The following is a 217,248-nucleotide window of genomic DNA, read 5'->3' on the forward strand; positions in this document are numbered from 1 at the left end:
TGGCCAGGGCGCACCGGCCGAAGGCGATCGTGGCCGGCGGGATCTCCTACCCGCGGCACCCGGACTGGGCGGCGTTCCGGGAGATCGCCGATGAGGTGGACGCCTATCTGATCGCTGCCGCCGGCCAGGTCACCGGGCTGGTCGCGGCGGGGGTCGCGCCCTCCCCGGTGCCGTACGCCGACGTGGTGGTGGCCGCCACCCACAAGCTGCTGCGCGGGCCGCGCGGCGGGCTGCTGCTGTGCACGGGGGAGCTGGCCGAACGGATCGACCGGGCGGTCTTCCCGTTCAGCCAGGGCGGCGCGGCGATGAACGAGGTGGCGGCCAAGGCGGTCGCGTTCGCGCAGGCGGCCACGCCGGAGTTCGGCGCGTACATCCGGCGCGCGGTGGACGGCGCACGCGCCCTGGCGGGCGCCCTGGCCGAGAGCGGAGCCCGGCCGCTGACCGGCGGCACCGACACCCATCTGGTGGTGGCCGACATCGGCGCGCTGGGCATGACCGGGGCGCAGGCCGAGCGGCGCTGCGCGGCCGTCGGCCTGATGCTCGGCAAGTGCGCGGTGCCGTTCGACCCGGTGCCGGCCGCGGAGACCTCCGGGATCCGGCTGGGCACCGGCTGCTGCGCCGCGCTCGGCATGGGGCCGACCGAGCTGGGCGAGGTGGGCGCACTGGTCGGGGGCCTGATCGCGGGCGCCGAGCCGGACCCGGTGGCGGCCCGAGTGCGGGAGCTGGCCCGAGCCTTCGCGGGGTGAGCCGGGCGCCAGAGCGAACCGCGGTGCACACCGCGCTCGTCCGACTCAATAAGGTGGGTGCCGTGGCGACGCACCTCGAACCCCTTGCCCGTGCGGGAGCAGCTCCCGTACGCACCCGGTCGTGCGCACGGAAGGAGGCCGGCGGTGCGTGAGTATCTGCTGGTGCTGTTCTGCACCGCGGCCGTCACCTACCTGTTGACCGGCCCGGTACGGAAGTTCGCCATCAGGGCCGGGGCGATGCCGGCGGTGCGGGCCCGCGACGTGCACCGGGAGCCGACCCCGCGGCTCGGCGGGATCGCGATGTTCGGCGGGCTCTGCGCGGGCCTGCTGGTCGCCTCCCAGCTGCAGCACCTCGGCAAGGTGTTCAGCGACTCCTCGGACATCCGCGCGCTGCTCTCCGGGGTCGGCATCATGTGGGTGCTCGGGGTGCTCGACGACAAGTGGGGCGTGGACGCGCTGGTGAAGCTCGGCGGGCAGATGATCGCCGCCGGTGTGATGGTCTACCAGGGCATCACGGTGATCTCCATCCCGGTGCCCGGCGTCGGCCCGGTCGCGCTCAGCCCGACCCTGGGCATGGTCATCACGGTCGCGCTGGTCGTGGTGATGGTCAACGCGGTCAACTTCATCGACGGCCTGGACGGGCTGGCCGGCGGCATGGTCTGCATCGCCGGGATCGCGTTCTTCCTCTATTCCTACCGCCTCTGGTACGTCTACCAGATCAGCGAGGCGGCACCCTCGGTGCTGTTCAGCGCGCTGTTGATCGGCATGTGCCTGGGCTTCCTGCCGCACAACCTGCACCCGGCCCGGATCTTCATGGGCGACTCCGGCTCGATGATGCTGGGCCTGATGCTGGCGGTCTCCGCGGTCTCGGTCACCGGCCGCGTCGACCCCGACCTGATCACCGCGCAGGCCGGTTCGCAGACCGCCGCCACCCACATCCTGGTGCCCACCTACATCCCGCTGCTGCTGCCGCTGGCGGTGATCGCGCTGCCGCTGGCCGACCTGGTGCTGGCCGTGGTGCGCCGCAGCTGGGCGGGCCGCTCGCCGTTCGCGGCGGACAAGAAGCACCTCCACCACCGGCTGCTGGAGATCGGCCACTCGCACAGCCGGGCCGTGCTGATCATGTACTTCTGGGCGGCACTGATCGCGTTCGGCACGGTGGGGATCTCGGTCACCAACACCGGGCGGGCCGTGGTGCTGACCTGCGCCGGGCTCTGCCTGGTCGGCCTGGTGGTGCTGCTGCTGCCCTGGTTCCGCCCCAAGGCGCCGAGCGCGGTGCAGGCGTTCGTGCCACCGCGCTACCGCAAGGGCGCCAGGGCCCAGGCCGCCGGGACCGAGGAGACGGCGGCCGGGACCGGGGGCACGGCCGCCGGGACGGCGCCTGCTCCGCAGGGCGCGATGGCCGAGCTGTCGGCCCGCGACCAGGAGCTGCTCGGCACCCTGGGCACCGGCGCGCACTCCGTCGGCGACCGCCGGCAGGGCTGACCGAGCTGACGCAGTGCCAGCGAACGGGTCGCAACCAGCGGGCCTGAGGGGGCGTCAACTCCGTTACGCCGTTTGCCTCACCCGTTCGGCGGCACGGGTAGCCCTCCGGTGTGACAGGTACCACACGTACATGGTAAAGCTCTCATCAAATAGTTTGTGATACCGTTCACGAGTACTGAGAGAGCGCCGAAGGACCAGTGGTGCCGGACTGCCGTCCGCCAGCAGGTCCTTTTGGTCGATCCCGGCCCGCGCATCGGCCGGTTTCGCGGCCGACTCACTCGGGCCGGTGTCCCCGCACCGGTGCGCCACCCTGCTTTTTCCCTGAGCTCCCCGCCCTCGACATGCCGCCGGAGTTGCCGACATGCCGTCCCACGACGCCCGGACCGTCCGCGGCGCCGCAATCCCCACTGCGGTCGCCGGCGTCCTCGCCACTGCGATCTCCGCTGCGGTGGCGGGGGGCAAGGGCGCCATCGGCGCCGGCTTCGCGGCCGTGCTGGTCCTGCTCTTCTTCGCCGCGGGCCAGATCGCACTCGACCGGCTGACCAGGAACAACCCGCAGCTCATGATGGCTGTGGCACTGCTGGTGTACACGACCCAGATCCTGCTGGTGGGCATCGTGCTGGCGGTCTTCAAGGACACCAGCCTCTTCGACACCAAGGTCTTCGGCTTCACCCTGCTCGGCTGCGTCTTCGTCTGGTGCGGCGGGCAGGTGCGCACGCACCTGAAGGCCAAGCAGTTCTACGTGCAGACGGACGACGACAAGCCCGACGAACGGTCGAAGCCAGGGCGTCAACAGTGAGTTGCCCTGGCTGTCCCCCTGGCGAGGGGGGCGGTGTTTATGCGGTCCTGACAGGCTGCTATCGTCCGTCGCAACAATCGAGTACGGGACGCGGCCTGGTCCCTCCGCCTGCCGGACGGATCGCCCCCCGAGCTCACGCAGTCTTGACAGACCCCGCACCGACACGCTGTACCGGTGCGCCGGGTCGTCCAGGAGAAACCCATCTAGTTCCAGTGCCGCTCCGTGGCTCCGTGCCGCGCCGACACACCGAGGTTGCCGTAACCATGCGTCACGACGAAGGAGTCCGTGGTGAGTGCTGACCAGCTCGCCGTGCAGCTTGCCTCCGGGGGCTGCCACCTGTTCTCCGGCTGCGGCTTCCCGGCGCCGGGCCTGAACGAGTTCCAGTTCCACCCGATCTTCACGGTCGCCGGCTTCGGCTTCAACAAGCCGATGCTGCTCTCGCTCGTCTGCGCCCTGTTGGTGATCGTCTTCTTCTGGGTCGCCTTCGCCAGGCCCAAGGTGCTGCCCGGCAAGATGCAGCTGGTCGGCGAGATCGGCTACGACTTCGTCAAGCGCCAGATCGTCTACGAGAACATCGGCAAAAAGGGCGAGAAGTACGTCCCGATGATGGTCTCGCTGTTCTTCTTCGTCTGGATCATGAACATGATGTCCGTGATCCCGGTGGCGCAGTTCCCGGTGACGGCGGCGATCGGCTGGCCGGCCGGTCTGGCGCTGGTCTGCTGGGTCACCTACATGACGCTGACCTTCAAGAAGCACGGCTTCGTCGGCGGTCTGAAGAACCTCTGCTGGCCGTCCGGTGTTCCCGGCTGGGTCATGGTCATCCTGGTGCCGATCGAGTTCTTCTCGAACATCTTCGTGCGGCCCTTCACGCTCGCGGTCCGTGCGTTCGCCAACATGTTCGCCGGTCACCTGCTGATCGTGGTGTTCTCCGTCGCGACCTGGTACCTGCTGAGCCCGACCATCGGCGCGCTGTACGGCACCACCTCCTTCGTGGTGACCCTCGCGCTCACCGGCTTCGAGCTCCTGGTGCAGTTCCTGCAGGCCTACATCTTCGTGACGCTGGCCAGCAGCTACATCGCCGGTGCGCTGGAAGAGGCGCACTGACCCTCCGCAGCCCAGGCTGCGCCCCGAACCCCCGGTGGCCAACCACCACCGGTATCTCTACCCCGCAAAGGACTAGCTGAGATGTCCGCTCTCCTCGCCGCCACCGGTGTCTACGGCTCCGTCGCGTCCATCGGCTACGGTCTCGCCGCCATCGGCCCCGGCATCGGCGTCGGTCTGATCTTCGGCAACGGTGTGCAGGCCATGGCTCGCCAGCCCGAGGCGACCAACCTGATCCGCTCCAACATGTTCATCGGCTTCGCGCTGACCGAGGCCCTCGCCCTGATCGGCATCGTCATGCCGTTCGTTTACGGCCAGGGCCCCAAGTAAGTCCCGCCGTAGACCCATCAGACGGAAGGTCCAGATATGTCGCTCGTCGCGATGCACCTGGCTTCGGAGGACTTCAACCCTCTGATCCCCAAGGCGCCTGAGCTCATCATCGGCCTGATCTGCTTCTTCGTGGTCTTCGGTCTGCTCGGCAAGAAGCTCCTCCCCAGCATCGAGAAGACGCTGGCGGAGCGCCGGGACATGATCGAGGGCGGCATTGAGCGCGCCGACGCCGCGCAGGCTGAGGCTCAGGCCCTCCTCGAGCAGTACCGTGCCGATCTCGCCGAGGCGCGTCACGAGGCCGCTCGGATCACCGAGCAGGCCCGTGAGCAGGGTGCTGCCCTGATCGCCGAGATGCGCGAGGAGGGCCTGCGCCAGCGCGAGGCCATCGTCGCCGCCGGCCACGCCCAGATCGAGGCGGACAAGAAGCAGGCGACCACCGCCCTGCGCCAGGACGTGGGTTCGCTCGCTACGCAGCTGGCCTCCCGGATCGTGGGTGAGTCCCTCGAGGACCACACGCGGCAGAGCGGCGTCATCGACCGCTTCCTGGACGAGCTGGAGGCCAAGGCCGCTGCCGAAGCGGCGGTTGCCAAGTGATCGGCGCCAGCCGCGAGGCCATGAGCGCCGGCCGCGAGAACCTCGACAGCCTGACCGACAACACCTCGGTGGACGCGGGCAAGCTGGCCGAGGAGCTCAGCGCCGTCACCACGCTGCTCGACCGCGAGGTGTCGCTCCGCCGCGTGCTGACCGACCCCTCGCGGTCCGGGCAGGACAAGGCGTCGCTGGTCACCTCGCTGCTGTCCGGTCAGGTCTCCGGCGAGACCGTCGACCTGGTCTCCGGCCTGGTGCGGTCCCGCTGGTCGGGTGCGCGCGACCTGGTCGACGCCACCGAGCAGCTGGCCGCCTACGCCGAGGTGGTCGCCGCCGACAAGGCGGGCAAGCTCGACGACCTGGAGGACGAGCTCTTCCGGTTCGGGCGGATCGTCAGCGGCTCGCACGAGCTGCGCGCCGGTCTGACCGAGCCGAAGGCCACTGCCGCCGCCAAGGCGGAGCTGGTCCGGAAGCTGCTCGGCGGCCGGGCGCTGCCGGGCACCGTCCGCCTGGTCACCTCGCTGGTCACCACCCCGCGTGGCCGTAGCCTGGAACAGGGCCTGGAGTCCTTCGCCAAGCTCGCCGCCGACCGCCGCGACCGTGTGGTGGCCCTGGTCACCACCGCGGTGCCGCTCAGCGACGGCCAGAAGCAGCGCCTCTCCGGCGCGCTGGCCAAGCTGTACGGCCGGGCGGTGCTCCTGAACATCGACGTCGACCCCGAGGTCGTCGGCGGTGTCCGGGTGCAGATCGGTGACGAGATCATCGACGGCACCGTGTCGAGCCGCCTCGAGGGCGCTCGTCAGGGCCTCGAAGGCTGAGCCACCCGCACAGCACATCCGACCCTCGGTCGGGCGCCGGTCCCACCCACGGGGCAGCCGGCACATACGTACGGCCGGTCCAACAGCACCGGCCGAGGATCGAATACTTGCGGCCCTCCTTGGGCGGGCCGAGGACGCAACCTAGGAGAGCAGGGAAGCCTGATGGCGGAGCTTACGATCCGGCCGGAGGAGATCCGGGACGCGCTGGCCGACTTTGTCCAGTCGTACCAGCCGGACGCCGCCTCGCGTGAAGAGGTCGGCACGGTCACTGACGCGGCGGACGGTATCGCCCATGTCGAGGGTCTGCCCTCGGTCATGGCCAACGAGCTGCTCAGGTTCGAGGACGGCACCCTCGGCCTGGCGCTGAACCTCGACACCCGCGAGATCGGTGTCGTCGTCCTCGGTGAGTTCGGCGGCATCGAGGAGGGTCAGACGGTGCGCCGCACCGGCGAGATCCTCTCGGTTCCGGTCGGCGAGGGCTACCTCGGCCGCGTGGTGGACCCGCTGGGCAACCCGATCGACGGTCTGGGCGAGATCGCCTCCGAGGGCCGCCGCGCCCTGGAGCTGCAGGCCCCCGGCGTCATGGTCCGCAAGTCGGTGCACGAGCCGATGCAGACCGGCATCAAGGCCATCGACGCGATGACCCCGATCGGCCGCGGCCAGCGCCAGCTGATCATCGGCGACCGCCAGACCGGCAAGACCGCGGTGGCGATCGACACGATCATCAACCAGAAGGACAACTGGCACTCCGGCGACCCGAACAAGCAGGTCCGCTGCATCTACGTCGCGGTCGGCCAGAAGGGCTCCACCATCGCGTCCGTGCGCGGCGCCCTGGAGGAGGCCGGCGCGCTGGAGTACACCACCATCGTGGCGGCTCCGGCCTCTGACCCGGCGGGCTTCAAGTACCTCGCCCCGTACACCGGTTCGGCCATCGGCCAGCACTGGATGTACGCCGGCAAGCACGTCCTGATCATCTTCGACGACCTGTCGAAGCAGGCCGAGGCCTACCGCTCCGTCTCCCTGCTGCTGCGCCGCCCGCCGGGCCGCGAGGCCTACCCGGGTGACGTCTTCTACCTGCACTCCCGCCTGCTGGAGCGCTGCGCCAAGCTCTCCGACGAGCTGGGCGCCGGCTCGATGACCGGTCTGCCGATCATCGAGACCAAGGCCAACGACGTCTCGGCGTACATCCCGACCAACGTCATCTCCATCACCGACGGCCAGTGCTTCCTGGAGTCGGACCTGTTCAACGCGAACATCCGTCCGGCCGTCAACGTCGGTATCTCGGTCTCCCGCGTCGGTGGCTCCGCCCAGATCAAGGCCATGAAGTCGGTCGCCGGCCGGCTGCGCCTGGACCTGGCCCAGTACCGCGAGCTGGAGGCGTTCGCCGCCTTCGGTTCCGACCTGGACTCGGCCTCCAAGGCCCAGCTGGAGCGCGGCGCCCGTCTGGTCGAGCTGCTGAAGCAGGGTCAGTACCAGCCGTTCCCGGTGGAGGAGCAGGTCGTCTCGATCTGGGCCGGCACCACCGGCAAGCTGGACGACGTCCCGGTCGCCGACATCCGCCGCTTCGAGCGCGAGTTCCTCGACTACCTGCGCGGCTCGCACAAGAACCTGCTGGCCGCGATCGTCGAGACCTCCAAGCTGGAGGACGGCACCATCGACGCCCTGACCGAGGCGATCAACTCCTTCAAGCTGGGCTTCACCACCGCTGACGGCAAGCTCCTCAGCGAGCAGGCCTGAGTCCGGTAGCGAGGGAAAGGACGTAACGACCCATGGGAGCACAGCTTCGGGTCTACAAGCGCCGGATCCGCTCTGTCACCGCGACGAAGAAGATCACCAAGGCGATGGAGATGATCTCCGCGGCGCGCATCGTCAAGGCGCAGCGCGCGGTGGCCGCCTCCACTCCGTACGCCGATGAGCTGACGCGGGCGGTGACGGCGGTGGCCACCCGGTCCAACGCCAAGCACCCGCTCACCCACGAGAACCCGAACGCCGAGCGGGCCGCGATCCTGCTGATCACGGCGGACCGCGGTCTCGCGGGCGGCTACTCCAGCAACGCCATCAAGCAGGCGCTCGCGCTGACCGAGCGGCTCAAGGCGGAGGGCAAGGAGGTCGTCACCTACATCGCGGGCCGCAAGGGCGTGCAGTACTTCGGCTTCCGCAACCTGTCGGTGACCGGCTCGTGGACGGGCTTCTCGGACAAGCCCACCTACGCGGACGCCAAGACCGTGGCGAGCGACCTGATCGAGGCCTTCACCACCGGCGCGGTGGACGAACTGCACCTGGTGTCGACCAAGTTCGTGTCGATGCTGACGCAGTCCGCCCAGGACGCCCGGCTGATGCCGCTCAAGCTCGACGAGGTCGAGCTGAGCGACAGCAGGCCGGCCAAGTCGGAGATCTTCCCGCTGTACGACTTCGAGCCGTCGGCGGAGGGCGTCCTCGACGCGCTGCTGCCGCGGTACGTCGAGAGCCGGATCTACAACGCGATGCTGCAGTCGGCCGCCTCCGAGCACGCCGCCCGCCGGCGCGCGATGAAGAGCGCGACGGACAACGCCGGCGAGCTCATCAAGTCGCTCACGCGGCTTGCCAACTCGGCCCGTCAGGCCGAGATCACCCAGGAAATCAGCGAGATCGTCGGTGGCGCCAGCGCGCTGGCCGACGCTAGCGCGGGGAGCGAATGAGAATGACCACCACTGTTGAGCCGACCACGGCGACGGGCCGCGTCGCGCGGGTCATCGGCCCGGTCGTCGACGTGGAGTTCCCCGTCGACGCGATTCCGGACATGTTCAACGCCCTGCACGTCGAGATCGACGACCCGGCGGGCACCGGCAAGAAGATCCTGACCCTGGAGGTCGCCCAGCACCTGGGTGACGGCCTGGTCAAGACCATCTCGATGCAGCCGACCGACGGCCTGGTCCGCGGCGCCACCGTCACCGACACCGGCGCGGCCATCTCGGTGCCGGTCGGCGACATCACCAAGGGCAAGGTCTTCAACGCCCTCGGCGACGTGCTGAACACCGACCCGGAGGAGTTCAAGGCCCAGGCGACCGTCCGCTGGCCGATCCACCGCAAGGCGCCGAACTTCTCGGAGCTCGAGTCCAAGACCGAGATGTTCGAGACCGGCATCAAGGTCATCGACCTGCTCACCCCGTACGTCCGCGGTGGCAAGATCGGTCTGTTCGGTGGTGCCGGTGTCGGCAAGACCGTTCTGATCCAGGAGATGATCTACCGCGTCGCCCGTAACTTCGGTGGCGTCTCCGTGTTCGCCGGCGTCGGCGAGCGCACCCGTGAGGGCAACGACCTCATCCAGGAGATGATCGACTCCGACGTTCTGGACAAGACCGCCCTGGTCTTCGGCCAGATGGACGAGCCGCCGGGCACCCGTCTGCGCGTGGCGCTGTCCGCCCTGACCATGGCGGAGTACTTCCGCGATGTGCAGAAGCAGGACGTGCTGCTCTTCATCGACAACATCTTCCGGTTCACCCAGGCCGGTTCCGAGGTGTCGACCCTGCTCGGCCGCATGCCCTCCGCGGTGGGTTACCAGCCGAACCTGGCCGACGAGATGGGCCTCCTGCAGGAGCGCATCACCTCGACCCGCGGTCACTCGATCACCTCGATGCAGGCGATCTACGTCCCCGCGGACGACCTGACCGACCCGGCGCCGGCCACCACCTTCGCCCACCTGGACGCGACCACCGTTCTGTCGCGCCCGATCTCGGAGAAGGGCATCTACCCGGCCGTCGACCCGCTGGACTCGACCTCGCGCATCCTGGACCCGCGCTACATCGCGCAGGACCACTACGACACCGCGGTCCGGGTCAAGGGGATCCTGCAGAAGTACAAGGACCTCCAGGACATCATCGCCATCCTCGGTATGGACGAGCTGTCCGAGGAGGACAAGGTCACGGTCAACCGGGCCCGCCGCATCGAGCGCTTCCTCTCGCAGAACACCTACGTGGCGAAGCAGTTCACCGGTGTCGAGGGTTCGACGGTTCCGCTGTCGGAGACCATCGAGGCCTTCAACGCGATCGCGGACGGCAAGTACGACCACGTCCCGGAGCAGGCCTTCTTCATGTGCGGTGGCATCGAGGACCTCGAGAAGAACGCCGCCGAGCTGCTCAAGAAGTAAGCGCCGGCTGATGGCCCAGTGACCATGAGGGGTGGTCCCCGCGAATCGGGGACCACCCCTCATGGCACGACGGCTGTGATTCCGGTCATCTGTGCGCCGTGCGTTTCATGCCAGCGGCGCGAGCCCGTTATTCTTACCGAAACTCCCGAGTAATCGGGCGTTGCAAGAGCCTAGGAGCCCACGTTGGCTGAGCTGCACGTCGAGCTGGTCGCAGCCGACCGCAAGGTCTGGTCCGGTGCGGCCACCCTGGTTGTCGCCCGCACGGCTTCCGGTGACACCGGCATCATGCCGAACCACACCCCGGTGCTGAGCGTGCTGGAGTCCGGTCCGGTCACCATCCGCACGACCGACGGCGGCACCGTCGTCGCCGCCGTGCACGGTGGCTTCATCTCGTTCGCCGACAACAAGCTGTCGCTGCTCGCCGAGGTCGCGGAGCTGGCGGACGAGATCGACGTCACCCGCGCCGAGCGTGCGCTGGAGGTCGCCAAGACCGACAGCGACTCGCACGCCGCGCGCCGCGCCGAGGTCCGCCTCGTCGCCGCAGGCCGCCGCAAGGCTGCCTGACACTGAGCTTGACCGACGGTCCCGGGGACGCGCCAGCGTGACCCCGGGACCGTCGCATCGGTTGGAGAGTCAATCCGGCGGTCCGACGGGCCGACCGGAACGGGGAGATGCGGGGCCGCTGCAACACGGCCGGGCGTCGGCGAGTCAGCGAGGAGGTCGGTGAGCATGGTCCTCGCCCTTGTGGTGTGCGCGGCGGTGATTGCTCTCGGGGTGGTCGGCCTGTTGGGGTTCGCGGTACGTCGCCGGCTGATCCAGCGGGTCGGCGGCACCTTCGACTGCAGCTACCGCCTCAAAATGCCCGCGGACGCCTCCACGCTCCCGGATCTCGACGAGAACGGACAGCCCACCCCCGCTCCGGTCCCCGCGACCGACGGCAAGGGGTGGGTTTTCGGTATCGGCAGGTACAGCGGTGACCACATCGAGTGGTTCCGGGTCTTCTCCTACGCCCCGCGCCCGCGCCGGGTGCTGCCGCGCCGCGAGATCGAGGTGCTCGGCCGCCGCTACCCGGAGGGCCAGGAGGAGCTGGCCCTGCTCTCCGGCTCCGTGGTGCTGCGCTGCCTGCACAACGGCGCCCCGCTGGAACTGGCGATGAGCGAGGACGCCCTGACCGGCTTCCTCGCCTGGCTGGAGGCGGCGCCGCCGGGACAGCGGGTCAATGTCGCGTAGCGACGAGACCCTGTGGGGGCACCCCCGCGCGGAGCGTGGGGGACAATGTCGCGTAGCGACGGGACGAAGGTCAACGCCGTGTGAGGAGTGGTCGCTCGTTCGAGCGGCCACTTTCCGGTTTGGGCGCGGGTGGGCCGGTTGTCGTGGAGGCTTGGGGTGTCCGCCCAGACTGTACGGAGGAGGTGTGTTCCCGATGACCGCTACGGCAGCTGAGTCGGATCTCGACTTCGAAGAGACCCCAGACCTGGATGAGGTCCTGTGGCAGGCGTGGCTTGCCCTTGAACTCCCCGAGGGCTATCGCGCTGAGATCATCGAGGGATTCATCGAGGTGTCACCTACTGGGCGCTGGAGCCATTCGCTGGTGGCCAACCGCCTGCGGCGGGCGTTGGACCGCTTCCTGGCTGACAGTGGCTATGCGGGCTACCAGGACGCAAACGTCATCCATGGCAAGAAGGTCTCCATCCCTGATGTGATGGTGGCAGCCGAGGATGTCGTGGCCACCGACCCTGCCGGGCTGGGTGCGGCAGCTGAGGCCGTCTTGCTGGTTGCTGAGGTCGTGCCGCCGGGTTACGACGACCGCAAGCGAGACAGGGTGCGCAAGCGCCGCGCGTACGCCCGGGCCGGTGTCCCGGTCTACGTGGTCATCGATGACTACGACGGCGAGGGCCATGTCACCGTCCTGACGACGCCGAACCCGAAAAAGGCCACCTACGAGGCCGAAGTCCGGATGCCCTACGGCACCCCCGTCACCATCCCCGAGGGCCCCGCCAAGGGGTTCGTGATCGACACCGCGATCACCGGCGAGCCGCGCACCGCTGAGTAGTCTTCGCCCATGGTCAACCTGACACGCATCTACACCCGTACCGGCGACGACGGCACCACCGCGCTCGGCGACATGAGCCGCACCAAGAAGACCGACCCGCGGTTGATCGCCTACGCCGACGCCAACGAGGCCAACGCCGCGCTGGGCGTGGCGATCGCGGCCGGCGGCCTGGCCGAGGACCTGGTGGCCGTGCTGACCCGGATCCAGAACGATCTGTTCGACGTCGGCGCGGACCTGGCGACGCCCGTGGTCCCGGACCCCAAGTACCCGCCGCTGCGGGTGGAGCAGGGCTACGTCGACTGGCTGGAGGGCCAGTGCGACGCCTACCTGGAGCAGTTGGAGAAGCTGCGCAGCTTCATCCTGCCGGGCGGCACCCCGGGCGCCGCCCACCTGCACCTGGCCTGCACCGTGGTGCGCCGGGCGGAGCGGGCCACCTGGGCGGCGATCGAGGAGCACGGCGACACCGTCAACCCGCTCACCGCCAAGTACCTGAACCGGCTCTCCGACCTGCTGTTCATCCTGGCCCGGGTGGCGAACAAGGAGCGCGGCGACGTGCTCTGGGTGCCGGGCGAGAACCGCTGATCAGCCCGACGCAGATCACACCCGGGAGTCGTTTCATCACCCGCGCCGGACCACTACAGTCCCAGCCGTGAGCGGCGCGGCTCCCGGGGACGACCCGCGGCGGGCCCCGCCCGGACGGGACTTCGGGAGAACCAGCCATGAGCAGTGTTTCCACGCAGGGTCAGCAGATCGCGGTCATCGGGGCCGGCCTGATGGGCGCGGGCATCGCCCAGGTGTCGGCGCAGGCCGGCCACCCGGTGGTGCTGCGGGACGTCACCGAGCAGGCGCTGCGGCGCGGGCTGGACGGGATCGAGGCCTCCTACGCCAAGTTCGTCGCCAAGGGCCGGATGACGCAGGAGGAGGCCACCGCCGCGCTGGGCCGGATCACCACCAGCACGGACCTGGGCGCGGTCGCCGAGGCGGACATCGTGATCGAGGCGGTCTTCGAGCAGCTGGAGGTCAAGGAGGGCGTCTTCCGGGAGCTGGACAAGATCGCCAAGGACGGCGCGGTGCTGGGCAGCAACACCTCGGCGATCCCGATCACCCGGATCGCGGCGGTCACCGAGCGCCCGGAGGCCGTGGTCGGTGTGCACTTCTTCTCGCCGGTTCCGCTGATGCGGCTGGTGGAGCTGGTGCGCGGTTACAAGACCAGCGACGCCACGCTGGCCGCCGCGCGGGCCTTCGCCGAGGGGGTGGGCAAGGAGGTGGTCGTGGTCAACCGGGACGTGGCCGGATTCATCACCACCCGGCTGATCACCGCCCTGGTGGTGGAGGCGGCCAAGCTCTACGAGTCCGGCGTGGCCACCGCCGAGGACATCGACACCGCCTGCCGGCTGGGCTTCGGCCACCCGATGGGCCCGCTGCAGACCGCCGACCTGACCGGCGTCGACATCCTGCTGCACGCCGCCCGCAACATCTACGCGGAGACCCAGGACGAGAAGTTCGCGGCCCCGGAGCTGATGGCCCGGATGGTCACCGCCGGCGATCTGGGCCGCAAGTCCGGCAAGGGCTTCTACGGCTACGAGAGCTGACCGGGCCTCACCCCGGCGGACCGGGAGCCTCATCCCGGGCTCACGCACCGGCCTCACCCCGGTCCCGCCCGGGGTGAGCTTGCTCACCCGGGGTGCCTCGGGCGGGTGATTTGCACCGCAAAGCAGCATGAGTGCCGGGCTGCTCTGCGTATATTCCCTCGGACGAGTGAAGTTGCTCGGCAAAAGGCGGGGAGCAGCAACCCGGGCCCCTGGTCCGACGTCAGATGGTTGAGACGGTGGGGGGTCTCGTGCCGAGCTCAGTGCCGAACTCACTGCCTAAGGAGGACAGCGTGCGCATCGTGGAGTACCCGGGAGCCGGCGGCCAGGCTGTCCTGGCGCTGGACGGCAGCCTGGACGTGCGCAGCGCGGCCGACGCCCGGGCCCGGCTGCACCAGGCCGTCGACCAGGGCGGCGGCGATCTGGTGCTGGACCTGGCCGCCCTGCGGTCCTGGGACGCCACCGGACTCGGCGTGATCATGGGCACCCACCGCCGGGCGGGGCGGCTCGGCCGCCGACTGGTGCTGCGCGCGGTGCCGCAGCAGTTGCAGCGGCTGCTGGTGGCCACCCGGTTGCACCGGATCCTGGCCGTCGAGGGCGGTGCGCCCGATGCGCTGAGCGCCGCGCTGCCCGGCCTGGCCGGTGTCCCCGGTGCCGGGCCGCTGCCCCCGGTGACCACTTCTCCGTGACGGCACGGGCGCGCTGAGTCCCCGTCCGGGCGCCCGGCGGGGGCCGGACCTGCGTGGGGCCGCCCGAGTGTGCGAGAGTCTGCGGTCGACAGAACTGTCGATCTCCGTGGGCCGGCTGTGGCGGCGCCGCCGTGCGGGGCGACGGTTGGTCGCCCGTCGGACGCCACCCGGTGTCCGTACGGTTCGGTCCCTCACGGCGGCCGGCGGCCCGCGGCCGCCCGGCGGAGCACAGGCGGAGCGCAATCGTGGCACAGCCATCCGATGGCATCGGACAGGAGAACCTGCGCGTGCGGTCGGGCGACCTGGTCGCCGGACGGTACCTGGTGACGGTGGCGGGACCGGACGGGTCGGAGGTCCAACCGTGTCCGCCGTCCCGCCGGCCGGAGCCGCGCCGTCGCCCGGTCGGCCGGGCCGGGCTCGGGGCGGGCGCCGCCGCCGGCCCCGGCCCCACGCCGGCCGTCGGCCCGGTCGCACTGGGTGCGGCGCCGGGCGACCTGCCGCTGCTGGACCGGGACGAACAGGTGGCCCAGCTGGTCGGGATGCTCTCCGAGGGCAGGTCGATCCGGCTGCTCGGCGCCCCGGGCTCGGGCCGCAGCGCGCTGCTCGCGGCCGTCGCCGAGGCGGCCGCCGGGCTGGCGCCGGACGGCGTGGTGCAACTGTCCGGGTACCGGCGCACCGCCGACGACCTGCTGTACGACCTGTTCGCCGCCGGCTACCAGGCCGACGGCTACCGTCCCGACCGGGCGTCGCTGCTGGAGCTGCTGGCCCGGGTGGGCGCGGTCGTGGTGATCGACGAGGTGGGCCCGGACGGCGCCGAGCTGGAGGAGCTGCTGGCCGCCGCCCCCGAGTGCGCCTTCCTGATCTCGGTGGCGCCCGGCTCCGGCGGCGCGCTGCCGGTCGGTTCCCGACTGGAGGACCACCTGCTGGGCGGCCTGTCCCGGGAGGCCTGCCTGGCGCTGCTGGCCCGGCTGACCGGGCGGGCGCTGGACGAGGCCGAGCGGTCCTGGGCGGTCGACCTCTGGTTCGAATCGCAGGGCCTGCCGCTGCGCTTCGTCCAGGCCGCCGCACTGCTGCGCCGCCGCGACCTCGAGGTGGACACCCGACTGGCCGCCGCCGAGGACCGCGGCACGCTCTTCGGGCGCCCGGCCGAGCCCGCCGAGCCCGCCGATCCGGCGATCCGCGAGGCCGAGCTGCGCGCCACCGTGGCGCTGCCATCGGTGGCCGAGGTCGCCGCGCCGGCCCTGCTGCTCACGGAGGGGCTCAGCGAGGAGGCACTGGCGGTGCTCCGGTTGGCGGTGGCCTTCGGCGGCGAGTGCCCGACCGCCCCGCACCTGCCGGCGCTGATCGACGTGGACCACGGCGAGAGTGCGCTGCGCGAGCTGACCGAGTGCGGGCTCGCCGAGTCGCTCGGCGGTCACCACCGGCTCACCACAGGGGTGTTGAGCGCGCTGGCAGCGCGCTGGGGCACCGACGCGAAGATCACCGAGGGTGCGGCCGAGCACTTCGCCTGGTGGGTCGGTCATGCCTCGGTGAGCGGTGCCCAGGTCGCGGCGGAGGCCGAGGTGCTGCTGGGCGCGCTGCGAGCGGAGCGAGTGGCCGGCCGTCCGGCCGCCGTGCTGGGCCTGGCCCGGGCGGCGGCTCCGGCGCTGGCCCTGGCGCTGCGGTGGGGCGCCTGGCGGCAGGTGCTGGAGTTGGGCGCGGAGCAGGCCCGGGAGCTCGGCAACGCCCGGGACGAGGCCTGGTTCCGGCACGAGCTCGGGGTGATGTGGCTCTGCGAGGAGCAGCAGGAGCAGGCCCGCACGGCCCTGGAGGCGGCGGGCCGACTGCGCTCCGGTGCCGGGGACTCCCGCGGCATGCTCGCCTCCCGGCGGCTGCTGACCCTGATTCAGCGCCTGGAGCCGGTGTCGCCGGCCGCCGAGGCGCAGACCCAGGCGTTCCGACGGCCCGTCATCCGGACGCTGGCGGAACGCTCCTGGCAGTCGGCCTCGCAGTCGGCGTCGGTGCTGCGCGGCTGGTCGAGGCGGAACGTGCTGGTGGCGGCGGGCGGGCTGGTGGTGCTCGCCGTGGTGGGCACCACGGTCGGGGTGCTGGGTGGCGGTTCGCCGTCCGCTCCGGCTCCGGCCGGGGCGACGGTCGGCGGCGGCAACGGGGCGTCCGGGAACCCGCTGACCGGCGCCGGCGCGGCGGCCGCCACCGGTGGCGCGACGACGGGTTCGACGGCCTCGGGCAGCGCCTCCGCCCCGGCCCCGGTGGGGGCCGCGCCCTCCGCGTCGGCGAGCGGTTCCGCCTCGCAGACCGCGACCGAGGGCCGGTCGCACTCGGCCACGCCGACCGCCCAGCAGACCACGGGCGGCGGTGCCACGGCACCGGGCACCCCCGACCAGCCGGCCCCGCCGGTGGCCGCGCCGACCACGCCGAGCGCGTCGGCGCCGTCGGATCCGGGGCCGGCGCCGTCGAGCCACCAGGCTTCGCTGCCCGCCTCGCCCCCGCAGAGCCCGACGACTCCGAGCCCGCAGCCGAGCACCACCACCGCGAAGCCCACGCCGACGGACACGGCCACGACCACTGAGTCGCCGAGCTAGCCGCCGCCGCGGTGCCCGCCCCGCGGGGCGGGCACCGTCAGAACAGCTTCAGCTTGTCGTCGTCGATGCCGCGCAGCTCGTCGTAGTCGAGGACGACGCAGTCGATGCCGCGGTCGGTGGCCAGCACCCGGGCCTGCGGCTTGATCTCCTGGGCCGCGAAGATGCCCTTGACCGGCGCCAGCAGCGGGTCGCGGTTGAGCAGCTCCAGGTAGCGGGTGAGCTGCTCGACGCCGTCGATCTCGCCGCGGCGCTTGATCTCCACGGCGACGGTGCCGCCCTCGGCGTCCCGGCAGAGGATGTCGACCGGCCCGATCGCCGTCGGGTACTCGCGGCGCACCAGCGACCAGCCGGCCCCGAGCACCTCCATCCGGTCGGCGAGGAGCTCCTGCAGGTGGGCCTCGACGCCGTCCTTGATCAGCCCCGGGTCCACGCCGAGCTCGTGCGAGGAGTCGTGCAGGACCTCCTCCAGCGTGATGATCAGCTTCTCGCCGGCCTTGTTCTCCACCGTCCACATGCCGTCGGCCTCCTTGAGGGAGCACGGCGGTGACATCCAGTTGAGCGGCTTGTAGGCGCGGTCGTCGGCATGGATGCTCACGCTTCCGTCGGCCTTGACCAGGATCAGGCGGGTGGCGGAGGGCAGGTGGGCGGAGAGCCGGCCGGCGTAGTCGACCGAGCAGCGGGCGATGACAAGACGCATGGCGGTAAGCCTAGGCGCTCCGGCGGGCCCCCCGGACCCGCTCACCGGAAGTGACGCAGGGGCAACCGTCGGTGCGTCAAGCCGTCGGACTGCCGTTCGACCGCGGACGTGATGCCCGGCCCTTGTCGGCATCCGCGCTTGAACGTCCGGCCGACCCGCCGGGCCCTGCAGAGCCATTTGAAGCGAGTCCGTCCGAAGGGTGTACCAGGCGCTAGAGGAGGGCGAACCATGGGAACCCGGCAGTCCGTGGCGCCCGAAGTCTGGCGTCTGCGCGCACGGACCGCTACGTTGGGTGACGTCTCGGGGTGCCCGCGTAGCCAACGGGGATGGAGTGGAGAGGAACCCGAGAATCGATTCCGGCCATTGTGCCCAAGATCATGACGTTTTCAGCGGCAATCGTGGCATTCGCCGGATCCGTCGGGCTCGGACTGACACTCTTGTTTGAGCCGCGTCCGCCCAGTCATGGGTGTGGTCAGCACATTCGTACCAATCGCACCGTCAGCACCATTCGCTTCAAGGCACCACCGCCCGCGCGAGAAGTGCGGGTGGACCCCGAGAGGAGAACCCATGTCGCTCGACGTCTCACCGGCTCTTCTGGAGAAGGCCGAGCGAGGCGAGGTCGACGAGCGGGAGTTCGTCGACTGCGTCCGCACGTCCCTGCCTTACGCCTGGGACCTGATCAGCTCGCTCGTCGCCCAGATGGAGGTCGACGGCACCGGCTTCGCGGACAACCAGGTCCCCCCGCCCAGTGAGCAGGCACGCGGGCAGCTGCTGCGCGCCATGGCGAGCGACGCCATCCGTGGTGCGCTGCAGCGTCACTTCGGGGTCAAGCTGGCCTTCCAGAACTGCCACCGGGTGGCCGTCTTCGGTCCCGCGCCGGATGCCGAGGAGCGCCGCACGCGGTTCACCTCGGTCCGCGCCCAGTTGCTGAACCAGTCGCCGCTGCTGCGGGACTGCTGAGACCGCCCGCGCGGGAGGGACGGCGGCGCGGGTCGGAACGGGCGGAACGACCGGCGTCAGCTGAGCTGCGGCAGCACCTCGGCGCCGAGCCGGGCGATGTTGTGCAGCGTGCCGTCCTGCTCCCCGGAGCCCTCGGCGAGCAGCGCGAACCGGCGGATGCCGGTCCGCTCGGCGGTGGCCAGCAGCCGGTCGGCGCACTGCCGGGGGGTGCCGACCGCGTGCAGGTCGCAGAGCAGCTCGGTGTACGCGTACGGGTCGCGCATCCGGCGCTCCCGCCCGTCCACCGTGCGGTGCGCGCCGAGGCCGTACTCGAACCAGCCGGGCATCGAGCGCAGCAGAACGGCCCGGGCGGCGGGGGAGCGGTCGGCGATCTGCGCGACACCGGCGGCCACGTGCTCGCGCTCGACCCGTGCCAGTTGCTCCTCGCCGCGACCGGCGGCCCGCCAGGCCGTGCGGTAGGCGGTGAGCATGGCGCGTTTGTCCTCGTCGCCGGAGTGCATGCCGAGCAGCATCGGCAGGCCGCGCTCGGCGGCCAGCCGGACGCTGGCGGGCGAGGTGCAGGCCACGATCACCGGCGGTCCGACCGGTCCGCCCCGGGCCCCGGCGGCGGATCCCGGCTCGGTCCGCTGCCGGGGGAACCGCAGCGGCGGCTCGCCGGGCAGACCCAGCCAGTCGGCCAGCTCGGCGCCGCGCGGCGGCCGGCCCGGCTCGGCGGCGCGGGGCACCACCGACACCTCGGGGAAGCTGAACTGCGGCCCGTCGGCGCGGACCCGGGAGCCGCGCAGGAAGGCGAGCAGCAGGTCGAGCCGCTCGGCGAAGCCCTCCTCGTAGGCGGCCACCCCGGTGCCGAAGACGGCCAGGTCGATCCACGGACCGCCGCGCCCGACGCCGAGCGTGAACCGGCCGCCGGCGGTGAGGTGCAGCAGCGCGGCCTGCTCGCCCAGGGCCACCGGGTGGGCGGTGGAGAGCACGCTGACCGCGGTGCCCAACTGCAGCCGGCGGGTCCGGCCGAGCAGCAGGGCGGCCAGCGTGGCGGCGTTCGGGCACACCCCGTACGGCACGAAGTGGTGCTCGGCCAGCCAGGCCGCGTCCAGACCGGCCCGCTCGGCCGCCACCGCGGCGGCCACCGTGCGGTCCAGCGCCTGGGCGTGGCTCTGGCCCGGGAACTGCGCGGAGAGCAGGAAGACCCCCACGCGCAGGGTGTCCTGCGCCGCCGGATGGGTGCCACCGCGCTCCGGGGCACTGGCCGGCGGCGGCTCGGCGGCGGGGCGCCGGCCCCGGACGGCGAGGTCGGCCGGCGCGCGGTCCGCCGCGGGGATGTCGGCGCGGATCTGGGTCACGGATTGCCCTCCTCGGGTGCGCGCAGGCAGTGCGCCCCGCTCTTCCCCTCGTGAGTAACCCATGTCATGTGCCATTGGCACTCGGAACCCCCGATTTCCCTGGAGGACGGGTGGATTACCACGAATTCCCCGTGGCAGTGGCGGTTTCCGTGATAGAGGTGCCGGGGCACCGTACGGCCACCCGGGGTACCGGCCCGGTCGCGCTCGGTGGGCCCGTACCCTGGTAGCACTGCCCACCGCCCCCGAGCACCCCTGAGAGGTGAACCGGTGTCTCCCCGTCGCAACCGGACCGGCGGCTCCGCCGACCGCAGCAGCGAGATCCCGGCGCCGATGGGGAGTTCACTGCGCCGGGTGGAGAGCTACCGGGGCGAGGACTGGATCGTGCAGACGGTGGCCGGGACGCCCGGCCGCTTCTACCGCTGCCCGGGCTGCGACCAGGAGATCCCGCCCGGCGTGGGCCACGTGGTGGCCTGGCCCGACCACGGGGCCGGGGTGGACGACCGGCGGCACTGGCACCGGGCCTGCTGGGGGGCGCGCGAGCGGCGCACCACGGCCGTGCAGCGCGGGCGCGGCGCCCCGCGCTACTGACGGTCCCTGTCGGCCCGTCAGGCGTCCCGCGACTTGAACACCGCCGCCCCACCGGTCATCGCGGCCAGCGTCCAGGCGCCGCAGAGGAAGAACCCGGCCAGCCAGCCGTACGGCGCGCTGGGCTCCTGGAAGACCGTCAGCATCTGTCGTCCGGCGTAGTCCGGGAAGTAGTGCGCCACCGTCTTCACCCTGGGCACCGCCGAGAGGATCGGCGAGAGCAGGAAGAAGAACGGCACCAGCACGCCCAGTGCCAGCGTCTGGTTGTGCAGCATCGCGGTGACGCCCGCGGAGAAGAGGCAGAGCAGGGTCAGGTAGACCGCCGCCCCGAGGACCGCGCGCAGCACGTTCGGCGCGCCGAGCGTGGTGCGGTGCACACCGAGCAGCGCCTGGCCCAGGAAGAACGTGACGAACGCGGTCACCAGTGACACCGCCAGCGCCAGGACGCCGATCACCACCAGCTTGCCGGTCAGCAGGGTGCCGCGCTGCGGCACGGCGGCCAGCGAGACCCGGATCATCCCGCTGCTGTACTCGTTGCCGATCGCCAGCACACCGAAGACGACCATCGCGATCTCACCCAGCATGATCCCGGCGAAGCTGGTCGCGGTGGCGTCGAACGGGGTGAGGGCGCCCCTGCGGAAGTCGGCGAAGTTGTTCTTGGTGAGCAGTGACAGCAGCGCACCGAGCGCCGCCGTGACCAGGAAGGAGAGCAGCAGGGTCCAGACCGTGGAGCGGACCGTGCGGATCTTGGTCCACTCGGAGCGCAGGATTGCGGGGAAGGAGGCCATCGCCATGGTTCAGTTCGCGCCTTTCCGGGTTCGCCGCCAGTCGGTGCCCCAACCGCCGGGAGCGGCCGCCGTGCCGTGCTCCTCGGCCTGCCCCGCGGCCCCTTCGGGACCCGCGTGGTACTCCACCGCGTCGGCGGTCATCCGCATGAACGCCTCCTCCAACGAGGCGTGCTGCGGGCTCAGTTCGTGCAGGGTGATGCCGCGGGCGGCGGCCAGCTCGCCGAGCCGGGCCGGATCGCCGCCGGCCACCTCGAAGCTGCCCTGCGGACCCGGCTCCACCGGGATCGACTCGGCGGCCAGCGCGTCCAGCAGCTGCTCGGGGTGCGGGGTGCGCAGCCGCACCGAGGAGCGTGAGTTCCGGGCGATGAACTCGGCCATCGGCAGGTCGGCGAGCAGCCGGCCCTTGCCGATCACCACCAGGTGCTCGGCGGTGAGCGCCATCTCGCTCATCAGGTGGGAGGAGACGAAGACGGTGCGGCCCTCGGCGGCCAGTTGCTTCATCAGGGTGCGGATCCACAGGATGCCCTCGGGGTCGAGCCCGTTGACCGGCTCGTCGAACATCAGGATCTCCGGGTCGCCGAGCAGCGCCGAGGCGATCCCGAGCCGCTGGTGCATGCCGAGGGAGAAGCCCCGGGCCTTCTTGTCGGCCACCTCGGTCAGGCCGACCAGGGCGAGCACCTCGTCCACCCGGTGCAGCGGGATCCGGTTGCTCTGGGCCAGCCACAGCAGGTGGTTGCGGGCGGTCCGGCCCGGGTGCGAGGCGGAGGCCTCCAGCAGGGCGCCGATGTACTTGAGCGGCTCCTTGAGGACGCCGTAGCCCTTGGCGTCGATGGTGACCGAGCCGCTGGTGGGCCGGTCCAGGTCGAGGATCAGCCGCATGGTGGTGGACTTGCCGGCGCCGTTGGGTCCGAGGAAGCCGGTGACCACGCCCTTGGGCACCTGGAAGCTGAGCGAATCGACCGCCAGTTTGTCGCCGTAACGCTTCGTCAGCCCGTGCAGCTCGATCATGTGATCACCCTCATACCTGATCACACTATGACAATCCGGACCCATTGGCCCGTGGGATCACGTGTGTCGTGGCGCCCGGCCCCCTACGGTGGCTGCATGACGATCTCCAGCTCCCCGACCGTCCACGAGAACGGCTCCGGCATCCCGCTCGTCCTGCTGCACGCCTTTCCGCTCTCGGCCCGGATGTTCACCGCCCAGTTGGAGCGGCTGCCCGGACCGGCCGGCGACCAGGCACGGGTCATCACGCCGGACCAACGCGGCTTCGGAACCGCCGAACTCGGCTCCGCGGAGCCCTCGTTGGACGAGATCGCGGACGATGTGGCCCGACTGCTGGACGCCCTGGAGATCGACCGGGCGGTGGTCGGCGGCCTGTCGATGGGCGGCTACGTCTCGATGGCCTTCGCCCGCCGCCACCCGGACCGGCTGCGTGGGCTGCTGCTGGCGGACACCAAGGCCACCCTGGACACCGAGCAGGCCCGGGCTAACCGGGAGCGGATCGCGGCGGCCGTGCTGGCCCGCAACAGCGTGCAGCTGCTGCTGGAGGAGAAGGTCGCGGAGGCGCAGCTCGGGCCGGCCCCGATGCCCGAACTGGTCGTCCAGGTCCGCTCGATGATCGCCAAGGCCGCACCGGCGGCGGTCGCCTGGGCGCAGCGCGCGATGGCCGCCCGGTCCGACTCGCTGGAGGTGCTGGCCGGGCTGCGGGTGCCGGCCGCGGTGGTGGTCGGCGAGGAGGACACCCTCAGCCCGGTCGCCGAGGCCCAGTTGATGGCCGACGTGATCCCGGACGCCGAACTGACCGTGATCCCCTCGGTCGGGCACCTCAGCTCACTGGAGGCACCGGAGACCTTCGACGCGGCGGTGCGCAAACTGCTGCGCCGGGTCAAGCCGCACTGACGCCAGGGCCGGGGGCGAGCACGCCACAGCGCCGACGGCCCCGACCCGGGAGCGGGTCGGGGCCGCCGGGCGGCTGAGCCGGGGTCAGCGGGACTGCTGGGCCGGCACGCCGAGCGAGTCATCGGACGGCACGGTGGCCGCGGCGACGGCCGCACCGGTCAGCGTGGCCAGCATCTCGCGGACGTTGGTCAGCTGGGCGTTGATCGAGTCGCGGCGGTTGGTCAGCGCGGCGAGCTCACGCTCGGACTCGCTGCGGATCCGGTCCGCCTTGGCGTTGGCGTCGGCCACGATGTCCTCGGCCTGGCGCTGCGCGGTCTCCACCGTCTGGCGGGCCCGGCGCTCGGCGTCGGTGCGCAGCTTCTCGGCTTCCAGGCGCAGCTGCTCGGCGCGGTGCTCGATCTCGGCGAGGCGCTTCTCGGCCTTCGCCTGACGGGCCGCCAGGTCGCGCTCCGACTGCTCGCGGCGCTTGGCCAGGTTGGTCTCGAACTCCAGCGCGGCCTGGGCGGCCTTGGTGCGGGTCTCCTCGAAGAGGGCGTCCGCCTCCTCGCGCTTGTTCTGCGCGTCCTTGTTGGCCTCGGCGCGCAGCTGGGCGCTGTCGCTCTTGGCCTTCTCGACGATCCGGACGCCCTCGTCCTCGGCCTTGGCCTTGCGGTCCTTGGCGTAGTTCTCCGCCTCGGTGCGGACCTGCTGGGCGGCTGCCTCGGCCAGCTCACGGTGCTGCTCGGCGGCGCGGTGCGCCTCCTCGCGCAGGTCCTTGGCCTCCTCCTCGGCCAGGCGCAGGATCTTCTCGACCCGGGCACCGAGGCCGGCGTACGACGGTTCGGCGTCGGCCACCGCGGCCTGGGCCGACTGGGTCTCCAGGTGAAGCTCCTCGATGCGCTTCTCCAGGGCGCTGATCCGTGCCAACGCGCTGTCACGATCGGCCACCAGCTTGGTGATCCGCTCGTCGACCTGCGCGCGCTCGTACCCACGGCGCACCAGGTCGAAGCCGTGAGGGGAGTGACTGTCGCTCATGGGACTGGGTTTCCTGTCGTCAAACCAATGAGGTGGTTGAGGGAATCCTGACACGTTATCGGAGTGTCGTGGGCAAAAAGCCTATGTTTGACGGACAATGTCCGCTCAATCGGGTGGTGTCCTCTCGGACCGGCTGCCACCCGATCGGGGGGCGCCCACTCCCGCGCCCGCCTTCGAGCCCCCGTTGGCCCCGGAGCCCCCCTTGCGTCCGGTCGGCTTCTCCGCCGCATCCCGGCCCGCCACCTGCTGGACCGGTGACGGCGCCTCGAAGGCCTCCAGGGCGGACAGCACGTCCTGCACCCGGGAGATCTCGGTGTTGATGTCCTTGCGGCGGCGGACCAGTTCGTCCAGCTCCCGGCGGCCCTCGTCGGTCACCCGCTTGGCCTCGGCCCGGGCCGCCTCCTGCACCCGGTCGGCCTCCTTCTCGGCCAGCCGCAGCTGCTCGGCGGCGGCCTCCTCGGCGGCCCGCAGCCGCTTGGCGGCCTCCTCGGCGGCGGCCTCCAGCTGCTCCTCGGCCTCGTTCTGGGCGGTGCTGAGCCGCTGCTCGGCCTCCTCGGTCAACTGCTCGGCCCTGGCGGTGGAGGCGGAGAGCTTCTGCTCGGCCTCCTTGAGCAGGCCCTCGGCCTTGCGGACTGCCGCTATCCGCACCTTGGAGGCCTCCGCGGACGCCTCCGAGGTGAGCTCGGCGGCCCGCTCCTCGGCGGCGGCGACCAGGGCGGCGGCCCGCTCCTCGGCCTCGGCGACGGTGGCCACCGCCTGCTCCTCGGCCTCGGTGAGCTGCTCCTGAGCAGCCGTCACCAGCGCGTCCACCCGCTCCCCGGCGGACTTCATGGCCTGCGCGTTCTCCTTGCGGGAGCGCTCGTGCAGGGCCTCGATCTCGGCCTCGGTGCGCTCGCGCAGCTCCTCGGCCCGCTCCCGGATCGCGGTGGCGTCCCGGCGGGCCTCGGAGAGCAGCGCGTCGGCGTCGGACCGGGCCCGCTCCACCTCCGCCTGCCCGGCGGCCTCGCCGGCCGCGACCAGCCGCTCGGCCTCCTGGCGGGCGGCGGCCACCATGGCGTCCGCCTGCTCCTCGGCGGCGGCGGTGGTGGCCAGCGCGGTGGCCTGGGCCTCCTCACCGAGCGACTCGGCGTCCGCGAAGGCCTTCTCCAGCACCGTGGTGGCCTGGGCGCGGGTGGCCGAGTCGTACTGCTCGGCCTGCTCCCGGGTGGCGCGGTCGTAGGCGTCCGCGTTGGCCCGGGTCGCGGTGTCGTACTCCTCGGCCAGGGTGCGGGTGGCGGCGGCGAACTCGTCCGCCTCGGCGCGCACCCGGGCCGCGTACTGCTCGGCGTCGGCCACCAGGGCGGCGGAGCGCTCCTCGGCCTGGGAGACGGTGCGGTGGGCCAGCTCCTCGGCCTCGGCCAGGGTCTGCCGGGCGTGGGCGTCGGCCTCGGCGCGCTGCCGCTCGGCGTACTGCTCGGCGTCCGCCCGCAGCGCCGCGTCGAACTCGCGGGCCTCGGTGGTGATCCGGGCGGCGGTCGCCTCGGCCTCGGCGTGGGACCGCTCCTGGAAGGCCAGCGCCTCGGCGCGGGCCGCGTCGGCCTCGGCCCGCAGCTGCTCGCTGTAGCCGTCCGCCTCGGCGGCGATCCGGGCCGCCTCCTGCTCGGCGGCGGCGCGCAGTTCGGCGGCCTCGGCGGTGGCGCGTTCGCGCAGTTCGGTGGTCTCGCGTTCGGCGGTGGCGCGCAGTTCGGCGGCCTCGGCGGTGGTGCGTTCGCGCAGTTCGGTGGTCTCGCGTTCGGCGGCGGCGCGCAGTTCGGTGGTCTCGGCGGTGGTGCGTTCGCGCAGCTCGGCGGCGGCCGCCTCGGCCTGCTCGCGCAGCTCGGCGGCGTCCCGCTCGGCCTGCGCCGTCTGCTCGGCGACCTGCTGGGCGGCCCGCTCGTGCAGCCCGGCCACCGAGTGGCGGACCGCGGCGGCCTCCTCCTCGGCGGTGGCGACCAGCTCGGCGGCCCGCGCGGTGGCGGCGGCGGTGGCCTCGGCGGCCTCCAGCCGGGCCTGCTCCAGCGCCTCGGCGGCCTCGGTGCGCAGCGCCGCGGCCTCCTCGGCGGCCCGTGCCAGCTCCTGGTCGGCCGCGGCCGCGGCCTGCTCCAGCTGGTCGGCGGCCTGCGCCCGCAGCGCTTCGGCGGCGCTCTGCGCTTCAGCGGCGATCCGGGCCGCCTCCTGCTCGGCGGCGGCCCGCTCGGCTGCCGTCTCGGCCCCGGTGCGCTCGCGCAGCTCGGCCGCCTCCTGCTCGGCGGCGGCCCGCAGCTCGGCCAGCTCGGCGGTGGTGCGCGCGGTCAGCTCGGCGGCCGCCGCCTGCGCCTGCTCATGGGTCTGGCGGGCCGCGGTGTCGGCCTGCTCGCGGGTCTGCCGGGCCGCCTCCTCGGCCTCCTGGCGGGCCTTCTCGGCGGCCGCCCGGGTCTCCTCGGCGGCCGCCCGGGCCTCCTCGCGCAGCCGCTCGGCGGCGGTCTCGGCCTCCTGGCGGGCCGTCCGAGCCGCCTCCAGCTCCTGCTGGGCGGCCGTCTCGGCCTGCTCGCGCAACTGCTGAGCGGCCGACAGCTGGACCGTCGTCTCCTCGCGGTCCCGGGCGACGGTGGCGGCGATCTCCTCGGCGGACCGCTGGGCCTCCTCGCGGACCGCGGCCGCGGCCGCCTCGGCCTCGGCCAGCAGCCGCTCCGCCTCGGTGCGGGCCTGCGCCTCGCGCTCCTCGGCGGCCTGCTGGGCGGCGGTCCGCAGGGCGGCGGCGGCGGCCTCGGCCCCGGCCCGCACCTGCTGGTCGTACTCGGCGGTGGCCCGGCGCAGCTCGGCGGTCTCGCGCTCGGCGGCGGCACGGTTCTCGGCGGCCGCCGCCTTGGCGGACGCCAGCACGTCCTTGCTCTGCTGGGCGGCGGTCGCGGTGATCTTCTCGGCCTCGGCGCGGGCGCGCTCCAGCATCTGCTCGGCCCGGGCCTGCTTCTGCCCCACCTGCTCGGTGGCCTCGGCGCGCATCCGGAGCACCTCGGCGGCGGCGCCCTCGCGCAGCTCGTCCGAGTCGGCCTTGGCCTTGGTGAGCAGCTCCTCCGCGGTCTTGGCGGACTCCTCGATCTGCGCCACGGCCTGCCGGCGGGCGTCGCCGCGGGTCTTGTCGGCCTCGGCGGCGGCCTGGGCGCGCAGCTCCTCGGCCTCGGCCCGCAGCCGGGCCGCCTCGTCCTGCATCCGCTCCATCCGGGCGCGGATGTCGGCGGCGTCGTCCAGCGCGGCGTTCTGGGCCTGCGCCACGGCCTCCTGCGCCTGCTCGCGCAGCAACTCGGCCTCGGCGGCGGCCTCGGCCCGGATCCGCTCGGCCTCGGCGGCGGCGGCCGCCCGGGTGGCCTCGGCGTCCTGGGTGGCCCGGGCCAGCGACTCCTCGGCGCTCTTGGCGGCCTTGGCCAGTTGCACGGTGGCGTCCTTGGCGCCCTCGGCCCGGCCCTGCTCGCGGGCGTCGTCGCGGATCGCCTCGGCGGCGGCCTCGGCCTGGGCGCGCAGCTCGGCGGCCTCGGCCTGCGCGGCGGCCCGCAGCTCGGCGATGTCCGCCTCGGCCTCGGCGCGCAGCTGCTGGGCGACGGTCTCGGCGGCGGCCCGCAGCCGGGCGTTCTCGTCGTCCGCGGCGGCCTTGGCGGCGTCCGCCTCGGCCTGGGTGGTCTGCGCCCTGGCCAGCTGCTCGGCGGCTTCGGCGCGGATCCGGTCGGCCTCCTCGGTGGCCTTGGCGACCATCCGGGCCACCTCGGCCCTGGCCGTCTGGGAGCGCTGCTCGCTGGCCGCCTCGCCGTCGGCCACCCGCTGTTCGGCCAGGAGGGCGGCCTCGGCCTGCAGCTGCTCGGCGGCGCGGGCGGCCTGCTCGCGCAGCTGAGCGGCCTCCTGGCGGGCCCGCTCGGCCTCGGCCCGGGCGTGCTCGCGCAGCCGCTCGATCTCGGCGGCGGCCTGGGCGGCGGCCGCCTCGGCCAGCTCCCGGTCTCGGATCGCGGCCTGCTTGAGCTCGCTGATCTGGGCCTGGGCCTCGGCCAGCTTGCGTTCGGCGGCGGCCTGCGCGCCGGCCAGCTGCTGCTGGGCCTCACTGGCGGCGGCGGAGCGCTGCTCGGCGGCCTCGGCGCTGGCACCGGCCAGCAGCCGCTCGGCGTCGTTCTGGGCACGCTTGATGGCGGCCTCGGCGGCGGCCTGGGCCTCACCGCGGGCGGCGTTCAGGTCGGCGGCGGTCTGGGCACGGGCCTGGTCGGCCAGCGCGGCGGCCTCGGCGCGGGCGCCGGCCAGCAGCCGCTCGGCCTCGGCCCGGGCGTCCTTGAGCAGCCGCTGGGCCTCCTGCTCGGTGCCGGCCCGGGTCTGCTCCGCCCAGTTGACGTTCTCGTTGACGTGCTGCTCGGCGGCCCGGCGCAGCTCGGCCAGCTCCTCCTCGAGCCGGCGGCGGCGGGCGGCGAGCTCGGCCTCCAGCCGGGCGGTGCGCTCGGCGGCCTCGGCCATCATCCGCTGGGTGGCCGCCTGGGACTCGCGCAGTTGCCGCTCGGCGTCCGCGCGCAGCTGCTGAGCCTGCATCTCGGCGGTGCGCAGCATCTGCTCGGCCTGACCGGAGACGGCGTCGAAGGCCCGCGGCTGGGCGAGCTGCCGACGGGATTCGTGCAGCTTGGCCCGGAGTACCTCCACCTGGTAGGCGAGGTCCTCGGCATGCTCGACCGTCTTGTCCCGCTCCTTGCGAAGCCGCTCCATCTCGGCCTCGAACTGGGAGAGGTGATCCTCAACCTCGTAGCGGTCGTTGCCCCGCACTGCGCGGTCCCATCCATCTCCTGGTCGCGTCCTCGACCGGTGCGGCCCCCCGTACCCCCGAAGGGCTGTCGGTAGTACCCCCGAAGGGCTGTCGGCCCTGCCCCGGGGGCCGGCCGTGCCGGTCCTTGCATCCGCGACCAGTCCGGACGGTCACGGTCGGAGCCGAACGGCCGCCGGAGCGCGGGCACCGCGCTCCACCGACCGGCTGGACTCCTGGGCGAACTCTTGCCTGTGGAGAATGGTGACAGATCCGACGAGCGACTGTTCAGCCGTGCCCTGGTAATGGACTCCCCTGCGACCCTGGGCAGTGTAGTGGGCCGATGGGGCGTTGTAACCGCCGAGGGGGGCAGCTACCCAGGTTACCGGCGGGTCGGGCGGCTCAGTGCTCCTCGGCGGGCTGCGCGGAGGTGACCAGCTCGGTGAGCACGCCGCCGCAGTCCTTGGGGTGCAGGAAGGTGATCCGCGAGCCCATCGAGCCGATCCGCGGCTGGTCGTAGAGCACCCGGATGCCCTTCGAACGGATGTCTGCGGCATCGCCGTCGACGTCGGCCGTGCCGAAGGCGATGTGGTGGACGCCCTCGCCGTTCTTCGCCAGCCACTTGGCGACCGTCGAGTCCTCGCGGATCGGCTCCAGCAGCTGGAGGTAGGAGGCGCCGCCGTCGCCGGTGTCGTTGATCTTGAGCATGGCCTCGCGGACCCCCTGCTCCTCGTTGACCTCGGAGTGGAACACCTCGAAGCCGTACGTGGCACGGTAGAACTCGACCGTCTTGTCGAGGTCGAAGCAGGCGATGCCGATGTGGTCGATGCGGGTCAGCACTCTGGGCCCCCTTGGGGAGAAGCGGTCGCGGCCAGTGCTGCGCAGTGTCCCACCTCGGCGGGCGGCGGTCGCGTGCGAGCCTGATCACACCGCGGCTCCGGTGACGCCCGGGTTACGGGTCAGTACATTGAGCGGCATCCCTCTCCCCGGGCTCGTCGCCGTGCTCACGCATCGATCCGACGGACTCGCTGGCCAAGACGTGCGAAGGGGCTCGTGCCATGCCTACCGCTTCCGCAACTACGTCCGTGATCGTCGCGGGCGCTCGCACTCCGATGGGCCGCCTGCTCGGCTCGCTCAAGACCTTCTCCGGCGCCCAGCTCGGCGGCCTGGCGATCAAGGCCGCGCTGGAGCGCGCCGGGGTTGCGGGTGACCAGGTGCAGTACGTGATCATGGGCCAGGTGCTGCAGGCCGGCGCCGGCCAGATCCCGGCCCGCCAGGCCGCGGTCGCCGCCGGGATCCCGATGTCGGTGCCGGCGCTGACCATCAACAAGGTCTGCCTCTCCGGCCTGGACGCCATCGCGCTGGCCGACCAGCTGATCCGGGCCGGCGAGTTCGACATCGTGGTGGCCGGCGGCCAGGAGTCCATGACCAACGCCCCGCACCTGCTGCCGAAGTCCCGCGAGGGCTTCAAGTACGGCGCGGTCGAGATGCTCGACGCGATGGCCTACGACGGCCTGACCGACCCGTGGGCGAACATCCCGATGGGCGAGTCCACCGAGAAGCACAACGCCCGCCTGGGCATCCCGCGCGAGGCGCAGGACGAGATCGCCGCCCGCTCCCACCAGCGGGCCGCGGCCGCGCAGAAGAACGGCGTCTTCGAGGCCGAGATCGTGCCGGTCGCCATCCCGCAGCGCAAGGGCGACCCGGTGCTGTTCAGCCAGGACGAGGGCATCCGCGCCGACACCACGGCGGAGGGCCTGGCCAAGCTGCGCCCGGCCTTCACCAAGGACGGCACCATCACCGCCGGCACCTCCTCGCAGATCTCCGACGGCGCCGCCGCGGTGGTCGTGATGAGCAAGGCCAAGGCCGAGGAGCTGGGCCTGAGCTGGATCGCCGAGATCGGCGCGCACGGCAACGTGGCCGGCCCGGACACCTCGCTGCAGTCCCAGCCGTCCAACGCGATCAGGCACGCGGTGGCCAAGGAGGGCATCGCGGTCGAGGACCTGGACCTGATCGAGATCAACGAGGCGTTCGCCGCGGTCGCCTACCAGTCCGTCAAGGACCTGGGCGTCAGCCACGACATCGTCAACGTCAACGGCGGCGCGATCGCGCTCGGCCACCCGATCGGCATGTCCGGCGCGCGCGTGGTGCTGCACCTGGCGCTGGAGCTGGGCCGGCGCGGCGGCGGCATCGGCGCGGCCGCGCTGTGCGGTGGCGGCGGCCAGGGCGACGCCCTGATCATCCGGGTGCCGAAGGCCTGAACCCCAGCGAGGCCGCAAACCCCATTCAGGAGAGAAGTTCGATGAGCGATGTGCCCACCCTGGTCGAGCAGGCCCGCGCGGGGCGTCCGCGTGCGGTGGCCCGGCTGATCTCGCTGGTCGAGAACGCGGCTCCGCAGCTGCGCGAGGCGATGGCCGCGCTGGCGCCGTACACCGGTCAGGCCTACACGGTCGGTCTGACCGGCTCGCCCGGGGTGGGCAAGTCGACCTCCACCTCCGCGCTGGTCTCCGCCTACCGGCGGCTCGGCAAGCGGGTCGGGGTGCTGGCGGTGGACCCGTCCTCGCCGTTCTCCGGCGGAGCGCTGCTCGGCGACCGGGTGCGGATGCAGGACCACGCCACCGATCCGGACGTGTTCATCCGCTCCATGGCCACCCGCGGCCACCTGGGCGGGCTCTCCTGGGCCGCCCCGCAGGCGCTGCGGGTGCTGGACGCGGCCGGCTGCGAGGTGATCCTGGTGGAGACCGTCGGGGTCGGCCAGTCCGAGGTGGAGGTGGCCGCCCAGGCGGACACCACCGTGGTGCTGCTGGCGCCCGGCATGGGTGACGGGATCCAGGCCGCCAAGGCGGGCATCCTGGAGATCGGCGACGTCTTCGTGGTCAACAAGGCCGACCGGGACGGCGCGGACGCCACCGCGCGGGAGCTGAGCCACATGCTGGGACTCGGTGAGGCCCGGCAGCCGGGCGACTGGCGCCCGCCGATCGTCAAGACCGTCGCGGCCCGGGGCGAGGGCGTGGACGAGGTGGTGGAGGCGCTGGAGAAGCACCGCGCCTGGCTGGAGGAGCGCGGCGAACTGGCGGCCCGCCGGCGCCGCCGGGCCGCCCAGGAGGTCGAGGCGATCGCGCTGGCCCAGTTGCGGGCCCGGATCGGCGACCTGCACGGCGACCGCCACCTGGACTCGCTGGCCGACCAGGTGGCCGCCGGCCGGCTGGACCCGTACGGCGCGGCCGACCGACTGGTGGCGGGCCTCACCGACCGCTGAGCGGCAGAACGCTGACGGGCCCTCGGGTGAGGGCCCGTCAGCGTTATCCGGCGCCGGTCAGGGCTTGCCGCGCAGGCCGCGCAGGTGCTCGGCGATCGGGGCCAGTGCCTGGTACATGGCGTCCAGCTGGTCGTCGTCCAGCCGGTCGATGAAGTGCGCCCGGACACTGCGCACGTGGTCGGGCGCGGCCTTGCGCAGGGTCTGCCAGCCCTCCTCGGTGAGCTGCGCGAACAGGCCCCGGCGGTCGCCCGGGCACTCCTGGCGGAGCACCAGGCCGGCGTTCTCCATCCGGGTGATCTGGTGGCTGAGCCGGCTCTTGGACTGCAGGGTGGCGGTGGCCAGGTCGGTCATCCGCATCCGCCGGTCCGGGGACTCGGAGAGCACCACCAGGATCTCGTAGTCGTTGATCGCCAGGTCGTACTGCGCCAGTTCGCGGCCCAGCTGGTACTCCAGCAGCTTGCTGACCTCCAGGTGGGCACGCCAGAAGCGCTGCTCACGGGCGGTCAGCCAGGGGGCGTCGTCCTCGGTGGCAGCGACCGGCAGCCGCGTCGGCTCGTCAGCGTGCGTGTCCATACCGACAGCATACCCGGAATTGTTCAACTTTCTACAATCTCCGCCCCGGCTAGGCGGCGGCCGGCGCCGGGGCGGCCATGGTCCGCACCTCCAGGAGCGAGGCCGAGTGGCGCTCCGCCTCGAAGGCCGCGAAGCCGCCGCGCAGGCCGAACAGCCGCTTGGAGAGCAGGATCCACAGCACCGCGGCGATGTTGACCAGGGTGGTCACCACCTTGACCGCCGACACGTGGTGGCTCAGCTCGTACCCCTCGGGAACCAGGAACACGCCGGTGGCCACCACGGCGAGGTACTCCGCCCAGCGCTTGTTCAGCCACAGCCCGACGCCCTCGACGCCCTCGATCAGCGAGTAGACCGTGATCCCGGCGGCCACGAAGACCAGGGTCTTCTTCTTGAAGTCGAACGCCTTGCGGATGGTGTCGACCACCGAGGCGTGCTCCAGGTCCCAGTGGAAGTGGTCGGCCACGGGCTTGAGCGTCGTCAGGTCGTGCTCGAAGAGCTCGCGCACCGCGTCCTGGCTGTTGGAGAACTTCCAGACCGCCCAGGCGGCCAGCAGCCCGAGCACCGCGCGGAACACCCGCTCCGCCGCCAGGAACCGCAGCACGAAGAGCTCGCGCAGCGCCTTGCCGCGCGGCACCAGCGGTGCGTCGGCCGCCGGGCCGCCGCCGTGCGGGGCGCCCAGCGAGAAGTCGCCGCAGCGCAGGCAGCGCCAGGCGTCGCCCATCGCGGTGGCGGCGTGCAGCCGGGAGCGCAGCTCGGGCTCGGTGGGTGCGTAGGTGATGTGGCCGCGCTTGGCGCAGGTGCGGCGGTTCCAGTCGCGTTTGAACATGTCGTGCACTTCCCCCGTCGGGCCTTGTTGGCTGCCGTGCGCCAGCAGGATAGCGACGCCCTCACACGCCGGGCCACGGGCGTGTGACCATCGCTACCCGGCCCCGGCCCCCGTTCCCCCGAACGAGCGACACATAATGGGCGACGGCTTGTGCTCCCCTTCACAAGCGTCCCCGTGTCCGCCCCCGCCCCCGTGAGGTACTCCCCGCCATGCAGAACAGCGCCGCGCACCGCCTGCGTCTCGTCTCCGGCCCCGAAGGCCTGTCCTTCATACTCCTGCTGGTCGGCGTGGTGCTGAAGTCGACCACCAGCTTCAACCCGGTCCCGGTGCTCGGCTGGATCCACGGGATGCTGTTCCTCGCCTACGTGGCCTTCCTCTACCTGGCCTGGCAGCAGCAGCGGTGGGACGTCAAGAAGGTGGCGCTGCTGTTCGTCCTCTCGGTGCTCCCGACCGGCGGTTTCTTCGCCGAGCGGATGCTGGCCAAGGAGGAGAAGGGGCAGCCGGCCGCCGGGGCCGCGTAGCCGGTCCACCATGCGGGCGTCCGCCGGGCCCCGGTCCGGCCGCCGGTACGGTGTGGAGCGTGGCCAAACCCCTCTCGCTCGAATTCGACCCGATCGCCCGCGCCGACGAGCTGTGGACGCAGCGCTGGGGTCGGGTGCCCGCGATGGCGGCGATCACCTCGGTGATGCGTGCCCACCAGATCCTGCTGGCCCGGGTCGACGGGGTGGTCAAGCCCTACGGTCTGACCTTCGCCCGTTACGAGGCGCTGGTGCTGCTGACCTTCAGCCGGACCGGCGAGCTGCCGCTCTCCAAGATGGGCGAGCGGCTGATGGTCCATCCGACCAGCGTGACCAACACGGTGGACCGCCTGGAGAAGGCCGGGCTGGTCTCCCGCCGGCCCAACCCGTCGGACGGGCGCGGGGTGCTGGCCACCATCACCCGGCGCGGCCGGGAGGTCGTGGAGCAGGCCACCCGGGAGCTGATGGCGATCGAGTTCGGCCTGGAGTCCTATGACGAGGAGCAGTGCCGACAGGTGTTCGAGCTGCTCAAGCCGCTGCGGGTGGCCGCCGGGGACTTCGCCGAGGGGCGCGTCGAGGACTCCTGAGGAAGGCCGGTTACCCTCTATCGGAGCCCCTCGTCTAGTGAAGGCTGTCGACCCATGAAGTCCACCCCCCTGCTGGCCTGGTACCGCGCCCTGGCCATCGCCACCGGCTGCGCGCTGCTGATCTTCTGCGGCTTCATGATCGCGAAGTACGGCTTCGACACCGCCCAGAACGCCACCATGTACGTGGCGATGCTGCACGGCTACCTGTACATCGGGTACTTCATCGTGACCTTCCTGCTCGGGCAGAAGCTCAAGTGGCCGCTGGGCCGCCTGGTCTTCACGCTGGCGGCCGGCTGCATCCCGTTCGCCTCCTTCATCGCCGAGCGCCGGGTCGTCCGGGAGACCGCGGCCGCCACCGCCCCGGTCGCCGCCGAGGAGCCGGTCAGCGCCTGACCGGGCGAGCACCGCAGCAGCGAGGAACCCCGCCCAGTGGGCGGGGTTCCTCGCGTTCGGCGGCGCAGGGCGGGCAGCCCGGGGGGCGCTCGGAGTCGAAGCCGGCGACGCCGCCGCCGGGGAGGCGGGCGGTCTCCGCAGCGGTTCCGACGTCCCGCCGACCAGACTCGGTGCGCTCGCCGCGCGGTCATCCATCGACAAATAGTAGGACGTCCGAGTAAATTCGAACTGCTAGGACGTCCTACCACTTACCCGGGAGCGAGGCCATGGACGCCGAGGAGATCGAGCAGGGCCGGCAGCGCTGGCAGCAGCGCTACGACCGGGCTCGCAAGCGCGACGCCGACTTCACCACCCTCTCGGGCGACGAGGTGCAGCCGGTCTACGGACCGCCCGCCGGCCAGGCCCACGAGGGTTTCGAGCGGATCGGCTGGCCGGGCGAGTACCCGTACACCCGCGGCCTGCACGCCACCGGCTACCGCGGCCGGACCTGGACCATCCGCCAGTTCGCCGGTTTCGGCAACGCCGAGCAGACCAACGAGCGCTACCGGATGATCCTGGAGGCGGGCGGCGGCGGCCTCTCGGTCGCCTTCGACATGCCGACCCTGATGGGTTACGACTCGGACGACGCCCGCTCGCTCGGTGAGGTCGGCCACTGCGGTGTGGCGATCGACTCGGCCGCCGACATGGAGGTGCTGTTCAACGGCATCCCGCTCGGCGACGTCACCACCTCGATGACGATCAGCGGCCCGGCCGTGCCGATCTTCTGCATGTACCTGGTGGCCGCCGAGCGCCAGGGGGTCGACCCGGGCGTGCTCAACGGCACCCTGCAGACCGACATCTTCAAGGAGTACATCGCGCAGAAGGAGTGGCTCTTCGCCCCCGAGCCGCACCTGCGCCTGATCGGCGACCTGATGGAGTACTGCGCGCAGGGCATCCCCGCCTACAAGCCGCTCTCCGTCTCCGGCTACCACATCCGCGAGGCCGGGGCCACTGCCGCCCAGGAGCTCGCCTACACCCTGGCCGACGGCTTCGCCTACGTGGAGCTGGGCCTCTCCCGCGGGCTGGACGTGGACGTCTTCGCTCCGGGCCTGTCGTTCTTCTTCGACGCGCACCTGGACTTCTTCGAGGAGATCGCCAAGTTCCGTGCGGCCCGCCGGATCTGGGCCCGCTGGCTGCGCGACCGGTACGGCGCGAAGAGCGAGAAGGCGCAGTGGCTGCGGTTCCACACCCAGACCGCCGGCGTCTCGCTGACCGCCCAGCAGCCCTACAACAACGTGGTGCGCACCGCCGTGGAGGCGCTCTCCGCGGTGCTCGGCGGCACCAACTCGCTGCACACCAACGCCCTCGACGAGACCCTCGCGCTGCCCAGCGAGCAGGCCGCCGAGATCGCGCTGCGCACCCAGCAGGTGCTGATGGAGGAGACCGGGGTGGCCAACGTGGCCGACCCGCTGGGCGGTTCCTGGTACGTGGAGGCGCTGACCGACAGGATCGAGGCGCAGGCCGAGGAGATCTTCCAGCGCATCCTGGCCAAGGGGTCCGAGGACCACCCGATCGGCCCGATGACGGCCGGCATCCTGCGCGGCATAGAGGAGGGCTGGTTCACCGGCGAGATCGCCGAGGCCGCCTTCCAGTACCAGCAGAAGGTGGAGAAGGGCGAGAAGCGGGTGGTGGGCGTCAACTGCTTCCCGGGCTCGGTCACCAAGGAGCTGGAGATCCTCCGGGTCAGCCACGAGGTGGAGCGGGAGCAGGTCCGGGTGCTGGGCGCGCGCAAGGCGGCGCGCGACGAGGCCGCGGTGCGCGCCGGGCTGGACGCGATGCTGGCCGCGGCCCGGGACGGCTCCAACATGATCCCGTCGATGCTGCAGGCGGTGCGGGCCGAGGCCACGCTCGGGGAGATCTGCGACGCGCTGCGCGGGGAGTGGGGGACCTACCGGGAGCCGGCCGGCTTCTGAGTCGCTCGCCGCGCACGCGACCGCCGGGTCGGCACCGCCGCCCGGCGGTTCGCCGTGTCAGCAGCCGGGGCAGCCGGACACGAGGCCCTGGTTGAGGAGCAGGTCGATGAAGCGGTTGATCCAGACCGGATCGGCCGGCTCGCCGATCACCAGCATCCGGTGCTCGACCGCGCCGGCGATGGTGTCGAAGATGATGTCGATCTGCTCGGCGATCGCGGTCGCGTCGCCGTCCGCCGGTACTTCGCCGCGGGCCACCGCGTGGGCCAGCCCCTCGTGCACCAGCCGCTTCTGCGGGTCGACGATGTGCTCGCGGATCCGCCGGCGCAGCTGCGGGTCGCGGCTGCCCTCGGCGAACAGCGCGAGCAGCGCGGCCTGGCTCTCCGGGCGGGCCAGCAGGTCGGCGAACTGCGCGACCACGTCGGCGATGTCGGCCCGCAGGCTGCCCCGGTCGGCGATCTCCAGCTCGTCGAAGAGGCTCGCCACCGCGTCCACCACCAGCTCGTTCTTGGACGGCCAGCGCCGGTAGAGGGTGGTCTTGGCGACGCCGGCCCGCACCGCGACGTCGCCCATGGTCAGGCCGCCCCAGCCGAGTTCGGCCAGGGCCTCGCGGGTGGCGTCGAGGATCGCGCGGTCCGCGGCGGCACTGCGCGGGCGGCCCTTTGCACGATGTGGTGCGGGCGGCGTCGCGGGCTGTGTCGCGGGCTGCGGGGTGGGGGCCACCGCGTCTCCTCATCGGTACTGGTCAGTAGCTTGGGTGGGGGAGATGCCACGGTAGCCGCAGCGGACGGGGCGGCGGAAGTCGTCGTCGAAAGTGGGCCACGTCACGCCGGCCGGTGCCGGGTGGGGGTTGCGCCACGGGGCGTCCGGGGAGATACGCTACGACCTGTAGCGAATAGAGCGACAACCACGCGCCGGCCCTGTGGGAGGGGCGGGCGCGGCAGCGCGGGTGGGGATCCGCGTGACGGGCTCAGCTACCGGGGCGTCCGCGGCATTTCCTCGCGGATGGCGCCCGGCACCGGCGCGCAAGGGGGAGGATGGTGCCATGCAGCCACGGAACACGCATTTGAACAGCGCCGCCCTGCGCGGCGCGGTCGACCTCGCCGCGGTGAAGGCGGCCGGCGAGGCCGCCCAGAAGGCCGAGCAGGCCCGCGCCGAACGCGCCCGTCAGGCCGCCGCCGGGGGCGACGGGGAGAACGCCGCCGCGGCCGGCTACCCGCTGGTGATCGACGTCACCGAGGAGACCTTCGAGACCGAGGTCGTGCAGCGCTCCACCGAGGTTCCGGTGGTGATCGACTTCTGGGCCGAGTGGTGCGGCCCGTGCAAGCAGCTCAGCCCGATCCTGGAGCGGCTCGCCGAGGAGTACGCCGGCCGGATCGTGCTCGCCAAGATCGACGTGGACGCCAACCAGCTGATCGCCCAGCAGTTCGGCATCCAGGGCATCCCGGCCGTGATGGCCGTGGTCGCGGGCCAGCTGGTGCCGCTCTTCCAGGGCGCGGAGAACGAGGCCAACGTCCGCAAGGTGCTGGACCAGCTGATCCTGGTGGCCGAGCAGCGCTTCGGCGTCGTCGGCGGCACGGTCGGTGCGGGCGCCCCGGCGGCCCCTGCCGCGCCCAGCGACCCGGCGCTGAACGCCGCCCACGAGGCGCTGGACCGCGGCGACCTGGGCGGTGCGATCCAGGCCTACCAGAACGTGCTGGCCGAGCAGCCGGGCAACACCGAGGCCAAGCTGGGCCTCGCCCAGGCCGAGCTGCTGCGCCGGGTGGAGGGATTCGACCCGCAGGCGGTGCGCACCGCCGCGGCGAACGACCCGAAGGACGTGCGGGCCCAGCTGGACGCGGCCGACCTGGACTTGGTGGGCGGTCACGTGGAGGACGCCTTCGGGCGGCTGCTGGACGTGGTGAGCCGCACCGCCGGAGCCGACCGCGACACCGCCCGGCTGCGCCTGCTGGAGCTCTTCGAGGTGATCGGCCCGGAGGACCCGCGGGTCACGACGGCGCGCACCGCGCTGGCTCGCCTGCTCTTCTGACGCCGGGTCGGCCCGTCCCTGGGTGCCGCCGATGGCACGGCGGATGACCTGCGGTGTCGTCGGAGACAAGACGACAATAGGTGACCCGGACGAGGGGTTATCAAATCTTGACAACTCCCGCGCGCCATCACACCAGGTGATGGCGCGCGGGTGTTTCCTGCCTGTTTCCAGCAGATTTCTTTGAGTCGACCATCGGATTTCGTGACTCTGCGTCAATGTCATGATCAGCTCATGATCATTGTCACCAAATGTTGGATTACCCGTCAGTAAGGCGCCTCTTGTGCTTCGGCCGGGATTCCAGCACGATCGGCGACGCCCGGTCCCTCACTTCATCCTCCGGCAGCTTGCCGGACACCTGGAGTGCGGGATCCCCACCGGGTAACCGCCGGACCCCTCCGGCGGTTGGGAGGGCAGGGGGGTGTCCGCGTCCCACCGCGGTTCCTGTCCTCGTTCCGGTCGCGCGACCCCGCGTGGCCGGCTGGTTGTCGCTCGGGGGGTGAACACCGGTTGTCGGCTCGCTGTGTACCGGTGCTCGTCGCCACCGAGGACGTAGCTCTTCTCCCATCCCCGGCCGGTCCCTCCGGCCGACCGGAGATGTACGTCCGAGAAGGAGGACACGCATGTCCAAGACTTATGGCAAGACCCGCTGGAAGCGCTTCGCCCTCGTGATGGTGCCCAGCATCGCCGCCACCGCCGGTATCGGCATCAGCATCGCCCAGAGCACCCTGGCCGCCTCGTTCGCCGTCTCCGGCCAGCAGTTCAAGGTCACCGTCGACCACCTGCGCGGCACGGACTTCTCGCAGTTCGGCTCGGTCGACGTCCAGGCCGACGGCAAGACCATGCACCCCGTCGCGGTCTCGGCCTTCGACAAGGCCACCCTGCACAACATGTGCCAGTCCGTGGTCACCGACCTCAGCGGGATCGGCCTGGGCAAGTGGACCCTGCAGCTGCACGCCGGGCAGGCCCCCGAGGCGAACTCGACCGACGACCAGAACAGCTACGACCCGTCCACGGACACGAGCCAGGTCCAGGCCAGCAACCTGCTGATCGACATGACCGACCTGAGCGCGGACGCGACCTTCCACTCGATCAACATCGGCCAGGACGCGTCCACGCTGCCGGGCTCCGCCGCCCAGGGCTTCAAGGACATCAAGGGCCAGGGGCTGCCGAGCGGCGCCCAGGGCTTCGCCCAGTCCGCCCCCAAGGCCGAGCTGCACAACGTGCACCAGACGGCCTGGGCCACCTCGGCCGGCACCTTCAAGCTGCCGGACCTGAAGCTGGGCATCAGCCAGGGCGACAACGAGTGCTACTAGTCCGCGCCTGACGGTCCGTCCGGCCGGGTCACAGCGCCGGACGGCACCGAACGGAACGGAACCGGGACCGCGACCGCGGCCCCGTCAGGCAGGGGGCGGCTGGTTCGAGCCGTCCCCTGGCCGCACACCCAGAGTCTCCACCCTCGGACAGATTCGCGAGGAGTTCCATCGTGACCACCGCAACTGCCAACCAACAGCTCGACGGCGCCGGCCGGTCAGTCCCGCTGGGAGTGCGGTTCCGCGCCTGGCGCCGCAGCCGGCCGTTCTGGGGCGGCATGGTGGCGGTCCTCGCCGGTCTGCCGATCCTGTACTTCCCGTACGCGCACCTGAGCCTGGGCGGGCTCAGCATCGCGATGTCGACCACCGCGGGAGCCGGCTCGCTGGTCATCGGTCTGCTGCTGATGCTGCTCGGGGTGGCCGCCTGGTTCCAGCCGATGAGCCGGGTGTTCTGCGGCGTCGGCGTCACCATCCTGACCCTGATCTCGCTCCCCGTCTCCAACCTGGGCGGCTTCGGGCTGGGCCTGATCCTGGGCCTGATCGGCGGCGGCCTGCTCTGCGCCTGGACTCCGCTGACCGAGGAGCAGCTCGCCGCACTGGCCGAGGCCGAGGCGGTCCGGCGCCCGATCGAGGCGCAGCTCGGCAGCCGCTGGGCGGGCGGCGACACCGCGCCGGCCGGCCTGGCGCAGTCGGTGGCCGCCGGGGAGGCGGCCGGTGAGCAGGCCGACGGCGCGCCCGCCGAGTCCGCCGCCACCGGGGCGGCGCAGGCCGAGCAGGCGGGAGCGGACGAGTGAGCGGGAGCGACAACCAAGCCGAGCCGGACCGGCCCGCCCGGCGCCGCGGCTCCGGTCGGCACGCCGCGCCGCGCGAGCGGGGCCGGAACCGGGCCAAGCTGCTGGGTGCCGCCGCGGTGCCGACCGCGCTGCTGATGGCCGCCACCGTGGCCCCCGAGCTGGCCCACGCGGCGACCGCCGGAGCCACGGCCAACTGCACCCCCGCGGCCACCCCGACCACCACCGTCACCCCGGTGCCCAAGAGCTCGCTCACGCCGCTGCCCGGCCCCGGCACGTCCGCGGCCACCACGGGCGGTCAGCCGGCCGCCGGAACGCCCGCCGCCGGCACGCCGAGCGCCGCCACCACGGGCAGCCGACCGGACGGGACGCCCGCCGCCGGCACGCCCAGCGCCGCGACGCCCAACGCCGACAAGCCCGGCGCCGCGACGCCCGCCGCCGCCGGCGGGGGCAGCGCGGGCAGCCGGTCGGTCGCCGCGACCGGAACGTCCGGCCATCCGGCCGCCGCCCCGGCCGCCGAGTCCGCCACCCGGACCGGCGCCGCCCCGCAGCAGGCCGCCACCGACGTCACCCGCCAGGCGGTGCAGGCCGCCGCCACCCAGCCGGGCACCCAGCAGAGCCAGGACCTGCTGGGGACCATCCTGGGCGGCATCGCCGGGATCTTCGACCCGGGCCACCAGAACCAGCAGACCCCGCCGCCGAGCCCGGCCGGCAGCCCGAGCCCGAGAGGTGGCACCGCCTCACCGAGCACCGCCTCACCGAGTGCCGCCGCCCCGAGGCCGAGCAGCGCCCCGACGGCGAGCGCCCCCGCCCCGGCCGCCCCCGCGCCCCGCGACGCCGCCCCGGTGGCACCCGGTGCCACCCCGGCCCCGGGCGGTGCGGGCACCGCGAACACCCCGGGCGGCGCGGGCGCCACCGGGAGTCCGTCGGCCGCCGCGGCCTCGGACGGCCCCGGCGCGACCCCCAGCGGCTCGGCCACCGCCGGGCCCTCGCCGAGCGACTCCGCCTCGCCGACCGGCACCGCCTCGCCCTCCGCGGTCGCCTCGGCCCTGGCGAACGGCGACGCCCGTCCGCTCTGCCCGGTGGACACCAGCAAGGTCGCGGCCTCCGGCGCGCTGACCGGCAACGTGGTGCCGGACCAGAGCTGGACCCTGCACACCACCAAGCTGTCGCTCTACGGCGCGGTCTTCGGTGGCGTCTACGAGGTGCACAGCCCGACCCGCACCTACCGGGTGCTCAAGTTCACCGTCTCCTCGGTGGACATCGACAATCTCGACATGTCGACGATCGAGAACACCGCGGCCGGCGGCGACAAGGCCAAGACCCTCCACGTGAAGGGCGGTCCTGGCACCACCTCGACCATGCGCAACGGGCCGATCACCATGTACGTGGAGAGCCTCAGCGGCGAGCTGGCCTCGCTCTACGGCATCCCGCTGCCGCCGCTGGGAACCATCACCCTCACCCCGGACACCCTGCCGGAGTGGCTGTACGACCTGATCGGCGCCATCCCGATCCCGCTCGACATGTCGCTGACCGGCGTCAAGGCGGTGCAGGCCGGCCAGTTCGGCGGTGACCTGCACATCCCCGGGATGCACCTCTACAACGACGACCAGCCCTACGACGGCCTCTGAGCCGCGACGCGCAGCGGGCCCCGCCGGTGTCGACCACCGGCGGGGCCCGCTCACGTGCCCCGGGTCAGTGACCGACCCGGGAGCCCAGGTGGTGCACCTGGACCATGTTGGTGTTGCCCGGGATCCCGGGCGGCGAGCCGGCGGTGACGATCACCGTCTCACCCGAGCCGAGGCGCTTCATGCTGAGCAGCTCCTGGTCGACCTGGAGCACCATCTGGTCGGTGGTTTCGACCTGCTCGGTCACATAGGCCTCGACGCCCCAGCTCAGCGCCAGCTGGTTGCGGGTGGTCGAGTCCGGGGTGAAGGCGATCACCGGGATCGGCGAGCGGTAGCGGGAGAGCCGGCGGGCGGTGTCACCGGACTTGGTGAAGGCCACCAGCGCCTGGGCGTTCAGGAAGTCGCCCAGCTCGCAGGCGGCGCGGGCCACCGAACCGCCCTGGGTGCGCGGCTTGCGGCCGGGGTTGAGCGGCTGCAGGCCCTGGGAGAGCAGCTCCACCTCGGCCTGCTCGGCGATCCGGCTCATCGTCTTGACGGTCTCGACCGGGTACTTGCCGACACTGGACTCGGCCGACAGCATCACCGCGTCCGCGCCGTCCAGGATCGCGTTGGCCACGTCCGAGACCTCGGCGCGGGTCGGGCGGGAGGCGTGGATCATCGACTCCATCATCTGGGTGGCGACGATCACCGGCTTGGCGTTGCGGCGGCAGAGCGTGATCAGCTGCTTCTGGACCAGCGGCACCTTCTCCAGCGGGTACTCCACCGCCAGGTCGCCGCGGGCCACCATGACCGCGTCGAAGGCGAGGACGATCTCCTCCATCGCCTCGACCGCCTGCGGCTTCTCGATCTTGGCGATCACCGGCACCCGGATGCCGACCTCGTCCATGACCTTGTGCACGTCGTCGATGTCGGCGGCGTTGCGCACGAACGACAGGGCGACCATGTCGACGCCGAGGCGGAGCGCGAAGCGCAGGTCCTCCTTGTCCTTCTCGGACAGGGCCGGCACGTTGACGGCCGCCCCGGGCAGGTTGATGCCCTTGTTGTTGGAGAGCACCCCGCCCTCGACCACCACGGTCCGCACCCGCGGGCCGTCGACGCTGACGACCTCCAGGGCGATGACGCCGTCGTTGATCAGGATCGGGTCGCCGGGCTTCACGTCGCCGGGCAGGCCCTTGTAGGTGGTGCCGCACATGTGCTGGTCACCGGGAACGTCTTCGGTGGTGATGGTGAACGTGTCGCCGTTGTCAACGGTCACCGGGCCGTTGGCGAAGGTCGCCAGACGGATCTTGGGGCCCTGCAGGTCGGCCAGCACACCGATGGTGCGGCCGGTGTCCTCGGCCACCTGGCGGACCTTCAGGTACCGCTCCTCGTGCTCCGAGTGGGAGCCGTGGCTCATGTTGAGACGGGCGACGTTCATGCCCGCCTCGACAATGGCCTTCAACTGTTCATACGAGTCCGTGGCCGGACCCAGGGTGCAGACAATTTTTGCTCGGCGCATATCGATGATCCTATCCGTATGAGTTATTCACGGAACGGGGACGAGCCACTCAACCCGGCCATTAACCCTGGTGGACCACGGTGTACGCCTGCTGGGCGATCTCCAGTTCCTCGTCGGTCGGTACCACCGCGACCACTACTCGTGAGTATTCCGGGGAAATCACCCGGGCCTGACCGGAACGCACCGAGTTGAGCTCCGGATCGACCTCGATGCCCAGTTCGGTCAGGCCCGCGCAGGCGGCGGCCCGCACCGGCGCGGCGTTCTCGCCCACGCCCGCGGTGAAGGCGATCGCGTCCACCCGGCCGAGCACCGCGTAGTAGCCGCCGAGGTACTTGCGCAGCCGGTGCACATAGGCGTCGAAGGCGAGCCGGGCGGCCCGGTCGCCGTCCTCGGCCCGCCGCATGACCTCGCGCATGTCGTTCTCGCCGCACAGGCCGAGCAGACCGCTGCGGCGGTTCAGCAGGTCGTCGATCTCGTCGATGGAGAGTCCGCCGACCCGGTGCAGGTGGAACACCACGCCCGGGTCGATGTCACCCGAACGGGTGCCCATCACCAGGCCCTCCAGCGGGGTCAGCCCCATCGAGGTGTCCACGCAGACCCCGCCGGCCACCGCGGCCGCGGAGGCGCCGTTGCCCAGGTGCAGCACGATCACGTTGACCTCGGCCGGATCCTTGCCCAGCAGCCGGGCGGTGGCCCGGGAGACGTACTGGTGCGAGGTGCCGTGGAAGCCGTAGCGGCGCACCCGGTGCTCGTCGGCGACCGCGGTGTCGATCGCGTAGCGGGCCGCGTGCTCCGGAACGGTGCTGTGGAAGGCGGTGTCGAACACGGCCACCTGCGGCAGGTCGGGGCGCAGCGCCCGGGCCACCTCGATGCCGGTGATGTTGGCCGGGTTGTGCAGCGGCGCCACCGGGACCAGTCGGCGGATCTCGGTCAGCACCTCGTCGGTGACCACGGTCGGCGCGGTGAACCGCTTGCCGCCGTGCACCACCCGGTGGCCGATCGCGGCCAGCTCGGGGGAGTCCAGGCCGACGCCGTCGGCGGCCAGCTCGGCGGCCACCGCCGTGAGCGCGGCCGCGTGGTCGGCGAAGACCCGCGCCGACTCGCGCCGCTCGCCGTTGAGCGGGGTGTGCACCAGCCGGCCGGTGCTCTCGCCGATCCTCTCCACCAGGCCGACCGCCAGCCGCCGGCCGTCCAGCATCTCGATCAGCTGGTACTTGACCGACGAGGAGCCGGCGTTGAGCACCAGGATCCGGGTCGCCTCACGCACCGCCGGACTCCTTGACACCGTCGATCTCCTTGGACTGGGCCTGGATGGCGGTGATCGCCACCGTGTTGACGATGTCCTGCACCAGCGCGCCGCGGGACAGGTCGTTGACCGGCTTGCGCAGGCCCTGCAGCACCGGGCCGACCGCCACCGCGCCGGCCGAGCGCTGCACGGCCTTGTAGGTGTTGTTGCCGGTGTTGAGGTCCGGGAAGACCAGCACGGTGGCCCGGCCGGCGACCTCGGAACCCGGCAGCTTGGTGGCCGCCACCTGCGGGTCGACCGCGGCGTCGTACTGGATCGGGCCCTCCACCAGCAGGTCCGGGCGCTGCTCGCGGACCAGCTCGGTGGCCGCGCGGACCTTGTCCACGTCGGCGCCCGAGCCGGAGCTGCCGGTGGAGTAGGAGAGCATCGCCACCCGCGGCTCGACCCCGAACTGGGCGGCGGTCTCGGCGGAACGGATGGCGATGTCGGCCAGCTGCCGGGCGTCCGGGTCGGGGTTGACCGCGCAGTCGCCGTAGACCAGCACCCGGTCGGCCAGGCACATGAAGAAGACCGAGGAGACGATCGAGGCGCCCGGCGAGGTCTTGATCACCTCGAAGGCGGGGCGGATGGTGGCGGCCGTGGAGTGCACCGAGCCGGAGACCATGCCGTCGGCGATGCCCTCCTGGACCATCAGGGTGCCGAAGTAGCTGACGTCGGTGACCACGTCCAGGGCGAGCTCGACGGTCATGCCCTTGTGCGCCCGCAGCTCGGCGTAGCGCTGGGCGAACCGGCGGCGCAGCGGCGAGGTGGCCGGGTCGACGATCCACAGCCGGGCCCGGTCGGTCGGCTCCACCGGTTCGACGGGCTCCGGCAGCGAGACGCCCAGGCTCGCCGCCTTGCGCCGGACGTCGTCCTGCGGGCCGAGCAGGGTCAGGTCGCAGATGTTGCGGCGCAGCAGGATCTCGGCGGCGCGCAGCACCCGCTCCTCGGTGCCCTCCGGCAGCACCACGTGCCGCCGGTCGGTGCGGGCCCGCTCCAGCAGCTCGTGCTCGAACATCATCGGGGTCACCCGGTCCGACCGGCCCAGTTCGACCCGGCTGGTCAGCTCGGCGGAGTCGACGTGCAGTTCGAACAGGCCCAGGGCGATCTCGGCCTTCCGGGGGCTGGACGCACCGAGCCGGCCCTCGATGTGGGTGAGCGCCGCGGCGGTCGGCCAGCTGCTCTCGTGCACCACGGCCACCGGGGTGCCCGGAGCCAGCCGGGCGGCCAGCGCCAGCACGTCCGGGCCCGGGTGCTGGTCCAGCGTCAGCATCACGCCGGCGAGCGGCGGGGCGCCGGCGGCGTGCGCGGCCAGCGAGCCGATCAGCAGGTCGGCCCGGTCCCCGGGGGTGACCACCAGGGCTCCCTCGGTCAGTGCGGCGAGGAAGGTCGGCAGCATCGCCCCGCCGAACACGAAGCCGCGGACGTCCCGGGCCAGCCCGGCGGCGTCGCCCAGCAGCACCTCGGCCCCGGTCGCCTCGACCAGCTGGGCCACCGTCGGGGCGGCCAGCGCCGGCTCCTCGGGGATCACGTAGACCGGCTCCGGCAGCTTGCCGGCGAGCCCGAGCAGCACCTGCGGCTCGGCACTCGGCAGCACCCGGTTGGCGATCGTCGCCAGTATCGAGCAGCCGAGGTCGGCGTAGGCGCGGTGGGCGTTGAGCACCTCGGCGGTGACGGTCTGCTGGTCCTTGTGCTGGCCGCCGACCACCGGCAGCACCAGGGCGCCGAACTCGTTGGCCAACCGGGCGTTGAAGGCCAGCTCGTCGGGGATGTTGGTGTCGGCGAAGTCGGTGCCCAGCACCAGCACCGCCTCGCACTTGCGCTCCAGCGCGCGGAACCGCTCGACCAGCACCGAGACCAGCTCGTCCTGGCCCTGGGCGGCGGCCAGCGCGGCCGCCTGCTCGTAGCTGAGCCCGTAGAGCTCGGGGGCCGGCAGGGCCACCCGGTAGCGCGACCGCAGCAGCTGCAGCATGTGGTCGGCCCGCCCCGGCGCGTCGGTGTGCACCAGCGGGCGGAACACCCCGACCCGGTCCACCTGGCGGCTCAGCAGTTCCATGACCCCGAGCTCGACCGCCTGCCGGCCGTCCCCCCGGTCGATCCCGGTCACGTACACACTGCGAGCCACTGCCGTTCCCCGTTCGGTCGTTCAGGCCCGGGCGGGCCGGATCGCTTCGACCATACCTCCGCGGCCGGGCCGGGCGGCCGCATGTGCCGCCAGCCGGTCGGAGCACGGGACGGAGGTCACCCGGCGATCACTTGGGGGCCGGGATGATGCCGCTCAGCCACTTGAAGGACGGCACCACCAGCGGCCGCCAGGTGGACATCAGGTGCGCCCCGGTGGTCTCGAACGGGGTGACCGTCGTCGGCGGCTTGGCGGCCTGCTGCAGCGCGGTGGCGTCCTCCAGGCCGTCGCCCTTGCGGCCGCTCACCCAGAGCGAGACGTTCGGCGGGGTGGCCGCGTGGGTGAGCAGGTAGAGCGGGTTGGAGGTCTCGCGCAGCTTGGGGTCCTTGGCGGTCAGCGAGTCGCTCTCCTGCATCGGGTCGTTGTAGCCGGACATGGCGATCGCGGCGCGGAACCGGTCCGGGTGGCCCAGGGCGAGCCGCGCCGCGCAGTGCGCGCCGGCCGAGTAGCCGGCCACCGCCCACTGGTCGGGGGAGGCGGTGGTGCGGAAGTTGTCCAGCACCATCTGCGGCACGTCGCGGGCCAGCCAGGTCTCGGCGTTGACCTTGCCGGGCACGTCCGCGCAGCCGGTGTCGGCGTGCTGCAGCAGGTTGACCCGCGGGGTGACCAGGATGAACGGGGTGATCTGGCCGGACTTCATCAGCGGTGCGAGCTGCTGGGTGACGTTCATGCCGGTGGCGCCGTACCAGGTGCTGGTGCTGCCGGGGTAGCCGGCCAGCAGCTCGACCACCGGGAAGTCCTTGTCCTTGTACGCCGGGTCGTCGTACTGCGGTGGCGTCCAGACCAGCACCTCGCCGTCCACCCCGGACAGCCGGCCCTTCAGGTCGGTCTCCTTGACGTCCCGCGGCACCGCGTCGGAGCTGGGCGCGTGGAAGGACTGGATCACCTTGGGAGCGCCGGTCGCCTGGTCGCCCGCGAGGCCGTTGTCCTTGGGCGGCACCGGCACCGCCCGGACGTGGCTGGTGGTGCCGAGCAGGTCCGCCCAGCTGCCGTACAGCTGGTTGTCGTCGTTCACCCAGGTGAACACCACCGCGATGGCAGTCAGCTGGCAGAACAGCACGGTCCCGAGCGAGCCGGCGTAGCCGAGCGGGGTCGCTCCGCCGCTGCGTCGGCCCCGGCCGCGCCGGCGGCCGCCCGGGGCTTCCTGGTCGCCCCTGCCGCGTCCCCAGTAGGCCAGGGCCAGGGCTATCGAGGCCACGAAGAGGACGATGGTCAGGACGAAGAAGGGCGTGCCGGTCAGTTCCACGAGAGCAAAGACTGCCAGTACGCGTGTTCGGTTGCGCAACTGGGAGACCACTGGAGTCAGGCTGGGAGCAACCAGAGCGTGGCGAGCGGTGGAATGATCAGCTCCGCGCTGTACGGCTGGTCGTTCCAGGGAATGTTCTCGGCCTTGATCGGCGCGGCGTTGGCCACCCCGCTGCCGCCGAACCGCGGGTCGTCGGTGTTGAGCAGTTCGCGCCAGAGCTGGTCGCCGCCGGCCAGCCGGGGCAGCCCGATCCGGTGGTTGTGCCGGACCACCGGGGAGAAGTTGCAGACGACCACCAGCGGCCCGCGGTGGCCGAGCCGCCCGTCCTTCCCGTCGTCGGCGGCGTACCGGACGAAGCCGAGCAGGTTGTCCTCGGCCGCGCCGGCGTCGAGCCAGCGGAAGCCGGCGGGCCGGGTGTCCTGCTCCCAGAGCGCGGGGGTGTCCAGGTAGTGCCGGTTCAGCTCGCCGACCAGCCGGCGCACCCCGAGGTGGTCCTCGGCGGCCGGCCAGCCCTCGTCCAGCACCCACCACTGCGGGCCCTGCTCGTGGTGGAACTCGGCGCCCTGGGCGAACTCCTGTCCCATGAAGAGCAGTTGCTTGCCCGGATGGGCCCACATGAAGCCCAGGTAGGCGCGTTGGTTGGCGCGCTGCTGCCACCAGTCGCCGGGCATCTTGCTCACCAGCGCCCGCTTGCCGTGCACCACCTCGTCGTGCGAGATCGGCAGCACGTAGTTCTCCGAGTAGGCGTACACCATCGAGAAGGTGATCTCGTTGTGGTGGTACTTGCGGTGCACCGGCTCCTTGGACATGTAGACCAGCGAGTCGTGCATCCAGCCCATGTTCCACTTCAGGCCGAAGCCCAGGCCGCCGCTGTGGGTGGGGCGGGTCACGCCGTCCCAGGCGGTGGACTCCTCGGCGACGGTCACCACACCGGGGCAGCGGCGGTAGACGGTGGCGTTCATCTCCTGGAGGAACCGGACGGCGTCCAGGTTCTCCCGCCCGCCGAACTGGTTGGGCACCCACTCGCCGTCGGCCCGGGAGTAGTCGAGGTAGAGCATGGAGGCGACGGCGTCGACCCGCAGGCCGTCGATGTGGAACTCCTCGCACCAGTAGACCGCGTTGGCGACCAGGAAGTTGCGCACCTCGGTGCGGCCGTAGTCGAAGGTCAGGGTGCCCCAGTCGGGGTGCTCGGCGCGGCGCGGGTCGGCCGGTTCGTAGAGCGGCTCGCCGTCGAACCGGGCCAGCGCGAAGTCGTCCTTGGGGAAGTGGGCCGGCACCCAGTCCATGATCACGCCGATCCCGGCCCGGTGCAGCGCGTCCACCAGGTACCGGAAGTCGTCCGGCGAACCCAGCCGCGCCGTCGGTGCGTAGAAGCCGGAGACCTGGTAGCCCCACGACCCGCCGAACGGGTGCTCCATCAACGGCATGAACTCCACGTGCGTGAAGTTCAACTCCTTTAGGTAGGCGGGCAGTTCCACTGCCAGCTGACGGTAGTCCAGGCCGGGCCGCCAGGACGGCAGGTGCACCTCGTAGACGGACATCGGCTCCCGGTGGTGGTGCGCCCTGGCGCGCTTGGCCAGCCACTCGGCGTCGCCCCAGACGTAGTCGGATTCGGTGACCACCGAGGCGGTCTCCGGCGGCAGTTGGGCCTGCCGGGCCAGCGGGTCGGCCTTCTGCCGCAGCTGCCCGTCGCGGCCGCGGATCTCGAACTTGTACCGGGTGCCGACCCGCAGGTGCGGCACGAACAGCTCCCAGACCCCGCTGGCCCCCAGCGAGCGCATCGGGAACCCGGTGCCGTCCCAGTGGTTGAAGTCGCCCACCAGCCGGACCCCGACGGCGTTCGGCGCCCAGACCGCGAAGCCGATCCCGTCCACCCCGTTGACGGTGCGCCGGTGCGCCCCCAGGGCACCCCAGAGCTTCTCGTGCCGCCCCTCGCGGATCAGGTGCAGGTCCAGCTCGCCCAGGGTGGGCGGCATCCGGTAGCCGTCCTCCTGGGGCAGCGGCTCGCCGCCCGGGTAGCTCACCAGCAGCCGGTAGGCGGGGATCCCCGAGCCCGGCAGCAGGCCGGTGAAGAGGCCGGCCTGCTGGTGGGTCAGCTCGGCCGGGCCGTAGGCGGTCTCCACGGTGACCCGCTCGGCCAGCGGGCGGAGCACCCGGATGGCCGTCCCCCCGGTGGTCGGATGGGCGCCGAGCAGGGCGTGCGGGTCGTGGTGCGCGCCGCTCACCAGCCGCTCGATCTCGGCGGGCGGCAGCGGCGCCTCGGCCAGCCGCAGCACCGGGCCGTCCAGCACCGGGGCTTCGGCCGGTTCGGCCGTGGTCGCCCCTCCCGGAGCCGCCTTCGGCACGGTCGGGGCGAGCGCCGGTCGCCGCCCGCCCCGGCTCCGCCGACCCGCTTGACTGGGCTGACCGGATTGACCGGCCTGGTTCGCCGCCCGGTCTCGACCGCCGCTGCCCGGGCGGCCCGGGAGGAAGGTGGCGGGCACGTTCGGGGCGGAGCGGTCGGGCGGGGCCACGGCGAGATCCTCCTGGGACGGGTGCGGAACGGGCGGGGCAACTGCTCTGAACATAGGTCAGGTGGTGGTGGCCAGCCTGTGGATGGCGGTCAGCGGGATCGGCAGCCAGCTGGGCCGGTGCCGGGCCTCGTAGACCACCTCGTAGACCGCCTTGTCGATCTCCAGGGCCCGCAGCAGCTCGGGGCAGGCCGTCGGATCGGTGCCGCCGGCCGCTGTGTAGCCGGCGCAGTAGGAGGTCCGGTTGCGGGCCGCCCAGCCGGCCGCCAAATGGGCCAACTGGGGGTCCGGCTGGGGTGCGCCGGCCAGCAGGTGGGCGGCCGCGTAGTCGAAGGAGCGCAGCATCGCCGCCACGTCCTTCAGGGCCGGCTGCGGCAGTCGCCGCTCGGCCACCGACTTGGCCGGCTCGCCCTCGAAGTCCAGCAGCACCCAGCCGTGCGGGGTGCGCATCGCCTGGCCCAGGTGCAGGTCGCCGTGGATCCGCTGGACCGTCAGGTCGGCCAGGTGTTCCGCCGTCAACTGCTGGAAGGCGGCGTGCAGGGCCGGGCGGTAGCGCCGCAGCGCGGGCACCGCGGCGGCGGCCACGTCCAGCCGTTCGGCCATCCCGGTGGCCAGTCGCCCGGTCTGCTCGCGGTCCAGCCGGGCCACCGGCAGGGCGCGGGCCAGCACCCGGTGCACCTCGGCGGTGGCCCGGCCGAGCCGGTGCGCCTCCACCGCGAAGTTGCCCGGGCTCGGGTCGCCCTTGAGCCGGGCCACCTGGTCCAGGGCCAGCTCCCAGCCGTCCTCCGCGTCCGGCAGGAACCGCTGCAGCAGGCCCAGGGTGGCCGGTTCGGATCCGGCCAGCCGGCTCTCGAACCAGGCCGCCACCCGGGGGATCCGGGTGCTGCCGGCCCGGGACAGCGCCAGCGACAGCTCCAGGTCGGGGTTGGTGCCGGGGCTGATCCGGCGGAACAGCTTGAGGATGAACGCGGTGCCGAAGATCACCGAGGTGTTGGACTGCTCGGCGGTGCCGGCCCGGCCCAGCAGGTCGCTCGGCAGGCCCGGACCGGGGGTGCGGCGGAAGGCCAGCGGCCCGAACCGGTCGGCGGTGGCCAGGTGGCCGAGCAGCCGGCCGGTCAGCTCCGGGTCGTGCACCGCGTCGTAGAGCGCGGCGCCGTCGTACGGGCCGTGGGTCAGGCTGCCGAGCGAGGCCTCCGGCAGCAGGTCGGCCGGTGCCTCGGCCCGCAGTCCGAGCAGCAGTTGGTAGAGGTCGGACTGACCGCCGTGCTCCACCCGGAGCAGCAGGTGCAGCATCGCCGGGTCGCCGGTCACCAGCGGGGTCGCGGTGACCGGACGCAGGCCGGTGATCGCCTGGCCCTTGCCGGCGTACCAGCGCTGGCCGGGCAGCCAGTCGGCGATCATCGGCAGCGCGGCCTCGACCAGCTCGCCGACCGCCAGTGAGGTGCTGCCGCGCGGTCTGCCGGTGTGCCCGGAGTGCGAGCCCGCGCCGCGGCCCGCGCCGCCGACGCCGTACGGACCGCCCGCGCCACCCGGGCCGCGGGGCGCGGTTCCCGCGTCGCGGTGGGCGTGGGCTTGAGAACGGGAGGTTTCCGACATGACTCCCTTTCCCCGGAAGCAGGCTGACGGCCCGGTGGATCAGGCCGGGCCCGCCAGTCTTCCGGATTTCGGCGGCGCTACGGCGGCGGCACGCGAGTCTGGCTCGGGTGTCACGCCTGAGGGGTAGGCGTTGGGCTGTTCTCCGTACGAGGTGGCGCGCGATTCACTCAGGGAGCGCAGCTGCCTCGCGCCGTGCGCCCCCCGGTGCCGCTGGATCGTTACTGCGCCACGGGCCTGCGCAGCTGGAACCAGTAGAAGCCGTGCCCGGCCAGGGTGAGGAGGTACGGCCACTCGCCGATCGACGGGAACCGCACCCCGCCGATCAGCTCGACCGGGTAGCGCCCGCCGTACTGCCGCAGGTCCAGCTCGGTGGGCTGGGGGAAGCGGGAGAAGTTGTTGACGCACATCACCAGATCACCCTCGTACTCCCGGACGAACGCCAGAACGGCCGGGTTGCTGGACGGGAGTTCGGTGTAACTGCCGAGCCCGAAGGCCGGGTTGAGCTTGCGGATCTCGATCATGCGCCGGGTCCAGTGCAGCAGTGAGGACGAACTGCTTTGCTGCGCTTCGACGTTGGTCACCTGGTATCCGTAGACCGGATCCATGATGGGCGGCAGACTGAGCCTGCCCGGGTCGGCGGAGGAGAAACCCGCGTTGCGGTCGGGCGTCCACTGCATCGGGGTGCGCACGCCGTCGCGGTCCCCCAGCCAGATGTTGTCGCCCATGCCGATCTCGTCGCCGTAGTAGAGCACCGGGGAGCCGGGCAGCGAGAGCAGCAGCGCGGTGAACAGCTCGGTCTGGTTGCGGTCGTTCTCCAGCAGCGGGGCGAGCCGGCGGCGGATGCCCACGTTGGCCCGCATCCGCGGGTCCTTGGCGTACTCCGCGTACATGTAGTCGCGCTCCTCGTCGGTGACCATCTCCAGGGTCAGCTCGTCGTGGTTGCGCAGGAAGATGCCCCACTGGCAGCCGTGCGGGATGGCCGGCGTCTTGGCGAGGATTTCCGAGACCGGGTAGCGGGACTCGCGGCGCACCGCCATGAAGATCCGCGGCATCACCGGGAAGTGGAAGGCCATGTGGCACTCGTCGCCGCCGGAGGTGAAGTCGCCGAAGTAGTCGACCACGTCCTCCGGCCACTGGTTGGCCTCGGCCAGCAGCACGGTGTCCGGGTAGTCGGCGTCGATCTCCTTGCGGACCCGCTTGAGGAACTCGTGGGTCTCCGGCAGGTTCTCGCAGTTGGTCCCCTCCCGGGCGAACAGGTACGGCACCGCGTCCAGCCGGAAGCCGTCGATGCCCAGGTCCAGCCAGAACCGCAGGGCCGCCATGATCTCGTCCTGGACCCGCGGGTTGTCGTAGTTGAGGTCCGGCTGGTGGGAGAAGAAGCGGTGCCAGAAGTACTGCTTGCGGACCGGGTCGTAGGTCCAGTTGGAGGTCTCGGTGTCGACGAAGATGATCCGCGCGTCCGGGTACTGCTTGTCGTCGTCGGCCCACACGTAGAAGTCGCCGTACGGGCCGTCAGGATCGTGGCGGGAGGCCTGGAACCACGGGTGCTGGTCGCTGGTGTGGTTCATCACGAAGTCGATGATCACCCGCATGCCGCGCTTGTGCGCCGCGTCCACGAACTCCACGAAGTCGGCCAGGTCGCCGAACTCCGGCAGCACCGCGGTGTAGTCGGCCACGTCGTAGCCGCCGTCGCGCAGCGGGGACGCGAAGAACGGCGGGAGCCAGAGGCAGTCCACTCCCAGCCACTGGAGGTAGTCGAGTTTGCTGGTGAGCCCCTTGAGGTCACCGACACCGTCGCCGTTGCTGTCCTGGAAGGACCGCACCAGCACCTCGTAGAAGACCGCGCGCTTGAACCACTCCGGGTCCAGGTCCTTCTGCTCGGTGTCCGCGAAGGTGTCGGGGACGGGCTCGTTCACAATCACAGGGAGATCCTCCGAACGGTGAGGAGGTGGGCCGGCGACGCCGAGGGGTCGAGCCGGACGTAGTTGTGGCGGTGCCAGGTGTACTGCTCGCCGTTCAGCTCGTCGGTGGCGGCGAACGGACCGTCACCCGGAAGCGTGACGGTGGCCTCCTGCGGGTGCCACGGGTCGAGGTTGACCACGACGATGACCTCGTCCTCGCCGGTGCGCTTGGTGTACGCGATGATCTGGTCGTTGTCGGTGGGCAGGAAGGCGAGGTTGCGCAGGTCCTGGAGCGCCGGGTGGGCCCGGCGCAGCTCGTTGAGCCGGGTGAGCAGCGGGGCCAGGGTGTCGGTGCGGGTCCAGTCGCGCGGGCGCAGCTGGTACTTCTCCGAGTCCAGGTACTCCTCGGTGTCCGGGCCGGCCGGCACGCATTCGGCGTGCTCGAACCCCGCGTAGACGCCCCAGCTGGGGGAGAGGGTGGCGGCCAGCACGGCGCGGACCGCGAACGCGGCGGGACCGGTGTGCTGCAGGTGCCGGGGCAGGATGTCCGGGGTGTTGGCGAAGAAGTTGGGCCGCATGTAGGCGGCGGCCGCACCGGACAGCTCGGTGAGGTACTCGGTGAGCTCGTGCTTGCTGTTGCGCCAGGTGAAGTAGGTGTAGGACTGCTGGAAGCCGATCTTCGCCAGGGTGTGCATCATGGCGGGGCGGGTGAAGGCCTCGGCGAGGAAGATGACGTCGGGGTCGGTGCGGTTGATCTCGCCGAGCACCTTCTCCCAGAAGTGGACGGGCTTGGTGTGCGGGTTGTCGACCCGGAAGATCCGCACGCCGTGGCCCATCCAGTGGCGCAGCAGCCGCAGGGTCTCGGCCACCAGGCCGTCGAAGTCCTGGTCGAAGTTGATCGGGTAGATGTCCTGGTACTTCTTGGGCGGGTTCTCGGCGTAGGCGATGGTGCCGTCGATGCGGTGGCTGAACCACTCGGGGTGCTTGTTGACCCAGGGGTGGTCGGGGGAGGCCTGGAGGGCGAAGTCCAGGGCGATCTCCAGGCCCAGTTCGGTGGCGCGGGCGACGAAGGCGTCGAAGTCCTCGATGGTGCCCAGGTCCGGGTGGACGGCGTCGTGGCCGCCCTCCGGGGAGCCGATCGCCCAGGGCGAGCCGACGTCGTCGGGGCCCGGGGTGAGGGTGTTGTTGGGGCCCTTGCGGAAGGCGTGGCCGATCGGGTGGATGGGCGGCAGGTAGACCACGTCGAAGCCCATCGCGGCGATCGCGGGCAGCCGCTCGGCCGCCGTCCGGAAGGTGCCGGACTTCGGCGGGTCCAGGGTGGCGCCCTCGGAGCGCGGGAAGAACTCGTACCACGACCCGTACAGCGCCCGCCGCCGCTCCACCCGCAGCGGCAGGGCCGCCGAGGAGGTCACCCACTCCCGCAGCGGGTGGCGGGCCAGCACGCCGGTCACCTCGGGCGTCAGCGCCGCCGCCAACCGGGTGAGCGGCGGGCGGGAGGGGTCGCGCAGCGCGGTCACGGCGCGCAGCACCAGCGGGCGTCCGTCGCGCTTGGGCACCTCGGCGGCGGCCCGCTCCAGCAGCAGCGCGCCCTCCTCCAGGGTGAGTTCGACGTCCTGTCCGGCCGGGACCTTGATGGTGGCCGCGTGCCGCCAGGTGGCCACCGGGTCGCTCCAGGCCTCCACCGCGTAGCTCCACCGGCCCTCGGCCGTCGGGGTGACCTCGGCGCCCCAGCGGTCGGTGCCCGGCGCCAGCTCCCGCATGGGGATCCACAGTCCGCCGCGGCCCCTGGGATCGCGCAGCACCACATTGGCGTTCACCGCGTCATGGCCCTCGCGGAACACCGTCGCGGTCACCAGGAAGGTCTCGCCGACCACCGCGCGGGCCGGGCGGCGGCCGCCGTCCACCACGGGGGCGACGTCGAGCACGGGGATCCGACCGATCATCAGGTCGCTCTCCTTGGCCCGGGGAGCGGCCGCACGCTTCCTGGGGGCGGCGGGCTTGGTACCGCCGGACTTCGCGGGCGTCTCGGCCGTGCGGGTGGTGCGGCGCCGCAGCGGCGTCGGAGCCGGTGCCGCTATGGCCGGAATCGATACCGAAGGCAGGGCGGATGACTCCAACCCCTCGGACACCAGTGCGGACTGATTCCGTGTGTCGCCGTGCATGCCGAGACTCCTGCCCGAGATCGGCGGCAGCCCGGGGCGTCGGAGCGCCGGGGGTGCCGGAGGACTTCTGGGTGGGGGACTGAGGAGCGACCGGAGCCTGCCCGGACCGCCGTGTCCGCGGGTACGGCCGCCGGCTGCGGGTGCTGCCGGGCGGCGCCCACGGCGCCCGGGACGGTGAGACGGCGCACGTCCCGGCGCGCGGCCTCGTGGCACGCCCGGTAGGGCGATTCCGACCCACCCGCGGAAACGACCGGGGCGGGGGTGAGGACACGCGACGACCCACCAGGGAGTGCTCCGGTGAGCCGAGTGGGCTAACGGACGATCAGGGAGGGCTTCGGAAACGCAGAGGACCGGCCGAGCCGCAAGGGAATCGCCACCCATGCCGACCCTGCGAGCGCGGCCTGTGCCCATCCTCGCACTGTTCGTAGCTCTTACCACTCGGTACGGGGCCAGCGTGGTGGTGCGGGGGAGCAGTTCGGCCAATCGCCTCAACCCCTGGGTGGCGGAAATCCGCGCCCAGCGTGCGCCTTGCCGGTCGAGTGCGCCGTGTGCGCCCCCAGGCGCTTCGACTGCGCCGGACGTGACCTCATCGATCGCCCGAATGGGTAGCAGCTACGGGAGTTGACACCACATCAGCCCGCCTCGGCGGTTTACGCTTCGAGCCGTGAAGGCCATTCGCAGATTCACCGTCCGCACCGTCCTGCCCGAGCAGCTCCAGCCGTTGCACGAGCTCGCGCTCAACCTGCGCTGGTCCTGGCATCCGGAGACCCGGGAGCTGTTCCGCGCGGTCGATCCGGGGGTCTGGGAGGCCGTCGGCGAGGATCCGGTCCGGCTGCTCGGCGAGGTGCCGGCGCGCCGACTCGCCGCGCTGGCCGGCGACCGCCGCTTCCTGCGCCGGCTCGGCGACCTCACCGACGACCTGGCCGACTACCTGAGCGCGCCGCGCTGGTACCAGTCGGCCCCGGGCGGCGAAGGGCTGCCGGCCGCCGTCGCCTACTTCTCGCCCGAGTACGGCATCGCCGCCGCACTGCCGCAGTACTCCGGGGGCCTGGGCATCCTGGCCGGCGACCACCTCAAGGCCGCCAGCGACCTCGGCGTGCCGCTGATCGGGGTCGGGCTGTTCTACCGGCACGGCTACTTCCGCCAGTCGCTCAGCCGGGACGGCTGGCAGCAGGAGCGCTACCCGGTGCTCGACCCCGAGGAGCTGGCCGTCACCCTGCTGCGCGAGGCCGACGGCACCCCGGCCGGCGTCGAGCTGGCGCTGCCCGCCGGCCGGCGGCTCGCCGCGCAGATCTGGCGCGCCCAGGTCGGGCGGGTCCCGCTGCTGCTGCTCGACTCCGACGTGGCGGCCAACGCGGCCGGCGAACGGGACGTCACCGACCGGCTGTACGGCGGCGGCAGCGAGCACCGGCTGCTCCAGGAGATGCTGCTGGGCATCGGCGGGGTGCGCGCGGTGCGGGCGTTCTGCCGGATCACCGGGCACCCCGCGCCCGAGGTCTTCCACACCAACGAGGGCCACGCCGGATTCCTGGGCATCGAACGGATCCGCGAGCTGGTGGCCGACGACCGCGGCTACGACTTCGGTGCCGCGCTGGAGGCGGTGCGGGCCGGCACCCTGTTCACCACCCACACCCCGGTGCCCGCCGGCATCGACCGCTTCGAGGCCGAGCTGGTGGCCCGTCACTTCAGCGGCGACGCGGCGCTGCGCGGGGTGCCGGTGGAGCGGGTGCTGGCGCTCGGCCTGGAGGACTGGCCGGGCGGCGACCCCAAGCTGTTCAACATGGCCGCCATGGGCCTGCGGCTGGCCCAGCGGGCGAACGGCGTGTCCACCCTGCACGGCGCGGTCAGCCGCGGCATGTTCGGCGCGCTCTGGCCGGGCTTCGACCCCGCCGAGGTGCCGATCACCTCGGTCACCAACGGGGTGCACGCGCCCACCTGGATGGATCCGGCGGTGGTCCGCCTCGGGGCCGCCCGGATCGGCGCCGACCAGGCCGAGGCGGCGATGGCGGTCGGCGAGGCCGGGCCGTGGAGCGCCGTGGAGCAGATCGGCGACGGCGACATCTGGGAGGTCCGGGGCAGGCTGCGGGCCCAACTGGTGGAGGAGGCCCGGCGGCGGCTGCGCGACTCCTGGCGGGCCCGCGGCGCCGGCGACGCCGAGCTGGGCTGGACCGGCACGGTGCTGGACCCGGAGGTGCTCACCATCGGCTTCGCCCGCCGGGTGCCGTCCTACAAGCGGCTCACCCTGATGCTCCGGGACCAGGAGCGGCTGCGTTCGCTGCTGCTGCACCCGAGCCGCCCGGTGCAGATCGTGGTGGCCGGCAAGGCGCACCCGGCCGACGACGGCGGCAAGCGGCTGATCCAGCAGCTGGTGGCGTTCGCCGACGACCCTGCGGTGCGGCACCGGATCGTCTTCCTGCCCGACTACGACATGGCGATGGCCACCCGCCTCTACCCCGGCTGCGACGTCTGGCTGAACAACCCGCTGCGCCCGCTGGAGGCCTGCGGCACCTCGGGGATGAAGGCGGCGCTCAACGGCTGCCTCAACCTCTCCGTGCTGGACGGCTGGTGGGACGAGTGGTACGACGGGCGCAACGGCTGGGCGATCCCCACCGCCGACGCCGCGGGGATCGGCGAGGACCAGCGCGACGACATCGAGGCGGCCGCGCTCTACGACCTGATCGAGCACCAGGTGGCGGCCCGCTACTACGAGCGCGGGCCGGACGGGCTGCCGCACCGCTGGATCGCCATGGTCCGGCACACCCTCGCCACCCTGGGCCCCAAGGTGCCGGCCGGCCGGATGGTCCGCGAGTACGTGGAGCGGCTCTACGCCCCGGCGGCGCAGGCCCAGCGCCTGCTGGACGGGCCGGGTGCCCGGCAGCTGGCCGACTGGAAGGCCCGGGTCCGCCAGGCCTGGCCCCAGATCGCGGTCGGCCCGGTGGACGCGGCGGGCGCCGAGGCCGCCGAGCTCGGCACCTCGGTGGCCCTGAAGGTCCAGGTGACCCTGGGCACCCTGACCGCCGAGGACGTCGAGGTGCAGGTGGTCTCCGGCACCGTCGACGAACAGGACCGCCTCGGCGAGGTCGAACTGGGCACCCTCAAGCCGGCCGGAGGCCCCGACCTGACCGGCTGCCAGCGCTACGAGGGCACCCTGGAACTCAACCGCACCGGCCCCTTCGGCTACACCGTCCGCGTCCTCCCCAGCCACCCCCTGCTCGCCTCCCCGGCCGAACTGGGCTTGGTGGCCCTGCCGGTGGAGTCGGCCGGCATGGACGCGGGGGTGCTGCGCTAACAGGGCCCACGAAGCTGGTGCGCGGGAAGTCGGGTGGGTCGACTTCCCGCGCACCGTTGCACGAGTCATTTGAGGGCATTCTGAGCATGCGCTCTGCGCCCGCCTGCTACACCAGGCTCTCGCGCCAGGCGGAGTGCAGGGTCGCGAAGCGGCCGGTGCCGGCGATCAGGGCGGCGGGGGTGCCGTCTTCGACGATCTCGCCGTGGTCCATGACCAGGACCCGGTCGGCGATCTCCACGGTGGAGAGGCGGTGGGCGATGATCACGGCGGTGCGGCCGGCGAGGACGGTGCGCATGGCGTGCTGGACGGCCTGTTCGCCGGGGATGTCGAGGGAGCTGGTGGCCTCGTCGAGGATCAGCACGGCGGGGTCGGCGAGCAGCGCGCGGGCGAAGGCGACGAGTTGGCGCTGGCCGGCGGAGATCCGGCCGCCGCGCTTGCGGACGTCGGTGTCGTAGCCGTCGGGCAGGGCGGTGATGAAGTCGTGGGCGCCGATCTCCCGGGCGGCCCTTTCGATCTCGGCGCGGGTGGCGTCGGGGCGGCCGATCGCGATGTTCTCGGCGACCGTGCCGGAGAACAGGAAGGACTCCTGGGTCACCATCACCACGCCGCGGCGCAGCTCCTCGGTGGCGAGGTCGCGCAGGTCCACGCCGTCCAGGGTGATCCGACCGCCCGACGGGTCGTAGAACCGGGCCAGCAGCTTGGCCAGGGTGGACTTGCCGGCCCCGGTGGCGCCGACCACCGCGGTGGTGCTGCCGGACGCCAGGGTCAGGTCGAAGACCGGCAGCACCTCGGTGCCGTCCCGGTAGCCGAACGAGACCCGCTCGAAGACCACCGCGCGGCCCTTGCCGGTGCCGGGCGGCAGTTGCCGCGGGGTGGCGGGCGGGGCCACCGAGGGTTCGTGGGCCAGCAGGCCGGAGATCTTCTCCAGGGCCGCGACCGCCGCCTGGTAGCTGTTCAGGAACATCGCCAGCTGGTCGATCGGGTCGTAGAGCCGGCGCAGGTAGAGCACGAAGCCGGTGAGGACGCCGATCTCCAGGCTGCGGTCGGTCACCAGGTAGGCGCCGACCAGCACCACCGCGGTGATCCACAGGTTGGCGGTGGCCCGGGAGGAGCCGACGTAGCGGGCCATCTCCAGCAGGCCGCCGGCGTTGGACCGGGTGTACGCCTGGTTGGACTCGGTGAAGGCGGCCAGGTTGGCCTCCTCGCGGCGGAACGCCTGCACCGGTCGGATGCCGTTCATGGTCTCGGTGAAGCGCACGATCACCGAGGCGACCGCGGTCCGTCCGGTCCGGTAGACCCGGGCGCTGCGCCGGCGGAACATCCGCACCAGCAGCCACATCGGCACCACCGAGGCCAGTGCCAGCAGTCCCAGCCGCCAGTCCATCACCAGCAGCAGCACCCCGATGTAGCAGACCGAGATGGCCACCGAGAGCAGCTCCTGGAGGCCCTCGTTGAGCAGCTCGCGCAGGGCGTCCACATCGCTGGTCGCCCGGGAGATGATCCGCCCGGAGGTGTAGCGCTCGTGGAAGTCCAGGCCCAGCGCCTGGGCGTGGCGGAAGATCCGGGTGCGCAGCTCCAGCAGGATGTCCTGGTTGATCAGTCCGGTGAGCCGGATGAAGGCGCGCTGCAGCACGGTGCTCAGCAGCGCGCAGCCCAGGTAGCCGGCGATGATCGCGACCAGCGGGCCGGAGTCGTGCCGGCGCAGCGCCGGGATGCCCTGGTCGATGGCGTACGCGACCAGCAGCGGCCCGGACTGCAGCGCGGCCTGCTGCACCAGGATCAGCACCGCGGCCAGCACCACCCGGCGGCGCTGCGGGCCCAGCAGGGAGCGCAGCAGCCGCGCCGGGGCGCCGGGCGGGACCGGGATCTCCTCGTCACCGGTCAGGGCGGGGGCTTCCAGCACCGCCATCAGGCCACGCTCCCTTCCAGCGCACCGCTCATCAGCGCGCGGTACTCGGGGCACCGCGCCAGTAGCTCGGGGTGGGTGCCGACGTCCAGGATCCGGCCGTCGGCCAGCACCGCGACCCGGTCGGCCAGCAGCACGGTGCTCGGCCGGTGCGCCACCACCAGGGCGGTGCTGTCGGCCAGCACCTCGCGCAGCGCGGCCTCCACCAGCGCCTCGGTGCGCACGTCCAGCGCGGACAGCGGGTCGTCGAGCACCAGGAACGGAGGGTTGCCGACCACGGCCCGGGCCAGCGCCAGCCGCTGCCGCTGACCGCCGGACAGGCTCAGGCCCTGCTCGCCGACCTCGGTGTCGACGCCGTCGGGCAGGTCGGCGACGAAGTCGGCCTGCGCCACGGCCAGCGCCTTCTCCAGCGCCGCGTCGGTGGCGTCCGGGGCGCCCATCAGGACGTTCTCCCGGACGGTCGCGGAGAACAGGGTGGGGTCCTCGAAGGCCACCGCGACCAACGAGCGCAACTCGGCCGGTTCCAGCCCGGCGACGTCCCGTCCGTCCACCGTGATCGTGCCGGCGGTGGCCTCGTAGAGCCGGGGCAGCAGGGCGGTCAGGGTGGTCTTGCCGCTGCCGGTGGCGCCGACCAGGGCCATGGTCTCGCCGCGCCGGATGTGCAGGTCGACGCCGCGCAGCAGGTCGGGGCTGCCGTCGGGGGCGTCCGGGTAGCGGAACCGCACGTCGCTGAACCGGATGCCGTCGCCGGTGGCGGGGCCGGCGGTGCCGTGGGTCGACGCGGGCTCGGGCGCGTCCAGCACCTCGAAGAGCCGGTCGGTGGCGGTGCCGGCCTCGTTGCTGTATGCCAGCAGCCAGCCCATCGACTCCACCGGCCAGCGCAGCGCCAGCGCGGTGGAGAGGAAGGCGACCAGGGTGCCGGTGCTCAGCTCGTCGTGCGCGACCAGCACCGCGCCGACCGCCAGCGAGGAGCCGAGGGCCAGCTCGGGCAGCAGCACGATCACCGCCCACAGGTCCGCCAGCAGCCGGGTCTTGCGCAGCTCGGTGTCGCGCAGCCGATCGGCGCGCTGGGCGAACTGCCGGGCCATGGTGCGGTGCCGGCCGAACGACTTGAGGATCCGGATGCCCAGCACCGACTCCTCCAGCACGGTGGCCAGGTCGCCGTTCTGGTCCTGGGCGGTGCGGGCGGCCAGCGAGTACTTGCCCTCGAACCGGGTGCAGAACAGCATCAGCGGCACCGTGGGCGCCAGCACGATCAGTCCGAGCCGCCAGTCCAGGACCAGCATGACGGCCGAACCGACCGCGAAAGTCAGCGAGTTGACGATGAGGAAGATGAACCCGAAGGCCAGGAAGAGCCGCAGGGTGTACATGTCCGAGGTGGCCCGGGAGAGCAACTGCCCCGACGCCCAGCGGTCGTGGAACGCCACCGGCAGCCGCTGCAGCTTGGCGTACAGGTCGCCGCGCATCGCCGCCTCCACCCGGGAGAGCGGCCGGGCCACCAGGATCCGGCGCAGGCCGAACAGGCCGGCCTCGGCCAGTCCCAGGGTCAGCAGCAGCCCGATCAGCGGCCAGAGCGCGCCCGTGTCGCGGTGGGCGATCGGGCCGTCCACGATCCGCCCGAGCACCAGCGGGGTGACCAGCACCGCGCCGGAGGCGAGCAGGGCGGCCAGCACCGCTCCGGCCAGGTACCAGCGGATCGGGTACGCGTAGGTCCGGAGCCTGAGCAGCGAGCGCACCGTGGACCTGGTGGGTTCGGGGCCGGGCGGCTGCGGCGAGGGAGTGGGGTTCTCTGCCATCCTTCGGAGGGTAGGCCGCACCCCTACCGTTTCTCACCAGGTTTTCCGGTCACGTCCCCGGCAACCGGAGCAGCCGCAGCGAACGGGGCGCCAGCGGTCCGCCGGCGGCTCCGGCGGTGTCCAGGAGCAGTTCGAACGGCCCGCGCGGCGGCAGCGTGAACTCCACCGGCCGGGCGCCGCCGTTCAGCAGCAGCAGGAAGCTGTCGTCGGTCAACGGGCAGCCGTGCCGGTCCCGTTCGGACATCGCGCCGCCGTTCAGCAGCATGCCGAGCACGGCGGTCGGGGCGGACCAGTCGGCCGGCGTCATCTCATTGCCGCGGGCGGTGTACCAGGTCAGGTCGGGCAGCTGGCCGGGCAGCGGGGCCAGGCCGGAGAAGAAGGCCCGCTGGCGCAGCACCGGGTGCCGGCGGCGCAGCCGGATCAGCCGGGCGGTCAGCTCCCGCAGGGAACGCCAGCGCGGTTCGTCCAGCAGGCTCCAGTCCACCCAACTGAGCTCGTTGTCCTGGCAGTAGGCGTTGTTGTTGCCGCCCTGGGTGCGGCCCATCTCGTCGCCCGCGGTGAGCATCGGCACCCCGGTGGAGAGCAGCAGGGTGGCCAGCAGGTTGCGCAGTTGGCGGTCGCGCAGCTCGATCACGGCCGGGTCGTCGGTCTCGCCCTCGGCGCCGCAGTTCCAGGAGCGGTTGTCATCGGTGCCGTCCCGGTTGTCCTCGCCGTTGGCCTGGTTGTGCTTGGTGTTGTAGGAGACCAGGTCGCGCAGGGTGAAGCCGTCGTGCGCGGTGACGTAGTTGACCGAGGCGTAGGGGCGCCGGCCGCCGAGCTGGTAGAGGTCGGACGAGCCGGAGAGCCGGTAGCCGAGCTCGGCGACGTCCGCCCGGGCGCCGCGCCAGAAGTCCCGGATGGTGTCGCGGTACTTGTCGTTCCATTCGGCCCACAGCGGCGGGAAGTTGCCGACCTGGTAGCCGCCCGGGCCGACGTCCCACGGTTCGGCGATCAGCTTGACCCGGCTGAGCAGCGGGTCCTGGGAGATCGCGGCGAGCAGCGGGTGGTGCATGTCCACCCCGTCGCTGCCCCGGGCCAGGGCGGCGGCCAGGTCGAACCGGAAGCCGTCCACGCCCATCTCGGCGGCCCAGTAGCGCAGTGAGTCGGTGATCAGGCGCACGGTCTGCGGCTGCCGGGTGTCCAGGGTGTTGCCGCAGCCGGTGTAGTCGGTGTAGCCGCGGCGGCCGCGGCCCAGCCGGTAGTAGCCGGCGTTGTCGATCCCGCGCAGCGACAGCGTCGGGCCCTGCTCGCCGCCCTCCGCGGTGTGGTTGTAGACCACGTCGAGGATCACCTCGATGCCGGCCGCGTGCAGCGCCCGCACCATCCGCTTGAACTCGCCGACCTGCTGGCCGCGGGTGCCGGAGGACGAGTAGCCGCCGTGCGGCGCGAACCAGGCGATCGAGTTGTAGCCCCAGTAGTTGGCCAGGCCGCGCCCGCGCAGGAACTCCTCGTCGGCGAACTGGTGCACCGGCAGCAGCTCGACCGCGGTCACGCCCAGCGAGACCAGGTGCTCGATCGCCGCCGGATGGGCCAACCCGGCGTAGCTGCCGCGCAGTTCGGGTGGAACCCCGGGGTGGCGGCGGGTGAAGCCGGCCACGTGCAGCTCGTAGATGACGGTCTCGGCCCACGGGGTCTTGGGACGGCGGTCGTCCGACCAGTCGTCATCGTCGTGCACCACCACCGAGCGGGCGGTGTGCGGCGCCGAGTCGCGGTTGTCGCGCACCGTGTCGGCGGCCTGCGGCTCTGGCCAGTCGCGCACCGAGCCGCAGCAGGCGGGGTGGCCGGTGAAGACCCCGTCGACCGCTCTGGCGTACGGGTCGAGCAGCAGCTTGGCCGGGTTCCAGCGGGCGCCGGTCCACGGGTCCCAGCGGCCGTGCACCCGGTAGCCGTAGCGGGTGCCGGGGACGACTCCGGGCAGGTAGCCGTGCCAGGTCTGGAAGGTCTGCTCGGGCAGCGGGTGCCGGGCCTCGGCGCCGTCGTCGTCGAACAGGCAGAGTTCGACCGCCTCGGCGCCGGGCGCCCAGAGCGCGAAGTTGGTGCCGCCGCCGTCGGTGCCGGGCTGGTAGCGGGCGCCGAGCGGCTGCCAGCTGCCCGGCCAGGGAGCGGCGGGGGGCAGGTGCGCCGGCGCCGGGCGCGACGCCTCCTGAGATGCCGTCATGACCGTGCCCTTCCGAACCGGGGTACTGTTACGGGCAGATGTCCGCCGAGTGGAATCGTTCCCTCGTGCACCAGCGGGAATCCGGCTGACACGCAGGGGACCGGCCGCTTCCCGGTCGGTGGTCCGCCGGCCGCGGGCAGTTCCGTCCGGCCGGGGATTCACTCATCCAGCCCAGTTATCCTGGCGCTCGCCCGCGCCCGGACCCGAGGCGCGGCCCAGGGATCAGGAAACGGGAGGGGCCCCCGAGTGGAGCCGGTGCAGGCGGCAGCCGCCGCGACAGGGAGCAGCCAGGTCAGGGCCGGGTACCGGCGGACGGCCGCCGCGCTGCTGGCGGGCGGGGTGCTGGTGCTGGCCACCGCCTGCGGACCGGACTCCTCCAACGCCGGTGGCTCCGGCGGGAGTTCCGGCGGGCCGGCGGCGTCGTCGGCGGCGTCGCCCAAGCTCTCGGCGGCGGTGCTGAGCGTCAGCCCCAAGGACGGGACCGACGACGTGGCGCCCAGCGGCGCGGTCAAGGTCTCGGTGGCCGACGGCAAGCTGACCCAGGTCACGCTGACCGACAAGGACGGCAACAAGGTGGCGGGCGCGGTCGCGGCCGACGGCTCCTCCTGGGAGCCGTCCGGTCCGCTGGCGGTCGGCATGCTCTACAAGGTCAACGCCCAGGCGGTGGACGCGGCCGGCCTGCAGTCCGCGGTGGACAGCAGCTTCACCACGCTCACCCCCGCCAGGACCGTCGCGGTGAACGACAACGTGATCACCGGCACCACCTACGGCGTCGGCATGATCGTCTCGGTGAACTTCAGCAAGGACGTCACCGACAAGGACGACGTGCTCAAGGGCATCACCTTCGAGGCCTCGGACGGCACCCAGGTGAAGGGCCACTGGTTCGGCTCCCGGCGGCTGGACTTCCGGCCCGAGCAGTACTGGGCGCCGGGCACCAATGTGAAGATCCACTTCCGGCTGGCCGGCACCGAGGTGGCGAGCGGCGTCTACGGCCCCAAGGACAGCGACGAGGCGTTCACCATCGGCCGCTCGCAGATCTCCACGGTCGACGCCGCCACCGACAAGATGACCGTCAGCCGGGACGGCCAGGTGACGCAGACCATCCCGATCACCGCGGGCAACGACCAGAACCCGTCGTGGAACGGCACCATGACGATCGAGGAGAAGGACCGGGTCACCCGGATGAACTCGGCCACCGTCGCCAACGTGGTCGGTGCCGAGTACGACGTGCCGGACGTGCCGCACGCGATGCGGCTGACCGACTCCGGCACCTATGTGCACGGCAACTACTGGAGCAGCGCCTTCGGGGTCTCCAACGCCAGCCACGGCTGCGTGGGACTGCAGGACGCCAAGGGCGGCGACGACAACTCGGCGGCCGGCAAGTTCTACAACTCGTCGCTGATCGGCGACGTGGTGATCATCAAGAACTCCAAGGGCAAGACGGTGAGCGGCAGCAACGGCCTGAGCGGCTGGACGATGCCGTGGAGCAGCTGGTAGTCCGGCGCGCCAGGTGACCCGCGGCCCGTACCACCCCGTTCAGCGGTGCGGGCCGCAGGGTATTCCGGGGCCGGAGCCCCTCCCGGGAACCGGGCGGTGGTCTGGCGCGTGTAGGAATCGGGGACCGATTGATGGGGAGTTGTGGAATGCGTTCGATACGTGTGGGCGCGGCACTGGCGGTCGGCGGCACCCTGCTGCTGGCCACCGCCTGCGGCAGTAGCAGCCCCAAGGCCAGTGGCACCCCGGCGCCCGGCGCGCCGGGCGCCGGCGGCAAGGGTGGTGCGGCGGCCCCCGCCTCGCCGACCGCGTCCAGCGCGGTGCTGGACGTCGAGCCCAAGGACGGCACCCAGGGCGCCGCGCCCACCGCCCTCAAGGTCGGGGTTGCCCATGGCAAGCTGACCCAGGTCACGGTGACGGACAAGAGCGGCGCCGCGGTGCAGGGCAGCATCTCCGCGGACGGCACCAGCTGGGTGCCGGCCGCCGCGCTCTCGGTTGCCGACTCCTACCAGGTCAAGGCCTCGGCCACCGACGACAAGGGCGTCGCCACCACGGCCTCCAGCTCGTTCACCACGCTCACCCCGTCGAAGACCTCGCGCAGCCAGGACAACGTGGTCACCGGGTCCACCTACGGCGTGGGCATGATCGTCTCGGTCGACTTCGGCATGCCGATCAAGAACCAGAAGGCGGCCGAGGCCGGGATCACCTTCGAGACCTCCGACGGCCAGCAGGTCAAGGGCCACTGGATGGGCAACCAGCGCCTCGACCTGCGTCCGCAGAACTTCTGGAAGCCCGGCACCACCGTCAAGATCCACTTCCGGCTGAAGAACGTCGAGGTCTCCCCGGGCGTCTACGGCAACTCGGACCGCGACGAGTCCTTCACCATCGGCCGCTCGCAGATATCCACGGTGGACGCCGCCAAGCACACCATGACCGTGCAGACCGACGGCCAGGCCGACCAGACCATCCCGATCAGCTCCGGTTCCGACGCGCACCCCACCTACAACGGCACCATGGTGATCGAGGCCAAGGAGGGCACCGCCCACATGACCTCCGCCTCGGTGCCCGGCCTCAAGCCCGGCGAGTACGACCTGCTGGTGCCGCACTCCGCGCGCCTGACCGACTCCGGCACCTATGTGCACGGCAACAACTGGTCCCCGCACGACACCTTCGGCTCGGCGAACGTCAGCCACGGCTGCATCGGCCTGGAGGACGCCCCCGGCAACCAGGGCGGCCCGAACACCCCCGCCGCGAAGTTCTACAACTCCTCACTGGTGGGAGATGTCGTGAAGGTCGTCAACTCCAAGGGCGCCACGGTGGCCCCGGACAACGGCCTGAGCGGCTGGAACATGGATTGGAGCGCCTGGTAGGCCGCCCGGCTTGTTGCCGTCATATGCCAGCTGAATAGTGATCCTTTGGTCATTGTCCGTACGCGGGCGGGTGCGAACCGCAATGATGGTGGGCATGGCGGGATGGGGCGAAGTCGATCAGTCATCACATCTCGGGCTCAGTCTGGCGGCTGATGCCCCACCGGTGCCCGGGCGGTCCTCGCTGGCCGCCCTGGAGCGCCTCTCCGCATGGGAGTTGGAGCGGGCCGTGCTGCCCCGGCTGCGCGACCCCGCGGGCGCCGAGGAGGTGCGGCTGCCCGCCCGGGTCGAGTCGGGCCCGCTGGCCCGGCGGCTGGTGCTCTCGGTGCTGCAGTCCTGGGGCCTTCACCAGCTGCTGGAGATCGGTGAGTTACTCACCGCCGAGCTGGTGGCCAACGCGGTCCGGCACACCGGCGGGCGGACCATCGGACTCAAACTGCAACGCCGGCCGGGCTGGTTGAAGGTGGAGGTGCGCGACTCCTCGCGGGCGCTGCCCTGCCTGATCGTCGCCGAGCCCAGCCTGACCGAGTACGGCCGCGGCCTCACCGTGGTGGACACCCTGGCCGACCGCTGGGGCGCCGATCTGCTGCCGCGCGGCAAGGGCGTCTGGTTCGAACTCAAGGTTCGTGAACGGACCTGAGCGGCCACCGGGGCCCGTGCCGTCATCACAGCACGGGCCACCGTTGAGTGATCAGCAATCGATGACGTTGACCGCGAGGCCGCCGCGGCTGGTCTCCTTGTACTGGATCTTCATGTCGGCGCCGGTCTCCTTCATGGTCTTGATCGCCTGTCGGGGAAGACGTGGAGGTTGAGGATGAACGGCGTCAGCGGGGCGTTACTGCGAGTGTTTCCGGCAGTCGTATCCCTCGGACTGTTCGGGGCCATGCCAGTGGCAGCCTTTGGGTTGGCGGGGGTGGCCGGTGGGCTGCCGAGGCGAGGGTTTCTGCTACGTCGATGTGACCTGTTCGAGCGGCAAGCCCTACGCCGCTCGCTTCGGGCGTACCGGCGGGTGAAAGCAGCTACTGAAGCGTGTGGCGTACAGGCGCCTGACAGGGCGCTTGTAAGGCAACTTGCTGCCTGGGACCTCGCGAACAAGGAACAGGTGCTGCTGGTCTTGCCAGTGGCTGTAGTGGTGTTGGCCGGGCTGTTCATCAGTGGCTTGATCACTGTGAAGGCTGACGCAAGCGCAATGGCCTTCCTCTGGGTCATGGTCCCTGCACTGGCGCTGGCGGCGCTGTGTTCTCTTGCGCTCCGTGTGGATGACATTGCTTTGCGACGGGGGCACAGTCCAGACCTTGTCGTGGTTGCCGCGGTGCGCGTCCTGGAGGCGTGCGGCAAACGGCTCGATCACCCTGCGGTGCTCGACCTTGTGGTGCTGGATGACAGTGTCATCAAGCTGAACAGTGCGCTCGCGGCGTTCGCCAGGTTCGGTGTGACCCGCTCGGACAAGCGGCGGCGGCGTCTGTCGGGCCAGGTGGCAGGTATGGCGGCAGAACTGGATGACGCTTTGGACGCCTCATACGGCGAAGGCGCGCCGCTCGCGCCCCTGGTCGACCGGGTCGTTCACCTGCTGGCGGTGATGCAGCGCCAGAGCTACTACGCGATGGTCAGTGAGGAGGTTGGGCGGAGCCTGGAAGAAGCGCAGGAGGAGCAGCGAATCCCTTGGCGGTACCTGATCGCGCACATCCTGTCCTTCACCATCGGATGTGGGGCACTGACCGCAGTGAAGGCACTCGAACTGGGCTCGGACATGGCGACCGTGGTGGTGCTGCCCGTGGTGGTGCTGCTGATGCTGATCCCCTATGCCCTGACGCGCCTCTCCTCGGCTGGCATGCGTCGGCTCCCGAAGTTCCGTACGGGGGACGAGGGCTCGGCGGCCGATACTGCTGCTCCGGAGTAGGCAGACGCCTGCTGCTTGAGCGCGACGCCAACCTGGGGGCAGCCGGATGGAATGGCTGGCGGTATGTGCTGCCACTATCGCTCGTACACTCGGGCGGCTGTGCGTGGGGGCATTGGTCGCCCCCACGTTGAATGGACAGGGGGCACGGTATCAGCGCGCGGCGGCCACCGCGTCCGTGTAAAGCTCCGCCGTGAAGTCCTCGTCAGCGATTCCAAGATCAGTGAGGAGGCTCCGAACAGCCGCGAGAGCCTCGGGCAGTTCGGCCTCGGTCTCAGCGCTTGTCTCCAGTTCGATGAACGTGCCGTTCAGTTCAGGCACGCGCACCAGTGTTGCCAGGAAGCGCCGGGTGCCAGCCGCGACGGTGTAGTTCCGGCAGCGCTTCTCGAACTGGATCGCTGGCGTGTAGCCGAGCCCGCGGAGGATCGCGTGCGCCTCCGCCGCATCCTCAACGCGGGTCTCGTGCTCCGGCTTGGAACCCGAGACCTCGTCCACTCGGGCTCCCTTGTAGGTCAGGACGGTCCTGGTGTCATCCGCCGAGTGCACGGTGCGGATCCGTAGCTCGCGATCGCCGGCCCCGAGCGCCCCACCAGCGGTGTCGTAGTAAGTGTCCTTGTACACCTCCGGCCGGCCAGGCCCGTAGGTCTTTTCCAGGGTCTCCATCACGCCTTCGGGGTCTCGAACGACTGCCTTCAGCTCGGCCTCGATCGCCATGTCTCCTCCTCAGATGACCCGGTGCGCGTCCGTCAGCATCGCATCAAACAGTCTGCGGAACCCGCTGTACAAGGGGCCTTGCGGCGTGGCAACCAGCTTGTACGTGGCGGACTCGTGCCCTTCCCAGACAGCGGAGAAGCTGGCCACATAGAGGGTGGTGTCCAGCCTGATGATGCGCCAGACCGGAAGGGCTGTATCGGTAGACCTCCACGCTGCCGCCCGTTGCACGGAGCTCTCGCAGGCGTGCCTCTGCGAGCAGGACACCGCTCGCGAGGGACTCCGCAGACTCACCGATCTCGGCGGCACGCTGGGCCGCCGCGGTGCCGTCGGGATTGAGCAGGAGGACGCGCAGCCGGGGTGGCGGGTCTCCGTCGCGATCGAGGTGCGGGCGCAGGAGGGAATCGCGTAGCCCGAGGAGGCCGAGGCCGCGGACTGCGAGTACGTCGATCTCGTGGGCGGCGCGTGCGGCCCGCTGGATCTCGAGGGCTGCGGTGCCCTGGTCGCTGTAGACGCGTACGACTTCGGGAAAGGCGGCCAGATCGAACGCCGCGCCGCTGCTGTGTTTCTCACGCCGGGGCGCGAGACCGAGGAGGTGCCGCGCTTGATCGGGCATTGCGAGCCCCTCGGCGATCCGCTCGAAGACGTCCAAGCCTGAGATCGCCCGACGCCCGTTCATGATCTCGTTGACGCGGCCCTGGTTCATCCCGACAGCTGTTCCGAGTCGGGCTTGGCTGGCTCCGGTGTGGTGCTGAACCAGACGAAAGAGGGCGCCCATGTCGCGGTTGCGGAGCGCGCGCTGGGCTTCGGAGTGTTGCCAGGTGAGGTCCGGCACGGCGAGGGGCATGAGAGCTGTGGTCACAGTGTCCTCGGTCTGCCTCGAAGAGCATCTCACGGTGAGATTACCCTGCGGGTATCGATGCTGACGTTCTGTCAGTCGAACCTTGGGGCATGGAAGACCTTGCGGCGCCCGTGCCGCAGCCCGCCACCGGGCTGCCGCTCGTGGGGGCACTCCTGAGGCTGGATCACTTTCCGTGCACTGGCTGCGGCAAACTGGACGCACCGTTCCGTGGCGAGCTGCGGACGGTCCGCGTGCCGCCCTGCGCGGTGCGGGACGAACGCGTGTGGCGGTGCGCTGACTGCCAGCTGCAGCACGTCGCCGAGCAGATGGAGGACCGGTGACGACACGGACGCAGGCCGGGCAGCGGGCCGCCATGCCGGCCGCCACTTGGCTGGCCGGTGCCGCTGGCTCGCTGCGGCACGATGTCGTGATCGCGTGGGGCGACGAGCCGGGCCGGCCGCAGCCGCTGCCGTGCGGGGCCCGGTGGGATGTCGTGCGAGTTCCCGAGCGCATCGGCTCGCGGGTCCTCGGCCGTCTCCTCACCGGAGACGGTCAGGGAGCCATCGGGCCCGTGCTGCTGGACCGGCGAGCCCGCAACCTGTACTGGCTAGTGGCGATTGAGACGGAGCCCATCGCTCGCTGGTCCACGGTCCTTGAGGTCCGGTTCTTCTCCCACGGTGACTACCTTGCTGTCCCGAGCCCGGACGTCACCGATGCGTGGCCGGCCGACTGGGTGTACTGGCCTGAGATCACCGGTGCATTGACGCCGCCCGCGATGCTGGCGGCCGCCATCGGGCGCGAACTGCCCGGCGGCGCCCGGTGAATGCCCTGGCCCCTGCCTGACTCGTGCTCCCGGGACTCTGTCGTGGCAGTGAACCGGGCCCACCAGACTCTCCCCGCAACCGTGCTCGTCACCAGCGGCGAGCGGCCCCTCGCCCCGTTGCGCCCTAGACCTCCCTCTCGCCGCCGTATGCAAGGGGTGGGAACCTCCAACCGGCGTGAACCGAAAGGAAAACACAGTGAGCACCGTGATCCTGGCCCAGTCCTTCGACCAAGCCGCAGCTCTGTCCGAGCTGCGCTCCCTTGGACGCGAGCTGGCCCGTCAGGCGGCCGAGCTCACCCGTGCCAGTGAGCGCGAGATGGAGGCCACACTGCGCCTGATGAAGAAGGTGCACCTTGGGATCGTGGCCAGCGTCGACATCACCGCCTCCTAGCTCAGGCGACCCAAAAGCCCCTGCGGAGAATGGGTGTTTTGCGGGTTGCGGCCCCTCCATGACTGAGGGAGGGGCCGACTCCGCGTCGGCACACGGGCGTTGCCTGGCACGGGGAGCCGGTCCCGTCCGCAGGCGCCTCCGTCATCGGCAAACGGGATCACGCACTGCAATCTCTCCCGCGCAGCCGAGGTCGAGGAAGAGGCCCTGCGGGCCGCTCGTTTAGTCGTGTCAGGCACAGCGTCCGATCGGGGCGAGCGAACTCCGCATCAGCACTCGATGACGTTGACCGCGAGGCCGCCGCGGCTGGTCTCCTTGTACTTGATCTTCATGTCGGCGCCGGTCTCCTTCATGGTCTTGATCGCCTTGTCGAGGGAGACGTGGTGGCGGCCGTCGCCGCGCAGGGCCATCCGGGCGGCGGTGACGGCCTTGACCGAGGCCATGCCGTTGCGCTCGATGCAGGGGATCTGAACCAGGCCGCCGACCGGGTCGCAGGTGAGGCCGAGGTTGTGCTCGATGCCGATCTCGGCGGCGTTCTCCACCTGCTCGGGGGTGCCGCCGAGCACCTCGGCGAGGCCGCCGGCCGCCATCGAGCAGGCCGAGCCGACCTCGCCCTGGCAGCCCACCTCGGCTCCGGAGATGGAGGCGTTCTCCTTGAAGAGCATGCCGATCGCACCGGCCGCCAGCAGGAACCGGACGATGCCCTCGTCATCGGCGCCCGGTACGAAGTTCTGGTAGTAGTGCAGGACGGCCGGGATGATGCCGGCCGCGCCGTTGGTGGGAGCGGTGACCACCCGCTGGCCGGAGGCGTTCTCCTCGTTGACCGCCATCGCGTAGAGGGTCACCCACTCCATGGCGTTGGCCGGGCCGATGCCCTCGGCGCGCAGCGCCCGGGCCGCGGCCGCCGCCCGGCGGCGCACCTTGAGGCCGCCCGGCAGGATGCCCTCGCGGGACATGCCGGCCGACACGCACTCCTTCATCACCGACCAGATCTCCAGCAGCCCGGCCCGGATCTCCTCCTCGGTGCGCCAGGCCTTCTCGTTCTCCAGCATCAGGCCGGAGATCGACAGGCCGGTCTCCCGGGTGAGCCGGAGCAGTTCCTCGCCGGTGCGGAACGGGTAGCGCAGCTGGGTGTCGTCCGGCACCACCCGGTCGGCCCCGATCGCGTCCTCGTCCACCACGAAGCCGCCGCCGACCGAGTAGTAGGTCTTGGTGAGCAGCTCGGCACCGGAGGCGTCGTGGGCGACCAGGGTCATGCCGTTGGCGTGGTACGGCAGCGACTTGCGGCGGTGCAGCACCACCTGCAGGTCGGGGTCGAAGTCGATCAGGTGGACACCGAGCAGCGCGATCCGCTTGGTCTCCTTGATCCGCTCCACGTCGAGGTCGGCCTTGGCGACGTCCACGGTGCGCGGGGACTTGCCCTCCAGGCCGAGCAGCACCGCCTTGGGAGTGCCGTGGCCGTGGCCGGTGGCGCCGAGCGAGCCGAACAGCTCGGCCTTGACCGAGGCGACCTGGTCGAGCACGTCCTCGGAGCGCAGTCGGCGGGCGAACATCCGGGCGGCGCGCATCGGACCGACGGTGTGGGAGCTCGAGGGGCCGATGCCGATGGAGAAGAGGTCGAAGACGCTGATGGCCACGGGGGACGTCCTTGTCTGGTCTCGTGGACCGGAAAAAGGTGCGGAACTACGTTGCTGACATGGTGCGGGGCACCGGCTCACGTTCCAGTGTGCGCGGTGCCCCGGGGGAACGTGCCGGGCCGACGGGGGTGACGTCGGCCACGGCGCGGGGTGGTGCCTAGAGCTCCGGGTAGAGCGGGTACTTCTCGGCCAGCGCGGTCACCCGGGTGCGCAGCGCGGCGACCTTGGCCTCGTCGAAGCCCGGCAGCAGCGCCTCGGCGATGATGTCGGCGACCTCGGTGAAGTCCTCGGCCTGGAAGCCGCGGGTGGCCAGCGCCGGGGTGCCGATCCGCAGGCCGGAGGTGACCATCGGCGGGCGCGGGTCGTTCGGCACCGCGTTGCGGTTGACCGTGATGCCGACCTCGTGCAGGCGGTCCTCGGCGTCCTGGCCGTTGAGCTCGCTGTTGCGCAGGTCGACCAGGACCAGGTGGACGTCGGTGCCGCCGGAGAGGACCGAGACACCGGCCGCCTTGGCGTCGTCCTGGAGCAGGCGGGCGGCCAGGATCTTGGCGCCCTCCAGGGTGCGCTGCTGGCGCTCCTTGAACTCCTCGGAGGCCGCGACCTTGAAGGCCACCGCCTTGCCGGCGATCACGTGCTCCAGCGGGCCGCCCTGCTGGCCGGGGAAGACCGCGGAGTTGATCTTCTTGGCCAGCTCGGCCTTGGAGAGGATCACACCGCCGCGCGGGCCGCCCAGGGTCTTGTGGGTGGTGGTGGTGACCACGTCCGCGTAGGGGACCGGGGACGGGTGCAGGCCGGCCGCGACCAGGCCGGCGAAGTGCGCCATGTCCACCATCAGGTAGGCGCCGACCTCGTCGGCGATCCGGCGGAACTCGGCGAAGTCGAGCTGGCGCGGGTAGGCGGACCAGCCGGCCACGATCAGCTTGGGCTGGTGCTCCTTGGCCAGGCGCTCCACCTCCTCCATGTCGACCAGATTGGTCTTCTCGTCGACGTGGTAGGCCACCACGTTGTAGAGCTTGCCGGAGAAGTTGATCTTCATGCCGTGGGTCAGGTGACCGCCGTGGGCCAGGTTCAGGCCCAGGATGGTGTCGCCCGGCTGGATCAGCGCGAACATCGCCGCGGCGTTGGCCTGCGCGCCCGAGTGCGGCTGGACGTTGGCGGCCTCGGCGCCGAACAGCGCCTTGATCCGGTCGATGGCGATCTGCTCGACCACGTCGACGTGCTCGCAGCCGCCGTAGTAGCGCTTGCCGGGGTAGCCCTCGGCGTACTTGTTGGTCAGCACCGACCCCTGGGCCTCCATGACCGCCACCGGGGCGAAGTTCTCGGAGGCGATCATTTCCAGGGTGGACTGCTGGCGGTGCAGCTCGGCGTCGACCGCGGCCGCGATCTCCGGGTCGAGGGCGTGGAGGGACTGGTTGAGAACCGTCATGGTGGCGTCTTCCCGTGGGGCAGGTGCTGGGGGACCGGGGCGGGCGGCCGCCGCGCTGCGGCCGCCCGGCGTGCGGTCAGGAACCGGTGAAGGCGGTGTACTCGTCGGCGGTCATGAGGTCGGCCTGCGCCTCGGTGACCTTGACCTTGAACAGCCAGCCACCGGTGAAGGCCTCCGAGTTGACCTTCGCCGGCTCGGCCACGACGTCCTCGTTGACCGCGACGACCTCGCCGCTGGCCGGCGAGTACAGGTCGCTGACCGACTTGGTGGACTCGAGCTCGCCGCAGGTCTCGCCGGCGGTCACGGTGTCACCCACGGCCGGCAGGTCCACGTAGACGATGTCGCCCAGCGCGCCGGCCGCGTGCTCGGTGATGCCCACGGTCGACACGCCGTCAGCGTCGGCGGCCGTCAGCCACTCGTGCTCCTTGCTGTACTGCAGGTTCTGCGGGTTGCTCATGTGCTCATTCTCCATTAACGGGAAGCGGGTGTGCGGAAGCGGTCCGCCCAGTGGACCGCGGTCCGGCGGACGGTGGGGGACGGGATCAGCGGGCGCGCTTGTAGAACGGCAGCGCGACGACCTCGACCGGCTCGTGCTTGCCGCGCACGTCCACCGCGACGGCGGTGCCGGGGGCCGCGTGGGCGGCGTCCAGGTAGGCGATGGCGATCGGCTTGCCCAGGGTCGGGGAGGGGGCGCCGGAGGTGATCCGGCCGATCGGGTTGCCCTCGGCGTCGACCACGGCGTACTCGGCGCGCGGCACCCGCTTGCCCTCGGAGACCAGGCCGACCAGCTTGCGCGGCGCCTTGGCCTCGGCCTGGGCGGCGGCCGCCTCCAGCGCCTCGCGGCCGACGAAGTCGCCGCCGTTGGTGGTCTTGTCGAACCGGACGACGCGGCCCAGGCCGGCGTCGAACGGGGTCAGCGAGGTGTCCAGCTCGTGCCCGTAGAGCGGCATGCCGGCCTCCAGGCGCAGCGTGTCGCGGCAGGACAGGCCGGCCGGGACCAGGCCGTGCGGGGCGCCGGCCTCGGTGAGGGCGTGCCACAGGTGCTCGGCGTCGGCGGGGGTGCAGAAGATCTCGAAGCCGTCCTCGCCGGTGTAGCCGGTGCGGGCCAGCCAGACCTGCTTGCCGGCGACGGTGGCGGGCAGCAGCGCGTAGTACTTCAGGCCCGGCAGGTCGGCGTCGGTGACCGAGGAGAGGATCGCGTTCGCGGCCGGGCCCTGGACGGCGAGCAGCGCGTAGGCGTCGCGGTCGTCGCGCACCACGGCGTCGAAGCCGGCGGCGCGCTCGGTCAGCGCGTCCAGCACCACCTGGGCGTTGGAGGCGTTGGCGACCACCATGTACTCGTCGTCGGCGGTGCGGTAGACGATCAGGTCGTCCAGGATGCCGCCGTCCTCCCGGCAGATCATGGTGTAGCGGGCGCGCAGCACGCCGAGGGCGGAGATGAAGCCGACCAGCGCGTGGTCGAGCAGCTCGCCGGCCTGCGGGCCGGAGACGGTGATCTCGCCCATGTGCGAGAGGTCGAAGAGACCGGCCTTGGTGCGGACGGCGAGGTGCTCCTCGCGCTCGCTGCCGTAACGCAGCGGCATGTCCCAGCCGGCGAAGTCGGTCATGGTCGCCCCGAGGGCGCGGTGCAGGGCGTCGAGCGCGGTCAGGCGCGGGGACATGGCGGGACTCCCGGTCTGTAACAGGCAGGTGGACCCCTCCTGCCCGACGGCGGGCAAGCGGGGACGGTGGAGTCTCCCCGTCTGTCGTCACAACCTGAGAGCTTCACCGCGACCAGCATGGCCCGGCTTGCACCGTGGGTGGGCGCACGGCACGGCCGTGTTCCACTTTCCAGATTGGCCTCGCCCACGCGGTATCGGGTGCCTGAGAGATTCCGGGGAGGACTTGCTCCTTCGGCGCCGGTCCGTGCCGTGCGGCACCTCCGGACTCTCCCGCGCGGGTTCGAGCGGCCAGTATGAAGTTTTGTCGAAAAGCAGGATTCGGCCGTTGAGCACGCGCATCGGCGTGGTCGGCCACATCATCGCATGCCTGTTCGCCCGGCGGGAGAGGGGGCGGTGCCCGGGGCGGCACAGTGGCCAGTCGGCGGGCCGCCGCCTAGTAGTCTGCTCCGGTGGAGACTCAGGGGTTTGCCGTGCCCGCGCCCGCGTGGGCCGAGCCGGGGCAGCCGCCGGCCGGCGGCGGGTGGCCGGCGAACGAGCTGGAACAGGTGCTCAGCGCGGCGATCGGGGACCCGGGTGCGACGCCCCGGGTGATCGAGGTGCTGGCGCGCAGTCAGGTGTGGATCCCGCTGCCGGTCGGCGCCGATCCGTCCGGTCAGGCGCTCGACCTGCCGACCATCGAGCTGGCCGGGGCCCGTTACGTCCCGGTGTTCTCCTCCGAGGAGCAGTTCGTCCGGCACGCGCCGGGCATGTCCTGCGCGGTCGCCCCGGCCTGGGAGTTCGCCCGCGGGCTGCCGCTGGGACTCGGCGTCGCCGTCAACCCCGAAGCGCCGGTGGGCATCCCGATCCCGCCGGAGGGCGTCGGTGAGCTGCGCCGCGGGCCGCGCGAGCAGCGCTGGGACCCGGCCGCCGGGGCACCGGGCACGCCGGTCGGCGAGGGCGCCCGGGTGGCGCTGCGCGAGCCGGAGCCGGCCGAGGAGCCGGTGGCGTTCCTGACCGCCGTCTGCGCCGAGCTGGCCGCGCTGCCGGGCGTGCTGACGGCCCGCCGGGCGCTGGCCTCGGTGGAGGGCGAGCCGACGGTGCTGTTCATCGGCGTGCAGCTGGATCCCTCCTGGCCCGCCGACCCGGGCGAGGCGAACGCCGCGCTGGGCCGGGCGCTGGGGGTGGCCCCGCTGCCCGGGGGTGTGCACATCGTGCTGCTGGACCTGGCGGCGGACCCGGTGGTGGACTGGATGCTGACCCAGGTGCGCCCGTTCTACCAGCGGGGTTGATCCGGCGATGGGCGAGTCGAGAGAAGGGCGCGTGCCGTGACGACGGGAGCGACGGGCGGAGCGGGGCCGTGGAGCCCGGCCTCGGTCCCGGGGGCCGACCCGGGCACCCTGGAGCGGGCCCTGGGGGAGGTCGCCCCGGACCGGTTCGAGGCCTATGAGCAGCTGCTACGGGAGCTGTCGGCCGGCCGGGTGTGGATGCTGCTCTGGCACGGCAGCCCGGGCAGCCCGGACGCCCAGTACGGGAACATGGACATCGGCGGCCACGGCTACGCGCCGGCCGTCACCTCGCCCGAGCAGCTCACCGCCAGCGGTTGGAGCCGGGCGCACGAGGTGATCAGCGGCAAGGAGATCGCGACCACCCTCTACCGCACCCGCTGGGGCCTGTGGTTGAACCCGCACGCCCCCGGTGGCGGGGTCGGGGTGCCCTGGGCAGACCTGCGCCGGGTGGCGGCCGGCCTGGACCGCCTGCCCGCCGGTCCGCTGCGGCTCAGCGAGCCCCAGGTGCCCGGCACCGAGGCGTTCTTCGGGCTGCTGCACCACCAGGCGCCCTCCGTGCGTCCGGTGCGGGCGCTGCGCCGGGCCTGGGTGCGGCCGGTGCTGGGTGACCCCTACCTGGCGATCGGGCTGGAGCTGTACGACAACTCGCCGCCGGCCGTGGAGGCGGTGCGGGCGCTGATGCAGCGGGCCATCGCGCAGGCGCCGCAGGGGCTGGCCGTCTCGACCGTGGCGCTGAGTGACGACTACGACCCGGTGGCGCTCTGGATGCGGGCCAACGCCCGGCCGTTCTACCACCGCGAGGCCACTGTGCCGCCGGCCGCACCGCCGTACCCGGCGCCGACCGGCTACGGCTATCCGACGCCGAGCCCGTGGCCGCAGCAGCCCTGGACCGGCCGCTGAGCGGACACCCTCGTTCGAATGGCGAACGCCCAAGAGGGACTTGAGCGGAACCTGACTACCGGTGCCCGGGTCGTAGGTAACGGCCCGGGCACTGCCATGCCGCCGCCACAGCATTTCTGACGCAACGTCAACTAGCTTGCGCGACAGCCTGCCGGGTCAGGCGGTCCGTGCCGGTGTGCGCTTGGCGGGTTTATGGATCTCGATAATCGGTAGATCACAGTTGGGCATCCTTCACCAATGGGGGCTGGCGCCGAACTGGCGGGAACGTGAAGAGTTCTGCGCACCGCACCAGCCGAGCAGCCCGAGTGGATGGCAAGCAGGCTCTGACCAGGACCTGACACCGCCATGCCCGCTTTCGGGCTGCCTTGGGCCGACGACCGTCGGCGAGGGGACGCCAACTGCTGATGAGCACACCGACCGACACCACCGCCGCCGCGCCGAGAGAACCGGGGGCGCCGATCTCCGACGCGCCGCAGACCCGCATCGAGGGCCGCTCGCTCGGCCGGATCGCCTGGCTGCGCTTCAAGCGCGACAAGGCGGCCATGGCCGGCGGGATCGTGGTCATCCTGCTGGTGCTGCTCGCGGTGCTGGCCAAGCCGATCGAATCGGTCTTCGGCCTGGACCCGAACGCGCAGCACCCCGACCTGCTGAACGCCGACCTCGGCGGCCTGCCGAACGGCGACTTCGGCGGCATGAGCGGCAGTCACCTGCTGGGCATCGACCCCGGACTCGGGCGCGACCTGCTCTCCCGGATCATCGAGGGCTCCTGGGTCTCGCTGCTGGTCGCCTTCGGCGCCACCCTGTTGTCCAACACCATCGGCACCGTGCTCGGCGTGATCGCCGGCTACTACGGCGGCTGGGTGGACACCGCGATCAGCCGGGTCATGGACACCTTCCTGGCCTTCCCGCTGCTGCTGTTCGCCATCTCGATCTCGGCCTCGCTGCAGGGCGGCGCCTTCGGGCTGCACGGCCTGCCGCTCCACCTGTGCGTGCTGATCTTCGTGATCGGCTTCTTCAACTGGCCCTACATGGGCCGGATCGTGCGCGGCCAGACGCTCTCGCTGCGCGAGCGGGAGTTCGTCTTCGCGGCCCGGTCGCTGGGCGCCCGCGGCCCGTTCATCCTGTTCAAGGAGCTGCTGCCGAACCTGGTCGGCCCGATCCTGGTCTACTCGACCCTGCTGATCCCGACCAACATCCTGTTCGAGGCGGGCCTGAGCTTCCTCGGCGTCGGCATCCAGCCGCCCCAGTCCTCCTGGGGCGGGATGATGAACGACGCGATCAACTACTACCAGGTCGACCCGGAGTACCTGATCGTCCCGGGCCTGGCGATCTTCATCACCGTGCTCGCCTTCAACCTGCTGGGTGACGGACTGCGCGACGCGCTCGACCCGCGCAGCAACTGATCCTCTGAGTCCCACTCAGTTCGTTTAACCCGACACACTTGCAAGGGGTTGATCCAGCAATGCGCCGTACTCGTACCCTCGCCCTGGCCGCGGCGGCCGCCACCGCCGTGCTGGTGGTGAGCGGCTGCAGCAGCAGCAAGGGCGGCACCACCGGCGGACCCTCGTCCGCCGCGGGTGCCAACGCCGCCACCAAGGGCATCGTGAACGCGTCGGACCACAAGGGCGGCACGGTCACCTACGAGATGAAGGGCACCCCGGACTCGCTGGACCCGGGGAACACCTACTACGCCTACATCTACAACTTCTCGCGGCTGTACGCCCGTTCGCTGACCACCTTCACCCCCGCGCCCGGTACGCAGGGCAACAAGCTGGCCCCGGACCTGGCGCAGGGCATGGGCCAGGTCAGCGCGGACGGCAAGACCTGGACGTACAAGCTGCGCCCGGGCCTGAAGTACGACGACGGCACCCCGATCACCTCCAAGGACGTCAAGTACGCCATCGAGCGCAGCAACTTCGCGCCCGACGTGCTGTCCAACGGTCCGACCTACTTCCAGCAGTACCTGGTCGACAACCCCACGCCGTACCAGGGCCCTTACAAGGACAAGGACCCGGCCGGCCTGCACTCGATCGAGACGCCGGACGACACCACCATCGTCTTCCACCTCAAGCAGCCGTTCGCCGACTTCGACTACCTGGTCAGCGCGCCCGACACGGCCCCGGTGCCGCAGGCCAAGGACGACGGCGCCAACTACGTGAAGCACATCGTCTCCAGCGGCTCCTACAAGTTCCAGTCGTACGACGACGGCAAGGGCGCCGTGCTGGTGCCCAACACCAACTGGGACGCGAGCACCGACCCGCTCCGCAAGCAGCTCGCGGACAAGATCGTGCTGAAGATGAACATCGACCAGCAGACCATCGACCAGGACCTGATGTCCGGCAACGCCCAGGTCGACCTGGTCGGCGGCGGTGTCGACCCGCAGACCCAGGCCAAGATCCTGCTGGACCCCAAGCTGAAGGCGCAGAGCGACAACGCCGGCGGTGGCCGGCTCGCCTACCTGGCGCTCAACACCAAGGTGGCGCCGCTGGACAACGTCGACTGCCGCAAGGCCGTGGAGTACGCGATCGACAAGGTCGCGGTGCAGACCGCGGAGGGCGGCCCGATCCGCGGTGACATCGCCACGACCGTCCTGCCGCCGGACGTCACCGGCCACCAGGACTTCGACACCTACGCCACCCCCGGCAACAAGGGCGACGAGGACAAGGCCAAGGCCGAGCTCAAGGCCTGCGGCCACCCGGACGGCTTCAAGACCGTGATCACCGCGCGCAGCGAGCGTGACACCGAGGTCAAGGCCGCCACCGCGATCCAGGGCGCGCTGGGCAAGGTCGGCATCCAGCTGGAGATCCAGCAGTACCCGCAGGGCAAGTACTTCACCGACTACGCGGGTGTGCCGGACTTCATCAACCAGCACGGCGTCGGCATGATGATGATGCAGTGGGGCGCCGACTGGCCGACCGGCATGGGCTTCCTGCAGCAGATCACCGACGGCCGCGCGATCAAGGCCTCCGGCAACAGCAACCTGGCGCAGCTGAACGACCCGAAGGTCAACAGCCTGCTCGACGACGCGACCAGCAACAACTCCGCGGACGCCCGCAACCAGGACTACGCCCAGGTCGACAAGCAGGTCATGGACGACGCGGTCTACGTGCCGCTGACCGACTTCAAGGTCTTCAACTACCGCCCGGCCAGCTCCACCAACATGGTCTCCACCTCGGCGTTCAGCGGTGAGTACGACTACCTGAACATCGGTACCACCAACAGCAACTGAGCAGCACCACCGGGTCGTTGAGACCCACCACGTAAGAGTCCGGCTCACCATCCCTGAAGGCAGGTGAAGGCGAGCGGAGCCCCGCCCCGACCGCCGGTCCCCACCGGGATCCAGGTCGGGGCGGGGCACCCCAAGCCGTCCGACTGTGTTCTTCTACATCCTCCGCAGGACGTTCGCCGCCCTGGTGCTGCTACTGGTCGTCAGCGCGGTCACCTTCGGCATCTTCTTCCTGCTGCCGCGTCTGGCCGGTGAGACCACCGACCAGTTGGCCGCCCAGTACATCGGCAAGAACCCGAGCCCCGAGGCGCTGGCCGCGGTCAAGAAGAACCTGGGCTTCGACCAGCCGCTGTACGAGCAGTTCTGGCACTTCATCAAGCAGATCTTCGTCGGTGCCACGTACAAGTACGGCCCGGACGCGTCCACTTGCCACGTGCCCTGCTTCGGCTACTCGTTCAAGAACCACATCGAGGTCTGGCCGGAGATCGAGAGCCGGATCCCGGTGACCTTCTCGCTGGCGCTCGGCGCCGCGGTGCTGTGGCTGCTCTCCGGCGTCACCACCGGCGTGATCTCGGCGCTGCGGCCCAAGTCCTTCTTCGACCGGTCGTCGATGGGCGTCGCGCTGGCCGGCGTCTCGCTGCCGATCTTCTTCACCGGCGCGATCCTGCACTACCTGTTCAGCTACAAGTGGGTCGTCTTCGACAACCTGCACTACGTCAACTTCACCGACGACCCGGTCGGTTGGTTCACCAACCTGATCCTGCCGTGGATCTCGCTGGCCTTCCTCTACTCCGCGCTCTACGCCCGGCTGACCCGCGCCGGGATGCTGGAAACGATGAGCGAGGACTACATCCGCACCGCGCGGGCCAAGGGCCTGATCGAGCGCAAGGTGGTGGTCCGGCACGGGCTGCGCGCCGCGCTCACCCCGATCCTCACCATCTTCGGCATGGACCTGGGTCTGCTGCTCGGCGGTGCGGTCATCACCGAGCAGGTCTTCTCGATGCAGGGCATCGGGTTCTTCGCGGTCTCCGCGATCAAGGACAACGACCTGCCCAAGATCCTCGGTGTCACCATGATCGCCGCCTTCTTCATCGTGCTCTGCAACCTGCTGGTTGACCTCCTGTACGCCGCCGTCGACCCCCGGGTGAGGCTCTCATGATCGTCGAACCCGTGACGGACAGCGTTGCCGAGGGCAGTGCCTCCTTCCTCTCGGTGCGCGACCTGCGCATCCACTTCGACACCGACGACGGCCTGGTGAAGTCCGTCGACGGCGTCAGCTTCGACCTGGCCCGCGGCAAGACCCTGGGCATCGTCGGCGAGTCCGGCTCCGGCAAGTCCGTCACCTCGATGGGCATCATGGGCCTGCACCGCTCCAAGCGGGCCCGGATCAGCGGCGAAATCTGGCTGGACGGCCAGGAGTTGGTCGCTGCCCAGCCCGACCAGGTGCGCCGGCTGCGCGGCCGCTCGATGGCGATGATCTTCCAGGACCCGCTGACCGCGATGCACCCGTACTACACGGTCGGCGCCCAGATCATCGAGGCCTACCGGGTGCACCACCCCGAGGCCTCCAAGAAGGCGGCCCGCACCCGCGCCATCGAGATGCTGGCCCGCGTCGGCATCCCGCAGCCGGACCGCCGGGTCGACGACTACCCGCACCAGTTCTCCGGCGGCATGCGCCAGCGCGCGATGATCGCCATGGCGCTGGTCAACGACCCGTCACTGCTGATCGCCGACGAGCCGACCACCGCGCTGGACGTCACCGTGCAGGCGCAGATCCTGGACCTGATCCGGGACCTCCAGGAGGAGTTCGGCTCGGCCGTCATCATCATCACCCACGACCTGGGCGTGGTCGCGGAGTTGGCCGACGACATCATGGTGATGTACGGCGGCCGGTGCGTGGAGCGCGGCCCCGCCGCGACCCTCTTCGACAACCCGGAACACCCTTACACCTGGGGGCTGTTGGGCTCCATGCCGCGCCTGGACCGGGAGCTGCAGGACCGGCTGGTGCCGGTCAAGGGCAGCCCGCCCAGCCTGATCAACGTGCCCAGCGGGTGCGCCTTCCACCCGCGCTGCCCCTATGCCGAGCAGACCGGCGGCCGGTCGATGACCGACCGCCCGGTGCTGGCCGAGGTGACGCCCGGGCACCACGCCGCCTGCCACCTGCCGGCCGCCGAACGGCACCGCATCTTCGCCGAAGAGATCGCACCGCGGCTCTGAACTGCCTAAGGATTCAAGGATCATGACGGATACCCAGAGCTCGCAGGGCAAGGGCACTCAGGGCACTGCGCGGCTGCGCAAGTCAGCGGCACAGCCGCTGCTGCGGGTCACCGACCTGGAGCGGCACTTCCCGGTCAAGGGCGGTCTGCTGCGCGGCAACCGGGGCGCGGTGCGGGCGGTCGACGGGATCAGCTTCTCGGTCAACCCGGGCGAGACCCTGGGCGTGGTGGGCGAGTCGGGGTGCGGCAAGTCCACCATGGGGCGGCTGGTCACCAGGCTCGACGAACCCACCGGCGGGAAGGTGGAGTTCGAGGGCCAGGACATCACCCACCTGAGCGCCGGCCGACTGCGGCCGCTGCGCAAGGACATCCAGATCATCTTCCAGGACCCGTACTCCTCGCTGAACCCCCGGCACACCGTGGGCACCATCGTGGGCGCGCCGTTCAGGTTGCAGAAGGTGGCCACCGAGCACGGCGTCAAACGGGCCGTGCAGGACCTGCTGGAGCTGTGCGGCCTCAACCCCGAGCACTACAACCGCTATCCGCACGAGTTCTCCGGCGGCCAGCGGCAGCGCATCGGGATCGCCCGGGCCCTGGCGCTCAAGCCCAAGATGGTCGTGGCCGACGAGCCGGTCTCCGCGCTGGACGTGTCCATCCAGGCCCAGGTGGTCAACCTCCTGGACGACCTGCAGCGCGAGCTCGGCCTCACCTACCTGATCATCGCGCACGACCTCTCGGTGGTCCGTCACGTCTCGGACCGGGTCGCCGTGATGTACCTGGGCAAGATCGTGGAGATCGCCGACCGCGAGGCCCTCTACCGCAACCCGGCCCACCCCTACACCAACGCCCTGCTCTCCGCCGTCCCGGTGCCGGACCCGCGCCGCAAGGAGCGCCGCGAGCGCATCCTGCTGACCGGCGACGTGCCGTCGCCGCTCAACCCGCCGAGCGGCTGCCGGTTCCGCACCCGGTGCTGGAAGGCCCAGGAGGTGTGCGCGACCACCGAGCCGCCGCTGGCGGAGCTGGCCGGCGGGCACCAGGTGGCCTGCCACTTCCCGGAGGGCCAGGAGGGTTCCGAGGGCCAGGGGCGCCCGGCGGGCGAGGGCGAGCCGACGGACGCGGCCGCCGCCGAGTAGCCGCCGCACCGACGGCGCGGTCCGGGCCCCGGACCGCGCCGTCGGCAGCCGGCGCCCGTGACCGTACCACTCGAGATGCGGCCGATGCTCCTGTCCGGGATTCGGAGGCCGCACCACGGTCGGGTGACACTGGGCCGGTGACATCGCAGATTTTCAGCCACGACGTGCAGCTGACCCTCGACCTGATAGGCATATTCGTCTTCGCCCTGTCCGGGGGCCTGCTCGCGGTCCGCAAGAACATGGACATCTTCGGCATCTGCGTGCTCGCCGAGGCCACCGCGCTCGGCGGCGGCGTCATGCGGGACCTGCTGATCGGCGCCGTCCCGCCGGCCGCCTTCACGAACCTGGGCTACTTCGTGACCCCGCTGGTCGCCGGTCTGGTGGTGTTCTTCCTGCACCCCGAGGTGGAGCGGATCAACCGCAGCGTGCAGACCCTGGACGCCCTGGGTCTCGGCCTGTTCTGCGTCACCGGCACGGCCAAGGCCCACGACTACGGCCTCGGCTCGGTCGCCTCCATCGCCCTCGGCATGCTGACCGCGGCCGGCGGCGGCGTCATCCGCGACGTGCTGGCCCAGGAGACCCCGTCGCTGCTCCGCTGGGACCGGGAGATCTACGCCGTCCCCGCCCTGGTCGGCGCCACCGTCGTGGCCGTCCTGATCGCCCACCACCACCTCACCACCCTCACCGCCACCAGCGCCGCCCTCACCGCCTTCGTGCTGCGCATGCTCGCCCTGCGCTACGGCTGGCGGGCGCCCCGGGCCTGGCACCGCAACGGGGCGCGGATCAGCGAGGAGTAGGAGCCGGTCGGGTCACCGCGCCGCTGGCCTCCCGCGCCGCTGGCCCCCGGGCCGCTGTCCCCGGGCCGCTGTCCCTGCGCCACTGCTCCGGGCCGATGTCCCCGCGCGGGCTACATCCGCACCGCTGCCTTCGCCCCGCAGCGGCTGTCGCACCAGCGCGGGTTCGGTGAGCCGCCGAACGCCAGGGACACCGCCTCCGCCGTGCAGAGGAGTTCGGGCAGCAGGCGGTTCAGCTCGCCCAGTGGGGCGACCGAGGTGGGCACCGAGATGGCACAGGCGGCGATCGTGCGCCCGTCGTTCCCCGTGATCGGGGCGGCCAGGCAGTTGACGCCGGCCGTGTGGTCGCCCTGGTCCAGGGACCAGCCCTGGCGGCGGACGGCGGCGAGGTCGGCGGGCAGGTCGGCGGGGGAGTGCGGGTCCGCCAGCACGGCCGCCAGCCGATCGCCGGTCAGGTCGGCCAGCAGCACCCGTCCGGCGGCGGTGGCCACGGCGGGGGCGCGGCCACCGATCCGGGAGGCCTCGCCGAGCCCGCAGTCCGGCGGAGTGGGGTAGCGGGCGTCCACCTTGTCGACGGAGAGCACCTCGACGCCGTCCAGCACCGCCAAGTGCACGGTGTGGCCGTAGCGTTCGTTCAGTGAGGCCAGGTAGGGCGCGCAGACCTGGCGGACGTCGAAGCCCTCGAGCGCGGTGTGGGCCAGCGACAGGAGCCGGCCGCCGAGCCGGTAGCGGTGGTCGGCCTGGCGCTGCACGAACCCGTGCTCCTCCAGGGTGCGCAACAGCCGCAGTGCGGTGGACTTGTGCACCCCGATCCGGTTGGCGGCCTGCTCCAGGGAGGCCGGGCCGTCGCCCAGCGAGGTCAGGATGGTCAGCGCTCGGTCCACGGTCTGCGACATCGGGCCCCACCCCCCAACGTGAACGCGCCCAGGCCTCGTGCCGCAGCACGCTAATGGCGCGTTGCACGGCGTGCAATGGCCAAATCGACACTTCGGCAGGGGAGCCCGGTCCCGCTCCGCCTACACTGGTGCCGCCATGCCATACCTCGACCATGCGGCCACCACCCCGATGCTCCCCGAGGCGATCGCCGCGATGACGGCCCACCTCGGCGTCACCGGCAATGCCTCCTCGCTGCACGCCGCCGGCCGCCGGGCCCGCCGGGTGGTCGAGGAGTCCCGCGAGTCGCTGGCCGCCTCGCTGGGCGCCCGGCCGAGCGAGATCGTGCTCACCGGCGGCGGCACCGAATCGGACAACCTGGCGGTGAAGGGCCTCTACTGGGCCCGCCGCGACGCCGATCCGGCCCGCACCCGGGTGCTCTGCAGCCCGGTGGAGCACCACGCGGTGCTGGACGCCGTGGAGTGGCTCGCCCAGCACGAGGGCGCGCGGGTCGAGTACCTGCCGGTGGACGCCCACGGCCGGGTGCACCCCGAAGCGCTGCGCGAGGCGATAGGGAGCGATCCGGCGGCGGTCGCGCTGGTCACCGTGATGTGGGCCAACAACGAGGTCGGCACCATTCAGCCGATCAACGAACTGGCTGCCGTGGCGCGGGAGTTCGGCATTCCCATGCATGCCGACGCGGTGCAGGCGCTGGGCCAGGTGCCGGTCTCGTTCGCCGACTCCGGGCTGGACGCGCTGACCGTGACCGGCCACAAGATCGGCGGCCCCTACGGGGTCGGCGCGCTGGTGCTCTCCCGTGGCGCGGCACCGGTGCCGCTGCTGCACGGCGGCGGCCAGGAGCGCGACGTGCGCTCCGGCACCCTGGACGTGCCCGCCGCGGCCGGTTTCGCCGCCGCCGCCGCGCTCGCCGTCGAGCGGCGCGCCGGGCACGCACCGGAGCTCGCCAAGCTCCGGGACGACCTGATCGCCCGGGTGCGGGCGGCGGTGCCGGACGCCATCCTCAACGGCGATCCGGACCCGGCGGGCCGACTGCCCGCCAATGCCCACTTCTCGTTCCCCGGCTGCGAGGGCGACGCCCTGCTGATGCTGCTGGACGCGGCCGGCATCGAGGTCTCCACCGGTTCGGCCTGCTCCGCCGGGGTGCCGCAACCCAGCCACGTGCTGCTGGCGTTGGGGGCCGAGCCGAAGCTGGCCCGCTCCTCGCTGCGCTTCTCGCTCGGGCACACCTCCACCACGGCGGACGTGGACGCGCTGGCCGAGGCGATCGGCCCGGTCGTCGAGCGGGCCCGCAACGCCGGTCGGCGCTGAGAGGGCCGCAACGAGCCCGCGGGCCCATTGCGTACGCTTGGGAGCACTATGACTGACTTCCCAGGTGCCCCGACCGGCCCGTCCACCGGCTCCCGTCTGCGCGTGCTCGCCGCGATGTCCGGCGGGGTCGACTCCGCCGTCGCCGCCGCCCGCGCGGCCGAAGCCGGGCACGAGGTGACCGGCGTGCACCTGGCGCTGTCGTCCAATCCCCAGTCGTTCCGGACCGGCGCCCGCGGCTGCTGCACCCTGGAGGACTCCCGGGACGCCCGCCGGGCCGCCGACGTGATCGGCATCCCCTTCTACGTCTGGGACCTCGCCGAGCGGTTCCGCGAGGACGTGATCGACGACTTCGTCGCGGAGTACGCGGCCGGCCGCACCCCCAACCCCTGCCTGCGCTGCAACGAGAAGATCAAGTTCGCGGCGCTGCTGGACAAGGCGCTGGCGCTGGGCTTCGACGCGGTCTGCACCGGCCACTACGCGCGGATCGTCGACCTGCCCGGCGGCGGTCGCGAGCTGCACCGCGCGGTGGACGCGGCCAAGGACCAGTCCTACGTGCTGGGCGTGCTGGACGCCGAGCAGCTGGCCCACTCGCTCTTCCCGCTCGGCGACACCACCAAGGACCGGATCCGACTCGAGGCCGACCGGCGCGGCCTGGCCGTGGCGAAGAAGCCGGACAGCCACGACATCTGCTTCATCACCGACGGCGACACCCAGAAGTTCCTGGCCCGGCACCTGGGCACGGCAGCCGGCGACATCGTGGACACCGACGGCACCAAGCTCGGCGAGCACGACGGCGCGTACGGCTTCACCATCGGCCAGCGCAAGGGCCTGCGGATCGGCCGCCCGGCCGCCGACGGCAAGCCGCGCTACGTGCTGGACATCTCCCCGGTGACCAACACCGTCACGGTCGGCCCGGCCGAGGGCCTGGACGTGCTGGGCCTGACCGCCATCCGCCCGCGCTGGTGCGGCGCCGCCCCGGTCGGCCAGGGCCGCTACACCGCGCAGCTGCGCGCGCACGGCGAGGAGGTCCCGGTGACCGCCGAGGTGCTCGACGGCGAGCTGCGGGTGGTGCTGGACAAGCCGGTGCGCGGCGTGGCGCCGGGCCAGGCCGTGGTGCTCTACGACGGCACCCGGGTGGTCGGCTCGGCCACCATCTCGGCGACGGAGCGGCGGAACCCCGCGAACATCTGAGGCGACCGGAGGAGCGGTGATCTGATAATCCTGTTCGCATCATGAACATCACCGTCTTCTGCTCCGCGTACTCGCTCGATGAGCGCTACACCGCCCCCGCCGCCGAGTTCGCCCGCCTGCTCGGGGCCGGCGGCCACACCCTGGTCTGGGGCGGCTCGAACGCCGGCCTGATGGGCCTGCTGGCCGACGAGGTCAAGGCGGCCGGCGGCAAGCTGGTCGGCGTCATGGTCGAGTTGCTCGCGCACAAGGGCTACCCGGGGGCGGACGAGTCGGTGATGACCCGCGACCTGGCCGAGCGCAAGGCCGAGTTGCTGCTCCGGGCGGACGCGGTCGTGGTGCTGGTGGGCGGTCTCGGCACGCTGGACGAGATCACCGAGGTACTGGAGCTCAAGAAGCACAATCTGCACGGCAAGCCGATAGTGGTGCTGGACACCGAGGGCTTCTGGACCGGCATGCGGGTGCAGCTGGAGCGGATGGACGCCGAGGGCTTCCTGCCGCGCCCGCTCGACGAGCTGATCACCTTCGCCCAGACGCCCGCCGAGGTCTTCGCCCTGCTCGACACCTCCTCCTGAAAGGCCGTCATGCCCACTCATCTGCTCACTGGTGCCGGCTCCGGCATCGGGGCCGTCACCGCCCGGCGTCTGATCGAGCGCGGTGACGAGGTCTGGTTGCTCGCCCGTGACGCCAAGCGCGCCACCGAGCTGCGCGAACGCTTCGCGGGCGCCCGCACCCTGGTCGGCGACCTGGGCGATCCGGCCAAGCTGTCCTGGGCGTTCGGCCACCAGCAGCTGCCGCTGGAGCTGGACTCCCTGCTGCACATCGCCGGCACGGTGGAACTCGGCACGATCGGCGACACCCCGGTCAAGGTCTGGCAGGAGACACTGGCCGTCAACCTGATCGCCCCCGCCGAGCTGACCCGCCTGCTGCTGCCCCAGCTGCGCCAAGCGCGCGGCCACGTGGTCTTCGTCAACTCCGGCGCCGGGCACAGCGCCCACGCCGAGTGGGGCTCGTACGCGGCCAGCAAGCACGGGCTGCGGGCGCTGGCCGACTCGCTGCGCCAGGAGGAGCACGGCAACGGCGTCCGGGTCACCTCGGTCTACCCGGGCCGCACCGCGACCCCGATGCAGGCCAAGGTGCACCGGCAGGAGGGCAAGGAGTACGACGCCGACCGCTGGATCGCCCCGGAGTCGGTGGCGACCGCGATCCTGGCCGCCGTCGACCTGCCGCGGGACGCGGAGATCACCGACGTCACGGTGCGCCCGGGGCGGTAGGACGCGCGGTTCCCGGCAGTTGTGCAATTTCCGTACCCGAATGAGCTGACAACGTCCATACTGATGAACCTTTGGTCATATCAGCCCTATTTAACCAGTCAAAGGATCGTCATGTACTCCAGTCGGCTCGTCCATTCCGCCGTGCTCTGCGTCGTCCTGGCCGGCGCGGTCACCGCCTGCGGAAGCTCCAAGGGCACGTCCAGTCAGGCGGCCGCGCCCGGCTCGGCGTCCCAGAGTGGGTCGAACCTCAGCGCCCTGTCGGCCAGTCAGGTCCTCGACCAGGCCAAGGCCGCGATGGGCTCGCTCAGTTCGATGCACGCCAAGGGCTACGTCACTACGGACAGCGACAAGATCACCTTGGACCTCTCGGCGGGCAAGAACAAGGACTGCACCGGCACGGTCAGCAGCGCCTCGGACGGCTCGATGCAGATCATCCACACCAGTGCCGGCACCTGGATGAAGCCCGATGCGACCTTCCTGCAGAACATCGCCTCCCATGAGAACTCCAAGGCCGGTGCCGCCGCCGTCCAGCTGTTCCAGGGCCGCTGGCTGACGGGTGGCCAGGACGACCCGGACCTGCAGAGCATGGCCGCCATGTGCGATCTGATGGCGAACATGGCCGACGACGACTCCAAGCAGACCGGCGCCACGAAGGGTTCGGCCACCACCGTCAACGGCACCCCTGCGCTGACCGTCCAGGTGAGCGACGACAGCGGCCCCAGCACCGTCTACGTCGCCACACAGGGACAGCCCTACCTGCTCCGGATGGAGAACAAGGGGTCGGACGGCGGCTCGGTGGACTTCAGTGACTTCAACAAGCCGCTGAACATCCAGGCCCCGCCGGCGGACCAGGTGATCGACTTCAGCGTGTTCCAGCAGAAGGTGAAGGCTTCGGTCTGACGGGGGCCTTCGCCGTGAAGCCTCTCCACCACCTCGACCGCACCCCCCGGAGGGCGTCAAAGCCCTTGCGGCCCTGGTAGGTGTGATCCTCCGGACGGTGTTCACCAACGAGGTGGGGCGCGGTCGAAGGACCGCCTGGCCGCGTCCCGCTCGCCGAAGGGGAGCCGGGCGCGACCGGCGACGACCCAGGCAGTCGGCCGGCGGTGCCGAGAACGTTCCGGAGCCGCTCGGGGATGTCCAGGGACTCCTCGAGCGCGGCTAGGGCGTCGTCGCGGCGGTCGAGTTCACCGCGGGGTCCCGTCGGCGCGCGAGCGGCCGACGGGACGTCCCCCGTTGCGGAAGAAGCCGCGAAAGCCTGACGTTCCGTCACTCCGTCCCGATAGAGTCGCTCGTATGTCCAGCGAGGCGAACGTCGACTTCGAGCGTATCGGACCGGACGGCCTGCGGCAGGTACCGGTCATAGCCCAGGCCCTCGACAACCAGTGGCTCGCCACCCCGGAACTGCGCGGCCTGTGGGACGGGCGGCTCTCCACCAGGGCCGCGCTGCGCAAGCAGGACGAGCGGGTCCGCGCGGAGTACGTGCGGGCCCTGGTCAACGGTGAGCAGACGGTGGTCAACCGGGCCTACCTCTACAACAACCCGGCCGTGGCGCGCGACTACCTGAGGGACTCCCCGGAGCGCGAGGCGTTCAAGCAGCTGCTGGCCGACGGCGTGCTGATCCCCTTCCTCTGGAACGAGTCCTCCCCGGTGCAGGAGCCGCGGTTCGGGCTCGACGGCACCGGCTGGCAGGGCTGGAGCCGGGTCTGCGAGGAGACCCGGTCGACCTGCCTGCGGATGGACTGGGACGACGCGGCCAACGCGGAGGACGCCCAGGCGCTGGCGCGGGAGTTCTCCCGCTACGCCCACGACCTCAACCTGATCGACGTGCCCGCGCTGGCCCGCGTCCTGGAGGTGCCGGCACAACGCCAGGAGCGGCTGCGCGAGCGGCTGCTGGACGTGGCGGACTTCTGCAACGACCGGATCCGGGAGACCGGCCTGGTGCTGCGCGACGACATCTACCGGCGCTTCGTCGTGACCGAGGGCGCCAACCCGGCGGACCGCGGCTACGACGCGACCCGGGAGTTCGGCGCCGAGATCAAGCAGCTGGTCGACCTCGCCTACAACGTCAACCTGGCCGACCGCCTCGGCGCCTTCGCCCTCACCCCGCACGGCTCGCCGCCCCGCTCGATGCTGCAGGAGTGGCACCTGAGGAGACGGACGCCCGGACGCGACCTGGCCCCCGGGCAGCTGGTGGAGATCGTCCGCCGCACCGCCTTCGAGGTGGTCCAGGAGGGCCTGTTCGTCGAATCGTTCGCCGAACTCACGCTCTCGGACGTGCTGGCGCTGCGCGGCACCCCGCAGTGGCGCCGCTACCTGACCCGGCTCCAGGGGCTGCTGTCCGACCCCCTGGTGGCCGAGCCCGCCCGGTTCGCCGACCCCGAGCACGGCGCACCGGCCGTGGTGGCCGCCTATGTGGCGATGCTCCGCGAGGCCAGCTCCCTGGCGTCCAAGCGGCGGGTGGCCGCCCGGATGGCGCGCTGGACACCGGCGGTGGAGCTGCTGGTGGAGGTGGCCAACGCCGGGGTGCGGGTGCTGCTGGGCGCCGATCCGGCCTTCGAGATCCTCGGTGAGGTGACCCGTGCGTTCGCCAACCGGGCCGCGCCGGTGGTGGTCCGGCTGCTGGTCAACCGGCGGGTGGACCGCTCGGAGCAGGCCCGGCTGGACAGCAGCCTGCGGCTGATCGAGGGGCGGTTCCCGGGCAGCGGGCTGCGCCAGTGGGAGGCGCTGATCGCGGACCTGCGGCTGGCCGGGTTCGCCGAGATCGGGGCGGTCGGCGGCCGGGTCGAGGCCGCCGAGCTGGCCGAAGGGGAGCGGGCCGACTGACATCCGGCCAAATCCCGGCCGACCGCCGGATCCGGAGCGGGCGGAGCGGGCACCATGACAGCAGCCAGGAAAGGACATCCGTGGACCGCCACACATCCGTGGACCGCTACGCCCAACTCCGCACCGCCCGCCCCGAGCTGTTCCGCAACGACCCGGACGGCATCGAGATCCTCAGCACGCCGACCGAGACCGCCGCGGCCGAGCAGGCGGTCCGCGACCGCGGCGGCACGGCACCGGTGGCCGCCGCGCAGTCCGGGGTGGTGTACGCCGACCCGTACATCACCCTGCTGCGCGACCCGGTGCGCTTCCCCGGCGGCGGCCTCGGCCTGCACCTGCGGATGCTGGGCACCGCCGGGGTGCCGGGCGTGGTGGTGCTGCCGGTGCTGGCCGACGGGGTGCTGCTGCTGGAGCACTACCGGCACGCCACCCGCTCCTGGCACCTGGAGGCACCGCGCGGCTACGGCGAGCGCGGCGCCGACGACGAGCAGAACGCCCGGCGCGAGCTGGCCGAGGAGCTCGGCGCCCGGGCCGACGAGCTGGTGCCGCTGGGTCGGCTGCATCCCGACACCGGGCTGGTGGCCGGCCATGTGCTCCTCTACGCCGCCCGGTTGAGCGGCTACGGCGAGGTGGAGCGGGCCGAGGGCATCCGGCGCGCGGTGCGGTTCCCGTTCGCCGAGGCCGAACGGCTGGTGGCCGAGGGCCGGATCACCGACGGCTTCACCGTGGCCGCGCTCTACCGGGCCCGGCTGGCCGGCCTGCTGGGAGGCCCCGCACTCCCGTAGGCTGCCGGGCGTGACCGTGACGTTTCCGTTCCCCGACCTGCTGGGCGCCGCCACCGGCATCGGCTCGATGCCGGGCACCGACGCCCGGGAAGCCGCGAAGACCTCGACCGGGGCCCTCGAACACCTGCCGTTCCTCCCCGAACTGCCGGCCCGCGGGCCCGGCGCCGACATGATCGGGCGTTCGGCCGGCCTGCTGGTGGAGCTGTTCGCCGAGGTGCAGCCGAGCGGCTGGCGGTTCGCCGACCGGCCGGGCCGGGACACCCGGCGGGCGCACTCCTTGCTGGGCGAGGACCTGGACGCCCTGGAGGAGTTCACCCAGGGGTACCGGGGGGCGGTCAAGCTCCAGGCCGTCGGGCCGTGGACGCTGGCCGCCGGCATCGAGTTGAAGCACGGCGAGAAGGCGCTCGCCGATCCGGGAGCCTGCCGGGACATCACCGGCTCGCTGGCCGAGGGGCTGCGCCGGCACCTCGCGGACGTCCGCCGGCGGGTGCCCGGCGCGCAGCTGGTGCTGCAGCTGGACGAGCCCTCGCTGCCCGCCGTGCTGGCCGGCCGGGTGAGGACGGCCAGCGGCTTCCAGCGGCTGCGCGCGGTGGACCGGCAGCTGGCCGAGGAGGCGCTGCGGGAGCTGGTCCGCGCCCTGGACGTGCCGGTGGTGGTGCACTGCTGCGCACCCGAGGTGCCGATCCCGCTGCTGCGCCGGGCCGAAGTCGCCGGTGTCTCGTTGGACTTCGGCTTGCTGACGGAGCGTGAGGACGATGCGATCGGCGAAGCGGTCGAGGCGGGCACGGTGATCCTGGCCGGTGTGGTGCCGTCCACCGACGACGGTTTGTCCGACCCGGCCGGTAGTGTCGCGGGTGTCAGGACGTTGTGGCGCAGGCTCGGGCTCGATCCGGAACTGCTGGGCCGCCGCGTGCTGGTGACACCGACCTGCGGCCTGGCCGGCGCGAGCCCCGCCTACGCCCGCACGGCACTGTCACTCAGCGTGAGGGGAGCCCAGAGCCTGGTGGACAACCCGGAGTAGCGAACAGGAGGACTCGAAGTGGCGGCGGTCGAGGGCTGGGAGGACGTGCCGGCGCAGCTGCGCAGGCGGCATGCGGAGCTGGCGACCGAGATCGAGGAGCACCGGGTCCGCTACTACGAGCAGGACGCGCCGATCGTCAGCGACGCCGAGTTCGACGCGCTGATGCGGGAGCTGGAGGCACTGGAGGCCCAGCACCCGGCGCTGGTCACGCCGGATTCGCCGACCCAGAAGGTGGGCGGGGGCGCGGCCGAGGGCTTCGCCAAGGTCGAGCACCGCGAGCGGCTGCTCAGCCTGGACAACGCGATGGACGACGCGGAGCTGGCCGCCTGGGCCGACCGGGTGGCCCGCGAGCTGCACGGCATCGACTACCACTACCTGTGCGAGCTCAAGGTGGACGGCCTGGCCGTCAACCTCACCTACGAGAACGGGCGGCTCACCCTGGCCGCCACCCGCGGCACCGGCCGGATCGGCGAGGACATCACCGCCAACATCCGCACCATTAAGGAGATCCCGCAGCAGCTGAAGGGCGAGAACGTCCCCGCCCTGGTGGAGATCCGCGGCGAGGTCTACCTGCCCACCGAGGCGTTCGAGGAGCTCAACGCCTCGCTGGCCGCCGAGAACGAGCGCCGCAAGACGGAGAACGAGCAACGGGCCAAGGAGGGCAAGCGCCCGCAGGCGCTGCTCAAGCTGTTCGCCAACCCCCGCAACGCCGCCGCCGGTTCGCTGCGCCAGAAGGACCCGCTGGTGACCGCCTCCCGCCCGCTGCACATGGTGGTGCACGGCATCGGCGCCCGCGAGGGCTTCGACATCGACTGCCAGTCACACGCCTACCAGCTGCTGCGCGACTGGGGGTTGCCCACCGCCAAGCACAACCAGGTGGTCGGCACGCTGGACGAGGTGCGGGCGTTCATCAAGCGGTACGGCGAGCAGCGCCACTCGGTCGAGCACGAGATCGACGGCGTGGTGGTGAAGGTCGACGAGATCGCGCTGCAGGGCCGGCTCGGCTCCACCTCCAAGTCGCCGCGCTGGGCGATCGCCTGGAAGTACCCGCCGGAGGAGGTCACCGCCAAGCTGGCCTCGATCAAGGTCGGCATCGGCCGCACCGGCCGGGCCACCCCCTACGCGGTGCTGGCCGAGCCGGTGAAGGTGGCCGGCTCGATGGTGCAGTACGCCACCCTGCACAACCAGCAGGTGGTGAAGGCCAAGGGCGTGCTGCTCGGCGACACCGTGGTGCTGCGCAAGGCCGGTGACGTGATCCCGGAGATCCTGGGCCCGGTGGAGGACTTGCGGGACGGCACCGAGCAGGAGTTCGTGATGCCCTCGCACTGTCACGAGTGCGGCACCGAGCTGCGCCCGATGTCCGAGGGCGACATCGACCTGCGGTGCCCCAACGCGCGGTTCTGTCCGGCCCAGATCCGCGAGCGGATCGCCTACCTTGGCGGACGCGAGTCGCTGGACATCGAGGGGCTCGGCTACGTCGCGGCCACCGCGCTGACCCAGCCGCTGGAGCCTGCTGACGCTCCTGTCAAGAACGAGGGGGACATCTTCGGTCTGACCGTGGAGCAGCTGCTGCCGATCCGCGTGCTGGTGCGCGACCCGAAGACCGGCATGCCCAAGCTGGACGACGCCACGGGCGAGGAGCGCGAGGTCGCCTTCTTCGCCAACCTCAAGGGACAGCCCAAGAAGAACACCACGGTGCTGCTGGACAACCTGGCCGGCGCCAAGGAGCGCCAGCTCTGGCGCTACCTCAACGGCCTGTCGATCCGCCATGTCGGGCCGGTGGCCGCCCAGGCGGTGGCGCGGGAGTTCCGCGACCTGGACCGGATCTTCGCGGCGAGCGAGGAGGAGCTGGCCGCGGTGGAGGGCGTCGGCCCGATCATCGCCAAGGCCATCGTCGAGTGGTACCAGGAGGACTGGCACCGGGAGATCCTGCGCAAGTGGCGCGAGGCGGGGGTGCGGTTCGTCGAGGAGGCGCCCGAGGACGAGGGCGAGCGGCCACTGGAGGGGCTCACCGTGGTGGTCACCGGCACGCTGGCCGGGCACACCCGGGACGGCGCGAAGGAGGCGCTGGTGGTCCGGGGCGCGAAGGTGACCGGGTCGGTGTCGAAGAAGACCGATTTCGTGGTCGTCGGTGACAATCCTGGATCGAAGTACGACAAAGCGGTTCAACTCGGCCTGCCGGTGCTGGACGACGCCGGGTTCGCGGTGCTGCTGGAGTCCGGACCGGCCGCAGCACGGGCGCACCTCGGGCTGCCGAGCGGCGAGGAGGAGTCGGCCGGGGTCGCCACCGAGGGGGCTGACCAGGGCTGACGTGTCCGTCTTGTTATCGTGCTGATGCCCCGTCACCAGGATGCCGGACGGGCAGAGGGGGCATCGTGTCACTGTGCGGCGCCGGATCCGTGCCGGCGTGCTCCCGGATGACCGAAAGTCCGCCCTCCCGACGGAGGCGGACTTACCCTGGAGCGCAACAGTGTGTCAGCAGGAGTGGGGGCACCGGCCAGTGAGCTAGCAGGTGGCCGGCGTCGTCGGGGGCGCTTCCGGGCTGAGACCGACTGGCACTCGATCAGAAGGTGCCAGGCCGACCGTTCTTCGGGTCGGCTCCAGCCGCGATGCGGCCTGGCGGGGGCGGGCCTGACGGAGGACAGGGCGTATGGATCGTACGACCGGCGGTGCACCGACACGCCCGCCGCAGGGGGTGGCGGGCGCCGTCCTGCTGCTCGGTGTGCTGCTGGCCGGCGCCGCACCGCTCATTCCCCTGGCCGTGCTGGTCAGCCGGCACGAGCCCGAACTGCTGCCCCTGTTCGCGGTGCCGCTGGCCGTGCTGGTGGCCGCCTGGCGGATCGCCCGGGACCGCGCCCGGGACCAGCTCACCGATCCGCTCACCGGCCTGCCGAACCGGCACGCCCTGCTGCTCGCGGCCCAGGAGGCGATCGCCGACCACCAGGACCAGGACGGCTACTCGGTCGGGCTGATCCTGCTCGATCTCGATCGGTTCCGATCCCTCAACGACACGCTTGGTCACGCCGCCGGGGACCGCCTGCTGGTGCACATCGGGCGGCGGCTGCACCGGGTGCTGCGCGGCGGGCCGGTGGACAGCCGTGCGGCCGCGTCGCCGACCGCCTGCTCGGGCGCCGCAACCCCCGCGACCCCGCCGGAACGGTCCTGCGCCGCTGCCGCTGCCGCCGCGCCGCAACGCGCGCCGCAACCCGTGCCGCAGTCCGCCTGCTCGGGCGCCGCAGCCCCCGCGACCCCGTCGGAACGGTCCTGCGCCGCTGCCGCCGCTGCCGCTGCCACTGCCGCCGCGCCGCAACCCGTGCCGCAGTCCGCCTGCTCGGACGCCGCAGCTCTCGCCGGCCCGCCCGCTCCCGCAGCTCTCGCCGGCCCGCCCGCTCCCGCGGCCCCTGCCATCCCGCCCGCCCCCGCAGACCGCCAGGTGCCGCTGCCGCCGCCGCTCACCCCGTCGCTGGCCGCCGAGCGCCGCCGGGAGACCGGCGAGCTGCTGGCCGGCCTGGAGCCGCTGGCCGAGAACGGCCGCCGCGCGGTGGTGGCCCGGATGGGCGGCGACGAGTTCGCGGTGCTGCTGCCCGGCGTCGGCCGCCCCGACCTGCTGGAGCGGCTCGCCAAGGCGCTGATCGCCGAACTGGCCGCCCCCATCCGACTGGACGGCCTGCTGCTGGTGCTGGAGGCCAGCGCCGGCGTCTGCGTCTACCCGCAGCACGCCGACGACGCAGAATCGTTGCTGCGCCGGGCCGACGTGGCGATGGGCCACGCCCAGCGCTCCCGCACCGCCGTGGAGCAGTACGACAAGTCGCAGGACGTCGACACCCCGTACCGGATCGGCCTGCTCGGCGACCTGCGCCGGGCCCTGGAGACCGGCGAGGTGCAGCTGCACTACCAGCCCAAGGTGGCGTTCGACGGCCGGGTGGTGGGCCTGGAGGCGCTGCTGCGCTGGGAGCGGCCGGGGCGCGGCCGGGTCTCGCCGGACGAGTTCGTGGGCCTGGCCGAGTCCAGCGGTTTGATGCCCCGGCTCACCGACTACGTGCTGGAGGCCGCGATCGGCCAGCTGGCCGCCTGGCGGTCCCAGGACCTCCAGGTGCAGGTCGCCGTCAACGTCTCGCCCCGCGACGTGCTCAGCCCCGGCTTCGCGCAGCGGGTGGCCGGCCACCTGAGCCGCCACCAGGTGCCCGCCCACGCGCTCCAACTGGAGATCACCGAGCGGCTGCTGCTGGACGACTCCCGGCTGGCCGCCGACACCCTGGCCCAGTTGCGCCGGCAGGGCGTCGGGATGTCCCTGGACGACTTCGGCACCGGCCACTCCTCGCTGGTGCGGCTGCGCAGCCTGCCGGTGGGCGAGCTGAAGATCGACCGGTCCTTCGTCTCCCGGATGGTCGCCGACCACCACGACGCCGCGGTGGTGCGCTGCTCGGTGGAGCTGGCCCACTCGCTGGGCCTGACCGTGGTGGCCGAGGGCGTGGAGGACGACGCGACCTGGGAGCGGCTGCACAGCCTCGGGGTGGACGCCGTCCAGGGCTGGTTGGTCTCCGCCGCGCTCCCCGCCGACCAGGCCACCGCCTGGCTCCAGGTGCACCGCACCGGCCCGCCGCCGGCCGAGCGGGTGCCCGGGCTGCGGCGCTGGACCGGGCAGGCCGAGCTGTCCCGCCCCGGGGTGCCGCGCCAGCCGCTGGGCCCGCCCAGCCAGGCTCCGACGACTCCCCAGTAGCCCCGCTCCGACTCCCGCAACCCCTCAGTAACAACGGTGACGCGCCGTGCCCCCTAGGATGGTCGTAAAGACAAGGAGGACGGGTCGCTCCCGCGTGCGGTGATGCCGGTGCCGTCCTCGCCCGAACTCACCCTGAGGATCGCTGCATGCCTGGCATCACGCGCGAGGAGGTCGCCCACCTCGCCCGGCTGTCGCGTCTGGAGTTGCAGGCCGAGGAGCTGGACCACCTCGCCGAGCAGCTGGACGTGATCATCGGCGCGGTCGCCCGCGTTTCCGAGGTCGCCGGACAGGACGTCCCGCCGACCTCCCACCCGCTGCCGCTGACCAATGTGATGCGCCCGGACGAGGTGCGGCCGTCGCTCACCTCCGAGCAGGCGCTCTCCGGCGCCCCGGCCGCCGAGGAGCAGCGTTTCCGGGTTCCGCAGATCCTCGGGGAGGACTGACCGCACATGACCGACCTCATCAAGCTCACAGCGGCCGACACCGCCGCGGCGATCAAGGCCGGCCAGGTCAGCGCCGTCGAGGTGACCCAGGCCCACCTGGACCGGATCGACGCCGTCGACAAGAAGGTCAACGCCTTCCTGCACGTCGACACCGAGGGTGCGCTGGCCGCCGCCCGCGCGGTGGACGCCAAGCGCGCCGCCGGCAGCGAGCTCGGCCCGCTGGCCGGCGTGCCGCTGGCCCTCAAGGACGTCTTCACCACCAAGGGCGTGCCGACCACCTGCGGGTCGAAGATCCTCGAAGGCTGGATCCCGCCCTACGACGCCACCCTGACGACCCGTCTGAAGGACGCGGACGTGGTGATCCTGGGCAAGACCAACATGGACGAGTTCGCGATGGGCTCCTCCACCGAGAACTCGGCCTTCGGCACCACCGGCAACCCCTGGGACCTCTCCCGGATCCCGGGCGGCTCCGGCGGCGGCTCGGCGGCCGCGCTGGCCGCCTTCGAGGCCCCGCTGGCGATCGGCACCGACACCGGCGGCTCGATCCGCCAGCCCGGCGCGGTCACCGGCACGGTCGGCGTCAAGCCCACCTACGGTTCGGTCTCCCGTTACGGCCTGGTCGCCTTCTCGTCCTCGCTGGACCAGGGCGGCCCGTGCGCCCGCACCGTGCTGGACGCGGCGCTGCTGCACGAGGCGATCGCCGGCCACGACCCGCTGGACTCCACCTCGATCAACGCGCCGGTCCCGGCCGTGGTCGAGGCCGCGAAGATGCGCGACGTCCGCGGCATGCGGATCGGCGTGGTCAAGGAGTTCGCCGGCGAGGGCTACCAGGCCGGCGTGATGCAGCGGTTCGACGAGGCCGTGGAGCTGCTGCGCGAGCTGGGCGCCGAGGTGGTCGAGGTGTCCTGCCCGTCCTTCACCCTGGCGCTGCCCGCCTACTACCTGATCGCCCCGAGCGAGGCCTCCTCCAACCTGGCCCGCTTCGACGCGATGCGCTACGGCCTGCGGGTGGGCGACGACGGCTCCCGCTCGGCCGAGGAGGTCACCGCGCTGACCCGCGAGGCCGGCTTCGGGGCCGAGGTCAAGCGCCGCATCATCCTGGGCACCTACGCACTCTCCTCCGGCTACTACGACGCCTACTACGGCTCGGCGCAGAAGGTCCGCACGCTGATCTCGCGCGACTTCGACGCCGCCTTCGCCGGGGTCGACGTGCTGGTCTCGCCGACCACCCCGACCACCGCCTTCCCGATCGGCGAGCGCGCCGACGACCCGATGGCGATGTACCTGGCCGACCTGTGCACCATCCCGTCCAACCTGGCGGGCAACGCGGCCATGTCACTGCCCTGCGGCCTGGCCCCGGAGGACAATCTCCCGGTCGGCCTGCAGATCATCGCACCCGCGATGGCGGACGACCGCCTGTACCGGGTCGGTGGCGCCGTGGAGGCCGCACTCAACGACAAGTGGGGGCACCCCCTGCTGGAGGAGGCACCGGCACTGTGAGCAAGATCGAGAAGGCCAAGGGCTGGAAGCACTCGAAGCCCGGCCTGCTGCTGTCCATCGGCACCAGCGCCTTCGGCGCCCTGAGCATCGCCAAGGACGTCAAGAAGGCCCGCAACGAGCACGACCACCTGCTGCTGGCCAACGCGCTGGTCGGCGCCCTGGCCCTGGTCACCGGCACCGCCCTGCTGGTCCGCGAACTGCGCCGGCTCGGCAGCGAGGACGTCCTCGCGGACTGACGTTCCGTCAGGTCGGCCGTGGCGCCCAGGCGTCGCGGTCGGCCGCTTCCAAGACTTTTGAGTGAAGGGGACGCTGTGAGCGTCATGAACCTGGTCTCCTACGAGGACGCTCTCGCGTCGTACGACCCGGTGATGGGCCTGGAGGTCCACGTCGAGCTGGGCACCAAGACCAAGATGTTCTGCGGCTGCTCGACCGAGCTGGGGGCCGAGCCGAACAGCCAGGTCTGCCCGACCTGCCTGGGGCTGCCCGGCTCGCTGCCGGTGGTCAACGCGGTCGGCGTGGAGTCGGCGATCCGGATCGGTCTGGCGCTGAACTGCGAGATCGCCGAGTGGTGCCGGTTCGCCCGGAAGAACTACTTCTACCCGGACATGCCGAAGAACTTCCAGACCTCGCAGTACGACGAGCCGATCGCCTACAACGGCTACCTCGACGTGCAGCTGGAGGACGGCTCGACCTTCCGGGTGGAGATCGAGCGCGCCCACATGGAGGAGGACACCGGCAAGTCCAGCCACGTCGGCGGGGCCACCGGCCGGATCCACGGTGCCACCCACTCGCTGCTCGACTACAACCGGGCCGGCATCCCGCTGATCGAGATCGTCACCAAGCCGATCGAGGGCGCCGGCGAGCGGGCGCCCGAGGTGGCCCGCGCCTACGTCGCGGAGCTGCGCGAGCTGATCCGCGCGCTGGGCGTCTCCGAGGCCCGGATGGACAAGGGCCAGATGCGCTGCGACGTCAACCTGTCGCTGCGCCCGAACGGCACCGAGACCTTCGGCACCCGCTCGGAGACCAAGAACGTCAACTCGCTGCGCAGCGTGGAGCGGGCCGCCCGGTTCGAGATCCAGCGCCACGCCACCGTGCTGGGCGCCGGCGAGAAGATCATCCAGGAGACCCGGCACTTCCACGAGGACAACGGCACCACCACCAGCGGCCGGATCAAGGACAACGCCGAGGACTACCGCTACTTCCCCGAGCCCGACCTGGTGCCGGTGGCGCCGTCCCGGGAGTGGGTCGAGGAGCTGCGCGCCTCCCTGCCCGAGCTGCCCCGGGTGCGCCGGGCCCGGCTGCAGGCGGAGTGGGGCCTGTCCGACAAGGACATGCAGGCGGTGCTCAACGCCGGTGCGGTGGAGCCGATCCTGGAGACCATCGCGGCCGGCGCTCCCGCCGACCAGGCCCGCAAGTGGTGGCTGGGCGAGCTGGCCCGCCGGGCCAACGAGACCGGCACCGAGCTGGCCGAGCAGCCCATCACCCCGGCCCAGGTGGCCCGGGTCTGCGCGCTGGTCGCCGAGGGCAAGCTCAACGACAAGCTGGCCCGCCAGGTGATCGAGGCCGTGCTGGCCGGCGAGGGCGAGCCGGACGAGGTCGTCGCAGCGCGCGGCCTGGCCGTGGTCTCCGACGACTCCGCGCTGGGCGCGGCCGTCGACCAGGTGATCGGCGAGAACCCGGACGTCGCGGAGAAGATCCGCGGCGGCAAGGTGCAGGCGGTCGGCGCGCTGGTCGGTGCGGTCATGAAGGCCACCCGCGGCCAGGCGGACGCGGCGAAGGTCAAGGACCTCATCCTGGAGAAGCTCGGCGCCGCCTAAGGCATCCCAAGACGCGTGCGGCCGCCCCTAAGGCCCTGGGGGCGGCCGCACGCGTTTCCCGCGGACGCTCCTAAGGACCCGAGGTGCCGCAAGATCGGGCATGCTTCCGATGCGCTGCCCCCCGCTGGGGGAGGAGTCTCTACGTGTCAGCAGAGACAGGGACGACGAGACCACAGGGGAGCACCTCATGGAGTTCGACCTCTTCCGCCAGCGCACCGCCGAACTGCAGGCCGCCGCGGCCCACGAGCGCCTGGTGGCCGAGGCCCGCCGGGCCGGCCGCGCCAACCGCACCGCCCGGGGGCTGCGGCTCGGCCGGCTGGCCGGCCTGCGCCGGACCGACGGCGTCGCCGCAGCCGAGTGCTGATCGGCGGCCCGGGCGCCGCCGGTACGAGGGGACCGGCGGGGCCGATCGACGCGGCCGGGCACGGGAGCGGGGAGAGCACCCAGGGTGCTCTCCCCGTTCCCGTGCCACCACCGGCGATATCCCATGGTCCGGCGTCGGCCGCATATGGCATGCTCAGCGCCGTGGAGCAGATGTCGGTCAGCCCGGTCTTCGTCGGCCGCGGCAGCGAACTGGCTGCGCTGGGCGTGGCGCTGCGTCGGGCGCGGGAGGGCCAGCCGCAGGCGCTGCTGGTCGGGGGCGAGGCCGGCGTCGGCAAGACCCGGCTGCTGGAGGAGTTCCTCGCCGAGGCGGAGGCGGCCGGCACCGTCACCATGCTCGGCCAGTGCCTGGAGATCGGCGCCGAGGGCCTGCCGTACGCGCCGCTGGTCACCGCGCTGCGCCGGCTGCACCGCCGCCTCGGCCCGGAGCTGGCCCGCGCCGCCGACGGCATGGAGGGCCATCTGGCCCGGGTGCTGCCGGAGTTCGGCGAGACCGACGGTGAGCCCAACGACGAGTACGGCCGGGCCCGGCTGTTCGAGCACATCGGCCGGCTCTTCGAGCGGCTCGGCGCCGAGCACACCCTGGTGCTCGCCATCGAGGACCTGCACTGGTCGGACCGTTCCACCCGGGAGCTGCTCGGTTACCTGATCTCCACCCTGCACCACTCCCGGGTGCTGATCTGCGCCACCTACCGCACCGACGACCTGCACCGCCGCCACCCGCTGCGCCCGTTCCTGGCCGAGCTGGAGCGCCAACGTACCGTGCAGCGGCTGGAGCTGGACCGGTTCGGCCACCACGAGGTGGCCGCCCAGCTGGCCGGGATCCTGGGCACCGAGACCCCGGACCGGCGGCTGGTGGAGCGGATCCACCGCCGCTCCGAGGGAAACCCGTTCTTCGTCGAGGAGTTGGCCTGCTCCTACACCGGCGGCTGCTCGGTGGGCATGAGCGACTCGCTGCGGGAGATCCTGCTGGTGCGGGTCGAGGCCCTGCCGGAGGCCGCCCAGCGGGTGGTCAGGACGGCGGCCGAGGGCGGTTCCCGGATCGAGCACCAACTGCTGGCCGCGGCGCTCGACGGCACCGAGGACGAGCTGCTCGACGCGCTGCGCACCGCCGTCGGCGCCAACATCCTGCAGCCGGACAAGGACGGCGAGGGCTACCGGTTCCGGCACGCGCTGGTCCGGGAGGCGGTCTCCGACGACCTGCTGCCCGGTGAGCGGACCAGGATCAACCGTCGGTTCGCCACCGCGCTGGCCGCCGACCCCGGCCTGGTGCACGGCGCCGAGCGCCCCGCGCGGCTGGCCAACTACTGGTACCACGCGCACGATCCGGCCCGGGCGCTGCCCAGCGCGCTGGACGCGGCCCGCGCCGCCCGCCGCCGCAACGCCTTCGCCGAGCAGCTGCGGATGCTGGAGCGCGCCCTGGAACTGTGGGACGAGGTCGACGCCGAGGTGCTGGCGACCACACTGCGCCCGCACGACTGGGCCGAGACCTACCCGCCGTGCTCCTGCGACCCCGGCCCGCTCGACGACGAGTGCCAACGGCTGCGGCTGGTGGACGTGTTGGCCGAGGCGGTGGTCGCGGCCCGGCGGGCCGGCGACCGCGAGCGCGGGGTGAGCCTGGCCAAGCGCGCCCTCAAGCTGGTGGACGAGACCCGGGACCCGCTGCGCGCCGCCTGGTTCCGGATGAACCGGGCCCGGATGCTGGGCCACCTCAACCGGCGCGGCTACGCCGAGGAGTTGACGCACGCGCTGCGCCTGGTGGAGGGCCGTCCGCCGTCCGCCGTGCAGGCCGACGTCTTCTCGCTGGCGGCCGGACAGGCGATGCTCAACAGCCCGGTCGAGGCCGACCTGGTGCTGGCCGAGCGGGCCGTGGCGATCGCCCGCGAGGTCGGCGCGACCAGCGTCGAGCTGCACGCCCAGATGACGCTGGGCTCGCTGTACACCGAACTCGGCGACCCGGAGCGGGGGATCGCCACGCTGCGGGAAGCGATCGAGGGCGCCCGCCGGCTCACCGTGCCGGACCTGCTCACCCGCGGCCTGAACAACCTGGCCAGCATGCTCGGGCACCTCGGCCGTGCCGAGGAGGCGGTCCGGCTGGCCCGCGAGGGGCTGGCGGCGGCCGGTGCCCTCGGGCTGCTGCGCAACACCGGCGGGATCCTGGCCGGCAACCTGGCCGAGTGCCTGCTGCTGGTCGGTCGGCCCGCCGAGGCGGCCGAGGTGCTGGCCGAGTGGGAGGGCACCGGCAGCGGTGCCGAGGCCCATGCCTCCTTCCTGCACCGGCTGCGCGGCGAACTGGCCCTGCTGCGCGGTGACCTGGCGGCCGTGCAGGAGCACCTGGCGCGGGCCGGGGCCGCGGTGGAGCGGGACCAGTCGCAGCACGAGGTGCCGGCCGCCCGGCTGGCGGTGGACCTGGCCGGCCGGTCCGGGCGGCCGCTCCAGGCGCGGGCGGCACTGCTGGACGTCCTGGACGGCCCGTCGGACCTGCGGGACAGCCGGCTGCTGCCGCTGCTGGCCCGGGCCGCCGCGGTGGAGGCCGACTCGCGCGGGCTGCCTTCGGCGGACCAGGGCCGCCCGGCGGTGCTGGCCCGGATCACCGAGCGGCTGGCCGCGCAGCGCCCGGTGGTGCCGCTGCACCACGGCTGGGTGCGGCTGGCCGAGGCCGAGGTGGCCCGGGCCACCGGCGCCGACACCCCGGCGCACTGGCAGGCCGCGATCGAGCCGCTGCGGGCCACCGGCCTGCCCTATCCGCTGGTGCACGCGCTGCTGGGGGCCGGCGGGGCGCTGGCCGCGGCCGGGCAGCGCGAGTCGGCGGGCGAACTGCTGCGCGAAGCCGCCGAGTTGGCGGACCGGCTGGGTGACGGATGGCTGCGCCGGGAGATCGACCACGTGATCGCCCGGGTCGGGGTGGCGCGCAGCAGGCCGCAGGGGCCCGCAGGGGCGCCCATGGGGGCGCGCGTCGAGCAGAGTGAGCCTGACGGCGCCGCGGCGTTCCATCTCACGCCTCGGGAGACCGATGTGCTGCGCTTGTTGACGGAGGGGCGCAGCAATCGCCAGATCGCCGAGGAGCTCTTCATCTCGCCCAAGACGGCCAGCGTCCACGTGTCCAACATCCTTGCCAAGCTGGAGGTTTCCGGTCGCGGTGAGGCCGCGGCACTGGCTCACCGGCTGCGGTTGTTCCCGGCCGCCGCGCCGCTGCAGCCGGTCGGCCCCGGCGCGTAGGCGGCGCATGGACGCACATCTCCCCCTGTGCGTGCCCCCGCGTGTGCGCTACTCCCAACCGGGCCGATCTGGTGGAAGCGGGTGCATATCCCTACTCTCGGACCATTACTCTAAGTTGAGTGTATGTGTCATTGAGTGACCGGAGTGGTGTAGGGTCCCGGCTGGGAACAGAGGGGGAGGTGCCGGGTGAGCCCCAGGTCTGACGGTGTGTCGACCGCGCCGCCGGCGGAGGTCACCCGCCTGCCCCTGCTGGTCGGCCGCCGCCTGGCCCTGCTCCTCGGAGTGCTCTGCCTCGGTTATGCGCTGGGCGCCGCCTTCGGCTGGGGCTCCCACCCGCTGGCGCTCTTCATGGGGGACTTCGGGCTGGCCGGCGCCGCGCTGGCGGCCGCGGTCTCCTGCCTGCTGCGCGGCTGCACGGTGCCAGGGCAGACCCGCGGGGCCTGGCTGCTGTTCGGCCTCTCCTCGGCCACCCTGGCGGTCGGCAACGGCACCTGGGGCTGGTACGAGGTGGTGCTGCGCACCCCGCTGCCGCAGGACTCGGTCGCCGACTACGCCTTCCTGCCGTTCGCGCCGCTGGCCGTGCTGGGCCTGCTGGTGCTGGCCCAGCGCCCGCGCGGCGCGGCCGGCTGGCTCTGCCTGCTGCTGGACGGCTGGATGGTGGCCGGCTCGCTGTTCACGCTCAGCTGGAGCCTGGCGCTGGGCCAGACCGCCGAGGGCGAGGTGGGCGACCCGCTGCGCCTGGCGCTCGGCCTGGCCTACCCGGTGATGGACATCCTGATGGTCTCGCTGGTGGTCGGGATGCGGTTCCGCTGCTGGGAGAGCCACCGGGCCGCGGTGCACAACGCGATGCTGGGGCTGGCCGTCACCGTGGTCTGCGACGCGCTCTACAGCGCGCCGGCGCTGCGCGGCAGCTACCACTCGGGGGAGATCCTGGACGCCGGCTGGTTCACCGGCTCCATGATCCTCGCCTACGCGCCCTGGACGTCCCGCTGGCGGCGGCCCAGTCCGCGCCGGCTGCACCCTTCGGGTGGCGGTCTCCCGCGCCGCCGGGTGGCCTCGACCTTCAGCGCACTGAGCCCGTACGCCGCGGCCTCGGTCTGCTGCGCCGGCATCCTCTACAACGCCCTCGGAGGTCGTCCGATGGACCGCGTGGTGATCGTGGTCGCCTGCACGGTCGGCCTCGCGCTGATCGTCCGGCAGGGAATCATGCTGCTGGACAACCTGTCGCTGGCCCAGGAGCTCGCGCAGAAGGAGGCGCACTTCCGCTCGCTGGTGCAGGGCTCCAGCGACGTCATCATGATCACCGGCGCCGACGGGGTGCTCTCCTACGTGTCGCCGGCCGCGCTCGGCGTCTACAGCCGGGATCCCGAGGAACTGGTCGGCGGCCGGCTGCTGGACCTGGTGCACCCGCAGGACGCCGACCGGGTGGTCGGCGAGGTGCGCCGCTTCCTGGCCCGCAGCCAACTGCTGGCCCGGCGCCCCGAGGGCCACCCGCCGACGTCGCCCGCCGCCCGCGCCGGTGAGCCCAGCGCCCGGGTGGAGTGCCGGATCCGGGCCGGCGGCGGCGAGTGGCTGCACGTCGAGTCGACCGTCAACCGCTACCGCGACGGGCTGATCCTCAACAGCCGGGACGTCACCGAACGGGTGCGGCTGCAAGCCCAGTTGCAGCACAACGCGTTCCACGACCCGCTCACCGACCTGCCCAACCGGGCGCTCTTCACCGAGCGGCTGCGGGCCGCCCTCGGCGGCGGCCAGGGCGGCGGCGATCCGCACGGCGACGGCGCCCGTGAACACCCGTACCGGGACGCCGCGGTGGCCGTGCTCTTCCTCGACCTGGACGGCTTCAAGGCGGTCAACGACACCGCCGGGCACCAGGCCGGCGACCAGCTGCTGGTGCAGGCGGCCCGCCGCCTGCAGGCCACCGTGCGCTCCGGCGACACGGTCGCCCGGTTCGGCGGTGACGAGTTCGCGGTGCTGGTCGCCGGGCAGCTCGGCCGGCTGCGGGTGCAGGAGCTGGCCGAGCGGCTGCGGCACGCGCTCTCCGAGCCGTACTGGATCGCCGGTGTCGAGCTGGGCGTGGCGGCCAGCATCGGGATCGCCTTCGGGCCGCAGCCGGCCGAGCCCGACGCGGCGCCGGCCGACCCGGCGGCGCTGGCCGACGAGCTGATGCGCGACGCCGACCTGGCGATGTACCGGGCCAAGTCGGAGGGCAAGGGCCGGGTGGTGCTCTACAGCCCCGGCATGCGGGCCGACCTGGACCGCCGCAGGGAGCTGGACGACCGGCTGCGCGCGGCGGTCCGGGAGGGCGGTTTCGCGCTCTTCCACCAGCCCGTGGTCGACCTGCGCACGGGCGCGGTGACCGGCCTGGAGGCGCTGGCCCGGTGGCGCTCGGCGCAGGGCCTGCTGCTCACCCCGGCGGAGTTCCTGCGCGGCGCCGAGCTGGGCGACGCGGCCACCCGGTTCGCCCGCTGGCTGCTGGAGCAGGCGATCGCCCAGGCGGCGCTGCGCGGGGTGGACGGCGGCCGGCCGGGCTCCGCCGCGGTGCCGGTCGCGGTGCGGCTCAGCGCCGAGCGGCTCTGCGCGCCCGGGGTGTACGAGACGATCGCGGGGGCGCTGCGGGACAGCGGGCTGCCGTGCGGGCGGTTGGTGATCGAGCTGGCCCGGCTCGGCCCGGACGGCACGGCGGACGAGCTGGGCCGCCGACTGGCGGCGCTGCGCCGGCTGGGGGTGGGCACGGCGCTGGCCGGCTTCGGCACCGGCAGCGGCTCGCTGGGTGCGCTGGCCAGGCTGCCGTTCGACGGGGTGAAGCTGGACCGCTCGGTGGTGCAGGAGGTGGCCGACTCGCCGCGCAGCCGGGCGCTGGCGGGCCATGCGCTGCGGCTGGGCCGGGAGCTCGGGCTGGTCACCGCCGCCGAAGGGGTGGACCAGCCGCGTCAGGTGACGGTGCTTCAGGAGTTGGGCTGCCGGCAGGGCCAGGGGCTGGCGTTCGCCCAGCCGCTGGACGAGTTCCGGCTGCGGCGGGCCCTGGTGCGTAGGCTGTATCCGCTGCCCAGGCCGGTGGGAGCGGTCTCGGCCCGGCACGCCTACCTCTCGGCGGCGGACGGCCGACCGTCCATCGTCGGTCCGCATGGTGAGACTGCCGTCCCACCTGCTTGACATCGGATGCCGGTCGGGAGGAAGGTCGCTCCATGCGCACCCGAATTCTCGTACTTGGCGGGCGCGTCGGCTGAGCGGGCCACAGTTTGCCCCACTCCTCACAGACCGACGCGCCACCCCTCGCATGCCCTTGGGCACGAGGGGTTTTTTGTTGCTGTCGCACCGATGAACACCGCGTGAAACACCGTTGTCCCGCCCGCTCGTTCCATTCGAAAATGGGATGAAGCGGACAGCCGAACCGGCGAAGGAAGACAGGCAGATGACCGAGCACACGGCATCCCCCCGCCGCGGGGAGCACCCGGCAGCCCCGTCCCACGGCACTCCCGTGGTCGTCGAGACGATGACCGGGGCGCAGTCGCTCATCCGTTCCCTCGAGGCCGTGGGCGCGGACACCATCTTCGGCATCCCGGGCGGCGCCATCCTGCCGGCCTACGACCCGCTGATGGACTCGGTGAAGGTCCGCCACATCCTGGTGCGCCACGAGCAGGGCGCCGGCCACGCGGCCACCGGGTACGCGCAGGCCACCGGCAAGGTCGGCGTCTGCATGGCCACCTCGGGCCCGGGCGCCACCAACCTGGTCACCCCGATCGCCGACGCCTACATGGACTCGGTGCCGATCGTGGCGATCACCGGCCAGGTCTCCTCCGCGTCGATCGGTACCGACGCCTTCCAGGAGGCCGACATCTGCGGCATCACCATGCCGATCACCAAGCACAACTTCCTGGTCACCGACCCCGCCGAGATCCCGCAGGTGATCGCGGAGGCCTTCCACATCGCCGCCACCGGCCGCCCCGGCCCGGTGCTGGTCGACATCGCCAAGGACGCGCTGCAGGCCGCCACCACCTTCCGCTGGCCGGTCGAGATGGCGCTGCCCGGCTACCGCCCGGTCACCAAGCCGCACGCCAAGCAGATCCGGGAGGCCGCCCGGATGCTGGTCAACGCCAAGCGCCCGGTCCTCTACGTCGGCGGCGGCGTCGTCAAGGCACGGGCCACCGCCGAGCTGCGGATCCTGGCCGAGCTGACCGGCGCGCCGGTGGTCACCACCCTGATGGCGCTGGGAGCGTTCCCGGACAGCCACCCGCAGCACCTGGGCATGCCCGGCATGCACGGCAGCGTCCCGGCGGTCACCGCGCTGCAGAAGTCCGACCTGCTGTTCACCCTCGGCGCCCGCTTCGACGACCGGGTCACCGGCAAGCTGGACTCCTTCGCACCGGGCGCCAAGGTGGTGCACGCGGACATCGACCCGGCCGAGATCGGCAAGAACCGCCCGGCCGACGTGCCGATCGTCGGTGACGCCCGCGAGGTGCTGGCCGACCTGATCGTGGCCGTGCAGGCCGAGCACGAGGCCGGCCGGCAGGGCGACTACGGCGACTGGTGGGCCAAGCTCAACGAGTGGAAGAAGACCTACCCGCTGGGCTACGACCCGGCTCCGGCGGGGGAGTTGTCGCCGCAGCAGGTGATCGAGCGGATCGGGCGGCTGGTCGGCCCGGACGCGATCTACGCGGCGGGCGTGGGGCAGCACCAGATGTGGGCCTCGCAGTTCATCAGCTACGAGAAGCCGGCCACCTGGCTGAACTCGGGCGGTGCCGGGACGATGGGCTACGCGGTGCCGGCCGCGATGGGCGCCAAGGCGGGCCGGCCGGACACCGAGGTCTGGGCGATCGACGGTGACGGCTGCTTCCAGATGACCAACCAGGAGCTGGTCACCTGCGCGCTCAACAACATCCCGATCAAGGTCGCGGTCATCAACAACGGCTCGCTGGGCATGGTCCGCCAGTGGCAGACCCTGTTCTACAACCAGCGGTACTCCAACACCGTGCTGCACGCCGGTCCCTCTCCAGCCGACAGCGGCTCCGCCGCGGGCGACGGGGTCGCCCCGCAGCAATGGCGGGGCACCCGGATCCCCGACTTCGTGCTGCTCGCCGAGGCGATGGGCTGCGTGGGCCTGCGCTGCGAGCGTCCGGAGGAGCTGGACGCGGTGATCGAGCAGGCGAGGCAGATCAACGACCGCCCGGTGGTGATCGACTTCATCGTCCACCAGGACGCCATGGTCTGGCCGATGGTCGCCGCCGGTACCAGCAACGACGAGATCCAGTTCGCCCGCGGGGTCCGCCCCGACTTCGGCGACGACCTCGACTGACGCCCCTACGGACCAAGGGAACCCGAGAAGCCATGTCCAAGCACACCCTCTCCGTCCTGGTCGAGAACAAGCCCGGCGCACTGGCCCGGGTGGCCGCCCTGTTCTCCCGTCGGGGCTTCAACATCGACTCCCTCGCCGTCGGCGCGACCGAGCATCCGGACGTCTCCCGGATGACCATCGTGGTCAACGTCGAGGATCTGCCGCTGGAGCAGGTCACCAAGCAGCTCAACAAGCTGGTCAACGTGATAAAGATCGTCGAGCTCGACCAGTCCGCTGCGATCCAGCGGGAACTGGTCCTGGTCAAGGTCCGGGCGGACAACGAGACCCGGTCCCAGGTCGTCGAGATCGTGCAGCTCTTCCGCGCCAAGACCGTGGACGTGTCGCCGGACGCCGTGACCATCGAGGCGACCGGCAGCTCCGACAAGTTGGAGGCGATGCTGCGGATGCTGGAACCCTTCGGCATCAAGGAGCTGGTGCAGTCCGGCCTGGTGGCGATCGGGCGCGGCGCCCGTTCGATCACCGACCGGTCGCTGCGCGCCCTGGACCGCAGCGCGTAGACCGCGCCTCATCCCGAACCCCCCGAACCCACGCGTACGGTGACTGGACACCGACGCGACACACGCAAGGAGAGAGCCCACCGTGGCCGAGCTGTTCTACGAAGACGACGCCGACCTGTCCATCATCCAGGGCCGCAAGGTCGCGGTCATCGGCTACGGCAGCCAGGGCCACGCCCACGCGCTGTCGCTGCGTGACTCGGGTGTGGACGTGCGGGTCGGCCTGAAGCCGGAGTCCAAGTCCCGCGCGGCGGCCGAGGAGGCCGGCCTGCGGGTGACCACTCCGGCCGAGGCGGCCGCCGAGGCGGACGTCATCATGATCCTGGTGCCGGACCCGATCCAGGCCGACGTCTACCAGGCCGACATCGCCCCCCACCTCAAGGCCGGCGACGCGCTGTTCTTCGGCCACGGCCTGAACATCCGCTTCGGCTTCATCGAGCCCCCGGCGGACGTCGACGTCTGCATGGTCGCCCCGAAGGGCCCGGGCCACCTGGTCCGCCGCCAGTACGAGGAGGGCCGCGGCGTGCCGTGCATCGTCGCGGTCGAGCAGGACGCCACCGGCAAGGCCTTCGAGCTGGCGCTGTCCTACGCCAAGGGCATCGGCGGCACCAAGGCCGGTGTCATCAAGACCACCTTCACCGAGGAGACCGAGACCGACCTGTTCGGCGAGCAGGCCGTGCTCTGCGGCGGTACCGCCGCCCTGGTCAAGGCCGGTTTCGAGACCCTGGTCGAGGCCGGCTACCAGCCGGAGATCGCCTACTTCGAGTGCCTGCACGAGCTGAAGCTGATCGTCGACCTGATGTACGAGGGCGGCCTGGAGAAGATGCGCTGGTCGGTCTCCGAGACCGCCGAGTGGGGCGACTACGTCACCGGCCCGCGCATCATCACCGACGCCACCAAGGCCGAGATGAAGAAGGTCCTCGCCGAGATCCAGGACGGCACCTTCGCCAACACCTGGATCGCCGAGTACAAGGCCGGCCTGCCCAAGTACAACGAGTACAAGAAGGCGGACTCCGACCACCTGCTGGAGACCACCGGTCGCGAGCTGCGCAAGCTGATGAGCTGGGTCAAGGACGCCTGATCCGGTAGTCGCGGCGCGGGGGCGGGGCCGTCCGGGCGGTCCCGCCCCCGCTGTACAACCCGTCTGGTCCCGTGCGGGTGATTTCGCCGCACGGGAGCAGGAAACAGCCCGGTCCGTCGATACACTTCCGAGTGCGCGTCAGGCCCACAGCGTCGTGCGTCTATCCACGCGGCATGCCACCAAACCCCCATGTCCGCCGGGCCGCAACGAGCCGGTCACGCCTCCCACGTGTCTGCGCCGGCCGATGCCCGCGGCGGGGAGAACCGGACAGTAAGGACGAACTGTCGTGAGCACTGTCACTTCCAAGAACGCCGTGGTGCTGATCGCCGAAGAGCTGTCGCCGGCGACGGTCGACGCCCTGGGCCCGGACTTCGAGATCCGGCACTGCGACGGAGCCGACCGCACCGAGCTGCTGACCGCCATCGCGGATGTCGACGCCATCCTGATCCGCTCCGCCACCCGGATCGACGCCGAGGCGCTGGCCGCGGCCAAGAGGCTCAAGGTGGTCGCCCGGGCCGGCGTCGGCCTGGACAACGTGGACGTGTCCGCCGCCACCAAGGCCGGCGTGATGGTCGTCAACGCGCCGACCTCCAACATCGTCACGGCCGCCGAGCTCGCCTGCGGTCTGCTGATCTCGGTGGCCCGCAACATCGCGCCGGCCAACGCCGCGCTCAAGGCCGGCGAGTGGAAGCGCAACAAGTACACCGGTGTCGAGCTGTCCGAGAAGACCCTCGGCGTGGTGGGCCTGGGCCGGATCGGCGTGCTGGTGGCCCAGCGGATGTCGGCCTTCGGGATGAAGATCGTCGCCTACGACCCCTACATCCAGGCCGCCCGCGCCGCCCAGATGGGCGTCAAGCTGCTCACCCTGGACGAGCTGCTGGCGGTCTCCGACTTCATCACCGTGCACCTGCCCAAGACCCCGGAGACCATCGGTCTGATCGGCGACGAGGCGCTGCACAAGGTCAAGCCCAGCGTACGGATCGTCAACGCGGCCCGCGGCGGCATCGTCGACGAGGCGGCGCTGCTCAGCGCCCTCAAGGACGGCCGGGTGGCCGGTGCCGGCCTGGACGTCTACGCCAAGGAGCCGTGCACCGACTCCCCGCTCTTCACCTTCGACAACGTGGTGGCCACCCCGCACCTGGGCGCCTCCACCGACGAGGCGCAGGAGAAGGCCGGCATCTCGGTGGCCAACTCGGTGCGGCTGGCGCTGGCCGGCGAGCTGGTGCCGGACGCGGTCAACGTGCAGGGTGGCGTGATCGCCGAGGACGTCCGGCCCGGGCTGCCGCTGGCCGAGCGGCTCGGCCGGATCTTCACCGCGCTGGCCGGCGAGGTGGCGGTGCGGCTCGATGTCGAGGTGCGCGGCGAGATCACCCAGCACGACGTCAAGGTGCTCGAACTCTCGGCGCTCAAGGGCGTGTTCGAGGACGTGGTGGCCGAGACCGTGTCCTACGTCAACGCGCCGCTGTTCGCCCAGGAGCGCGGCGTCGAGGTGCGGCTGACCACCAGCAGCGAGAGCGCCGAGCACCGCAATGTGATCACCGTGCGCGGCACCCTGGCCAACGGCTCCGAGATCGCCATCTCCGGCACCCTCTCCGGCCCCAAGCTGCACCAGAAGATCGTCGGCGTGGACGCGTTCGAGGTCGATGTCGCGCTCACCGACCACATGGCCTTCTTCAAGTACGACGACCGCCCCGGCGTGGTCGGCACCCTGGGCCGGATCCTCGGCGACGCCGGCATCAACATCGCCGGCATGCAGGTCTCCCGGGACGGCGGCACCAACGACGCGCTGGCCTCGATCACGGTGGACACGCAGATCCCGCAGGAGGTGCTCAGCGAGATCGCGACCGAGATCGGCGCCAAGTTCGCCCGTTCGGTGGACCTCGGCTGACGCCTTCCCAGGCCCCTGGGCCCGGGCCGCTCGCCGCGGTCCGGGCCTTTGCACGTCCGGGAGTTGACGGCCCCGCCGAGCGGCCGGGCGGGGCAGCCGCCGTCTCAGATAGTAGGAAATCCAACTAAATCTAGAGACAGCCGACGGGTGCTGGCGTACCGTGAAATGGCACCCGGTGCACCCGCCCCCGGACCCACCGTCCGTCCGGCGCGCCGCGGGCCGTGTGTGCACGTACGCAGCGTGGCGGGTGATCCCCGCCAGGCGTACCCCCCTCCTCACCCTCACCCGACGCCGTCGCGGCGTCCGCGAACCCAGGAGCCGGTATGCCCCTCACCAGCAACCTGCACGCCCGTGACAACGCCCCGGCCGCGGCCGGCAGCACCGCGGCGGCCCGCCGCCGCCGTCGCGGCCTCGCCCTCGCCACCCCCGACTCCAGCGCCGCCTGCGCGGCCGCCCTGCAGCGCTCCCTGGACCGCCGCGACAACGGCGGCTCGACCGGGCACTGAGGGCACCAGGAGCGTCGTCAGGCTCGTGAGCTGCGGTGACACCTTCGGGTGATTTGCCTTCAGTTCCGGCCGGGTACGGTGGAGAGGACCGCCAGACTCTCGGGCATGGGAGTGATGATGAGCGCCGAACCGTTCCCGGAGTGGCTGCGGCCGCCGGTCGGGGGATGGACAGCCGAAGATCTCGACCGGCTCCCGGACCTGCCTCCGCACACGGAGCTGATCGACGGGAACCTGGTATTCGTGAGCCCGCAATCTCGTTTCCACTACTGGACACTGCGGTTGCTGGAGAATGCTCTGTTGGCGGTGATTCCGCCTGGTTGGGATGTCAGTCGAGAGTTCTCGATGGTCCTGGGCAAGAGGAACCGCCCCGAGCCGGATCTTGTGGTTGCCCCGCTCGCACCGGACGCGACAGCCGAAGATACCTGGATCAAGCCCGAGGACGTAGTGCTGGCTGTCGAGGTGGTGTCCCCGGAGTCCAGGGAACGTGACCGCTGGACCAAGCCCCAGAAGTACGCCGCCGCAGGCATTCGTTACTTCTGGCGGGTGGAGAGCGATGAGGGGCGTCCCGTGGTGTACGCGTACGAGCGCGACCCGGCCACCAACAACTACGCCCTGACCGGGATCTTCCACGACCGCCTGAAGGTCGACCACCCCTTCCCCCTCGACATCGTCCTCTCCATCCGTCCGAATGACGGACGCTAGGTGTCAGCCCGCGAGACAAGGAGTACCGTCTCCCACATGTCTCGCACCCTTCGTCTCGCAGTGATCCCCGGTGACGGCATCGGCCAGGAAGTGGTGGCCGAAGGCCTCAAGGTGCTGGCCGCCGTCCTGCCCGCCGACGTCAAGCTGGAGACCGCCGAGTACGACCTCGGGGCCCGGCGCTACCACGCGACGGGGGAGACCCTGTCGGACGAGACGCTCGCGTCGCTCAAGGACCACGACGCGATCCTGCTCGGGGCGATCGGCGACCCGTCGGTGCCCTCCGGGGTGCTGGAGCGGGGGCTGCTGCTGAAGCTGCGGTTCGCCTTCGACCACTACGTGAACCTGCGGCCGGGCAAGCTGCTCCCCGGGGCGAAGTCCCCGCTGGCGGGCGACCCCGAGATCGACTTCGTGGTGGTCCGCGAGGGCACCGAGGGCCCGTACGTGGGCAACGGCGGCTCGCTGCGCACCGGGACGGCGAACGAGGTGGCCACCGAGGTCAGCCTCAACACCGCGTTCGGCATCGAGCGGGTCGTGCGGGACGCGTTCCGCCGCGCCGCCGCCCGGCCGCGCAAGAAGCTGACCCTGGTGCACAAGAACAACGTGCTGGTGCACGCCGGCCACCTGTGGACCCGGATCTTCCAGCAGGTCGCCGCGGAGCACCCCGAGGTCAGCACCGACTACCTGCACGTGGACGCGGCGACGATCTTCTTCGTCACGCAGCCCGAGCGGTTCGACGTGATCGTCACCGACAACCTGTTCGGCGACATCCTGACCGACCTGGCCGCCGCCGTCACCGGTGGCATCGGCCTGGCGGCCAGCGGCAACATCAACCCGTCCGGCGAGTACCCGTCGATGTTCGAGCCGGTGCACGGCTCCGCGCCGGACATCGCGGGCCAGGGCAAGGCCGACCCGACCGCCGCCGTGCTGTCGGTCGCCATGCTGCTCGACCACCTCGGCTACCCGGCCGAGGCCGCCCGGGTCGAGGCCGCCGTCGCCGCCGACCTGGCCGAGCGCGGCCCGGACGCCCGCGGCACTTCTCAGGTCGGCGACGCGATCGCCGCCCGAGTATCCGGCTGACGGGCCGGCTGAGAGGCACTCACAACCCCACAGCTGTTCGGCACGGCCCCTGAGATGCGACTATCAACAGTGGGCCGTGCCGTCGTGCGTTCGCGAGCACCATGGCGGTTCGGCCCGGACCAACCCCACGGTGAAGGACTGAAGCCATGACCACGCCCACCCAGGCGCCCATCACGTTCGAGCTCAAGCCCTCCGCGCACCCGCTGCCCGCAGCCGAGCGCGAGGCCCGGCTGGCGAACCCCGGCTTCGGCCGGATCTTCACCGACCACATGGTCACCATCCGCTGGACCGAGGGCCGCGGCTGGCACGACGCCCAGCTCACCCCGTACGCGCCGATGGAGATCGACCCGGCGAACATGACCCTGCACTACGGGCAGGCCATCTTCGAGGGCCTCAAGGCCTACCGCCAGCCCGACGGCTCCATCGCCACCTTCCGCCCGGAGGCCAACGCGGCCCGCTTCCAGGCCTCGGCCCGCCGGCTGGCGATGCCGGAGCTGCCGACCGAGGCGTTCGTGGAGGCCGTCGAGCTGCTGGTCCAGCAGGACCGCGACTGGGTGCCCAGTCGGCCGGAGCAGAGCCTCTACCTGCGGCCGTTCATGTTCGCCACCGAGGTCGGCCTGGGGGTCCGTCCGGCCAACGAGTACGTCTTCATCGTGATCGCCTCCCCGGCCGGCGCCTACTTCCCGGGCGGCGTCAAGCCGGTCTCGGTCTGGCTCTCCGAGGAGTACGTGCGCGCGGCGCCCGGTGGCACCGGCGCCGCCAAGTGCGCGGGCAACTACGCGGCTTCGCTCGTCGCGCAGGCCCAGGCCGCCGCCCAGGGCTGCGACCAGGTGGTCTGGCTGGACGCCGCGGAGCACAAGTGGATCGAGGAGATGGGGGGCATGAACCTGTACTTCGTCTTCGGCGAGGGCCAGGACGCCCGGATCGTCACCCCGGCCCTGTCCGGCGCGCTGCTGCCCGGCATCACCCGCGACTCGCTGCTCACCATCGCCGCCGACCTCGGCTACGCCACCGAGGAGCGCAAGATCTCCACCGACGAGTGGAAGCAGGGCAACGCCGACGGCACCCTCACCGAGGTCTTCGCCTGCGGCACCGCCGCCGTGATCACCCCGGTCGGCACGGTCAAGTCGGCCCGCGCCGACTGGACCGTCGGCACCGGCGAGCCCGGCCCGGTCACCATGCGCCTGCGCGAGCACCTGCTCGCCGTCCAGGGCGGCACGGTCGAGGACACCCACGGCTGGCTGCACCCGATCGTCAAGGCCTGACGACGACCCCCCGGGGCGCCGAGCGGCAGCGGGGCGCCCCGGGGTGGGTAGCCTTCGACTGACCCACTCGTTGAGCTGTGCGGACTGGAAGGGAGGGCCATGAGCGCGCTGACGCATGACGTGGCCGAGTTCCCGGGCGGCGGCGAACTGCTTGACGCCTTCCTGGCATTGGAGACCCCCACGGGGTTCAAGGCCGAGCTCATCGAGGGGAAGATCGTCGTTACCCCACCGCCCGACGGCGAGCACGAGATCGTGATCGGACGGGTTGTCCGGCAGGTCTTCCGAAAGTGCGCGGAGGACTTCGAGTTCGCGCCCACGAAGGGTCTGAGGGTGCTCGACGGGCGCTATATCCCGGACGGTACCTTCACCAAGGAAGGCGCCTTCATGGGTGCGGAGTCTTGGTGGCGGCCCGAGGGCGTGTTGATGGTCCTCGAAGTCACCCCCAAGCGTCCCGGGAAGGACCGTGAGGAAAAGCGGGAAGGCTATGCCGCAGCCGGCATCCCGCTCTATTTGCTGATCGACCGCAAGGCAGACCGGGTGGTCCTCCACAGTGATCCCGAGGACGGCAAGTACCGGGATGTCATCGAGGTAAAGGTTGGCGACCCCCTCGACCTCCCCGCCCCCTTCTCCTTCTCCCTTGACACGGGCGCACTCTTCCGGCAGACACCCGTCCCGCATCGCGAGACGTCCCGACCCACACCGTGAACCTGTGCAAGACTGCAAGCGTGTCCTCGCTTTCGCTGATCATTAGCAGCAGGCGCGCCGGTCCGCAGTGACCGTTCCACGGTGAACCCGTGGAGCGACCACCGTGTCCTCAGACCCGCGCGCAGACCTCTCGCACCCGCGAGGGGTCTTTTGTTTTGCCCGGTCGACACCACCACGGCCGATCGGGTAGGACTCGGGACTCAGACCCCTCCCACCAGGCGGGATCCGGTTTCCGGGTGGCGCGCGGGAGGGGGGACAGTGGAGCCGGGGGACTCGACATCGGCAGCAGCAACTCTCCCGAACTGGAGAACCCAGAGCCATGACCGACGGCAGCGCACGCCCCGACGACAGCTTCCACGTGTTCGACACCACCCTGCGCGACGGTGCGCAGCGGGAGGGCATCAACCTCACGGTGGCGGACAAGCTGACCATCGCCCGGTACCTGGACGAGTTCGGGGTGGGCTACATCGAGGGGGGCTGGCCGGGGGCCAATCCCCGGGACACCGAGTTCTTCGCCCGCGCCCGGACGGAACTCGACCTCAAGCACGCCCAGCTGGTCGCGTTCGGTGCCACCCGGCGGGCCGGCGGCAGCGCGGCGGACGACCCGCAGCTGGCCGCGCTGCTGGACTCCGGCGCCCCGGTGATCACCCTGGTCGCCAAGTCGCACGACCGGCACGTGGAGTTGGCGCTGCGCACCACGCTGGCCGAGAACCTGGAGATGGTCCGGGACAGCGTCAGCCACCTGAAGGCGCGGGGCCGTCGCGTCTTCATCGACTGCGAGCACTTCTTCGACGGCTACCGGGCCAACCGCGACTACGCGCTGGACGTGGTCCGCGCCGCGCACCGGGCGGGCGCCGACGTGGTGGTGCTCTGCGACACCAACGGCGGGATGCTGCCCGGCTCGGTGCGGGAGATCGTCGCCGACGTGCTGGCGAGCACCGGCGCCCGGCTCGGCATCCACGCCCAGGACGACACCGGCTGCGCGGTGGCCAACACCCTGGCCGCGGTGGACGCCGGCGCCACCCACGTGCAGTGCACCGCCAACGGCTACGGCGAGCGGGTGGGCAACGCCAACCTCTTCCCGGTGGTCGGCGCCCTGGAGATCAAGTACGACCGCCGGGTGCTGCCGCCCGGCAAGCTGGCCGAGATGACCCGGATCTCGCACGCCATCGCCGAGACGGTCAACCTCACGCCGTCCACCCACCAGCCGTACGTCGGCTTCTCGGCGTTCGCGCACAAGGCCGGCCTGCACGCTTCGGCGATCAAGGTGGACCCGGACCTCTACCAGCACATCGACCCGGAACTGGTCGGCAACACCATGCGGATGCTGGTCTCCGACATGGCCGGCCGGGCCTCGATCGAGCTCAAGGGCCGGGAACTCGGCTACGACCTCTCCAGCGACCGGGAGTTGGCCGGCCGGGTGGTGGCCCGGGTCAAGGAGCAGGAGCTGCAGGGCTACACCTACGAGGCCGCCGACGCCTCCTTCGAACTGCTGCTCCGCGACGAGGTGTTCGGCCGCCCGGCGCGGTTCTTCAGGCTGGAGTCCTGGCGCTCCATCAGCGAGCAGACCCATGGGGACACCTCCGGGCCGGAGGCCGGGGGAGGCAAGGGGGCCAACGAGGCCACCGTGAAGCTCTGGGCCAAGGGCGAGCGGATCATCGCCACCGGTGAGGGCAACGGTCCGGTGGACGCCCTGGACAAGGCGCTGCGCACGGCGCTGGAGCGGATCTACCCGCAGCTGGCGCGCCTGGAGCTGGCCGACTACAAGGTCCGCATCCTGGAGGGCCAGCACGGTACCGGTTCGCGCACCCGGGTGCTGATCGAGAGCACCGACGGCACCGGCAGCTGGTCCACCGTCGGGGTGGCCGACAACGTGGTCGCCGCCTCCTGGGTGGCGCTGCAGGACGCCTACACCTACGGCCTGCTCAAGGCCGGTGTCAGCCCGGAGGACTGAGCCGCATCCGGCAGCCGAGCCGGCGTCAGAAAGGGGCCCCGCACACCCGCGGGGCCCCTGCCACAAACCGGTGGCTACCGCAGTCGAGCCAGCAACGCGTGTTCGACCAGGGTGATCAGGGCGCTCTTGGCGCTGTCCCGGCGGCGGGCGTCGAGGGTGATGATCGGGGTGTCGGGCCCGAGCTGCAGTGCCTCGCGGACCTCGTCGGGGGTGTGCGGCTGGTGGCCGTCGAAGCCGTTGAGGGCGACGACGAAGGGGAGCCCGGAGTTCTCGAAGTAGTCGAGGGCGGGGAAGCAGTCGGCCAGGCGGCGGGTGTCGACCAGGACGATGGCGCCGATGGCGCCGCGCACGAGGTCGTCCCACATGAACCAGAAGCGGTCCTGGCCGGGGGTGCCGAAGAGGTAGAGGATGAGGTCTTCGTCCAGGGTGATGCGGCCGAAGTCCATGGCGACGGTGGTGGTGGTCTTGCCGCCGGTGTGGGTGAGGTCGTCGATGCCGGCGGAGGCGCTGGTCATGACGGCTTCGGTGCGCAGGGGGTTGATCTCGGAGACGGCACCGACCAGCGTGGTCTTGCCGACGCCGAAGCCGCCCGCGACGACGATCTTCGCCGAGGTGGTGGCCCGGGTGGCGGGGCTAGAGCTTGCGAAGTCCACTGAGGACCCTTTCGAGCAGCGTGACGTCGGGCTGGTTGCCGGATTCGCCCCCGGCCGCGGGCTGGTGGATGGCGACCAGGCCGGCTTCGGCCAGGTCGGCGACGAGGATCCGGGCCACCCCCAGCGGCAGCGAGAGCAGCGCGGACACCTCGGCCACCGACTTCACCTCGGTGGCGCAGAGGGTGCAGATCCGCTGGTGCTCGGGCAGCAGCGTGGCCAGGCGGTCCTCGTCGACATTGGCGGAGACCAGCGCCTCCAGGGCCAGCTCGTACCGCGGCCGGGTGCGACCCCCGGTCATCGCGAACGGCCGGATCAACGGGCCGGCGTCCTCCTCCGGCTCGTCGTACGACGGCGCCGGGGCGGGGTCGGGCCGGAAGTCCGGTACGGGCTGGGGTACGGCGTGCGGCATGTCCTGGGCCGGGGCCTGCTGCTGGTACAGCTGGTCCTGGCCGCCGAACTGACCGTAGTCCTCGCCGTACTGCGGCTGGCCGTAGCCGAGACCCTGCGCGGCGCCGGGTACCCCGAACGCGTCATGGCCGGTCCCCGGGTACGGCACGCCGTACTGGCCTTGGCTCTCGTCGGGCGGTGTCACGGTTCCTCTCCTCACAGGATGCTGCGGTGCGGTGCGACGTGCGTGGCGCGGCCGGTGGTGCGAGGGGCCGTACAACGCCCGAAGCCGAGTCCGCCGAAGCGGACCCGGACCGGGCGGCTGGATACTACAAGTACTACGGACCTGACGGCATGCCAGCACCGGGGTGGCGTCTGACACGGCATCAGCAGGCGGCGGGTGCCTCAGTGCAGGAGGCTGCCCTGGAGTTCCGCGCGCAGGGCCGGGGTGAGCACGGCACCGGCTCGGTCGACGAGCAGGGCCATCTCGTAACCGACGAGGCCGATGTCGGAGTCCGGCGAGGCCAGCACGGCGAGCGAGGAGCCGTCGCTGATGGCCATCAGGAAGAGGAAGCCGCGCTCCATCTCGACGACGGTCTGGTTGACCTCGCCACCCTCGAAGATCCGGCTGGCGCCGGAGGTCAGGGAGGTGAGGCCGGAGGCGACCGCGGCGAGCTGGTCGGCGCGGTCCCGGGGGAAGCCTTCGGACATGGCGAGCAGGAGCCCGTCGGCGGAGACCACCACCGTGTGCGACACCCCGGGGGTGTTGTCCACGAAATTGGTGATCAGCCAGTTCAGGTTCTGTGCGGCCTGGCTCATCTGGGTCAACTCAACGCTCCTGGTGGTTCGAGCCGCCGAAGAGATCGGTGCTGTTGTTCGGCTGTCCCAGCCCGGTCCGGCCCGGCCGGGACATGTCTTGGGGGTCGATCCGGAAGCTTCCAGTGGTGCTCGGGTCACCGCTCGCGCTGCGACCCTGGGCGACACCGCGACGCAGGTTCGTCAGGCGGCCACGCACCTCTTCGGGGCTGCGGGACACCTGCGGACCGTCGACGGCCGCCGGCTTGGCGTTGCCGGGCACCAGGTTCTGCTTGGGGACCCGGCGCGGCAGACCGGCACCGGTCACCCCACCGGCAGCCGGCTCGCGCAGCTGTTCGGCGCGCTGCCAGCTGTCGTCGTTGGCACCCTGCCAGGCGGCGGTGGTCGGTCCGGTCGGACCGGAGGCACCCAGCCCGGACACCACGTGGCTGCGCGAGTCGTCGCCCGCACTGCCGGAGGTGTCCTTGGCGCCGGTGAACCAGTTCGGCTGCTCGCCGTGGTTCGGACCGCCGATCGCCCGGGCCGCCGATCCGGCTCCGCCGCTGGCCAACTGCTCGCCGGGGCGGCGCTGCGGCAGGCCGGAACCGAGCACGTTCTGCGGCCGGTTGGCGGCCGGTGCCGGTGCCGGTGCCGGTGCCGGTGCCGGTGCGGCCGGGGTCGCCGGCGGCTGGGGCACGGCCGGCAGGGCCGGGGCCTGCTCGGGGTACGGGTGGCCGCCGGCCCGCTCGGCGGTCCGCGGCGAGAAGCCGTCGAACCGCGCGGGCTCCTGGTAGCCCTGCTGGTACTGCTGGTATTCGGCGTACTGCTGCGGTTGCTGCTGCTCGCCGTAGTAGTCCTGCTGGCCGTACTGGTCCTGGCGGGTGTCCTGACCGTAGCCCGGCTCGGCGTAGTAGCCCTCCTGCTGGTACGGCTGCTGCTGGTAGCCCTGGTACTCCGGCTCGCTCTCGACGAACTCGGCGTCCACGTACTCCGGCTGCCGGCCGTACTGGTCCTGGTGGGCGTTCTGCTGCGGGTAGCCGCTGGGGGCGAACTCGCCGTGGCCGCCGGGCATGCCCGGCTGCTCGGCCGGCTGCCGGTCGTCCGGACCGGACTCCAGCACGTTCTTGCGGCGCTGCTCCAGCCGGAGCGTGCGCTGCATCGAGTCCAGCGCGGGGCTGAAGCCGCCGGGGTTGCCGGGGACCGCCGCCGGGCCGTCGTCGAAGCCGAGTTCGGCCGCGGTGCGCTGGGCCGTGAACGGGTCCTGCTCCCACCGCTCGGCGCCCTGCTCGGAGAAGATCCGGGAGACCGTGAACTCCTCCTCCGGCTCCGGCATCGCCCGCATCTGGGTGAGGCCGGCCGGGAGCATGACCAGCGAGGTGGTCCCCGCCGACTCGCCGGAGGGGCGCAGCTGGACGCGGATGTTGTGGCGGTCGGAGAGCCGGCCGACCACGAACAGGCCCATGCGGCGCGAGATCGAGGCGTCGACGGTGGGCGGATCGGCCAGCTTCTCGTTGATCTCGGCGAAGTCCTCGGCGCTCAGGCCGATGCCCTTGTCGTGGATCTCGATCAGCACCCGGCCGTCCGGCAGCCGGGCCGCGTTGACGTTGACCCGGGTCTGCGGGCTGGAGAACGAGGTGGCGTTCTCCAGCAGCTCGGCGAGCAGGTGGACGAGGTCGGTCACGGCGGCGCCGACGACCTCGGCCTCCGGGATGCCGGAGAGCTCGATGCGCTCGTACTGCTCCACCTCGGAGGCGGCGGCGCGGAGCACGTCGACCAGCGGCACCGGGGTGTTCCAGCGGCGACCCGGCTCCTCACCGGCCAGAACCAGCAGGTTCTCACCGTTGCGGCGCATGCGGGTGGCCAGGTGGTCCAGCTTGAAGAGGTTCTCCAGCTGGTCCGGGTCGGCCTCGTTGTTCTCCAGGTCGGTGATAAGCGCCAGCTGGCGCTGGATCAGGCTCTGGCTGCGGCGCGACAGGTTGGAGAAGATCGCGTTCAGGTTGCCTCGGAGCAGGGCCTGTTCGGCGGCGAGGGAGACCGCCTGCCGGTGGACCTGGTCGAAGGCGCGGGCCACCTCACCGATCTCGTCCTTGCCCCAGAGGGCGATCGGTTCGACGTTGGTGTCCACCCGGTCCGGGTCGGTCTTGGAGAGCTTCTCGACCAGGTCGGGCAGGCGGTGGTTGGCGATCTGCAGCGCGGAGGTGTTCAGGACGCGCATGCCGAGGATCATCGAGCGGGCGATGAAGCCGGTGAGCAGACCGGCCAGGGCCAGCGCGCCGATCACGATCGCCGAGTTCAGGATGGCGTCGGTCTGGGCGTTGTCCTTGGTGTTGACGGCGTCCTGCACCACGCTGTCGAGCAGCGTCGACTCGGTGCCGCGCAGCGGCTTGATGTGGCTGTCGGTGGCCTGCAGCCAGTTGGCCGGCACCAGACCGGCCTGCTGGGAGGCCTTGAGCGCGGCGGCGGCCTGGGCGTCGCCGTCCGAGTGGCCGATCTGGGCGGCGTCGGCGAAGCCGCTCGCGATGTTCATCAGGCCGCTCATGGTCGGCATGGTGGTGCCGTCGGGCATCCGCAGCGGCGCGTTCTTGTCGGCCTCGTCCTGGGCGACCAACTGGTTGGCGTAGACACCCGCGTCGGCGGGGCTGGAGCCGTTGGTGAACTCGGTCATCGAGACGCCCTCGAGCTTCGCCGAGACCAGCAGGTCCTGGGTCAGGTCGCCGTTCTCGAACCGGCTGTTCCGGTCGAGCGCCGAACCCACCATCAGCTGCAGCATCAGGTCGCGCTGGCTGGAGGCGGAGGCCTTGGCCAGCGAGATGGCGTAGATCGCGCGGCCACGGGCCACACCGGCGGCACTACCGGTACCGACCGAGTTGTCGAAGGCCAGCAGCGGGTCGATCATCGCCGAGTACGCGGCCTGGGTGGCACTCGCGTACAGCTCGGGCTTGTAGGCGTTGTCCCGCAGGTGCTTCAGGTTGCTCAGGCCGAGCTGGGAGGAGTAGTTGCGCCGGGCCAGCTCGGCGTCGTTGTCCTTGGCGACCGCGTTGTAGGCGGCGTTGTACTTCTGGAGGTCCTGGTCCGTGATGCCGCGGTACTTGGCCACGTCACCCTGCGGGTCCGAGCCGCTGACGAGCGGCACCAGGGTCAGGTCGCGCTCGTTCTCCAGCGCGTCGGCCAGATCGGTGGCGGCGCGGGCCAGTTCGGCGGCCTTCTCCTCATGTGCCGCGCGTAGATAACTGCTGAACGAGCTGTTGACGCGCAGGCCGCCGAAGACCAGGCCGATGACGACCGGGATCAGCAGGATCGCGATCAGACGGGTCGGCACCCGCCAGTTGCGGAAGGCCAGGGATTCGTACCGACTGCCCGAGGAGCGGCGGTCATCGCCGTTCGCCAGGGTCTCGGTCGCCGGGCCGACGGTCGGACGGCCGGCGTTCTGGGCGCCGTTCGGGCCCTGTTGCTCGGACTTCGCTGTGAAGGCGGAGAAACCTGCGTTGCTCTGGGCGCTGCGGTCCGCCTCGCGGGGCTCGGGGCGCCGCTGCGGGGTGACTGGCTGCTTACGCCTCACTCGACAACAACCTCTCGGCCGCTCAGCGGCCATGGATCAATCCAGCGGCTTACCCCAGGCCGCAGCCCGCTGCTGGGTGGAACTGCCTGTGGTGACTTCGGGGTAGCTGGAATTTCAGCACGTGCAAGGGGACGGGACAAAACAGGTCCGGTGGACCGCCCGCCGGAGAACAATTCGGACATTCGCCTACAGGCCCGACCAATCGGCAAAGGCTCATGAGCCGAGCGCATTCGAACCGCTGCGCTCGGTGAGGAAAACGTCCGAAATGCCTACCGAACCGTTATGCGATACACAGCGGGGGCCTCGATCCCGAGGCCCCCGCTTTCCGTTATCGCAACCTGGCGAGCAACGCGTGTTCGACCAGGGTGATCAGGGCGCTCTTGGCGCTGTCCCGACGGCGGGCGTCGAGGGTGATGATCGGGGTGTCGGGCCCGAGCTGCAGTGCCTCGCGGACCTCGTCGGGGGTGTGCGGTTGGTAGCCGTCGAAGCCGTTGAGGGCGACGACGAAGGGGAGCCCGGAGTTCTCGAAGTAGTCGAGGGCGGGGAAGCAGTCGGCCAGGCGGCGGGTGTCGACCAGGACCACCGCGCCGATGGCGCCGCGCACGAGGTCGTCCCACATGAACCAGAAGCGGTCCTGGCCGGGGGTGCCGAAGAGGTAGAGGATGAGGTCTTCGTCCAGGGTGATGCGGCCGAAGTCCATGGCGACGGTGGTGGTGGTCTTGCCGCCGGTGTGGGTGAGGTCGTCGATGCCGGCGGAGGCGCTGGTCATGACGGCTTCGGTGCGCAGGGGGTTGATCTCGGAGACGGCACCGACCAGCGTGGTCTTGCCGACGCCGAAGCCGCCCGCGACGACGATCTTCGCCGAGGTGGTGGCCCGGGTGGCGGGGCTAGAGCTTGCGAAGTCCACTGAGGACCCTTTCGAGCAGCGTGACGTCCGGCGTTCCGCCCGACTCGCCGGCGGCGGCGGGCTGGTGGATGGCGACCAGGCCGGCTTCGGCCAGGTCGGCGACGAGGATCCGGGCCACCCCCAGCGGAACCCCGGCCAGCGCGGAGATCTCGGCGACCGACTTGACCTCCTGGCACAGCTGGACGATCCGCTGGTGCTCGGGAAGCAGGCCGCCGGTGCGGGCGGTGCCGGTGGTGGAGACCAGCGCCTCGAGGGCGAGCTGGTAGCGCGGGCGGGTCCGGCCACCGGTCATGGCGTACGGCCTGACCAGCGGCTGCTGCTCGTAACCGCCGTTGCCCTGGTCACCGTAGCCGGAGCCGTACCCGTTGCCGTATGAACCGGCCGGTGTCGGGGGCGGGGTCATCTGGATCCTCCTAGCGCTGCGGCTGATGCTGGGTCAGCTTTGGGGGTGTGGCGTCGGGCCCGGGGTGCGCAGCCGGGTCCGACGGACTGTGAAGTGACTCCCGGTCAGTGCAGGAGGCTGCCCTGGAGTTCCGCGCGCAGGGCGGGAGTGAGGACGGCACCGGCTCGGTCGACGAGCAGGGCCATCTCGTAACCGACGAGGCCGATGTCGGAGTCGGGGGCGGCCAGGACGGCGAGCGAGGAGCCGTCGCTGATGGCCATCAGGAAGAGGAAGCCGCGCTCCATCTCGACGACGGTCTGGTTGACCTCGCCGCCCTCGAAGATCCGGCTGGCGCCGGAGGTGAGGGAGGTGAGGCCGGAGGCGACCGCGGCGAGCTGGTCGGCGCGGTCCCGGGGGAAGCCCTCGGACATGCAGAGCAGGAGCCCGTCGGCGGAGACCACCACCGTGTGCGACACCCCGGGGGTGTTCGCCACGAAATTGGTGATCAGCCAGTTCAGGTTGCTGGCTGCCTGACTCATCTGACTCAACTCAACGCTCCTGGTTCTGGTTGCCGAAGCCATTGCCGCCCGGCTGCCCGAAGTCGTTGCCCTCCGGTGCGGGAGAACGGTAGCCGCCGTTCGCTGGGACGTCACCGGCGGGGCCGCCGAAGCCGCCGGCCGGCGGGAACTGCCCCGTCGGCCGGCCCGGTTCGGAGCCGGCCCGGCGACCCTGCTGGATGCCGCGGCGCAGGTTGGTCAGCCGCCCGCGCACCTCCTCCGGCGCCCGGGACACCTGCGGCCCGGAGAGCGGGGAGGACTCGGCGGTGCCGGCCACCAGGTTGGCCTGGGGGGTCCGGCGGGGCAGGCCGGAGAGCGTGACGCCGTCCGAGCTGGGCGTGCGCAGCTGCTCGGCCCGCCGCCAGCGCTCGTCGTTGGCGGACGGGCGCCAGGGCGCCTCGCCCGACTCGCGCGGCTGCTGCTGCTCCTGGGCCGGACGGCTGCCGTAGAGCTGCTGCTCCGGCGCGCCGGTGCCCGGCTGCGGGTGGCCCGGCGCGGTGGTGCCGGGACGCTGCGGCTGGTACGGGCGCTGGCGGCCCTGCTGCGACTGGTCGGCGCCGGCCTGGTTCACCTGCACCGAGGCCATCCGGCTGGCGCCGCCGTTGCGGAACGCCGGATCCTCGCCGCGCGGCTGGCCGTGCTCGGGGGAGCGCGGCGGCAGGGCCGGCTGGGCGAACTGCTGGTGCTCGCCCGGACCCTGCGGCGGCAGGGCCGGCTGGGCGAACTGCTGGTGCTCGGCGGGACCCTGCGGCGGCTGCGGGGCGCGGGTCTCGGCGCCGCGCTGCGGCTGCGGGGCGTCGACGCTCGGCAGAACCGGCTCGACCAGGCCGAGGCCCAGCGGGTCACGCGGGTCGATCTGGCTGGCCTCGAACCGCGGCCGGCTGAGCGGCGCGGGCTCGGGGGCGCCGAGCACCGGCTGCGGGGCGGCCGGGGGCGCGGGCACCTCGGCGACCGGCTGCGGCTGCTGGGGCAACTGGGGGTGCTGCGGCGGCAACTGCTGCTGCGGCAACTGCTGGTGCTGGTGCTGCGGCTGCGGCGCCAACTGCTGCGGCTGCGGCTGCTGCGGCAACTGCTGCTGCGGGCGGCTTTGCGGGCGGCCGGAGTTGGGGTCGACCGGGCGCTGCGGCGGGCCGTCGGGGCGACCCTGCGGGCCGACGTCGGTGCGCGGTCGGCGGCCCTGCGGCAGGCCGTCCGCCCGGCCGTGCTGCGGCTGCTCGGCGGTGGCGCCCTGGGGTGCCCGGCGACCGGCACCGCGCTGCGGCAGGCCGCCGGGGCGACCCTGCTGCTGGGCGAACGCCCCGCCGCGCAGCGACTCTCCGACCGCGCGGGTCGGCAGGCCACCGGTCGGAGCCGGCTGCCCGTCGGGCCGACCGGGCTGCCCGCCCGGCTGTCCGGCCTGGGCCGCCGGAGCCTGGGCCCCCGGAGCGTGAGCCCCCGGAGCCTGGGCCCCCGGAGCCTGGGGAGCCGCCGGGCCCTGGGCCAGTTGCGGCCGACCGCCGGGCGCGGCCGGGCCGCCGCCCTGGCCGAGCGCCGGCGCCGGGCGCGACGGCAGGCCCGCGCCCTCGGCGCCGGCCGGCAGGGTGCGCTGCTGGCGCGGCGTCGGGCCGGCTCCGCGCTGGCCCTTGGCCGCGCCGCTGGGGCGGTCGCCGCGGCGGTCGCCGGAGTTGGTGACGTCGATCGGGAGCATGACCAGCGCCGTGGTGCCACCGGAGTCGCTGGGGCGCAGCTGGATCCGGATGCCGTGGCGCAGTGACAGGCGGCCGACCACGAACAGGCCCATCCGGCGGGAGACCGAGACGTCCACCGTCGGCGGGTTGGCCAGCCGCTCGTTGATCTCGGCCAGGTCCTCGGGGCTGAGGCCGATGCCGGTGTCGTGGATCTCGACCAGCACCCGGCCGTCCGGCAGGGCGTGGCCGGTGACCCGCACCCGGGTCTGCGGGCTGGAGAACGAGGTGGCGTTCTCCAGCAGCTCGGCGAGCAGGTGGACGAGGTCGTTGACGACGCGGCCGGCCACCTCGGCGGACGGCACGGCGGCCAACTCGATGCGCTCGTACTGCTCCACCTCGGAGGCGGCGGCGCGCAGCACGTCGACCAGCGGCACGGGCCTGGTCCAGCGGCGGCCCGGGTCCTCACCGGCCAGAACCAGCAGGTTCTCGCCGTTGCGGCGCATGCGGGTGGCCAGGTGGTCCAGCTTGAAGAGGCTGGCCAGCTGGTCCGGGTCGGCCTCGCGGCTCTCCAGCTCGGAGATCAGCGAGAGCTGGCGCTGGATGAGGCCCTGGCTGCGGCGCGACAGGTTGGTGAACATCGAGTTGATGTTGCCGCGCAGCAGCGCCTGGTCGGCGGCCAGTCGGACCGCCTCGCCGTGCACCATGTCGAAGGCGTGGGCGACGTGGCCGATCTCGTCGGCCGAGTCGACACCGACCGGGGCCACGGTGAGGTCGACGTCCTGCGGGTCGTTCTCGGAGAGCGTCCTGACCAGTTCGGGCAGTCGGCGCTCGGCGACGTCCTCGGCCGCGTTCTGCAGCTTGGTGAGCGAGCGCACCATCGAACGGGCCATCAGCGCGGCGCCGACCACGGCGAACAGCAGCACCAGCACGATCAGCGCGCCGTTGAGGATCACGTCCTGGTCGGCCTGCGCCTGCAGCGACTGGGCCTTGCCCTTGAGTTCCTCGAGCAGCTGGTTCTCGATCGCGCCCTCGGCGACGATCTTGTTGGTGGCCTGGTCGTACCAGTCCTTGTAGGAGCGCGGGTCGGCCTGCTTGATGCCGTTGGTCTGCAGCACCTGGCCGGCGTACCGGTCGGCCGCGTTGATCTCGGTGTTGAGGGTGATCCGCTCGCGCAGCTTGGCCGCGGCGGCGGTGCCGTAGATCGAGTTGAAGTTGGCGGTGGCGTTCTCGTCGGCGGTCTGCAGACGGACGCCGAAGCTCTGGTCCGAGTTGGACATGTCGGGGCTGGGCTGGCGGGCCAGCGCGGCGGCGATCAGCGCGCGCTGCTCGGAGGTGGCCTCCTTCTCCAGCGAGAACTGCTCCAGGGCCCGCGTGGCCTTGACCAGGTCGGGGGAGTCCGAGCCGAGCGCGATGTCCTGGCTGATCGAGAGCAGGTCCTTGATGACCGTGTCGTACGACGCGACCGTGGCCTCGATGTTGTTGACCTGGGTGTAGGCGTTCTTGCGGAAGTCCGACAGCAGGCCCATGTCCTTGCGGACCTGCAGTAGCAGGGAGTTGCCGCCCGACAGGTCGTGGTTGTCGAAGGTGTCGGCGCGGTCGTAGTAGGCCTTGGTGAGGTCGTCGGTGGTCTTGCGCGCCGCGTTGACGTCGTCGTCCTGCGCGTCCGGGTGTTCGGTGAGCGGGCCGGCGCTGATGTCGCGCTCGGTCTCCAGGGCGTCGGCCAGCTGGGTGGCCTTCACCGCCAGGTCGCTCAGGTTGGCCATCTGGGCCAGCTGCTGGGAGCTCTGCATCGAGCCGTTGATGCGCAGGCCGCCGAGGACCAGCGCGACCACCACGGGGAGCAGCAGCAGCGCGATCAGGCGGCTGCGGATGCGCCAGTTGCGCATCCGCAGCCGGCCGATGCCGGTGGCGCGGCGGCGGTTGAGCGAGCCGCGCAGCCTGGGCCGGGAGGACCGGCCGGCCTCGTCCGGATCGACGTCGGCTTCCGGCTCCGGCTGCCCGGGCACACCGCCGGTGGGCCGGTCGCCCGTGGCGGCGTCCGGCTCCGACAGGTGGGTGGCGGCGAGGGGCTCTGGCGACTCGGGCTGGCCTGCGGCGCCGTTACCCCTTTTGAAACGTCCCTGCACTGGCGTCGCAACCTCTGGACCGGGCGCCCCTGGGCCGAGGCCGGGGCGGTGTCGAGTTCTCGATGTTGGCGCGTACCCGGCAAATTCCGAGAATGCGCGGCGGCCGCCGTGGGTAGACCTGAGGCGGTTCGTGGCATTCCAGCACAGCGGGACAGCTCCAACAAGGGGCGGGGTGAGGCGCCGCACCGTGCTACCGACCGCGCGCGGGGCCTCACAGACGGTGTGACCAGGGCCTTAATACGGCCTTTTTCGGACACCTGGTCGGTCGACATGCTTGAACGCGCCGCTCGGCAGGGCTTCCGCTTTTTCCGATAGGTCTCGATTGCCCGAATTTACTTCTTGGGTGAAATATCCAATTTGCGGGGCCTGTCGCCGCAACTGTGATCAAACTCACAGGCCAATGTGTAGCTTTGGTCACGGCCGCTGTGGAAAGAGATCCCTACCCTGGCTGCTGAGTCCCGGCGGACGGCTGTCACGGCCATCCGTCCCCGAACCGAAGGTGTGAAGCGATGTCCCAGACGCCGGCCAAGTCGGCCAACCCGTCGACTCTCGGCTCCCGTTCGACGGCGAACCCCCGCCGGACGACCCTGGCCTCGCTGGAGGACTTCAGCCAGCTGCCGGGCGCCCGCGTCGCCGGTGAGCCGGTCGAGTACTCGATCGAGCTCCCCAAGAGCACGGCCAACCCGCGCCGCACCAAGCTGATGAAGCTGCCGGAGCAGCAGGTCTGAACCCCGCGTGTCCCGAGGGCGCCGTCACCGCTGGTGGCGGCGCCCTCGGCCGTTCTCCGGGGGATAGCCTGGAGCGGAATCGACCCCAGTACCGGAAAGGTCGCCCAGCGTGCGTATCGCGAGGTTCTCAGTCCGTGAAGGAGCGGCCGCCGGCAGCGTCTCCTTCGGCATCGTCGAGGGCGACTCCACCCAGCCCGAGTCGCTGCGGGTGCACGCGATCGCGGGGCACCCGTTCGGTGACGCCCAACCGACCGGCGAGGTCCACCAGCTGGACCAGGTCCGGCTACTCAGCCCGATGCTGCCCAGCAAGATCGTGGCGGTCGGCCGCAACTACGCGGCGCACGCGGCCGAACTCGGCCACGAGGTCCCGGACGTTCCGCTGACCTTCTTCAAGCCGAACACCTCGGTGATCGGCCCGACCGAGTCGATCGCCTACCCGCCGTTCTCCTCCGACGTCCAGCACGAGGCCGAGCTGGCCGTGGTGATCGGCCGGATGTGCCGCGAGGTGCCGGTGGAACGGGTGCCCGAGGCGGTCTTCGGCTACACCTGCGCCAACGACGTCACCGCGCGCGACGTCCAGCAGCGCGAGGGCCAGTGGGCCCGGGCCAAGGGCTTCGACACCGCCTGCCCGCTCGGGCCCTGGATCGAGACCCAGCTCGACCCCGCCGACCTGGCCATCACCTGCACGGTCAACGGGGAGCTGCGGCAGACCGGGCGCACCTCGCTCATGCTGCGCGGCGTCCCCGAGCTGATCGCGCACATCTCCGAGGCCATGACACTGCTCCCGGGCGACGTCATCCTCACCGGCACCCCGGCGGGTGTCGGCCCGCTCAACGTCGGCGACGAGGTCGCCGTCTCCGTCGAAGGCATCGGTACCCTCAGCAACAGGGTGATCAAGCGTGGCTGAGCCGCCGGGGGCTTCGACGGGATCGAGGGTGCTGCCGGATCACCGGTACTCTTCCGGTATGTCTGAGCTTCGCGTCCGCTTCGCCCCGTCCCCGACCGGGATGTTCCACGTCGGTGGTGCCCGGTCCGCCCTGTTCAACTGGGCCTTCGCCCACCAGAACGGCGGCACCTTCGTGCTGCGGATCGAGGACACCGACGCGGCTCGCAACCAGCCCGAATGGGTGGACGGAATCATCAACGCCCTGGCGGCGGTGGGCATCAGTGACGCTGATCCCTCGTTCGAGGGCCCGTACTTCCAGTCCCAGTACGCGGCCGAGCACCGTGCGGCGGCGGAGAAGCTCTACGGCCAGGGGCTGGCCTACTACTGCGACTGCACCCGCGAGCAGCTCGCCGAGCGGACCGGCTCCCAGCAGCTCGGATACGACGGGTACTGCCGAACCCGTGCGCTGACTCCCGAGCCGGGCCGTGCCCTGCGGTTCCGCACCCCGGACGAGGGCACGACCGTGGTGGACGACGTGGTGCGCGGCAGGACCGAGTTCCCCAACAAGGCGATCGAGGACTTCGTCATCGCCCGTGGTGACGGCACGCCGGTCTTCCTGATCGCCAACGCGGTGGACGACATCACCCAGCGGATCACCCATGTGATCCGGGGTGAGGAGCACCTGTCGAACACGCCGAAGCAGCAACTGCTGTGGGAGGCGCTGGGGGCCACCGCGCCGGTGTGGGCGCACCTCCCGGTGATCGTCAACGAGAAGCGCCAGAAGCTCTCCAAGCGGCGGGACAAGGTCGCGCTGGAGGACTACCTCGGTGAGGGCTACCTGCCCGATGCGATGGTCAACTACCTGATGCTGCTGGGCTGGGCCCCGGGTGCGGACACCGAAATCCTCCCGTACCGGGAGCTGGAGTCCCTCTTCCGGCTGGAGGACGTGACGAAGGCCCCGGCCTTCTTCGACATCAAGAAGCTGACCGCTTTCAACGGTGAGTACATCCGGGCGCTGGACGGCGAGCGGTTCATCGATGCGTGCGCGCCGTGGTTGTCCGCGCCGACCGTGCCGTGGCGGGCGGAGGCCTTCGACCCGGAGGTCTTCCGCAAGCTCGCGCCGCTGGCCCAGACCCGGCTGACCGTCCTCAGTGAGGTCGTCTCCTACGTCGACTTCGTGTTCCTGGACGAGCCGGTCCGGGACCAGGCCTCCTGGGACAAGGCGATGAAGCCGGGCGCGGCCGACGTCATCCGCTCCGTGCGGGAGCGGCTGGTCGACGTCCCGTGGCAGGCGGACGCGCTCAAGGCGGCCCTGGAGGAAGCGGCGGCCGAGCACGGCCTGAAGCTCGGGAAGGCCCAGGCCCCGATCCGGGTCGCGGTGACCGGGCGCACGGTCGGCCTGCCGCTCTTCGAGTCGCTGGAGGTCCTCGGCCGCGACCGGACGCTGGCCCGGCTCGACGCGGCCCTCGCGGCGCTGTAGGAGCCCCGCACCAGGTGCCCTGCCCCGGATCGCCGATCCGCGGCAGGGCACCTTCGTTCCTCCGTGTGACGCTCCGACAGCTGCCGCGCTTCCTCCAGGTGCTGGGGATCGACGGTGCGACGCCGCGCGAGCGACTGCGCGACCCGCTCCGCGAGGCCGGCGAGCCGGAGCGGCGGCAGAGCCGCCCGGGGGCCCTCGCCGCTCCGGTCGAGGACCGACCGTCGATGACCGGGACGACCGGCAGCCTGTTCGTCCGGCGCTGCCGGCACCGTCACCGCGGTCCCGAGGGGGCGGACCGCGCCATTCCCGACCTCCGGCGGGCCGCGTGGCGGGGCCCAGGGCCGTGCCCCCTGCCGCGCCGGCGGGCGGTGTGGCGGAGGTGGACCCGGCGCGGCCCCCGGGAGCCTGCCGGCCTGCTCGGCGGGCCGGGAACCCGCGGCTGCGACCGACCTCACTGCCCGCCTGCGGTTATCGATTTTGGAGCCAGGCCAAGCGTCGGGTAATGTTCTTTCTGCGCCGCCCGGGAGGGCAACGGAGAGGGACTAGGACCCTCACCGGGAACCACTCGGAGCACGGTGTGATCATCGGACCAAGATCCCGCAAGGGGTTGCGATCTGATGGGGTATGGTGTAATTGGCAGCACGACTGATTCTGGTTCAGTTAGTCTAGGTTCGAGTCCTGGTACCCCAGCGCAGTGCCGCGTTTTCGCGGCAAGGCAAGCCCCCGTTGTGTAGCGGCCTAGCACGCTGCCCTCTCACGGCAGTAGCGCCGGTTCGAATCCGGTCGGGGGTACGCAATGCAAGTTGCGTGAGTGACACAGTCAATTGCATAGCAGGAGCCCCCGTTGTGTAGCGGCCTAGCACGCTGCCCTCTCACGGCAGTAGCGCCGGTTCGAATCCGGTCGGGGGTACGCAGTGCGGGACTCGTCCCGCATCGCAGGGAAGCCCCCGTTGTGTAGCGGCCTAGCACGCTGCCCTCTCACGGCAGTAGCGCCGGTTCGAATCCGGTCGGGGGTACGAGCGGATCGGCCGATGGTGGAAACCATCGGCCGATTGCTGTGGGATATGGTGTAATTGGCAGCACGACTGATTCTGGTTCAGTTAGTCTAGGTTCGAGTCCTGGTATCCCAGCCAGAATGTGAAAGCCCCCGGATCCGGGGGCTTCTTTGTTTTCCGGGCGGCCGCGCAGAATCGGGGCCGCGGGAATTCGGGGCCGCGCACCGCAGAACCGGGTGCGCGGCCCCGCCGCCGTTCCTCGCGGGTCAGCCGCGCCGCAGGGCCTCGGTGAGGCGGTTGGCGGCCTCCACGATGGCCTGGGCGTGCAGCCGGCCCGGGTGGCGGCTCAGCCGCTCGATGGGGCCGGAGACCGAGACGGCGGCCACCACGCGGTTGGAGGGCCCGCGGACGGGTGCGGAGACGGACGCGACGCCGGGTTCGCGCTCGCCGATCGACTGGGCCCAGCCGCGGCGCCGCACGCCGCTGAGCGCGGTGGCGGTGAACCGGGCGCCCTGCAGGCCGCGGTGCAGCCGCTCGGGCTCCTCCCAGGCGAGCAGCACCTGCGCGGCCGAGCCGGCCTTCATCGGCAGCGTCGAGCCCACCGGCACGGTGTCCCGCAGGCCGGAGAGCCGCTCGGCGGCGGCGACGCAGATCCGCATCTCGCCCTGGCGGCGGTAGAGCTGGGCGCTCTCGCCGGTGACGTCGCGCAGGTGGGTCAGCACCGGGCCCGCGGTGGCGAGCAGCCGGTCCTCGCCCGCGGCGGCGGAGAGTTCGGCGAGCCGGGGGCCGAGGATGAACCGGCCCTGCATGTCCCTGGTGACCAGGCGGTGGTGTTCGAGTGCGACGGCGAGCCGGTGGGCCGTGGGCCGCGCCAGACCGGTGGCGGCGACCAGCCCCGCCAACGTGGCGGGGCCCGACTCCAGTGCGCTGAGCACCAGAGCGGCCTTGTCGAGAACGCCGACGCCGCTAGTGTTGTCCATGCAACGATACTGCAGTCTCAGTAGGCGAGACGCAAGTTCAAAGTCCCGCGAAACGCGTCACCCTGGGAAGCAGTCCGGGACAAACCCCCGGAGAACGGGCACCCCCACGACCACGATCAGGCCGGCAGAGCGGCCGGCTGGAGGGAACGCGATGGGACGGACACTGGCAGAGAAGGTCTGGGACGACCATGTCGTCCGGCGCGCGGAGGGCGAGCCCGACCTGCTCTACATCGACCTCCACCTGCTGCACGAGGTGACCAGCCCGCAGGCCTTCGACGGCCTCCGCCTGGCCGGTCGCCGGGTCCGCCGGACCGACCTCACGATCGCCACCGAGGACCACAACACCCCGACCCTGGACATCGACAAGCCGATCGCCGACCCGGTCTCCAAGGTGCAGCTGGAGACCCTGCGGCGCAACGCCGCCGAGTTCGGCGTCCGGATCCACTCGCTGGGCGACGTCGAGCAGGGCGTTGTCCACGTGGTGGGACCGCAGCTGGGACTGACCCAGCCCGGCATGACCGTGGTCTGTGGCGATTCCCACACCTCCACCCACGGTGCCTTCGGCGCCCTGGCCTTCGGCATCGGCACCAGCCAGGTCGAGCACGTGCTGGCCACCCAGACGCTGCCGCTGGCCCCGTTCAAGACCATGGCGATCACGGTCGAGGGCGAGCTGCCCGAGGGCGTCACCGCCAAGGACCTGATCCTGGCGATCATCGCCAGGATCGGTACCGGCGGCGGCCAGGGGTACGTCCTGGAGTACCGCGGCCCGGCCATCCGGAAGCTGTCCATGGAAGCCCGGATGACCATCTGCAACATGTCCATCGAGGCGGGCGCCCGGGCCGGCATGATCGCCCCGGACCGGACCACCTTCGACTACCTCGAGGGCCGCCCGCACGCCCCGCAGGGCGCGGACTGGGACGCGGCCGTCGCGTACTGGGAGACCCTGGCCACCGACGAGGACGCGGTCTTCGACGCCGAGGTCGTCATCGACGCGAGCGAGCTGACCCCGTTCGTCACCTGGGGCACCAACCCGGGCCAGGGCGCCCCGCTGGGCTCCGCCGTGCCCGACCCGGCGGGCTTCGCCGATCCGCAGGAGCGGATCGCCGCCGAGAACGCCCTGGCCTACATGGGTCTGGAGCCCGGCACCCCGCTGCGCGAGGTCGCGGTCGACGCGGTCTTCGTGGGCTCCTGCACCAACGGTCGGATCGAGGACCTGCGCGCCGCCGCGGCGATCCTGGACGGTCGCCAGGTCGCCGACGGCGTACGGATGCTGGTGGTCCCCGGCTCGGTGCGGGTCGCGCTGCAGGCCGTCGAGGAGGGGCTGGACAAGGTGTTCACCGCGGCCGGCGCCGAATGGCGGCACGCCGGTTGCTCGATGTGCCTCGGCATGAACCCCGACCAGCTCGCGCCCGGCGAGCGCTGCGCCTCCACCTCGAACCGCAACTTCGAGGGCCGCCAGGGCAAGGGCGGCCGCACCCATCTGGTCTCCCCGCAGGTCGCCGCCGCCACCGCGGTGCTGGGCCGACTGGCCGCACCCGCCGATCTCACCGCCAACGTCCCCGCGGAGGTCTGAGCCATGGAGAAGTTCACCGTCCACACCGGTCGGGCCGTCCCGCTGCGCCGCAGCAACGTGGACACCGACCAGATCATCCCCGCCCATTGGCTCAAGAAGGTCACCCGCACGGGTTTTGAGGACGGCCTGTTCGAAGCCTGGCGCCGGGACGAGTCGTTCATCCTGAACCGGCCCGAGCGGCGGGGGGCCACGGTGCTGGTGGCCGGGCCTGAGTTCGGTACCGGATCGTCGCGCGAACACGCGGTCTGGGCGCTGCAGAACTACGGCTTCCAGGCGGTGATCTCGTCCCGCTTCGCCGATATCTTCCGCGGCAACTCGCTGAAGAACGGGCTGCTGACCGTGGTGTTGCCGCAGTCGACGGTGGAGGCGCTCTGGGAGCTGACCGAGGCCGACCCGAATGCCGAGATCACCGTGGACCTGGTGGCGCGCGAGGTGCGTGCCGAGGGCGTGACGGCGCCCTTCGAGCTGGACGAGAACGTGCGTTGGCGGTTGCTCAACGGCCTGGACGACATCAGCATCACGCTGCAGAACGCTGATGACATCGCGGCCTTCGAGGCGGGCCGGCCGGGCTTCAAGCCGCGCACCCAACCGGTCGCCTGACCTCACGCAATCCGATGGCCCGTTCCCTTCCCAGGGGGCGGGCCATCGCTCGTAGCGGGGGGGAGTTCACTCCTCACACCGGGTCAGAGTGCGACCCGGATAGTGCGTCGATTTGCCGGAACACCGGGGCCCGCGCGTCACAACTCCGAGTTGATGGCACAATCAGAGCATGCACCGGCACCATGAACCTCCGTACGCGGGCGGCGATCCCGCGCGATCGGAGTTCGTGGCCCGGGATCCCGAGAGTCGAATTGACGATCGGCTGGACAACGAGACCTCCGTCGACTCCGTCGACGAGGTGCCGGACGACCCGGAAGTCGCGGCGCTCTACGCGCTAGTGGCAGAGCGGTTGAAGCAGGCTCACGCCCGCGTGCACGCGCTCCACGTGTCCGCTGAAGCAAAGACCGCTCTCGCCCGGCAACTGCTGATCGTCACCGAGACCGCCAAGCGCGATCTCCCGGAGGCGGCGCGGCGGTTGAGTCGCTTTGTGCATGACCTGGACGAGGGGCGCCCGCCCCGCGGCTGAGGTCGCAGACGCGCAAATCCATTGCGACACTAGGGTGATTCGCGCGTTTGGTAATTGAAAGTCCGCACATACATACCTAACGTGCGAATTGAACGGATGGAATCATCCGGCGCCCGTTTCTGAAGGGGAAGACGTGAACAAGGCTCAGCTTGTCGAAGCGGTGGCCGAGCAGCTGGGTGGTCGCAAGGCTGCCGCAGAGGCCGTCGACGCAGTGCTCGACACCATGGTGCGTGCCGTTGTGGCCGGTGACCGGGTCTCGGTCACCGGGTTCGGTACCTTCGAGAAGGTGGAGCGTTCCGCGCGCTTCGCCCGCAACCCGCAGACCGGGGAGCGCGTCAAGGTCAAGAAGACCTCGGTGCCGCGCTTCCGCCCCGGCCAGGGCTTCAAGGACCTGGTCAGCGGCAGCAAGAAGCTGCCGAAGGAAGGCCCCTCGGTCAAGAAGGCCCCCAAGGGCTCGCTGACCCCGGGCAAGAGCGGCGTGGCCGCCACCGCCGCCGCCAAGCGCGCCGCCACCAAGCGCGCCGCGGCTGCCGCCGAGGCGGCTCCGGCGAAGAAGGCCGCCGCCAAGAAGGCGACCGCGGTCAAGAAGACCACCACGGCGAAGAAGGCGGCCCCGGCCAAGACCACGGCCGCCAAGAAGACCACCGCCACCGCCAAGAAGGCGGCCCCGGCCAAGACCACGGCGGCCAAGAAGACCACCACCGCCAAGGCGACCGCGGCCAAGACCACGGCCAAGAAGACCGCTCCGGCGAAGAAGACCACCACGCGCAAGACCACCGCGCGCAAGAGCACCGCGAAGTAAGTAGGGCACGGTCGGGTGCCGTTGGGGCACTCGGTGGCAGGTCACGCAGTACACATGTACCGCCGCGGCGGTCCGCCCCCGATCAAGGGGCGGGCCGCCGCGGCGGTTTCTGCCGGCCTCTGATTTGACGGAGCGTCAGTTCCCTTAGGGATCGGGGAAGGTCTGCAGCGTGACGAACACCACCCGGCGCCGCTCCCCGCTGCCCTCGGTGCGGATCCGCACCCGCTGACCGGGGCGCAGCAGCCGCAGGCCGCCCGCCTCGAACGCGGCGGCGTCGAACGGCACCGGGGTGCCGTCGTCGAGCAGCACGGAGCCCTCGTGGGTGGCGGGGTCGAAGGTGAACGCGGTGGCCTGCATGCCGCCCAGCATAGAGCCGCCTAGACCAGTGCGGCGGTGGCCGTCCGGGTGTGCGGGCCGACCCCGAGGACGAGGGCCTCGGCCAGGTCGGCGGCGGTGTCGACGTCCCGGCGCACCGACGGCACGTCCGGCAGCAGCAGCTCGCGGGCACCGCCCCTCGCGTGGCGCAGTCGGGACGGGCCGCCGAAGGCCGGGGCCAACCGCCGGCCCTCGGCGCAGGCCAGCAGCGTGGTGCCGTCACCGGGGGCGTCCGCCAGGAACGCGCGCTCCCCGGGCGGGACCGCGCCCAGCACCCGGGTCAGCTCCGCCGCCCGCAGCGCCGGCAGGTCGGCCGAGAGCGCGGCCAGGGGCGCATCGGGGCGCAGTCGTCGCGCCCGGTCGGCGCCGTGCGACAGCGCCTCGTTGAGCCCGCCGTCCGGTTCGTCGGCCAGTACCAGCGCGCCCAGTGCGGCCAGCGCCGCCCCCGCCTCCGGGTCCTTGCACACCACCAGCACCTGGGCGACGGCCGGGCAGGCCAGCGCGGCCGTCACGGTGTCCAGGGCGAAGGCGAGCGCCAGCCGCGGCCGGTGCACCCCGGCGAACGGTGCGAGCCGGCTCTTCGCCCGGGCCGGCGTCTTGACCGGCAGCACCAGGCTCCACCGCGCGGCGGGGCGTACGGTGGGCTGCGGCACGGGCAGTTCGGGCAGTGGAGGAGTCATCGGCGGCATCGTCGCCATTCTGGTGTCGGCCCGTCGACGGCCGCCAGTGCACCCCCGTGCGAGGATGACCGGCGGAACAGACCGACGAGTCCGATGAAACCGCGGCACCTCACGCTGCCGCAGCACATGAGGAGGACCTGGGGTGGCCCGCCGCTCGTACGCCCGATTCGGCAACGCGGACTACGGAGTCTGGTACCGCCTCGCCGCGGTGCTGGTGAAGCCGGTGCTGACCGCATTGGTGAAGCCCGACTGGCGGGGGTGGGAGAACTTCCCCGAGCGCGGCGGCTTCCTCACCGTGGTGAACCACAACTCGGTGTTCGATCCGCTGGTCTACGCCCACTTCCAGTACAACAGCGGCCGACCGCCGCGGATCCTCGCCAAGTCCTCGCTGTTCACCCTGCCGTTCGTCGGTTTCATGCTCCGCAAGACCGGTCAGATCCCGGTCTACCGCGAATCCACCGACGCCGCCCAGGCGTTCCGGGCGGCCATCGAGGCGGTCGAGCGCGGCCAGGTGGTTCAGTTCTACCCCGAAGGAACGATCACTCGGGACCCGCAGCTGTGGCCGATGACCGGCAAGAGCGGCGCAGCCCGGGTGGCCCTGATGAGCGGCGCGCCGGTGATCCCGGTGGCGCACTGGGGCGCCCACGAGGTCGTGCCGCCCTACGGCCGCGGAGTCGGCGGCGTCAAGGCCAAGGTGAGTCTCTTCCCGCGCAAGAAGGTGATCGTCAAGGCGGGTCCGCCGGTCGACCTCAGCCGGTTCCGGGGACAGGAGTTGACCACCCAGGTGCTGCGCGAGGCGACCGAGGAGATCATGGCCGCGATCACCGCGGTGCTTGAGGAGATCCGCGGCGAGCAGGCCCCCGCCGAGCGCTACGACTTCCGCAAGGCGGTCAGGAAGGGTGCGTCGGCCAGGAAGGCCGCCGCCACCGAGGAGTCCGGTGACGGGAAGCCCGCCGTCGGAGAGCCCGCCGTCGGAGAGGCCGCCGTCGGAGAGGCCGTCGTCGCCGAGAAGCCCGGGGACGAGAAGAACGCGAACGAGGAGAACGAGTAGATGACCCGCTGCGCCGTCTTCGGCACCGGCTCCTGGGGCACCCCGTTCGCCATGATCCTGGCCGACGCGGGCTGCGAGGTGCGCCTGTGGGGCCGCCGCAAGGAGTTGGTGGACACCATCAACGCCACCCGCACGAACCCCGATTACCTGCCCGGGATCGAGCTCCCCGAAAGCATCACCGCGACCACCGACCCGGCCGTCGCGCTGGACGGCGCCGACTTCGCGGTGCTCGCCGTGCCGTCCCAGACACTGCGCGAGAACCTCGCCGCCTGGGCACCGCTGATCGGCGAGCGGACCGTGCTGGTCTCGCTGATGAAGGGCATCGAACTCGGCACCGCCAAGCGGATGACCGAGGTGGTCCGCGAGGTCGCCGGGGTCGGTGAGGACCGGGTCGCGGTGGTCTCCGGCCCCAACCTGGCGCCCGAGATCGCCAAGCGCCAGCCGGCCGCGAGCGTGGTCGCCTGCGCGGACGAGCAGGTCGCCCAGCGGCTCCAACAGGCTTGCCACACACCGTACTTCCGCCCGTACACCAACACCGACGTGGTCGGTTGCGAGCTCGGCGGGGCGGTCAAGAACGTGATCGGGCTGGCGGTCGGGATGGCCGACGGGATGGGCCTGGGCGACAACACCAAGGCCACCCTGATGACCCGCGGCCTGGCCGAGACCACCCGGCTCGGGGTGGCGCTCGGCGCCGACCCGCTGACCTTCTCCGGTCTCGCCGGGATGGGCGACCTGGTGGCGACCTGCTCCTCGCCGCTCTCCCGCAACCACACCTTCGGCGTCAACCTGGGCCGCGGCATGACCCTGGAGCAGACCATCGCCGCCACCAAGCAGACCGCCGAGGGCGTCAAGTCCTGCGAGTCGGTGCTCGACCTGGCCCGGCGCAACGGCGTCGAGATGCCGATCGTGGCGGCCGTGGTCGACGTGGTGCACAACGGCCGGCCGCCGCAGGCGGTGATGAAGGACCTGATGGCCCGCTCGGCGAAGCCCGAACGGCGGTGACCGGGCCCACAGCTCGGCGGCACCGCCGCATCCATCGGGATGCGGTAACCGCACGGTAGTCTCAGCTTCGATATGAGCATCGAATCGCACTCCCCGAGCCAGGCGGCCAAGCCGCGCGTCGCGATCGTCTTCGGCGGCCGCTCCTCCGAGCACGGCGTGTCGGTGGTGACCGCCGCCAGCGTGCTGCGCGCGATCGACCGCAGCCGCTACGAGGTGCTGCCGATCGGCATCACCCAGGACGGCCGCTGGGCGCTGACCAGCGACGAGCCCGACCGGATGGCCATCGAGGGCGGCAGGATGCCCGACGTCGAGCGGGTCGCCGAGTCCCTCGAGGGCCAGCTGGCGCTGCCCGCCAGCCCGGTCTCCCGCGAGGTGGTCTGGACCGAGCCGGGCGCCGTGCCCAAGACGCTCGGCGAGGTCGACGTGGTGCTGCCGCTGCTGCACGGCCCGTGGGGTGAGGACGGCACCCTGCAGGGCCTGCTGGAGCTCTCCGGCGTGCCGTACGTCGGCTCCGGCGTGCTGGCCAGCGCGGTCGGCATGGACAAGGAGTACACCAAGCGGGTGCTGGAGTCCTTCGGCATCGGCGTCGGCCCGTACACCATGATCCGGCCGCGCGACTGGGAGACCGAGGAGGGTCGCGCCGCCGCCCGCGAGCGGGTCGCCGCGCTCGGCCTGCCGGTCTTCGTCAAGCCCTGCCGGGCCGGCTCCAGCATCGGCATCACCAAGGTCAAGGACCTGGCCGACCTGGACGGCGCGGTCGCCGAGGCCCGCCGGCACGACCCCAAGGTGATCGTCGAGGCGATGCTGGCGGGCCGTGAGATCGAATGCGGCGTGCTGGAGTTCGAGGACGGTCCGCGGGCCAGCCTGCCGGCCGAGGTGCTGGTCGGCGAGGGCTACGAGTTCTACGACTTCGAGGCTAAGTACATCGACTCCTCCGAGGTGCGGATCCCGGCCGAGCTGACCGAGGAGGAGACCGCCGAGATCCGCCGCCAGGCGGTGGCCGCCTTCGAGGCGCTCAGCTGCGAGGGCCTGGCCCGGGTCGACTTCTTCCTGCTGGAGGACGGCCGCTGGGTGGTCAACGAGGTCAACACCCTGCCCGGCTTCACCCCGATCTCGGCCTACCCGAAGATGTGGGAGGCCACCGGCGTGCCCTACGGCGAGCTGATCGACCGGCTGCTGCAGGCCGCGCTGCGCCGCTCCACCGGCCTGCGCTGACCGCGCCCGGCCGGCCCGTAGCACCCCGACCGGCAAGCTCCGCTCGGCAGCACTCCGGCCTGGAGCACTCCGACCGGCAGCCCCGGCGGCCGCACCCGGACAGCGGGTGCGGCCGCCGGGCGCGGACCGGGCGGGTCAGATGTGGACCACCGGACAGGTGAGCGTCCTGGTGATGCCCTCGACCTTCTGGATCTTCGCCACCACCATGCGGCCGAGCTCGTCCACGCTGTCCGCCTCGGCCCGGACGATCACGTCGTAGGGACCGGTCACGTCCTCGGCCACGATGACGCCCTCGATCTTGGCGATGGTCTCGGCCACGGCACTGGCCTTGCCCACTTCGGTCTGGATCAGAATGTATGCCTGTACCACGGAGGACCTCCCTGCGGCTGGGGTGGTGCGCACGACTACCGGGGTGACGCATCGGGTGAGCGCGCCCGCACAGGGGTGGCTGGCGGCGCGGGGGCGCTACGGGAGAAGACTGGATCACCACGCTACCGCGCCGCGGCCCCGGTAGGGGAGACCCGCCGTGGCGCGGTGGGCGTACGCTTCGCGCGGGGGAGCGCGCCGCGTTCCCGTGACCGCACCGGAAACGCGCGAGAGGACGGCAGATGCAGGGGACCGTGGGCGAGCTCGGCGAGTTCGGCCTGATCAGTCAGCTCACCGCCCGGCTGACGCCGACCCCGGCGGTGGAGCTCGGCCCCGGCGACGACGCCGCCGTGGTGAAGGCACCCGACGGCCGGGTGGTGGCCACCACCGATGTGCTGATCGAGGGCCGGCACTTCCGCCGGGACTGGTCCACCGCCTATGACGTCGGCCGCAAGTCCGCCGCCCAGAACCTGGCCGACGTGGCCGCGATGGGCGCGGTGCCGACCGCGCTGCTGCTCGGCCTGGTGGTGCCGGCCGACCTGCCCACCACCTGGGCCACCGAGCTGATGGACGGGCTGCGCGACGAGTGCCAGGTGGCCGGCGCCGCGGTGGTCGGCGGCGACGTGGTGCGCGGCGACACCATCACCCTGGCCATCACCGCCCTGGGCGACCTGCAGGGCCGGGCGCCGGTGACCCGCTCCGGCGCCCAGGTGGGCGACGTGGTCGCGGTGACCGGCTGGCTGGGCTGGTCGGCCGCCGGGCTCAGCGTGCTGGCCCGCGGTTTCCGCTCGCCGCGGGCGTTCGTGGAGGCGCACCGGCGCCCCGAGCCGCCGTACCACGCCGGGCCGGCGGCCAGCGAGCTGGGCGCCACCGCGATGGTCGACGTGAGCGACGGACTGGTGGCCGACCTGGGCCACGTCGCGGCCGCCAGCGGTGTGGACATCGACCTGCGGGCCGCCGACTTCGACGTCCCGGCGCAGATGGCCGACATCGGGCAGGCGGTCGGGGTGGACCCGCTGGTCTGGGTGCTCTCCGGCGGCGAGGACCACGCCATCGCGGCCACCTTCCCGGCCGGCGCGCAGCTGCCGGCCCGCTGGCGGGTGGTCGGCAAGGTCGCCGGCAGGGCCCGCCCGGGCGCCCGGGGGCGGGTCACGGTGGACGGCGCGCCCTGGGACCGCACGGCCGGTTGGGACCACTTCGCCGACTGAGCTGGCTAACCTGGCCACCATGCGCATCGGTGTCCTTACCAGCGGTGGTGACTGTCCTGGACTGAACGCGGTGATCCGCTCGGTGGTGCACCGGGGCCTCGATGTGCACGGGTACGAGATCCTGGGCATCGAGGACGGCTTCCTCGGCCTGATCGAGGGCCGGGCCCGGGTGGTCGGGCACGACGACGTCACCGGCCTGCTCACCCTGGGCGGCACCGTCCTGGGCTCCGCCCGGGTGCACCGGGACAGGGTCGAGTGGGCGGTGGCGCACGCCCGGGAGCTGGCCGCCGCGCTGGGCATCGACGCGCTGATCATCATCGGCGGTGACGGCAGCCTGGCCGCCGCCCGCAAGTTCGGAGCGGCCGGGCTGCCGGTGGTCGGGGTGCCCAAGACCATCGACAACGACATCGCCGCCACCGACGTCAGCTTCGGCTTCGACACCGCGGTGCACGTCGCCACCGAGGCCATCGACCGGCTGAAGACCACCGCCGAGTCCCACCAGCGGGTGCTGGTGGTCGAGCTGATGGGCCGCCACACCGGCTGGATCGCCATGACCGCGGGCATCGCCGGAGGGGCGCACGGCATCCTGATCCCGGAGAAGCCGTTCGACATCGAGGCGGTGGCCCGGATGATCGAGGAGCGGTTCGCCCGCGGCAAGAAGTTCGCCATCGTCGCGGTGGCCGAGGGCGCCGTCCCGCTGCCCGGCACGCTCCGCTTCGAACACGGCGGGATCGACGAGTTCGGCCACCGCACCTTCGGTGGCATCGGCAACCGGCTGGCCGAGGACCTGGAGGACCTGCTGGGCACCGAGGCCCGCCCGGTGATCCTCGGCCACACCCAGCGCGGCGGCACCCCCACCGCTCAGGACCGGGTGCTGGCCACCCGGTTCGGCTGGCACGCCGTGGAGGCCGTGCACCGGGGCGCCTTCGGTCGGTTCACCGCGCTGCGCGACACCCGCGTCGAGCTGGCACCGCTGGAGGAGGCGGTCGCCCGGGTGAAGACCGTGCCGCCGCAGCGCTGGATGGAGTGCGAGTCGGTGCTCTGAGCCGGTCCGGATAGGTTGGAGGCATGTCCGTTTCCACACCACCCCCTCGGGTACTCACCATCGCCGGCTCCGACTCGGGCGGCGGCGCCGGCATCCAGGCCGACCTCAAGACCATGCTGGCCCTCGGCGTGCACGGAATGAGCGTGCTCACCGCCGTCACCGCGCAGAACTCGCTCGGCGTCCAGGGCTACTGGGAGCTGCCCGCCGAGGCGGTGCGGGCGCAGTACCGCAGCGTGGTGGACGACATCGGGGTGCAGGCCGTCAAGACCGGGATGCTGGCCTCGGTGGCCCTGGTGGAGACGGTCGCCGAGCTGCTCGCCGACTGCCCGGCCCCGGTCGTGGTGGACCCGGTCGGGGTCTCCAAGCACGGCGATCCGCTGCTGGCCGCCGAGGCGGTGGCCACCGTCCGGGACCGGCTGCTGCCGCACGCCACCCTGGCCACCCCCAACCTGCACGAGGTGGCGCAGCTCACCGGCATCACCGTGCTGGAGGAGGGGGAGATGCGCCCGGCCGCCGACGCGCTGCTGGCGCACGGCCCGCGCTGGGTGCTGGTCAAGGGCGGGCACCTGCCGGGGGAGGCCGCCGACCTGCTGGCCGGTCGGGACGGCGAGGAGTACTGGTTCCGCTCGCCGCGGTACGACAACCGGCACACCCATGGCACCGGCTGCACGCTGGCCAGCGCGATCGCCGCCGAGCTGGCCAAGGGCGGCCCGGTGCCGGAGGCGGTGGCGGCGGCGAAGGAGTACGTCACCGGCGCGATCCGCGGCGGTTTCGCGCTGGGCGCCGGGATCGGCCCGGTCGACCACGGCTGGCGGATCAGGAGCTGAGCCCCCGGGCCGGGAAAGCAGCAGGCCGGCCCATCCGTGGGGATGGGCCGGCCTGCTGTGAAGAGGACCGGCGTACCGGTCTGCGCGTCAGCGCGAGACCTTACCGGCCTTGATGCACGAGGTGCACACGTTGAGCCGCTTCGGCGTCCGCCCGATCACAGCGCGCACCGTCTGGATGTTGGGGTTCCAACGACGGCGGGTACGGCGGTGCGAGTGGGAGATGTTGTTGCCGAAGCCCGGCCCCTTGCCGCAGACGTCGCAGTTGGCAGCCACAGGAGTCACTCCAAGACTTCAGAATCAATTACGTTCGAAAACCCCGGCTGATCCACTCGGACCACTCGGCGTGGACCTGATCGGGTCAAGGGGGTAGCCCGGCTTGTTCCAGGCAACCGGAGCAGCATACAACGACTGCTCCGCCTCCACGAAACTACCATGTCCCGTCGCTTGATCACCCCCGCGGGCGGCCCTGATCACCTCCGACGGCCGGTGGGACCACCACCCCGATAACCTGCCCAGGCCTGGATAACCTGCCCGAAGGGCCCACCCCCGTTCCCGTCCCGTTCACCTGAGGAGCCCCGGTGCTGGACACGCTCGACGCCCCCGCCGTCCGCACCTGGTGCCGCCTCGCGCTCTCCGCCCTCGGCCAGGCCCGGGAGGAGATCGACGCGCTGAACGTGTACCCGGTGCCGGACGGGGACACCGGGACCAACCTCTACCTGACGGTGGAGTCCGCCACCGCCGCCGTGGAGCGCTGCTTCGACGGTGCCGCGTCGCCGGCGCTCGGCCAGGCGGTGCGGGCGATGGCCGACGGCGCGCTGATCGGTGCCCGCGGCAACTCCGGGGTGATCCTGGCCCAGTTGCTGCGCGGGGTGGCCGAGGTGCTGGCGGCGGACGGCGGTGGCCCGCAGGCGCTGCGGGACGCCCTGGTCCGCGGCGCGGAGGCCGCCTACCAGGCGGTCTCGCAGCCGGTCGAGGGCACCCTGCTGACCGTCGCCGGGCAGGCCGCCCAGGACGCCGCCCGCACCCGGGGCCCGCTGGCCGAGGTGGCCGGCGCCGCCCACCGCAGCGCCCGCAGCGCACTGCTGCGCACCCCCGAGCAGCTCCCGGTGCTGGCCCGGGCCGGGGTGGTGGACGCCGGCGGCCGGGGCCTGGTGGCGGTGCTGGGCGCGCTGGCCGACGCGGTGGCCGGCCAGCAGCCGATGGGCCCGGTGGCGCTCGGCGAGGACCTGCCGGCGACGCACGCCCCGTGCGGCGGTCCCGAGCGGCTGCCCGGCCACCCCGCCTTCGAGGTGGTCTACCTGCTGGACGCGCCGGACGCGGCGCTGCCCAGGCTGCGGGCCCGGCTGGCCGGACTCGGCGACTCGCTGGTGGTCGGCGGCGGCGACGGGCTGTGGAACGTGCACGTCCATGTGGACGACGCCGGCGCCGCGGTGGAGGCGGGTGTCGAGGCGGGCCGACCGCACCGGATCCGGATCACCCACTTCGCCGAGGCCGCGGCCCGCGCGCTCGGCGGCGGGCCGACCGCCGAGCCCGCCGCCGAGCGCGCGGTGCTCAGTGTGGTGACCGGTGCCGGCCTGGCCGAGCTGTGCCGCTCGGCCGGCGCCGCGGTGCTGGCCGCCGACCCGGACGCCCCGCCGTCCAGCGGCGAGCTGGTCGCGGCGGTCCGCCGCTGTGCCGCCCGCGAGGTGATCCTGCTGCTCAACGACCCGGAGCTGCGGGCCGGCGCCGGCGCCGCCGCCGACCAGCTGCGCGAGGAGGGCCTGCGGATCGCGGTGCTGCCGACCCGCTCGCCGGTGCAGGGCCTGGCCGCCCTCGCCGTGCACGAGGCCGGCCGCCGGTTCGACGAGGACGTGGTGGCGATGACCTCCGCGGCCGGCGCCACCCGGTACGCCGAACTGGCGATCGCCGAGGGGCAGTCCTGGACGATGGCCGGGGTCTGCCAGGCCGGTGACGTGCTCGGCCTGATCGACGGGGACGTCGCGGTGATCGGCACCGGGGTCGCCGAGACCGGCGCCGAGGTGCTGACCCGGATGCTGGCGGCCGGCGGCGAGCTGGTCACCCTGGTGCTCGGCGACGGCGCCCCCGAGGGGCTGGCCGACCGGCTGGTGGCGCACGCCCGGCGGCAGCGCCCCGAGGTCGACGTCTCGGTCTTCGCGGGCGGCCCGGAGAGCGCGCCGCTGCTCATCGGGGTCGAGTAGGACCGCCCGGCTGTCCGCTCCGTGGTGTTCCATAGGGCGTGATGGCCGCTCTCGACGAACCCCTGACCAAGCTGGTCGGCGACCGCACCGCGAAGGTGCTCGCCGACAGCCTCAAGCTGCGCACGGTCGGCGACCTGCTGCACCACTACCCGCGCCGGTACGCCGAGCGCGGCGAGCTGACCAGCCTGGACGACCTCCAGGTGGACGAGCACGTCACCGTGCTGGCCCGGATCGAGAAGGTGACGCTGATCCCGTTCCGCGGTCGCAAGGGCGACCGCCTGGAGGTGATCGTCACCGACGGGCGCAGCAGGCTCACCCTGGTCTTCTTCAACCAGGGCTGGCGGCAGAAGGAGCTGCGGCCGGGCGCCCAGGGCCTGTTCGCCGGCAAGGTCGGCCTGTTCAACCGGACCAGGCAGCTGGCCTCGCCGGACTACCAACTGCTGGACCAGGAGGAGGGGGCCGGTCAGGATCAGACGGGCACGGCCGAGCAGTTCGCCGGCCGGCTGATCCCGGTCTACCCGGCCAGCGCCCAACTGCCCAGCTGGAAGCTGGCCAAGGCGGTCGAGCTGGCCCTGGACACCCGGCTGGACGAGGTCGGTGAGCCGCTGCCGGCCGAACTGCGCGCCGACCGCGGCCTGATCGGACTGCCCGAGGCCCTGGAGCTGATCCACCGCCCGCGCAGCCGGGCCGAGTTGGAGCGGGCCAGGGAGAGGCTGCGGTGGGACGAGGCCTTCGTGCTGCAGATCGCGCTGGCCCAGCGCCGGGCCGCCGCCGGCGCGCTGCCGGCCAAGCCCCGCCCGGTGCGGGGCGGCGGCCTGCTGGAGGCGTTCGACGCCAAGCTGCCGTTCACCCTGACCGGTGGCCAGCAGGCGGTCGGCCGGGAGATCTTCGCCGACCTGGCCTCCGAGCACCCGATGCACCGGCTGCTGCAGGGCGAGGTCGGCTCGGGGAAGACCCTGGTGGCGCTGCGCGCGATGCTCGCCGTGGTGGACGCCGGCGGGCAGGCCGTGCTGCTCGCGCCCACCGAGGTGCTGGCCCAGCAGCACCACCGCTCGATCGTCGAGATGATGGGGGAGTTGGCCGAGGGCGGGATGCTCGGGGGCTCCGAGATCGGCACCGGAGTGGCGCTGCTGACCGGCTCGATGGGCGCGCCGGCCCGCCGGCGGACGCTCTCCGACATGGCCTGCGGCAACGCCGGGATCACCATCGGCACCCACGCCCTGATCGAGGACAAGGTGCAGTTCCAGGACCTCGGCCTGGTGGTGGTGGACGAGCAGCACCGGTTCGGCGTGGAGCAGCGCGACGCGCTGCGCGCCAAGGGCGGCCAGCCGCCGCACCTGCTGGTGATGACCGCCACCCCGATCCCCCGCACGGTCGCGATGACCGTCTTCGGCGATCTGGAGACGTCGGTGCTGGACCAGCTGCCGGCCGGCCGTTCGCCGATCTCCACCCATGTGGTGCCGGCCCTGGAGAAGCCCAACTTCCTCACCCGGGCCTGGGAGCGGATCCGCGAGGAGGTCGCCAAGGGGCACCAGGCCTACGTGGTCTGCCCGCGGATCGGCGACGAGGAGGACGACCCCAAGGCGGCGAAGAAGAAGCGCCGGGCCCCCGAGGACTTGGAGGAGCCGGCGGGCGCGGACGCCGGCTCGGGCAGCGACGAGCGGCGCCCGCCGCTGTCGGTGGTGGAGACCGCCGAGATGCTGGCCAGGGGCCCGCTGGCCGGGCTGCGGCTGGAGATCCTGCACGGCCGCCTCGCCCCGGAGCAGAAGGACGACGTGATGCGCCGGTTCGCGGCCGGCCAGGTCGACGTGCTGGTCGCCACCACGGTGATCGAGGTGGGCGTCAACGTGCCCAACTCCACCGCGATGGTCATCATGGACGCCGACCGCTTCGGGGTCTCCCAACTGCACCAGCTGCGCGGCCGGGTGGGCCGGGGTTCCGCGCCGGGCCTGTGCCTGCTGGTCAGCGAGATGCCGGCCGGCTCCGCCGCGCGGGCCCGGCTGGACGCGGTGGCCGGCACCCTGGACGGCTTCGAGCTCTCCCGGATCGACCTGGAGCAGCGCCGCGAGGGCGATGTGCTGGGCCAGGCGCAGTCCGGGGTGCGCTCCTCGCTGAAGGTGCTCTCGGTGCTGGACGACGAGGAGGTGATCGCCGCGGCCCGCGAGGAGGCGGCCCGACTGGTCGCCGCCGACCCGGAGTTGGCGGAGCACCAGGAGCTGCGCGCGGAGCTGGCCGGGCTGCTCGACGAGGATCGCGCGGCCTATCTGGAGAAGGGCTGAGCGGTCCTTCGCGTTCGGGCCGGCCGGGCCGGAATTGTCAGTGCCCCGAGAGAGGATGAAGGTGTTCAGGACGCAGCCAACGTGCATTCCTGGCACGACACTTGGGGGTTCTCACATGGCATTCCGTCATCTCAACGAGCTTCCGCTGGGCGACAAGGTGTTCCGGGTCGAGCTGGCCAGCGACGACGACCGCGAGGTCACCCTCACCCTGACCGGCTGGCGCGAGGGGGCCGCGGCCGCCCCGCTGGCCAGCGGCCGGCTGCGGCTCCCGGTGGAGGACGTGGCCAACCTGCGGATCGCGCTCAACCGGGCGCTGCGCGCGCTGGCGATCGTGGCCGACGTCTCCGAGCCGATCCCCGACCGCGACGTGCTGCGCGAGCTCTACCCCGGCCACGGGGCCCCCTGGGTGCCGCAGCACGAGGAGGAGCTGACCCGGCGGTTCCACGAGGGCGAGAGCATCGCCCGGATCGCCGCCCGGTTCGGCCGCACGCCCGACTCGGTCCGCACCAAGCTGCGCGAGCTCGGCCACGACCCGCGGCGCCCCGAGTTCTGCCCGCCGGACGGCTGCCTGTCCTGGTCGCGGTACGCCTCGCCGGCCCTGCTCGGCGCAACCCCGCAGGAGTAACCCGTCGCCCGGGCCGCCGGTCGCCCCGTATAGCGTGGTCGTACCCGAGACCGATCGCACGAAGGATGGGTATGACCCGCGTCATCGCCGGGGCGGCCGGCGGCCGTCGGCTGGCCGTCCCGCCCGGCCGGGGTACCCGGCCGACCTCCGACAAGGCCCGCGAGGCGATGTTCTCCACCCTGGAGTCGCTGCGCGGCACCCTGGCCGGGGCCCGGCTGCTCGACCTGTACGCCGGCTCCGGCGCGGTCGGCCTGGAGGCGCTCTCCCGGGGCGCCGAGCGGGTGCTGCTGGTGGAGGCGGACGCGGCGGCGGCCCGGGTGGTCCGGGCCAATGTGAAGACGGTCGGCCTGCCCGGCGCGGAGGTGCGGGCCGAGCGGGCCGAGCGGGTGGTGGCGGGACCGGTCCCGTCGACCCCGTTCGACCTGGTCTTCCTGGATCCGCCCTATGCGGTGGGCGACGCCGAGGTGCGCGAGATGCTGATCACACTCCGGGCTGGGGGCTGGATCACGGACGACGCACTCGTCACCGTGGAACGCAGCACCCGGGGCGGCGAGTTCGCCTGGCCCGGGGGCTTCGAAGCGCTCCGCTCCCGCCGCTACGGCGAGGGCACGCTCTGGTACGGACAGGCCGTCTGAGGCCCGGCCCCGCCGAGCTCCGCAGCGATCCAGCGACTTGCCGAAAGGGACACCACCGAAATGCGCCGCGCCGTCTGTCCCGGGTCCTTCGACCCGATCACCAACGGGCACCTCGACATCATCGAACGGGCATCCAAGCTCTACGACGAGGTGTACGTCGCGGTGCTGATCAACCAGAACAAGCGGGGGCTCTTCAGTGTCGAGGAGCGGATCGAGATGATCGAGGAGACCTGCGCGCAGTACGGCAACGTCAGGGTCGAGTCGCACCACGGCCTGCTGGTGGACTTCTGCCTGGAGCGCGGCATCCCGGCCATCGTGAAGGGCCTGCGCGCGGTCAGCGACTTCGACTACGAGCTGCAGATGGCGCAGATGAACCGCGGCCTGACCGGCGTGGAGACCCTCTTCGTGCCCACCTCGCCGACCTACAGCTTCCTGTCGTCGACGCTGGTCAAGGAGGTCGCGGGCTACGGGCGTGACGTCTCGCACCTGATCCCGCCCACCGTGCACCGCCGCCTGGTGGACCGGATCGCCGAGCGGGCCGCCGAACGGTGAGAGGGGGGCGCGGATTCTGACGTACAGTCGGTATCCCCGCCCCGCGGTTACTCACGGAAAGACGGAAGCCCCGTGGACGTGCAGAACAGAGTCGACGAGATCATCGGCGTGGTCGAGAGCGCCAGGTCGATGCCCATGTCGGCGTCCTGTGTGGTGAACCGGGCCGAGCTGGTCGCGATGCTGCGCGAGCTGCGCGAGTCGCTGCCGGCGGAGCTCGCGCAGGCGCAGTCCGTGATGGCCGACCACGAGCAGATGGTGGCCGACGCCCGCGGGGAGGCCGAGCGAATCATCCAGGGCGCGCACGCCGAGCGGGGCTCGCTGATCTCCGACACCGAGGTGGTCCGCCGCGCCCAGGCCGAGGCCGACAAGATCATGGCCGAGGCCCGCGAGGAGGTCTCGGTCAAGCGCCAGGAGGCCGACGACTACGTCGACTCCAAGCTGGCCAACTTCGAGGTGGTGCTCACCAAGACGCTGGGCGCGGTCGGCCGCGGCCGCGACAAGCTGCGCGGCGAGGGCGGCTACGAGGCCGAGGACGGCGAGGAGTTCCAGTCGCGCACCAGCCCCAGCCCGGAGGTCGACGAGTACGTCGACGCCAAGCTCGCCACCCTGCAGGCGGTGCTCAGCGGCACCCTGGAGGCGGTCGGCCGGGGCCGCGACAAGCTGCTCGGCAAGAAGCCGATCGACGAGCTGGCCGCCTACCTCGCCCTCGCCGACGAGGCCCAGGAGCAGAAGGACCGGGCCGAGGCGGTGGCCGCGGGCTTCGCCGCCGACGGCGAGGAGGAGCGGCCCTGGTACCGCGAGCCGGACCAGCAGCCGGCCGCCGCGGCCTGGCCGGGCCAGCAGGGCGGCGTCGAGGGCGGCTGGCCGCAGGCCCCCGAGCAGGGCGGCTACCCGACCCAGCAGCCCGCCCTGGCCGCCTACCCCGGTGAGTACCAGGACCCGTACGGCGGCGGCTACGACCCCGCCGCGGCGGCCTACGGCCACGGCCAGTACGGCGGCTACCAGCAGCCCGAGCACGCCGACCCGTACGCGACCGGCTACGGCACCGGGTACCAGGAGCCGCCCGGCGGCTACCAGGTTCCGCCGCAGCCCGGCTACCAACCCCAGCAGTACCAGGGCTACCAGCAGGGTGGCGGCCAGCAGCCGGCGCTGGACGAGACCAGCTTCTTCGACACCAGCATGATCGACATGACCCGGCTGCGCGAGCTCGGCGGCCGCTGAGCCGGCGGCGCAGGGCGCGAAGTTGGGCCTGGGCGCGCTCTCGGGTACGCTGACCACTCCGGCCCTTTTGAATGCCGGATCGTTCGGCTGCCCGCGCACCCCTCGTGCGTGACCCGGACCACACAGACCGCACCGCGCGCCGCAGGGATGCGCCCGCCGCCAGGAAGTCAGGAACCGTGAACCGCCTCGACCACCGCGACCCGCTCGTGTTCGACACGCATGAGCTCGGCCGCCGCCCCGGTTCGATGCGCGAGGTCTCCCGCACCCTCCAGGCGCCCGAGGGCTTCGGCATCGAGGACGTCATCGGCGTCCCGGTCGGCAGCGAGATCGCGCTGGAGCTGCGGCTGGAGTCGGTGGTCGAGGGCGTGCTCGTCACGGGTACCGCCGAGGCCGAGGTGACCGGCGAGTGCGTGCGCTGCCTGGAGCCGGTCGAGGACGAACTCGACGTCGACTTCCAGGAGCTGTACTACTACCCGGAGACCGACGAGCGCGGCCGGGCGACCTCCCAGGACGACGAGTCCGACGAGGACGAGGAAGAGACTTACCGGTTGGAGGGCGATTTCTTCGACCTCGAACCGGTGCTGCGTGACGCGGTGGTGCTCGCACTGCCGCTGCAGCCGGTGTGCCGGGAAGACTGCCTGGGCCTGTGCTCCGAGTGCGGGGCGCTGCTCAACGAGGACCCGGACCACCACCACGATGCCGTCGACCCCCGGTGGGCGGCTCTGCAGGGACTCTCCGCCGGCCACGGCGACGAGGGTGACGAGAAGACCAGCGACACCCGTGAGGGTCTCGCGGAGAACCAGGAGAAGTAGCCGTGGCTGTTCCGAAGCGGAAGATGTCGCGCAGCAACACGCGCCACCGCCGTAGCAACTGGAAGGCCGTTGTCCCCGCGCTCGTCGCGTGCGACCGCTGCCACGAGCCGAAGCTCGCGCACATCGCGTGCCCGAGCTGCGGCACGTACAACCGTCGCCAGGTCCTCTCGGTCTGATCGGCGGGGTGGACGGATCGATGTCGGACGCTCACTCCTCCCGCAAGTCGGGTCCCCGCAAAAGCGGGGGTGAACCGGGCAGCGGGCCGGCTTCGACCGCATACGACGTTCTGGAAGGGCGCCTCGGGTACACGCTTGAGCGCGCCCTTCTGGTACGTGCCCTGACACACCGCTCGTTCGCGTACGAGAACGGCGGGCTGCCCACCAACGAGCGCCTGGAGTTCCTGGGCGACTCGGTGCTGGGCCTGGTGGTGACCGACACCCTCTACCGCATCCACCCGGACGTCCCGGAGGGCACGCTCGCCAAGTTGCGCGCCGCGGTGGTCAATTCGCGCGCGCTCGCCGAGGTCGGCCGCGGCCTAAACCTCGGTGCCTTCATCCGGCTCGGCAAGGGCGAGGAGGGCACCGGTGGACGTGACAAGTCCTCGATCCTCGCGGACACCGTCGAGGCGATCATCGGCGCCGTCTACCTGGACCAGGGCCTGGACGCCGCCACCGAGTTCGTCCACCGGTTGTTCGACCCGCTGATCGCGGAGTCCTCGCAGCTGGGCGCCGGTCTGGACTGGAAGACCAGCCTGCAGGAGCTGACCGCCCAGGTGGGCATCGGCGTGCCGGAGTACGTGGTCGAGGAGTCCGGTCCGGACCACGAGAAGACCTTCAACGCCGCGGCCCGGGTGGCCGGCGAGGCCTTCGGCAGCGGCACCGGCCGCTCCAAGAAGGAGGCCGAGCAGAAGGCCGCCGAGAGCGCCTGGCGGGCCATCAAGGCCAAGTACGGCGACCCGACCGCACCCGCAGCCTGAGGGCGGCGAGCCGGCCGATGCCCGAACTCCCCGAGGTCGAGGTGGTCCGACGCGGCCTGGACCGCTGGGTCTCCGGCCGGACCGTGGCCGAGGTCGAGGTCTGCCACCCCCGCGCGGTGCGCCGGCAGACCGGCGGCGGCCTGGACTTCGCCGCCCGGCTGACCGGCCGCGTCCTGGGCCCGGCCCGGCGCCGCGGCAAGTACCTGTGGCTTCCGGTCGACGAGGCCGCCGGGGATCGCCGCAGCGCCCTGCTCGGGCACCTCGGGATGAGCGGTCAGCTGCTGGTGCAGGACCCGGCCGTGCCCGACGAGACCCATCTGCGGATCCGGCTGCGGTTCACCGACGGCGGCCGCGAACTGCGCTTCGTGGACCAGCGCACCTTCGGCCACCTGGCCGTCGACGACCTGCTGTTCGACGGGCCGGGCGACGCCCAGGGCCTGCCCGCCGCGCTCGCCCACATCGCCCGCGACCCGCTGGACCCGCTCTTCGACGACGCCGGGTTCTTCACCGCGCTGCGCGCCAAGCGCACCACCGTGAAGCGGGCGCTGCTCGACCAGTCGCTGATCAGCGGCGTCGGCAACATCTACGCCGACGAGGCGCTGTGGCGCTCCAAACTGCACTACGACCGCCCCACCGAGACCCTGACCCGTCCGCTGGCCGCCACCCTGCTGGCCAACGCCCGGGAGGTGATGACGGCCGCGCTGGCGGTCGGCGGCACCAGCTTCGACAGCCTCTACGTCAACGTCAACGGCGAGAGCGGCTACTTCTCCCGCTCGCTGGACGCCTACGGGCGCGAGGGCGAGCCCTGTTACCGCTGCGGCACCCCGATCCGCCGGGCGGCCTGGATGAACCGCTCCAGCTACTTCTGCCCGCGCTGCCAGCGCGTGCCGCGCCAGCGCGCCTACTGACGCGCCGGTTGCCGCTCCTTGGCCTCCGGGTGCAGCGCGCCCTCGCCCTCCCCGTAGTGGGCCACCGCGACCGCGCCGACCACCGCGAGCACGAAGCCGACCAGGCCCAGCCAGGACAGGCCGGCCCGGGTCGCGTCGCCCAGCCAGACCACTCCGATCACCCCGGGCAGCACGGTCTCGCCCACCACCAGGGCGGCCGTCGCGCCGTTCACCGAGCCGACCTGCAGCGCCACCGTGTGCAGGTACATCCCGCCCAGGCCGCCGACCACGATCGCGTACAGGGCCGGATCGCCGAGCAGCGTGCCGAGGTCGAACGGGTTGAGGCCGCCGAGCACCCGCACCCCGATCCCGAGCGCGCCGAAGAGCAGGCCGGAGAGCAGCCCGGCCACCACCGCGCCGCGCGCGCCCAGCCGGCGCACCAGCAGGGTGCCGCCGGAGATCAGCACCACCGAGATCAGCAGCAACGCCCAGTGCGAGCCGAGCGAGGTGTGGGTGTGGCCCTCCGGGCCGGCGGCGATGGCCAGGAGCACCAGCGCACCGCAGACCGTGCCGATCGCCGCCCACTCCGGTCGGCGCAGCCGCAGGCCGAGCATCTTGACGCTGGCCAGCGCGGTGATCACCAGGTTGGCGCTGATCACCGTCTGGGAGAGGAAGAGCGGCAGCAGCCGGGAGGCGAGCGCGGCGAGCGCGAACCCGACGAAGTCCAGCACCGTGCCGAGCAGGAACTCCCAGGTGACCACGGCCTTGGCGGTGGAGTTGAGGCTCGGGCCGCCGTGCTCGGTGAGCTGCCGGTCGGGCTGGTCGGCGGCCTCCTGGCGGGCCGAGCGGCGGGAGCCCACGGCCTGCAGCACCGAGCCGAGTCCGTAGCAGGTGGAGGCCGCGACGGCGGTCACCAAGCCGATGATCACAAATACTCCTGACGAGGGTGTGATCCCCACTATGCCCTGTCGTCGTCGGCCCCGAGAACACGCCTGGTGCGGTTGCGGCGCTCGCACAGCAACCGCAGCCCGATCGCGCTCCCGGCCGCCGCCATCGCCGTGACCATCACCGGGAATCCGTGCACGGCCCACCTGGCGGCCCCGGCGGCCAGGGCCTTGGCGTCGCCGTAGCGCTCGCCCTGGGCCAGCAGCTCCGCGCCGGCCGTGGTCCCCAGCACCACCGGGGCGATCGCGGTGACCACCCACCACCAGCCGGCCCGGGTCGCCAGCCAGGCCCCGGCGGTGGCGCCCGCCACCGTGAGCACCCCGAAGACGCCGGCCGGCGCGGAGCCGCGCAGCTCGTCGGCGAGCGCCCCGACCACCGGCAGGCCCAGCGAGACGGTCAGCACCTGCCCGGAGGTCAGCCGCCGGGCGCGGCAGTGGGCGCGTGCCCTGGCGCGCGCCAGGGCACGCGCGCCGACCCGCCCGGCGCCCGGCCCGTCCGCGGCGCGACGCGGACCGGGCAGCGCGGCCCGGCCCCGGGTGCGGCCGCGGGGCCGGGTCGCTTCGTCACCGGTGAGCGCGGAAGCCCGTTGCCCTGCCATGATTCCCAACCTCGTCCCTCGGGAGGTCCGCCGAGTGGCGAACGTAACTGTTGCGTAAGAGAAAGAACCTTGGCCTGGTCTTGGCATGTTCTTGGGGTGACCGGCAAGCGCCTTGCCGCATCGCGGAGTTGGCCGGTCGGGTGGCTCCGCGGCCGGGCATCCGGAACCGGGAGCTCCTGATCGCTTCGATGAGCGGCCCGGTAGCGTCTGGAGCATGAGAATCGTTCTTCGCCGCTCCCGGGCGGGGGGTCCGGCAGCAGTCCTGGCCCTCCTGGTCGGACTGCTGCTCCTGCTCCTGCCCGGGACCGCCATGGCGTCCGGCGGGCTGGACGACGCCGCCGCCTCCCTCAAGCAAGGCAAGGTCTACGTCGACCCGGCCATGACCGGCCGGTTCTCCCAGGCCCAGGCCGACGCCCTGACCAAGAAGATCGAGGACGCCGACAAGCCGATCATGGTGGCGGTCGTCCCGGACAGCCCGCAGTACCCGGCGAAGACCGTCTTCAGCGACCTGCGCACCAAGGCGGGCATCACCGGTGTCTACGCCGTCTGGCGCGGCGACCAGTTCGGCGTGCGGAGCGACCCGAGCGCGCTGAACACCCAGACCGCGCGGAACTACGCTCAGGCCGCCTACGACTCGCACCACGGTGACATCAACGGCACACTGACCGATTTCGTCACCAACGCCGCGCCGAAGGTGTCCGGCCACGCGCCCGGCTCGTCCAAGTTCAGCACCGCGATGATCGTGGTGCCGCTGGTGCTGCTCGCCCTGGTCGGCGTCGGCGCCTTCCTGCTGGTCCGCCGCTCCCGCAAGCTCAAGGCCGAGAAGCGGGCCGCCGAGCTGCGCGCGCTGCGCACCGTGGTGGACGAGGACATCACCGCCTTCGGCGAGGAACTGGACCGGCTGGACTTCAACCCCGGCGCGCCGAGCGCGGACGACGCCCAGCGCGCCGACTACACCCGCGCGCTGGACTCCTACGAGTCCGCCAAGAAGCTGATGGACGCGGCCACCCGGCCGGAGGACGTCACCGCGGTGACCACCGCGCTGGAGGACGGCCGGTTCTCGCTGGCCACCCTGGCGGCCCGCCGTGAGGGCCGGTCGCTGCCCGAGCGCCGCCCGCCGTGCTTCTTCGACCCGCGGCACGGCCCCTCGGTGCAGGACGCGATGTGGTCGCCGGCCGGCGGCGCGCCGCGCCAGGTGCCGGTCTGCACCGCCGACGCGATGCGGCTGGCCGGCGGCCAGGACCCGGCGATCCGCACCGTGCAGACCGACCAGGGCCCGCAGCCCTACTGGAACGCCGGCCCGGTCTACGGCCCGTGGGCGGGCGGCTACTTCGGCGGCTACGGCTCCGGCCTGCTGCCCGGCCTGCTGGTCGGCACGATGCTGGGCTCGGTCTTCTCGGCCCCGCCGGCCTACGGCTACGACGGCGGCGGCTTCGGCGGTGGCTTCGACGGGGGCCACGAGCGGTACGAGGGCGGCGACTTCTCCGGCGGCGACTTCGACAGCAACGACTTCGGCGGCTTCAACGGCTCCGACTTCGGCGGTGGCTCCGACTTCGGCGGCGACTTCGGTGGTGGCTCCGACTTCGGCGGTGGCGACTTCGGCGGCGGCGACTGGTAGGCCCGCCGGCCCGCTGCCCGTCCGGTGGCCCGTCCGCTCCTCCTCCCGGCGGACGGGCCACCGGCATAATCGACGGATGCACGAGCACGTCCGAGCCACCGCCTGGGTGCGCGGCAAGGTCCAGGAGGTCGGCTTCCGCTGGTGGACCAGGGCCCGCGCGCTGGAGATCGGCGGACTCACCGGCTACACCTCCAACCTTCCGGACGGGCGGGTCCAGGTGGTCGCCCAAGGCACCCGGGCCGACTGCGAGCGGCTGCTGGAGCTGCTGCGCGGCCCCGGCACCCCCGGGCGGGTCACCGGGGTGACCGAGATCTGGGGCGCCGTCCGGCCCGGCTACGACGGCTTCGCGATCCGCTGAGCCCGTGCGGCACCGACCGGGCGGCCACGCGCTGTTGGGACCGGTGTCAACCCGTGTTGTTCGACGGTTGCCATTTCGCTCCGTCCGTGGTTGACTCCGCATCGTGCAGTGATCCACCGCGTCAGCGGTGTGTTCGCCGCTGCCCATGGCGTGAGTCAACCGCCATGCAGGTGACAGCGGCGTTGTAGCGCGCGGTGATCGTGTTGACCCGTACGGTCTTTGGTGAGACGCTGGAAGCCCGCGCACGTGACGGCGATTTTGAGCAAGGTCATGCCCTGTGGCCGCACAATCCACCGTGCCTGACCTGTGGTGCCGAGCCGGCACTGCCCTTGTCGTGCAGCGCGTGCGTCACCCCTTCCCCTCGACCTGTACCGTACCGGTTCGGTCACTCAGCGTGGAGGACCATTCATCATGGCAAAGGCGCTTCTCGGGTACGTCGGCGGCCCCGACCCGCGAATGCTCTCCGAGATGCGACGGCTTCAGCAGCGCGTCTTGGACCTGGAGGCCGAACTCGTTCGGATGCAGGCCGAGAACAACGCGCTCGTCGCTGTCGCTGCCGAGCACTCCTTGCTCGACAGCATCGATCTCGGGCAGCGGGAGCCCGCACTCACCTGAACATTCGGGATCGAATCGACCGGCTAGACACCGGCCGATTTTGTCGCGGAGGCCGATTTCGCCGCGCACCGACGCGACACCTCGGGACGCGATCATCAGGGACGTCGTCAGCGGCGTCCCTTCGTCGTTCCCGCCCCGGTTTCCCTTGGAACCGCCACCCACCTCCAGCTGTGTTTTCCTCAGGCTGCCCACGGCCCGGCCGACCGAAACCGGGCGACGGCGGCGATTACAGTCTCACGGGTGCACCTGAAGAGCCTGACCCTGCGCGGCTTCAAGTCCTTCGCCTCGGCGACCACGCTGCGCTTCGAACCCGGCATCACCTGCGTGGTCGGCCCGAACGGCTCGGGCAAGTCCAATGTGGTCGACGCGCTCTCCTGGGTCATGGGTGAACAGGGCGCCAAGTCGCTGCGCGGCGGCAAGATGGAGGACGTCATCTTCGCCGGGACCAGCGGCCGGCCGCCGCTCGGCCGGGCCGAGGTCAGCCTCACCATCGACAACGCCGACGGCGCCCTGCCGATCGACTACGCCGAAGTGACGATCACCCGCACCATGTTCCGCAACGGCGGCAGCGACTACGCGCTGAACGGCCAGACCTGCCGGCTGCTGGACATCCAGGAACTGCTCTCCGACTCCGGCATCGGCCGGGAGATGCACGTGATCGTCGGCCAGGGCCGGCTCGACTCGGTGCTGCACGCCGACCCGCAGGGCCGCCGGGCCTTCATCGAGGAGGCCGCCGGGGTGCTCAAGCACCGCAAGCGCAAGGAGAAGGCGCTGCGGAAGCTGGACGCAATGGCCGCCAACCTCAACCGGGTGCAGGACCTGGTCGCCGAGCTGCGCCGGCAGCTCGGACCGCTGGGCCGCCAGGCCCGGATCGCCCGGCGGGCCGCCGGCATCCAGGCCGAGCTGCGCGACGCCCGGCTGCGGCTGCTCGCCGACGACCTGCTGACCCTGCGCCAGGCCGTCCAGGCCGAGGCCGCCGACGAACAGGCACTGCGGCAGCGCCGGGACACGGTGGAACGGGACCTGCTGACCGCCCGGCAGCGCGAGGCCGTGCTGGAGGCCCAGGTGGAGCAGCTCGGGCCGCGCCTGGAGGCCGCCCGCACCGCCTGGTACCAGCTGGCCGCGCTGGGCGAGCGGACCCGTGGCACCATCGGGCTGGCCGAGGCCCGGGTGCGGCACGCCACCAGCGGCGGCGAGCCGGAGCGGCGCGGCCGCGACCCCGAGGAACTGGTCGCCGAGGCCGCACGGGTCCGGCAGGAGGAGGCCGCGCTCGGCGAGGCCCTGGAGGCGGCCCAGCAGGCGCTGGACGAGGCGGTGGCCCGCCGCGCCGAGCTGGAACGCGAACTCACCGCCGAGGAGCAGCGGCTGCGCGGCGCCGCCCGGGCCGCCGCCGACCGGCGCGAGGGGCTGGCCCGCCTCCAGGGGCAGGCCGCCGCGGCAGCCTCCCGGGCGGCCGGCGCCCAGGCCGAGATCGAGCGGCTGACCGCGGCCCGGGACGAGGCGGCGGCACGCGCCGAGGCGGCCGGCGCCGAGTACCGGCAGCTGCGTGACCAGGTGGCCGAACTGGAGGGCGGTGACCAGCAGCTGGAGGCGGCGCACGGGCAGGCGCGGGACCGGCTGGCCGGCGCGGAACGCGAGCTGAGCGGCGCCCGCGAGGCGGCCGCCGCCGCCGAGCGCGAGCTGAGCGCGCTGACCGCCCGCCACGAGGCCCTGGCGCTCGGGCTGCGCCGCAAGGACGGCACCGGCGCGCTGCTGGCGGCGGGGGAGCGGCTGACCGGGCTGCTCGGCCCGGCGGCGGCGCTGCTCACCGTGGCTCCGGGTGACGAGGCGGCGCTGGCGGCGGCGCTCGGTGCGGCCGCCGACGCGGTGGCGGTCAGCGACCGGTCGGCCGCCGTCGCGGCGCTGCGGCTGCTGCGCACCGAGGACGCCGGGCGGGCGGCGCTGCTGATCGCCGGTGGGTCCGGCGGCCCCGACGGGTTGTCGGCGCCCGGCGCGCTGCCGGCCGGCGCGCGCCGGGCCGGCGAACTGCTGACCGGTCCGGCCGAGCTGCTGCCCGCCGTCCGCGCCCTGCTGGCGCACACCGCCGTGGTGGCCGACCTGGACGCCGCCCAGCGGCTGCTGGACGCCCACCCGGAGCTCACCGCCGTCACCGCCGAGGGCGACCTGCTGTCCGCCGGCTTCGCCCAGGGCGGCGCGGCCGGCCCGCCCAGCCAACTGGAGACCCAGGCCGCGGTGGACGCCGCCGCCCGGCAGGTCGAGGAGCTCACCGCGCGCTGCGCCGAACTCGCCGAGCGGCTCGCCCGGGCCGAGGAGGCGCGCCGCGAGCTGTCCGCAGACGTGGAGCGGCTGGCCGCCGAGCAGCGCGGTGCCGAGAAGCAGCGCGCCCGGACGGCCGGCGCGCTGGGCCGGCTCGGCGGCCAGGCCAAGGCCGCCGCCGGCGAGGCGGAGCGCGCCGCTGCGGCGCTGCGGGCCGCCGAGGAGGGCCGGGAGGCGGCGGTGCGGGCCGCCGAGGAGCTGGCCGAGCGGCTGGCGGTGGCCGAGGAACTGGCCGACCAGGACGCCGACGAGCCCGACCGGAGCGAGCGTGACCGGCTCGCCGAGCAGTCCGCGCAGGCCCGCCAGCAGGAGTTGGAGGCCCGGCTCGCGGTGCGCACCCACGAGGAGCGGGTCCGCTCGCTGGCCGGGCGGGCGGACGGCCTGGACCGGGCGGCCCGGGCCGAGCGGGAGGCCCGGGTCCGGGCCGCCGAGCGGGCCCGCCGTGCCGCGCACGAGGCGGCGGTGGCGGGCGCGGTGCTGGCCGGCGCCCGGCAGTTGCTCGCCTGTCTGGAGGTCTCCACCGCCCGGGCCGAGGCCGAGCGCATCGGCATCGAGCAGGCCCGCGCCACTCGGGAGGCCGAACTGCGGGCGGCGCGCGAGCTGGGCCGGGAGCTCAAGGACGAACTGGACAAGCTGGTCGACGCCGGCCACCGGGACGAGGTGCTGCGCGCCGAGAAGCGGCTGCGGATCGAGCAGTTGGAGACCAAGGCGCTGGAGGAGTTCGGCGTCGAGTCGCAGGTGCTGCTGGCCGAGTACGGTCCCGACCAGCCGGTGCCGCCGGTCGCCCCCGAGGAGGGGGAGCAGCCCGGTGAGCCGCGGCCGTACGTCCGCGCCGAGCAGGAGAAGCGGCTGCGCGCGGCCGAGAAGGCCCACCAGCAGCTGGGCAGGGTCAACCCGCTGGCGCTGGAGGAGTTCGCCGCGCTGGAGGAGCGCCACAAGTTCCTCGGCGAGCAGCTGGAGGACCTCAAGCGCAGCCGGCGGGACCTGATGGACATCGTGCGGGACGTGGACCAGCGGGTGCAGGAGCTGTTCACGGCAGCCTTCCACGACACCGCCGCCCAGTTCGAGGGCGTCTTCTCGCGGCTCTTCCCCGGGGGTGAGGGCCGGCTGGTGCTGACCGACCCGGACGACATGCTGGCCACCGGGGTGGAGGTGGAGGCCCGCCCGCCGGGCAAGAAGGTCAAGCGGCTGTCACTGCTCTCCGGCGGCGAGCGCTCGCTGACCGCGGTCGCCCTGCTGGTGGCCATCTTCAAGGCCCGGCCCAGCCCGTTCTACGTGATGGACGAGGTGGAGGCGGCGCTGGACGAGACCAACCTGCGCCGGCTGATCGCGATCATGGAGGAGCTGCGGGACAGCTCCCAGCTGATCGTGATCACGCATCAGAAGCTCACCATGGAGTGCGCCGACGCCCTGTACGGCGTCACCATGAAGGGCGACGGCATCTCCCAGGTGATCAGCCAGCGGCTGCGCGAAGAGCACCGGGAGCGGAAGGTACCGATGCCGCAACGGCGCGAGACCGTCCAGCCCGCCTGACCCCGGTTCGGCCGCGCGTCACGGATACTGGCTACCGTTATGGAATACGTGATCCTTGCCGTAGTCATCGCCGTGATCGCCGTTGGTGCGGTTGCCGGCCTCGTCGTCAGCGGCAGACGACGTAAGGAACTGCCCCCGAAGTCCACGACGACCATCGCCCCGCCGGCGCCCGAGGCGCCCGCGCCGCAGGCCGAGGAGCCGCACGTCGGTGACGAGGCCGCGCCGCCGCGCGAGGAGCCGGTGCAGACCGTCGAGGAGGTCGAGCTCCCGCCGACCGCCGAGACGGTCGAGGTCACTCCCGAGCAGGTCATCGAGGCGCCCGCGCTGGAGGTGCCGGAGCCGACCGCCGGCCGGCTGGTGCGGCTGCGCTCCCGGCTGTCCCGCTCGCAGAACGCGCTCGGCAAGGGCCTGCTGACCCTGCTCTCCCGGGACCGCCTCGACGAGGACACCTGGGAGGAGATCGAGGACACCCTGCTCACCGCCGACATCGGCGTCGCGCCCACCCAGGAGCTGGTCGAGCGGCTGCGCACCCGGGTGAAGGTGCTCGGCACCCGCAGCCCCGAGGAGCTGCGCGGTCTGCTGCGCGAGGAGCTGGTCGACCTGATCGGTGCCGACAGCGACCGCTCGCTGCACACCGCCAAGCAGGCGGACGGCCGTCCCGCCGTGGTGCTGGTGGTCGGCGTCAACGGGGTGGGCAAGACCACCACCTCCGGCAAGCTCGGCCGGGTGCTGGTGGCCGACGGCCGCACGGTGGTGCTCGGCGCGGCCGACACCTTCCGCGCCGCCGCCGCCGACCAGCTGCAGACCTGGGGCGAGCGGGTGGGTGCCCGCACGGTGCGCGGTCCGGAGGGCGGCGACCCCGCCTCCGTCGCGTTCGACGCGGTCAAGGAGGCCATCGCCGAGGGCGCCGACACGGTGCTGATCGACACCGCCGGCCGGCTGCACACCAAGACCGGCCTGATGGACGAGCTCGGCAAGGTCAAGCGGGTGGTGGAGAAGCACGGCCCGGTGAACGAGGTGCTGCTGGTGCTGGACGCCACCACCGGGCAGAACGGCCTGGTGCAGGCGCGGGTCTTCGCCGAGGTGGTGGACATCACCGGCATCGTGCTGACCAAGCTGGACGGCACCGCGAAGGGCGGCATCGTGGTCGCGGTGCAGCGTGAGCTGGGCGTGCCGGTCAAGCTGATCGGCCTGGGCGAGGGCGCCGACGACCTGGCGCCGTTCGAGCCGGGTGCCTTCGTGGACGCGCTGATCGGCGACTGATCCGGGCGCCGAGCGCGGACTGGGCCGCTTCCCCGCCGGGGGAGCGGCCCAGCGCCGTTTCAGGAGGCGAGCCAGGCCGGCTCGGCGGCCAGGCGGCGCTGCCGCCCGCGGTGGCAGGCGTAGGCCAGGGTGCCGAGCAGCAGCCGGGCCTGCGGCGGGCGGACCGCGCTCTCCCGGCACGGCGGGCGCAGCCAGCGCACCGTGCCCTGGCCGGGCAGCGCGGTGGGCGGCGCGGTGAGGTAGCCGCCCGTGCCGTGGCAGGCCAGGTCGAGGGCGGCGTCGTCCCAGCCCATCCGGTAGAGCAGGTCGGGCAGTCTGTCCGCGGTGCCCCGGGCGACGAAGAACAGCAGCCGGCCGGTGGCGGAGACCAGCACCGGGCCGAGCTGGGTGCCCATCCGCTCCAACCGGACCAGGGCGCGCAGGCCGGCCGGCTCGGGCACGTCGAGCACGTCGAAGGAGCGCCCGGTGGGCAGCAGCACCGCGCCGTCCCGCTTGCCGTCCCACAGCGCGCGCACCTCGTGCGGGGTGGCGCCGGGCGGCAGCTCGCGGGCCGGTTCGCCGGGCAGCGGGTGCAGTCCGGGGGCGGCACAGTGCGGCCGACCGCAGCGACACGGCCCGGCCGGCACCCTGGGGGGTCCGCCGAGCGCCACCGCCCAGCCCCAGCGGCCGGCGTACTCGGCCGCGGCCCGGCACGCGGTGGCGCGGCTGCGGCGGCGGGCGCCGAACCTCAGATCGCCGAACAGGTTGTCCATGCCTCCCCCAACAGATTTCGGTTGCCGGCGGTTACGGGATCGTGACGTTCTGTCAAAATTCTGCTCCACGGCGTGACTTCGCGGTGGGCGGCGCGCGGGCAGTGACGTGCGCCGGGGTAGCGCGGAAGGCCCCGAGCGGCGGGCCGCCCTCCAGTGAAGCGCCGTCGACGGTTCCGCCGCTTCACTCGAGGGGGTGGCGAATGGTGGCGTTTCCCGGGGAAGGATCCCCCGGACGGCCCACGGCGGGTTACGTTCGGATCACGCACCGGGAGGGGTGCGGTGCCGAGCGGGAAACGAGAATGGGGACCCCGGCGGGGTCGGGCGGGACAGGTGGACCCAATGGCAGAGAAGCAGCCCAACGAGAAGCTCACCGCGTGGTTCACGCGCAGCGGGTGGTCGAAGGGCGAGTTCGCGCGGCAGGTGAACCGGCAGGCCCGCCAGCTCGGTGCCCACCACGTCAGCACCGACACCTCCCGGGTGCGCCGCTGGCTGGACGGCGAGCAGCCGCGCGAGCCGATCCCGAAGATCATGTCAGACCTGTTCTCGGAGCGGTTCGGCTCGGTGGTCTCCGAGGAGGACCTGGGCCTGCGGGTGGCCGTGCCGGTCTCCACGGTGGCCGGTGGCGGGGTCGACCTGCCCTGGAGCGGCCCCCAGACGGTGCAGCTGATCAGCGAGTACTCGCGCAGTGACCTGATGCTCAACCGCCGTGGCTTCCTGGGCACTTCGCTGGCCCTGACGGCCGGTGCGGCGCTGATCGAGCCGATGCAGCGCTGGCTCACCCCCGGCCCGAACGGCAGCCCGACCCCGATCCTGACCGCGGCCAACGGCGGCGAGCCGTACACCGGGCGGCTCTCCGAGCCGGAGCTGCAACTGCTGGAGCAGACCACCGTGATGTTCCGCCAGTGGGACGCGCAGAACGGCGGCGGGCTGCGCCGCAAGGCCGTGGTCGGCCAACTGCACGAGGTCACCGACCTGCTCCAGGAGACCTACCCGCCGGCCGTCACCCAGCGGCTGTTCCGGCTCACCGCCGAACTCGCCCACCTGGCCGGCTGGATGTCGTACGACGTGGGCATGCACCCCAGCGCCCAGAAGTACTACGTGCTGGCCCTGCACGCGGCCAAGGAGGCCGGCGACCGCCCGTTCGGCGCGCTGATCCTCACCGACATGAGCCGCCAGATGATCCACCTGAACCGCGGCGAGGACGCGCTGGAGCTGATCCACCTCGCCCAGTACGGCAGCCGGGACACCGCCAGCCCGCGGCAGCAGGCGCTGCTCTACGCGATGGAGGCCCGCGCCTACTCCAACATCGGCGAGGTCAACCGCTGCGCCCGGGCGGTCCGGCTGGCCGAGGACACCTTCACCGACGCCGGCCCGATCGAGCAGGCCCCGGACTGGCTGCGGTTCTTCTCCGAGGCGGAGCTCTACGCGGAGAACGCCCACTCGTTCCGCGACCTCGCCTACCACTCCAGCCGCAGCCCGCGCTACGCCTCGCTGGCCGCCCCGCACATGGAGACCGCGGTCGACCTGTTCCGCCAGGACATGGAGAACCACACCCGCACCTACGCCTTCAACCTGGTCGGCATGGCCAGCGTGCACCTGCTGCAGGGCGAGCCCGAGCAGGCCGCGGTGATAACGGAGCAGGCGGTGGAGATCGCCGGCAAGGTGCGCTCGGAGCGGCTGAACACCCGGGTCCGCAAGACCACCGAGGCGGCCGCCCGGGACTACGGCTCGGTCGCGGCCGTCAACCGACTGGCCGACCTGGTGGTGGAGCAGATCCCCGAGTACGAGGCGATCTGATCGGTCAAGGCGGCCGCGACCGGCGCAGTTCACGTGCCCGTAACGCGGCCGTCAACCGTGTCACGGCCGTGAAACACCGAGCCGCACTGACCGAAACCCGCCTTCGGCACTCTCCTCTTCATCGCCGACACCCCGGGATCACATGGGACGGAATCCCTCGGGTGGCACGGCCATCACCACGAGGAGACGCCGATGCCGGACGGCTTCAGCGGAGGCGATACCGCCTTCGTACTCATCAGTGCGGCCCTGGTCATGTTGATGACCCCGGGTCTGGCCTTCTTCTACGGCGGCATGGTCCGGGTCAAGAGCACGCTGAACATGCTGGTCATGAGCTTCGTCTCGCTGGCGGTGGTCAGCGTGCTCTGGGTGCTCTACGGCTACACGCTCAGCTTCGGCAGCGACGCCTTCCACGGCCTGATCGGCAACCTGGACCACCTGGGGATGCGCGGCATCGGCATGAACGAGCTGAACGGCTCGATCCCGGTCACCGTGTTCGCGGCCTTCCAGCTGATGTTCGCGGTGATCACGCCGGCGCTGATCAGCGGCGCGATCGCGGACCGTGCCAAGTTCGGCGCCTGGGCGCTGTTCATCGCGGTCTGGGTCAGCATCGTCTACTTCCCGGTCGCGCACTGGGTGTTCTTCTTCGACAACGGGCACGGCGGCTGGCTCGGCGACCGGCAGGGCGTGATCGACTTCGCGGGCGGCACCGCGGTGCACATCAACGCCGGTGTCGCGGGCCTGGCGCTGTGCCTGGTGCTCGGCAAGCGGGTCGGCTTCAAGAAGGACCCGATGCGCCCGCACAGCCTGCCGCTGGTGATGCTGGGCTCCGGGCTGCTCTGGTTCGGCTGGTTCGGCTTCAACGCCGGTTCGGCGCTGGCCGCCAACGGCGTGGCCGGCATGGCGTTCATGAACACCCAGATCGCCACCGCCGCCGCGATGCTCGGCTGGCTGGCCTACGAGAAGATCAAGCACGGCGCCTTCACCTCGCTCGGTGCGGCCTCCGGCGCGGTGGCCGGCCTGGTCGCCATCACCCCGGCCTGCGGCTCGGTCTCGATGCTCGGCGCGGTGGCCATCGGCCTGGTCGCGGGAGCCGTCTGCGCCGCTGCGATCAGCCTCAAGTACCGGCTGGGCTTCGACGATTCGCTCGACGTGGTGGGGGTGCACGCGGTCGGCGGGGCGATCGGCTCGCTGCTGATCGGCCTGTTCGCCACCGGGCACGTCGGCCAGAGTGCCAAGGGCCTCTTCTACGGCGGCGGCTTCGGTCAACTCGGCAAGCAGGCGATGGGCGTGGCCGTGGTCGCGGTCTACTCCTTCGTGCTCTCCTGGCTGCTCGGCCAGGCGATCCAGAAGACCATCGGCTTCCGGGTCCCGGAGGACGTCGAGGTGGCCGGCATCGACCAGGCCGAACACGCCGAGTCCGCCTACGACTTCAGCTCGGTCGGCGCCGCCCTCGCCCGTACCGTCGGTTCCCCGGTCCTGGCCGGCGCCGCCCCCAAGTCCAAGAGCACCGAGAAGGCCGAGGTCGACGCCCGATGAAGCTGATCACCGCCATCGTCAAGCCGCACCGGCTGGAGTCGGTGAAGGAGGCGCTGCAGTCCTTCGGCGTGCACGGGCTGACCGTCACCGAGGCCAGCGGCTACGGTCGGCAGCGCGGCCACACCGAGGTCTACCGGGGCGCCGAGTACACCGTCGACCTGGTCCCGAAGGTCCGCATAGAGGTCGTGGTCGAGGACGCCGACGCCGACAACGTGATCGACGTGTTGGTGACGGCGGCCCGCACCGGCAAGATCGGCGACGGCAAGGTCTGGAGCGTGCCGGTGGAGACCCTGGTTCGGGTCCGGACCGGCGAACGCGGCCCCGACGCCCTGTAACTCCTCTTTCCAGCAAGGCCCTTGAAGCGGACCCGCGAGCAACTCGAGGGTCCGCTGACGGCGTTCACCACCCGGGAGGCCCAGTGACGACCACCGACTCCGCCGATCCCGCCGCCCACCAGCGGGCCAGGTCCGCCCTGCTGGCCGATCCGGAGCTGACCGGGCAGGCCCGCCGCACCGCGCTGGCCCGGCTCACCGACGACTGGCTGGCCGCGCTCTTCGGGCAGGCCGGGCCGCCGCCCGGCACCGCGCTGGTCGCGGTCGGCGGCTACGGCCGCGGCGAGCTCTCGCCGCGCAGCGACCTGGACCTGGTGCTGCTGCACGACGGAGCCGCGGTCGGCGAACTCGCCGAGCGGCTCTGGTACCCGATCTGGGACAGCGGGGTCCCACTGGACCACTCGGTGCGCAAGCTGTCCGAGGCCCGCTCGGTGGCCGCCGCCGACCTCAAGGCCCAACTCGGCCTGCTGGACGCCCGGCACCTGGCCGGCGACGCCGAGCTGACCGCGGCGCTGCGCTCGGCGGTGCTGGCCGACTGGCGGGCCACCGCGGCCCGCCGGCTGCCCGAGCTGCGCGAACTCGGCCTGGCCCGGGCCGAGCGCCACGGTGAGCTGTCCTTCCTGCTGGAGCCGGACCTCAAGGAGGCCAGGGGCGGCCTGCGGGACGTGGTGGAACTGGACGCGATCGCCGCCTCCTGGCTGGCCGACGCCCCCCGCGAGGGGCTGGCCGCGGCCCGGCGGCGGCTCAGCGACGTGCGCGACGCGCTGCACCTGACCACCGGGCGGGCCACCGAGCGGCTCAGCCTCCATGACCAGGACCAGGTGGCCGCCGAGCTCGGGGTGTCGGACGCCGACACGCTGCTGCGCGAGGTCTACCGGGCGGCTCGGACCATCGCCTACGCGGGCGAGGTGACCTGGCGGTCCGTGGACCGGCTGCTGGCCGCCCGCCGGTCGCGCGGCCGGCGCGCCCTGCTGCGCCCGTTCGGCGGTGGCACCCGGGTCGCGGCGGGGCGGGAGCCGCTGGCCGAGGGCGTGGTGGCGCAGGACGGCGAGGCGGTGCTGGCCCAGGCGGCCCGCCCGGCCGACGATCCGGTGCTGCCGCTGCGGGCCGCCGCCGCGGCCGCGCAGAACGGGCTGCCGGTCTCGCACGCCACGGTGCGCCGGCTGGCCGCCGAGTGCCGGGCGCTGCCGGTGCCGTGGCCCACCGAGGCCCGCGAGCAGCTGGTCACCCTGCTCGGCGCGGGCCGGGCCTGCCTGCCGGTCTGGGAGGCGCTGGACGCGGAGGGGCTGGTCGACCGCCTGCTGCCGGACTGGGAGCGGGTGCGCTGCCGGCCGCAGCGCAACGCGGTGCACACCTGGACGGTGGACCGGCACCTGGTGGAGACGGCGGTGCGGGCGGCCGCGCTGACCCGCCGGGTGGCGCGGCCCGACCTGCTGCTGGTGGCGGCACTGCTGCACGACATCGGCAAGGGCCGGCCGGGCGACCACTCGGAGGCGGGCGAGGTGATCGTGCGCGGGCTGGCCGCCCGGATGGGCTTCGACCACGACGACACCCAGACCCTGGCGCTGCTGGTCCGGCACCACCTGACCCTGGTGGACACCGCCACCCGGCGGGATCCGGACGACCCGGCGACCGTGGAGCTGATCGCCAAGACGGTGGGCACCGCGACCCATCTGGAGCTGCTGCACGCCCTCACCGAGGCGGACGCGCTGGCCACCGGCCCGGCCGCGTGGAGCGCCTGGCGGGCCTCGCTGGTGTCCGGGCTGGTGCGGCGGGTGGCCGCGGTGCTGGCGGGCGCGGAGCCCGACCGGCCCGCCGCTGCCGTCCGCGTGGCCGAGGAGCGGCTGGCGGTGGAGGCGGCCACGACCGGGGAGCCGGCGCTGCTGCTGCGGGCCGAGCACGATCCCTCGGCCGACGAGCCGATGGGGGTGGAGCTGGCGCTGGCGCTGCCGGAGCGGCCCGGACTGCTGGGCACCGTCTCCGGCGTGCTGGCGCTGAACCGGCTGACGGTCCGGTCGCTGAACCTGTGCGAGCTGGACCCGGTCGGCGCCGGCCCGGTGCTGCTGCTCTCCTGGCGGGTGGCGGCCGAGTTCGGCGAGCTGCCGGCGGTGGACCGGCTCCGCTCCGACCTGCGCCGGGCGCTGGACGGTTCGCTGGACACCGGCCGCCGGCTGGCCGAGCGGGACGCCGCCGCGCCGCGCCGGCGCGGCATCACCCCGCCGCCGCCGGTGGTCACGGTGGCCCCCGGCGGCGCCTCGGCCACCGCGACGGTGCTGGAGGTGCGGGCGCACGACGCGCCGGGGCTGCTGCACCGGATCGGCCGGGCGCTGGACGCGGCCGGCGCCCGGGTGCGCACCGCGCACGTCAGCACGCTCGGCGCGGACGCGGTGGACGCCTTCTACCTGACCGACGAGGACGGCCGGCCGCTGGCGCCGGACGCCGCCGCGGCCCTCGCCGAACGGGTGCAGCAGGCCTTGCGCTGACCGGGTTGGGGTCCTTTGCGGACGGGGCGGATACCCTGGTGGGCGACGACCGTACCCATACCGATGCCGCAAGGGACCCGCGACCGACGTGTTCGACACTCTTTCCGACCGCCTCGCAGCGACGTTCAAGAACCTGAGGGGCAAGGGCCGCCTCAGCGAGGCGGACATCGACGCCACCGCCCGGGAGATCCGGATCGCGCTGCTGGAGGCGGACGTCGCGCTGCCGGTGGTGCGGGCCTTCATCAAGCAGGTCAAGGACCGCGCGCTCGGCTCCGAGGTGTCCGGCGCGCTCAACCCGGCCCAGCAGATCATCAAGATCGTCAACGAGGAGCTCATCAACATCCTCGGTGGCGAGACCCGCCGACTGCGGTACGCCAAGACCGGCCCCACCGTCATCATGCTGGCCGGTCTGCAGGGTGCCGGTAAGACCACCCTGGCCGGCAAGCTCGGCCACTGGCTGAAGAAGCAGAAGCACACCCCGCTGCTGGTCGCCTGCGACCTGCAGCGCCCCAACGCCGTCAACCAGCTGAACATCGTGGCCGAGCGCGCCGGGGTGGCGTTCTACGGCCCCCAGCCGGGCAACGGCGTGGGCGACCCGGTCCAGGTGGCGCGCGACTCGATCGAGTACGCCAAGCAGAAGCAGTACGACGTCGTCATCGTCGACACCGCGGGCCGCCTCGGCATCGACGCCGAGCTGATGCAGCAGGCAGCCGACATCCGTGCCGCGGTCGACCCCGACGAAGTCCTCTTCGTGCTCGACGCGATGGTCGGTCAGGACGCGGTCACCACCGCGCAGGCCTTCCTCGAGGGCGTCGACTTCACCGGCGTGGTGCTCTCCAAGCTGGACGGCGACGCCCGTGGTGGTGCCGCGCTCTCGGTGGCGCACGTCACCGGCCGGCAGATCATGTTCGCCTCCAACGGTGAGAAGGTCGACGACTTCGACGCCTTCCACCCGGACCGGATGGCCTCCCGGATCCTCGGCATGGGCGACGTGCTGTCGCTGATCGAGAAGGCCGAGCAGACCTTCTCGCAGGCCGAGGCCGAGAAGATGGCCGCCAAGCTGCGCGGCGGCCCGAAGGCCTTCACCCTGGACGACTTCCTGTCCCAGCTGGAGCAGGTCCAGAAGATGGGCTCGATCTCCAAGCTGCTCGGCATGCTCCCGGGCATGGGCCAGATCCGCGAGCAGATCAACAACATCGACGACAAGGACGTCAACCGGGTCGGCGCGATCATCAAGTCGATGACCCCGCTCGAGCGGACCGAGCCGGAGATCATCAACGGCTCCCGCCGGGCCCGGATCGCCAAGGGCGCCGGCGTGGGCGTCGGCGAGGTCAAGAACCTGGTCGAGCGGTTCTTCGACGCCCGCAAGATGATGTCCGCGATGGCCTCCGGCAAGGGCGTGCCCGGCATGCCGGGGATCCCCGGCATGGGCGGCGGCGGCAAGAAGTCCGCCAAGAAGTCCCCGCAGGCCAAGGGCAAGCGCAAGTCCGGCAACCCGCTCAAGCGCGCCCAGCAGGAGCAGGAGGCCGCGGCCCGCAAGGCACTGGGCCCCGGCGCCGGCGCGGAGCCGGGCGGTGCCTTCGGCCTGGGCGCGGGCAACGGTCCGGCCGACTTCGAACTGCCCAAGGAGATCAAGGACCTGCTGTAGGTCCGCCAGCCGTCACGATGGCCCGTCAGCGAGCTGACGGGCCATCGGCATGCTCCATGATGTTCGAATGAGCCGAGTGACCATCCGCCCGCCCAGGGCCTGTGACGTCCAGCAGTACGCCGACGCGGTGCGCCGGTCGGCCGCCCACATCGGGCAGTGGAACCCGGTGGAGCCGGACGGACTGCCGGACCTGTTGCAGCGTCAGGGTCCCGGACTGCGCACCTTCCTGATCATCGACAAGGAGGACGGCGGGTTCGTCGGCAAGTGCAACGTCTCCAACATCGTGATGGGCCGCTTCTGCAACGCCGCCCTCGGCTACGACAGCTACCTGCCGTACGCGGGCACCGGCAGGATGACCGAGGGGATGCGGCTGGTGGTGGACCGCTGCTTCGCCGACCAGTCGGCCGGCGGGCTGGGGCTGCACCGGCTGGAGATCAGCGTGCAGCCGGAGAACGAGCGGTCGATCGCGCTGGCCCGTCGGCTGGGCTTCCGGCACGAGGGCTTCACCCCGCGGATGCTCTTCCTGGACGGCGCCTGGCGCGACCACGAGCGGTTCGCGCTGACCGCGGAGGAGTGGCAGCCGCTGGGGGTCCAGGAGGAGTAGCGGCGGGGCGGCGTCGCCGATGGGGTGTCGGTCCTCCGATCCGACTCGCCGCCCCGCCGCCCCCCGCGCCGCACGGGTGCCCGGCGGCTGGACCCCTGCGCCCGGCGGATGACCCGAACGCGTGACGGCGGTGGCAGTGGTCAGCCGCGCGCAGCGAGCACGAAACGCGCGCCCACCGGCAGCCAGACCGAGCCGTCCGAACGGGTGAACGGATGCAGTGCCTCGGTCAGCTCCTTGGCCACCGGCAGCTCGCCCGCGAAGCCGACGGCCGCGTCGTACCAGCCGGTGGAGAGCAGCCCGCGCACCGCGCTGTCCAGGTCCGGGTAGCCGAACGGGCAGTCGGCGCGGCCGCGGCCGACCAGGCGCAGACCGGTCGCGGTGGCCAGCGCCTCCGGATCGCCGACCGGATCCAGCGGGTCCGCCACCCGGACCCCACCGGCCCGCCGCCGGGCCGGCGCCAGCACCGCGGCCGCGTGCCCGGTGGCGACCGGGTCCAGGCCGGCCAGCACCAGCACCCCGCCGGGCAGCGCGAGGGACAGCGCCTCGCGGACCGTGCGGCGCGGGTCGGGGCCCAGCCGCAGCGGCTCGAACAGGGTGACCACGCCGTGCGCCGTCCGGGTGGTGCCGGGGTACGCCGCCACCGGCAGCCGACGGGCCCTGGCCAGCTCGCGCAGCGGCTCGTCCGGCTCCAGGCCGGCCACCTGGGCGCCGCGGGCCGCGGCCAGCAGCAGGGCCAGCCCGGAGCGGCAGCCCAGGCCCAGCAGGCTGGTGGCCGGGCCGACCCCCAGCTGCTCGTGCACCGCCTCGTAGAGCGGCACCAGGGTGCGCTCCTGGATCTCGGCCCAGTCGCGGGCCGACGAGCCGGGTCGGGACCTGGACGGGTCCAGGGCGGTACCGTGCGCCACAGCCATCTGGCGGGCCTCCCATCGGGTAGGTGTGAGCCGAACTTCCCCAGTCGTGCGCCCTCGCTCTAGCGAACCGCCGTGCGGCCGCCGCGTCCAGAGGAGCGCGCCGGGCCGTCGGTACTCCGGTGTGCGCCAGGGTGCGGATATCGATTCACGCTCCGAGCGCCCCACCCCGTACGATTCGGCGCATGGCTAAGGCTCCCGTTCTCACCCCCCAGGCGGACGACTTCCCGCGCTGGTACCAGGATCTGATCAACAAGGCCGAGCTGGCCGACAACGGTCCGGTGCGCGGCACCATGGTCATCCGACCGTACGGCTACGGCCTGTGGGAGCGGATGCAGCAGGAGCTGGACGGGCGGATCAAGAAGGCCGGCGCGCAGAACGCCTACTTCCCGATGTTCATCCCGCAGCACTACCTGACCAAGGAAGCCGAGCACGTGGAGGGCTTCGCCCCCGAGCTCGCGGTGGTCACCCACGGCGGCGGCAAGGACCTGGAGGAGCCGGTCGTGGTCCGGCCGACCTCCGAGACGATCATCAACGAGTACTTCGCCAAGTGGGTGCAGAGCCACCGCGACCTGCCGCTGCTGATCAACCAGTGGGCCAACGTGGTCCGTTGGGAGCTGCGCCCGCGGGTCTTCCTGCGCACCACCGAGTTCCTCTGGCAGGAGGGGCACACCGCCCACGCCAGCTACGAGGACGCCCGCGACTACGCCTCGATGATCCACACCGACGTCTACGGCGACTTCATGACCAACGTCCTGGGCATCGACGTGGTGCTGGGCCGCAAGACCGTCAAGGAGCGGTTCGCCGGCGCCATCAACACCCTCACCCTGGAGGGCATGATGGGCGACGGCAAGGCGCTGCAGATGGGCACCAGCCACGAGCTGGGCCAGAACTTCGCCAAGGCGTTCAACACCACCTACCAGCTCCAGGGCGCCGAGCGCGAGTACGTCTGGCAGACCTCCTGGGGCGTCTCCACCCGCATGGTCGGCGGCCTGATCATGTCGCACGGCGACGACAACGGCCTGCGGGTGCCGCCGCGGCTGGCCGCCGTGCAGGCCGTGGTGCTGGCCATCAAGGGCGACGACGCGGTGATCGCCAAGGTCCGCGAGATCGGCGCCCGGCTGGAGGCGGCCGGCATCCGCACCGTGGTGGACGACCGCACCGACACCCCGTTCGGCCGCCGCGCGGTGGACTGGGAGCTCAAGGGCGTGCCGCTGCGCATCGAGGTCGGCCCGCGCGACCTGGAGGCCGGCACCGCGATGCTGGCCCGCCGGATCCCGGGCGGCAAGGAGCCGGTGTCGATCGACGCCCTGGCCGCGCTGCTGCCCGGCATCCTGGAGGAGGACCAGGCGCTGCTGCTGCGCCAGTCCCGGGAGCGCCGCGAGGCCCGCACGGTGGACGTCAAGACCATCGACGAGTGCGTCGAGGCCGCGGCCACCGGCTGGGGCCGGATCTCCTGGGCCGACCTCGGTCCGGAGGGCGAGGCCAAGCTGGCCGAGCAGGGCGTGTCGGTGCGCTGCCTGGTCGCCGCCGACGGCTCGGTGCCGACCTCCTACGACCAGGACGGCAATATCGCGATTGTCGCGCGCGCGTACTGAATAGGTGACGGTGTCCCGTCTACTGGCCAGTCAGCTCCCAGTGCGGCCGAACTAGCGGTACGGTGTACGGCCCGTGGCCCTGTCAAAAAGTACGGGGCCCGGGCCGTCAAGCGGGCACGGCACCTGCTGTGCCCGGGATTCGGCCGCCCCGGCGAATGATCGACGGGTGCAGAAACCGGAGGGGGTTGGTCTTGCGTCAGAATTCGAATGCTCAGTACGGGCACCGTCACGCCCGGCTGGGAGTTTCCGGGGAAATGCCCGCAGGCTCCCAGGAATGGAACGTCGGAACCGATTCCCTCGTTGGTATAGCGTGAGCACGACACAGCCTCTCGTCCTCGCGGCCGAACTGGCCGCCGCCTGGAGCGACATCCAGGCCCATCACCGAGACCTGCCCGACCTCGCCTCGCCCGAGGCGCTGATCGGCGAGTCGTCGTCGGCCTGCGGCACCACGCTCGGCTTCGAGCGGCTGCTGCACGAGGCCGCCCACGGACTGGCCGCCGCCCGCGAGATCCGGGACACCTCCCGGGCCGGGCGCTACCACAACCGTCGATTCCTCCTGCTCGCCTCCGAGTTGGGCCTGGCCCACCCGGTGGAGCCGCATGCCAGCAGCGGCTTCTCCCAGGTGACCATGCTCGCCGAGACCCAGGAGCGCTACGCCGCCACCATCGAGCGGCTGGAGCGCGCCCTCGGCGCCCACCAGCAGGCCGTCGCCGGCTCCGCCGACGGCGGGGCGCTGCGCACCTTCCGGGGCCCGGCCGCGCGGCACGGCTCCTCGGGCGGGGGCGTCCGGGTCAAGGCCGTCTGCGGCTGCGGGCGCAACGTCCGGGTGGTGCCGTCGGTGCTGGCCCAGGCGTCGATCGTCTGCGGCGCCTGCCAGCAGCCCTTCAAGATCGCGTAAGCGCTCGACCGTCCCGCGCGCCGTGCTCCCGGCCGGGCCCAGGGCCCCGGTCGGGGGAGGCGCGCGCGATGTGGCACAATCGATAGCTGATACCCGACAGCCGAGGACCCTCTCTCCTCGCGGCTGGCGTGTCACCGGAACGGCCGGCCCCGCTGCCCCACGCGGCGCACGGTCGCTCACCCACGTCAACTCCAGGAGAATCGCTCCCGTGGCAGTCAAGATCAAGCTCAAGCGTCTCGGCAAGATCCGCTCCCCGCACTACCGCATCGTCGTCGCCGACTCGCGCACCAAGCGCGACGGCCGTGCGATCGAGGAGATCGGCATCTACCAGCCGACCTACAACCCCTCGAAGATCCAGGTCGACGGCGACCGCGCCCAGTACTGGCTGTCCGTCGGCGCCCAGCCGACCGAGCCGGTCCTGGCCATCCTCAAGCTGACCGGCGACTGGCAGAAGTTCAAGGGCCTGCCGGCTCCGGAGCCGCTGAAGGTCGCCGAGCCGAAGACCGAGGACTTCTCGCACCTCTTCGCCAAGGCCGTCGCCGGCTTCGAGGACGCCACCACCGGCGTCGCCATCACCCCGAAGGCCAAGAAGTCGGACAAGGTCGAGGCTGACGCCGAGACCACCGAGGCCTGATCGTGATCGAGGACGCCCTGGACCACTTGGTGAAGGGCATCGTCGAGCACCCCGACGACGTGCAGGTGCGCTCGCGCAACCTGCGCCGCGGGAACACCATCGAGGTGCGGGTGCACCCCGATGACCTCGGCAAGGTGATCGGTCGCGGCGGTCGGACCGCCCGGGCGCTGCGCACCGTGGTGGGCGCGCTGGGCGGCCGCAACGTCCGCGTCGACCTGGTCGACGTGGACAACCTCCGCTGACGGTCACCACCGTTGCTCGGAACGGCCGGGACGCCTCGCGCGTCCCGGCCGTTCGCCGTTCTCAGCCAGATCCAGTAGCAAGATTCAGGAGTGGAACCGTGCAGCTCGTCGTCGGCCGGATCGGCCGCGCCCACGGCATCCGGGGGGACGTCTTCGTCGAGGTCCGCACCGATGAGCCGGAACTGCGGCTCGGCCCGGGGGCGGTGCTGCTCACCGACCCCGCCGCCGTCGGCCCGCTGACCGTGGAGTCCGGCAAGGTGCACAGCGGCAAGCTGCTGATCCGGTTCGCCGGGATCAAGGACCGCACCGCCGCCGAGGCACTGCGCAACACCATGCTGATCGCCGAGGTCGACCCGGACGAGCGTCCGGAGGACGAGGACGAGTACTACGACCACCAGCTCATCGGCCTGGACGTGGTGCTGACCGACGGCACCCCGGTCGGCGAGCTCACCGAGGTGGTCCACCTGCCCTACCAGGACCTGCTGACCGTCAAGCGCCCGGACGGCAGCGAGGCGCTGGTGCCGTTCGTCAGCGAGCTGGTGCCCGAGATCGACCTGGAGAACCAGCGCTGCGTGATCGACCCGCCGCCGGGGCTGCTCGACCCCGCCGAGGCCGAGGTCGACGGCGGCCCGGAGCAGGACCGATGAGCACGGCATCGACGGGTGAGGGACCGCGGCACGGCATGCGGATCGACGTCGTCACGATCTTCCCCGAGTACCTGGAGCCGCTGAACGTCTCGCTGGTCGGCAAGGCCCGCTCCCGCGGCCAGCTCGACGTGCACCTGCACGACCTGCGCTCCTGGACCCACGACGTGCACCGCACCGTGGACGACACCCCGTACGGCGGCGGCCCCGGCATGGTGATGAAGCCGGAGCCCTGGGGCGAGGCACTGGACGCGGTGCTGGCGGCCGGCCCTGAGGGTGAGCTGCCGACCCTGGTGGTGCCCACGCCCAGCGGCGTGCCGTTCACCCAGGAACTGGCCCAGCAGCTGGCCCAGCAGCCCTGGCTGGCCTTCGCCCCGGCCCGCTACGAGGGCATCGACCGCCGGGTGATCGAGGAGGCCGCCACCCGGATGCCGGTGGTGGAGGCCTCGATCGGCGACTACGTGCTGGCCGGCGGCGAGGTCGCGGTGCTGGTGATGGTCGAGGCGATCGCCCGGCTGCTGCCCGGGGTGCTCGGCAACGCCGCCTCGCACCAGGACGACTCCTTCGCCCCCGGTGCGATGGCCGACCTGCTGGAGGGCCCGGTCTACACCAAGCCCGCCGAGTGGCGCGGTCGCGCGGTGCCCGAGGTGCTGCTCAGCGGCAACCACGGCAAGATCGCCCGGTGGCGCCGGGAGCAGGCGTTCGCCCGCACCCTGGCCAACCGCCCCGACCTGGTGGCGCGCTGGCGGCAGGACGGCTTCGACAAGAAGGAGCGCGAGGCGCTCAGCGTGCTCGGCCTGCGCTGGGACGAGGCGGCCGGTCGATTTCTCGGCGTGACCGAGGCTGTGGAAGAATAGGCCGCTGTTGTCTGTCGCCCGACCCCCGCGAGGGGGCCAGTGGACCGGTGTCCCCGCCACGGGGGAGCCATCGCCAGCCGAAGCGGCCCGCAACAGACCCCATTGTGACGAATTTCCGTGGGCGGCCCGTGGCGCCTGCGATGGAGAGCATCATGAGCAACAAGCTCGCTGCTGTCGACGCGGCCTCGCTGCGCACCGACATCCCGGAGTTCCGCGCCGGTGACACCCTGAAGGTCCACGTCCGGGTCATCGAGGGCAACCGCTCCCGTGTCCAGGTCTTCCAGGGCGTCGTGATCCGCCGCCACGGTGCGGGCATCGGTGAGACCTTCACCGTCCGCAAGGTGAGCTTCAACGTCGGCGTGGAGCGCACCTTCCCGGTGCACACCCCGGTCGTCGAGAAGATCGAGGTCGTCACCCGCGGTGACGTCCGTCGCGCCAAGCTGTACTACCTGCGTGACCTGCGCGGCAAGGCCGCGAAGATCAAGGAGAAGCGGGAGCGCTGAGTCGTGGCCCCCGGTGCTCCCCGGGGGTTCAGCCTGCTCAGAAAGGGCCGCTAAGCTCGGCCCCGATGAGCACCCACGAACCGATCGCGGACCGCGACGGCGACCTCGCACCCTCGGGTGCGGGGGAGCCGGCGCGGTCCGCGGCCGTTTCGGAGGCGTTGCCCGAGCGAACGGCCGAGGAGGCCGGGCAGGCCGGGCAGGCCGGGCGGGCCGCGGGGTCCGGGCAGGCCGGGCGGTCCGCGGAGGCCGAACAAGCCGAGCGCTTCGAGGGGGCCGGGCGGGCCGGGCGGGCCGGGCAGGCCGAACAAGCCGAGCGCTTCGAGGGGACTGGGCGGTCCGAGCCCGGCTGGGACTGGCGTTTCGCCGCCAAGCTGCTGGCCGTCTGCGCCGGCGCGCTGCTGCTGGTGAACGCCTTCGTGGCCCAGCCCTTCTCCGTCCCGTCCGCCTCGATGGAGAACGCGCTGCGCCCCGGGGACCGGCTGCTGGTCGACAAGCTCGCCTACCAGTTCGGTGGCACCGTGCAGCGCGGCGACGTGGTGGTCTTCGACGGCACCGACTCCTTCGTCCCCGGCGGCGACGACCAGCCCGGGATCGGCGGCGCGCTGCGCAAGCTCGGTGCGGCGGTGGGCGTCGGCCCGTTCGACGGCTCGGTCTTCGTCAAGCGGGTGATCGGGGTCGGCGGCGACCGGGTGACGTACCGGGCCGGCGACCAGCACCTGACCGTCAACGGCGTGCCGCTGGCCGAGTCCGACTACCTCTTCCCGGGCGACGCGCCGTCGAGCGTCGGCTTCGACGTGCAGGTGCCGCCCGGTGAGCTCTTCGTGCTCGGCGACCACCGCAGCGACTCCCGGGACTCCCGGGACCACCTGGGCGATCCGGGCGGCGGGTTCGTGCCGGTGCGCAAGGTGATCGGGCGGGCCGACCTGGTGATGTTCCCGCTCGGCCACTGGCACGGCCTGGACCGGCCGGCCGGCTTCGCCGCCGTCGCCGTGGCAGGGAGGACCGGTGCGCATGGGGCGCGGGGGTAGGGCGGCGCCCGCCGCCGACCCGGGCCCGGGCCTGCGCGCCGGACGCCGAGGAGGCCGCCGTCCCCCGGCGGGGGAGGCGCCGCCGGTCCGCCGCGGCCGGGCCGAGCGCCGCCTCGTCACCCGCCGGGTGGTCCGCCGCCGCCGACGCCACGCAGTGCCGCAGGTGACGCTGGTCCCCGTCCCGGCGCCGGCCGTCGCGGTGACCGTGAAGTCCTTCGCCTACTGCGACCCGCAGCAGCGGATCACCGTCCACGGCACCCCGGTCGCGCAGTCCCACCCCGCCCGGGGGAACCCGCCCTCGCGGACCCCGCTCCGGATCACCGTGCCGCCGGGGCGGCCGTGGATGGCGGGGCACCACCGCGACCCGTCGGCCGGTCCGGGCTACCGCATGACCGGGCCGGACCGGGGCACCGTGGCGCTCTCCGACGTGGTCGGACGGGCCTTCGTGGTCGCCCCGGCCGGTCCACCGGCCCGGCGGCACCGCGCGGCCCGACCATCGCGGGCCGACGGCCCAGGGCCCGCCGAAAATTCCGGCAGGTCGGCCGGATCCCCAGGAACCCTCGCTCGTTATGGGGGTGTCGGGCGTCGCTCCGGCCGTGCTGCGGCACGGGCGCGGAGCCGGCAGGCAGCCCGACAGCTACGCTCGCCTGCCGTGTGGGAGCCCCGGAGAGGGTGCCCGGGGTGATAGAGAAGTGCAGGAGTAGCAGGCGTGGTGCCCGCTGTGCGGCACTGGTGACCGCGGACGAAGGTCGTCCGCACAGCAGGGAGGAGAAGTCGTGGGGGATCTCGTGATCGGAGCCCGCGGCGCCGGCGAGCCCGAGGGCTCCGGCCGCCGTACGGCCCAGTCCACCGGCTCCGGCGGGCCTGCGGAACCCGTTGACGGCGCGGGCGGCCACGGCGAACCGGCCGACCAGCCGCGCCACCCCGCGGACGAGCCGCCGGTCCCGCCGCCCGCCGGCGGTGAGACGACCGGGCCGCCCCGGAAGGAGCGCAAGCAGCGCTCGTTCTGGAAGGAACTGCCGATCCTGATCGTCGTCGCGCTGGTCCTGGCACTGGTCATCAAGACCTTCTTCGTCCAGGCCTTCTCGATCCCGTCGGAGTCGATGCAGAACACCCTCCAGGTCGGCGACCGGGTGCTGGTGGACAAGTTGACGCCGTGGTTCGGCGCCAAGCCGGAGCGCGGCGACGTGGTGGTCTTCCACGACCCGGGCGGCTGGCTGAACGAGGTGCCGTCCACGCAGAGCTCCAACAGCGTGGTGCGCGGCATCCAGGACGTGCTCAGCTTCATCGGCCTGATGCCCTCGGCCAATGAGAAGGACCTGATCAAGCGGGTGGTCGCGGTGGGCGGTGACACCGTCGAGTGCGACGACAACGGGCCGCTGAAGGTCAACGGCGTGGCGCTCAACGAGCCGTACGTCTTCAACAGCAACCCGGAGTTCGGCGCATGCGGCAACCGGCCCTTCGGCCCGGTGAAGGTGCCCGCGGACCACGTCTGGGTGATGGGCGACCACCGTGACGACTCGCTGGACTCCCGCTACCACATGGACCAGCCCGGCGGCGGCGCAGTCCCGGACAGCGACGTGGTCGGCCGTGCCTTCGTGATCGCCTGGCCGATCAACCACTGGTCGACCCTGCCGGTGCCCGGCACCTTCGGGCAGAAGGGCCTCGCCTCGGCGGCCATGCCGTTCGCACCGCCGCTGCTCGGCGCGGCCGGCGCGGTGCCGGCGGCCTGGTGGCTGCGGCGCCGTCAGCTCGGCGACGGCTGATCGGGTGGTCGCTCGGCTCGGCGACGGCTGATCGGGTGGTCGCTCGGCTCGGCGACGGCTGATCGGGTGGTCGCTCGGCTCGGGGACGGCTGATCGGGTAGTGGCTCGGCTCTTGCGCGGGTCGTGGTACCGACGAGTAATCTGCTCGGACGTGCCACGGCCCGCCGCCGTGTCCGGCTCTCGCACCTAGGACGGTCAACCATGAGCAGCGTCGCCGCCGGAGCCCCCGGCACCGAGGCCGCCCGCCCGGTCCCGCGGACCGCCCGCAACCGGATCGGCGGCGTGCTGCAGGGCGTCGCGCTGGCGCTCGGCCTGGTGCTGATGGTCGGCGGCACGGCCCTGATCGGCGTCGGCTACCACTTCTTCAAGGTGCCCACCGGCTCGATGCGCCCCGGGATCGACGCCGGGGACACCCTGGCCGGTCGGCCGGTCTCCGGCAGCGCGGTCGGCCGCGGTGACGTGGTGGTCTTCCGCGACACCGACTGGGAGTCGGACACCCTGGTCAAGCGGGTGGTCGGGGTGGGCGGCGACACCGTGGTCTGCTGCGACGCGCAGCAGCGGATCACCGTCAACGGCACGGCGATCGACGAGCCGTACCTGGCCCCGGCGGGCGCGGCGCCGCCGATCCCGTTCAACGTCACCGTCCCGGCCGGCCGGCTCTTCGTGCTCGGTGACAACCGCACCGGCTCGCAGGACTCCCGGGTGCACCTGGGGCTGGCCTCCGGCACCGTGCCGGACTCCGCGGTGCAGGCCAGGATCGAGGCGACCGTCTGGCCGCCGTCACGCGCGCGGCTGCACTCGCCGACCACCGCGTTCGCCGCCCTGGGCCGTCCCACGGCGGGTCGGCCCGGGCCACTGGAGACCGAGTTCTCGGCGGCCGTGGCGGGTGCCGCGCTGATCGTGGTCACCTCGCTGGTCGGCGGGGTGGCCGGGCTGGTCCGGCGGGCCGGGGGGCGGCGCTGATGGCGGGCCCGGTCCGGCAGCGCGACGCGGCCCGGGTGCTGCTGCTCGACGGGCAGGACCGGCTGCTGCTCTTCCACGGCTTCGACCCGGCCAGGCCGAACCTCACCTGGTGGTTCACGCCCGGCGGCGGGGTGCGGCCGGGGGAGCCGCCCCGGGCGGCGGCGCTGCGCGAGCTGGCCGAGGAGACCGGGCTGACCGGGATCGAGCTGGGGCCCCAGGTCGCGGTCGACCTGGCCGAGTTCAGCTACGGCGGACAGGACTACCAGCAGCACCAGGTCTTCTACCTGGCCCGCACCGGGCCCGGCGAGGTTCACCTGGACGCCTCCGGCAGCGAGCCCGAGGAGCGGCCGCAGCTCGCCGAGGCGCGCTGGTGGACGCTGGACGAGCTGCGCGCCACCAGCGAGCGGGTCTACCCGGTGCGGCTCGCCGAGCTGCTGGGAAGGTTGTTGAATGAGGGACCACCAGTAGCCCCGGTCACCCTCTGACCGGGGGCGCCGTGGGCCACAATGGGGTGGGACCTGACGAGTGAGGGGACGCCGGCATGAGTGCGGAAGATCTCGAGAAGTACGAGACCGAGATGGAGCTCAAGCTCTACCGGGAGTACAAGGACGTCGTCGGGCTGTTCAAGTACGTGATCGAGACCGAGCGCCGGTTCTACCTCACCAATGACTACGAGCTGCAGGTGCACTCGGTGCAGGGCGAGGTGTTCTTCGAGGTGTCGATGGCCGACGCCTGGGTGTGGGACATGTACCGGCCGGCCAGGTTCGTCCGCAAGGTGCGGGTGCTGACCTTCAAGGACGTCAACATCGAGGAGCTGGCCAAGAGCGACCTGGAGCTGCCGTCGGACGATTCGGGCTTCGGCGGCTGACACCCGGCCGCGGTTCGCCGGGCACCGGTCGTCGGTCGCCGGTCGTCGGGCACCGGCCGCCGGTCGCCGGCCGCCGGTCGCCGGCCGTCAGGCACCCGCCGCCGGGCACCGTGCCCGAGGCGCCGAGCTCGCTACCGGGGTTTTCCACAGGGGGCGGGTTGTCCACAGCTTCGCGGAAGCCGATGGACCTCCAAGGGGCGGCACGGCACCCTCCGTAGCGGGAGGTGATCGCCGTGCGGAACGCACAGCAGGCCCTCGGCCGGTACGGCGAGGAGGTGGCCGCCCGTCGCCTGGAGCGGGACGGCCTGAGGATCCTGGAGCGCAACTGGCGCTGCGCCCAGGGCGAGCTGGACATCGTCGCCCTGGAAGGCGACACGGTAGCGGTCTGCGAGGTCAAGACCCGCTCCGAACAGGGCTTCCAGCGGCCTGAGGAGGCGCTGGACCAGACCCGCGGCGAGCGGCTGCGGACGCTGGCCGAGCGCTGGCTCAGCGAGCGCTGGCCGGCCCACTTCACCCGGCTGGCCGAGGTCGCGGTGCCCGGGCCGGTGCCGTTGCCGCCCGGCGGGGTGCGGATCGACCTGGTCGCGGTGGTCAGCCGGGCCCGGGGCGCGGCCCGGGTCGAGCACCTGCGGGGGGTGGTCTGAATGGCCTTCGCCCACACCTGCTCGGTGGCCCTGGTCGGGGTGGACGGCGTGGTGGTCGAGGTCCAGGCCGACCTGGAACCGGGTGTCGCCGCGTTCACACTGGTCGGGCTGCCGGACAAGGCGCTCAGCGAGGCCCGCGACCGGGTGCGGGCCGCCGTGGTCAACAGCGGCGAATCATGGCCGCAGCGCAAACTCACCGTCGGGCTCAGCCCGGCCTCGGTCCCCAAGAGCGGCAGCGGTTTCGACCTCGCGGTGGCCTGCGCGGTGCTCGCCGCCGCCGAGCGGCTGCCCCCGCCGGCCATCGCCGACCTGTTGATCATCGGGGAGCTGGGGCTGGACGGCCGGGTCCGTCCGGTGCGCGGAGTGCTGCCGTCGGTGCTGGCCGCGGCCGACGCCGGCTACAAGCAGGTGGTGGTCGCCGAGCAGACCGCCGCCGAGGCCGCACTGGTGCCCGGCGTCTCGGTGCTCGGGGTTCGCAGCCTGCGCCAGCTGATCGCGCTGCTCACCGACGCGCCGGTGCCCGAGGAGCCGCCGGATGCGGCGGTCGGTGGGCCCGACCCGCTGATGGCCGGGCTGCTGCTGCCCGGCGCGGCAGTGCGGCGCACCGCCGCCGACACCGAGTTCGGCCCCGACATGGGCGATGTCGCCGGGCAGTACGAGGCCCGGCAGGCGTTGGAGATCGCGGCCGCCGGCGGGCACCACCTCTACCTGAAGGGACCGCCGGGCGCCGGCAAGACCATGCTGGCCGAGCGGCTGCCCGGGCTGCTGCCGCCGCTCACCACGGCCGAGGCCCTGGAGGTGACGGCAGTGCACTCGGTGGCGGGCCTGCTGCCGCCCGGCCGTCCCCTGGTCGACCTCCCGCCGTACTGCGCCCCGCACCACTCCACCACCATGCCCGCGATCGTCGGCGGCGGCAGCGGGCTGCCCCGCCCGGGCGCGGTCTCGCTGGCCCACCGGGGGGTGCTGTTCCTCGACGAGGCACCGGAGTTCCCCGTCCGGGTGCTGGACGCGCTCCGGCAGCCGCTGGAATCCGGCGAGGTGGTGATCGCCCGCTCCGCCGGGTCGCTGCGCCTGCCGGCCAACTTCCTGCTCTGCCTGGCCGCCAATCCCTGTCCCTGCGGGCGGTACTCGCGGCGTGGCGAGGGCTGCGACTGCACCCCGGTGATGGTGAGCCGGTATCAAGGGCGGCTCTCCGGGCCGCTCTTGGACCGCGTGGACCTGCGAGTACAGGTCGAGCCGGTCACCAAGGCCGAACTGCTGGAGCGTGACCGGCAGGCGGAGCGCACCGAGGTGGTGGCGGCGCGGGTCCGGGCGGCTCGGGAGCGGGCCGCACACCGGTTCAGCGGCACTCCTTGGCGCAGCAACTCCCAGGTTCCCGGGCGCGAGTTGCGCACCCGGTGGCGACCGGACCAGGGGGCACTGGCCGAGGTGGAGCGGGAGATGGACCGCGGGTTGCTCACGGCGCGCGGTCTGGACCGGGTGCTCCGGGTCGCCTGGACGGTGGCCGACCTGGCCGGCCGGGGCGCCCCGGGGTCCGCCGAGCTGCGCACCGCGCTGGCGCTGCGGCGAGGGTATCCGGGCGGGGTGCGCGGTCTCGGGGGGTTGCTGTGACGGCGGGGTGGCAGCCGGCGGAGAGCGGGGTGGCCGCGGGGCCGGTCGGTGGACCGCCCGGGTCGTCCGGTGACGGTGGGGCGGAGCAGACCTCGCTCGATCTGGAAGGCGGTCGCGCTGCCGGGCCGGTGACCGAGCAGGAGCGGTTGGCCCGGGTCGCGCTCAGCCGGACGGTGGAGCCGGGCACCGCAGTGGTCGGCCGCTGGCTGCGCCGGCGCTCGGCCGTCGAACTGGTGCAGGTGCTGCGAGTCGGCGCGGGGCACCCCGAACTCCGGCTCCCCGCCGAGCGGTTGGGAATGCTGCGGCGCCGGCTGGCGGAGGCCGACCCGGTCGCCGACCTGGCCCGGGTGCGGGAGCTCGGCGGACGGTTCCTGGCACCGGGAGACGCGGAGTGGCCGAGCCAGTTGGCGGATCTGGGCGACGCGATCCCGATCGGGCTGTGGGTGCTCGGCAGTGGGTCGCTGCGACTGCTCGCGCTGCGTTCGGTCGCTGTGGTCGGCTCGCGGGCCTGCACCGAGTACGGCGCCAGGGTGGCCGCGGAGGTCTCCGCCGACCTGGCGGAGCGCGGTTGGGTGGTCTGCTCGGGCGCGGCCTACGGGATCGACGCGGCGGCTCACCGCGGTGCGTTGGCGGTCGGCGGGATGACCGTCGCGGTGCTGGCCTGCGGTGTTGACGTGCACTATCCGCGTGGCAACAGCGGGCTGATCGAACGGATCCGGGACCAGGGCCAGCTGGTGGGCGAACTGCCGCCCGGGGAGCACCCGAACCGGTTCCGCTTCGTGCTGCGCAACCGGGTGCTCGCCGCGCTGACCCGGGGCACGGTGGTGGTGGAGGCCGCCCAGCGCAGCGGCGCGCTCAGTACGGCGCAGCGCGCGCTCAGGCTGAACCGGCACACCATGGGCATCTGCGGGCCGGTCACCTCGGAGCTCTCCAACGGAGTGCACGCGCTGATCCGCGGTGGCGGCGCGACGCTGGTGACCAGCGCGGCCGAGGTGATCGAGCAGATCGGCTCGATCGGTGCCGACCTGGCGCCGCTGCACCAGGCGTCGGTGCGGCCGCGGGACCTGCTGCGCGGCCCGGCCGCCGACCTACTGGAGGCGATGCCGGCCGGCCCGTCGGGCGCCCCGCCCGAGGAGCTCGCCCGACGCACCGGGTTGACACCCGATCAGGTGCTCAAGCTGCTCTACGAGCTGTGCTCGTTGGGCTTCGTCCAGCGGGCGGGATCGCACTGGGGGGTGATCCGCTGACAGCCGGCAGGGCGTCAGCCGGAAGTGCTCCGTCCCGGGGAAGGCGCTGGTCACCGCTCCACGGGACGGACACCCGGTGAGGTGCGGCCCAGCGCGAGTCGCGGGTGGGAAATGCCGTTCGGTCAACGGGGTGAACGCCACCGGATCGGGCGACGGCCAGGTGGTGGTAGCGCAGCGCATCGACTCGATCACGCTACGCTCCCTATGGCTTCCCTATCAGCACATGACTCGGCAGAACGGCGCAGACCCACGTATGCCCACACACATTCCCGGACACAGGGCGTCCAGTGCCGGCCGGCCCCCGGGGGCATCCGGCACCGAGGTGCGTCCCGGCCCCGACGGTCAGTCGGCGAAGCCCACGACGGTCGAGGGGTCGGTCGGCGGCGCGGGCAGCGGTCCGGGCGGCGCAGGCGACCCGGGCAGCACGGGCGGTGGTGTGGGCGGCACGGGCGGTGGTGTGGGCGGCACGGGCGGTATGGGCAGCACGGGCGGTGGTGCGGGCGGCACGGGACAACGAGCCGCGTCGACCGGCCTGGTCTCCGTCCCGCCGCCCAGCCGGGGCGCGCGACGCCGCGCGGACCCGACAGCCACGCCGCCGGCCCGGCTGCCCGCGCCGGCGCCCCCGCCCCCCTCACCGCCGCCCCCGCGCAGTGCCCTGGAGTCGCTGTGGCGCTCCTACAAGGCCAGCGGCGACGCCAATCTGCGCGAGCAGCTGATCCTCCACTACTCGCCCCTGGTCAAGTACGTGGCCGGCCGGGTGGGCGTCGGCCTGCCGGCGAACGTCGAGCAGGCCGACTTCGTGTCCTCCGGGGTGTTCGGCCTGATCGACGCGATCGAGAAATTCGATCCGGACCGCGCGATCAAGTTCGAGACCTACGCGATCAGCCGGATCCGCGGAGCGATCATCGATGAGCTGCGCGCCCTGGACTGGATCCCCCGGTCGATCCGGCAGAAGGCCAAGGCGGTGGAACGGACCTATGCGGCCCTGGAAGCCCGGCTGCGCCGCACGCCGTGCGAGCCCGAGGTGGCGGCCGAGATGGGCATCGCGGTCGAAGAGCTGCATGCGATTTTCAGCCAACTCTCGCTGGCCAACGTGGTGGCGCTGGACGAGTTGCTGCACCCCGCCGGGGACGGCGGCGAGCGGCTGAGCCTGATGGACACGCTGGAGGACACCGGCGCCGAGGACCCGGTCGAGGTCGCCGAGGACCGCGAACTGCGCAAGCTGCTCGCCGGAGCGATCAACACCCTGCCGGACCGGGAGAAGACGGTGGTGACGCTCTACTACTACGAGGGCCTCACCCTCGCCGAAATCGGCCAGGTCCTCGGGGTGACGGAGAGTCGGGTCAGCCAGATCCACACCAAGTCCGTGCTCCAGCTCCGGGCCAAACTCTCCGATCTGCGCTGACTCCAGGCTGACCGGGCGCCCGCTCCGACCGGTGGTTGCACCGCCTCCGTAGAGTGTGTGACGTGCCGAAGATCCGAGCCGCCACCCTGGCTGAGCACCGCCTGCGGCAGCGCACCGCCCTGCTGGACGCGGCCCGCGCGCTGCTGACCGAGGGCGGCCCCGAGGCGTTGACCTTTCCCGCGCTGGCTGCCAGGACCGGGCTGGCCCGCTCCTCGGTGTACGAGTACTTCCGCTCCCGGACCGACTTGGTGGAGCAACTCTGCGAGCTCGACCTGCCGCTCTGGGCCGCCGAGATCGAGGCGGCGATGGCGGCTGCCGACGGTCCGCTCGCCCATCTTGAGGCCTATGTGCGCGGACAGCTCACGCTGGCGGGTGACCCCCGGCACCGCGCCGTGCTCGCCCTCGGCACCCTGGAACTCGACGAGGCGGCGCGGGCCCGGATCCGGGCGGCGCACGGCGCGCTGACGGAACTGGTCGTCGATGACCTCGCTGCGCTGGGCCACCCGGAGCCGCGGCTGACCGCTGCCCTGCTGCAGGGCCTGGTGGAGGCCGCGGTCCGGCGTTCGGCGGACTGCTCGGCCGCGGACCGCGAGCAGATCGCGGACGCCGCCGTCGCGCTGGCCCGGCACGGCGTGGCGGGTGCCTGAGCCGTCACCCGGGTCGGTGGCGGGGCCGAAGTCGGCGCCCGCCCGGCGCTGCCCGGCCGCAGCGGGAGCAGACGGGCCCGACCGGCGCCCAGCAGCGCGAGCGGATCCAGGTAGCGCTTGCCGCGCAGCAGTCCCCAGTGCAGGCAGCCGCCCCCGCAGTGGTCGTCGCCGTCCGCCAAGGTCCCGATCGGATCGCCGGCCGCCACCGCGGTGCCGACCGGCGGGCCGTCGGCGACCGGGAGGTAGCTGGTGCGCAGCGGCGGATCCCCGGTGCCCGGGTGCAGCACGGTGACCAGGGGCCGCCCGGCCACCTCGCCCGCGAAGGCGACCACCCCGGCCAGCGCGGCGCTCACCCGGTCGCCCGGCTCGGCGGCGAGGTCGACCCCGCGGTGCCCGGGCGCCCAGGGCTGCGGCGGTGCCTCGAACCGGCGCAGCACACCACCGGGCCCGCCGACCGGCCAAGCCCGCCCGGGGCCCGGCGCCGCCGCACCCCCGGCCGGCCCCGCCACACCCTGCGCCGCCACAGGCGCCCGGCGCACCGTCCCGGCGGGCACTCCGAGCACCCCGCGCACCGCCCTCGCGGTCGGCACCCCGGGCCCTCCGCGTACCGCCCTCGCTGTCGGCACCCCGGCCCCTCTGCGCACCGCCCTCGCTGTCGGCACCCCGGCCCCTCTGCGCACCGCCCTCGCGGTCGGCACCCAGGCCCCTCCACGCGCCGCCGTGGGCGCCGCTGCACCCGGTGGCGCGTTCCCGGGCAGCAGCACCACGAAGAGCAGCATCAGCAGCAGCACCACCCACCGCGCCCGAGGCGGCGGCACCGGCCAGCAAGGGTGACAGGTCGTCATGGCAGTGAGGTTCCGCCCCGCCCCGCGCCCCGCCAAGTCCCGCCCGCGGACCTGTGGACAACCCCGCGCCTGTGGACAACCCCGCGCCCCCCGGTCCGGTCCAGCGCGCCCGGAACCCGCTGAGTCGCCGGTCACGCGGGCCGTCCCGTACACTTCACACGCGACCCGGTGTGTCCCGGGTCGACTTCGCACGCCCCGCCACTGGTGGAAGCCCGGCCCAGCCGCCCCACCCGTGCGAGTGCCGCTCGGTCCCACCGAGCCCGGCGCGGTCCGCCGCCCAGGCCCGGTCGGCTCGGCACGTCGGGGCGTCAGGCGTGGCGGTCACCCGACCGGCACGGACAACCGAGCAGACCCGGTAGCCGCCGAGTGCCCATGGGGCAGCAACGGTGCGCCGGGCGTAACACCAAGGAGCACGGCCATGGCCGTCGTCACGATGCGGGAGCTGCTGGAGAGCGGCGTCCACTTCGGTCACCAGACCCGCCGCTGGAACCCGAAGATGAAGCGCTTCATCCTCACGGAGCGCAACGGCATCTACATCATCGACCTGCTGCAGTCGCTGAACTACATCGACCGCGCCTTCGAGTTCGTCAAGGAGACCGTTGCCCACGGTGGCAGCATCCTCTTCGTCGGCACCAAGAAGCAGGCCCAGGAGGCCATCGCCGAGCAGGCCACCCGCGTGGGCATGCCCTACGTGAACCAGCGCTGGCTCGGCGGCATGCTGACCAACTTCTCCACCGTCTACAAGCGGCTGCAGCGCCTCAAGGAGCTCGGCGAGATCGACTTCTCGGACGTGGCCGGCTCCGGCCTGACCAAGAAGGAGCTCCTGGTCCTCCAGCGCGAGCACGACAAGCTGGAGAAGACCCTCGGTGGTATCCGCGACATGCAGCGCGTCCCGAGCGCGGTGTGGATCGTGGACACCAAGAAGGAGCACATCGCGGTCGGCGAGGCCCGCAAGCTCAACATCCCGGTCGTCGCCATCCTCGACACCAACTGCGACCCCGACGAGGTCGACTACAAGATCCCGGGCAACGACGACGCGATCCGCTCCGTCACCCGCCTGACCCGTGTGATCGCCGACGCCGTCGCCGAGGGCCTGAAGGCCCGTGCCGGTGTCGCCAAGGGCGACGTCAAGGCCGAGCCGGGTGCCGACCAGCCGCTGGCCGACTGGGAGCAGGACATCCTGGCCGGTGAGAAGAAGGCCGAGGAGACCCCCGCCGCCGAGGCCCCCGCCGCCGAGGCTCCGGCCGCCGAGGCCGAGCAGGCCTGACGCATCGAGGGTGAGGGGCACCAGCCGGCCGGTACCGATCGGCTGGTGCCCCTCTCTCCACGTGCCGGGACCTGACCAGGACCCCGGCACACCCACCCCGCAGACACGCGAGACGCGAGAAGAGATTCACACCATGGCGAACTTCACCGCCGCGGACGTCAAGAAGCTCCGTGAGCTCACCGGCGCCGGCATGATGGACTGCAAGAAGGCGCTCGACGAGGCCGAGGGCGACGTCCAGAAGGCCGTCGAGCTCCTCCGCATCAAGGGCCAGAAGGGCGTTGCCAAGCGCGAGGGCCGTGACGCCTCCAACGGCGCCGTCTCCGCCGTGATCGCCGACGACAAGAAGTCCGGCGTCCTGGTCGAGCTGAACTGCGAGACCGACTTCGTCGCCAAGGGCGAGAAGTTCGTCGAGGTCGCCGCCAAGATCGCCGAGCACGTGGCCGCCACCTCGCCGGCCGACCTGGAGACCGCCCTGGCCTCCGAGATCGAGGCCGGCAAGACCGTCCAGCAGTTCGTGGACGAGGCCAACGCCAACCTGGGCGAGAAGATCGTCTTCCGTCGCTTCGCCCAGTTCGCCGGTGACGGCTTCGTCGCGGTCTACCTGCACAAGACCAGCCCCGACCTGCCGCCGGCCGTCGGCGTCCTGGTCGAGCTGGACAAGGAGAACGCCGAGGTCGCCAAGGACGTCGCGCAGCACATCGCCGCCTTCGCGCCGAAGTACCTGTCCCGCGAGGAGATCCCGGCCGAGGAGCTCGACAACGAGCGCCGCGTCGCCGAGGCCACCGCTCGCGAGGAGGGCAAGCCGGAGGCCGCCCTGGCCAAGATCGTCGAGGGCCGCGTGACCGGCTTCGTCAAGGAGAACTCCGTTCTGGAGCAGGCCTTCGCGAAGGACAACAAGAAGACCGTGGCCAAGGTCCTGGAGGAGAACGGCGTCGCCCTCAAGCGCTTCGCCCGCTTCCGGGTCGGCGCCTGAGCCACGTTCACCCGGTTCCCGCCTAAGGTAGGAACCGCCGCCACCACTGTGACCCAGTGAGTCGGCACCATGAACGACGAGGAGGCCATTGCCGTGCAGGAGACCGTACCGGTTCCCGCGGCAGTGGCCTCCTCTCGTGTACACGCAGGCCGGAGCTGAGCACCCCCGGGCCTGTGACCAAGCAGGTGCAGAAGGAGAAGTCCATGCAGGAGACGCAGGAGACCGCGCCGGACGGCACGCGCCGTCGGGTGCTGCTGAAGCTGTCCGGCGAGGCGTTCGCCGGCGGAGGCGGGCTCGGCGTCGACCCCGACGTCGTCCATGCGATCGCGCGGGAGATCGCCACGGTTGTCCGGCAGGGCACCGAGGTCGCGGTGGTCATCGGCGGCGGCAACTTCTTCCGCGGCGCCGAGCTGCAGGTGCGCGGCATGGACCGGGCCCGCTCGGACTACATGGGCATGCTGGGCACCGTCATGAACTGCCTCGCCCTGCAGGACTTCCTGATGAAGGAAGGCATCGAGACCCGGGTCCAGACCGCCATCACGATGGGCCAGGTCGCCGAGCCCTACCTGCCGCTGCGGGCCATCCGCCACCTGGAGAAGGGCCGGGTCGTGATCTTCGGCGCCGGCATGGGCATGCCCTACTTCTCCACCGACACCACCGCCGTGCAGCGCGCCCTGGAGATCCACGCCGAGGTCCTGCTGATGGGCAAGAACGGTGTGGACGGGGTCTACGACTCCGACCCCAAGACCAACCCGGACGCCGTGCGGTTCGACGCGCTGGAGTACGCCGAGGTGATCTCGCGCGATCTGAAGGTCGCCGACCTGACCGCGATCACGCTGTGCAAGGACAACGGCCTGCCGATCCTGGTCTTCGAGCTCCTGACCGAGGGCAATATCGCTCGCGCGGTCAGGAATGAGAAGATCGGCACACTCATCAGCCAGGATTCCGTCCGGGCCTGAGCAGTCGTCAACCGAGCCCCGTCGGACCTGGCGGGGCCTATCAGTACGCCACGGGCGGTGAGCGCCACGGGCAACCGGACAGGGAGCAGACCGTGATCGAAGAGATCCTCCTCGAAGCCGACGAGAAGATGGAGAAGAGCGTCGCCGTCGCCAAGGACGACTTCGCCGCCATCCGTACCGGCCGGGCCCACCCGGCGATGTTCAACAAGATCGTCGCTGACTACTACGGCGCGGTCACCCCGATCAACCAGCTCGCCTCCTTCTCGGTGCCGGAGCCGCGGATGGCGGTCATCACGCCGTTCGACAAGAGCGCGATGCGCAACATCGAGCAGGCCATCCGCGACTCGGACCTCGGTGTCAACCCGACCAACGACGGCAACGTCATCCGGGTGGTGCTGCCGCAGCTCACCGAGGAGCGCCGCAAGGAGTACATCAAGCAGGCGCGCGGCAAGGGCGAGGACGCCAAGGTCTCGATGCGCTCGATCCGCCGCAAGGCCAAGGACGCGCTGGACAAGCTGGTCAAGGACAAGGAGGCCGGCGAGGACGAGGTGCGCCGCGCCGAGAAGGAGCTCGACGACCTCACCGCCAAGTACGTGGCGGCCATCGACGAGCTGCTCAAGCACAAGGAAGCCGAGCTCCTCGAAGTCTGATGAACGACGCCCCGCACGCCCCAGGCTCCAGGGGCGCAACCCCGCAGACCCCCGCCCCGCCGCAGGCCGCCCCCGAGCGGCCGGTCGGCCCGGCGGGGGCACGACCCCGAGCCCAGGAGAGTCCGGTGGCCCAGTCCGAGCCGCAGCAGCCCCCCAAGCAGCGGGGCGGCCGCAACCTCCCCGCGGCGATAGGGGTGGGGCTCGGCCTCGGGGCGGTGATCATCATCTCGCTCTTCGTGGTCAAGGTGCTGTTCCTGATCGTCGTGGTGGCGGCGGCCTCGATCGGTGTGAAGGAGCTGACCAGCCGGCTGGCCGAGCGCAAGGGCATCGAGGTCCCGCTGCCGCCGCTGCTGCTCGGCGGCATCGCCATGCTCACCTGCGCCTACTGGATCGGCCTGCAGGGCACCGCCGCGGCGCTGGCGCTGACCGCGCTGGCACTGATGATCTGGCGGATGCGGCGGCCGCCGGAGGACTACCTGCGGGACATAACGGCGGGCGTCTTCACCGCCTTCTACGTGCCGTTCCTGGCCTCCTTCGTGGCCCTGATGCTCTCCGCCCACGACGGGCCGCAGCGGATCGTGCTCTTCCTGGTGGTCACCATCTGCAGTGACACCGGGGCGTACGCGGTGGGCTACAAGTTCGGCCGGACCAAGCTGGCGCCGACGATCAGCCCCGGCAAGACCCGCGAGGGCCTGGCCGGCGGCATCGGGCTCTCGATGCTGGCCGGTGCGCTGCTGATGTCCTTGCTGATCGACGGCGGCCACTGGTGGCAGGGCCTGATCCTGGGCGGCTGCGCGGCGGTGATCGCCACCCTCGGCGACCTGGCCGAGTCGATGATCAAGCGCGACCTGGGCATCAAGGACATGGGCACGCTGCTGCCCGGCCACGGCGGGATCATGGACCGCCTGGACTCGCTGCTGCCGACCGCCCCGATCGTCTGGCTGCTGCTGACCGCCTTCGTCGGCGGCTGACCCCGCAGATGCGCGATGGGTCCCGGACGGCACGCCGTCCGGGACCCATCGCGCATCTGCGACACTGGACGGACCATGCCTGCACCCGGAGAACTCACGTTTGTCGCGCCGCGCGGCGCCAAGCCCCCGCGACACCTCGCCGACCTCAGCCCCGCCGAGCGCAAGGCGGCCGTCGCCGACCTGGGCGAGCAGCCGTTCCGCGCCAAGCAGCTGGCCAACCACTACTTCGGCCGGCTCTCGAACGACCCGGCGAGCTGGACGGACATCCCGGCGGCCAGCCGCGCCAAGCTGACCGAGCAGCTGCTGCCCGAGCTGATGTCGGTGGTCCGGCACGTGAGCTGCGACAACGACGCCACTCGCAAGACGCTCTGGAGGCTCTTCGACGGCACCCTGGTCGAGTCGGTGCTGATGCGCTACCCGGACCGGGTGACGATGTGCATCAGCTCGCAGGCCGGGTGCGGCATGAACTGCCCGTTCTGTGCCACCGGGCAGGCCGGGCTGACCCGCAACCTGTCCACCGCCGAGATCGTGGAGCAGATCGCGGCCGGGATGCGGGCGCTCAAGGCCGGTGAATTCGGGGCGCGCGGGGGATCGTCCCCCCGGGACGAGCGCGGTCCGGGCGGTGAGCCGCGGCTGTCCAACGTGGTCTTCATGGGCATGGGCGAGCCGCTGGCCAACTACAACCGGGTGCTGGCCGCGATCCGCCGGCTCACCGATCCGGCGCCGGACGGCTTCGGCCTCTCCCAGCGCGGCATCACGGTCTCCACGGTCGGCCTGGTGCCGGCCATGCACAGGTTCGCCGACGAGGGGCTGAGCTGCCGCCTGGCGCTCTCGCTGCACGCTCCGGACGACGAGCTGCGCGACGAACTGGTCCCGGTGAACACCCGCTGGAAGGTCGCCGAGGTGCTGGAGGCGGCGTGGCACTACGCGGAGAAGTCCGGCCGCCGGGTCTCCATCGAGTACGCGCTGATCAAGGACATCAACGACCAGGCGTGGCGCGCCGACCTGCTCGGCCGACTGATCAAGAACCACCGGGTGCACGTCAACCTGATCCCGCTCAACCCGACACCGGGCTCCAAGTGGACGGCCTCCCGTCCGGAGGACGAGCGCGAGTTCGTCCGCCGACTGGAGTCGCACGGTGTGCCGACCACGGTGCGGGACACCCGCGGCCAGGAGATCGACGGCGCTTGCGGTCAGCTCGCCGCGGCGGGCTGACGCCCCACGGGCCGGATGCCGGTCGCACCGGCGTGCCCCGGGCCGGGAGCCTCGGGAGCCAGGAGGCCCGGCATTCGGGTCCGACTATCGGCTGAGCATCCCCGCGCCGAGCGCCGCGGTCAGCCCGCCGGTGGCCAGCAGCACCAGGCCGGCCACCGACCAGCGCAGCAGGGCCGCACTGAACAGCAGCCGCGGTGACCCGCCCAGGCGCAGCAGGGTGGCGGTCACCGGGCGGCGGGCGGCTCGGATCTCGGTGAGTCGGGCCAGCACCGCCGCGACCGTGCACCCGGTGAGCAGCAGGGCTTCGGCAGCCGGCAGCGGCCCGGTCCCGGCGGCGCCCGGGGCCACCCAGTGCCGCACCGAGGTCAGCACCACGGCGATGGTGAACGCCAGCACCGCCAGCGGCGTGCCCAGCCGGCGGGCGATGCCGGTCAGCCCGCGCCCGGCCAGCAGCCGCCGCGGGGCGGGCCGACCGAGGGCCAGCACCCGGCCGAACCCGGCCAGCAGTGGTCCGGTGAGCAGCGCCGCGCCGAACGAGGCGGTGGCCCAGCCGCCGAGCAGTACGGCACTGGTGTGCCCGAGCCCGGCCGGCAGCCTCAGCGGGCGCGGGTCGTCGGCCGCGGCCGGGCGCAGTGCGTAGAGCTCGGTGAGGGTGCCACCGACCGTCAGCAGGGCGGCGGTGATGATCCTGGGCAGCCCGAAGCGGTGGGCCGGCAGGGGTTCCTGGTGGCCCGTCAGCTGCTGGGTGACCGGGACGGCGACGGCCGCCGCGAGCCCGCCGACCAGGGGGAGCAGGGCGACCAGGGCGATCGGCGCGGCCGTCGGCAGTGGGACGCCCATGCCCAGCTCGGGGGCGAGCGAGGGGCCGGCGATCTCGTTGCGCAGCACCAGGAAGACCAGCAGGGTGACCACTGAGCCGAGCGCGCAGGCCAGGGCGAGCTCGCCGGCGATCAGCAACCGCAGTCGGGTCGGCCCGGCGCCGGCGGCGGTCAGTCCGGCCATCCGCTCGGGCCGCTGGGCGGGCAGGGCACGGGCTGCGACCGCCGCGAACCAGCCGACCGCGGCCAGCGCGGGCAGGCACCAGAGCAGCCGCTCGACGGCCGTGTGCGTGCCGGGCGGGTCGCTGAGAGCCCGGCCGAGCGCGCGCAGCAGGAAGCCGGCGACCACTGCGGCGGCTGCGGCGGTGAGCAGCAGGCGGCCGAGGTCGACCAGCCGGTAGCCCCTGACCAGGCGGAAGTAGAACACCGGCGTCCCTCGATGTGCGATCAGTGCGAAGCGATGGCGGGCGCGGCGGCCGGTCGTTGGACCGGCGTGGCCGGGGCCGGGGTGCGGCCGTCGACAAGGGCCACCGTCCGGTCCGCGTACTTGGCCAGCTCCGGGTCGTGGGTGGCCAGGACCAGGGTGAGGCGGTGGGAGCGGGCTGCGCTGGTGAGTATCCGCAGCAGCTGGTCCCGGGCCTCGCGGTGGAGCGGGGCGGTCGGGTCGTCGGCGAAGACCACCCGGGGGAGCGGGGCCAGTGCGCGGGCGACGGCGATCCGCTGGCGCTGGCTCTGGAGCAGTTCGATCGGGCGGTGCTTGGCGCAGTCGCTCACGTCGAGCCGCTCCAGCCATTCGCCGGCCGCGCGGTACGCGGCCTTGTGGCCGGCGCCGGCCAGCAGCAGCGGCAGGGCGACGTTCTCCCGGGCCGTCAGCTCTGGCACCAGATGGGGCTCGGAGCCGACGAAGCCGAAGCGGTCGCGGCGCAGTTTCTCCCGGCCGGCCCGGCTGAGCGTGTGCACCGGGGAGCTGTTGAACCAGACCTCGCCGGAGTCCACCGGCAGCTGCGCGGAGAGGCAGCCGAGCAGGGTGGACTTGCCGGAGCCGCGGGTGCCGGTGACGGCCAGCACCTCGCCCTCGCGGATGCCGATCGAGACCTCGCGCAGCGCGAGGTTGCCGTCATGGGCTTTGACGATCCCCCGGGCCCACAGCACGTCGTTGTCGGGCGGGGCCGCTGACATGTGTTCCTCCGCCGGTCGGGATCGGCTCTGCAGTGCAGTGGAATGACAGTCGTCAGACTAGAACGACAAGGTCGCGGCGCGGTTGCGGCACACCATGCGGAACCGTCATAAACCCGGATGAACCATCAGCGGATCATCTGAGAAAAACATCGAACCGCTGGAGGGGACGGGGAGGACGCACCGAAGGGCGGCCCCGCCGGCCCTGAGGAGGAGGCCGGGGGACCGCCCTTCGGCGGAGGGTGCGTCAGCGAAGCACCGACGACGCGTCAGGGAAACGCCGTCAGATCTTGGCCCACGCGTCGGTGAGGCTGACCCGCAGGATCTGCTCGATCTCGTCGAACGTCGACTGGTCGGAGACCAGCGGCGGGGCCAGCTGCACGACCGGGTCGCCGCGGTCGTCGGCACGGCAGTACAGGCCGTTCTCGAAGAGCGCCTTCGAGAGGAAGCCGTAGAGCACGCGCTCGGTCTCGTCCTCGTTGAAGGTCTCCTTGGTGACCTTGTCCTTGACCAGCTCGATGCCGTAGAAGTACCCGTTGCCGCGCACGTCGCCGACGATCGGCAGGTCGCGCAGCTTGTTCAGGGTGCCCAGGAAGCGGGACTCGTTGTCCAGCACGTGCTGGTTGAGGCCCTCGCGCTCGAAGATGTCGAGGTTGGCCAGCGCCACGGCCGACGACACCGGGTGCCCGGCGAAGGTGTAGCCGTGCAGGAAGGTGTTGTCGCCCTTGTAGAACGGCTCGGCGATCCGGTCCGAGATGATGGTGGCGCCGATCGGGGAGTAGCCCGAGGTCATGCCCTTGGCGCAAGTGATCATGTCAGGCACGTAGCCGAACTTGTCGGCGCCGAACATGGTGCCCAGGCGGCCGAAGGCGCAGATGACCTCGTCCGAGACCAGCAGCACGTCGTGGCGGTCGCAGATCTCGCGCAGCCGCTGGAAGTACCCGGGGGGCGGCGGGAAGCAGCCGCCGGCGTTCTGCACCGGCTCGACGAAGACGGCGGCGACGGTCTCCGGGCCTTCGAAGAGGATGGCCTCCTCGACCTGGTCGGCGCACCAGCGGCCGTAGGCCTCGGGGTCGACGGAGCCGTCCGGGCCCGCCAGGTACTCGGGGGCGCGGTAGATGTTGGTGTTCGGCGCCTTGTGGGTGCCCGGCACCAGCGGCTCGAACGGGGCCTTCAGGCCCGGCAGGCCGGTGATCGACAGGGCGCCCTGCGGGGTGCCGTGGTAGGCGATCGCCCGGGAGATGACCTTGTACTTGGTCGGCTTGCCGGTCAGCTTGAAGTACTGCTTGGCGAGCTTCCATGCGGTCTCGACGGCCTCGCCGCCACCGGTGGAGAAGAACACCTTGTTCAGGTCGCCGGGCGCGTAGTTGGCCAGGCGCTCGGCCAGCTCGACGGCCTTGGGGTGGGCGTAGCTCCAGATCGGGAAGAAGGCCAGCTCCTTGGCCTGCTTCGCGGCGACCTCGGCGAGCTCGGTGCGGCCGTGGCCCGCCTGGACCACGAAGAGGCCCGCCAGGCCGTCGATGTACTTGCGGCCCTTGTCGTCCCAGATGTAGGTGCCCTCGCCGCGCACGATGGTGGGGACGGGGGAGTTCTCGTACGACGACATGCGGGTGAAGTGCATCCACAGGTGGTCGTATGCGGCCTTCGAAAGGTCCTTCTGTGCCGGATCGGCGCTCATCGGGTGCCCCAGGTGTAGGTCTGTTTCCGGAGCTTCAGGTAAACGAAGCTCTCGGTCCTCCGCACGCCGGGAAGCGCGCGGATGCGCTTGTTGATCATTTCGAGCAGGTGCTCGTCGTCCTCGCACACCAGCTCGGCCAGCAGGTCGAACGAGCCTGCGGTGCAGACCACGTAGTCGACCTCGTCCATGGCGGCCAGGGCGTCGGCGATCGGCTCGATGTCGCCCTCGACCGTGACGCCGACCATCGCCTGGCGGGTGAAGCCCACCGTCAGCGGGTCGGTCACGGCGACGATCTGCATCACGCCTTGGTCGAGCAGCTTCTGGACCCGCTGCCGGACGGCGGCCTCGGAGAGGCCGACGGCCTTGCCGATGGTCGCGTACGGGCGGCGGCCGTCCTCCTGCAGCTGCTCGATGATCGCCTTGGAGACGGAGTCGAGGGGGACGCTGCTGTTCCGGTCGCGGTTGGCCACGCGGCCACTGTGCCTGATCGTTTCTGCATCCGCAACCCGTCGTGCTGCTGATTTCGTCGAGCATCCACCGATCCGGAACGGATTGCGTGGCGATTGCCGGTGCTGCCTGTCGATAACAGAAGTCACCGAGGTAGCCTGGCCGCGCAACCGTGTCGACGTGCACCCGCCCGGAAGCGACCAGGCGCATCAGCCCCCCGGCAGCCCGCTGCCGGCGGTACCCTGGCGCGGAATCTGCAACGTCGCAGGCCCAGACCGTAGGAGAAACCCGTGAGCGACCTTCGTACGCTGCGCAACTACATCAACGGCGAGTTCGTCGACGCGGCCGACGGCCGCACCCTGCAGATCGTCGACCCGACCACCGGTGAGGCCTACGCGACCTCGCCGCTGTCCGGCGCCGCGGACGTGGACGCGGCGATGGCCTCGGCCGCCGCCGCCTTCGAGAGCTGGCGGGACGCCACCCCGTCCACCCGGCAGAAGCTGCTGCTGAAGATCGCCGACGGGGTCGAGGCGCGGGCCGACGAGCTGGTGGACGCCGAGTGCCGCAACACCGGCAAGCCGCGCGGCCTGACCAAGTCCGAGGAGATCGGCCCGATGGTCGATCAGATCCGCTTCTTCGCCGGTGCCGCCCGGCTGCTGGAGGGCAAGGCCGCCGGCGAGTACATGGACGGCATGACCTCGATCATCCGCCGCGAGCCGGTCGGCGTCTGCGCCCAGGTGGCGCCGTGGAACTACCCGATGATGATGGCGGTCTGGAAGTTCGCCCCGGCCATCGCGGCCGGCAACACCGTGGTGCTCAAGCCCTCGGACACCACCCCGGCCTCCACCGTGCTGCTCGCCGAGATCATCGGTGCCGCGCTGGCCGAGCTGGAGCTGCCGGCCGGCGTCTTCAACGTGCTCTGCGGTGACCGCGAGACCGGCAGGCTGATGGTCGAGCACCGGACCCCGGCGATGGCCTCCATCACCGGCTCGGTCCGGGCCGGCATCCAGGTGGCCGAGTCCGCCTCCAAGGACGTCAAGCGGGTTCACCTGGAGCTCGGTGGCAAGGCCCCGGTGGTGGTCTTCGAGGACGCCGACATCGCCGAGGCGGTCGAGGGCATCTCGGTGGCCGGCTTCTTCAACGCCGGCCAGGACTGCACCGCCGCCACCCGGGTGCTGGTCCACGAGTCGATCCACGACGCCTTCGTCACCGCGCTGGCGAAGGCCGCGGCCGAGACCAGGACCGGCGGCGTCGACGACGAGGACGTGCTCTACGGCCCGCTGAACAACGCCAACCAGCTCTCGCAGGTGGCCGGCTTCATCGAGCGGCTGCCCGCCCACGCCAAGGTGGAGACCGGTGGCCACCGGGTCGGCGAGGTCGGCTACTTCTACGCCCCGACCGTGGTCTCCGGCCTGCAGCAGGACGACGAGATCATCCAGAAGGAGGTCTTCGGTCCGGTCATCACGGTGCAGAAGTTCACCGACGAGGACCAGGCGGTGGCGTACGCCAACGGCGTCGAGTTCGCGCTGGCCTCCTCGGTGTGGACCAAGGACCACGCCCGGGCGATGCGGATGTCGCGCCGGCTGGACTTCGGCTGCGTCTGGATCAACACCCACATCCCGCTGGTCGCCGAGATGCCGCACGGCGGCTTCAAGAAGTCCGGCTACGGCAAGGACCTCTCCTCCTACGGGTTCGAGGACTACACCCGGGTGAAGCACGTGATGACCGCGATCTGATGATCGCCTGAGTGTGAGGGCCCAGGGGCACGCCCCTGGGCCCTTGGCACAGTGTCAGCCTGCCTTGCCGACCGCCTGACACGATGCCGCTGCCCACCGCCGCGGCGGCTGCCTACGCTGGCGGGCATGAGCATCCCCACCGCCGATCCCGCCGCCGGGCAGGCCGTCACGGCCGCCGACCGTGCGCACGTCTTCCATTCGTGGTCCGCCCAGGCCCAGATCGCCCCGCTCGCGGTGGCCGGCGCCGAGGGCTCGTACTTCTGGGACTACGAGGGCAACCGCTACCTCGACTTCTCCTCCCAGCTGGTCAACACCAACATCGGCCACCAGCACCCCAAGGTGGTCGCGGCGATCCAGCAGCAGGCGGCCACGCTGTGCACCATGGCCCCGGGCTTCGCGGTCGAGGCCCGCAGCGAGGCGGCCCGGCTGATCGCCGAGCGCACCCCCGGCGACCTGGACAAGATCTTCTTCACCAACGGCGGTGCCGAGGCCAACGAGAACGCGATCCGGCTGGCCCGGCTGCACACCGGCCGGCAGAAGGTGCTCGCCACCTACCGCTCGTACCACGGCGCCACCGCCAACGCCATCGCCCTGACCGGTGACCCGCGCCGCTGGCCCAACGAGACCGGCACGTCAGGCGTGGTCCACTTCTGGGGCCCGTACCCCTACCGCTCCGCGTTCCACGCCGAGAACGAGGCGCAGGAGTGCGAACGGGCACTGGCCCACCTGGAGCAGGTGATCGCCTTCGAGGGCCCGCAGACCGTGGCCGCGATCATCCTGGAGACCGTCGTCGGCACCGCCGGCATCCTGGTCCCGCCGCCCGGCTACCTGGCCGGAGTCCGGGAGATCTGCGACCGCTACGGCATCGTCTTCATCCTGGACGAGGTGATGGCCGGCTTCGGCCGCACCGGTGCCTGGTTCGCCGCCGACCACTGGGGGATCACCCCGGACCTGCTGACCTTCGCCAAGGGCGTCAACTCCGGCTACGTGCCGCTGGGCGGCGTGGCGATCAGTGCCGAGATCGCCGCCACCTTCGCCGACCGCCCGTTCCCCGGCGGCCTCACCTACTCGGGGCACCCGCTGGCCTGCGCCTCCGCAGTGGCCACGATCAACGCGATGGCCGAGGAGGGCATCGTGGAGAACGCCCGGCGGATCGGCGAGACCGTGCTCGGCCCCGGCCTGCGCGAACTCGCCGAGCGCCATCCGTCGGTCGGCGAGGTGCGGGGGCTCGGCGTCTTCTGGGCGCTCGACCTGGTCCGCGACCGCACCACCCGGGAGCCGCTGGTCCCCTACAACGCGGCCGGCGCCGCCAACGCGCCGATGGCCGAACTCGCGGCCGCCTGCAAGAAGCGCGGGCTCTGGCCGTTCACCAACATGAACCGGTTCCACGTGGTGCCCCCGTGCACGGTCACCGCCGAGGAGGCCCGCGCCGGCCTGGCCGCGCTGGACGAGGCACTCGACGTCGCCGACTCCCACACCGACTGACGGGCCGTCAGCGCCGCACGGCGTCCAGCGCCAGCAGGGCGACGTGCAGCGAGAGGCAGGACTCCACCTGGTCGAGGTCGACCGCCAGGATCCGCTCCACCTTGTGCAGCCGGTCGTAGAAGCTCGGCCGCGACAGATGCGCAGCGTCTGCCGCGGCCGACTTGTTGCGCCCCTGCTCCAGGTAGATCCGCAGCAACTGCACCAACTGCGAGCCGTGCTCGGCGTCGTGGGCCAGCAGCGGACCGAGCTCCCGCTCCACGTAGGTCTGCAGCCGGGCGTCGTCGCGCAGCAGGTGCAGCAGGCCGCGCAACCGGACGTCCGGCAGCCGGTAGTAGGAGGCCGACCGCGCCCCCGGTGCGTCGTGCAGCGCGGCATCCGCCACCTGGGTGGCCTCCATCAGGGTCCGCCGGGCATCCCGCACCGAGCCCACCGAGGAGCCCACCGCCACCACCGGTGCGGCCGTTTCCCGACCGCCGTCGGCCGCCACCCGGCTGTCCGCCACCATCCGGCGCAGCGTCGCCGCGAAGGCCTCCAGCGAGCCGTGCTCGTCCTGCTGGGAGCCCAGCGCGATCAGCAGCCCCACCCCCTCGTCGTCCAGCGCCCCGACCAGTGCCGAGAGCCGGCTGGTGCGCGCCGCGTTGGCCGCCAGCTCGGTGAAGTCCCGCAGCCTGGCCTGCGCCTCCAGCGCCGCGGGCAACTGCCCGCCGCGGCGGCGCAACACCACCCCGACGAGCCGCCGCCCCTCCAGCGGCACACCCAAGGCCTGCGCCCGCAGGGCCACTTCGGAGACGGTCAGGGCATGGGTCAGGATCCCGGACAGCAGGGTCCGGTGGGTCTGCCGCTCCAGGCTCTCCCGGTCCCGCACCAGCAACCGGTTGAGCGCCAGCGTCGCCGCACCGCGCTCCAGCAGCATGGCCGCCGGATGCGAGTCCTCCGCCGGCACCGGCCCCGGGTCGCCCACCAGCACCAGCCGCCCCCAGTCCTCGCCGCGCGCCCCCACCGCCGTCACCAGCCAGCCGCTGCGCGCGTCGTGGCCGGTGCGTCCGGTCGGCCGCACGGACCGCGAGCGGCGTTCCCAGTTCTCCAGCAGCTCGTCCTCGGTGCGTCCGGCCGGGTCGTGTGCCAGCACCTGGTGGCTGAGGTTCTCCAGCACCACCGGGTGCCCGGCCATCCGCGCGATCTGGCGCAGCACCTCGGCCGGCTCGGCACCCTCCACCGCCAGCTCGTTGAAGACCTGGTGCACCGCCTCGGACGCCCGCAGCTGCTCCAACTGCGCGTTCACCACCAGGGCGTGCACCGCCTCGGTGACCGCGACGAACCGGATCTCCCGCCGCAGCACCACCAACGGCAGGCCGCGCTGCTCGGCGGCGTGCACCAGGGCCCGGGGCAGCGTGTCGAAGTAGCGGCGGCCGAACTCCACCACCAGGCCCACCGCGCCCACCTCCACCAGCTCCCGGACGTAGCGGGCCAGCCCCTCGCGGTCGTCGGGCAGCGCGATCCCGGTGGTCAGCACCAGCTCCCCGCCCTGCAGCATTCCCGCCACGTCCGGCAGCTCGCTGACGTGCACCCACCGCACCGGGCGGTCCAGCCGGTCGGCGCCCGCCACCACTTGCGGCAGGCCGCGACGCAGCACATCGAGGTCGAGCACTCGGGCGACGGTGGGGAGCACGGCGGTGCCTCCTTGGCGGGCGGAACAGGTTGTCAGCTGAATCATGCACTTGGATGACGACCTGTCACCCCGTCAGTTCGCCGTCATGTTGTAAACCGCTTCACGGCTCGACTGTCGGTGTGTCCCTTGCCCGGGTCGGCGGTGACGGGCAGGGTCGGCGGCACAGACCGTATGGAGGAGAACCGACCCATGGAGCTCAGCAATTTCGCGGACGGCGCGCAGTACATCGGCGGCAGAGCCGGTGCCGGCAGCGGCTTGGAGCCGTTCGACGTGGTCAATCCGGCTGACGGCAGCAGTGTCCAGCGGATCCGGCTCGCCTCCACCGACGACGTCGACGCCGCGGTGGCCGCCGCCACTGCCGCCCTGCCCGAGTGGGCCGGCGCCACCCCCGGCGCCCGCTCCGAGGCGCTGCTGCGGCTGAGCGCGGTCCTGGCCGAGCACGCCGCGGACTTCGCCCGGGTGGAGACCGCGCAGACCGGCAAGCCGATCAAGCTGTCCACCGAGTTCGACGTGCCCGGCACCATCGACAACACCGCGTTCTTCGCCGGTGCCGCCCGCAACCTGGAGGGCCGGGCGGCCGGGGAGTACTCGGGCGACCACACCTCCTACGTGCGGCGCGAGCCGATCGGTGTGATCGGCTCCATCGCGCCCTGGAACTACCCGCTGCAGATGGCTGCCTGGAAGATCCTCCCGGCCATCGCGGCCGGCAACACCGTGGTGCTCAAGCCCGCCGAGCTGACCCCGCTCACCGCGCTGATGTTCGCCCGCGCCTGCACCGCGGCCGGAATCCCGGACGGTGTGGTCAACGTGGTCACCGGCGGGGGCCGGGACGCCGGTGAGCACCTGGTCAGCCACCCCGGCGTCGCGATGGTCTCGTTCACCGGCTCGACCGCCGTCGGCAGGCGGGTCGCCGAGCTGGCCACGGCCGGCGTCAAGCGCACCCACCTGGAGCTCGGCGGCAAGGCCCCGTTCGTGGTCTTCGAGGACGCCGACCTGGAGGCGGCGGTGCACGGCGCGGTGGCCGGCGCGCTGATCAACGGCGGCCAGGACTGCACCGCCGCGACCCGCGCCTATGTGCAGCGCCCGCTCTACGACGCATTCGTGGCCGGCGTCGCCGAACTGTTCGGCCGGATCCGGCTCGGCGATCCGCACAACCCGCGGACCGACCTCGGCCCGCTGGTGTCCTTCACCCATCGCGACCGGGTGGCCGGCTTCGTCGAGCGGGCCCGCGGCTACGGCGCCACCGTGGTCACCGGCGGCGATCGCCCCAGCACCGGGCATGACGGCACCGACCTGACCCGCGGCGCCTACTACCTGCCCACCCTGATCACCGGCGTGGACCAGCGCAGCGAGGTGGTGCAGGGCGAGATCTTCGGCCCGGTGCTGGTGGTGCTGCCCTTCGACGGCGACGACGAGGGACTGCGGTTGGCCAACGACACCCCCTACGGGCTGGCCGCCTCCGCCTGGACCCGTGACGTGCACCGCTCGCTGCGCGCCACCAGGGAGCTGGCGGCCGGATGCGTCTGGGTGAACGACCACATCCCGATCATCAGTGAGATGCCGCACGGCGGGTACAAGGCCTCCGGGTACGGCAAGGACATGTCGCAGTACTCGCTGGACGAGTACACCCAGGTCAAGCACGTCATGTACGACATCACGGCGGTCGCCCGCAAGGACTGGCACCGCACGGTCTTCGGCGACCGGGGCTGAACCGGCCGCCGAACCCGTGTAAGAGCCGGGGCCGGGCCCGCTCTCCTGCTGGTGACGGCGGCTGCCGGAAGCCGCCGACGACCGCAGCGAGGAGAACCGTGGACATCACCCCAGCCGCTGACGCCGTGGCCTGGCTGGCCGCCGCCGCACCCGACCCGGAGGCCTGCCGACGCGAGTGGGAGCGGTCCGCACCCGGCATCGCGCTGCTGCCCGCCGGCCGGTGCTGGGACGTCCTGATCGTCCCCGGCCGGTTGGGCCGGACCTCGCACCGGCTGCTGGACGGACTGCCCGGCGCCGGGCCGGTGCTGTACGACCCGGGCGACGACACGGTCGGCTTCCTCGTCCCGATCGGCACGGCGGCCCGCTGGATCGGCACCGGGGTCCGGGGCGCGGGCGACGGCAGCTGGGTCCCGGTGCCGCATCCCCGACGCGGCGAGCGGGGGCTGCACTGGCTGGTGCCGCCCGACGGGTCGGGGACCCTGGCCGATCCGATGGTGCTGGAGCTGGTGCTGCACGAGGCGGCCGCCCGACTCGCCGAGCCCGGTGCGCCCCTGTGAGGGGTGGTCGGGCGATGGGCCCTACGGGATGTAAGGCCGAACGGGCGATCCCCGTCAGTGTGCTCGTTGAGGGTGCCGGGTGGGGTGGCCAGACTGGAACCAGAGCCCGTGATTTGGAGGCAGAGCACCGTGACCAAGCCCGCTGAAAAGCACGTCGTCCACTGGATCGGTGGTGCCCCGGTGCCGACCGCCGGCGCGGCGCCCCGCCGTGGCGACATCCACGACCCGGCCACCGGTCGGACCACCGGCCAGGTGGACTTCGCCGAGGTCGCCGAGGTCGACCAGGCAGTGGCAGCCGCGGCCGCCGCGTTCGCCGAGTGGCGGCACACCTCGATCGCCCGGCGCACCGCCGTGCTCTTCAAGTTCCGCGAGCTGTTCGACGCCCGCAAGGACGAGCTGGCCGCGCTGATCGTCTCCGAGCACGGCAAGGTGCACTCGGACGCGCTCGGCGAGCTCGCCCGCGGTCAGGAGGTCGTCGAATACGCCTGCGGGATCCCGCAGCTGCTCAAGGGCGGCTTCACCGAGCAGGCCTCCACCGGGATCGACGTCTACTCGATCCGGCAGCCGCTGGGCCCGGTCGCCATCATCTCGCCGTTCAACTTCCCGGCGATGGTGCCGATGTGGTTCTTCCCCATCGCCATCGCGGCCGGCAACACCGTGGTGCTCAAGCCCTCCGAGAAGGATCCCTCGGCGGCGAACTTCCTGGCCCGGCTGTGGCAGGAGGCCGGGCTGCCGGACGGCGTGTTCAACGTGGTGCACGGTGACAAGGTCGCGGTCGACCGGCTGCTGGAGCACCCGGACATCAAGTCGGTCAGCTTCGTCGGCTCCACTCCGATCGCCCGCTACGTCTACGAGACGGGCACCCGCTACGGCAAGCGGGTGCAGGCACTCGGCGGCGCCAAGAACCACATGCTGGTGCTTCCCGACGCCGACCTGGACCTGAGCGCCGACGCCGCGGTCAACGCCGGGTTCGGCGCCGCCGGCGAGCGCTGCATGGCGGTCTCGGTGCTGGTGGCGGTCGACCCGATCGGCGACGAGCTGGTCGCGAGGATCAAGGAGCGGATCGCCGGCCTCAAGGTCGGCCCCGGCTGCAACGGCGACTCCGAGATGGGTCCGCTGGTCACCGGCCAGCACCGGGACAAGGTCACCGCCTACGTCGAGTCCGGCCTCGCCGACGGCGCCGAGCTGGTCGTCGACGGCCGAAAGCACCTGATCGCACCCGAGGACGCCAACGGCGACTCCACCGCCGACGGCTTCTGGCTCGGCCCCACCTTGTTCGACCAGGTCAAGCCGGGCATGTCCGTGTACACGGACGAGATCTTCGGCCCCGTCCTCTCCGTGGTCCGGGTCTCCTCCTACGAGGAGGGCCTGGCGCTGATCAACGCCAACCCCTACGGCAACGGCACGGCCATCTTCACCAACGACGGCGGTGCCGCCCGCCGCTTCCAGCACGAGGTCGAGGTCGGCATGGTCGGCATCAACGTGCCGATCCCGGTACCGGTCGCCTACTACTCCTTCGGCGGCTGGAAGGCCTCGCTCTTCGGCGACTCGCACGCCTACGGTGCGGACGGCGTGCAGTTCTTCACCCGGGGCAAGGCGATCACCCAGCGGTGGCTGGACCCCTCGCACGGCGGCATCAACCTCGGTTTCCCGACCAACAGTTGAGAGCCGATCGCTGACCCGGGGTTGACCCTGGGCCGGCAGCCGGCCCACCGCGCCGGGGCGCCCGAGACCTGCTCGGGCGCCCCGGCGCTGCCGTCCGTTCGGACCCGGGCCAGAGCTCGAGGTGAGGCCGCCCCCTCAGCCGACGGCGGGGTTTGCATCTCCGGGCATCGGGGCGTACTGTTTTCTAGTCGCTCGGCTGGGAGCACCGGACACGTGTCTGCGTGGACGGTCCCGGAGTGGCCAATCCCCAGAACCACCACTTCGATCCGCGGCGGATCGCGCTCTGTCGCGTGTCCGGGCGAATTGTCGTGGGCGTTTCTCTGGATTGCAGCCGGATTCGCTTTTCGGAGCGGTGATCGGCTAAAGTTTGAAACGTCGGACGGGCCGTCAGGCCACAGAAGATGAAAGCGAGTCGGGAAAGAGCACAAGCTCGGATCTGATAAGCTT

The 217,248-nt window shown here is 72.2% G+C and carries 186 protein-coding genes, 5 tRNA genes, 1 pseudogene and 1 riboswitch (1 of these 193 cut by a window edge); of the genes and pseudogenes, 141 read left to right on the forward strand and 51 right to left on the reverse strand.

Annotation, left to right across the window (positions count from 1 at the left end; genetic code table 11):
- From glyA (LN042_RS07240) to LN042_RS07320, 17 genes are all read left to right on the forward strand, one after another.
- Positions 1-746 carry the 3' portion of a serine hydroxymethyltransferase gene (gene glyA, locus LN042_RS07240; RefSeq protein WP_230049598.1) on the forward strand. Its footprint begins 526 nt before the window's first position, so only the last 746 of its 1,272 coding nucleotides appear in the window; its start codon lies off the left edge, out of view; its stop codon occupies positions 744-746.
- 144 nt (positions 747-890) lie between these two features.
- Positions 891-2,231, forward strand: coding sequence for an MraY family glycosyltransferase (locus LN042_RS07245; RefSeq protein ID WP_230049600.1), 1,341 nt, complete (start codon positions 891-893; stop codon positions 2,229-2,231).
- Between the two features lie 361 nt (positions 2,232-2,592).
- Entirely contained in the window at positions 2,593-3,030 is a 438-nt protein-coding gene (locus LN042_RS07250; RefSeq protein ID WP_230049602.1) for a Cg1360 family ATP-synthase-associated protein, read from the forward strand.
- Between the two features lie 288 nt (positions 3,031-3,318).
- Entirely contained in the window at positions 3,319-4,134 is an 816-nt protein-coding gene (atpB, locus tag LN042_RS07255) for a F0F1 ATP synthase subunit A (RefSeq protein ID WP_230049604.1), read from the forward strand.
- Positions 4,135-4,215: 81 nt separating this feature from the next.
- On the forward strand, positions 4,216-4,461 hold the full coding sequence (gene atpE, locus LN042_RS07260; RefSeq protein ID WP_230049607.1) for an ATP synthase F0 subunit C: 246 nt from the start codon (positions 4,216-4,218) through the stop codon (positions 4,459-4,461).
- Positions 4,462-4,497: 36 nt separating this feature from the next.
- On the forward strand, positions 4,498-5,055 hold the full coding sequence (locus LN042_RS07265) for a F0F1 ATP synthase subunit B (protein WP_230049609.1): 558 nt from the start codon (positions 4,498-4,500) through the stop codon (positions 5,053-5,055).
- Positions 5,052-5,867: a F0F1 ATP synthase subunit delta gene (locus LN042_RS07270; protein WP_230049611.1), complete on the forward strand. Its 816-nt coding sequence runs from the start codon at positions 5,052-5,054 to the stop codon at positions 5,865-5,867. Before LN042_RS07265 ends, LN042_RS07270 begins: the two co-directional genes overlap by 4 nt.
- A gap of 162 nt (positions 5,868-6,029) precedes the next feature.
- A complete protein-coding gene (gene atpA, locus LN042_RS07275; RefSeq protein WP_230049613.1) occupies positions 6,030-7,604 on the forward strand; it encodes a F0F1 ATP synthase subunit alpha in 1,575 nt (524 codons plus the stop codon).
- A gap of 32 nt (positions 7,605-7,636) precedes the next feature.
- Positions 7,637-8,545: a F0F1 ATP synthase subunit gamma gene (locus LN042_RS07280; RefSeq protein WP_230049615.1), complete on the forward strand. Its 909-nt coding sequence runs from the start codon at positions 7,637-7,639 to the stop codon at positions 8,543-8,545.
- Between the two features lie 2 nt (positions 8,546-8,547).
- Positions 8,548-9,993 (forward strand): F0F1 ATP synthase subunit beta, encoded by a 1,446-nt coding sequence (atpD, locus tag LN042_RS07285; protein WP_230049617.1) that lies wholly within the window; start codon positions 8,548-8,550, stop codon positions 9,991-9,993.
- A gap of 183 nt (positions 9,994-10,176) precedes the next feature.
- The gene (locus LN042_RS07290) at positions 10,177-10,557 is read left to right on the forward strand and encodes a F0F1 ATP synthase subunit epsilon (protein ID WP_230049619.1); all 381 of its coding nucleotides are present in this window, start codon (positions 10,177-10,179) and stop codon (positions 10,555-10,557) included.
- 165 nt (positions 10,558-10,722) lie between these two features.
- Complete coding sequence (locus LN042_RS07295; RefSeq protein ID WP_230049623.1) at positions 10,723-11,223, forward strand: DUF2550 domain-containing protein; 501 nt, start codon at positions 10,723-10,725, stop codon at positions 11,221-11,223.
- A 193-nt stretch (positions 11,224-11,416) separates the two neighbouring features.
- Entirely contained in the window at positions 11,417-12,046 is a 630-nt protein-coding gene (locus tag LN042_RS07300; protein WP_230049913.1) for a Uma2 family endonuclease, read from the forward strand.
- A gap of 9 nt (positions 12,047-12,055) precedes the next feature.
- A complete protein-coding gene (locus LN042_RS07305) occupies positions 12,056-12,628 on the forward strand; it encodes a cob(I)yrinic acid a,c-diamide adenosyltransferase (RefSeq protein WP_230049625.1) in 573 nt (190 codons plus the stop codon).
- 137 nt (positions 12,629-12,765) lie between these two features.
- Positions 12,766-13,638, forward strand: coding sequence for a 3-hydroxyacyl-CoA dehydrogenase family protein (locus tag LN042_RS07310; protein ID WP_230049627.1), 873 nt, complete (start codon positions 12,766-12,768; stop codon positions 13,636-13,638).
- 299 nt (positions 13,639-13,937) lie between these two features.
- Complete coding sequence (locus LN042_RS07315) at positions 13,938-14,324, forward strand: STAS domain-containing protein (protein WP_230049915.1); 387 nt, start codon at positions 13,938-13,940, stop codon at positions 14,322-14,324.
- A 245-nt stretch (positions 14,325-14,569) separates the two neighbouring features.
- A complete protein-coding gene (locus LN042_RS07320) occupies positions 14,570-16,906 on the forward strand; it encodes an ATP-binding protein (protein WP_230049629.1) in 2,337 nt (778 codons plus the stop codon).
- Positions 16,907-16,943: 37 nt separating this feature from the next.
- Here the strand turns inward: LN042_RS07320 and nucS are convergent, their stop codons facing one another.
- Positions 16,944-17,603, reverse strand: a complete 660-nt coding sequence (gene nucS, locus LN042_RS07325) for an endonuclease NucS (protein ID WP_230049630.1) — start codon at positions 17,601-17,603, stop codon at positions 16,944-16,946.
- A gap of 567 nt (positions 17,604-18,170) precedes the next feature.
- Here nucS and LN042_RS07330 point away from each other — a divergent pair.
- Positions 18,171-18,563, forward strand: coding sequence for an SCO5389 family protein (locus LN042_RS07330; protein WP_230049631.1), 393 nt, complete (start codon positions 18,171-18,173; stop codon positions 18,561-18,563).
- A gap of 56 nt (positions 18,564-18,619) precedes the next feature.
- Here the strand turns inward: LN042_RS07330 and LN042_RS07335 are convergent, their stop codons facing one another.
- Positions 18,620-19,762, reverse strand: a complete 1,143-nt coding sequence (locus LN042_RS07335) for an LLM class flavin-dependent oxidoreductase (RefSeq protein WP_230049917.1) — start codon at positions 19,760-19,762, stop codon at positions 18,620-18,622.
- 408 nt (positions 19,763-20,170) lie between these two features.
- Here LN042_RS07335 and LN042_RS07340 point away from each other — a divergent pair, with 408 nt between their 5' ends.
- The gene (locus LN042_RS07340; RefSeq protein WP_230049632.1) at positions 20,171-20,491 is read left to right on the forward strand and encodes an Rv1322 family protein; all 321 of its coding nucleotides are present in this window, start codon (positions 20,171-20,173) and stop codon (positions 20,489-20,491) included.
- Between the two features lie 17 nt (positions 20,492-20,508).
- Here the strand turns inward: LN042_RS07340 and LN042_RS07345 are convergent, their stop codons facing one another.
- Positions 20,509-21,276, reverse strand: coding sequence for an ABC transporter permease (locus tag LN042_RS07345; RefSeq protein WP_230049919.1), 768 nt, complete (start codon positions 21,274-21,276; stop codon positions 20,509-20,511).
- A gap of 9 nt (positions 21,277-21,285) precedes the next feature.
- A complete protein-coding gene (locus LN042_RS07350; RefSeq protein ID WP_230049634.1) occupies positions 21,286-22,284 on the reverse strand; it encodes an ABC transporter ATP-binding protein in 999 nt (332 codons plus the stop codon).
- Positions 22,285-22,380: 96 nt separating this feature from the next.
- On the opposite strand from LN042_RS07350, the gene LN042_RS07355 reads away from it, so the two are divergent.
- Positions 22,381-23,178: an alpha/beta fold hydrolase gene (locus tag LN042_RS07355; protein WP_230049636.1), complete on the forward strand. Its 798-nt coding sequence runs from the start codon at positions 22,381-22,383 to the stop codon at positions 23,176-23,178.
- Positions 23,179-23,262: 84 nt separating this feature from the next.
- Here LN042_RS07355 and LN042_RS07360 read toward each other — a convergent pair whose 3' ends face one another.
- The 3 genes from LN042_RS07360 to mce form a co-directional block, all read right to left on the reverse strand.
- Positions 23,263-24,192 carry a coiled-coil domain-containing protein gene (locus LN042_RS07360; protein WP_230049638.1) on the reverse strand — a complete coding sequence of 310 codons (930 nt, stop codon included), beginning with the start codon at positions 24,190-24,192 and terminating at the stop codon, positions 23,263-23,265.
- A gap of 105 nt (positions 24,193-24,297) precedes the next feature.
- Positions 24,298-28,977 (reverse strand): polarized growth protein Scy-related protein, encoded by a 4,680-nt coding sequence (locus tag LN042_RS07365; protein WP_230049640.1) that lies wholly within the window; start codon positions 28,975-28,977, stop codon positions 24,298-24,300.
- A gap of 379 nt (positions 28,978-29,356) precedes the next feature.
- On the reverse strand, positions 29,357-29,794 hold the full coding sequence (gene mce / locus LN042_RS07370; RefSeq protein ID WP_230049642.1) for a methylmalonyl-CoA epimerase: 438 nt from the start codon (positions 29,792-29,794) through the stop codon (positions 29,357-29,359).
- A 218-nt stretch (positions 29,795-30,012) separates the two neighbouring features.
- On the opposite strand from mce, the gene LN042_RS07375 reads away from it, so the two are divergent.
- Together LN042_RS07375 and meaB are read left to right on the forward strand one after the other, a co-directional pair.
- Complete coding sequence (locus LN042_RS07375) at positions 30,013-31,215, forward strand: acetyl-CoA C-acetyltransferase (RefSeq protein WP_230049644.1); 1,203 nt, start codon at positions 30,013-30,015, stop codon at positions 31,213-31,215.
- Positions 31,216-31,256: 41 nt separating this feature from the next.
- On the forward strand, positions 31,257-32,213 hold the full coding sequence (gene meaB, locus LN042_RS07380; RefSeq protein ID WP_230049646.1) for a methylmalonyl Co-A mutase-associated GTPase MeaB: 957 nt from the start codon (positions 31,257-31,259) through the stop codon (positions 32,211-32,213).
- Positions 32,214-32,270: 57 nt separating this feature from the next.
- Here the strand turns inward: meaB and LN042_RS07385 are convergent, their stop codons facing one another.
- Together LN042_RS07385 and LN042_RS07390 are read right to left on the reverse strand one after the other, a co-directional pair.
- Positions 32,271-32,786 (reverse strand): MarR family winged helix-turn-helix transcriptional regulator, encoded by a 516-nt coding sequence (locus LN042_RS07385; RefSeq protein WP_230049648.1) that lies wholly within the window; start codon positions 32,784-32,786, stop codon positions 32,271-32,273.
- Between the two features lie 49 nt (positions 32,787-32,835).
- Entirely contained in the window at positions 32,836-33,612 is a 777-nt protein-coding gene (locus LN042_RS07390) for a DUF2127 domain-containing protein (RefSeq protein ID WP_230049650.1), read from the reverse strand.
- Between the two features lie 209 nt (positions 33,613-33,821).
- Between LN042_RS07390 and LN042_RS07395 the strand changes: the two genes are divergently transcribed.
- The 4 genes from LN042_RS07395 to icmA all read left to right on the forward strand — a co-directional run bounded on the left by LN042_RS07395 (position 33,822) and on the right by icmA (position 37,062).
- A complete protein-coding gene (locus LN042_RS07395) occupies positions 33,822-34,133 on the forward strand; it encodes a DUF3817 domain-containing protein (RefSeq protein ID WP_230049652.1) in 312 nt (103 codons plus the stop codon).
- A 59-nt stretch (positions 34,134-34,192) separates the two neighbouring features.
- Positions 34,193-34,717, forward strand: coding sequence for a MarR family winged helix-turn-helix transcriptional regulator (locus LN042_RS07400; protein WP_230049654.1), 525 nt, complete (start codon positions 34,193-34,195; stop codon positions 34,715-34,717).
- 54 nt (positions 34,718-34,771) lie between these two features.
- Entirely contained in the window at positions 34,772-35,110 is a 339-nt protein-coding gene (locus tag LN042_RS07405) for a DUF3817 domain-containing protein (RefSeq protein ID WP_230049656.1), read from the forward strand.
- A 266-nt stretch (positions 35,111-35,376) separates the two neighbouring features.
- Positions 35,377-37,062 (forward strand): coenzyme B12-dependent isobutyryl-CoA mutase large subunit, encoded by a 1,686-nt coding sequence (gene icmA, locus LN042_RS07410; RefSeq protein WP_230049658.1) that lies wholly within the window; start codon positions 35,377-35,379, stop codon positions 37,060-37,062.
- Positions 37,063-37,119: 57 nt separating this feature from the next.
- Here the strand turns inward: icmA and LN042_RS07415 are convergent, their stop codons facing one another.
- A complete protein-coding gene (locus LN042_RS07415) occupies positions 37,120-37,782 on the reverse strand; it encodes a TetR/AcrR family transcriptional regulator (protein ID WP_230049660.1) in 663 nt (220 codons plus the stop codon).
- Between the two features lie 322 nt (positions 37,783-38,104).
- Between LN042_RS07415 and trxA the strand changes: the two genes are divergently transcribed.
- From trxA to LN042_RS07435, 4 genes are all read left to right on the forward strand, one after another.
- Positions 38,105-39,088, forward strand: a complete 984-nt coding sequence (gene trxA, locus LN042_RS07420) for a thioredoxin (protein ID WP_230049662.1) — start codon at positions 38,105-38,107, stop codon at positions 39,086-39,088.
- Between the two features lie 620 nt (positions 39,089-39,708).
- Positions 39,709-40,401, forward strand: a complete 693-nt coding sequence (locus LN042_RS07425) for a DUF6230 family protein (RefSeq protein WP_230049664.1) — start codon at positions 39,709-39,711, stop codon at positions 40,399-40,401.
- A 170-nt stretch (positions 40,402-40,571) separates the two neighbouring features.
- Positions 40,572-41,192, forward strand: coding sequence for a DUF6114 domain-containing protein (locus LN042_RS07430; RefSeq protein WP_230049666.1), 621 nt, complete (start codon positions 40,572-40,574; stop codon positions 41,190-41,192).
- Positions 41,189-42,820 carry a hypothetical protein gene (locus LN042_RS07435; protein WP_230049668.1) on the forward strand — a complete coding sequence of 544 codons (1,632 nt, stop codon included), beginning with the start codon at positions 41,189-41,191 and terminating at the stop codon, positions 42,818-42,820. Before LN042_RS07430 ends, LN042_RS07435 begins: the two co-directional genes overlap by 4 nt.
- Before the next feature lie 64 nt (positions 42,821-42,884).
- On the opposite strand, the gene pyk is transcribed toward LN042_RS07435, so the two are convergent.
- From pyk to LN042_RS07475, 8 genes are all read right to left on the reverse strand, one after another.
- The gene (gene pyk / locus LN042_RS07440; RefSeq protein WP_230049670.1) at positions 42,885-44,315 is read right to left on the reverse strand and encodes a pyruvate kinase; all 1,431 of its coding nucleotides are present in this window, start codon (positions 44,313-44,315) and stop codon (positions 42,885-42,887) included.
- 61 nt (positions 44,316-44,376) lie between these two features.
- Complete coding sequence (locus LN042_RS07445) at positions 44,377-45,582, reverse strand: acetate kinase (protein ID WP_230049672.1); 1,206 nt, start codon at positions 45,580-45,582, stop codon at positions 44,377-44,379.
- Positions 45,575-47,725 (reverse strand): phosphate acetyltransferase, encoded by a 2,151-nt coding sequence (gene pta / locus LN042_RS07450; RefSeq protein WP_230049674.1) that lies wholly within the window; start codon positions 47,723-47,725, stop codon positions 45,575-45,577. The genes LN042_RS07445 and pta overlap by 8 nt, the downstream gene beginning before the upstream one ends.
- 127 nt (positions 47,726-47,852) lie before the next feature.
- Positions 47,853-49,028 (reverse strand): alpha/beta hydrolase, encoded by a 1,176-nt coding sequence (locus tag LN042_RS07455; RefSeq protein WP_230049676.1) that lies wholly within the window; start codon positions 49,026-49,028, stop codon positions 47,853-47,855.
- A gap of 56 nt (positions 49,029-49,084) precedes the next feature.
- Entirely contained in the window at positions 49,085-51,595 is a 2,511-nt protein-coding gene (gene glgB, locus LN042_RS07460; RefSeq protein ID WP_443667700.1) for a 1,4-alpha-glucan branching enzyme, read from the reverse strand.
- 3 nt (positions 51,596-51,598) lie between these two features.
- Positions 51,599-53,134 (reverse strand): maltokinase N-terminal cap-like domain-containing protein, encoded by a 1,536-nt coding sequence (locus LN042_RS07465; protein WP_230049677.1) that lies wholly within the window; start codon positions 53,132-53,134, stop codon positions 51,599-51,601.
- 218 nt (positions 53,135-53,352) lie between these two features.
- The gene (gene treS / locus LN042_RS07470) at positions 53,353-55,056 is read right to left on the reverse strand and encodes a maltose alpha-D-glucosyltransferase (RefSeq protein ID WP_230049678.1); all 1,704 of its coding nucleotides are present in this window, start codon (positions 55,054-55,056) and stop codon (positions 53,353-53,355) included.
- Positions 55,053-56,978: an alpha-1,4-glucan--maltose-1-phosphate maltosyltransferase gene (locus LN042_RS07475; RefSeq protein WP_230049679.1), complete on the reverse strand. Its 1,926-nt coding sequence runs from the start codon at positions 56,976-56,978 to the stop codon at positions 55,053-55,055. Before LN042_RS07475 ends, treS begins: the two co-directional genes overlap by 4 nt.
- Positions 56,979-57,861: 883 nt before the next feature.
- Here LN042_RS07475 and glgP point away from each other — a divergent pair.
- Entirely contained in the window at positions 57,862-60,486 is a 2,625-nt protein-coding gene (gene glgP / locus LN042_RS07480) for an alpha-glucan family phosphorylase (protein ID WP_230049680.1), read from the forward strand.
- Between the two features lie 106 nt (positions 60,487-60,592).
- On the opposite strand, the gene LN042_RS07485 is transcribed toward glgP, so the two are convergent.
- The 3 genes from LN042_RS07485 to glgX are packed head-to-tail and all read right to left on the reverse strand — an operon-like array spanning position 60,593 to position 66,385.
- Positions 60,593-62,395, reverse strand: a complete 1,803-nt coding sequence (locus LN042_RS07485; RefSeq protein ID WP_230049682.1) for an ABC transporter ATP-binding protein — start codon at positions 62,393-62,395, stop codon at positions 60,593-60,595.
- The gene (locus tag LN042_RS07490; protein WP_230049684.1) at positions 62,395-64,188 is read right to left on the reverse strand and encodes an ABC transporter ATP-binding protein; all 1,794 of its coding nucleotides are present in this window, start codon (positions 64,186-64,188) and stop codon (positions 62,395-62,397) included. Before LN042_RS07490 ends, LN042_RS07485 begins: the two co-directional genes overlap by 1 nt.
- A 49-nt stretch (positions 64,189-64,237) precedes the next feature.
- Entirely contained in the window at positions 64,238-66,385 is a 2,148-nt protein-coding gene (gene glgX / locus LN042_RS07495; RefSeq protein ID WP_230049686.1) for a glycogen debranching protein GlgX, read from the reverse strand.
- 246 nt (positions 66,386-66,631) lie between these two features.
- On the opposite strand from glgX, the gene LN042_RS07500 reads away from it, so the two are divergent.
- The 4 genes from LN042_RS07500 to LN042_RS07515 all read left to right on the forward strand — a co-directional run bounded on the left by LN042_RS07500 (position 66,632) and on the right by LN042_RS07515 (position 71,146).
- Positions 66,632-67,882 (forward strand): L,D-transpeptidase, encoded by a 1,251-nt coding sequence (locus tag LN042_RS07500; RefSeq protein WP_230049687.1) that lies wholly within the window; start codon positions 66,632-66,634, stop codon positions 67,880-67,882.
- Between the two features lie 146 nt (positions 67,883-68,028).
- Entirely contained in the window at positions 68,029-69,249 is a 1,221-nt protein-coding gene (locus LN042_RS07505) for a L,D-transpeptidase (RefSeq protein WP_230049690.1), read from the forward strand.
- Positions 69,250-69,412: 163 nt separating this feature from the next.
- The gene (locus tag LN042_RS07510; protein ID WP_372495685.1) at positions 69,413-69,886 is read left to right on the forward strand and encodes an ATP-binding protein; all 474 of its coding nucleotides are present in this window, start codon (positions 69,413-69,415) and stop codon (positions 69,884-69,886) included.
- A 462-nt stretch (positions 69,887-70,348) separates the two neighbouring features.
- Complete coding sequence (locus LN042_RS07515) at positions 70,349-71,146, forward strand: hypothetical protein (protein WP_230049692.1); 798 nt, start codon at positions 70,349-70,351, stop codon at positions 71,144-71,146.
- 150 nt (positions 71,147-71,296) lie between these two features.
- On the opposite strand, the gene cyaB is transcribed toward LN042_RS07515, so the two are convergent.
- Positions 71,297-71,857 carry a class IV adenylate cyclase gene (gene cyaB / locus LN042_RS07520; protein ID WP_230049693.1) on the reverse strand — a complete coding sequence of 187 codons (561 nt, stop codon included), beginning with the start codon at positions 71,855-71,857 and terminating at the stop codon, positions 71,297-71,299.
- A gap of 43 nt (positions 71,858-71,900) precedes the next feature.
- Positions 71,901-72,689: a helix-turn-helix domain-containing protein gene (locus LN042_RS07525; RefSeq protein ID WP_230049695.1), complete on the reverse strand. Its 789-nt coding sequence runs from the start codon at positions 72,687-72,689 to the stop codon at positions 71,901-71,903.
- Between the two features lie 116 nt (positions 72,690-72,805).
- On the opposite strand from LN042_RS07525, the gene LN042_RS07530 reads away from it, so the two are divergent.
- From LN042_RS07530 to LN042_RS07540, 3 genes are all read left to right on the forward strand, one after another.
- Positions 72,806-73,036, forward strand: a complete 231-nt coding sequence (locus LN042_RS07530; RefSeq protein ID WP_230049697.1) for a hypothetical protein — start codon at positions 72,806-72,808, stop codon at positions 73,034-73,036.
- Between the two features lie 32 nt (positions 73,037-73,068).
- Complete coding sequence (locus LN042_RS07535) at positions 73,069-73,518, forward strand: hypothetical protein (protein WP_230049699.1); 450 nt, start codon at positions 73,069-73,071, stop codon at positions 73,516-73,518.
- Positions 73,519-73,714: 196 nt separating this feature from the next.
- Positions 73,715-73,909, forward strand: coding sequence for a hypothetical protein (locus LN042_RS07540; protein WP_230049701.1), 195 nt, complete (start codon positions 73,715-73,717; stop codon positions 73,907-73,909).
- A 266-nt stretch (positions 73,910-74,175) separates the two neighbouring features.
- Here LN042_RS07540 and LN042_RS07545 read toward each other — a convergent pair whose 3' ends face one another.
- The 4 genes from LN042_RS07545 to gcvT form a co-directional block, all read right to left on the reverse strand.
- On the reverse strand, positions 74,176-75,543 hold the full coding sequence (locus LN042_RS07545) for an L-serine ammonia-lyase (protein WP_230049703.1): 1,368 nt from the start codon (positions 75,541-75,543) through the stop codon (positions 74,176-74,178).
- Between the two features lie 157 nt (positions 75,544-75,700).
- A complete protein-coding gene (glyA, locus tag LN042_RS07550; protein ID WP_230049705.1) occupies positions 75,701-76,969 on the reverse strand; it encodes a serine hydroxymethyltransferase in 1,269 nt (422 codons plus the stop codon).
- A gap of 76 nt (positions 76,970-77,045) precedes the next feature.
- Positions 77,046-77,426 (reverse strand): glycine cleavage system protein GcvH, encoded by a 381-nt coding sequence (gene gcvH / locus LN042_RS07555; RefSeq protein WP_230049707.1) that lies wholly within the window; start codon positions 77,424-77,426, stop codon positions 77,046-77,048.
- A gap of 85 nt (positions 77,427-77,511) precedes the next feature.
- The gene (gene gcvT, locus LN042_RS07560) at positions 77,512-78,630 is read right to left on the reverse strand and encodes a glycine cleavage system aminomethyltransferase GcvT (RefSeq protein ID WP_230049709.1); all 1,119 of its coding nucleotides are present in this window, start codon (positions 78,628-78,630) and stop codon (positions 77,512-77,514) included.
- 179 nt (positions 78,631-78,809) lie between these two features.
- Positions 78,810-78,913, reverse strand: a riboswitch (glycine riboswitch).
- 187 nt (positions 78,914-79,100) lie between these two features.
- Here gcvT and LN042_RS07565 point away from each other — a divergent pair.
- The 8 genes from LN042_RS07565 to LN042_RS07600 all read left to right on the forward strand — a co-directional run bounded on the left by LN042_RS07565 (position 79,101) and on the right by LN042_RS07600 (position 88,167).
- Positions 79,101-79,898 (forward strand): enhanced serine sensitivity protein SseB, encoded by a 798-nt coding sequence (locus LN042_RS07565; protein ID WP_230049711.1) that lies wholly within the window; start codon positions 79,101-79,103, stop codon positions 79,896-79,898.
- A gap of 36 nt (positions 79,899-79,934) precedes the next feature.
- Positions 79,935-80,795 carry an enhanced serine sensitivity protein SseB C-terminal domain-containing protein gene (locus LN042_RS07570; protein ID WP_372495686.1) on the forward strand — a complete coding sequence of 287 codons (861 nt, stop codon included), beginning with the start codon at positions 79,935-79,937 and terminating at the stop codon, positions 80,793-80,795.
- 404 nt (positions 80,796-81,199) lie between these two features.
- Positions 81,200-82,198 carry an ABC transporter permease gene (locus LN042_RS07575; protein ID WP_230049713.1) on the forward strand — a complete coding sequence of 333 codons (999 nt, stop codon included), beginning with the start codon at positions 81,200-81,202 and terminating at the stop codon, positions 82,196-82,198.
- Between the two features lie 59 nt (positions 82,199-82,257).
- Positions 82,258-84,024 carry an ABC transporter substrate-binding protein gene (locus LN042_RS07580; RefSeq protein ID WP_230049715.1) on the forward strand — a complete coding sequence of 589 codons (1,767 nt, stop codon included), beginning with the start codon at positions 82,258-82,260 and terminating at the stop codon, positions 84,022-84,024.
- Between the two features lie 145 nt (positions 84,025-84,169).
- A complete protein-coding gene (locus LN042_RS07585) occupies positions 84,170-85,180 on the forward strand; it encodes an ABC transporter permease (protein WP_230049717.1) in 1,011 nt (336 codons plus the stop codon).
- Positions 85,177-86,238, forward strand: a complete 1,062-nt coding sequence (locus tag LN042_RS07590) for an ABC transporter ATP-binding protein (RefSeq protein ID WP_230049719.1) — start codon at positions 85,177-85,179, stop codon at positions 86,236-86,238. The genes LN042_RS07585 and LN042_RS07590 overlap by 4 nt, the downstream gene beginning before the upstream one ends.
- Positions 86,239-86,260: 22 nt before the next feature.
- The gene (locus LN042_RS07595; RefSeq protein WP_230049721.1) at positions 86,261-87,370 is read left to right on the forward strand and encodes an ABC transporter ATP-binding protein; all 1,110 of its coding nucleotides are present in this window, start codon (positions 86,261-86,263) and stop codon (positions 87,368-87,370) included.
- Positions 87,371-87,507: 137 nt separating this feature from the next.
- Entirely contained in the window at positions 87,508-88,167 is a 660-nt protein-coding gene (locus tag LN042_RS07600; RefSeq protein WP_230049723.1) for a trimeric intracellular cation channel family protein, read from the forward strand.
- Positions 88,168-88,277: 110 nt separating this feature from the next.
- Here the strand turns inward: LN042_RS07600 and LN042_RS07605 are convergent, their stop codons facing one another.
- Positions 88,278-89,060 (reverse strand): IclR family transcriptional regulator, encoded by a 783-nt coding sequence (locus tag LN042_RS07605; protein WP_230049725.1) that lies wholly within the window; start codon positions 89,058-89,060, stop codon positions 88,278-88,280.
- A 136-nt stretch (positions 89,061-89,196) separates the two neighbouring features.
- On the opposite strand from LN042_RS07605, the gene LN042_RS07610 reads away from it, so the two are divergent.
- The 27 genes from LN042_RS07610 to cimA all read left to right on the forward strand — a co-directional run bounded on the left by LN042_RS07610 (position 89,197) and on the right by cimA (position 124,562).
- A complete protein-coding gene (locus LN042_RS07610) occupies positions 89,197-90,366 on the forward strand; it encodes a cysteine desulfurase family protein (protein WP_230049727.1) in 1,170 nt (389 codons plus the stop codon).
- A gap of 48 nt (positions 90,367-90,414) precedes the next feature.
- Positions 90,415-91,557, forward strand: a complete 1,143-nt coding sequence (gene mnmA / locus LN042_RS07615; protein WP_230049729.1) for a tRNA 2-thiouridine(34) synthase MnmA — start codon at positions 90,415-90,417, stop codon at positions 91,555-91,557.
- 41 nt (positions 91,558-91,598) lie between these two features.
- On the forward strand, positions 91,599-92,129 hold the full coding sequence (locus LN042_RS07620) for an LOG family protein (RefSeq protein WP_230049731.1): 531 nt from the start codon (positions 91,599-91,601) through the stop codon (positions 92,127-92,129).
- Positions 92,130-92,138: 9 nt separating this feature from the next.
- Positions 92,139-92,828, forward strand: a complete 690-nt coding sequence (locus LN042_RS07625; RefSeq protein ID WP_230049733.1) for an SDR family oxidoreductase — start codon at positions 92,139-92,141, stop codon at positions 92,826-92,828.
- 111 nt (positions 92,829-92,939) lie between these two features.
- Positions 92,940-93,728 carry a hypothetical protein gene (locus tag LN042_RS07630; RefSeq protein WP_230049735.1) on the forward strand — a complete coding sequence of 263 codons (789 nt, stop codon included), beginning with the start codon at positions 92,940-92,942 and terminating at the stop codon, positions 93,726-93,728.
- 393 nt (positions 93,729-94,121) lie between these two features.
- Positions 94,122-95,651 (forward strand): hypothetical protein, encoded by a 1,530-nt coding sequence (locus LN042_RS07635; protein WP_230049737.1) that lies wholly within the window; start codon positions 94,122-94,124, stop codon positions 95,649-95,651.
- Positions 95,652-95,731: 80 nt separating this feature from the next.
- A complete protein-coding gene (locus LN042_RS07640; protein WP_230049739.1) occupies positions 95,732-96,433 on the forward strand; it encodes an NUDIX hydrolase in 702 nt (233 codons plus the stop codon).
- A gap of 10 nt (positions 96,434-96,443) precedes the next feature.
- The gene (locus LN042_RS07645) at positions 96,444-97,454 is read left to right on the forward strand and encodes a methionine synthase (protein WP_372495687.1); all 1,011 of its coding nucleotides are present in this window, start codon (positions 96,444-96,446) and stop codon (positions 97,452-97,454) included.
- 18 nt (positions 97,455-97,472) lie between these two features.
- A complete protein-coding gene (gene ligA, locus LN042_RS07650) occupies positions 97,473-99,764 on the forward strand; it encodes an NAD-dependent DNA ligase LigA (protein WP_230049741.1) in 2,292 nt (763 codons plus the stop codon).
- A 340-nt stretch (positions 99,765-100,104) separates the two neighbouring features.
- A complete protein-coding gene (locus tag LN042_RS07655; protein WP_230049743.1) occupies positions 100,105-102,174 on the forward strand; it encodes a putative bifunctional diguanylate cyclase/phosphodiesterase in 2,070 nt (689 codons plus the stop codon).
- Between the two features lie 146 nt (positions 102,175-102,320).
- Complete coding sequence (gene gatC, locus LN042_RS07660; protein ID WP_230049745.1) at positions 102,321-102,617, forward strand: Asp-tRNA(Asn)/Glu-tRNA(Gln) amidotransferase subunit GatC; 297 nt, start codon at positions 102,321-102,323, stop codon at positions 102,615-102,617.
- A 6-nt stretch (positions 102,618-102,623) separates the two neighbouring features.
- Positions 102,624-104,117 (forward strand): Asp-tRNA(Asn)/Glu-tRNA(Gln) amidotransferase subunit GatA, encoded by a 1,494-nt coding sequence (gatA, locus tag LN042_RS07665; protein ID WP_230049747.1) that lies wholly within the window; start codon positions 102,624-102,626, stop codon positions 104,115-104,117.
- A complete protein-coding gene (locus tag LN042_RS07670) occupies positions 104,114-104,353 on the forward strand; it encodes a hypothetical protein (RefSeq protein WP_230049749.1) in 240 nt (79 codons plus the stop codon). The genes gatA and LN042_RS07670 overlap by 4 nt, the downstream gene beginning before the upstream one ends.
- A gap of 84 nt (positions 104,354-104,437) precedes the next feature.
- Positions 104,438-105,934: an Asp-tRNA(Asn)/Glu-tRNA(Gln) amidotransferase subunit GatB gene (gatB, locus tag LN042_RS07675; protein WP_230049929.1), complete on the forward strand. Its 1,497-nt coding sequence runs from the start codon at positions 104,438-104,440 to the stop codon at positions 105,932-105,934.
- Between the two features lie 187 nt (positions 105,935-106,121).
- The gene (locus LN042_RS07680; protein ID WP_230049751.1) at positions 106,122-106,298 is read left to right on the forward strand and encodes a hypothetical protein; all 177 of its coding nucleotides are present in this window, start codon (positions 106,122-106,124) and stop codon (positions 106,296-106,298) included.
- A gap of 170 nt (positions 106,299-106,468) precedes the next feature.
- The gene (locus LN042_RS07685; RefSeq protein WP_230049931.1) at positions 106,469-109,534 is read left to right on the forward strand and encodes a helix-turn-helix transcriptional regulator; all 3,066 of its coding nucleotides are present in this window, start codon (positions 106,469-106,471) and stop codon (positions 109,532-109,534) included.
- A gap of 207 nt (positions 109,535-109,741) precedes the next feature.
- Entirely contained in the window at positions 109,742-112,690 is a 2,949-nt protein-coding gene (locus LN042_RS07690) for a putative bifunctional diguanylate cyclase/phosphodiesterase (protein WP_372495693.1), read from the forward strand.
- 259 nt (positions 112,691-112,949) lie between these two features.
- Complete coding sequence (locus LN042_RS07695) at positions 112,950-114,830, forward strand: acetolactate synthase large subunit (protein ID WP_230049755.1); 1,881 nt, start codon at positions 112,950-112,952, stop codon at positions 114,828-114,830.
- 32 nt (positions 114,831-114,862) lie between these two features.
- Positions 114,863-115,387 (forward strand): acetolactate synthase small subunit, encoded by a 525-nt coding sequence (gene ilvN / locus LN042_RS07700; protein ID WP_101382314.1) that lies wholly within the window; start codon positions 114,863-114,865, stop codon positions 115,385-115,387.
- An 82-nt stretch (positions 115,388-115,469) separates the two neighbouring features.
- Positions 115,470-116,465, forward strand: a complete 996-nt coding sequence (gene ilvC / locus LN042_RS07705; RefSeq protein WP_230049757.1) for a ketol-acid reductoisomerase — start codon at positions 115,470-115,472, stop codon at positions 116,463-116,465.
- 286 nt (positions 116,466-116,751) lie between these two features.
- Positions 116,752-118,353, forward strand: coding sequence for a phosphoglycerate dehydrogenase (gene serA / locus LN042_RS07710; protein WP_230049759.1), 1,602 nt, complete (start codon positions 116,752-116,754; stop codon positions 118,351-118,353).
- A 323-nt stretch (positions 118,354-118,676) separates the two neighbouring features.
- The gene (locus tag LN042_RS07715; RefSeq protein ID WP_230049761.1) at positions 118,677-118,859 is read left to right on the forward strand and encodes a hypothetical protein; all 183 of its coding nucleotides are present in this window, start codon (positions 118,677-118,679) and stop codon (positions 118,857-118,859) included.
- 105 nt (positions 118,860-118,964) lie between these two features.
- A complete protein-coding gene (locus LN042_RS07720; RefSeq protein ID WP_230049762.1) occupies positions 118,965-119,561 on the forward strand; it encodes a Uma2 family endonuclease in 597 nt (198 codons plus the stop codon).
- A gap of 36 nt (positions 119,562-119,597) precedes the next feature.
- Positions 119,598-120,638, forward strand: coding sequence for a 3-isopropylmalate dehydrogenase (locus tag LN042_RS07725; RefSeq protein WP_230049764.1), 1,041 nt, complete (start codon positions 119,598-119,600; stop codon positions 120,636-120,638).
- A 146-nt stretch (positions 120,639-120,784) separates the two neighbouring features.
- A complete protein-coding gene (locus LN042_RS07730; protein ID WP_230049766.1) occupies positions 120,785-121,903 on the forward strand; it encodes a branched-chain amino acid aminotransferase in 1,119 nt (372 codons plus the stop codon).
- Between the two features lie 99 nt (positions 121,904-122,002).
- Complete coding sequence (locus tag LN042_RS07735; protein WP_230049768.1) at positions 122,003-122,608, forward strand: Uma2 family endonuclease; 606 nt, start codon at positions 122,003-122,005, stop codon at positions 122,606-122,608.
- 319 nt (positions 122,609-122,927) lie between these two features.
- Complete coding sequence (cimA, locus tag LN042_RS07740; RefSeq protein WP_230049770.1) at positions 122,928-124,562, forward strand: citramalate synthase; 1,635 nt, start codon at positions 122,928-122,930, stop codon at positions 124,560-124,562.
- A gap of 74 nt (positions 124,563-124,636) precedes the next feature.
- On the opposite strand, the gene LN042_RS07745 is transcribed toward cimA, so the two are convergent.
- The 8 genes from LN042_RS07745 to LN042_RS07780 all read right to left on the reverse strand — a co-directional run bounded on the left by LN042_RS07745 (position 124,637) and on the right by LN042_RS07780 (position 135,355).
- Complete coding sequence (locus tag LN042_RS07745) at positions 124,637-125,215, reverse strand: GTP-binding protein (protein WP_230049772.1); 579 nt, start codon at positions 125,213-125,215, stop codon at positions 124,637-124,639.
- Positions 125,196-125,807 carry a DUF742 domain-containing protein gene (locus tag LN042_RS37640; RefSeq protein WP_230049774.1) on the reverse strand — a complete coding sequence of 204 codons (612 nt, stop codon included), beginning with the start codon at positions 125,805-125,807 and terminating at the stop codon, positions 125,196-125,198. Before LN042_RS37640 ends, LN042_RS07745 begins: the two co-directional genes overlap by 20 nt.
- Positions 125,808-126,007: 200 nt before the next feature.
- The gene (locus tag LN042_RS07755; protein ID WP_230049933.1) at positions 126,008-126,421 is read right to left on the reverse strand and encodes a roadblock/LC7 domain-containing protein; all 414 of its coding nucleotides are present in this window, start codon (positions 126,419-126,421) and stop codon (positions 126,008-126,010) included.
- A 10-nt stretch (positions 126,422-126,431) separates the two neighbouring features.
- Positions 126,432-129,956: a nitrate- and nitrite sensing domain-containing protein gene (locus LN042_RS07760; protein WP_230049776.1), complete on the reverse strand. Its 3,525-nt coding sequence runs from the start codon at positions 129,954-129,956 to the stop codon at positions 126,432-126,434.
- A gap of 328 nt (positions 129,957-130,284) precedes the next feature.
- Positions 130,285-130,863 carry a GTP-binding protein gene (locus LN042_RS07765; protein WP_141633997.1) on the reverse strand — a complete coding sequence of 193 codons (579 nt, stop codon included), beginning with the start codon at positions 130,861-130,863 and terminating at the stop codon, positions 130,285-130,287.
- Positions 130,844-131,266, reverse strand: coding sequence for a DUF742 domain-containing protein (locus LN042_RS07770; RefSeq protein WP_141633996.1), 423 nt, complete (start codon positions 131,264-131,266; stop codon positions 130,844-130,846). The genes LN042_RS07765 and LN042_RS07770 overlap by 20 nt, the downstream gene beginning before the upstream one ends.
- Before the next feature lie 104 nt (positions 131,267-131,370).
- A complete protein-coding gene (locus LN042_RS07775; protein ID WP_230049935.1) occupies positions 131,371-131,784 on the reverse strand; it encodes a roadblock/LC7 domain-containing protein in 414 nt (137 codons plus the stop codon).
- 10 nt (positions 131,785-131,794) lie between these two features.
- Positions 131,795-135,355 (reverse strand): sensor histidine kinase, encoded by a 3,561-nt coding sequence (locus LN042_RS07780; protein WP_249800781.1) that lies wholly within the window; start codon positions 135,353-135,355, stop codon positions 131,795-131,797.
- Between the two features lie 749 nt (positions 135,356-136,104).
- Between LN042_RS07780 and LN042_RS07785 the strand changes: the two genes are divergently transcribed.
- The 8 genes from LN042_RS07785 (at position 136,105) to LN042_RS07820 (ending at position 139,822) form a co-directional block, all read left to right on the forward strand.
- Positions 136,105-136,323: a hypothetical protein gene (locus LN042_RS07785; RefSeq protein WP_230049780.1), complete on the forward strand. Its 219-nt coding sequence runs from the start codon at positions 136,105-136,107 to the stop codon at positions 136,321-136,323.
- A gap of 109 nt (positions 136,324-136,432) precedes the next feature.
- Entirely contained in the window at positions 136,433-137,230 is a 798-nt protein-coding gene (locus LN042_RS07790) for a fumarylacetoacetate hydrolase family protein (RefSeq protein ID WP_230049782.1), read from the forward strand.
- A 100-nt stretch (positions 137,231-137,330) separates the two neighbouring features.
- Positions 137,331-138,689, forward strand: a complete 1,359-nt coding sequence (gltX, locus tag LN042_RS07795) for a glutamate--tRNA ligase (RefSeq protein ID WP_230049937.1) — start codon at positions 137,331-137,333, stop codon at positions 138,687-138,689.
- 618 nt (positions 138,690-139,307) lie between these two features.
- A tRNA-Gln gene (locus LN042_RS07800) sits at positions 139,308-139,379 on the forward strand.
- Positions 139,380-139,408: 29 nt separating this feature from the next.
- Positions 139,409-139,481 (forward strand) — tRNA-Glu (locus LN042_RS07805).
- 45 nt (positions 139,482-139,526) lie between these two features.
- Positions 139,527-139,599: transfer RNA gene (locus LN042_RS07810), tRNA-Glu, on the forward strand.
- 33 nt (positions 139,600-139,632) lie between these two features.
- A tRNA-Glu gene (locus LN042_RS07815) sits at positions 139,633-139,705 on the forward strand.
- A 42-nt stretch (positions 139,706-139,747) separates the two neighbouring features.
- Positions 139,748-139,822: transfer RNA gene (locus LN042_RS07820), tRNA-Gln, on the forward strand.
- Between the two features lie 128 nt (positions 139,823-139,950).
- Here LN042_RS07820 and LN042_RS07825 read toward each other — a convergent pair.
- Positions 139,951-140,664, reverse strand: coding sequence for an IclR family transcriptional regulator (locus tag LN042_RS07825; RefSeq protein WP_230049784.1), 714 nt, complete (start codon positions 140,662-140,664; stop codon positions 139,951-139,953).
- 151 nt (positions 140,665-140,815) lie between these two features.
- Between LN042_RS07825 and leuC the strand changes: the two genes are divergently transcribed.
- The 4 genes from leuC (at position 140,816) to LN042_RS07845 (ending at position 144,165) form a co-directional block, all read left to right on the forward strand.
- On the forward strand, positions 140,816-142,237 hold the full coding sequence (gene leuC, locus LN042_RS07830; RefSeq protein ID WP_230049786.1) for a 3-isopropylmalate dehydratase large subunit: 1,422 nt from the start codon (positions 140,816-140,818) through the stop codon (positions 142,235-142,237).
- Positions 142,238-142,240: 3 nt separating this feature from the next.
- A complete protein-coding gene (leuD, locus tag LN042_RS07835; protein ID WP_230049788.1) occupies positions 142,241-142,837 on the forward strand; it encodes a 3-isopropylmalate dehydratase small subunit in 597 nt (198 codons plus the stop codon).
- A 169-nt stretch (positions 142,838-143,006) separates the two neighbouring features.
- Positions 143,007-143,363, forward strand: coding sequence for an SCO5555 family protein (locus LN042_RS37950; RefSeq protein ID WP_249800798.1), 357 nt, complete (start codon positions 143,007-143,009; stop codon positions 143,361-143,363).
- 133 nt (positions 143,364-143,496) lie between these two features.
- Entirely contained in the window at positions 143,497-144,165 is a 669-nt protein-coding gene (locus LN042_RS07845; protein WP_230049790.1) for an HU family DNA-binding protein, read from the forward strand.
- A 144-nt stretch (positions 144,166-144,309) separates the two neighbouring features.
- On the opposite strand, the gene LN042_RS07850 is transcribed toward LN042_RS07845, so the two are convergent.
- Together LN042_RS07850 and cofC are read right to left on the reverse strand one after the other, a co-directional pair.
- Positions 144,310-144,522 carry a hypothetical protein gene (locus LN042_RS07850; RefSeq protein WP_230049792.1) on the reverse strand — a complete coding sequence of 71 codons (213 nt, stop codon included), beginning with the start codon at positions 144,520-144,522 and terminating at the stop codon, positions 144,310-144,312.
- A gap of 20 nt (positions 144,523-144,542) precedes the next feature.
- Positions 144,543-145,220: a 2-phospho-L-lactate guanylyltransferase gene (gene cofC / locus LN042_RS07855; RefSeq protein ID WP_230049794.1), complete on the reverse strand. Its 678-nt coding sequence runs from the start codon at positions 145,218-145,220 to the stop codon at positions 144,543-144,545.
- Between the two features lie 142 nt (positions 145,221-145,362).
- On the opposite strand from cofC, the gene LN042_RS07860 reads away from it, so the two are divergent.
- From LN042_RS07860 to LN042_RS07870, 3 genes are all read left to right on the forward strand, one after another.
- A complete protein-coding gene (locus LN042_RS07860; protein ID WP_230049796.1) occupies positions 145,363-146,271 on the forward strand; it encodes a lysophospholipid acyltransferase family protein in 909 nt (302 codons plus the stop codon).
- Positions 146,272-147,273, forward strand: a complete 1,002-nt coding sequence (locus LN042_RS07865; protein WP_230049799.1) for an NAD(P)H-dependent glycerol-3-phosphate dehydrogenase — start codon at positions 146,272-146,274, stop codon at positions 147,271-147,273.
- 72 nt (positions 147,274-147,345) lie between these two features.
- Positions 147,346-148,488 carry a D-alanine--D-alanine ligase family protein gene (locus tag LN042_RS07870; RefSeq protein WP_230049801.1) on the forward strand — a complete coding sequence of 381 codons (1,143 nt, stop codon included), beginning with the start codon at positions 147,346-147,348 and terminating at the stop codon, positions 148,486-148,488.
- A 135-nt stretch (positions 148,489-148,623) separates the two neighbouring features.
- On the opposite strand, the gene LN042_RS07875 is transcribed toward LN042_RS07870, so the two are convergent.
- Positions 148,624-148,857: an Lrp/AsnC family transcriptional regulator gene (locus LN042_RS07875; protein WP_230049803.1), complete on the reverse strand. Its 234-nt coding sequence runs from the start codon at positions 148,855-148,857 to the stop codon at positions 148,624-148,626.
- Positions 148,858-149,096: 239 nt separating this feature from the next.
- Between LN042_RS07875 and LN042_RS07880 the strand changes: the two genes are divergently transcribed.
- Genes LN042_RS07880 through thiD form a run of 3 tightly spaced genes read left to right on the forward strand, consistent with a single transcriptional unit; the run spans position 149,097 to position 151,934 of the window.
- Complete coding sequence (locus LN042_RS07880) at positions 149,097-150,062, forward strand: thiamine-phosphate kinase (RefSeq protein WP_230049805.1); 966 nt, start codon at positions 149,097-149,099, stop codon at positions 150,060-150,062.
- Between the two features lie 19 nt (positions 150,063-150,081).
- Positions 150,082-151,107, forward strand: a complete 1,026-nt coding sequence (locus LN042_RS07885) for an ATP-dependent 6-phosphofructokinase (RefSeq protein ID WP_230049807.1) — start codon at positions 150,082-150,084, stop codon at positions 151,105-151,107.
- 23 nt (positions 151,108-151,130) lie between these two features.
- Complete coding sequence (thiD, locus tag LN042_RS07890) at positions 151,131-151,934, forward strand: bifunctional hydroxymethylpyrimidine kinase/phosphomethylpyrimidine kinase (protein ID WP_230049809.1); 804 nt, start codon at positions 151,131-151,133, stop codon at positions 151,932-151,934.
- A gap of 87 nt (positions 151,935-152,021) precedes the next feature.
- On the opposite strand, the gene rpmB is transcribed toward thiD, so the two are convergent.
- Positions 152,022-152,207 (reverse strand): 50S ribosomal protein L28, encoded by a 186-nt coding sequence (gene rpmB / locus LN042_RS07895; RefSeq protein WP_035846000.1) that lies wholly within the window; start codon positions 152,205-152,207, stop codon positions 152,022-152,024.
- A 305-nt stretch (positions 152,208-152,512) separates the two neighbouring features.
- On the opposite strand from rpmB, the gene LN042_RS07900 reads away from it, so the two are divergent.
- The 10 genes from LN042_RS07900 to mutM all read left to right on the forward strand — a co-directional run bounded on the left by LN042_RS07900 (position 152,513) and on the right by mutM (position 162,140).
- On the forward strand, positions 152,513-154,132 hold the full coding sequence (locus tag LN042_RS07900; RefSeq protein WP_230049811.1) for a DAK2 domain-containing protein: 1,620 nt from the start codon (positions 152,513-152,515) through the stop codon (positions 154,130-154,132).
- Between the two features lie 41 nt (positions 154,133-154,173).
- The gene (gene recG / locus LN042_RS07905; protein ID WP_230049813.1) at positions 154,174-156,411 is read left to right on the forward strand and encodes an ATP-dependent DNA helicase RecG; all 2,238 of its coding nucleotides are present in this window, start codon (positions 154,174-154,176) and stop codon (positions 156,409-156,411) included.
- 115 nt (positions 156,412-156,526) lie between these two features.
- Complete coding sequence (locus LN042_RS07910) at positions 156,527-157,036, forward strand: hypothetical protein (RefSeq protein ID WP_230049814.1); 510 nt, start codon at positions 156,527-156,529, stop codon at positions 157,034-157,036.
- Between the two features lie 53 nt (positions 157,037-157,089).
- Positions 157,090-157,671: a 16S rRNA (guanine(966)-N(2))-methyltransferase RsmD gene (gene rsmD, locus LN042_RS07915; RefSeq protein WP_308191778.1), complete on the forward strand. Its 582-nt coding sequence runs from the start codon at positions 157,090-157,092 to the stop codon at positions 157,669-157,671.
- Between the two features lie 60 nt (positions 157,672-157,731).
- The gene (coaD, locus tag LN042_RS07920; protein WP_230049818.1) at positions 157,732-158,223 is read left to right on the forward strand and encodes a pantetheine-phosphate adenylyltransferase; all 492 of its coding nucleotides are present in this window, start codon (positions 157,732-157,734) and stop codon (positions 158,221-158,223) included.
- Positions 158,224-158,295: 72 nt separating this feature from the next.
- Positions 158,296-159,444 (forward strand): F0F1 ATP synthase subunit B family protein, encoded by a 1,149-nt coding sequence (locus LN042_RS07925; protein WP_230049820.1) that lies wholly within the window; start codon positions 158,296-158,298, stop codon positions 159,442-159,444.
- 176 nt (positions 159,445-159,620) lie between these two features.
- A complete protein-coding gene (locus tag LN042_RS07930) occupies positions 159,621-160,256 on the forward strand; it encodes a YceD family protein (protein ID WP_230049822.1) in 636 nt (211 codons plus the stop codon).
- A gap of 2 nt (positions 160,257-160,258) precedes the next feature.
- On the forward strand, positions 160,259-160,432 hold the full coding sequence (gene rpmF, locus LN042_RS07935; protein WP_035866499.1) for a 50S ribosomal protein L32: 174 nt from the start codon (positions 160,259-160,261) through the stop codon (positions 160,430-160,432).
- Positions 160,433-160,452: 20 nt separating this feature from the next.
- Positions 160,453-161,232 carry a ribonuclease III gene (gene rnc / locus LN042_RS07940; protein ID WP_230049824.1) on the forward strand — a complete coding sequence of 260 codons (780 nt, stop codon included), beginning with the start codon at positions 160,453-160,455 and terminating at the stop codon, positions 161,230-161,232.
- Between the two features lie 17 nt (positions 161,233-161,249).
- Positions 161,250-162,140: a bifunctional DNA-formamidopyrimidine glycosylase/DNA-(apurinic or apyrimidinic site) lyase gene (mutM, locus tag LN042_RS07945; protein WP_230049826.1), complete on the forward strand. Its 891-nt coding sequence runs from the start codon at positions 161,250-161,252 to the stop codon at positions 162,138-162,140.
- Here the strand turns inward: mutM and LN042_RS07950 are convergent.
- Together LN042_RS07950 and LN042_RS07955 are read right to left on the reverse strand one after the other, a co-directional pair.
- Positions 162,134-163,048, reverse strand: a complete 915-nt coding sequence (locus LN042_RS07950) for a DMT family transporter (protein ID WP_230049828.1) — start codon at positions 163,046-163,048, stop codon at positions 162,134-162,136. The two genes, mutM and LN042_RS07950, sit on opposite strands and share 7 nt — an antisense overlap.
- Before the next feature lie 29 nt (positions 163,049-163,077).
- On the reverse strand, positions 163,078-163,662 hold the full coding sequence (locus tag LN042_RS07955; protein ID WP_230049830.1) for a hypothetical protein: 585 nt from the start codon (positions 163,660-163,662) through the stop codon (positions 163,078-163,080).
- 214 nt (positions 163,663-163,876) lie between these two features.
- On the opposite strand from LN042_RS07955, the gene LN042_RS07960 reads away from it, so the two are divergent.
- The 5 genes from LN042_RS07960 (at position 163,877) to ftsY (ending at position 171,365) form a co-directional block, all read left to right on the forward strand.
- Positions 163,877-165,280, forward strand: a complete 1,404-nt coding sequence (locus tag LN042_RS07960) for a hypothetical protein (RefSeq protein ID WP_230049832.1) — start codon at positions 163,877-163,879, stop codon at positions 165,278-165,280.
- Between the two features lie 76 nt (positions 165,281-165,356).
- Positions 165,357-165,638 carry an acylphosphatase gene (locus LN042_RS07965; RefSeq protein ID WP_230049834.1) on the forward strand — a complete coding sequence of 94 codons (282 nt, stop codon included), beginning with the start codon at positions 165,357-165,359 and terminating at the stop codon, positions 165,636-165,638.
- A gap of 411 nt (positions 165,639-166,049) precedes the next feature.
- Complete coding sequence (locus LN042_RS07970; RefSeq protein WP_101382356.1) at positions 166,050-166,253, forward strand: hypothetical protein; 204 nt, start codon at positions 166,050-166,052, stop codon at positions 166,251-166,253.
- A gap of 240 nt (positions 166,254-166,493) precedes the next feature.
- Positions 166,494-170,102, forward strand: a complete 3,609-nt coding sequence (gene smc, locus LN042_RS07975; protein ID WP_230049837.1) for a chromosome segregation protein SMC — start codon at positions 166,494-166,496, stop codon at positions 170,100-170,102.
- Positions 170,103-170,141: 39 nt separating this feature from the next.
- Positions 170,142-171,365, forward strand: a complete 1,224-nt coding sequence (gene ftsY, locus LN042_RS07980; RefSeq protein WP_230049839.1) for a signal recognition particle-docking protein FtsY — start codon at positions 170,142-170,144, stop codon at positions 171,363-171,365.
- 59 nt (positions 171,366-171,424) lie between these two features.
- Here the strand turns inward: ftsY and LN042_RS07985 are convergent, their stop codons facing one another.
- Positions 171,425-172,117 (reverse strand): bifunctional DNA primase/polymerase, encoded by a 693-nt coding sequence (locus LN042_RS07985; RefSeq protein ID WP_230049841.1) that lies wholly within the window; start codon positions 172,115-172,117, stop codon positions 171,425-171,427.
- Positions 172,118-172,456: 339 nt separating this feature from the next.
- On the opposite strand from LN042_RS07985, the gene nsdA reads away from it, so the two are divergent.
- The 6 genes from nsdA (at position 172,457) to LN042_RS08015 (ending at position 180,517) form a co-directional block, all read left to right on the forward strand.
- On the forward strand, positions 172,457-173,914 hold the full coding sequence (gene nsdA, locus LN042_RS07990) for a transcriptional repressor NsdA (RefSeq protein ID WP_230049843.1): 1,458 nt from the start codon (positions 172,457-172,459) through the stop codon (positions 173,912-173,914).
- A gap of 192 nt (positions 173,915-174,106) precedes the next feature.
- On the forward strand, positions 174,107-175,450 hold the full coding sequence (locus LN042_RS07995; RefSeq protein WP_230049845.1) for an ammonium transporter: 1,344 nt from the start codon (positions 174,107-174,109) through the stop codon (positions 175,448-175,450).
- Positions 175,447-175,785, forward strand: coding sequence for a P-II family nitrogen regulator (locus tag LN042_RS08000; protein ID WP_230049847.1), 339 nt, complete (start codon positions 175,447-175,449; stop codon positions 175,783-175,785). The genes LN042_RS07995 and LN042_RS08000 overlap by 4 nt, the downstream gene beginning before the upstream one ends.
- A gap of 83 nt (positions 175,786-175,868) precedes the next feature.
- Positions 175,869-178,265, forward strand: coding sequence for a [protein-PII] uridylyltransferase (locus LN042_RS08005; protein ID WP_230049849.1), 2,397 nt, complete (start codon positions 175,869-175,871; stop codon positions 178,263-178,265).
- Between the two features lie 88 nt (positions 178,266-178,353).
- Positions 178,354-179,913, forward strand: coding sequence for a signal recognition particle protein (ffh, locus tag LN042_RS08010; RefSeq protein WP_230049851.1), 1,560 nt, complete (start codon positions 178,354-178,356; stop codon positions 179,911-179,913).
- 67 nt (positions 179,914-179,980) lie between these two features.
- The gene (locus tag LN042_RS08015; protein ID WP_230049853.1) at positions 179,981-180,517 is read left to right on the forward strand and encodes a GNAT family N-acetyltransferase; all 537 of its coding nucleotides are present in this window, start codon (positions 179,981-179,983) and stop codon (positions 180,515-180,517) included.
- A 140-nt stretch (positions 180,518-180,657) separates the two neighbouring features.
- On the opposite strand, the gene LN042_RS08020 is transcribed toward LN042_RS08015, so the two are convergent.
- Positions 180,658-181,428, reverse strand: a complete 771-nt coding sequence (locus LN042_RS08020) for a class I SAM-dependent methyltransferase (protein ID WP_230049854.1) — start codon at positions 181,426-181,428, stop codon at positions 180,658-180,660.
- A gap of 182 nt (positions 181,429-181,610) precedes the next feature.
- Here LN042_RS08020 and proS point away from each other — a divergent pair, with 182 nt between their 5' ends.
- The 17 genes from proS to LN042_RS08105 all read left to right on the forward strand — a co-directional run bounded on the left by proS (position 181,611) and on the right by LN042_RS08105 (position 196,980).
- Positions 181,611-183,023, forward strand: coding sequence for a proline--tRNA ligase (proS, locus tag LN042_RS08025; RefSeq protein WP_230049855.1), 1,413 nt, complete (start codon positions 181,611-181,613; stop codon positions 183,021-183,023).
- A gap of 274 nt (positions 183,024-183,297) precedes the next feature.
- Complete coding sequence (locus tag LN042_RS08030; protein ID WP_249800746.1) at positions 183,298-183,921, forward strand: hypothetical protein; 624 nt, start codon at positions 183,298-183,300, stop codon at positions 183,919-183,921.
- A gap of 208 nt (positions 183,922-184,129) precedes the next feature.
- Entirely contained in the window at positions 184,130-184,555 is a 426-nt protein-coding gene (gene rpsP, locus LN042_RS08035; protein WP_101382369.1) for a 30S ribosomal protein S16, read from the forward strand.
- Between the two features lie 2 nt (positions 184,556-184,557).
- The gene (locus LN042_RS08040; RefSeq protein ID WP_230049857.1) at positions 184,558-184,797 is read left to right on the forward strand and encodes an RNA-binding protein; all 240 of its coding nucleotides are present in this window, start codon (positions 184,558-184,560) and stop codon (positions 184,795-184,797) included.
- Between the two features lie 98 nt (positions 184,798-184,895).
- Entirely contained in the window at positions 184,896-185,444 is a 549-nt protein-coding gene (gene rimM, locus LN042_RS08045) for a ribosome maturation factor RimM (protein ID WP_230049859.1), read from the forward strand.
- Positions 185,445-185,479: 35 nt separating this feature from the next.
- Positions 185,480-186,298 (forward strand): tRNA (guanosine(37)-N1)-methyltransferase TrmD, encoded by an 819-nt coding sequence (gene trmD, locus LN042_RS08050; RefSeq protein WP_230049940.1) that lies wholly within the window; start codon positions 185,480-185,482, stop codon positions 186,296-186,298.
- 152 nt (positions 186,299-186,450) lie between these two features.
- Positions 186,451-186,801, forward strand: coding sequence for a 50S ribosomal protein L19 (gene rplS / locus LN042_RS08055; protein ID WP_230049861.1), 351 nt, complete (start codon positions 186,451-186,453; stop codon positions 186,799-186,801).
- Positions 186,802-186,866: 65 nt separating this feature from the next.
- The gene (lepB, locus tag LN042_RS08060) at positions 186,867-187,829 is read left to right on the forward strand and encodes a signal peptidase I (protein ID WP_230049863.1); all 963 of its coding nucleotides are present in this window, start codon (positions 186,867-186,869) and stop codon (positions 187,827-187,829) included.
- A 776-nt stretch (positions 187,830-188,605) separates the two neighbouring features.
- Complete coding sequence (gene lepB / locus LN042_RS08065; protein WP_230049865.1) at positions 188,606-189,595, forward strand: signal peptidase I; 990 nt, start codon at positions 188,606-188,608, stop codon at positions 189,593-189,595.
- A 201-nt stretch (positions 189,596-189,796) separates the two neighbouring features.
- The gene (gene lepB, locus LN042_RS08070) at positions 189,797-190,558 is read left to right on the forward strand and encodes a signal peptidase I (protein WP_230049867.1); all 762 of its coding nucleotides are present in this window, start codon (positions 189,797-189,799) and stop codon (positions 190,556-190,558) included.
- A complete protein-coding gene (locus LN042_RS08075) occupies positions 190,558-191,043 on the forward strand; it encodes an NUDIX hydrolase (protein ID WP_230049869.1) in 486 nt (161 codons plus the stop codon). Before lepB (LN042_RS08070) ends, LN042_RS08075 begins: the two co-directional genes overlap by 1 nt.
- A gap of 56 nt (positions 191,044-191,099) precedes the next feature.
- Positions 191,100-191,426 carry a DUF2469 domain-containing protein gene (locus tag LN042_RS08080; RefSeq protein WP_230049871.1) on the forward strand — a complete coding sequence of 109 codons (327 nt, stop codon included), beginning with the start codon at positions 191,100-191,102 and terminating at the stop codon, positions 191,424-191,426.
- A gap of 233 nt (positions 191,427-191,659) precedes the next feature.
- Positions 191,660-192,070 carry a YraN family protein gene (locus LN042_RS08085; protein WP_230049873.1) on the forward strand — a complete coding sequence of 137 codons (411 nt, stop codon included), beginning with the start codon at positions 191,660-191,662 and terminating at the stop codon, positions 192,068-192,070.
- Positions 192,071-193,681 (forward strand): YifB family Mg chelatase-like AAA ATPase, encoded by a 1,611-nt coding sequence (locus LN042_RS08090; RefSeq protein ID WP_230049875.1) that lies wholly within the window; start codon positions 192,071-192,073, stop codon positions 193,679-193,681. It begins immediately after the preceding gene.
- 29 nt (positions 193,682-193,710) lie between these two features.
- On the forward strand, positions 193,711-194,928 hold the full coding sequence (gene dprA, locus LN042_RS08095; RefSeq protein WP_372495689.1) for a DNA-processing protein DprA: 1,218 nt from the start codon (positions 193,711-193,713) through the stop codon (positions 194,926-194,928).
- A 604-nt stretch (positions 194,929-195,532) separates the two neighbouring features.
- The gene (gene whiG, locus LN042_RS08100) at positions 195,533-196,333 is read left to right on the forward strand and encodes an RNA polymerase sigma factor WhiG (protein ID WP_230049944.1); all 801 of its coding nucleotides are present in this window, start codon (positions 195,533-195,535) and stop codon (positions 196,331-196,333) included.
- A gap of 62 nt (positions 196,334-196,395) precedes the next feature.
- Positions 196,396-196,980: a TetR/AcrR family transcriptional regulator gene (locus LN042_RS08105; protein ID WP_230049877.1), complete on the forward strand. Its 585-nt coding sequence runs from the start codon at positions 196,396-196,398 to the stop codon at positions 196,978-196,980.
- Between the two features lie 161 nt (positions 196,981-197,141).
- On the opposite strand, the pseudogene LN042_RS37955 reads toward LN042_RS08105, so the two are convergent.
- Positions 197,142-197,333: pseudogene (locus LN042_RS37955) on the reverse strand (M23 family peptidase); the annotation flags it as partial.
- On the opposite strand from LN042_RS37955, the gene LN042_RS08110 reads away from it, so the two are divergent.
- The 7 genes from LN042_RS08110 (at position 197,269) to rlmN (ending at position 203,860) form a co-directional block, all read left to right on the forward strand.
- Positions 197,269-197,814 carry a hypothetical protein gene (locus LN042_RS08110; RefSeq protein ID WP_230049879.1) on the forward strand — a complete coding sequence of 182 codons (546 nt, stop codon included), beginning with the start codon at positions 197,269-197,271 and terminating at the stop codon, positions 197,812-197,814. The pseudogene LN042_RS37955 and the gene LN042_RS08110 sit on opposite strands and share 65 nt — an antisense overlap.
- Positions 197,815-198,243: 429 nt before the next feature.
- A complete protein-coding gene (gene rpsB, locus LN042_RS08115) occupies positions 198,244-199,092 on the forward strand; it encodes a 30S ribosomal protein S2 (RefSeq protein ID WP_230049881.1) in 849 nt (282 codons plus the stop codon).
- Positions 199,093-199,225: 133 nt separating this feature from the next.
- Positions 199,226-200,065: a translation elongation factor Ts gene (gene tsf / locus LN042_RS08120; protein WP_230049883.1), complete on the forward strand. Its 840-nt coding sequence runs from the start codon at positions 199,226-199,228 to the stop codon at positions 200,063-200,065.
- 203 nt (positions 200,066-200,268) lie between these two features.
- Positions 200,269-201,024, forward strand: coding sequence for a UMP kinase (pyrH, locus tag LN042_RS08125; RefSeq protein ID WP_230049885.1), 756 nt, complete (start codon positions 200,269-200,271; stop codon positions 201,022-201,024).
- A gap of 92 nt (positions 201,025-201,116) precedes the next feature.
- Entirely contained in the window at positions 201,117-201,674 is a 558-nt protein-coding gene (frr, locus tag LN042_RS08130) for a ribosome recycling factor (RefSeq protein WP_230049887.1), read from the forward strand.
- On the forward strand, positions 201,674-202,645 hold the full coding sequence (locus LN042_RS08135) for a phosphatidate cytidylyltransferase (protein WP_230049889.1): 972 nt from the start codon (positions 201,674-201,676) through the stop codon (positions 202,643-202,645). Before frr ends, LN042_RS08135 begins: the two co-directional genes overlap by 1 nt.
- Before the next feature lie 75 nt (positions 202,646-202,720).
- Positions 202,721-203,860 (forward strand): dual-specificity RNA methyltransferase RlmN, encoded by a 1,140-nt coding sequence (rlmN, locus tag LN042_RS08140; RefSeq protein ID WP_230049891.1) that lies wholly within the window; start codon positions 202,721-202,723, stop codon positions 203,858-203,860.
- Between the two features lie 84 nt (positions 203,861-203,944).
- Here the strand turns inward: rlmN and LN042_RS08145 are convergent, their stop codons facing one another.
- From LN042_RS08145 to LN042_RS08160, 4 genes are all read right to left on the reverse strand, one after another.
- Positions 203,945-205,105, reverse strand: coding sequence for a hypothetical protein (locus LN042_RS08145; protein ID WP_230049892.1), 1,161 nt, complete (start codon positions 205,103-205,105; stop codon positions 203,945-203,947).
- A gap of 20 nt (positions 205,106-205,125) precedes the next feature.
- Positions 205,126-205,857, reverse strand: a complete 732-nt coding sequence (locus tag LN042_RS08150; RefSeq protein ID WP_230049894.1) for an ABC transporter ATP-binding protein — start codon at positions 205,855-205,857, stop codon at positions 205,126-205,128.
- A gap of 280 nt (positions 205,858-206,137) precedes the next feature.
- A complete protein-coding gene (locus LN042_RS08155) occupies positions 206,138-207,532 on the reverse strand; it encodes an aspartate aminotransferase family protein (protein WP_230049896.1) in 1,395 nt (464 codons plus the stop codon).
- Entirely contained in the window at positions 207,529-208,002 is a 474-nt protein-coding gene (locus tag LN042_RS08160) for an Lrp/AsnC family transcriptional regulator (RefSeq protein WP_101382386.1), read from the reverse strand. Before LN042_RS08160 ends, LN042_RS08155 begins: the two co-directional genes overlap by 4 nt.
- Before the next feature lie 267 nt (positions 208,003-208,269).
- On the opposite strand from LN042_RS08160, the gene LN042_RS08165 reads away from it, so the two are divergent.
- Both LN042_RS08165 and LN042_RS08170 read left to right on the forward strand, forming a co-directional pair.
- On the forward strand, positions 208,270-209,715 hold the full coding sequence (locus LN042_RS08165; RefSeq protein ID WP_230049898.1) for a gamma-aminobutyraldehyde dehydrogenase: 1,446 nt from the start codon (positions 208,270-208,272) through the stop codon (positions 209,713-209,715).
- 126 nt (positions 209,716-209,841) lie between these two features.
- Positions 209,842-211,200: an aspartate aminotransferase family protein gene (locus LN042_RS08170; RefSeq protein WP_230049900.1), complete on the forward strand. Its 1,359-nt coding sequence runs from the start codon at positions 209,842-209,844 to the stop codon at positions 211,198-211,200.
- A 7-nt stretch (positions 211,201-211,207) separates the two neighbouring features.
- On the opposite strand, the gene LN042_RS08175 is transcribed toward LN042_RS08170, so the two are convergent.
- A complete protein-coding gene (locus LN042_RS08175) occupies positions 211,208-212,869 on the reverse strand; it encodes a PucR family transcriptional regulator (protein WP_230049902.1) in 1,662 nt (553 codons plus the stop codon).
- Between the two features lie 189 nt (positions 212,870-213,058).
- Here LN042_RS08175 and LN042_RS08180 point away from each other — a divergent pair, with 189 nt between their 5' ends.
- From LN042_RS08180 to LN042_RS08190, 3 genes are all read left to right on the forward strand, one after another.
- The gene (locus LN042_RS08180; RefSeq protein ID WP_230049904.1) at positions 213,059-214,579 is read left to right on the forward strand and encodes a gamma-aminobutyraldehyde dehydrogenase; all 1,521 of its coding nucleotides are present in this window, start codon (positions 213,059-213,061) and stop codon (positions 214,577-214,579) included.
- A 104-nt stretch (positions 214,580-214,683) separates the two neighbouring features.
- On the forward strand, positions 214,684-215,136 hold the full coding sequence (locus tag LN042_RS08185) for a hypothetical protein (RefSeq protein ID WP_230049946.1): 453 nt from the start codon (positions 214,684-214,686) through the stop codon (positions 215,134-215,136).
- A 129-nt stretch (positions 215,137-215,265) separates the two neighbouring features.
- A complete protein-coding gene (locus LN042_RS08190; RefSeq protein ID WP_372495691.1) occupies positions 215,266-216,801 on the forward strand; it encodes a CoA-acylating methylmalonate-semialdehyde dehydrogenase in 1,536 nt (511 codons plus the stop codon).
- The last annotated feature ends 447 nt before the right edge of the window (positions 216,802-217,248 follow it).

The organism is Kitasatospora humi, assembly GCF_020907985.1.
GTDB classification, from domain to species: Bacteria; Actinomycetota; Actinomycetes; order Streptomycetales; family Streptomycetaceae; genus Kitasatospora; species Kitasatospora humi.

What these genes read in the sequence shown, in the direction of transcription:
- LN042_RS07250 (WP_230049602.1), top strand. Translation starts at nt 2,593, where the DNA reads ATGCCGTCCCACGACGCCCGGACCGTCCGCGGCGCCGCAATCCCCACT.
- atpE (WP_230049607.1), top strand. Translation starts at nt 4,216, where the DNA reads ATGTCCGCTCTCCTCGCCGCCACCGGTGTCTACGGCTCCGTCGCGTCC.
- LN042_RS07265 (WP_230049609.1), top strand. Translation starts at nt 4,498, where the DNA reads ATGTCGCTCGTCGCGATGCACCTGGCTTCGGAGGACTTCAACCCTCTG.
- atpA (WP_230049613.1), top strand. Translation starts at nt 6,030, where the DNA reads ATGGCGGAGCTTACGATCCGGCCGGAGGAGATCCGGGACGCGCTGGCC.
- LN042_RS07280 (WP_230049615.1), top strand. Translation starts at nt 7,637, where the DNA reads ATGGGAGCACAGCTTCGGGTCTACAAGCGCCGGATCCGCTCTGTCACC.
- atpD (WP_230049617.1), top strand. Translation starts at nt 8,548, where the DNA reads ATGACCACCACTGTTGAGCCGACCACGGCGACGGGCCGCGTCGCGCGG.
- LN042_RS07295 (WP_230049623.1), top strand. Translation starts at nt 10,723, where the DNA reads ATGGTCCTCGCCCTTGTGGTGTGCGCGGCGGTGATTGCTCTCGGGGTG.
- LN042_RS07300 (WP_230049913.1), top strand. Translation starts at nt 11,417, where the DNA reads ATGACCGCTACGGCAGCTGAGTCGGATCTCGACTTCGAAGAGACCCCA.
- LN042_RS07305 (WP_230049625.1), top strand. Translation starts at nt 12,056, where the DNA reads ATGGTCAACCTGACACGCATCTACACCCGTACCGGCGACGACGGCACC.
- LN042_RS07310 (WP_230049627.1), top strand. Translation starts at nt 12,766, where the DNA reads ATGAGCAGTGTTTCCACGCAGGGTCAGCAGATCGCGGTCATCGGGGCC.
- nucS (WP_230049630.1), bottom strand. Translation starts at nt 17,603, where the DNA reads ATGCGTCTTGTCATCGCCCGCTGCTCGGTCGACTACGCCGGCCGGCTC.
- LN042_RS07330 (WP_230049631.1), top strand. Translation starts at nt 18,171, where the DNA reads ATGTCGCTCGACGTCTCACCGGCTCTTCTGGAGAAGGCCGAGCGAGGC.
- LN042_RS07345 (WP_230049919.1), bottom strand. Translation starts at nt 21,276, where the DNA reads ATGGCCTCCTTCCCCGCAATCCTGCGCTCCGAGTGGACCAAGATCCGC.
- LN042_RS07350 (WP_230049634.1), bottom strand. Translation starts at nt 22,284, where the DNA reads ATGATCGAGCTGCACGGGCTGACGAAGCGTTACGGCGACAAACTGGCG.
- LN042_RS07355 (WP_230049636.1), top strand. Translation starts at nt 22,381, where the DNA reads ATGACGATCTCCAGCTCCCCGACCGTCCACGAGAACGGCTCCGGCATC.
- LN042_RS07360 (WP_230049638.1), bottom strand. Translation starts at nt 24,192, where the DNA reads ATGAGCGACAGTCACTCCCCTCACGGCTTCGACCTGGTGCGCCGTGGG.
- LN042_RS07375 (WP_230049644.1), top strand. Translation starts at nt 30,013, where the DNA reads ATGCCTACCGCTTCCGCAACTACGTCCGTGATCGTCGCGGGCGCTCGC.
- meaB (WP_230049646.1), top strand. Translation starts at nt 31,257, where the DNA reads ATGAGCGATGTGCCCACCCTGGTCGAGCAGGCCCGCGCGGGGCGTCCG.
- LN042_RS07385 (WP_230049648.1), bottom strand. Translation starts at nt 32,786, where the DNA reads ATGGACACGCACGCTGACGAGCCGACGCGGCTGCCGGTCGCTGCCACC.
- LN042_RS07390 (WP_230049650.1), bottom strand. Translation starts at nt 33,612, where the DNA reads ATGTTCAAACGCGACTGGAACCGCCGCACCTGCGCCAAGCGCGGCCAC.
- LN042_RS07395 (WP_230049652.1), top strand. Translation starts at nt 33,822, where the DNA reads ATGCAGAACAGCGCCGCGCACCGCCTGCGTCTCGTCTCCGGCCCCGAA.
- LN042_RS07405 (WP_230049656.1), top strand. Translation starts at nt 34,772, where the DNA reads ATGAAGTCCACCCCCCTGCTGGCCTGGTACCGCGCCCTGGCCATCGCC.
- icmA (WP_230049658.1), top strand. Translation starts at nt 35,377, where the DNA reads ATGGACGCCGAGGAGATCGAGCAGGGCCGGCAGCGCTGGCAGCAGCGC.
- trxA (WP_230049662.1), top strand. Translation starts at nt 38,105, where the DNA reads ATGCAGCCACGGAACACGCATTTGAACAGCGCCGCCCTGCGCGGCGCG.
- LN042_RS07425 (WP_230049664.1), top strand. Translation starts at nt 39,709, where the DNA reads ATGTCCAAGACTTATGGCAAGACCCGCTGGAAGCGCTTCGCCCTCGTG.
- pyk (WP_230049670.1), bottom strand. Translation starts at nt 44,315, where the DNA reads ATGCGCCGAGCAAAAATTGTCTGCACCCTGGGTCCGGCCACGGACTCG.
- glgB (WP_443667700.1), bottom strand. Translation starts at nt 51,595, where the DNA reads ATGTTCAGAGCAGTTGCCCCGCCCGTTCCGCACCCGTCCCAGGAGGAT.
- LN042_RS07465 (WP_230049677.1), bottom strand. Translation starts at nt 53,134, where the DNA reads ATGTCGGAAACCTCCCGTTCTCAAGCCCACGCCCACCGCGACGCGGGA.
- LN042_RS07475 (WP_230049679.1), bottom strand. Translation starts at nt 56,978, where the DNA reads ATGATCGGTCGGATCCCCGTGCTCGACGTCGCCCCCGTGGTGGACGGC.
- LN042_RS07485 (WP_230049682.1), bottom strand. Translation starts at nt 62,395, where the DNA reads ATGGCGGTGCTGGAAGCCCCCGCCCTGACCGGTGACGAGGAGATCCCG.
- LN042_RS07490 (WP_230049684.1), bottom strand. Translation starts at nt 64,188, where the DNA reads ATGGCAGAGAACCCCACTCCCTCGCCGCAGCCGCCCGGCCCCGAACCC.
- glgX (WP_230049686.1), bottom strand. Translation starts at nt 66,385, where the DNA reads ATGACGGCATCTCAGGAGGCGTCGCGCCCGGCGCCGGCGCACCTGCCC.
- LN042_RS07505 (WP_230049690.1), top strand. Translation starts at nt 68,029, where the DNA reads ATGCGTTCGATACGTGTGGGCGCGGCACTGGCGGTCGGCGGCACCCTG.
- cyaB (WP_230049693.1), bottom strand. Translation starts at nt 71,857, where the DNA reads ATGGCGATCGAGGCCGAGCTGAAGGCAGTCGTTCGAGACCCCGAAGGC.
- LN042_RS07530 (WP_230049697.1), top strand. Translation starts at nt 72,806, where the DNA reads ATGGAAGACCTTGCGGCGCCCGTGCCGCAGCCCGCCACCGGGCTGCCG.
- LN042_RS07535 (WP_230049699.1), top strand. Translation starts at nt 73,069, where the DNA reads ATGCCGGCCGCCACTTGGCTGGCCGGTGCCGCTGGCTCGCTGCGGCAC.
- glyA (WP_230049705.1), bottom strand. Translation starts at nt 76,969, where the DNA reads ATGACGGTTCTCAACCAGTCCCTCCACGCCCTCGACCCGGAGATCGCG.
- gcvH (WP_230049707.1), bottom strand. Translation starts at nt 77,426, where the DNA reads ATGAGCAACCCGCAGAACCTGCAGTACAGCAAGGAGCACGAGTGGCTG.
- gcvT (WP_230049709.1), bottom strand. Translation starts at nt 78,630, where the DNA reads ATGTCCCCGCGCCTGACCGCGCTCGACGCCCTGCACCGCGCCCTCGGG.
- LN042_RS07575 (WP_230049713.1), top strand. Translation starts at nt 81,200, where the DNA reads ATGAGCACACCGACCGACACCACCGCCGCCGCGCCGAGAGAACCGGGG.
- LN042_RS07580 (WP_230049715.1), top strand. Translation starts at nt 82,258, where the DNA reads ATGCGCCGTACTCGTACCCTCGCCCTGGCCGCGGCGGCCGCCACCGCC.
- LN042_RS07590 (WP_230049719.1), top strand. Translation starts at nt 85,177, where the DNA reads ATGATCGTCGAACCCGTGACGGACAGCGTTGCCGAGGGCAGTGCCTCC.
- LN042_RS07595 (WP_230049721.1), top strand. Translation starts at nt 86,261, where the DNA reads ATGACGGATACCCAGAGCTCGCAGGGCAAGGGCACTCAGGGCACTGCG.
- LN042_RS07605 (WP_230049725.1), bottom strand. Translation starts at nt 89,060, where the DNA reads ATGTCGCAGACCGTGGACCGAGCGCTGACCATCCTGACCTCGCTGGGC.
- LN042_RS07610 (WP_230049727.1), top strand. Translation starts at nt 89,197, where the DNA reads ATGCCATACCTCGACCATGCGGCCACCACCCCGATGCTCCCCGAGGCG.
- mnmA (WP_230049729.1), top strand. Translation starts at nt 90,415, where the DNA reads ATGACTGACTTCCCAGGTGCCCCGACCGGCCCGTCCACCGGCTCCCGT.
- LN042_RS07620 (WP_230049731.1), top strand. Translation starts at nt 91,599, where the DNA reads ATGAACATCACCGTCTTCTGCTCCGCGTACTCGCTCGATGAGCGCTAC.
- LN042_RS07625 (WP_230049733.1), top strand. Translation starts at nt 92,139, where the DNA reads ATGCCCACTCATCTGCTCACTGGTGCCGGCTCCGGCATCGGGGCCGTC.
- LN042_RS07630 (WP_230049735.1), top strand. Translation starts at nt 92,940, where the DNA reads ATGTACTCCAGTCGGCTCGTCCATTCCGCCGTGCTCTGCGTCGTCCTG.
- LN042_RS07635 (WP_230049737.1), top strand. Translation starts at nt 94,122, where the DNA reads ATGTCCAGCGAGGCGAACGTCGACTTCGAGCGTATCGGACCGGACGGC.
- LN042_RS07655 (WP_230049743.1), top strand. Translation starts at nt 100,105, where the DNA reads ATGGATCGTACGACCGGCGGTGCACCGACACGCCCGCCGCAGGGGGTG.
- gatC (WP_230049745.1), top strand. Translation starts at nt 102,321, where the DNA reads ATGCCTGGCATCACGCGCGAGGAGGTCGCCCACCTCGCCCGGCTGTCG.
- gatA (WP_230049747.1), top strand. Translation starts at nt 102,624, where the DNA reads ATGACCGACCTCATCAAGCTCACAGCGGCCGACACCGCCGCGGCGATC.
- gatB (WP_230049929.1), top strand. Translation starts at nt 104,438, where the DNA reads ATGAACCTGGTCTCCTACGAGGACGCTCTCGCGTCGTACGACCCGGTG.
- LN042_RS07680 (WP_230049751.1), top strand. Translation starts at nt 106,122, where the DNA reads ATGGAGTTCGACCTCTTCCGCCAGCGCACCGCCGAACTGCAGGCCGCC.
- LN042_RS07685 (WP_230049931.1), top strand. Translation starts at nt 106,469, where the DNA reads ATGTCGGTCAGCCCGGTCTTCGTCGGCCGCGGCAGCGAACTGGCTGCG.
- LN042_RS07695 (WP_230049755.1), top strand. Translation starts at nt 112,950, where the DNA reads ATGACCGAGCACACGGCATCCCCCCGCCGCGGGGAGCACCCGGCAGCC.
- ilvN (WP_101382314.1), top strand. Translation starts at nt 114,863, where the DNA reads ATGTCCAAGCACACCCTCTCCGTCCTGGTCGAGAACAAGCCCGGCGCA.
- LN042_RS07715 (WP_230049761.1), top strand. Translation starts at nt 118,677, where the DNA reads ATGCCCCTCACCAGCAACCTGCACGCCCGTGACAACGCCCCGGCCGCG.
- LN042_RS07720 (WP_230049762.1), top strand. Translation starts at nt 118,965, where the DNA reads ATGGGAGTGATGATGAGCGCCGAACCGTTCCCGGAGTGGCTGCGGCCG.
- LN042_RS07725 (WP_230049764.1), top strand. Translation starts at nt 119,598, where the DNA reads ATGTCTCGCACCCTTCGTCTCGCAGTGATCCCCGGTGACGGCATCGGC.
- LN042_RS07730 (WP_230049766.1), top strand. Translation starts at nt 120,785, where the DNA reads ATGACCACGCCCACCCAGGCGCCCATCACGTTCGAGCTCAAGCCCTCC.
- LN042_RS07735 (WP_230049768.1), top strand. Translation starts at nt 122,003, where the DNA reads ATGAGCGCGCTGACGCATGACGTGGCCGAGTTCCCGGGCGGCGGCGAA.
- cimA (WP_230049770.1), top strand. Translation starts at nt 122,928, where the DNA reads ATGACCGACGGCAGCGCACGCCCCGACGACAGCTTCCACGTGTTCGAC.
- LN042_RS07755 (WP_230049933.1), bottom strand. Translation starts at nt 126,421, where the DNA reads ATGAGCCAGGCCGCACAGAACCTGAACTGGCTGATCACCAATTTCGTG.
- LN042_RS07770 (WP_141633996.1), bottom strand. Translation starts at nt 131,266, where the DNA reads ATGACCCCGCCCCCGACACCGGCCGGTTCATACGGCAACGGGTACGGC.
- LN042_RS07775 (WP_230049935.1), bottom strand. Translation starts at nt 131,784, where the DNA reads ATGAGTCAGGCAGCCAGCAACCTGAACTGGCTGATCACCAATTTCGTG.
- LN042_RS07780 (WP_249800781.1), bottom strand. Translation starts at nt 135,355, where the DNA reads ATGCGCAACTGGCGCATCCGCAGCCGCCTGATCGCGCTGCTGCTGCTC.
- LN042_RS07785 (WP_230049780.1), top strand. Translation starts at nt 136,105, where the DNA reads ATGTCCCAGACGCCGGCCAAGTCGGCCAACCCGTCGACTCTCGGCTCC.
- gltX (WP_230049937.1), top strand. Translation starts at nt 137,331, where the DNA reads ATGTTCCACGTCGGTGGTGCCCGGTCCGCCCTGTTCAACTGGGCCTTC.
- LN042_RS07825 (WP_230049784.1), bottom strand. Translation starts at nt 140,664, where the DNA reads ATGGACAACACTAGCGGCGTCGGCGTTCTCGACAAGGCCGCTCTGGTG.
- leuC (WP_230049786.1), top strand. Translation starts at nt 140,816, where the DNA reads ATGGGACGGACACTGGCAGAGAAGGTCTGGGACGACCATGTCGTCCGG.
- leuD (WP_230049788.1), top strand. Translation starts at nt 142,241, where the DNA reads ATGGAGAAGTTCACCGTCCACACCGGTCGGGCCGTCCCGCTGCGCCGC.
- LN042_RS37950 (WP_249800798.1), top strand. Translation starts at nt 143,007, where the DNA reads ATGCACCGGCACCATGAACCTCCGTACGCGGGCGGCGATCCCGCGCGA.
- LN042_RS07850 (WP_230049792.1), bottom strand. Translation starts at nt 144,522, where the DNA reads ATGCAGGCCACCGCGTTCACCTTCGACCCCGCCACCCACGAGGGCTCC.
- cofC (WP_230049794.1), bottom strand. Translation starts at nt 145,220, where the DNA reads ATGACTCCTCCACTGCCCGAACTGCCCGTGCCGCAGCCCACCGTACGC.
- LN042_RS07865 (WP_230049799.1), top strand. Translation starts at nt 146,272, where the DNA reads ATGACCCGCTGCGCCGTCTTCGGCACCGGCTCCTGGGGCACCCCGTTC.
- LN042_RS07870 (WP_230049801.1), top strand. Translation starts at nt 147,346, where the DNA reads ATGAGCATCGAATCGCACTCCCCGAGCCAGGCGGCCAAGCCGCGCGTC.
- LN042_RS07880 (WP_230049805.1), top strand. Translation starts at nt 149,097, where the DNA reads ATGCAGGGGACCGTGGGCGAGCTCGGCGAGTTCGGCCTGATCAGTCAG.
- LN042_RS07885 (WP_230049807.1), top strand. Translation starts at nt 150,082, where the DNA reads ATGCGCATCGGTGTCCTTACCAGCGGTGGTGACTGTCCTGGACTGAAC.
- thiD (WP_230049809.1), top strand. Translation starts at nt 151,131, where the DNA reads ATGTCCGTTTCCACACCACCCCCTCGGGTACTCACCATCGCCGGCTCC.
- recG (WP_230049813.1), top strand. Translation starts at nt 154,174, where the DNA reads ATGGCCGCTCTCGACGAACCCCTGACCAAGCTGGTCGGCGACCGCACC.
- LN042_RS07910 (WP_230049814.1), top strand. Translation starts at nt 156,527, where the DNA reads ATGGCATTCCGTCATCTCAACGAGCTTCCGCTGGGCGACAAGGTGTTC.
- coaD (WP_230049818.1), top strand. Translation starts at nt 157,732, where the DNA reads ATGCGCCGCGCCGTCTGTCCCGGGTCCTTCGACCCGATCACCAACGGG.
- rnc (WP_230049824.1), top strand. Translation starts at nt 160,453, where the DNA reads ATGTCGGACGCTCACTCCTCCCGCAAGTCGGGTCCCCGCAAAAGCGGG.
- mutM (WP_230049826.1), top strand. Translation starts at nt 161,250, where the DNA reads ATGCCCGAACTCCCCGAGGTCGAGGTGGTCCGACGCGGCCTGGACCGC.
- LN042_RS07955 (WP_230049830.1), bottom strand. Translation starts at nt 163,662, where the DNA reads ATGGCAGGGCAACGGGCTTCCGCGCTCACCGGTGACGAAGCGACCCGG.
- LN042_RS07960 (WP_230049832.1), top strand. Translation starts at nt 163,877, where the DNA reads ATGAGAATCGTTCTTCGCCGCTCCCGGGCGGGGGGTCCGGCAGCAGTC.
- LN042_RS07965 (WP_230049834.1), top strand. Translation starts at nt 165,357, where the DNA reads ATGCACGAGCACGTCCGAGCCACCGCCTGGGTGCGCGGCAAGGTCCAG.
- LN042_RS07970 (WP_101382356.1), top strand. Translation starts at nt 166,050, where the DNA reads ATGGCAAAGGCGCTTCTCGGGTACGTCGGCGGCCCCGACCCGCGAATG.
- ftsY (WP_230049839.1), top strand. Translation starts at nt 170,142, where the DNA reads ATGGAATACGTGATCCTTGCCGTAGTCATCGCCGTGATCGCCGTTGGT.
- LN042_RS07985 (WP_230049841.1), bottom strand. Translation starts at nt 172,117, where the DNA reads ATGGACAACCTGTTCGGCGATCTGAGGTTCGGCGCCCGCCGCCGCAGC.
- nsdA (WP_230049843.1), top strand. Translation starts at nt 172,457, where the DNA reads ATGGCAGAGAAGCAGCCCAACGAGAAGCTCACCGCGTGGTTCACGCGC.
- LN042_RS07995 (WP_230049845.1), top strand. Translation starts at nt 174,107, where the DNA reads ATGCCGGACGGCTTCAGCGGAGGCGATACCGCCTTCGTACTCATCAGT.
- LN042_RS08000 (WP_230049847.1), top strand. Translation starts at nt 175,447, where the DNA reads ATGAAGCTGATCACCGCCATCGTCAAGCCGCACCGGCTGGAGTCGGTG.
- LN042_RS08015 (WP_230049853.1), top strand. Translation starts at nt 179,981, where the DNA reads ATGAGCCGAGTGACCATCCGCCCGCCCAGGGCCTGTGACGTCCAGCAG.
- LN042_RS08020 (WP_230049854.1), bottom strand. Translation starts at nt 181,428, where the DNA reads ATGGCTGTGGCGCACGGTACCGCCCTGGACCCGTCCAGGTCCCGACCC.
- proS (WP_230049855.1), top strand. Translation starts at nt 181,611, where the DNA reads ATGGCTAAGGCTCCCGTTCTCACCCCCCAGGCGGACGACTTCCCGCGC.
- LN042_RS08030 (WP_249800746.1), top strand. Translation starts at nt 183,298, where the DNA reads ATGGAACGTCGGAACCGATTCCCTCGTTGGTATAGCGTGAGCACGACA.
- trmD (WP_230049940.1), top strand. Translation starts at nt 185,480, where the DNA reads ATGCGGATCGACGTCGTCACGATCTTCCCCGAGTACCTGGAGCCGCTG.
- rplS (WP_230049861.1), top strand. Translation starts at nt 186,451, where the DNA reads ATGAGCAACAAGCTCGCTGCTGTCGACGCGGCCTCGCTGCGCACCGAC.
- lepB (WP_230049863.1), top strand. Translation starts at nt 186,867, where the DNA reads ATGAGCACCCACGAACCGATCGCGGACCGCGACGGCGACCTCGCACCC.
- lepB (WP_230049867.1), top strand. Translation starts at nt 189,797, where the DNA reads ATGAGCAGCGTCGCCGCCGGAGCCCCCGGCACCGAGGCCGCCCGCCCG.
- LN042_RS08075 (WP_230049869.1), top strand. Translation starts at nt 190,558, where the DNA reads ATGGCGGGCCCGGTCCGGCAGCGCGACGCGGCCCGGGTGCTGCTGCTC.
- LN042_RS08080 (WP_230049871.1), top strand. Translation starts at nt 191,100, where the DNA reads ATGAGTGCGGAAGATCTCGAGAAGTACGAGACCGAGATGGAGCTCAAG.
- LN042_RS08090 (WP_230049875.1), top strand. Translation starts at nt 192,071, where the DNA reads ATGGCCTTCGCCCACACCTGCTCGGTGGCCCTGGTCGGGGTGGACGGC.
- rpsB (WP_230049881.1), top strand. Translation starts at nt 198,244, where the DNA reads ATGGCCGTCGTCACGATGCGGGAGCTGCTGGAGAGCGGCGTCCACTTC.
- tsf (WP_230049883.1), top strand. Translation starts at nt 199,226, where the DNA reads ATGGCGAACTTCACCGCCGCGGACGTCAAGAAGCTCCGTGAGCTCACC.
- pyrH (WP_230049885.1), top strand. Translation starts at nt 200,269, where the DNA reads ATGCAGGAGACGCAGGAGACCGCGCCGGACGGCACGCGCCGTCGGGTG.
- LN042_RS08135 (WP_230049889.1), top strand. Translation starts at nt 201,674, where the DNA reads ATGAACGACGCCCCGCACGCCCCAGGCTCCAGGGGCGCAACCCCGCAG.
- rlmN (WP_230049891.1), top strand. Translation starts at nt 202,721, where the DNA reads ATGCCTGCACCCGGAGAACTCACGTTTGTCGCGCCGCGCGGCGCCAAG.
- LN042_RS08150 (WP_230049894.1), bottom strand. Translation starts at nt 205,857, where the DNA reads ATGTCAGCGGCCCCGCCCGACAACGACGTGCTGTGGGCCCGGGGGATC.
- LN042_RS08155 (WP_230049896.1), bottom strand. Translation starts at nt 207,532, where the DNA reads ATGAGCGCCGATCCGGCACAGAAGGACCTTTCGAAGGCCGCATACGAC.
- LN042_RS08170 (WP_230049900.1), top strand. Translation starts at nt 209,842, where the DNA reads ATGAGCATCCCCACCGCCGATCCCGCCGCCGGGCAGGCCGTCACGGCC.
- LN042_RS08180 (WP_230049904.1), top strand. Translation starts at nt 213,059, where the DNA reads ATGGAGCTCAGCAATTTCGCGGACGGCGCGCAGTACATCGGCGGCAGA.